Raw genomic sequence first — 197211 nt, 5'->3', positions numbered from 1 at the left:
TATTTCATGATATCTGCCTTAAAACCTCCGCGAAGATTCAGATTCTCAAGCCATACAAGGTCACACTGATCTTTTGTCCTGTCTATGATTGCTTCTATATCCGTAATTCCCGGGAACACGGGTGAAATGAAGCAAATTGTACGAATGCCTGCCGCATATACCTCTTTCATTGCAGCAAGCCTTCTTTCTATGCTTACTGCCGCATCCATATCATCTTTAAACTCTTCATCGAGAGTATTGATTGACCATGATACTGTAAGTCTGCTATTTTCATTGATCTCTTTTAGCAGATCCAGATCTCTTAGAACAAGGTCTGACTTTGTGCAGATAAGTATGTCCGCACCACTGTCCTTTAGTTCTTCCAGAAGTCTTCTTGTATTTTTATATGTTTCCTCTAGCGGATTATAACCATCCGTAACTGTTCCAATGATTACCTTCTGGCCGGCATACTTCTTTGGATTCTTTATTTCAGGCCAGTCTTTCACATCCATGAAAGTTCCCCATTCCTCCGTATGCCCTGTAAAGCGTTTCATAAAAGATGCGTAGCAGTATTTACAGGCATGGGGACACCCCACATAGGGATTCACCGAATATCCTCCAATAGGAGTATTCGATTTTGTCATTACACTTTTTGTTTCTATATGATTTACTTTGATTTCTGGTTGTTCCATATCCTCTGTTCCTCCAGCACTTTGTTAAAAGCATCCGGCATTTCCTGTATCATTTCTTCTCCCATAATCGGAACAAGATCTTCTTTCCAGAATACAGGAATGTTCAGTTCATGAGCCTGTTCTGTCAATGAATAAACCCACCCGGGATCTGTTTTAACAGTCCTGCTCTTTGCACCTGTCATGGTTCCCACCACAATCCAATCAATGCCTGTAAGATCAACCTTACCCGGATCATCGAACAAAGGCTCAAAGGTAACATGATATTTTTTTGCCTTCACATTGCTCCGCAGTGCATCAATACGCCATAACTCAGACTTTCTCGTAACTGTAACGCCAAACCATGCATTATCAAGATCTGTTTCAAAAGACAGAAGATCTGGTCGTTTGGTAAGAAAAAGAAACTGGTGCTGAGGATTCTCTGCTATCTTTTTAAAGACTTCCTCTCTCCATTCCTCATGCCAGCCCGAGAGATCGCTCATGCCGGTCAGCAGAAAATTCTGCGGCTTTTTCTTTTCCATCATACGAAGCTTTCCTTGAAAAAACTGTGGCTTTTCAAAATCATCTATGATGTGATAACGCCTCGTATTGTTTCTGGCATAGCAGTACGGACATCCAACAGTGCACCCTATAACAAGATTCATGTTCTGAATCTGATCTTTAATACAGATACTCATTTGTCACTCCATTCCTCAAGGTTTACCCTGATGCGGTTAAGATACTCTTCAAACTGAAGAATCTCTTTATCCGTAAAATCACGATAATAAATATTCCCCATCTCATTGGATACGGAGTCATAAGCTTCTTTAAGTTCTTTGGCTTTATCTGTGAGGAACAGAAGAGTTTTTCTCTTATCAGCTTCATCAGTTTTGCGGCTTATCAGTCCGTTTTTTTCCATCCGCTCAAGCATGGTCGTAAGTGAAGTAATTGCAAGTCCGCTTTTCTCGGAAATAATTTTAATAGGAACACCATCTTCCTGCCATAAGACATAAAGAATCCTTCCCTGAGCTCCGTTAAATGCATCAATGTTTTTTTCTGCCAGTATCCTTTCAAATATACGATCACCCAGCTGTTTTATTTTTGTAACAAGAAATCCACCATTTGTCTTCATAATTAAATACTCCTATATCGTAGTTTTATACTACCATATAGGAGTATTTTTGTCAAGCACACATATCATAACCTGATAATATAATTCATCAAGCTCCGGATGATTCTCATGAATCCAGTTCATGATCACAACTCTGTAGTCTCCCCTGAGATTAAGATTCTCAAGCCACACAAGATTGCATCTGTCCTTAGCCCTGTCAATAATAGCTTCAACATCTGTAATCCCGGGGAAGATTGGCGAAATAAAGCAAGTAGTCTTTATTCCTGCTTCATAAAGCTGCTTCATTGTATCCAGTCTCTTTTCTATGGTTGCACCACGATCCATCTCTTTTCTAAATTCCTCATCGACTGCCCGAGGGTCTCTTTAGAAGGATGGCATGAACGTCAGGGCAGCGGAGGCGTTGCTGATACGCTGCTCGACGGATCACTTCAAACGGTTATTATCTGTCAAAGCGATATTCAACCCCCGTTATATCGGAGAGAAGCGGTATGATTTCAGCATGCGGATCAGTTGGATCATATCCGGCTTCGAGTTCAAAAGGCATGGCATATGCAAGAGCTGACCATCCCCAGAAAGGATTCAGCCCCTGCCCTACACCGGTTTCGGCATTATAATACTCTCGGGTGGCGTCTTCCGACAAAACCATTTCAAAACTCTTTCTGGCAAGTTCCGCTGCTTCTTCCTGATACCCGTATCTTACCAGCGCATGCATGACTGAGTAATTAACCGGGATCCAACAAGCTCCCATCCAGGTGCATTCAACCCCGCGGCGCTGTTGATAGTATCCTTTTTCATTTTTTGCCCAGGATGCAAGGGGGTATTCCAACCAGAACTCCTCAGGATTTAAAAGATGCTCTTTGATCATGCGGTCTGCCTGCTTTTGGGTCGCAACACCTGCCCATAGAGCCATAAAAGATGAAGCTGACTTGTAACGTACAAGCTCACCCGTCCTTTCATTGCGGTCATAATAGAAGCCGTCTTTTTCGTCCCACATAATATCGTTGATTCTTCCGCGCATGGCAGCAGCCTTCTCTTTCCACTGAGAAGCATCTTCCTCCAGCCCCAGTCCCTCCGCAATGACAGACATTGCATCAAACTCGCGGACCAGATAGCTGTTCAGGTCAACCCCCTCGATCGTCATGCTGTAAATATGTCCTGCCCTAAGATCCTGATTGTCCATCCCGGAATGATCAGCACTGTCCCACACACTTAGTCCATTTTTATCAAAATCGCAGAACCAGCACCAGTAATCCAGATATTTTATCAGCCTTTGATAATAACGGTCCTTCAGCCATTCAAAACGGCCAAACTGACGAGAACCTAAGACGGCGATTTGAGCAAGAAAAGGTTTGAAATGCTGCCTCATTCGCTGTTCCATCATCGTGCGTGCGACAAAACCACATTCGAGCTGCCGGTCCAGGAATGCCTCAAAATTCGTACGGCAGTAACGGGCAATACCAAAATGTGAAAGATACAGATTTTCATAATAAAGATCCCAGTCATAGAACTCGCCGTAGCTATATCCTGTCAAGAGGTCCTGAATCCCTGCAATAGCGGAATGAGAATTGTCGGATCGACTGATGCCGCGTGTCCTGATATCATGATTGACCTCCTCAAGACGACGGATCAGCCTCTTTTGTGTATTATCAGATAACGATTTGAAAAACATATAAAACCTCCGTTCCAAACAAGATTTACGATATTACATAAATCTATTTTATCGTATTTAATTTCATGTAGCCATTCATGTCTTCAAATCCAAGGGATCTGTATAATTCAACGGCCATATCGGAGCTCTCAAGATAGATCTTTTCAGCACCTTTCTCTGCCGCCCTCTCTATAAGATATCTGCATATCTCCTTTGCCAGTCCCTGCCTTCTGTACTTCTGCCTGACATATATATTCATAAGATAGGCACATTTGCCGCTGCGATTGTCCGGAGATGGCATCTCTCTATACAGGCAAACTCCGCCACATCCTGCCAGTTCTCCTGACACATATATTGCACAAGCCACATGACCGCCCTTTTTAAGCTCTTCCTGATAATATTCTTCATTTTCTTTTCTGATATCATTCCACTCAGCATCCGAGAGCTTTTCTTTTTCCTGAAAAAAGACATTTGACAAAACCTCCATTCTAAGTGAAAGCAAAAGTTCCATATCATCTGCCTTAAGCTCTTTTATCGCTATATTATTATCTATCACGCTGCCACCTTCCTTAAAACATTTGGAAGTGCCATTTTATCAACCTTACCGTTTGCATTAAGTGGAAGGCGCTTAAGCTCAACAAAATACTCCGGAATCATAAAATCTGTCAGATAATCCTTCATGTAATCTGTAATATCCGCAAGTTTGACGTTCTCTTTTTCCGGCACTACATAGGCAACCATGTAGGATAGATTATTGTCATCAACTTTTGGTGCAACATATGCCTGTTTGATAAGCTCTGACTTGGTAAGGATATTTTCAACTTCACTTACCTCAACTCTTTTTCCCTTAATCATTATCTGGGTATCTTTTCTGTGAAGAAAAGCAATGTTGCCATCTGGCAGATAGTAACCAAGATCACCGCTTTTATACATTCTTCCGTTTGCAGTATTTACAAATGCTTTATTCTCCTCAAAACGGTTTCCTATATACCCGTTAGAAACGCCGCCTCCGAAAATGCAGATTTCTCCGACTTCTCCATCTGGAAGTTCTTTTCCTTCCTCATCCATGACTTTGATTTCTGTTCCAAGCACAGACTTTCCGACAGGGAATGTGCCATCTTCAAGGACATTATCCTTGGTGCATCTGCAATAAGAAGCGCACACTGTGGTCTCGGAAGGACCATAGGTATTGTAAACTTCCACCTTTCCAAGAAGATTTGTAATATAGGAAGCTCTTATAACATCTCCTCCGCTTATGAGGAGTCTCAAACTCTTAGGTATTTCCGGAAGGTCATTGATTTCCTGTAAAAGATATGGAAAGCCGCTAAGCATAGTCACATTATTTCTTTTGATAAATCCGATAAGCTTCTTAACATCTGCTCTTTCTTCATCCGATGGAATAGCCAAGGCCGCTCCTGATAAAAGAGTTGTAAATACCTCTTCAACAAATATATCAAAAGAACAAACAGAATGCTGAAGCATTATATCGCCACAGGCTGGGTGAAACTCATTGCAAAATGCTCTCACATAATGACATACATTTGCATTCGTTACAGAAACACCCTTGGGCTTCCCTGTAGTTCCTGATGTATAAAGGATATAAGCCAAATCCTTTTCGTCATATTCAGCATCACCTACAGCTGTTTCCTCTATAGCTAATCCTTTGTCTACAATTATATTTGTTAACTTGGGAAATCTGTCTGCATACTCTCTGTTCGTGATAAGCACGCTCACCTCAGCCTCTTCCATCATGTATCTAATTCTTTCCTTTGGAAAAAATGGTTCAACAGGTATATATGCTGCTCCAGCCCTCAATGCTGCAAATATGGATGCTATCATTTCAACTGAATGGTTCATCATTATGCCTACTCTTTTGCATCCTTTGGGAAGTCTTGCAGCTATTGTATCTGCCAATAAAAGCAATTCCTTTCTACTAAGATTTCTTTCATTATCAAAAACTGCTAAAGCATCTTTATTCTCATTTACCTGTGTCATGAATTTTTCAATTATTGTACTCATCTATTAGCACCTCCTATATTTCACACATATCTCTTCGTTACAATGCATATGATATAGGAAATATACAAAGCCCCACAAGTACGCAGTTTTTTGAAACATAGTATCACCGATGCTACTTTTGTGTGACTTTGCGGTGCATCTGGCACAAATTTTTTGTACAAGCGAGTCAAATTTTAAATATATGCTACTGCCTTTATCTGTGCCACCAATATTGCCTTTACCCTATCATCTGTTATCCGCCTCAGTAAATTCTTCATTTCCATATCAAAAGCATCCTCTTCCTTTTCCTCAACCCCAAGCAGATAATTCGGTGTAAAAGAAAAAGACGTATAAACCATATGGTCTATACGCCCTAAGCCTTTATCTCTTCCTAATATGCCTGTACTTTTACTGAATTTTCAAATAGTCCTCATCCGTAACTGACTCGCACCACTCATTACTTGTGTCTTCTCCTTCTATCTCTAATACCGATAATATCTTTCTTTTTCTGAAATCATGCCAGTTTATCCAAAAGCTCATCTATATCACTGTTAATGCATACGCTCCTATCTTCTATCTCTCTGGGACAGTATGCCTCTTTGTAATTCAACTCTTCCTTGGTTTTGTATGGGTAAAACCCGCCTGAATACATGTCTTGAAAACCATATTTTTCTTCAAAATCAGAAAACCACTTTTTAAACCGGTCTCCACTGTACGTAAACCCTGCGGAAGTAGAAAGCCCTGCCCCGGCTCCAATAACAATAGCATCAGCTGTCTTTATTTCTTCTTTTAATCTGTCAAGCTGCTCTGTATCATCATCCTTCCCAAGGGACATACCGCTGTTAAAGCTATGTATGGCACTTAAACCTTTTTTTATTGTTTCCTGATATCCATTTGGCTGAAACGATCTGATCTTAGTCGTTGTCATTATAAAACACTCCTTACAGCTTAACCATTTAACAGTTTTTCATATATTTCAAAATCAAGGTCCTTAAATACATTGAAAACAATCTTCATCTCGCTACCTGTCTCATCAAGCCAGTTTTTAACTGTCTCTACAGCAATCTCAGCAGCTCTCTGATTTGGGAACATAAATACTCCAGTAGAGATACAGCAAAAAGCTATCTCAGTAACTCCATTCTTATCCGCAAGATCAAGGCACGACTTATAGCAAGAAGCAAGCAAATCTTCATGCTTCTTTGTTAATGGTCCCTGAACAATTGGTCCAACTGTATGAAGAATATAATCACATGGTAAGTTGTATGCTGGAGTTATTTTGGCTTGTCCTGTAGGTTCCGGATGTCCCTGCTTTTTCATTATTCTAAAACATTCGCCGCGAAGCTGAATTCCAGATTTTGAGTGAATAATGTTATCCGCGCAGGAATGAAGCGGCTGAAAACATCCACACATACGGTCATTGGCAGGATTCGTGATTGCTGAAATCCTTAATGCAGTTATATCTCCCTGCCAAAGATATAATCTGTCATCGTTTTTGGTAGGAGTTAAATCATTCACATCTGTAATTTTTACAGAATTATTCTCTTCTTTAAGATATTCATCCTGAATATCAAGAAATTCCTGACTAATAGGCTTAGGTTCTCTAACATTCATAAGTGCTCTGAGCATATCTTTCTGCTCATTAGTATCATTAGGAATTGTATAGCCTTTATAATTTAAATCTTCATCCAGCAGTTGCTGAATCATCCATACTCTTTGCTCAGCATGATTCAAGAAAATCAACTCCTTTCTCTTCTGCCAATCTCTTAAATTCTCGGAACCTTTCCTTAGATGGAAACGCTATTTTTCCTCTAACTTTGCCCTCACGTTCCCATCTACTAATCGTCTCAACAGAAACTCCAACGAGCTCTGAAAATGCACGCTGTGACATTCCATATACATTTCTAAGAGACTTTATCTTAGCTCCAAATCCGTTTTGGCAAAAAACTTCATAATCATCAACCTTGGCCAGTTCCTCATCTATTGTGTCTAAATCAATCCCATGTTCTATAGCTACTTGTTTGATTTTTTCAAAATTTTCTCTTCCCGGTCTTCTGATTGTTCCTCTTTGAACTAATTCAGACTCCCAGATAAAAATAGTTTGCCTGCTTACTCCAATAACTTCTGCATACTTTTCTGCCGACATTCCACAGATATTTCTGATATATCTTAATTTCTTTCCACAACCTGTTACACAGAACCTATCGTAATCATCTTTGAATACATCAGGATTGTCATCTAAACTCTCAAGATTGATTTCTTTTGCTTCTGCAAGTTTCTTTAACTCATCGAAATACTGGCGCCCCATGATACATTGACCTCGTTCCCATGTACAAACAGCATTTCCTGAACAACCTAGCATTTTACCAAAGTCATCAGTAAAAGCTCTGTACTGCAACCTAATATATCTAATCTTAGCGCCACTATTCTTCTCTACAAATCTTGAATACTCGTCCTTATAATAATCCGGATTAGCATTTAGCTTGTTAATGTCTATACCCTTTGCTTCTGCCACAAACTTTATCCTATTATAGGCCTTTCGAAGCGGTTTCTCAGTCATGGATTCCCAATTACATGATGATGTCCCACTTGTATATCCAATCATATTACAAAACTCTGTCTGTGTTACACCATAAGCAGAACGGATATATTTTATTTTTTTACCATAGTCTCCTGTTAAGAACAGTTCATAATCATCGATGAAGCTGTCTGGATCACTATTAAGACGGTTAATATCTATATTTTTTTCTTCAGCAATTTCTTTCAGTTTGTAATAGAATACTGAACTTGGATGGTACTCACCAATTTCTGCTTCCCAGCAGGATAAAGTCGATCGGGTAACACCAATCATTTTAGAAAACTCTTCCTGAGTTGCGTCACAAGCTCGTCGAATAATTCTTATCTTCTCTCCATAACCTGAAGCACAAAACCTTGCACTTTCATCAATAAAGATATCTGGTTCAACGTCAAGTGCATTTCCAAGTTTCAATGCATCATCAAAATGGATTGGATTAAATCCATTTTCAAGATTAAACAAAGCCCCTGGAGCAATTTCTAATTTATCAGCAAGTTCTTTTCTACTAATCCCTTTTTGTCTTCTTATAAATTCCAGTTTAATTCCTGGCCTAGCGTCTTCATCCGGCATAAGCATAGGTAATGCAAGGTTTACGAGCACCTTGCCATTCTTTTGTTGTATGCCTGTGTGATTGAGGTAGGTGCCGCTTTATCTATGCAAGTATGCATTGGAACAAAACAACCAAGCATCTGCGAATTAGCCGCATTAACAATAGCATCCACCGAAAGTCTTGTGATATCTCCTTGCCAGATAGAAAGTCCATCCCTGATAACCGGGATGTCTGACAGATTCACCACGCCCTTTTCAGCAGCTCTTTCTGTCAGATATTCATCCTGTACTTTCATTACATCAGAGGACAATTCTTTTGGCATACGGATATTCATAAGTGACCTTAAGATTCGTCTTTTTTCTTCCGTACTGTTTGGAGTCTGTAATTCCTTATATTCAGCAGAATCTGCCTTGAACTCTTCTACAAGATAATCAAGACGTTCTTCCTGTGTTGATTTTTTAGACTTAGTTTCCATATTCCACGCTGCCTTCCCACGAAAAAGCTTGGGGGATGTTGGTCCATCCAAGTTGAATAGTTTTAGTTACTTATTATGTAATCTTCTGTATATTAATCTGACAACCAATAGTATCAGGAAAAGCGTTGCAATAGCAGTAATGATAAGGGTCTGCAACAAAAAATCAAGACCATATCCAAGCCTTTCAAATGCATCACTTGTAAACAGACACATAAACTCTGATATTCCATAACTTATGAAAGTAAAAGAAAAAAGAAAGGTAATCGTCTTTATAAAACCATTCATAATTCTACAAAGGCAAAAGATGATAAGAGAAATAAAAAAATACAAATACAATATAAAATCGCCGTCACTAATATATATATCAAAATAATCGTATATTCCAGCAAAACAACTATAAAAATCGCATCTTATAGCAAGTTCGAAGTATATCCAGGAGAAAATAGCATATATCGCTCCTATTACTGCCGCCTTAAAAACTGTCGGTAACACATTTTTTATTTTGTTTCTCATTATAGCCTCCGTTAATAATACTGTAGTGTCTCAGACATAAAGTATTATAATAAGGCCAACATTAAAAAAACAAAAATATGATAGAAGGTAGATTATATAGGATATACGGCATATATTACAATATTTTATTGACAATGTTTGGTTTTTCTATAAAAATAATATTGGAAGTATGATCTTCCATCTGGCCGACATCCGGCTTTAATCCACATAACACGCAAAACTAAATATTTATTTCGAGGAGGTGTCTATGGAAAAATATGATATCCTAAATAAAGCACGCAAAATGACAGATCCAAGTGCCAGAAAAGTCAGTATGACTATTACAACGTTAGATCCGGATGCACCGTATAAGCTTACATGGGATATTACATTGGATATACCTGATTTTGTAAGCTATTGCAAGAATTCCGGTGAATATGTATTTGACTTTCTGATCAGTTTCAGTAGTCTTATACTGGATGTATGTATTAACTAATATTTTGGGCAATTATTCAAATGCCTACAGCTACAATGATATATAACACATTAGCTGTAGGCAACTTCATAATCTATACAATAGTATTATAGTTATACCTATATAACACTACTATGATCGATTTCTTTATGGCTAATCAATCATAGTAGCCCTTCATCCCATCACTGTGTACATGAACACTTCCTACATAAGCCCAAGGTCAGCAAGTGTTATTTGACCTTCAATTTTATTCTTCTTATTGGGTGTAGTTTTGTTTATAACTTCCTCTTTTTTTAGCGCCTGCTTCTGAGTTTTTTCTTTTTTCAGAGTATTAAATTCTTCTTTCTTTTCAGCAAAGTAAGATTCAACTCTCTTAAGGTCTTTATCTGAGAGCAGCGTTTTCATCTTCTCAAGCCTAAGATCTCCATACCTCATCTTTTGGTAATGTTTTCTGTTTTCATCGCATACCCAACGAGGTTGATTCTTCATATCAAAATGATATGTGGAGCCGCAGTGACACCTTAATATTCCATCAACGGGATACTGCTGATCCATTGACCGGCTATATCCACATGCTGCGCATTTCCAATAAAATCCGCCCTTATCAGCTTCGCCAAGAAACATATTTCCACTGCAAATAGGACACTTTAATTCATACTCGTTATCAATTGCAGTTTGAATCTTGGGAATACCATATAACTGCTCCATCTCCATTGTAAGCTTTGAGCTGCATAATTTAGTCATGGTTTCACTGGTAAATCCTGTAAAACTTAATGTATTAAGTGAACCGTACCAATATGCACTATCATCGATAATGACAATCTTTTCATGCATATTCTTTTTATAGATCACTTTAACACCAATTTTTTCAAGCTCATCAACGCACTTAATGTAACCTGGCAATTCCCTCTTGCCTCTGTCGGATGGCGGCCTTGTTATTACCATTATTTCTTTGCCCATGTTAATAGCATCATGAAATTCTGGTAGTAATTGTGCGAGTCTATTAGCTGTGATAAATGGAGAGAATATTACAAGCCTTGACTTAAAGCTGCGAAGATCCTCCATAAATGCTGGCATATATTCACTTTCTGTACATATAAAGGAACTGCCCTCTTCTAATCCATCAACTTTTTTGCTGCTGGGCATTGTAATAACGAGCTTAGGGAATAGCAGGTTTGCATTTTGCAGAGGCAATTTCTTTTTATCAACTAAACTTTCAAGTAACTCGCTTAAAGCATTGTTTTTGGCTCGCTTCTTACAATATCCAATGTTTCCAACAAGATATAATTTGAACTTAGCTCTCGTAACTGCAACATTGAATAGTTTTCTCATGTTTTCATTAAGATCATTTTCCGCTGAAAAAAGTCCAGCTCTAAAATGAGGCTCATCAATTACAAGATCAAAAATAACAATGTCCGCCTCGTTTCCTTGAAAACTATGTATGGTCCCTGCCTTGATAAGATTTGAATTACTATTAAGCCCATATCGCTTGTATCCAAGCTCAATGAGTTTTGTAACCCTGTCAATATGTGGTTTATATGGAGCAATAATTAAAACTTTGGGTTTATCCCTTTCATTTTTTTCAATAGTGTTACAATTTTCGTATTTCAGCGCATAAGTAAATGCCATCTCCACTGTCAATGCAGCGCTAAAGCAATTGAGACGACTAGCGTTTCTCCCACGTGGAACAGATGTAACCCAAGCATGCATTTCGCTAGTATCTATTATTTCCACGCTATGCTCATCATTCTTTCCTTCAGAGAACCACTCATAGAAAGTATTTCGAATCTTTACTCTATCATCCTTATTATCAGGCGACTTCAATTCTTCATAATCTTTATAGTATAAGTTTGCAATGTCAGCAATTTCGCTTTCCATACGATATTGCTTATCGAGCATTATAAAATTATCTGGACTAACATTACCTTTTTTGGCAGACTCCTGAATACCGCTAGCAGCAAAAACATCCCTTTTAAGCCATTTTTGTGCCATTGGGGTATTTGCCATTACAATAGGCGGAAGCTGAAGAAAATCTCCTACTATAACAATGTTGTTTTTGGCAGCATAACTTGCGCACCATAGGGCTGGAATCTGAGCCATTGACGCTTCATCCAAGATAACCGTATCAAAGCCTCTTTCCTGTAGCACATCATTAAGATAAGCAGTAGTCAATGTAGCACCTACAATTTGGGCTTTCATAATGGCTTCTTTTTCAAGGTTATTTATCAACTCTTGAACTTCGCGAATCTCATTTTCTGTCTTATATATTTCTTTTCTTGTATCTCTGAGCTTTAAAGATATTTCTTCTTTATCCTTACCGGCAACATCATTTGCTATAATATCCATTTGATGCATAATGTCTTTAGCATTTTCCAAAGTGCTTTTTTCATCATTAAATGAAACGATTCCTCTCCCGGCATTTATAAGGATTTCTATTTCTTCTTTGCACTTAAGTGATATCTGTTTATAATTCTTGTTAGCTTTATCAAAATTAGATTTTGTAGCTTTAACTGTATTATTTATCTCTTTGAATTTGTTAACAGATACTAAAAGCTTATCTATATCTGATTTGCATGCAGATAATTCCCTATCAAGCTCATCATAAGCCTTTTGAACTAATTGTAAATTTTCTTCTACTATAGATAGATTTTTACTGTAGTTAATAACAGTATCTTCCCAATACTCCTTAGTATAAGAAGGCGTGATCTGAGCTCTTCTTGCACACAGACTTCTTCTTATTTTCAGTGCAGATGAATAGTCATCTTTTATCTCCTGACAGACAGCAAGTTTGGTCTCGAGTTCTCTCTTTTTGTTTATTTTTTCTTTTCTTTCATTTTCAGATTCTTCAAGTTTATTTCTATAGATAAAAGCTGTCAATGAACGCTTAGAATTTTTTTCTATATAGCCTGTCAGTTCATTTATCTTTGTTTCTGCATCTTTTATATCATTTGTAAGAAGCACAATATCATTTTCACAATCCTTAATGTTGTCAGTCAGAAACTCTTCTGACATTATTAAATCTATTCTTTCAGACAGTGAGATAAACTGCGTATGTTTCAGCAATTCATCTTTTGCATTACCAATTCCTTTTTTGTACTGCGTTATCTTTTCTTTTAATTCTTTGATTTGAGATGAATTAGTTTCAAGATCATTTTTTAACTGCTCTTTTTTATTGCAGCATCTTTCATAATCTAGTATTTCAGGATGGTCTTCTTTGTATTTATCAGCTTCTTTCTGTTGCACCAAATAAACGCCTTCTAATGTCTTTATTTCTTCTGATAACTTTGCAATCGTCTTGATTGTACTATCAAACTTTTGTTCGTCATACAATTCTATAAGGTTAAACTCAGATATAATTGTTTCAAATTTCTGAGCATCACTAAGAAGCTCTTCTCTAAGCTTTTTTAGGTTTTCCTGTCTGCCATAAAGCTCTTTACCAAGATTCTTAACATGGTATTCTAATGACACGCATTCAGGAAGCTCTTTTTGAGACTGTCCTATACGCAATACAGGATTAGATCTATCATCCCTTCCGCATCCCAATACTTTCTCTATAGCGCCATCCACAGCAGTATTAGTATGTGAAACCACAAGAACAGACCGCTTGTTCTTATACAAGTTTTTAATTATTGTGCCAATAACTGTGGTTTTACCGGTTCCGGGAGGCCCCCAGATGAAGGTTATATTATTAGTTATGGCTGAAAGAACCGCTTTCTCTTGTTTTTCATTTAAATTGGCCCCGAATTGATCAACTTTCGCATCGGAAATAGCTTTGAATGGTATTTCCATATCGAGCATTCGCTCTCCAACAGGGTTTTCTCTAGAAGAGCTGTCTTCAATACGTTCTATCATTCTCTCTATCAAAACAGTAGAACCATTTTCAATTCTTGCCAAAGCAATAGCAGGCGGCAGTGGCTCTTTTGCTGAAATAATTATTTCGCTCTCATCCACACTTACAACTGTGACCTTATAGCTATTCTTTTCCACTATGAGATTACAGGGAGTATCTGCTGGAATAGATGGCATGTAATCAATCAAAAAGCGATACCAAAAGTCAGCACCATTATGCTCTACCCTTTGCCCTGAATGTAAAAGAATAGATGATTGCCCGTTTTTTTCTATCGCAGATTGCTCATCCTGTAAAGCTTCAACAAATTCTGCTAATCTTCCTTCTAGCATGATATTTTCGCTTTTGTTGTACTTATTATCCATAGAGGCACCTTTTGTGTAAGGTTATAGGTTCAATTAATATTTTATCATCAATAATCCACTATTTTATGGTTAAAAGCTCACTTTTGTACATTAATTTGATAATTTAAAGTAACATATCAAAAAATCTACTTCCCCTCTAATCCTTAAGTATAGTCTTTATAAGAAGATCTATTCCATAAACAATAATAAGTATTATCAGTACAAGCCCTGCATATCCAATAAGATACCCGGGATTACCCAGTAAAGATGCAAAATAAGATAACGGGCTCCCCGGCACAGGCCAGTTCACAAAGAAGAAATTGCAATTAAAATGCTTATCAAAAGCATATATCAAAGGTGTTGTCACCAACAGAAAAAGTATAGGCTGGTAGATATGCTTAATTGACGGCTTAACAAGACCCGATATTCGTAACAAAAGCGGGTACAGAATCAAAGCCCCGTGCCATGCAAAGCTATATAGATTCATAAAGTTAAGAACAGGATAATAGATAGTCCAGTCTGGAAAAAGAAGTGCCGCTATAGATCCTGGCATGATAAGCACATAAGCCAGTTCTCCAAAGAAATCTTTAGCCCATTTCCATGGCAGATATTCTCTAAGCAAAAATATGAATATCCCTATACTACAGACATGGAACGGTAAGTAGACTACAGAAAATCTGTGAACACTTATCAAAAATGAATCTTTAAACAATTCCATTAAAAGCATGACAACAGGAATAAGCTTTATTATAAACATCCTCTTCCTACTGCAAACTTTCAAAAGATGATTGATCAGTATTAATACTATAAGTATAGTAATTACAGAACTGAAAATATGAATTTCTCCAAAAAGCGGATACCCCATCCCGGATGGAATGTCATCCTGCTGCTTCCAGAAATATTCCATATAATGCCGCGTCACTCCCAGTCGTATTTTATCGTGTCATTTCATATATCATATAATCATCTTAAACAAATCGAATTATCTATATTTAAAGTCGCCACGCAGATATTGCCCTTATATGAATTTCATACAAGTACGGAATAATAAATGTATTCAACTAAGTTTTGACTGATCATAAACAATTACGTGATCTTCCTGCTGATAGTGCTTGCCCGCTTCGACCTTAAAAGGGTGCTGCTTACAAACGCCCATAAACCAGGTATAGTCTGTATCTGCATCATTCTTGCCATCTAATATTTCCTGGATAGCATCTCTTACACAGCGCATAAGTGAGATATCATCGTAGTCTCTGGCATGTCCATGCAAGATTACATCTGCTTCTTTTTCCAGGAAAAGAACTTTATCAATGCCTTCAATACACTGCTCATACGGCACAGTATGAGGGAGCTGAAGCCAAAGGTGGTGATTGATGGCATCTCCTGTAAAGAGGATCCTGTCTTCTTTGAGCAAAAGAAGAATTCCGCCCGGGGTGTGCCCTGGGATATCATAAACTTCAAGAGTCTTGCCTCCAAGATCTACAACATCTCCGCCCTTTATCTCTTTAAAAGGCGGCATTGAAAAGCCTTCTTCCTCGCACACTTCTACAAATTCAGGATCCTTGCAGGTATCAATCGCCAGATCAAGATCATTAGAACTTATATATGCTTCATCAAAGAATACATTACCATAAATATGGTCCGGGTGACCGTGAGTATTTATGACCATAACAGGCTTATCTGTGATCTTCCTGATCTCTTCTTTGTAATTGTGATAACCCATCATGGTATCGATGAGCGCTGCCTTCTTATCCCCAATTACAAGATAACCTGTACATTCATGGTTTTCATCAAAAAGGTATAGATATGGTTTTAACTGCTTAATATATAGAGTTTTATCTTCAAACAAAGCTAACACCTCCCGGATGTTTATGCTACTGATATTCTTGTCGTATATATATTACTATATTTTATTGATAATATCTTTCTTTTCTATAAAAATGATATTGGAAGTATTCTCTTACATCAAGCCGATGTCCGGCTTTAATCCACATAATCCATTAAACTTAATATTTCTTCAAGGAGGTCTATGGAAAAACAAAATGCCTACAGCTACAATTCGAAACATCAAAAATAGAACCTCATGGCTGTTAACCACAAAGTTCCATTATTTTACATTTCGTCCTGATTTTAGTCTTTATATTATTATCAGCCCAATCTATTGGACTGCTATTATTTTCAGTATCAACCCTTTCCAGCTGTGAAAGAGATAGATGTCACAACATCATTCTCGATTGTAAATCCAAGTGTGAATCCCGAGATTATATAGTTGGCTGTTGTATAACCTGCATCGTCTGACTCAAAAGAAGGTGTACCGTAAGCGGCTTTAACATCGTCATAAGAATCACCTACAGAGATTCCCTTGCTGGTCTTTACATTCTTGCTATATGTAAAGATACCGGAGAGTTCCTTGTTGTCACCTTCTCCAAAAAGCTGGATAGTAAAATCATCATATACGAGGTTGCCAAATTCATCCTCTTTATCTGTTTCACCAAGCTTGGCTAATACTTCATCTGTATCGTCATATAATGAGATCTCAATAGTTCCATTTGACAGGGTTGTATCTGCCCTTTCATCTGTAGATTCATATGTTACAGGGGCGCTTGCATTGTCACCAGTCTCATCTTCAACCTGATCATCTGATACTACTTCAGCATTTTCGGCGTCGCTATTTGTATCGCTACCTGTCTTTGAGCATCCAACGATAGAAAAACATACTACTGCTGATAATAAAACTGCCTCTAATTTTTTCTTCATAATTATGTCTCCAATCTCTATTGTCTTTTTTGAAGTATGATGGGTATATCGTCACAAATGATGAGTTTACTCATAATCTTTTTGGTCAAAAGCATCTTGCGAATTACAAGTGCTATAGTCTCTCCCTATACTTGATATATATCATAAACAGATCTGTTAGGGTCAAAACTCATTTGTGCTCACCACATCGTCCATTGTAGAGTTTCAATCATTAAGTTCCAAGTGGCTAAATGTTTAAGATTTGTTTAAGACTTAAAAATATTGTTGAGGGCTACTAAGCGGAATGTGTCCTAGCTTCACCAAGTCCGGACAAAGATATACGCCTTCGATAATTATCAGTACTCAGACTTGTCTTAGTAAGCAAGACCACAGTCTCCACATGCGGTACTACCGCAAACAATTTAAACATACTGCGTAGATCCTGGGCTTTGATATGTTTACCCCTTATTACATAGTTTGGGGTGAAGGGGTTAAGAAATAGCGGACAACTATTTATACATCAACATCGATTTCCATTTATATGGATAATCAATATGTGCCATTACTATGTCTGATTTATACTTTCTCATTAGTTTTGCCAACGGCTTTACAAATTCCTCGTTCCATTTTTTATGATCCGGATACATCAGCTTCAGCATATATAGCTGCGCAAATAATCTCCTAGTAGGAATATACTTCTCACCTTGTGGCATCCTAGGTAACGCTGTGAATATCCAATAGTACAATCTAGAATAATGGGCACATTTATTTCGTAAATCAGTAAGACACCTAAACCAACTATCGAGTACCTGATAATTCACACCATATGTATTTTGTGCAATAGTCGCTTTATCTATATTAGGTAGATCACGATAAAAATATGAAAGCATTCCAATAGAAAAATACTCGATCAATACCCATATAGGAAAATGCCCACCATAATTATTCATATGATGCTTTACAACAAGTGTACGCTGGTTTTCAGCTATACAAGCTGACACACGTTGTAAAAAGGCATTGTGGTTATGTTTGCTATTATAATTTGTACTATCTGTATAGCCTTCTGCATCATACTTCTGAGAATGGTAATATGAAATCTGAGATTTTAAGTATATCTCTATTTCATCTATAGTTCCCATTATCAACTTTCTTAATTCAGAGTCAAAATAGTATATATTCTCTAATTGCTCAAAACTTGTATCTTCATGAAATTTTTTGTCTGTTTTTGAAATAAACGGAAGAAAATATCCCGAAAACCTATAATAGTTTACATGATTGAGAAACGAGATAACATTACCACTGTCGTTAATCTTAAGTCCCTTATTTCTTAATATCTCAACCTGCTCCTTATAAGTCTTAGACTTTTTAAGTTGCATAATAACCCCTAAAATAAAAATGTGCTCCCATTGGACACTTCAAAGAGAGGTGTGGGAGCTCCTGTTAGTTTCATTATAACAAAAGCTACTTTTTTTTCAATAACATTTTTCTGTTAAACTTATTGTTACGATATTTTCAATATTGTCTTTCCTTTCGACCCACCGGATGCCACCTTCTTCAGTGCCCTGTTCACATCACCCAAGTCATACACCTCATCTACGGATGCTTCTATATGGGTATCTTTAAAAATTCAAGCATTACTATCTCCTACTGTTTTAATATATTGGTCTGTCAGCCTTGGCAGTCCTACCAACAAGAACATAGGAAAGCAGGAACATCACAGCCACAAACCCGATGAAATAACCGTTCCCATCCTGCGATTCCATAGTAGCAATATAATCATATGCTCCATGTAAAAGAGCCGGAATTACAACTGCAAATATCCTGCAAAGCTTTGAACCAACATTTTCGTTTCTGTAGTCAAGTCTCTTTGCAATCCCATAAAAGATTCCCATGAAAACACCAAAGCAGGCATGCCCCGGAATTGCTGTGACAGCCCTTACTATGGCAGTTCCAAAGCCATAAATCATAACATAGCTGATGTTCTCCCACAATGCAAATCCAAGGGAAACAAAAACTGCATATACAACTCCATCGTACTGGCAATTAAACTCCCAGCTGCTCCATGTCTGTCTTTTCATGCAAAAATATTTCGAGCTTTCCTCAGCAAATGCAACAATGCCAAAGTAAAGGATTATGTTATATAGTGGCGATTCATACGGAACTACAAGCCCCAATATAGCAGACAATACTCGCTCCTCAACGAGTGCAAGCAGCGATGACAATATACCTGCTTTTATCAAAGTCCATATCATATATGGGCTCTCCCTCTCAAGCTTGTCTGACCTGTATACCTTTACCATCAGAAATATCGCAGGTATAACAGCTGCAGCTATAAGTATTCCGTTATAAACAAGATAAGGTGCAACAAGAAAATAGAACATTGTCATTCCTCCTCTTTACAAAATCACAGTATCCATCCTGCATCAGAAATAAGAATCTAACCGCGCTTCACAGTCCTCAACTTTTCTATCGGCTTCTTCGATGGCTTCAAAGGCATCATCATCTTTCATATTCTTTTCCCTCGTAGAAAAAATGCTACTGTAAAAACAAGGCCGCCCCAAATCGCTTTGGATCAGCCTTGTGATCTATCCTGCCAGTATATTCACTCTATAGTTTATATATAGAAACTATTTATTACTTATTCCTAATCTTCCTGCTCCTTTTTATCCTTCTGCCTCCTACTGTCGATCTTCTCTTTGACTTTACCTTTGATAGTCTCCTTAAGCTTTTTCTTAGCTCTTTTCCTGATAAGTTTCAAAACTATGAGGATGACTATAGGCAATAATAGGATGAGAAGCAAGGCTCCATGCTTTTTGAAGCTTTTACACTTTCTGTTTATGGCTCTTTTGATCTTTCTTTTTAGCAGGTATCTTTTAATCTTTTTAGGCATATAGTACCTCTTTGGCTTATATTGAGATTATCTACTCCGACTTATCTTAAGGATCTCATGGAGTATATCTTCAGTTGCCTTCATATCATCTTCGCAGTTCCGGCTTATCTCTATGCTGGACTGAGCAGACGCAGCGACTTCTTCGGAAGTTGCTGAGAGGTTACTGATGGCGTCCATGACTTTGACATTAGCTTCTACGCATTCTTCTACGTTGTCAGAGATCTTACCGGCTCTTGTGGTAAGTTCTGATACTTTCTCAAGGATTACTTCAAACTTCTCGCCTGTTTCTGTTATGAGCTCACCTTGCTCTGTGGCTGAGTCTACGCTCTTTTGCATATTGGCAGCAGCGGTTCCTACTTTTGCCAGAAGATCATCAATGGTGCTGGAGATCTGCTCTGCAGACTGTTTGGTATTTTCAGATAGTGTTCTTATCTCATCAGCTACTACAGCGAAGCCTTTACCGGCTTCGCCGGCTCTTGCAGCTTCTATAGATGCATTGAGAGCAAGAAGGTTAGTCTGACCGGATATATTTAAGATTGTATCAACGATTTCTTTGACAGTGCCGGCAGATTCCTGGAGATTTGTGGTCATGACTGCGGTTTCTGAATTAATGACAGAAGTCTCCTTGGACTTGGCATTGAGTGTCTTTACAAGTTTATTGCCTTCATTGATGTTGTCTGTGACTTCACCTGCGTTCCTACGCATAGCTCTTGACTGATGTGCTATGTCTTCAAGGGAGGAGGTGATACTGGAGTTCATCTGTGTCTGAGTCTGTATAGCTTCTGCTGTATTGGTTATAGCTGTAGATATCTGGCTTGATGCTTCGGCGCTATCTGTGACCTTCTCAGCGAGAGCTTCCATGGCGGTATTGGCAACTTCGAGCTTCTCGCCTATCTGCGTACTGATATTCCTGATAACTTCTGCATCTTCCTGCTGCTTGGCAGCAACTGCTTCTATCTCGTCTATGTTCTCAGAGTTCTGCCTGCTATTTAACCTTACATAGAATATCGCCATGAATGACAGAAGAAGCGCAAATACCGCGTCAGTTATTACAGCGAAGGTTCTATCTTCAACTTCAACAGAATATGTGAAAAACAGTGGCACGTACAGGATATTGATTGCAAGAACACCTATTGATGTTATGAAAGTAAGTCTTGTATCAGAATACAAAAGAACCAGTATTAGGAGCGCAGGACCAAATGCCCACATGTAGGTTATGTGGACTGATCCTGTCATGACTACAAGGTAGCTTAGTATCATGCATGCCATCATCAGGTACTGGCCTCTTGTTCTCTTCTTATATAAGGCAAAAAATACTATCGAGGCTATCAGTATGATCGCCTGTAAAGTTCCCATGACAGTGGTGTTAATAAAGCCTACTCTGTCAGAAGCATAAAGGAATGTAGCAAGAAGCTCGAAGATCTGGATGATAAGGCCGAATTTGAATGCTAAGATGTTACTTTCATAGATGTGTTTGTCTTTCATATCCATAGTTTTCTCCATTTTTGAAATAAGTTTGAAAATGTTCCTTTTTCAAATTTCATGTGACAATCATAGATATCATCTATATATATCGTCAGTAGTTATAGATTTTATAAGATATAGAAAACGCCAAGGTAACTATTTTTGTTAGAAACAGTTACCTTGGCCATTGTCAAGATTTATAATGATGTAGATAATATAACAAAAATCATACAGACTTATCAGATGAACTTAACCGCTGTTCCATAGGCCATAACTTCTGCAGCGCCCTGCATTACAGATGAAGATGTATATCTTACGCCTACTATTGCATCAGCGCCGAGGCTTTGCGCTTCATCCACCATACGCTTAGTAGCGATCTGCCTTGCTTCTACCAGCATATCCGTATAACCCTTGATCTCGCCGCCTACAAGTGTCTTCATGCCGGCCATAAAGTCCTTACCAAAATTCTTGGACTGCACTATAGTTCCTTTTACTATTCCGAGCACTTCAAAGTTCTGTCCAGGGATGGTTTCAATACTTACGAGCTTCATCGATCTCTCCTCCATCAATTTCATTTAATCTTTGTTTTAAAGCTACAATTGTTCCAACGATCATCGCTACGAATAACAATATTATGATCGCAATAAATCCAAAAGGTGTTTCAGGGTCAGTCATAGATGCCCAGCTTATGATTATGATCATAGCTATGAAAAAAGTAATGCTGACACATGCTGCGATAATAGGCCCCCGTTTAGTTTTCTTAATATCAGTCTTATTAACATCCATAAACCTAACGCCTCCTTTCTCAAGTTTTGTCATATCCTCAAGATAGGAGTCTGCCTTCAGATCATCAAAAGTATCCTGAGCCTCCATAATCTCTTTGCACATCTGTTTCATAGTATCAAGTTCTGTCTGACGATGTGTATAATAGGATATATGCCTGTCCAGGCAGTCTGTCATAGACACTTCTCCTGCTTCAAGCTTCCTGATCTCCTCGATCGGAACCTCTAATTTTCTCAAAAGCTTGATCTTATTAAGGATATCAACATCCTTTAGAGAATAGTCTCTGTAGCCGTTATCTTTGTTTCGCTCCGGACTGATAAGCCCCTGCTCTTCATAGAAGCGAATATTCTTTTTAGTAATTCCTACCAGCTCTTCAACTTGATTGATCTTCATGCGTTCTCCACAGTTTCATTATTTATTTTTAACCTCATGTCGCGAGTGAAACGAGTGACTAATGGTTCAAATTGGTGGAGCTCGCGACACCAATTTGGGTTTGAAAGTGGAACACTTTCAAACTTCTATATCTTCTAAATACTTTTTATATACGATTACAGCAAGAATTGCATTCACGATCACAAGTACCAGCTCGATCATATAATCTGAAAGATATGCTGCCATTATCACTGTGATGCAATCTACCAATGCATGTATCATTATTGAAAGGGCTACAAGATAGATTTTGTGCTCTTTCACAGCTTTATATACTATGTAAGACAAGCATATATGTAGCACTATAGCACATATTCTCTCAACTCCACCTAAGTAGAAGTCTAATGGGTTTGTGGTCCATAAAAGAGATATCTGCGCCATTGTCTGCTCCTTGACCTGCGGATCAAGCCCTGAAAGAGTAGCCTCAAAGGTGCCTTGATTGATCATAATAGAAGTGACCAGATTCGATATGGAAGTAAGACCTACGATGAGTATTGCCTCTATTCCTCCATGACCTACTCCATACATAAATGCATTTTGCTTGTTAAGGGCCTTTTTCTTGAACAGATTCATTGAAACGAATCGTCCAACTTCTTCGAAGATACCTGCAGCAAGTCCTCCATATACTGCCATTAAGATGAGATTGCCGGTCAGCGCCTCTCCAAAACGGTTGACCATCACATAATGAAGGAGCTGTTCTAATATAAGCGCAAACAGCACAAATGTTACTGCTCCTATCACGAACCAGATCAGCTTGGCATTCATCTTCTTAAATGCATAGATCATCAGCCCGATCGGAACTCCGATTGATACTATAAGACTAAAGCACATTCCTATAATTGATAATGTCGATACTGTTCCCATGTCTATCCTCCTATAAGCCTTTCTATTCTTTTAAGAAAAAATGTATTCCAAAATCAGATTTACATTTCTTAATTAGATTTACATTCCTTAATTAGATTTTGCATTTCTTAATTAGATTTTGCATTTCTTAATTAGATTTTGTATTTCTGAATTAGATTTGCATTCCTTATCAGATTACATATTTTTCTTATAAGAACTGCGGCTTTTTCATTAAGACTTGGCCTTGCCTTTACTTGAAATATAAACCTTCCACAAGGTGGAAGGTCAATACATTTTTGGAAAAAATATAAAAAATTTCTGTTTAATAAAAAAACGACTTAATAAAGTATAAATTAAGGGACAGTTCCAATGACTTTGACTTCCTGTCATTTAAACTGTCCCAATAATCTTTTTTGAATATCTTTTTTGAATCAGTCTGATTCGATCAATACAAATTCAGCACTAAACTTTCCGGGTTCTGTTCCACCCCAAGGCGAAAAATCAAACTCTTTATCTGAGATGCCTTCAACAGTTATGATATAGGTCTCATCATCTTTTTTCTTGATAGTGACGTAATAAGTCTCAGGATCTGATTCCCAGCTTTCCTCACATTCCATGGCTTCTTCGCTAACTCCGTCCCATGGTATGCTAAGAGACAAAGCCGCCGGTGAATCATCATCTACATAGAAGCTGAAATGGCTTCCCATATAATAAGCCGGACTAAAACTCACATAAGCATCACCATATTGATATTGGAAATCCTGAGTCCATATGGAGTCATCTTTTATTCCGTTAAAAGCTTCTGCGCCGCCGACATTATAAAGAACATAGTAGTCAACAGGAAGCTTTTCTATACCATCCATCCTTACATCTACCCAAGACAGGCATTCCTCTGTCATGGCAGAAAGTGATGCTCCGGGAAGGTATATAAGGAACTCATCAGCATCATCAAATCCATAAGGCTCGGTATATATATATCTGGTATCATCTTCTATCTCTGTGGTTCCGACTTTGTCAGCGTCTCTAAGGGTGAGTTCTAAGAGCTTTGTAGTATATATATACTCATCATCTGTAGGCTGTGGTACATCGAACTTACCTGTGAAATCACAGACATACATCGTGCCATTAGGATATCCTTCTCCCGTATCGCCCATATCAGAATCATAATAAGATCCGTCAAAAGAGCCGTCTTCAGAGATCGTTATATCTGTGCTCCATCCGCCTGCACCACTGGAGAAATAGAAAAATTCCGGCATTACAGCAAAGATATTTTCGTCTTCCGCAGCGGAACCTGCCTTACTGTCTTTGCTGTCTTTGTTATCTTTACTATCTTTGTTATCTTTACTATCTTTGTTATCTTTACTATCTTTGCTGTTCTTATCTGCTTTGCCTGTACCATCTTCATTATCTGTAGATGATGCAACTAAAGACGTAGATATTAGCGAAGATTTAGAATCATCTGTTTCAATTTCATTATGTTCATCCGCATCTGTTACGGATTCAGTATCTTGAGACTGTTCTTCACTGGATGTATCTACATCCTGACTATTTCCATTATTCCCAAGGGATATGTCAGCACAGCCTGTTATTAGAAGTAAGCATAATATAAGTGATAATAGTTTTTTTCCTAATCTTGTATAATTTGATCTTTTTTCCATAATTATTTAACCTCATACCGCTTGCAAACAGACGTATTATCGATATTTCGTTTACTTCATTAAAAATATTACTACTGTTATCGATACCGTGTCAATTTTAATCCAAAACGGCTTAAGCATCCAGTAAATCACGTACTACTAAGCACTGAGAAGTCCACCCCTTCGTCCGTTGTTACACCTACATACATCTTGTCAGTTGATCGCCCTGTTGAAAAGTAATGATCTACCACAAACTTTGCAGTAAATGGCATAGGCAGATCTGATACTTCATCAATAGGAAACCATTTACTTATTCCTTCGTTAGATTTAAGCTCATCATCGTAATCATCCTTTAACTTGGCAAAAAAGTAATAATTCTGCCTTATCTCGTCCTTGGTATATCTAAGGGTAACATATCTAAGAGTAAGCCCTTCAATATCATCCTCTTTTAGCCCAAGTTCCTCTCCCATCTCTCTTATAATACAAGCCTCAGGATCATTAAGCTCATTCTCCTCAAAGTGGCCACCTGCCGATCCGGTCCACACATCATTAACAACTCTCCCGCCCTGTCTATATAAAAGAAGTACCTTATCGCCTTTCAATAAGTATATAGCTGTCATATTCCTCAATTTGCCGCTCACAACCATGCCTCCATTTATTTAAACTTTTTAATACATTAAATATACTAACACAATATAGATATTATAACTATTACTTATCTGCACTTTAAACGAGTCCACATCTCCAATTGAGTTGTATTAGTCTATTACAAACTTCCCACTTGGACTGTGCAGTATCTACAAATACTTTTGAGAAATGGATAAAAGCTTGTCATGTTAGCTTTTTCTATACAAAAAGTATCCGATAAAGTGATCTCTCACCTTACCGGATACTCTTATTAATGGTCCCTTACCCCGTCCCTAGGGGCATTCTATCAGTTAAGTTCTTCAAGCGCTTCGTTAAGCTCCTGTGTACCTTCAAGTACAAATTTTCCGTCCTTGATGATTGTCTTCTGATATCCGTTCTTACCGTATACTGTGATCTCTCCCAGCTCATTATATGGAACAGTAATATCTGTATGGCAGCCAAAATATGCCTTCTCAGGATCGTCTTTTCTAAGAGAACTTACTTCGTTATCTCTTGCTATTATCTCTTTGCCGTCAGGATTGAATACTGCATGGTCTTCGCTGTGTGAATAGCATGTATCACCAAATGCAAAGTGAGGTCCTGTCTTTTCTGCAATGAGGATTGGAAGCTTAGCCTGGATATCATGCTTAATGCCCATTACATATGCAACAGTGTTAGTTCCGATAGCGAACTCGCCCATGGCAAGACTCTCATGATTTTTCATGATCTCGTCATCTACAAGCTTTTTGCCATCAGCAGGGTTTTCGAAATTACCGCACGAATAGTCTGTAACCATACCATCCTTTACTGTGAATGAAAGGTCAGTATATTTAAGGCCGTTTATGAAGACTTCTTTGACATGAAGAAGACCATTTGTTCCCTTAAGTACAGGAGATGTGAACACTTCACCAAGAGGAATATTCACGTCATCAAGGCAGTTCTCGAAATTGGTCTCCTTCTCAGGATTCTTGAGCTCATGGAATGAAACTGTAAGCTCTGTCTTGTTGCCGTTCATACCCTTGATAACAGCATGATCACCAAGGTCAAGAGCATCGATAATAGCCTGCTGGATCTTCTGATATTTTTCTCTGGGAAGAGTATTGACCTTAACTGTATCTGCAAATATCTGCTCGAACTTATCACCAATCTCAGGAACAGGATAAGCTATTATTGCAAAACTTCTCTCTTCACCTGGAAGGAACTGTGTGCGAAGAAGCGCGGCTTTATTTATAAGTGATGCATAAAGAGGTCTTTGTTTTTCATCAAATGCAGGTGCTTCCTTCTTTCTGACAGGTGCAAAGTCTCTCTCTCCAAAAATTTCGATGGCAGCAGGTCCGCCGTGGGATCTAACCTTGTCTTTGATGCTCTCATAAGCCTTGCGGAAAGCAGAAAGATATGTATCAACGAAAGCTTCATCAAGGTAAAGTGCCATATCCTGTTTATGGTCAAAATCACTCTGCTTGTTCTCAGCTCCGGACGTTACGAGGAATGTGCTTGCAAGTCCCATTTCTTTAAACTGCTCGGCAGCAGTCTTCACCATCTTTTCAAATCCAACGTTATAGTAAATGCAAACTGACTTTTTCTTGTCAAAATCAACTCCCATAACTTCAAAACCCTTGCGATAGCCTTTTGTAAGGGTGCCAGCCATGGCTGTAAGATCAGAATCAGACAGAGAATCGATGAACTTAGCTGTTCTTACCTCATTATCAGAAACAGGAAGGCCGTATAGATACAGGAATCTGTAATCGCCGGGCTTAACCTTATTTAAGATTTCTGTAACCTTATGATTATCAGGATCATACTGTCTATGGATTGCTTCCATAGCGATAAGATCAATGTACTTGGTCTGATGATCTTTAATAGCCTTCTTCCATGCGTCTACATCTGCGCCTTCTTTATAAAGGTTGTAGATCTCAAGGAAAAGCTCTATAGCTATTACATATCTCTCTTTTCTGTTATTAAAAATGTGTGTATTTCCAAATACAAGCTTTTCTGCAAGTAAAGCGATGATCTGACCCTTATCTCCATACACATTTGCTGCCTTAGTAGGATTTACAAAAGAGTCCTCATAGTTTGCCTCAAGCTTCCAGTTATAAAGCTCATCATTATTTGCCTTCATTGCAGCTTCGTCAAGTTCATAAAATGATCCATCTGTAAGCTTATCATATGTTTCAAGCTGAAGAGTTACAAGCTTTGCTGCCTGGGCAAAAAAGCTGTCTTCCTTCTCAGATGTGAGAATTCCGGCTATTTCGTCCTTGACCTTAGTAAAGCGGTCGTTAAGTTCTTTGATATCTGCTTCGTTATTCATTTTCTTTATCCGGCTAATGCCTTGTCCTTTCATTTATTCTTTATATTCATTATGTATATCTAACATTACATTAGACAATGATAACACAATAGTAGTCCCGATAACAGCTAGCATGGTAAAATTTATATAAAAAATATCTTTTGCCAGGATAAATTAAAAAAACTTCAAACCAGCTGCCATAAAAGAACAAATCGGATATTCTTCATAAAGGCCTCCTTTGTGAATAAAAAGCGGCTGTTTACAATAGTTCCTAATACGACAGTATCATATATGAAGCAGTAATAATATAGTACCTTTTTGAGCATCAGTTGTTAGATCATAATTAAACCTTGAACTCATAATCCCTATTATTCGCTACATAGCCACATCGACAGGCTAAACTACAGTCTTGAATTATTATCCTAAAAATGTTATTCTTGTGAAGCTATGATTTTCTTCGTAGCATCTTTTTCCAATCAGGAGAGGCTGTTGCAGTTCTTGCAGATGCCAATTTCAACGATTGAGAGAATTATTTTAATGAAGGAGGCATGTGTACATGCAAGAAGAAAATAAGAAGGATGCATCGATCTATTCAGATTTTGCTTATGACGATGCATTCAGGACTATGGAGACGGAATGCGATGATATTTTGATTCCTTTCGTCAATCATTTTTACAATGAACATTATGATAAGACTGCAAAAATAACACGTCTTAGAAATGAGCACTTTATTGAACATGAAGATCAGTCTGATGAAAAGAGGATCACAGATTCTCATTTTAGGATTACTCAGGGAGAAATCAGTAAAATTTATCATTTTGAGTGTGAAAGCAAGCCTTATGATAATTCCATTCTAGTAAGACTGTTTGAATATGGTTCTCAGATTGCCACTGATGAAAGCAGCAATGATGGTACTGTTCTAAAAGTAAGATTCCCCTATACCGGGCTGTTACTACTTCGCAGGTCTAATAAAGCTCAAGATACTGCTAAGGTCATCATCGAGACACCGGGTGGGGATGTAAGCTATGATATAGCTATTAAGAAGATGTCCAATTACACTATAGAACAGCTCTTTGATAATAGACTGTATTTTATGATTCCCTTCTATATCTTCAATTTTGAGAGGGATTTTAACAAAATAAACAGAGATGAAGATAAAACGGAAGCACTGGCAGAAATTTTCCGCAGCCTCCTGAAAAGACTGGATTATGAGCTTGAAGCTGGCAACTTGTCAGTATTTTCCTATGATGTTATCATTAGGTTAACACACAAGGTAGTTTATAAGCTTACTATGAATCACGCTAAGGTACAGGAGAAGGTAGGTGATATTATGGGTGGAAAGGTATTGGATTTACCTGAGATAAGACTCTTCCACGAAGCTAAGAATCTTGGACTCGCTGAAGGCGAAGAAGAGAGAAAAAAGCTTGCTGATGAAAATGAGAAGCTATCCAATGAGAATGAATTGCTACGAAAAGAGATTGAACGATTGAAGAATAATAACAAATAAATGTCAAAAAACTCCCGGTACAATGTCTATCATTATACTGGGAGCTTTTTGACAATTTGATTCATTATAAATAATTTCTATAACCGGTTCTAACCAAAACGATACCCTCTACCAAGTCCTAAACTATGAATAGCTTTAGCCAGTCACAAATTTACAGATCCGCACTACTTGTTTCTTTGCTCATGTTTTGTGGGTCGTAAATTCATATTCGATTTCGAGCAAGCTCGAATCGAAATGACTTTTGACACTTATGTCATATTATTTTGTACGCACTACTCTCTTACTCTGACTTATCGCTCCTACAGGACACACCAGTGAGCATAGCTGACAGCCAACACACTTACTTCCGTTTAGTCTTACATTACGGCTGTCTTCAGAATAAACAAGTGCCTGATGACCTCCATCACGGCAGCTTATATAGCATCTTCCGCAGCCTATACATTTGTCCTGATCTATTATTGGAAAAACGACTGTGTCTCTTTCCACTTCATCATTTTCTTTGATAGAATCTGTTGCAGCACCTATAAGCTGACTTATTGATGTATAACCGCGCTGAGCCATATAAATTTTTAGCCCCGTTATAAGATCATCAATGATACGATAGCCGTATTCCATTACAGCTGTTGTAACCTGAAGACTACCTGCTCCAAGGAGGATGAACTCAAGTCCGTCGCGCCAGGTCTCTATTCCGCCCATTCCGCTTATATGATGCCCCTTGATCTCAGGACATGTTGCCATTTCTGATATAAATCGAAGTGCTATAGGTTTAACAGCTACTCCTGAATATCCGCCCAGCATGGAACTTCCATGTACTGCCGGCAGAGCTACCAGCGTGTCTATATTTACTCCTGTGATAGATTTTATAGTATTGATAGCAGCGATACCATTGGCGCCGCCTCTTATAGCAGCTATGGCAGGTACTCTCATATCAGTAATATTGGGGGTCATCTTGGCAAGGATGGGTAAGTGTGTTCCTCTTCTTGTAGCTCTTGTATATCTTTCTACAGTATCCGGATCCTGACCTACATCAGAGCCTGTTCCTTTGGCTTCCATATTGGGACATGAGAAGTTGCATTCGATCACATCAGCGCCTGCATCAGTGCACCTTTTGGCAAGATATTCCCATTCCTGTTCATCACGGCCCATTATAGATGCAATAATAACTTTATTGGGAAACTTCTCCTTAAGCTTTTTAAAAACTTCCATGTTCTCTTCTACGCTATGATCAGATAGCTGCTCTATGTTCTTAAATCCATAGAACTTGCCGGTTGCTGTCTTAACAGCAGAAAACCTGGGAGAAGCCTCATGTATGTCCATCATACAGATAGTCTTAAAGGCAGCACCTGCCCATCCCATCTCAAAAGCTCTTTCGCACATTTCATAGTTACTGGCTACTACTGATGATGACAAAAGGAAGGGATTTTCTAGCTTCACGCCACATATATCCGTCGATATGTCTACATTATCAAGGGCTTTGAGCCCTCCAATTTCTGAAAGATTTTCTAATTTCTTCTTTTCATCCTGAAGACCTTTTAGTATAAGTGGGATATCAACCTTTCTGGGACAGGAATAGATAAGCTCGCGAGAGTCTCTTTCGGTATAATCATCCGGAAGAAGGCTTGCTGCAAGAATTGCATTATCAAAATACATTGCTCGTATGATCCTGGCAATGTCTATTTTTTTAGTATAGTCTCTACTATTTTCTCCTATACCACAAGACTTAGAGCAGGGAGCATCATGACACAAACTGCATTTGGCGATTTCACTTTTGATCCTGTAATCCATATACGACCCTCCGTATATAAACATAGACTATTTTGTGACTGGCTTTCTCTGTAGTTTTTATAGTTTCTCTATAATGTCTCCACAATTTTCTGCTATATCTTTCGGCTAAAAACACAACAATCCTCACAATATATCGTAGCATATAATGTGAGGATTATATAGAGAGTTATATTTTCTTGATATGTTTGATAATATGACTAACTCAAACTTCGCACTTGTCAAACATACGCCCCCTCTGAGACAGAGTCGATACGGCCTGTTTAGACATGTAATTTGATTAAATATGAATGAGCCAGCACACTATAACTAACTTCCACTTGGACGAACCGGCATTCCCAAAGCCTAAGTTAGTTACTCTTCTACTACAACGCTTGCGATATAATCTACATCTTCAGGGCATGCAATAGACGGATCATCAAGTACAAGCTTTGAATCCACGCCGTGGTCCTTCAGGCTTGTCATAAAGTGACAGATAGCAATTCCAAGGTCTATCTTCTGAAGGTCTCCTGTACTTGGATTTATATATCCTTTGTCTTTTTTCTCATAGAAATGATATATATTGTCTTGTCTTACTATTCTCCACGGCTGCTTGTTAACAGCTGAGGGAGCCCATCTGACATGTTCAAGTGCAAGTCTTACTTCATCACTTGTATCTCCCATAGCTTTATCGAACTCGTCCTGGAAGAAGAGTTTTGATGCATCCTTTCTGGTGTCTGCCTTGATACCGGTTCTCATGAGATTCTCCTTTATGGATCTCTTATCTGCAGGAATACCGATTGGTGTCACACATGGCATCATCTCACCATCTTTAAGGCCGGCTGCCTGCTCGAATATCTCTCTTTTCATGGTTCCGCCTATCATGACAGTACCTATTCCAAGAGCCTTGGCACACAGCATCATAAGTTCAAATGAATATCCATATGCTTCTTCAGCATGCTCTATCTTTGGAACAGTGGCTATAACATACGCCTCTTCGCCTGCTATTACCGGACTTGAAAGTCCATTAGCATCCTTATCAAATATTTCGAACTTAACAGGAATATCATAAGGATTCTTTATATCCTTGATGAATTCTTTAAAAGTGCTTAGTTTATCAGAATCTATCTTCTGATTTGCATTAAATGTTCTTACACTCTTTCTTTCGAGCATGTACTGGGATAATTTCATAACTTTTGTCGCCTTTCTTTATCATTAGGTATTTTTACTATTTGGAAATCTTTACGTTAATGATCATTCAAAGCCTGTTCTATTCTGGCTTTGGCGCATTACATTTTGCACAATTCATTTTATCATATAAGCCATTATTATTTATATATATATTTGAAAAAATTTAATTAAAAAAGAATAAAACAAAGAGATGATAAAAAATTTACCGAAATGATTTAAATATTGTCTAGCCTTGTAAAGGCTTGAGGGATGTTGATCTGCCCAAGTGGAAATTTTGAATCGTTTTATTAATACTGTTAATATTTTGCGCGTATTAATGTTGGATTCTTGCGGACCGATATAGATAAAGATGATCTCACTTTTTATACATTTTTGAATCACAGATTCAAAAAAGCAGCAATAGAGCAGGTTGAGTTCACCTTCAGTGAAGGTTCTATTGCCAACAGATTCATTGAATCATATTTACGTTCAAGAAGTCATCAAATATTGAAATGCTCTACTAAAAAGGATATATTAAAGACTATGAATATTAATAAAGAAGCTTGTACCTGTAAGAATATTAAATATAAAGATATCATAGATTTGGTATTGTCCGGCGTGACAAATGTAAATGACGTACAGGATAAGCTCCGATACGGAACCGGCTGCGGCAAATGCGTTGAATTCATTGAATTTTTGATAGGTGATGTCGCGGCTCACCCGGACAATTACAAGTAAGCAGATCAAAAAGCTTCGCACTTGCCAAACATACGCCACCCTTTGAGGCAACGCCGATGCGGATAGTTTATAATGCATTTTCATATCTTTTGAAGGTGTTATAAAATTCAGGAGCATGAGAGCTGGATTTTTATATTCTTCTTAGGGTCTGCATTTCTGAGCGAAGCGAGTTTCAGACCCTAGAATATAAAAATCCAGATATCATGCCCTGAATTATAACACCTTCAAGATATGAAAATGCATTATAAACTATCCGCATCGGCGTTGTCTCAAAGGGTGGCGTATGTTTGGCAAGTGCGAAGTTTCAGTTACTTTACTCAAAACTTTTATAAAATACCGTTCAGGAAAATGATTATTATCAGTATAGGAAGTACTATTCTGAAGTAGTGTTTGAGGAATGTCGGCATCTTAATGCCCTCTCCTGTATTAACCTCTTCCTGATACTTTTCAAATCCCCATCCCCACTTAGTAACACAGAATATAAGGAATATAAGCGCTCCTAAAGGAAGGAAGATATTACTAACCATAAAGTCCTCAGAATCAAGGATATCCTTGGTACCTATGATCGTCACATCCTTAAGAAGGTTATATCCAAGAGCACATGGTGTGCAGGTTATAAGAAGAATGATATAGTTTATAAGTGAAGATTTCTTCCTTGACCATCCAAAATTATCAATTCCTACTGCAATAATGTTCTCAAATACAGCGATAACTGTTGAAAAGCTTGCAAATGTCATGAATACAAAGAACAGAGTCCCCCATATCCTTCCCAAATTCATATGAATGAATATCTCTGGAAGTGTTATAAAAATAAGCGAAGGTCCTGCTGTTGTCTCGATACCATATGAGAAGCATGCAGGAAATATGATAAGTCCTGCAAGTATAGCTATAAGTGTATCAAGGGCGCTTATCCTTACTGCTTCTCCCACAAGTCCCTTGTCCTTGTGCATATAGCTTCCGAATATCTCCATGGAAGCTGCTCCCAGCGATAAAGTAAAAAAGCTCTGGTTCATAGCTGCTGTTATAACTTTAGCAAGTCCCACTTCTTCAACAGAAGAAAGAGATGGTAAAAGATAGAACTTGATACCCTCTGAAGCTCCTTCAAGCATAGTACTGTTAACCGCCAGAATGATGATAAGTACTATAAGCGCTATCATCATGAATTTAGTAATATTCTCAATTCCCTTCTGAAGACCTATCGCACAAACCAAAATACCGCATGTAACAGTCAAAAACATAAAGATCATGCTCTGCTTCGGCGATGCCAGCATCTCATCAAATATTGAAGCAACTGAAAGCTCTGTACCTACTCCATCAAAAGTACCTGTAGCGAACTTGATCATATAATTGATCATCCAGCCTGATACCGTTGTGTAATACATCATAAGCATTAGGTTAGCTATAAAGCAGATCCAGCCATGTATATGCCATTTTGATCCTTTAGGTTCCAGCGCTTTATATGCCTGTACAGCACTTTTTCTACTTGCTCTTCCTACTGCAAGCTCCATAGTAAGGATCGGAACACCCATAATAAGAAGGAACAACAGGTAAAAAAGAACAAATATTCCGCCACCATTCTGTCCTGTAATATAAGGGAATTTCCATACATTACCGATTCCAATTGCGCATCCTGCGCTGACAAGGATAAATCCAAGCCTTGATTTAAAATTCTCTCTCTCCATAATAATCCCCGATTTTGCCCTATCTAAAAAATTATTATCTGCTATAAAATTATTTGCGACCTGCGCCATGCGTTTATAACAGACAAAAACTGATAAATAGTAGATTATCAGCTTATCTTTTAACGCTTTGACGCTTTTATGCATTGAATCGTGCAGACATAAATTTGATTATATCATAATATTTTAATTTGTGTATTAATATTTACAAAAAAACTTGATCTTAAATTTGAATTTATGTTCAAAAAAACGTTTTCCACATTTTTTGCTCTAACATATATCATTTATTGCTATTTATGTATTATAATGTTAGAGGATTGTGATCCATGAATTTTATATATAAATCCAGTATGCTTACTCTTATATTCTTGATCAGATTCGCAGAAAAGACATCTGCCAAAATATAATCAGGTAAGCAGACTATCCCAATCAAAGAAAGAGGTAAACCTAATGATCAACTGGAAAAATTCAGACGAACTTAAGTCATTTAACGATCTTTTTGCACTCAAAGATCAGGTGAAACTTGCAGAGGTTATGGAAGGCGCAAATGGCGCAGAAAGAGTTAAAAAATACTCTGTTCCTATGTCATGCGGACTGTCCTACAACTATGCTGCCAAGCAGGTAGATGATACTGTACTTGCTGCTCTTTCAAAATTTGCAGAAGAAGCTCAGCTCACAGAGAAATTTGAAGCTCTCTACAACGGCGAAGTTATCAATACAGGTGAGAAGAGACTTGTCCTCCACCAACTCACACGCGGACAGCTTGGCTCAGACGTTGTTGCAGAAGGTGTTAATAAGAGAGATTTCTATGTAGAACAGCAGAATAAGATCGCTGATTTCGCCAACAAGGTACACAATGGTGAGATCACTAACGAAAAGGGTGAGAAGTTCACAACAGCTGTTCAGATCGGTATCGGTGGAAGTGACCTTGGTCCTCGTGCTATGTACCTTGCTCTCGAGAACTGGGCTAAGTCCAATGGCAAGTTCTTCATGGATGCAAAGTTCATCAGCAATGTTGATCCTGACGATGCTACAGCTGTTCTTAATAGTGTTGATGTATCTCGTTCTATCTTCATCCTTGTGTCCAAGTCAGGTACTACTCTTGAGACACTTACCAACGAAGCTTTCGTTAAGGATGCTCTTAAAAAAGCAGGTCTTGATGCTTCCAAGCACATGATCGCAGTTACCAGCGAGACATCTCCACTTGCAAAGTCCAGTGACTACCTTGCTGCATTCTTCATGGATGATTATATCGGTGGTCGTTACTCTTCTACATCTGCTGTAGGCGGAGCTGTTCTGTCTCTTGCATTTGGTCCTGACGTATTTGCAAGATTCCTTGACGGCGCTGCTGCTGAAGACAAGAACGCTACCAATAAAGAACTCACTAAGAACCCTGCTATGCTTGATGCCCTTATCGGTGTATATGAGCGTAACGTTCTTGGCTACGAGTCAACAGCAGTTCTTCCTTACTCACAGGCTCTCTCTCGCTTCCCTGCTCATCTCCAGCAGCTTGATATGGAGTCCAATGGTAAGAGCGTTAACCGTTTTGGTGACAAGGTTAATTATGTAACAGGACCTGTTATCTTCGGCGAACCTGGAACTAATGGACAGCACTCATTCTATCAGCTCCTTCACCAGGGAACTAATATCATTCCTCTTCAGTTCATAGGCTTCAAGAACAACCAGACAGGCAATGATGTAGATATTCAGGGCAGCACCAGCCAGCAGAAGCTCTGCGCTAATGTAGCTGCACAGATCATGGCATTTGCTTGTGGCAAAAAAGACGAGAATGCCAACAAGAACTTTGAAGGCGGACGTCCTTCAAGCATCATCGTAGGCGACAAGCTCACTCCTGAAGTACTGGGTGCTCTTCTTGCTCACTTTGAAAACAAGGTTATGTTCCAGGGATTTGCATGGAACCTTAACAGCTTCGATCAGGAAGGCGTTCAGCTTGGTAAGACTCTTGCCAAGAAAGTTCTTGCAGGTGATACTCAGGACGCTCTTAAAGCTTACAGCGAACTTCTTGAGATCTGATAATAATCCAGGATTCATTCTTCTATGTACGATTAATGAATATAAGCTGCAGCATAACTTAAATGCTGCAGCTTTTTTGATTAATATCTAAAACTTCCCACTTGGAGATGCTGCACCGTCCAAGTGGGAAGTTTTATCTCATTTCTATTTTATTCGCTTTCAGCCACAAGCCCTAGGAACAGGAATGCATTTCTGCTTCTGTAATTGGCTATGAAGTTGATCTGCAAAGTACATCTAAGACCATTCCTTGAATAATGGCACACTTCAAATCTATCATTATCAAGAGCAGATTTCATATAATCCCTTACACTTACAGAATTCTCAGAATCAGAATTAAGCATATCGTTTGCTTCATTAACTGACGCAAAGCCAAGAAGACTTACATATTCTGTAAAAGATTCATTGTGGGTCAGAATATCCAGATGCCCATTATGTTCCTCTACAAGCGCCATAGGGAACTTGATTTTCTTTGTAGCATCATCTTCTTTGCCAAGAGGATCCTGTGATAGAAGGTTTATAGTTCCTATCTTCTCATGATACTTACGAAGCCCGGTATTTTCCTTTGGAATATCGAGATTATATACTTCATCAAAAGGCCCCGGCTTAGAATACAAAAATCCCTGAATCTGATCGCATCCTACTTGCCTTAGATATTCTGCTTCTTCCTCGGACTCGACGCCTTCTGCTATAGTCCTTATACCAAGCTGCTTGGTCATTCCTATAACACTCTCAATAATGATCTTGGAATTCCTGCTATGACTAAAACCTGCCAGGAACTTCATATCAAGCTTCAGGCAGTCAAAGGTATATTTCTGCATGGAATTAAGAGATGAATAGCCGCTTCCGAAGTCATCCATCCACACTTCGTATCCTTGTAGCCTAAATGCATCAATTATATTAGTGACTCTGTCAGAATCTATAGAAAAGATAGACTCTGTTATCTCTATATTTATATATTCAGGTGGTATACCGCTCTCAAGTACGATCTCATCTATCTCAGATACGATGTCATCATCCATGAAGTCCTGCTGCGATAAATTAATAGATACAGGCATTATCTGACCGCCTGATTCCATGACCTTTTTTTGCACATTGCAAACATATTGAGTTACTGCAAGATCAAGCTTTCTTATAATGTGATATTTTTCCAGAACAGGAACAAAATCAGCGGGTGAGATAAATCCAATATCGGGATCTATCCATCTGGCAAGAGCCTCATAACCGCTTATCTCTCCGGTAAAAGACCTTACAAGTGGTTGGAACCAGGCATATATATAACCATTTTCAATTGCAGCATCAAAATGCTCGATGATATAACGTGTTCTTTGATACTCATCATCAAGCTTCACATCATAATAACCGAACATAGAATCATACTGATGCTTGAGAGAATCACAAGCGATCTTGGCCTTATCCATGCATAGTGTACATTCAAAATCATCAGGATTTGGAAAATAGATCCCTGCATGGAGCTGCATATGTGTCTCCATGCGGAAAGGACGAAGTTCTTCACAAACCTGCTTGATCTTCTCTTCAATTTCATTTCTGTCAGCAACTATGCAGAAATGATCAGTAGCCACACGAGAACAGATCTCCTGTGGAAATATCGCCTGTATCGTCTGTCCGATCAGCCTAAGGCAATCATCTCCGGCAGCAAATCCATATTTTTCATTATAAGATCTGAAATTCTCAACGTTGAAATACACAAAGGCTATATCATTTCTGATCGTCGGGTCATCCAGAATATCCTGAGCCAGAACTCTAAAACTAGTGAATGTAGATAAGCCTGTGAGCTCGTCAATCTGCTCGAAATCTTTTGAATGGTCGCTCATCGCTTAAACTTACCTTTCTCTCCATGAATATAAGGCATTTACTTCTATAGATATCGGTAAAAAAAGGTATTTTCTTTAACGTAAAAAGCTATCTGCTTTTAATACAGATAGCTTTAAGTTGATTATCAACTTTTTATTCAGCTCAACCGCGCTTACTTGCTTCGAATTTATTAACAAAATCCACTATAAAATTAACTGTGTCCTCAATTCCAAGTATTGAAGAATTGATAGTAAGATCATAGCTGTCACAGTGGCCCCATTTCTTGGAACTATAGTAATTGTAATAGCTTCTTCTCTGCTTATCTTTCTTGACCATCATATCTCTTGCCTTCTCATCTGATGTAAGATCTGCAAAACGAGCTCTGATACGGGCTATCTTATCTTTTTCATTGCCTGTTATAAAGAGATTGACAACATTGGGATAATCAGAAAGAGCATAATCTGCGCAGCGACCTACAATTATACATGGACCTTCTTTTGCAAGGTTCTTGATAGCATCAAACTGAGCAAGGAATACTTTATGACTGATAGGCATATCCACAAAGCTGGATGAATTGTATCCAAAAGAATAAGTATCCATTACAAGATTGTACATGAAAGAGTTAGTGGGTCTTTCATCATGTGTCTCTATCATCTCTTCACAGAATCCGCTTTCCTTGGCAGCTCTGGCTATCAGTTCTTTGTCGTAACATTTAATACCAAATCTATCGGCAACCTGTTCTCCTATTTCTCTTCCACCGGAACCAAACTCACGTCCAATAGTAATAATAGTCTCCATAGTACCGCCTCCTTGGATATAAAAGATTAGTAATGCGGCGCATAATAGAAAGTCAGAAACTGCGCCTAAAAAAAGAGTATCTACTGATATTATTATAATTTAAAACCAACCAAAATTCAATGAACATAAGGGATTCGGTATATTAACAAATTGGAACATTTTCAAACTATTTAAGTGTGTTTAAAAGATGCTCAAAATATTCCGGAAGAGGTGCCATAGTCTCGATATACTCACCTGTTGTAGGATGGATAAAACCAAGTATCCTGGCATGGAGACACTGACCATTTAACTTGATATTGGTCTTCCTGCCGCCCTTATAGACTTCATCTCCAAGAAGAGGATGCCCTATAGAGGACATATGAACTCGTATCTGATGAGTACGCCCTGTCTCAAGTCTACACGCAACATAAGTCATCTTGGACTCATAGAAGCGCTTGATGACCTTATAATGAGTGACAGCGCTCTTACCCCCGGGAACATTTATTGCCATCTTCTTACGGTCCGTAGGATGTCTTCCTATCGTACCTTCTACTGTGCCTTCGTCTTCTTCGATTATCCCGTATACTATAGCCACATATTCTCTTTTGATAGAATGCTCTTTGAGCTGTGCTGCTATCTTCCTATGGGCATTATCATTTTTACAGATGATAATAGAACCTGTAGTATCCTTGTCGATCCTGTGAACGATACCGGGACGCATGACCCCATTGATACCGGAGAGATTATCTCCGCAGTGATACATAACTGCATTGACAAGAGTCCCCTCATAGTGACCTGCCGCCGGATGCACTACCATATCCTTAGGTTTATTGACTACCAGAACATCACTATCCTCATAGAGAATATCAAGTGGAATATTCTCAGGCTTAATATCAAGCTCTCTTGGAGGCGGTACTACAAGTTCTATCTTATCGCCAAGACTTACTGCTATAGATGCTTTGGACACCGTCTTATCATTGATCTTAACCTTGCCATCTACAATAATACTCTTAAGATACGATCTTGAATGCTCAGGAAAAAGAAGAGACAGAACCTTATCAATCCTTTTGCCGGAGAGTTTTTCATCTATTATAGCTGTAAAAAGCTTCTCGGGACCAGATTTTTCTACAATGTCAGCATCATCCTGATCATCTAAGATCTCATCCTCCAAAAGCCCCTCATGTAGCGCAGCATCTTCACTACTATCAGTGCTTGTACCAATATTAAATTCTATTGAATCATTTAAAGTGTCATAATTCATAAACGGCTCCGGCCTTTACTTAAACTCCCTGAACTTCTTCTGCTGTTTAAAGCTAAGGAATGCAAAATCATTCTCTTTATAGTAGAACAAAAACAGGAACAATAGTATAAAGGTTGATACAGTAACATAGATATCAGCTACATTGAATATCGGAAAGTTGATCAGTTTAAAATATATAAAGTCTACAACATAGTTGGTTCTGAATCTATCTACCATATTGCCACAGGCACCGCTTCCGATCATTACCAGAAGGATGTGAAGCGCATTGTACTTCATATCATCCGGCACCAGCGCAAGAACATATACGATTATTATGAGTATCAGGATAGCTATCAGTATGAAGAAGGCTTTCTGATTCTGAAGCATTCCAAAGGCTGCGCCCTTGTTCTCAAGATACTGAAGTTCAAGTACATTCCTTATGATAGGAAAAGAAGCCTTGTCCTTCAGATTGGCAACTGCCAGGAATTTAGTAAACTGATCAAGTGCAACCAGCACTATAAATGCAATAATATCCGCTATAAGAAATGTTATCTTCTTTCTGGTTATATGTTTCATAAAAAGATAATCCCCTTGTTTTATTGTTCGAAAACATCTAATCCTTTTTTTAAAATACAAAAGGTATAGACATCATCATTTTTTTATTATACGACTATGTAGATAAATTCATAAACCAAGTATGAAAACAAATCAATACATTAGCCTTAATCTCCGTTTTCGAAGTACAAAATCTCTTTAACAGCTTCTCTTATCTCATCATCTGTAACTGTAGTATCGATGAATGCATCTCCTATGTCTTTAAGAAGGATGAATTTGATACAGTTATTATCCATTTTCTTATCACTCTTTACAAGTTTTACGATTTCTTCAGGATCAACATCCTCTACAGTGATCGGTAGGTTAAAAGGAACAAACATATCTCTTATCTCATAGCAGGTTCCGGTTTCAATGAGACCTTTTTTCATGGAGATATAAGCAGCAGCTATGCAGCCAAGAGCAACACACTCTCCGTGATAGAGTTCAAAGTTTCTTGCCTTTTCTATAGCATGACCGATTGTATGTCCGAAATTAAGGAGAGCTCTCTCTCCCTTCTCTGTAGGGTCTTTTTGTACTACATCCCGTTTAATCTCGCAGGACTTCCTAACCATTTTGGCAAGTACCTTATGGTCTCTTTCATTGATCTCATACAAGTTCTCTATAAGCCAGAAATAGAACTCCTGATCCTTGATAAGTCCGTGCTTCATTACCTCTGCAAAACCTGATGCAAACTGACGTCCGGGAAGAGTATCAAGAACTGCGATATTCATATATACAAGTCTTGGCATATAGAATGCTCCAACCATATTCTTATAACCTTCAAAGTCAACCCCGGTCTTACCACCAACACTGGAATCAGTCTGAGCCAAAAGTGTTGTAGGTATCTGCACGAAGGCAATTCCTCTAAGATAGCTGGATGCAGCAAATCCTGTGATATCTCCCACAACTCCGCCGCCAAGTGCTATAAGGAGGTCATGTCTGTCAAAATGCTTAGAGATAAGGAATCCATATATCCCGTTAACTGTCTCAAGATTTTTGTGATCTTCTCCTGCAGGAATCTCATATACAAAAACCTGACTTCCAACTTTTTTGAGCTCTTTTTCAACATCCTTAGCATAGAGCGGTCCAACATTTGAATCTGTAATGATCGCTACACGTCTTTCTTTAAATCCAAGTCCTTCTACAGCTTTAGAAAGCTTCTTAAAACTGTCCTCGAACATAATGTCATAACAAGGCTTATCATCACGTGTTACATTAATAACTTCTCCCATAGTTCCTCCACAAATAATCCATAATTCAAAAATATCAGCAGGAGCACGAATGCGCCTGCTGATAAAGATTTTACCTTATTTAGCTTTTAATCTCAATAGATTATGATCAAAGACCTGTACCTATTGATCCGCTGATCATCTCCTGAAAATCTCCTGAGATATCTACGCTTGATGGTGTGATTATGAAGATATACTTGGAAATCTTCTGAAGATTACCATTGATAGCAAAACAGGAACCTGATGTAAAATCAATGATTCTCTGCGCAACATCAACATCAAGGCCTTCCAGATTAAGAACCACTGTTCTGTTAGAAAGAAGAGTTTCTGTGATCTCTCTTGCGTCTTCAAATGAAGTTGGTTTAACTACACATACTTCCATTCCTGATGATGTCATAGATTTTTTTCTCGAAGAAATTGATGTGATCGGTTTCGTTGGATTGCTTCTCTTAAGCTTCTCTTCAGGCACTTCGATTGAAGGATCATCCTTGCCGATTGGTGCTGTCTTTAATGCTGCTGTGCCTTTATCATAGTAATCATCTTCGTTGTCATAGTAGTCTTCGTCTTCACCGTCATTAAGCTTGATGGCTTTCAGAAATTTATCCATTGCGCTCATATTATTCTCCTCACTCTGCTGTGTGATAGAACCAGCAGCCACAAATAAAACTCTTAATATATGTCCCTAAGCTATACCTATTATCTAATTTTTACAGCAATGTGTCAACCCTTATAACATTTTAGATTCAGAAGTACCTAGGAAAGCTTAAATACCAATGTTTACGAGTTTATACTTTTTCTTAACATTTATACACAATTACTAAACATGACCTATCAGTCATATATCAGTTCATCGTCTGTTACACTTGTTGCATCAAGCGCTATATAGTCATAAACATTCAGACCGTATTCTGTACCTGATTTGACGATAGAATATTCATCATTGCTGTACAGAACTTCAATCTGCTTGAAATCCGCATATCCCTTATTGATGTTGTAAACACCTGTCAGAGAAGCAACTTCGCTAACTGTAAATTCCTCTCCTGTAGCAGGATACATAAGTATATCTCCACTGGCAATAGCATCCTGATCTATGTAATACTTATCATCGACCTGACTATGTATGCTTACTACTACATCTTCGCTTGACTGCGAACCATCTTCCAGATAAGTTTTGCGCTGTACTACAGTATTGCCCTCTGCTGTCTCCATCACAAGTTCTGAAGGAATGACATAGAAGTTCTTCTCAATTATAGAAGAATTAGGAATCTTAAGCCCTGTCTCGTTTTCGATGATCAGCTCTATTGACAGAAATCTGTCTGTTGCAAATGTGATCATTGAATTGGTAAAAGAGAACTGGACAAATATCTCACCTTTAGAATTGGTATACGTGCTTACCTGTCCCCAAACTGTTACCTGATTCTTAAGAAATTTTATTTTAATATATTCCTGATCCATAAGATAATCAGCAGTTTCCTGATCATCAACCTGAATTACAACAGACCAGTCTTCATTTTTGGCAAGTTTATAAACCGGCGCATCAGCTGTTACAACTTCTGATGAACCAAATGTAGTCTTCTCATAAGTTGTCTGATCAAAAAGATCGGAGTTCATATCCTGAAGTGTAAGTCCTTCATAGCCGTCTTTATAATAAAGAACTATACCACTTGAAGGAGCATTTCTATAAATAAAGTTATGAGTTGATGAACTGAGTTCTCCAATATTATTAAGATATGAAGTATTCACAAGTTTGGAAAGTGTACCATTTATACTATTCTTAAAATCATAAACACTGCTGAAATTGTTCTTATTAAAGGTACTGGTGAAATCTTCGATATCTTCTTTAATTTCTGCATAGTCCTTATCAGTAAGAGATACAGCGGATGCATCTCCGGTAAGAGAGGACATATCAGCCAGAGAATCTGCCTCGTCTACAATATAAACAAGATCACCCTTGGCAACTCTCCTGTCTTCTGTTGCAAAATAGTATACACTTCCTGCTGTATCATTCTCTACTACTTCTTCATCTCTTAGAGCTATTGCAGTATAGGTATTATTCTGCGATAAGGATCCTTCCATGACTTCATAGCCTACTACATGCTTAGCTTTGATATATTGCACGATGCTGATGATCATGTACACCAGAAGTACGGCAAAAATCAAAATACCGATTCTGTCAGGCGTAAAGCCGGAATTTATATTTGTTATTTTGCTGTTTTTCTTCTTTGCGGCCATTTTATTCCAATCTACTTATAAAAAGCCGCGGCACCCTTAAGCCGCGGCTTATTATTTATTTGTATTTCATTTTTCAGATAATTCAATCACAAGTAGTTCATATTTTGTTGTACTTGTATATTTTTTATATATTTTTGTTATTAAAGAGAAATAACAATCTTAGATCGAACAGACTCGGGAAGTTCGTCTTCATCTTTAGAAACGCTAAGTATAAAATCGATTCCAAATTTTTCGCTTAACTTGTCCAGTTTAGAAACTGTCTCAGTTATGTCTTTGTCTTCAAGACCGGAGATTGACAGGAAACTGTCAAGATATACCTGCTGCAGATCTCTGTCCTGTGAAATAATACCACTTATAAAACCAATAAATTCTTCAGGAGTCTCAACCATGAACTCAGGAACTACGATCATACGAACCTTATTATTCAATTCATACATGTGCTTGGTGTTTTTGTCGAGAAATACGACGTTGCCCAGAATGTTCCTAACTTCAGAATTGACCTTGTCTAAAAGACATTTGGTCTTCCCCTTCCCTTTTCTACCTACGATAAGCTGAACCATAAGCGTAACCTCCCTTGTATGTAGTTTGTTGTGGAACTTTCATATAATTATTATAGCTTTATGATAGTCAAATGACAACCTATAAAAAATACCCAAAATAGTTCATGCTTTTAGGATGTTATTTTCTCAAGAAGGGCTGTCATCTCGCTATACAAAGTATCGCCGTCTTCCGCACGCATTATAACTGCAATATAAGGATTACCCGAAGAATCTTTTGCAAGCAGGATAAGGCAGTGTCCTGCCGCATTGGTCGTTCCTGTCTTACCACCTATGACCGTAATAGTTGACGGAGCAGACCTGTCACCACGAAGATATCCGTTGGTAGACTTGATGTTAACTTCAACAGTGCTTGCGTCAGCTCTGGAATACACTGTTGAATAAGTGGACATATTAATGATCTCCTGAAACTCGTCATACTGCATGGCAGCATTGAATATCAGATACATATCATATGCCGTAACATAGTGATCATCAGCCGTAAGTCCATGAGGATTAGTAAAATGGCACTTAGTAGCACCGATTTCTTTTGCTTCTTCATTCATGAGTTCTACAAAAGCATCGACGCTACCTCCAATATTGTCTGCAATAAGCATACCGGCATCATTTGCAGAGTATATCAAAAGTATATGCAGTGCCTGATCAAGTGTCATGGTATCGCCCTCTTTTAAGCCGATAAGCTGTGCACCTGCTTCGTTAATATTAACTGCTTCGGTTGCAGTTAATATCTGATCGAGGCTTCCATATTTGAGAGCTACTAAAGCTGTCATAATTTTGGTAAGGGATGCAGGATCAACCTGCTCATTGACATTGAGAGCGAACAACGTCTCTCTCTTGTTCAGGTCAAAAAGACCTGCACACGAATTCTTAGACATACTAATGCTGCCGTCTGTAATATCGGAACCGACTACACACAGATCAGAAGCAAAGGTATCAACCATATCGGAAGAAATGGATGTGTAAACGCTATCCGGAGAATACGGGATAGCATATGACGATGATCCACAGGCACTAAGTGATACTATGGATAAAAGAGCTGTTACAAAGGTAATAAGTCTTTTATTTATACATTTCACGCCACTCTAAATCTCCTCTGTCAAGTGATTTGATCAACAACTCAGCTGATGCGAGATTAGTGGCTAAAGGGATATTATGAACGTCACAAAGACGCATAACATTGCTTACATCCGGTTCATGTGACTTCTGTGTAAGCGGATCACGCAGGAAAATAACAAGGTCGATCTCATTATGTTCGATCGCTGCTCCTATCTGCTGTTCTCCTCCAAGATGTCCTGCAAGGAACTTGTGTACGCTAAGATTAGTAACTTCTTCTATAAGACGTCCAGTTGTTCCTGTTGCAAAAAGATCATTACGACTTAAAATCCCCCTATATGCTATGCAAAAGTTCTGCATAAGCTTCTTTTTCGCATCATGAGCGATCAGTGCAATATTCATTACTAAAAACCTCCGTTGCCATACATAAATTCATTATAACACAAAAATGTATTGTTACTAATAAATTTGATACAATTATGTCTATTTATGCTATCAACAAAATGTTGATGCAGCTAAACTATATTTTTATTTATAATTATGATCCCGATATTCAAATTGTCTCTTTTGAATATCTGTTATCATATCTTAGTCAGTAAGACTTTCTAAGCTGCTGAAGTCCGACATTAAGAACAAATCCGACTCCTATATACACGGATACAATAGATGTAAGACCAGAGCTTACCAGCGGCAAAGGGATACCAGTATTGGGAAGCGCTCCTGTGGCAACTCCAATATTAAGAAGTCCCTGGAATCCAATCCACACTGCCATTCCTGTAGCAATGACAGAACCAGCAATATCCTTGGCTCTTGCTGCAGTTATAAGACATTTTATAGTGATCGCTACAAGCAAAAAAACTACGATGCAAGATCCTATAAAGCCAAACTCTTCTCCTATAACCGTAAAGATGAAGTCTGTACTTGATTCTGATATATATCCGCTGTTAAGTACAGAGCTTATCTCATTAGTATCATATCCCTTACCCTGAAGCTGGCCTGAACCTATAGCCATCATTGAGTTCATGGTCTGATAAGCTGTTGTATCAGCGAAGTCTTCAGGATGAAGCCATGCCAGAATACGTTCCTGCTGATAAGACTTGAGAATAGGGCTGTCTTCCAAAAGCGCCAGATAGAAAATAAGTGCTGCAGAAGGAATACCCGCCAAAAGAACTCCTGCTACAAGTTTCCAGCTTATTCCACCTACGAAAAGTATCATGACAAAAATAGTACATAGCATGATCGTAGTAGAAAGATCAGGCTCTTTTAATATCAAAAGGATAGGAGGAATAAGAAGACCTATGGCAGAAAATAAAAATCCCATAGTCTTGACCTTCTTCTGATTGACCATAATAAACTTGGCATAGAAAAGTATTATAAGTATCTTGGATATCTCTGATGGCTGGAATGTAATTCCTGCAATCTCAAGCCATCTCTGCGCACCATGCGAATCACTACCAAATACCAGAACTCCCAGAAGCAGTAAGACTGCAAGTATATAATAAGCCCAGTAGAAATTCAGGAGCTTGGAATAATCAAGAAGTGACACTATTATCATCACGATACATCCAAGGACTACACCTGTTATCTGTTTGTTCTGCAATGATACATCCGAAGAACTAACTGCAACCACACCTACAATAGAGAGGGATACAACCAGAAATATCAGGATGAAATCATAGTTTCTTAACTTATAGCGTTTTAAAAATTCTAAGATTTTTTTCATAGCTGTCTTTCTTTACAAGAGACAATCAATCTCCTGTTCCGCCGCCTTCAAGGGACTGAGCAGAACCATCAAGAAGCTCTTCTCTTGCATCTACATTGTAATAATAATCATATACATCACGTGTTATCTGTGCAGCATAACTTGATGTATAACCAAAGGCCACTCGCGTTGTGATAGAAATCTCCGGATTATTGTAAGGAGCATAGCTTACAAACAGAGCGTGGTTAGCTCTATCACTTCTCTCCTGCGCTGTACCTGTCTTACCTGCTACCTGAACGTTAAGATCAGAATAGTCACTTCTTTTCTCAACAACGCCTCTCATACCTGAATGAATTGCATCCCAGTAGCTCGAGGGCAGATCAACTGTATTTCTTACAGTAGCAGAATACTCCTGAAGAAGATTACCGTTAGAATCAGTAGTCTTATCTATAAGAGTCAGGTTGAAGCAAGTTCCGGAATTAGCAACTGTTGTAATATAGCGGGCAAGCTGAACCGTTGTAAATGAGTTTGTACCCTGACCGATAGCAGATCTGACCGCATCCTGGGTAGATACGATAGGAGCACTTTCTTCTATCTCGATTCCGCTCTTTTCTGTAAGACCATACATATCACAGTACTCTTTGAGAATTTCAAGACCCTTATCAGAATTGTAGGTTCCATTCTCACTTCCAAGTCTGTATCCAACTTCATAGAAAAAGCAGTTACACGAATTAGTAATACCACCGGAAACAGTAAGTTCACCATGCGAACTCGGATATATCCAACAGTGAGGACCATTGGTAAATTTATCAAAAGTACCTGTACATCTGATGCTGGAGGTTGTTGTTATAACCCCTTCCATAAGCCCTGCTGTTGCAGAAAGCGGTTTAAATGTTGAACCAGGAGCAGTCCTCTGCTGAGTTGCATAATTATAAAGAGGAGTAGAAAGATCTGCACGAAGCTTTGCATAATACTCAGCATCAACACCATTGGCCATTCTGTTATTGTCATATCCCGGATATGATACAAGGGCAAGCACATCACCTGTATTAACATCAGTAATAACGATGGATCCTGAACATGGATCAAGGTTAAGCTGCGCAGGTGTAAGCTCGAGATTATTTATACGATTAATGATAAAAGTATATGCAGATTCATTACCTGCATTCCAGGATTTTAATTCGTTGTCTTCAAGCTTTACTACGCCCTGCTCCAGAAGTACGTTGCAGCAATCTCTTCCTGAGATAAGATCATCTTCAAGGATGTATCGATAGAGCATCTTACTAAATGTAAGATCATTTCCAAGTTTATCAGTTATATAAGAAACTATGTGTTCGTATATTTCTTCGGAATCCGTATACTGGCTGTCAAGACTAAGCTTGGTGATATCTATCCAGTTCTGGGCTATTGCATAATGCAGATACTCATACAAAGAAATACTCTCATCCTTGGTATAGGTTACATAAGTATCATCTTCAGTGTCTTCATTTACAAGGACGTTATTATCACGAAGTATTGTAGTGATATAGGTCTCATAATTCTTGTATTCAAGCGAAAGCTCATTATATGGTGTCTGTTTCTCCATGAGCTCGCTTCTAAGGCCTTCAAGTACTGCTTCCTGCTTACTGTTAAACACAGAAAGTACTTTAAGTTCTGTTTCCTTTGCATCATCCTCGGTGAAATGAGTTGTATCAATAACAGAGTTTTCAAAGAGTTTGAAATAAACATCATAAATAGCGATCTTAAGATCTGAAGTCTTGACCGTTGTGCTTACAGTCTTGGCATTGACAATCTTATTAACAAGGATACCTGCAAGTCTTGATTCAAGAATGTCATAGCAGGCTTCCTGCAAGTTCTTGTCGATAGTAAGGTATACATCATTACCCGACCTTGGCTCAACATAATTGGTAGTCTCAAGTACCTGACCCACTGTATCAACATATACAGTCTCAGAACCCTTGGTACCCTGAAGCGTTGATTCCATGGCCTGTTCTATACCCGACTTACCTACTGTATCACTGGAATCGTAATCCATATCCGGATAATCAGCCTGAAGCTGAGCAAGTTCCGTAGATGAAACTTTACCAGTGTATCCCAAGATCAGCGCAAAGTACTCCGCATCAACATACTTTCTGGCAGTATTCTCTTCTATACTTACACCAAGAAGTACGTCACTGTTCTCCATGATATCAGAAACAGTCTGATCAGATACAGCTTCTGCAATAGTAGTATCAATATACTTTTGGTAGGAATTAAGACTCATATAATATCTGAGCGTTACAACTTTAAGGAACCTGTCATTGGTATATCCGTATCCTACTTCAAAACTCTTCTTGTCCTCAGGATCAGTAAGCGCTCCTATCTCAAATTTCTTGCCAAGATACTCCATAACTTCATCGGGAGTTGCAGTTCTCTCCTCATAAGCAAGCTGGTCAATAGTAGTATGGCCATAAATATCCGCAAGGAATCTAAGAAGTGTTGTTCCTTCTACAGTATATTCAAAATCACCGTTTTCATCCAGCTGTATACTAAGATCATTGACTACAGTATCACCGTTACTCTCAACTATGTCTATGACCTTGTTGATCGTTTCGTTGATATTCTCATCTCTTAGGGAATCAGATTCATAGACGTCTTCTATTACAACATTGTTAGCAAGTTCGTTATAAGCAAGAAGGTTACCGTTACGATCATAGATATTACCACGGGTTGCCTGAATGTCCTTGGTCTTCTCTATTCGTAATTGGAAAGATTCAAGATATGATTCACCATTAATTATCTGCAGTTCAAAAAGGCGGTACAAAATACCGCTCGCTGCCAGTATCATGACCAGCGCGATAACTGTGAATCTTGAAGTGATAAATTTGAGAACTGCTTCTTTTACATCATCAAACAAACTTAGTAGCACTCCTTTGGATTATGTCATCTAACTTGGTATTTACTTTTAGTATAACCGGATACAGTAACAAAGCTATGATCGCAGTATATACAACTTCCGGAATGATCTGGTGAGCCATATAATAACTGATATCGAACTTCGCACGAAGAAGGAACATCAGCACATAGCACAAAAACTGATACATAAAATCACCCACGATTATAAGTGTGAGCGGCAGTATTATATTCTCCGGAAAAAAGATCTTATGAAACAGGCCGGCAAAGAATCCGGCATACATGTAGAGAATTGCATATAAACCGATAAAATCAGCAAAAAATATGTCCACAAGAAGACCGGCTATAAAACCAGCTAAAAGTCCATGCTTCTCTCCCCTCATGATACCACTTGAACAAGTAATGATCATAAGGCAGTTCGGAACTGTCCCGCCAAAAGCAAAATATCTAAATACAGCTGTCTGCAGAACAAAGCATGTAATTATCATTATCAAAGTAACTAAGAATTTACGCATTATAAACCTCTAGGCTTAGTCGAAAATAAGTGATGAATATCTTATTCTTCAACAGTCTGCTTGAGAGTAGTTATAACAAGCACCTCATCAAGATGCTCGAAGTCAACCGCAGGTGTAAGTGTTCCCGACTTTGTAAGGTTATTGGAATCCGATTCTATAGTAGTTATGTATCCTATGAGTATTTCAGGAAGATATTTATCTGAAATATTGGATGTTACTACCTTATCACCTATTACAACAACATCAGCACTGTCCTGAAGCTTAGAAAAAGAGATAACGCCCTTTTCATAAGATTCAAGATTACCTGTTACTATCAGATTATCTGAGGTCGATAGAACCATTCCACTTACAGAAAAATTATCCGCAATAATGGTTGTAACCTTGGCCCAGTCCGGTCCAATAGATGTGATCCTGCCAACAAGGCCGCCACCGGCTATGATATTCATATCAATAGCAAGTCCATCATCCAGACCTTTATCAATGATAAAGCTATAGAACCAGTTACCTGAATCCTTGGCTATTACATGTGCACCAACCTTCTCATAAGACTCATACTGAGCATCAAGCTCATAAAGCTGCCTTAAAGTATTGAGCTCATACTTGTCCTGAGTCAGCTGCATATTCTCTTCTGTAAGCTGGTCTACACGCGCCTGAAGCTCATCATTCTCAGACTGAAGCCTTTCTATGGTCTCAAGCTTGTCAGCTTCACTTATAAGCCATGTACCTGCAGTTGTTATTCCCCTTTGAAAAGGCACCACAACAAATCCGGCAATCGTATTGGCAATTCCGGAAAAAAGACTTGTTGTAAGTGTTATGACCATCAATGCGACAGCCACTATTGTTAAAATAAAGAGGAGATACTTACCGGGGATGGTAAACTTATCTCCTCCTCTCTTTATCACAGGACTCATTTACTCATTCCTTCAGCGTAGCAAGTGATTTGTACTGATCATCCTTGATTATTTTTGAAAGACCAAGAGTTACGGATTCAACCGGCTCTTCGGATATATTAACATTAAGTCCACAACCGTTACTGATTCTCTGTGCAAGGTGGCAAACCTGTGAAGCTCCGCCTGTAAGATAGAGGCCATGCTTGTAAATATCTGCAGCAAGTTCCGGAGGAGTTCTCTCAAGAGTTGCTTTTACATTATCAAGAATAGTATCGAAGTTCTCAACAAGTGCATTATTTACAATATCAGTAGGAATCTCACGCTCTATAGGAAGACCTGTTACAATATCTCTTCCGTATACAATAGCCGGCTTTCCTTCTTTTTCAAGTTCGCGAAGATCGATCTTAACGCTCTCTGCAGTCTTAGATCCAATGATAAGGCTGTATTCTTTACGTATTGCACTTCTTATGGATTCGTCGAACTTACGTCCGCCAACCTTGATAAGCTTACTAAGAACTATTCCTCCAAGTGACAGAACTGATATCTCAGTTGTATCATAACCTACGTTAACTACAAGAACACCGTTGGAATTCTTAACATCTACGTCCATTCCAAGTCCATCTGCAATAGCCTTGTATACTACATTGACCTTCTTGGACTTAACATTAGAATCTCTGATAAGATCGATAAATGCTCTCTTCTCAACTTCTGTGATGTCATAAGGGATTGCAATATAGTAATCTGCCGGCTTGATACCACCCTTCATATCATCTGTAACAAAGAGCTTGACAAGCATCTCCATATTCTTGATGTCTGCAATAACTCCGTTATTGAGAGGATATGTAACCTTGATATTGCTTGGAGCCTTCTCATACATATCGTAGGCTTCATCACCGTATGCAAGAACTGTTGTCTTGTTCTGAATAGCGATCATGTTCTTCTGAACAAGCGTAGAATCTGTTGATTTGTTATAAATCTTGATAGTGCTAGTACCAAGATCGATACCGAAAGCGTTATTCAATGTGGACCTCCTGAAAATCAATTGTGCTGAGCATTTCTTTAATTCTGTGTCAATTTCTGTTTAAGACTTCATTCAAACTGGAATACTGCCTGTCACCTATTATTATGTGATCATAGACAGGTATCTCCATGATATGTCCCAATTCCAGTATTCTTCTGGTCATCTCAATGTCCGCATCTGACGGAAGCGGATTACCGCTGGGATGATTGTGAACAAGTGCTATCTGCGCTGCCCCTGTCATAAGCGCCTGTCTGAATATATCCCTGGCACTTATCCTACAAGACGATACCGTACCTATGTACAATGTCTTGTCACATATAAGGCGCATCCGCGCATCTAGAGCGATCAGTATCACATGTTCCTGATCTTTGTGCCGAAGCTGCTCCATATAATATCTTGCAATATCTTCAGAGCTTTGAAAAGTAACAACATCACTTTTCCTGCTGCGGATTATTCTTAGTGACAGTTCTGCGATGCACTTGATCTGCACTGCCTTGACCTGTCCAAGACCGTCTATTTTCATAAGCTCATCAACCGATAATTGATAGAGCCCGCCTATTCCTGTTTCGTATTGTCTGCATCTTGTCAGGATCTGCTGCCCTATCTGCATAGGATCATGATCCTTAGTACCACATCTTACTATGATAGCAAGAAGTTCGGAATCAGTAAGTGCCTGCGGACCGTATTTTAGGAATTTCTCAAATGGAAGGTCTTCTTTGACTGCTGTCCCGTCTCGAAGTTTAAGACTAAGGGACCTGCCTTTATTATTCATGCTTCCTCCTGCAAGCAATAGAGCCTCTCCGGGCAGTAGAAAGCATAATAATTTTACTACAAAATAATTTTTATGTATACATTCTTGGGCAAAAAAATCGCAAAAGCAGTAGTCATGCGGTTTTAGAGCCTGTTATAAAAGCTGCTGCTTAGTTATAAGCCCTTTATCAAGCATATACTGAACTGTTTTTAAAATACCAAATCTTGCATGAGGATATGTAAGTCCTCCCTGAAAATATACTGCATAAGGAGGAGCAATAGGTCCGTCAGCTGACAGCTCAATCGATGATCCTGATACAAAAGCTCCTGCTGCCATAATAACCTGGCTGTCATATCCCGGCATATCCCAAGGTTCCGGTGTCACGAAGCTGTCAACAGGTGCTGCGCTCTGAATGCCTTCACAGAAAGCGATAACACCTTCAGGCTTACCAAATGTAATGGACTGTATAATATCAAAACGATCTTCGGAGCTGTTTGGAAGAACGCCAAAACCAAATCTCTCATAGAGGTTAGCTGCAAATATAGCACCCTTTAAAGCACTTGCAGTTACTGTAGGAGCCATAAAAAGTCCCTGATAGAACTGAGTGAGTATTCCAAGAGAAGCGCCAACTTCTTTACCAAGTCCGGGACTTGTAAGTCTGTAAGCAGCATTTTCAACACACTCTTTTTTACCTGCGATATATCCGCCGATTGGAGCAAGTCCGCCGCCGGGGTTCTTGATAAGTGAACCTACAACCATGTCTGCACCTACATCTGAAGGCTCAATAGTCTCTACGAATTCACCGTAGCAGTTGTCAACCATGCAGATGATCGAAGGCTTAATTCCCTTGATAAAAGAGATAAGCTCTCCTATTCTCTCAACAGAAAGAGTAGGTCTTGTCTGATATCCCTTGGATCTTTGGATTGTAACGAGCTTTGTTTTGTCATTGATAGAAGCCCTGATACCGTCATAATCAAATCCGCCATCAGACAAAAGATCCACCTGCTTATATGTTACACCGTACTCTGCAAGTGATCCCTTTGAAGGTCTTATGCCTATAACCTCTTCAAGAGTATCATAAGGCTTACCAACAGGGGATAAAAGCTCATCGCCGGGGCGAAGGTTACTCATAAGAGCCAGAGCAAGGGCATGTGTTCCGCAAGTTATCTGAGGACGTACAAGTGCATCCTCTGTGTGGAAAATATGTGCATATACCTCTTCAAGAGTATCTCTTCCTATATCGTTATATCCATAACCTGTTGTTCCGAGAAGGCATGCTTCCTGAACTTTAGCTTCCTGCATTGCTTTTACAACTTTGAGCTGGTTATATTCAGCTATTTCATCTATTCTGGCAAAACGGGCTTTAAGATCCTGTTCTATAGCTTCACCATATTCATATACTTCTTTAGAGATGCCAAGCTGTGCATACATCTCCTGTCTGTTAAAATCTGCCATTTATATACTTCTTCCTTTCAAATAGCATACCTATGATTACTTTTACTTAACACCCGGGTATTCTTATCAGTCGATAGACCTCACGGGCATATAGATTTTCAGATCCTTGCAAGAATTGCATCAAGTACCTGAGCATCTTCTCTATTATACTCTGACTTGTCAACCCAGATTACATCTTTCTCTCTTCTAAACCATGTAAGCTGCCTCTTGGCAAAATGTCTTGTATTACGCTTAATAAGATATATAGCGCGTTCCAGATCATATTCTCCGTTTATATATCCCATCATCTCGCGATATCCAAGTCCCTGCATGGAAGTCATAGATGGCTCTATTCCCATAGTCATTAACTTTTGGCACTCACCCAAAAGGCCATCTTCTATCATCTTGTCAACACGTTTATCAATTCTTTCATAGAGAACTTCTCTATGGTCTGTCAGGACAAAATATCTAAAGTCATAAGGAGAGGTCTTCTCGTGCTGCTCCTTATTATGATCAGAGATCTTGCGACCAGTCTTTTCATAATATTCAAGCGCTCTTATAACTCTCTTGACATTGCCTGCAGGAATAGCCTTTGCGGACTCGGGATCTACAAGCTCAAGCCTTTGATGAAGAACTTCACCGCCCTTAACCTTAGCTATCTCTTCAAGACCATGTCTGTATGACATATCAGCATCTGTTGATGTGAAGTCGATATCATACAGGATTGCCTGAATATAGAAACCTGTGCCTCCCACAAGAATCGGGATATGGCCTCTGTGATAGATTCCCTCCATGGCTTCTTTAACAAGCTTCTGGAAAAGGACTACATTGAATTCCTGTGTAGGTTCAAGGATATCTATAAGGTGATGTGGCACACCACCCATATTCTCCTTTTTTATCTTGTCGGTTCCGATGTCCATGTATTTGTAAACCTGCATAGAATCAGCGGAGATTATCTCTCCGCCGACTTTTCTGGCTAGTTCTATAGATAGTTTTGATTTGCCTACTGCTGTAGGTCCGGTAAGAATTATTAGTTTGTTCATATACCTTCTTATTAAGTCTTTACTCTATTATTCTCTTAAATCTCTTCTCAATCTCATACCTACTCATAGAGATGATCGTAGGTCTTCCGTGCGGGCAGTTATAAGGATTATCCAGGGTCAGAAGCTCATCGATCAGTTCTTCCATCTCTTCTACAGACATCCTGGTATTGCCCTTGACAGAAGCCTTGCAGGCCATACTGGCAATCTTATAATAGATTACGTCAGGTTCTCTGTGACCTGAATCATGTGTCAGCTCGTCAAGGATCTGCATGAACATCTCCCTTGCGTTGGTACACCCAAACAGATCCTGTGGTACCGCACGCATTGCATACTCCTTGCCTCCAAATTCATCTATCTGAAAGCCAAGATTTTCGAAGTATTCTCTGAAGGACAGGAACATCTCCTCCTCCTGAGAGCTAAAGGTCATGATAACAGGCGGCTCCATAAGCTGTGATGTCATGGTTTTATTCTTAAATCTGGCCATCATGTGCTCGAAATTGACCTTCTCATGAGCTGCATGCTGATCTACCATGTAGATTTTGTCCTTGAACTCAAGGATCCAGTATGTATCAAAGATCTGACCTACTATGTGATACTGACGCCTATTTTCTTTAGTCAGCATCTTGGTATCAAAAAGTTCCATCTGTACAGGCTTTTCGATAATGGTGGTCTCAGACTTTTTGATTATAGGTGATTCATAATCTTCCGGCTTTTTGACAGGGTCTCCTAAGATTTTATGAACCAGATTCTCATTGGACTTGATCTGCTCAGGATTCTCTGTATTATGAGTCGACCAGATAGGATTTTTATCATTATCTGTAACTCTGACAGGAACCTTTGCAACATCACTTATATATACAGGCTTTATATCTTCCTTGTGAAGTTTCTCATACCTTGAAGCTTCAAAAGGCTCTACATGATTTTGACGCGCATCCTTATCTGATGCAGAAGCGCTTTTTTCTTCCAGACTTGCAGATGCATCCTTGTCACCTGATGAAACAGGCGCTACAGCCAAATCCTCATCCGAGTCATCAATAAAAGTCACAAGGTTTTTGGACTTTTTGGGCGTAGATGTCGGATCCTCACGACTCTCATTCATGAAGATATTAGCACCTATCTGTTTGCCGTTTTGTGAAAACTCGCCATGAAAGCTCCCTGTCATAGGGGCGGCCTCTTGTCTCATTGCTTCCAGTCTCTTGGTATTGGCTTTGGCTTCAAGAGCTGCAGCCCTCAGATCTTCCTGCTCATCGCGAAGAGCTTCCGGAATCATCTCGTGGGACTTTAATACCTGCTCTACATTGATCCTTATGAATTCAAAAAGAGTGTGCTGATTCTGGAACTTAACCTCCATCTTGGATGGATGAACATTGACATCGATAAGGTCAGGATCCATCACTATATGAAGTACACAAAAAGGGAACTTGTGCTGCATGAGATACTGCTTGTATCCCTCTTCAATCGCCAGTGATATCATACGATCCTTAATATATCTACCATTAACAAAAAAGTTCTCAAAACCTCTGTTGGATCTGTTAAGAGTCGGCTCTCCAAGATAGCCTTCAAGCTGTATTCCGTCTGTTTCACACTTTATCGGAACAAGAGCCATGGACACATCTCTTCCGTAGATTCTGTAGATAAGCTCCTTAAGATCGCCGTTGCCTGATGTATGGAAACGGTCATCTTTATTATTGATAAAGTGAAAAGATACATCGGGATTGTCCATAGCAAGATGCTCTATAAGATCTGCCACATAGCTTCCTTCTGTTCTTGGGGATTTTAAGAACTTCTTTCTCGCAGGAGTATTATAAAAAAGGTTACGAACTATGATCGTAGTTCCGTTAGGTGCTCCGACTTCTTCAAGTTCGCCTTCCTGTCCTCCATTAATTGTATAACGGATTCCGGTAAGGCTGTTTGCAGTCTTTGTAACCATCTCGACCTGAGCTATGGCAGATATACTTGAAAGTGCTTCACCCCTAAAACCAAGTGTTTTAAGACTAAAAAGATCTCCGATATTTGAAAGCTTACTGGTAGCATGTCTAAGGAAAGCTTTTTTGACTTCGCTTCTTTCTATCCCGCTGCCATTGTCAGTGATCCTGATAAGATCGATGCCTCCGCCCTGAATCTCGACGGTTATAGCTTTTGCGCCAGCGTCCATGGCATTTTCCACGAGCTCTTTAACTACGCTGGAAGGCCTCTCTACAACTTCACCTGCAGCTATCTGATCTATGGTATTTTTATCAAGTATATTAATCTGCGCCATATAGCCCTCCTTTTTTTACACATAAGTCCCCAAACTAGCTTACATTGCCCTTCCAGCGATTCTTGAGATCGCTTTGAAGTTTATAAAGTGTATTAAGTGCATCCATTGGTGTCATGTTGGTGATATCGATCTCCTCAAGTTCCTTTAGGATATCTTCATCACTTACACTTTCAAACAGTGACATCTGGTTGAGATCAACCTGATCGTAATGCTTTGCAGCAGACTTCTTAGAAGGCTTCTCATCTGTAAGAGCTGCTATCTCCTGAACTTTCTCAGTTATATCACTGTTCACAAGCTCAGAACATATCTGCTTGGCTCTGTCAGTTACCATAGCAGGTATTCCTGCAAGTCTTGCAACTTCGATACCATAACTCTTGTCGGCTCCGCCCTTTATTATCTTTCGAAGAAATACTATATCATCACCTTTTTCCTTAACAGCAATGCAGTAGTTCCTCACAGAATCAAGCTTGCCTTCAAGTTCTGTAAGTTCATGATAATGAGTTGCAAACAAAGTCTTGGCTCCAAGATACTTCCTGTTTGCAATGTGCTCTATAACAGCCCATGCAATGGATAGTCCGTCATAAGTTGATGTTCCTCGTCCTATCTCATCCAGAATGAGAAGGCTCTTACTAGTGGCATTTCTAAGGATATTGGCAACCTCATTCATCTCAACCATAAATGTTGACTGGCCGCTTCCAAGATCATCACTTGCTCCTACTCTTGTAAATATCCTGTCAACTATACCTATTTCAGCACTTGTAGCAGGTACAAAACTTCCTATCTGTGCCATCAGTACTATAAGAGCAGTCTGTCTCATATAAGTGGACTTACCTGCCATGTTGGGACCTGTGATGATGGATATAAGATGCTTCTTGTTATCAAGGAATGTATCATTGGATATGAAAAGATCTGTTCGATCCATCATAGCCTCTACAACAGGATGTCTTCCTTCCTTGATACGGATAGTTCCATTTTCAGACAGAAGCGGTTTAACATAATGATTTCTTTCAGCAACATAAGAAAGAGAAGCATATACATCAAGCGCTGCTATAGCCTTGGCTGTACGCTGTATCCTCTGTATCTGTGCGCACACACTGTCTCTTACCTCACAGAAAGCATCGTACTCAAGTCCGTTTAATTTATCTTCTGCATTAAGGATAGTGTCCTCAAGCTCTTTGAGCTCAGGTGTTGTATAACGCTCGCAGTTGGCAAGAGTCTGTTTTCTTGTAAAAGTATCTGGCACCAGATCCTTAAAGGAGTTTGTAACTTCAAAGGCATAGCCGAACACGTTACTGTACTTGATACGAAGGTTCTTGATACCTGTTTCTTCTTTGACCTTGGATTCAAGCTCGGCAAGCCACTGTTTACCATTGGAACGGGCCTGCCTGAAATGATCTATATCACTGTTATATCCGTCTTTGATCATACCGCCTTCTCTAATAGTAAGAGGAGGCTCTTCCACTATAGCTGAGTCTATAAGCTCATATATATCCCTAAGCTCATCGATCTCACTATAGATCCTGTCAAGTTCCTTATTGCCCTTCATATCTTCAAGAGCTATACGTATAGCAGGAAGCATTCTTATAGAATTTCTGAAGGACAGAAGGTCACGAGGATTAGCTGTCTTATAGCTTATACGGCTCATTATCCTTTCAAGGTCATAGACAGGAGACAGATATTCTCTTATTTCATCCCTGGATACAGCATTGCCGCAAAGGGCATCAACAGCATCCTGCCTTGCCTTCATCTCTTCGATATCTATAAGAGGCTGCTCTATGAAGCTTCGAAGCATTCTGGCACCCATAGCAGTCTTAGTCTTATCAAGTACCCAGAGAAGCGTTCCTCTTTTTTGCTTGTCGCGAAGAGTCTCTGTAAGCTCTAAGTTACGTCTTGTGGATGTATCAAGGAGCATATACTTACTTGTAAGGTATGGAGATATATGAGTTATATTGGACAGATCAGACTTGGCCATCTCCAAAAGATACTGGATCATAGCGCCTGCAGCAATTGTTCCAACCTTGAAATCATCTATTCCAAGTCCAATAAGCGAGCTTACGTGGAACTGCTTCATTATAGCTTTATGTCCTGCATCCTCGTCAAAATATCTGGCATCAAGAGGATAAATAGTGATACCCATCCTGCTCTTTAAATCTTCAAGACTGACTCCGCTCATAACAAAAGCTTCGTTACAGATGATCTCCGAAGGTTGATACTTTGCGATCTCATCAAGAACGCTTCTTATCTTACCTGCTTCTGTAAGATAGAAATCACCTGTTGATACGTCGCAGATAGCTATTCCTGTAACATCACAGCCATAGTACAGGCACATTATGTAGTTGTTCTGAGTCTCTTCAAGAGACTGGGCATCTATATTGGTTCCGGGAGTTACAACTCTTATAACATCTCTTTTGACAATGCCTTTGGCCTGTTTAGGGTCTTCTACCTGCTCGCAGATAGCAACTTTGTGTCCGTTCTTAACAAGTCTTGTAAGATAAGAATCAACCGCATGATAAGGTATTCCGCACATGGGAGCTCTTTCAGGAAGACCGCAGGCCTTACCTGTAAGTGTGAGCTCAAGCTCCCTGCTGACTATCTCAGCATCTTCAAAGAACATCTCATAGAAGTCTCCCAGTCTGTAAAAAAGAAGGCATCCGGGATTCTCCTCTTTTGTCTTTAGATAGTGCTGCATCATAGGTGAAACTTTGGTAATATCGGGTTTTGATGCAAATTTCTCGCTTGCCCCCGTTGTTACTACTTTTGTATCCAAAAGTACTCCTCCGTTTATTGTTACTTATTGTATATTTTTAATACTATACAAAATGATCAGATACTCTTTTGTATATAAAGAGAGTCTTTTTATAATAGCCCTCTTTACAGCAATCATTTTAGATCATATGTCCTATGAAATAAAATCCCTTGCATTCATCAAGATGTACGTCAACAAACTGACCGATCAGTTCCTCTCCGCCCTTGAAGTGAACCAGAGTGTTATTGGACATACGGCCCGTTACAAGAGTATCATCCTGCTCATTGAGTGACTCAACAAGGACTCTTTGATCAGTATCATTAAAGCGCGCTGACTGAGCATGCGCTGTTTCCTGTACAACCTTTAAGAGCCTGTCAAAGTTATGCTTTACTTCCTCATCAGAAAGCTTTGTTTCAAATGTAGCCGCAGGAGTACCTGTACGCTTTGAATAGATGAAAGTAAATGCGTTGTCATACTTTACCTGCTTGACAATATCAATTGTATCATCTACATCTTCATTGGTTTCACCAGGGAAGCCTACGATGATATCTGTAGTGATTGCAGCATCAGGGATCTCACGCCTTATTCTTAAAGCAAGTTCAAGATACTGCTCCCTTGTATACTTTCTGTTCATCCTTCTAAGGATCTCTGTACTTCCTGACTGAAGAGGCAGATGGATATGCCTTGCGACTTTAGGATTATTCTTGATCACATCTATAAGATCCTGTGACAGATCCTTGGGATGTGGTGTCATGAACCTGACTCTCTCGATACCCTCAACTTTGCACACTTCTTCAAGAAGCTTGGCAAAAGATATCTTCTTATCTTCAGGAAGTCCTGTTCCGTAAGAATTAACATTCTGACCAAGAAGCATAACCTCCTTAACGCCGTCTGCTGCAAGCCTTTCAACTTCTCTTACGATATCCTTGGGGTCTCTGCTTCTCTCACGTCCTCTTACATAAGGAACTATGCAATAAGTGCAGAAATTGTCGCATCCAAATGTGATATTAACACCTGATTTAAACGGATACTTCCTTGCAACAGGAAGGTCTTCAACTATTTCATTGGTCTCTTTCCAGATATCTATGATCATCCTGTCAGATTCAAACATAGAGCACAAAAGTTCTGCAAACTTAAACAGATTATGTGTACCGAATATAAGATCAACCTGACGATAGCTCTTCCTGATCTTATCAACGGCAACCTGCTCCTGCATCATGCAGCCGCAGACACCTATCCTCATGTGAGGATTCTTTTTCTTAAGACTTCCTGCATATCCAAGACGGCCATATACACGCTGATCAGCATTGTCACGAACTGTACATGTATTGTAGATCACGAATTCGGCCTTCTCAGATTCAGTCTCTTCATAGCCTACAGCCTTCAAAACTCCGAGGATCTTCTCTGAGTCACGGGCATTCATCTGGCATCCAAAAGCAACACTGCAGGCACGTGGCCTTCTGCCAATCTCCTTGGCAAGCTCGTCCACATAACGTCTTGCTTTTTTGATAAAATAGTACTGTCTCTGGGGCTCAGCCTCCGGCACCTTGCCATCAAGATCTGCTGCCTCAATGAGCGCTTCCATCTTGTCATCAACTTCGTATAAATTACTGCCCTCTATTGATACTGCACCCTTTGCATCAGCATCCTTAACAGGTTCAATATTCTGGTTTAGATCATTAACTTTGTTTAAATCTTTATTCATTACTATTATCCTTTATAACTACCATAAATCTGAGCAAGATTCTCAAGGATCTCTACAGTCTTGTACATCTCCTGTACTGAAGCATACTCATACTTGCCATGATAATTGTAACCACCTGTGCACAGATTAGGACATGGCAAACCTTTAAATGACAACATAGCTCCGTCTGTACCACCTCTTATAGGATTCTCAATGCTTGTAACTCCTGCCTGTTCCATTGCTTTACGGGCATTGTCTATAAGATGCATATGCGGTTTCAGCTTCTCGATCATGTTGTAGTAGCTATCTTCCATTGTCAGCTCTACTGTGCCGGCGCCATACTTGTCATTAAGGAATTTTACGATTTTTTCTACAAGCTTTTTGCGCTCAGTAAATTTCTTCTTGTCATGATCACGGATGATGTAATAAGCTACAGCCTTCTCACAGGTTCCCTTCATGAGCGTGAGATGGAAGAAACCTTCTTTTTTCTCAGTATACATAGGATTGTCGAACTGAGGGAGCATTGACTGGAACTCGTAAGCGATAAGTGATGCGTTAAGCATCTTGCCCTTGGCATCGCCAGGGTGTACGCTTCTTCCGTGGATTATAAGCTCAACCTCAGCAGCATTGAAGCACTCATACTCAAGTTCTCCAAGTTTGCCGCCATCTACTGTATATGCAAAGTCTGCACCAAATCTCTTTAAGTCAAAAAACTTAGTACCCTCTCCAATCTCTTCATCAGGAGTAAAACCGATCCTGATCTTGCCATGTTTTATCTCCGGATGGCTAAGAAGATAAGCTGCCATTGTCATGATCTCAGATATTCCGGCCTTATCATCAGCTCCAAGAAGAGTTGTTCCGTCTGTAACGATAAGATCTTCACCCTTATGGTTCAGAAGTTCAGGGAATGTCTTTGGTGACAGAACTATCTTAGCACCGGTCTCAGGATCGCTCTCATTAAGAACTACATCCTTGCCATCATACTTTTCAACTATTCTTGCTTTAACATCCTTGCCACTGCAGGCATCAGATGTATCCATATGACTTATAAAGCCAAGAACAGGTGCTTTTTTCCTGCCAAGTGTAGAAGGAATAGTTGCATATACATAGCAGTGCTCTTTATCATAATACACATCACTTGCGCCTATTGTTTCAAGTTCGCTCACAAGAGCCTTGGCAAGTTCATGCTGAGAAGGCGTAGAAGGTGATGCGCCGCTTCTTTCATCAGACTGAGTATCAAACTTAACATATCTAAGAAATCTGTCAATGACTGTCTCTTCACTGACTTTAACATTTTTAGCTTTAGTAGCTGTTTTTGTAGTAGCCGCCTTTGAAGCAGTCTTCTTGGTAGCTGTTTTTGTTTTCTTTACTGCCATTTCTTTATTCTCCGTTTTATTTTCTTTTTTATTATTATCTTTTTTATTATTATCTTTTTTCATAATAGTCTTTAGGTTACTGCCTTTTGAACTATTAACTTTTGAACTATTAATTTTGGGACTATTATCCTTTTGGCTATTACCTTTCGAGCTATCAACTTTCCTATAAAGATAAGCCCTTTTTCTCATCCCGCACTTTTCGATAAGGCCGAGCTGTTCTAAGACTTTTATAGCTGTGCCAAAATACTTGCCACGGTATCTTACAAGCTTTTGAAACTCCTTGATAGTAAACTCAGCTGTAAGTTCATCCGGAAGGAATCTATTATACCCCTCCTTGCCCTTGATCACAATCTCATCAAGAAGGTTAAGAGGTATCCTATCATAGCGGTGCGAACCTTTCTTGTGGTCTTTGCTCCAACCATCAAGAAGTCTGTACTCTTCCAGTTCAAGGCATGTCAGGATCAGTGTAAGGCCCGGATGATCCAGATATTTCCTGATACTGTACAGATCTCTGAAAACTTTATAAAGATTAAAACATCCTCTGGGAGCATTCCTTTTAGTAATTTCACCCGTTTCAGGATCTATCCAGCACATCCACTTCCTGTAAGGGATGGGATACACCACAGTGACTTTATATTTTGGCAAAAAAGCTTCAAGCTTTGGTACAAGATAAGTAAAATTCCCATTTTGAATCTCGACTATCTTATCTTCATAGCAGATATCCGCAACAAAGTCTCCGACTCTTATCTCCTTAGCATCATCAGATGGAGCATAGAAATCCTTGACGATGCTGTGAAGAGTCTTTTCCTGCAAAATACCAATAGAATTTCTTTCATAACTTCGACCAAGGAACTTATCTATGGACTTTTTAAAAAGATCATTTGTGTCATTACCTGTCATGCCATTCCCTATGGGTCATAAGTTCACATCGGGATATATAGGATCTTATCCATATGCCTTTTGACTCTTACTTCTTTTTATTTTTTAAGAACACATTCTTAATATATGCAAAAGTCTCTTCCTCCCCCTTATCTGCGAGCATGTGAAGGAAGAATTCAAGCTTTTCTATAGTGTAAGGATGCATAGGTGTAGGTGTCTGCTTAACTGTCAGATAATAGTTAAGCGGATCTGCGGATGTATAAGCATCCTTCCTATAGGTACGGCTTGCTGCTACCCTGTCAGCTATCATCTCTGCTATATATCTGTCAGGCATCTTGCCCGGAAGCACCCCAAAAGGAGAACTTGAATCCTTGGAACTAAAATCTATCCAGTATTCATAGTGATGCTTGTTCCTGCCCTTATGATGAAGCCAGGCAAGTGACAAGCCGTTAACTTCCCTTTCACTGGCATTGGGAGATCTGTCTCCCTGATAATACCTGCATCCTTGAAAGAACTCAGTAGGAGAATACTTGGACAGGTCATGAGTAAGCCCCTGCCAGTAAAGTCCCATTTTGAAACAGTTACGGCGAACCATCCATCTATGTTTTGTTATAGTCTTAAAATGTCCGATCGCATTCTTAAGTTCAATCTTTGGCTGTCTGCCTCCCGGGCCGAGCTTAACCTCTCTTCCTACAGGAAAAGTATATGATGATGGCTTTATGTTATCTGCCTGTAAGGATGCATCACTTGTCCCTTGAAGGGGCATCTGCTGATTGTTTGTTTGCTGCATTTGTTGCATAGGATATGTTTCTACCGGTTCTCTCCGGTTCTCCTTTTGAAATAAAAATACTTACGCTTCTGGATAACAGTGTAGCTTTGGACTGGTCCTTTAATGTTCTGCCTCTTTTAGGAGTGCTGTAATCCGACTCCGAATCAGCGGTATCACATAAAAGCTGCCATTCACACCCTTTAGGAAGCTCCGGAAGTGAGAACTCTTTATCTTCCCAGTGCATATTGTAAGCTACATATACAAACGAATGTTCCTGACCTTTGCCGCAGTACAGGCCGCAGTACAGCATACCTATAGTATGACTGTATGCAGAAAGGTCAGGTCTCCAGGCCTGTGTTCCATGATATGAAAAATCAGGATAACCGACAGCCTTATAATCCATAAGTCTGTATGGCACAGCTGATCTGAACACCTCATACTTGTTTCTAAGACCTGTAAGGAATCTGGTGAAATCCACAAGATCCTTGTGCTTTGCAAAGTTCTTCCATTCGATCCAGCCTATATTATTGTCCTGACAGTAAGGATTGTTATTACCTGACTGTGAATTGCAAAATTCATCTCCGCCAAAGAGCATAGGCGTTCCCTGAGACAAAAAGAGCATCACAAGCGCATTTTTGATCTGCCTTGCGCGAAGGAGCATTATATCTTTTCTTCTGCTCCTTCCTTCCACTCCGCAGTTCCAGCTTACATTATCATCTATACCATCAGTATTGTTCTCACCATTGGCTTCGTTGTATTTATGATCATAGGTCACAAGATCTGCAAGTCTTGCTCCGTCGTAGTTACATATATAATGAACCGCGCCGCCTGCTGTTCCGGTCTCCTGTGACAGGTTAAGGAACGACTGAATGATATTATCATCACCTTTAAGGAAATGACGAGCTGTAAATTCAAAATCATCCTTGTACGAAGCAAGATTCCTCTTAGACGGCTCACGACTTGCACCTCCGTACAGATACCAGTAATCAAAACCATAATCAAATATCTTGATATCTGATAAAAGAGGGTCCTGGGACAGCATGGTTGAACTTACATTTTTGCCCTTAATATGGACGCCGTCAATATGGTACTCGCTAACCCAGTACCTCAGAATCTCCTGCATATTCTGATGAGTAAGACCTTCTGCAAAATAGGTCTGAACGATAACTTCGATGCCGGCTCTGTGGAATTCTCTTACCATGTCTTTGAATTCTTCAGAAGGATCATTGCCTTTGACAGCATACGCACTTCTGACTGCATAAGGGAACCCCGGTTCAAATCCCCAGAGATTGACCAGTCTGTCTGAATCAGAAGCTTCCTTAAGGAACCCGGCCTCACTTACCATGGCTCTATCCTTGGTCATATCACGATGAACAGGGGCATGCATAAACTCAAGACTTTTTCTTGATAAAACACTTGGCTGCTCATATACCGGCATAAGCTCTATAGCTGTAACTCCAAGAGACTTGAGATACTCAATCTTTCGCGCAAGTCCGAGAAATGTTCCTCTGTGCCTTACAGGAACACCGGTGTCCAGCATTGTATAACCACGCACATTTACAAGATATATAAAACTCTTGTCAAAAGGGGTATGAGGCCTTTTGTCATTGCCCCAGTCATAATCATCATCTGATATTATGCTGAAGATCTCGTCCTCTTTTTTGTAAACGCCAAACTCTTCAAGCCCTTGGATCCTGGTGCTTAAAGGATCTGCATATCTGTTGCCGCCGCTCATAAGCTGGTAAGCCCCAAATGCCAAGGCGCCACCGACAATTCTCACACTATACAAGGATCCGTGCCTGTACTGGTCTGTAAGTGGAACTATCTGCGGCTTTGCAGTATCTATTACTCCATCAGTACAAGGATATAAAATGATTCCGCAGCCTGTTTCATTAATAAAAGTACCACTGAAAATAAGATCCTGCCCCTTTATATACATTCCAAGGGGGTAAGGTTTTGCTTTCAGCAGTTTAAGTGATTGTGTCATAATCCTCCTAAGTGTCTGATGGATCGCAGGACTAACCTGATCTTAATTCATCTCATTTCAGCTTATCTTAATCTAGCTCATAATTATTCCAACATAGTATACCACAAAAATCCCGTCAGGTATGCTTCATATAAAAGCTAAGTTCAAAAAAGCCGCCCGGATAACCCGGACGGCCAATATTACCGCATTTATGATCTTATAGCTTTGCCATTGTCATCAAGATCGACAAGCTCATCAAATTCCGCTTCATCAAGATACTCATCAAAAGCTTCGGACACTTTCTCGTACTCTGCATCATCGCTGATGTATCCAAGCTCAGCGTCGTCTGATCCATTGTTTATGTATCTGTAGAACCACACATTACCGTCTGTATTCTGACCATTCTTATCAAGCGGAAGGAGTACAATGTAATCCTTTTCATTAACTGTAAGGATGATCATCGTAGCGCATGTAACTTTTCTGCCATCATCAAGATCCAGATCTACTGTGATTTCTTCACCATTCTCTATTCTCTGATTAATTTTCATGGCTATGTCTGAAAACAGCATAAATGCACCTCCTTATCCCTATTTATACCAAAACCAATATCCTAAAAAATTCAAGACTATTGACCATGATGGTCACGCAAAATAACCCCGTAAGTCACTGCGGATGTATATTCATCATATCATACATAGAGAAAAAAAGACATAGAATTATTAATATTATTTGTATAGAAAGCTATCAAAAATTTCATTTCAAGATCGTCATATACCCTGATCTTTCGGCATTTGTGGCGATATAGACAGCCGGCTGCTGCGTCTGTGGATCCTCAATTCCCAAAAAGATCTGATAGGTCGAAAGAGAATCAAAACTGACCGGTACGGTCGTCATAACATAAGTTGACTCACCGCCATAGAGTTTTGTAAGGTCTATATCAACTTTATATTTTTCTATATTACCCATCTCATCCTTTAGATATAGATACACAGGATAGTCCCAATAAATAGGAGCCAGCGCTTCATTAGAGATTCTAAGTCCTATAACACTCTGCGTATTATCACCGCCATATTCCATAGTAGTAACGGCATATCTGTAACCCAGCATCTTCATGATATCATCGCACCTAAACCATGCAGCGCCGGATAGATCTTCTCTTTCAGGGACTTTAGGTCCTATAAATGTCATATGGCTATCACTTATAAGGGAGCTTGTAGTCGCATACTGACTTATCAGCATATCTTCCATAGGGATAGAGCTTGTAAATTCACCTCCTACAGGGGCAGTTTTCCAAATATCAGGTATAGCGATAAGAGCGTCTTCTTCTCCTGTCTGTTCATATACGCCGCCTTCGTTTATCCAGGTAAGCCACTCGGTGGTATCTTTGTAAGATCCTGTCATATCATTAAAAACGCCTCCGCCTTCAGGAAGCTCTTCAAAAGGTCTTCTCATAAGGAGCTTAGCATCAGGGAATGCGTCTTCATAAGCCTTGACATATATGGTTCTTGTATCCGCATCAGGCATCACAGGAAGACCATCATCTTCATCAATGTTAATATGCCATTCTCCCCAATGTCCCAGACTTCCAAGCTCCACATATCTTACGAATGAATCCTTGGAAAAATACTCTCCAAGTGCCTTTAACGCTTCGTTATGGGCAGCTATAAAGTCTTCATTGCTATAATCGGGACAATATCCCTTACCATAGGACATATCATACTTTTTACCATCCTTGGTCATCTTATAGACCCAGTCCGGTATATCCATGTGATCTTCATCAGAAGGGACATCACAAACAAAACGGAGAACTGCATTCTTACCTGCATTTCTCCATTCCTGAAGATGATTGTCCGTTTCAATTTTTTCAAAGTCATATACACCTTGTTCCGGTTCAAACTCGGCCCAGGTGACTTCGATATAGACAAGCCTTACCTTGTCCATGTTAACATCAGTGCCTTCATCACTGTCTGCATTAGGGGCAAAGCCCATCAGCGGATTGTATAGCACTTCATCAGACAATTCATACTCTATAGTAATTGTATTGTCATACATAGAAGCAACAGTTACTGTCTCTTCCTCAGAACTGTCGGAAGCCGCTGTATCCGCAACATTCGCCTCTTCAGGCTCCTCTTCTTCTTTTTCAAACAACTGAGTAATGGATCCCTTGATAGCATCTATGTCTATAACGATGCCCAGATCCTTGCCAAATAGCATGATAAAAACAAAAATAGTCAGAATAATCAACACGATAAGAATAATATTTGTAATTATATCTTTGATCATAGTTGCACCCTTGCCACGGCTTCCTGCCTAAGGCCCAATCAACATCCTTGTATCCTGCGGCGAAAGAAGCTCCGGTGCATCAGCTCATTTGTAATAAAAGCATGATGAACAGGTGACAACTGCAACTTCCGCTAAGTAGTATATCGGTGTTATCGCCAATATTCTGAAGTAAATATTTTAATTTTGTAAGTCTTTACAGGAAATGACACTATACAAATCAGTAGCTCTACTTAAATAAGTCCATAATAGGTCTTAGAAACCTGGACGGCATTCGGGGATTGTCTTCATCGCCTTTTATATAGCTTAGGTACAGGCGCTTTTTGGCTCTAGTCATGCCTACATAGAGCATACGGCGCTCCTCCTCGATCTGATGCGGCATGACAGACTTCCTGTTAGGTATGGATCCTTCACACAAGCTCGGAAGATACACCGTATCGAACTCAAGTCCTTTAGATGCATGCATCGTCATTATCTTTACACCCTTATTACTTTTTCCTTTTCTATTTTGTCTCTCCTTCTGTGCCCTTACTATATCTTCATCTGCTTTTTGCAGAAACTCACTGGCATCCGGATAAGCGAAGGCATCCTGCATGAGCTTATCAAAGATATCATTCAATCTGTCTGTATCGCTTTTGGACTTATCCTTTAGAAGAAATTTCAATACTCCCATCTCATTCATGATATATTTAAGCGAAAGCGCTGATCTCATACGTTCTACAAGAGCAAGTTGTCTGAAGAGCTTAGACACTGTCTCCCTCATAGAAGGATTGGATCTGTAGTAGTCAAGAAGGTCTCTTTCTATAACATTTTCATGTCTGACCGCATCTCTTTTGATATATCTAAGAGGACAATTCATTATGGCAAAAAAATCTGCGCGCTTATGCCCATTAACCGCATATTTAAGATAAGAAAGAATAGTCTTTACACAAGGATCCTCATAGATACTAATAGCAGCCGATGAGGATACATATGGAATCCCCCTTGATGATAGTTCCAGCGCTATCATCTCGCTTTCAAGATTGGTCCTATATAATACGGCAGTGTTATCATAATCGCCATCAGCTTCTATATTGTCTGCTATAGCCTTGGTCTCACTTTTGGCATTATCATATACAAAGCCCTTGCAAAGGCCATGATTGTCATCACTTGCGCTCTCCTGGGACTTATCAAAACGAACCTTGTTCTGACTTATGATAAGTCCTGAATTTTTGATTATTTCGCTTCCAGATCTGTAGTTAATCCCAAGAGTTATAAGCTTTGTATCTTCATAGACTTCTCTAAACTCCTGCATTATCTCAGGCCTTGACCCCCTAAATCCGTATATAGACTGGTCATCATCGCCTACCACGAATATGTTCCGGTGCTGCCTTACAAGAAGCCTTATGACACTTTCCTGAAGCCTGTTGATATCCTGATACTCGTCGATAAGAACATATCTAAAGCTCTTTTGCCATTTGGCAAGGATATCAGGGTTACCAACAAGCATCCTATAGCACTCCAGGATCATATCCTCAAAGTCGATAAAGCCAAGATCACTGCAGCTTTGTATATAGCTATTGTATATTTCTTCAAAAAAGTCGCAGTAAGGAACGTCCCTATTACATTCCGAAGGACTACAGTTATCATTCTTGATTCTTGCTATTTCCGACAGGATGCCGGCATAATCATCTGCTGATAAAGCTGCATAATCCTCTTTTTGTCTTATTTCATCCTTATGACTTTTTATTATCTTTAAAAGGCACTCTTTTATTATTTTGTTCTTATCTCTTGAAGTGAGTAAATTCGGGTGATATCCCGGTTTGGACAGGCATAACATATGATAGAAAAGAGAATGAAATGTTCCAAAATGAACTTCAGGATATTGTCTGGATGTTTCTTTAAAGAAGCGATGCTGCATCTCAAGTGCAGCTGCCTTAGTAAATGTGATGACTAAAATAGAATCTGGACTGACGCCTGCCTGCTCTATCAGGAACTTGATACGTCCTGATATAACAAAGGTTTTACCGCTTCCAGGACCTGCCAGGACCATGGCTGGACCGTTTATATGCGTTATCGCGTCGATCTGAGCGGGATTGCCGGTCACCACAGTTTGACCTGCAAATGACATTATTTTCCTCCATAAAACTTTTTTACTTGTTTTAATTTCTTGATGAACTTAGAACATATAATTTCTTGAATCCTGATGGGATATTATTAACTGGTCAGATTTATACTAATCATGATTTATAACTAATTATGATTTTAGTAAACAGAATAATACAGATTAAATTTGAATTTTCAAGATATCCGTAGACGCCGACTTGAAAATGAACCATCTTCACGCCGACATCTACGAGATAATATGATCTTATAATAACAAGAATATGTGATAATTATGCTTCAAGCTTAGCTATAGCAGCTTTGATACGTGCTATGGACTCTTCCTTGCCAAGAACTTCCATGATCTCAGTTCCGCCGCAAGGTGTCTGCTCCTTACCGGAAAGTGCGATTCTAAGAGGCCATAATACATAACCATTCTTATAACCCTTCTCTCCTACGAACTCTTTGATCTTAGCAAAGAGATTGTCGTTAGAATAGTCATCAATGCTCTCGATAAGAGGAAGGAGCTCTTTGAGTACAGGAAGAGATGTCTGCGCATCAGTCTTCATCTTCTTGTTGTAGTAGATTGCATTATCATATTCAGGAACCTTCTCAAAGAAGTCAATCATTCCTGCAATATCAGGCCAGATCTCGATACGAGTCTTGATCATAGCTGCGATCTTGTGGAAATCAACGTCCTTTGTGATAACTTCCTTCATGTAAGGAAGTGCAAGCTCATAGAACTTGTCATCATCCATACGCTTTAAATACTCACCGTTCATCCACTTAAGCTTAGTATAGTCAAATACTGAAGGGGACTTATTAATGCGGTGGTAATCAAACTTCTCAATAAGCTCATCAAGACTAAGAATCTCTTCATTGTCTTCAGGAGACCATCCAAGAAGTGCGATGAAGTTAACTACAGCCTCTACAAGGAAGCCCTGCTCAAGAAGATCTTCAAATGAGCTGTGTCCTGAACGTTTGGAAAGCTTGTGGTGATCTTCATCTGTAATAAGCGGGCAGTGGATATACTTCGGAATCTCCCATCCAAATGCCTCATAGAGACGGTTGTACTTAGGAGTGGAAGAAATATACTCATTACCACGAACAACGTGTGTGATGCCCATAAGGTGGTCATCTACAACGTTAGCAAAATTGTATGTCGGGAACCCGTCTGATTTGATAAGGATCATATCATCAAGTTCTTTGTTGTCAACTGTGATATCGCCGTAAAGCTCGTCATGGAAGGTTGTAGTACCTTCTGTAGGATTGTTCTGACGGATTACGTAGGGCTTTCCCTCTGCAAGGTTCTTCTCTATCTCCTCTTTGGAAAGGTGGAGACAGTGCTTGTCATAAACTGTAACTTCCTTGCCATCGATAACCTGCTTAAGTGACGCAAGTCTTTCTGGTGTGCAGAAGCAATAATATGCCTCACCCTTGTCTATAAGCTGTTTAGCATAATCAAGATAGATTCCTGATGCCTGACGCTCAGATTGAACATAAGGGCCTACAGGACCGCCGATATCCGGACCTTCATCATGCTTAAGTCCTGTCTTTCTAAGTGCATCATAAATAAGTTCTGTAGCACCTTCAACAAAACGTTCCTGATCTGTATCTTCAATTCGGAGGATATAATCTCCGCCTTCGTGTTTTGTGATTAAATACTCATAAAGAGCAGTTCTTAAATTGCCGACATGCATACGTCCTGTTGGGCTCGGTGCATATCTTGTTCTGATCTTAGCAGCCATTACTAATACGTCCTTTCATATAATGATGTAGGTGGTCAAAAAAACTTATGACACCTAGTGACGACCGGATTACTCTACATCTATAGCTGATGCGAAATTCTTGCACAAAGCTATCTGCCTTCCGCAGGATTCTATAATAAGAGATCCTTGTTTCTTCCTACTGATAACTTTGACTTCGGTGCCCTGCTTAAGGCCAAGGTTTTTAAGCCTCTCCCCGTTAGCATCCTCAAGGTTCATCCTAGTGATGCGATAAGTACCATTATTCTCAACCTCGCATAAACTCATGCGAAATCCTCCGTATTGCGTTTTTATGTTTTGCGCAAAAAGCGCAAGCATTTTTGATTATAACGCTTCCCCCGAAAAAATCAACACATTCATTATAAATAAATAGGTACATTGTTGCAATAGGAGCTATATTCTTAAAAAATAAGGATATAAGTAAAACAGCCATCGCAGAATTATTACTAATTCCCGATGGCTGTTTATTTATGTTTTTGAACGCGTGATCTCTGTTATATAGTTGTGTTTTAGCGTTATTACGGCTTTTTTAATGATGTTTCTGACAGCCGGTAATATTTCTATATTTCTATAAAAAAGATCACTCTGCTACTACAGCTGACTCTGTAGTAGTGTCAGTAGATGCGGATGTTGAATCGCCTTCAGTAGCCTTAGTTGATGCATTCTGAGAAGACTGTGCTGCAGCTGCTGATGATGCTGCACTTGCATCTATATCTACTCCTGTGATCCCTGCACTTGTCTCTACTGTGCTTGCAGATGAGTCAACTTTTTCAAAAGATGATCCTTCTACGCCAAATGATGTACTAAGAGTTGCAGTGATCATATATACATTAGCAGAATCGCCTATCCTAGCATAATAGAGGCTTGATACTGAGTTATAATCGCCCACATAGATATTAGTCTTGGTTCCATCATTTAATGTTATTTCAATAGATAGAGATGGATGATCAAGTCCGTACTGGGCGAAATCTGTTACTCCTGCTATCTCTTTGTTGGATGTTACAGTAGCTACTTTTGAGATAAGAGAAGCTACGCTGTCTTGATCTACCTCCAGCGACTTATCTGAAGCAAGATACCATGCTCCATTCTCAAGCACAAGGTCATATGCAACTTCTGATGAGTATTCATATACAGGCTCTGCAGCAGAAGTATCTTCTGCGGAAGTTTCCTCTGCGGAAGTCCCTTCTGCAACTGCATCTGTAGTTGCAGCTGCATCAGCAGTAAGTGCTTCTGACGCTGTAGTATCTGCTCCATCTCCTGCAGCAGCGCTTGATGAAGTATCTTCTGTGTTAGAAGCTTCTGCACCTGCATCATTGGCAGATGTTCCATCTGCTGCAGAATCCGCTTCATTTGTAACTTCTGTTTTGGTTGTCTTTGTAACTTTTATTTCTGATATCTTAGTTGTATCCAATGTAAGTAATGTGTAATCGTCTGTTGCTTCATCTTCTACAACTTTCTTATTATGAGCAGAAAGCGCGAAGTAAGAAGCAACCATTACAGCCAGTACCACAAGGATTATTATAAGCTGTGTCTTTTGTTTTTTCATAACGTGCCTCGTTCCATATATTAGATCATACAGATGTGATCAACAAAATCCGAAGTATACAGATCACATATGTCTTCTCTTAGCAAATACTACTATTCCGCTTGCAAGTATAGCTATGATGATGATCCACCATACGATCTTGATAGTAGACATTGCCTTGGTTGAGTAGCTGATGCTTGTGTTCATATACTCGGCAGGTATAGATACAAATGTAGAATCAAGAGCGATCATAGATGTAAATGTATTACTAAAAAGTGCAAGGTTCGCTCCGCCTGTCCATGTATCTACTGTCTCATTAAAGATATTGCAGCTTGAATATACGATACAGGTTGATGTTGTTCCATCAGCAAGTGTCTTATCGGCTTCAAGTCCTACTACCTGAGTACCTTTATCACTGAACTGATAACTTCCGTCAGCCGCAAAAGATAAAAGTGATGCCTGATCAGATGTTGTAAGTATCTCGGTATATGTTGTATCTGTAGCATCAGCATTGTATGAAAGCCCTGTTGCATAAACTGCAAGTATAGGAGCATTGATAGAACCAACACCCTTAGTTATCTCACTTGAAGAGTTAACTACAGGAAGAAGCTGTCCGTTAGCAAGACCGCCATTGGTAAGAGGATATGCATAATAGTGCTCTGCGTCTTCCTCATATACAAGCTGTGCACTGTTAGTGATGCCGTAGTATGCAAGTACTGTGTTAAAGTTGGTCATATCTGCATCACCGACATAACCGAAGATTGCAAGGATATTGCCGCCCTTGTCGATATAAGACTTGATCTTGTCAACTTCGTCAGCCTTAAGGTCTGTCTGAGGGTAGTTGATGATAAGAAGGCTGCAGTCATCCGGAACTGCATCTGCTGTATAAAGTGTAAGATCCTCTGTAGATACGTTAGCTTTGGCGATAACATCTGTAAATGATGTTTCGAATGCTGTCTCATTGTGACCTGTAAGTGTATAAGCCTTTACAAGCTTGTCTTCTGTAAGCTGTACGTACTGGATAGCCTGAGCAAGCTCACCCTCAACGTCATATCCTGTGATATTCTGCTGATATGTCTGATAATCAGTTTCAAGTACCAGGAAGTCTTCAAGTGCTATAACCTTGGTTCTGTTAGTAGACTTATCATAAACAATAGCATCGTAAGTAGAAACTGTATCTGTTGTATAGTCCTGAGCAAAGTTAGGTTTTGTCTCAAGGTCTATGAATTCATAAGAGATCTTGCCTGAGTAGCGCTGGAACATCTTGATATTATCAACGATTGTCTGAGTGTATGTATATGCCTCATACTGTTCCTGTGTACCCATAAGGTAGATAGAGATCTCATCAGATGTAGATGATGCAACTTCTTTGGCAGCATCTGTAAGTGAGTATGCACCATTATTAGTAACATCGATGATACGATACTTCTCCGGAATCTGGCTTGCTGCAAGGTTTACAAATACTACAACCACTACCATGACTACAGTCATGACCGCAGAATACATACCAACAGAAGCATTTTCCTTAGAAACAGTATATCTTCTTTTCTGGATAGACTGAGTTGTAAGGAAGAGGAAAAGAGCTGTAACAGTCAGCATATATGCTACTGCAGTAATATCAAAGGATCCGTTCAATAAAGTTATGAGTCTTGAACCAAAGTCATATACTGCAGAAAGAACTGTTGCAACCTTCTCATTACCAATATTGCTATAGAAGCTTCCAAGTACCATTCCAAGGAAAGTTACAAGGATTGAGAATACAGCAGCGATCGTAGCAGACTCAGTCAGTGAAGACATGAACATACTGATCGCGATGATCATAAGTGCATACAAAAGTACGCCAAGGATCATAACATAGTCCCACTTGTAAGGAACTGTTCCGAAGATTCCCATGATAGGAGGAAGTACACAAAGCAGTGCAACAGGTATTGCAACTACTGCTGCAAGTGCAAGGAACTTACCTATAACGATCTGTCCTATTGAAACGGGTGCTGTAAAAAGAAGCTGGTCTGACTTATTTCTCTTCTCATCAGCAAAACATCTCATTGAAAGAACAGGTATAGCAAAAGTAAATCCATACATACACATGCTATACAATGTATTGGCAAGATCTGAATAACCGTTCATAAGGTTATAGATCCAGAAGAACAAAAGGCCAAATACAAGGATAATATCAATTGCGATAGGACCTACAAGGGTCTGAAAATAGGATTTGAACTCTCTTTTAAATATTGCAAGCATTACTCATTCGCCTCCTCATCTTCAGAATCAACTTTTTCGTCTGTACTTTCTTCTGAAATAACATCATCGATATCCTCGATATCAAGTTCTCCCATAGCTGCCTTTTCAAGCTCTTCATCGGTAAGAACCTCTTCTTCACTTTCAGGCATGATAGGATCAAGGCCAGCTGCTCTTGCTGCTTCCTTGACAGCTTTCTTAGCTTCCTTACGCTTTTCTGAAAGCTCTTTTTCTTCCTTCTTCTCTTTTCTCACCTTGGCATGATCGATATAGCCGGGAGTCTGAGTTGTAGCTGTAAGGAAGATATCTTCAAGAGTGATCCTCTTCTCAGTAAGCTCGATAACAGGGATTGAAGCCTTTGCAAATGCAAGACCTACATTCTTCCTGATATCTACTGTGCTGTCAGTTGTGATAACAGCTTCATATGCGCCGTCAGCATCCTTAGAATCACCAATCTCAATACTCTTAATATGAGCGATGCCCTTAAGAGCCTCTTTGATCTGGGAAGGCTCTGCAAGAAGGCGAACCTTAAGTACCTGAGACTTGTTCTCACCAGCTTCAAGCTCTTCTTCTGAACCCTGCTGTACAAGCTCGCCGTGAGACATTATAAGGATATAATCACAAACTGCACTTACCTGTGAAAGGATATGTGAGCTTAAGATCACGATATGGTCATCCTTAAGGGACCTCATGAAATCCTGCATCTGGTTGATCTGCTGAGGATCAAGTCCAACTGTAGGCTCATCAAGGATTATAACTTCAGGATCACCTACAAGTGCCTGCGCAAGGCCGACTCTCTGCTTATAACCTTTGGAAAGGTTGCGGATCATACGATGCTCGTAATCTCCAAGCATAGTATCCGCAAGAATCTTAACGATGTGCTCTCTCACTTCTTTCTTAGGAACTTTCTTGAGTTCGCATACAAAGCGAAGATACTCACCAACTGTCATATCCATGTAAAGAGGTGGAATCTCCGGAAGATAGCCAACGCACGCTTTAGCTTCTTCGGGCTCCTTAAGGATATCATGACCGTTGATAGTAACAGTTCCGCTGTCTGCTGCTATATATCCTGTCATTATGTTCATAGTCGTGGATTTACCGGCACCATTAGGGCCAAGGAAACCATAGATTTTGCCTTTTTCAAGTTTGAAAGACAAATGATTGACGGCCTGGTAGTCGCCATAGGTTTTGACAATATTATCTACCTCAATCAACTTTTGTAGACCTCCCTGAAATTATTGTGTCGTGCCTGTTCTTATGCGCAGAGCCTATTGCCTAAATCCCTGCAGCAATCGAACAGAAACATTCTCTCATATATTTGTGAAAAAAATATGTTCGATAAGAATTAAAACTTTTTTCATAATAAAGAATTATAAACTTAAGCTTCTCGCTAGGGGCTGTGCAGCATCCTTGAAGGGTTGGCATAGGGACACAGCGCTGTGGATTCAGAATATAAATCTTAGCCACGCTGTTAATCGTTTTATATTTCATGGCATGATATCTGTATATTTTTATTCTGGGGTCCAAACTCGCTTCGCTCAAACAGGTGGACCCCTAGCAGAATAAAAATCTACAGCTATCACGCTCATGAAATATATAAAACGATTAAAAGCGTGGCTAAGATTTATATTCTGCATCCCAAGCGCTGTGTCCCTATGCCAACCCTTCAAGGATACTGCACAGCCCAAGTGGAAAGTTTAAGTTATATTTTTTGCACAACATTTTGATTATACAACATTTTTTTAATGAGTCCAATAAAGAATGAAATCGTAAAACTTTTGTAAATTTCCTTTGGGCTCGCCGGTACTTTCCATTTGCAAAACAGACTCCATCCCTTGGAGATGCGCTGGCATGGATGATTTATTAAGTATTGTTGTGTCTTTTGAAATTGTTATAAAATTCAAGAGCTTGATAGATGGGTATTTATATTCTTCTCAGGGTCCGCATGTCTGAGCGTCAGCGAGTTTCGGACCCTAGAATATAAATATCCAGATATCATGCCTTGAATTTATAACAATTTCAAGACACTACAAGACTTAATAAACCACCCATGCCAGCACAGCTCCATGGGATGGAGTCTGTTTTGTAAGTGTAAAGTACCGGTGAGCCCAAAGGGGCTACGACCTACCTGTTTTACTGGTTATCTTTAACGATCTTATCGATGTAAGGAGCGAACTGGCTCAATACGTTGTTCATGTCTTCGAACATAAGACCCTTCTTGGTGATCTTGTTCTTGAGTTCAACTATACTATCAGTAACATTGCCAAAGTAGCGATTGGATTCTTCGATACTTCCGGATATTGCTTCAATTGACTCATCGCACTTAGCAAATACTCCGGTCATCTCCTGACTCTGATCTCCGACTTCATCCGCAACAGTCTTAATGTTACCAATAATCTCCTGAGTTGCTACAATCTCCGTATGAGACTGTTCTATAGCTTCTTTGGTCTTATTAAGAGAGTCCTTAAGAGACTGGTTGTTGGCATTAAGATTGGCCATACCTGTATCAATTGATGCAACAAGGTTCTTGATCTCAATAGAGAGCTTATTGACCTGAGTTGCAACGACCGCAAATCCCTTGCCTGCTTCGCCTGCTCTTGCAGCTTCGATAGAAGCATTAAGGGCAAGGAGGTTAGTCTGGTTGGCAAAAGCGTTGATCTGGTTGACCTGATCCTGAATCTCATCAAAGCTTTCCTGGAACTTATCAAATACTTCCTGCATCGCATCGATAGTATCTGATACAGAATTAGAACTATCATCCACTCTGTTCATTCCTTCATGAGAATCATCCGCTGTCTTGACCATTTTCTCAACGATATTCTCGAATGTATCAGAGATAGATCTTACATTTTCAAACTGCTCTTTAAAAGCATCTACGGAATTTATGATATTATCATATTTGTCTTTAACCTGTTCGAAGTGGTCACCGATCTCCTCGATACCTTCAATGGTTACCGCTTCCTCGTTTTGAAGCTTATCTTTCTGCTCAACAGCAAATCTGCCTGCTTCTGCAAGAGGTGCAAGCTGCTCTGCTATGCTTCTGGCCTGCACACCCTGGACTGCATTCTGATCCACATTCTCTTTTGTTTTTTTGAAGAAAGCCATATCATACCTCCATCAATCAAATACTGCGCAGACCATTGTCTGATTAACGTGCTGTGTATTGTACTGCTCTCCACCACCTACAACTCCGACATGCTTGCCAAGGCTACCCATGTCATTCATGAAATCCTGCAGATGATTCTTGTTAGTAAAGAGCAAATGCCTGTATATACAGTTAACACTAAAAACAAAGGATATCTTTGGATTCTCTGCTTTGATCTTGCTTCTGGTATCAGCATTTATAGCTTCATAGTCTTCCAGATGCAGGATCGCAACAGTATCATTTTCATTGAACTTCTTATAATTGATAAGAGATCCGCCTTCTCCTATTCCATACTGAGAACAGATATAGACTTCGTCTCCCAGAATACGTCCGAGAGGATTCTCAAGCACGTTATCAACAATCTGGCTCTTAGGGATACCCAGCTCATTGGCATATACTTCTGATGCCGGCTTATAATCCATCTGAACCAGCTCCTTGGTCTTAAGATTGACCTTAGTAGCTATATGTTTCTTGGCATCCGGGTTTAATTTATAGATATTCTCAGAATACGTTCTTATCTTGCCGGAGGTATTCTTTATAACTGCATAGCAGCATGCATCTTCATAGATCTCGCCATTAACTGCAACGCAGCCTTTTTTACCATCAGGAACTCCAAATACAGTTCCGCCTACAAGTCTTACCTTCTTTTGACCCAGAACTACGTTCATAGTTGTAACAAGAATCTCTTCGTCATTGGTACAGAATTCCAGGCAGATAGTATCTTCATCTCCGGGGCCAACTTCCTTGACTGCATTTTTGAGATCCATTATGTCATATAAAGGAGTCGTGGAGAGATATCTAAGAACGCCAACCTTGACCTTAGCATCAGAACCAAATCCTATTACTATGAGTTTATTATCACTTGCATCCTTCTCAAAATATGAGATCGCGCATGTTCCTATAGTAGGCACATCAGGATAACTTTCTTTGAGCTTTTTTGCTACAGCTTCAACCATATTGAAGTTAGCAAAAAAGAGGATCATATGCGGATTGCTAAGCCCTTTTGTGGCTTCTGCAACCGCTGCTTTGGCATCTTTGTTGAAACTGTTGCCGATAAATGTCTGCATTTTAGACCTCCTTTTATACAACAATTTTCAGTGTGTTGATTCCATACTTATAACTGTGTTCTCTTACTCTGGCTACTTTTTTTAATATAGTAAGTCCTATATGTATACCATCTGTATCTTCATCGAGAATATCAAAGATATCCCTATTGATTCCCGAATAGACAACATCTATATTAAAATCCTTAGTACCCTCAGAAAGTGATATTCTAAGGCTTATCTCCGGATACTTGGCATCCTGCTGGTTTATAGCCTCTTCTATAAGTTCTTCGGCATACAACTGAAGTCTTATTATATATTTACCTTCTATGCCGTACCTTTCGCCGAACTTCTGCAGATCACCGTGCATCTTCATAAGATCATAGTGTCTTGCATACACATCGTAGGTGAAGTGCTTTAATTTGAATATAAAATCTCTTGTAAGAAGCTTTGAAGGGCTATCAAATATCTCCGAGGGAGTGCCCTGCTCATATATTCCATGTTCTGCAAGGAATATGATCCTGCTTCCTATCTCTCTGGCAAAAGACATCTCGTGAGTCACGATGACCATCGTCATGCCCTGCTTGGCAAGAAGCCTTATAGTTGCAAGTACTTCGCCTATCATCGTAGGATCAAGTGCTGATGTAGGTTCATCAAAAAGCATCACTTCAGGATCCATTGCAAGACTTCTGCATATGGCAATTCTCTGCTTCTGTCCGCCTGATAGCTGATCCGGCATCATGTGTGCCTTATTTGTAAGTCCAACTGCTTTTAACAATTCCATTGCCTTGTTATCTGCAGCTTCTTTTGTCATATGTTTCAGTTTTACAGGTGCAAGTGTTATATTCTTAAGAACATCCATATGACTGAACAGATGAAAGCCCTGATATACCATTCCGAGCCTTGTTCTAAGTCTGTCAATGTTTTTGCCCTTGGCGGCCGTTATGTCACTATCTCCTATGTAGATATGTCCGCTGTCAGGTTTTTCAAGCATCTCTATAAGCCTTAGGAGTGTGCTCTTGCCACATCCGGAGCCTCCGATAATTACAACTATCTCTCCCTTTTTAATGGTGAGATTTATATTTTTTAACACACAGACGCCGTTATAGCTCTTGGATACACTCTCCATCCGGATCATGTCCATCAGCCATCACCTCCTCTGCGGGCGGCTCTTACCTGTTCTATTAGATAAAAGAGCCCATACACAAGATATGCGATAGCCAGATACAACAGCACTCCTGTGATAAGCAATATCACCGGCTGCATGGTTCTTATCGTTATATTATTGATGACTTTAGTAAGGTCTGTTATGGTTACATATCCTACAACACTGGTCCATTGAAGGAGCGTCACAACTGCTGACTGATACACAGGAAGAGCTATATCAACTGCCTGAGGAAAAGATATCAGGTAGAAAGACTGCCATCTGCTAAATCCAAGAGTCCTGGCTGCTTCACGCTGCATCTTGTCTGTTGCCTGATAAGAAGTCCTCATAATCTCAGCTACGTGAGCTGCAAAGTTGGCCGAAAAAGCAAATACCGCGATCATCGGAGCAGATAAAGGACTTGTAGCAAATATCACGTAGTAAAATATCATCAAAACAAGAAGAACAGGACTTCCTCTAAGGACCGCTATATACAGCCTTGCTATGGTACTCAATATGATATTGTGGCTAAGTCTAAGCCTGCATACCACAAAAGCAAACAAGGTCCCGAATAATACCGATAGTATAGTAATCTCAAGTGTGACTCCTATACCTTTCAGGATCGTAAGATATGCGCCGCCTCTTATGAAGATGTCATATAACTGCTCAGGCAAAGAATTCATATACACCCGCCACGTCAATAAAACCAGATACTATCTATAGGTGCAAAAAAAGCATCGCAAATGTTCTATTCTACAAAGCTATATCGGCTGTTTACTTTAATTTACTTAGCATTTTTTAATACTTCAAACTAATTGCAGCAAAACAGCCCCTAGTGGAACAAAATCAGTGGCTCTTTTGGGGTAGCTGACGGAGGTGTTTTACAGGCAGAGCAGATATGTAGTATGATGGTATTCTATGAAAAACAATTATATGGAGGCCTCATTAATGGAAAAAATAATCATCAAATATTTTGATAAAGATGTTGAAAGACTTACTCTTGTAGAAGGCAAATCTGACTGGTATGATCTTCGCGCAAGTGAAGATGTAACTATGAAAGCCGGAGATTTTAAGCTTGTACCTCTTGGAGTTGCAATGAGACTTCCTGATGGATATGAAGCTCATCTTGCACCTAGAAGTTCAACATTCAAGAACTTTGGTGTGATCCAGACCAATAGTGTAGGAGTAATCGATAATTCTTATTCAGGTGACCAGGATATGTGGCGTATGCCATGTCTTGCAATGAGAGATACACAGATTCACAAGGGCGACCGTATCTGCCAGTTCAGGATCATGAAGCAGCAGCCTGCAATTGAGTTCGAAGAAGTAGAACATCTTGAAGGACCTGATCGCGGAGGCTTTGGCTCCACAGGTATTTCATAACATTTGGCTTTGCTAAAATGCCCCCTTAGGGCATTTTTTTGCATTGTATGTCTTAGTTTTTCAAACTTCGCACTTGCCAAAAATACGCCACCCTTTGAGGCAGCGCCGATGCGGATAGTTTATAATGCATTTTCATATCTTTTGAAGGTGTTATAAAATTCAGGAGCATGAGAGATGGATTTTTATATTCTTCTTAGGGTCTGCATGTCTGAGCGAAGCGAGTTTCAGACCCTAGAATATAAAAATTCAGATATCATGCCCTGAATTATAACACCTTCAAGATATGAAAATGCATTATAAACTATCCGCATCGGCGCTGCCTCAAAGGGTGGCGTATTTTTGGCAAGTGCGAAGTTTCAGTTATTTTCTTGTTACATTATCGCCATATATCGTAGTCCAGTCATTCTTCATAGAAATCGGTACAAAATCACACTCATCACATAGAGCATACATCTTATCAGCTTTTTCTACATTGCCGTTTTCTCTTACTGTATCATCGCAGCACAGCATAAATGCCATAGACTTGTACTTATTGTTACTAACTACATATTCGCACATACTAAGATCACCTGTACTGTTGCCAAAAGAAAGCACCGGCTGCTGTCCTATCTCCTGAGCTATTACGGATACTTTATTCATCTTAAGATTCTTAACAATAAACTCTCCGCCAAGGATAAGGACATCATCATCCTCAAATACATAATTAAGACCATCTTCATCGCCCTGGTCATTACTCTTTATAGTCTCATCAGAACCTATTATCTGTCTGGGAGGAATGTCCAGTATAGAATTATCTATAATACCTCTGACTATAAATCTATCTGTACCACTGACAATATAAACAGTGAAGTCATAAGCCTGAAGGAAGTTAACTACCTGTACCATCGGAAGATAGAAAGACTGTCCTCTTGTCATGTTATTATATCCCGGCATGGGCTGAGCCTTAAAAGCCTGTATATACTGATTGAATTCTTCTATTGTCATTCCTGCAAAAGCTGATGCAACAGCCTTACCATGATCAACTTCTAATCCTTTATAAGAAGTATGGTTTTGATTTTGATCTCTTATCTTAAGTGCAACCTCTTTTTCAAAATCAGAGGCCTTGTCCTTGTACGTAGGATCATCCAGAACGCGGTACTCTAAAAGGCAATAATCAAAATAATTGGGATCTGTCTCACAAAAAAGAGTTCCGTCAAGATCAAATACTGCGATCCTGTCCCTAACAGGGATAAAATCAGGACTGTTTTCATCAGTAACTGATGCTACATATGAAACAAGCGATGTTCTGGCCGCACTTTCTGTAGTCCAGTATGAAAGAGGATCAAGGACGCCCTCATCAGACTGTTCCTTAACATTATTATTGTTTTGATCTTCTATGTCACTAGCATTAGTTAATAGCGAGCTTCTACTAACAGGGAAGTCAAAATAGGTATCCGGATATGGCTCATCGACAAGTGTAAAATGCCACCACTCTTCCGGAAGAGGCTTAAAACCATGTTTTACCATAACGCTTTGAAGAAGCATACGGTTTGCATATTGCTGCTCAGTAATACCTGTATAATCCGGGTGTGAAAGCTCTCCAAAATAGTCAAAAGTTCCGCCCATATCAACTTCTTTTTCTGTATTCATATCAAAAAGAGTCAGATCAAGCGTACTTCCTCTGCTATGCCCCGAATGTGCATCTATATATCCCTGCTCAAACAAAACGCTTTTATCAAGTTCAGGATAAAAGAAAGCCTTCATCCTTGTATCATTTACATCCAAAGCCCAGTTTGCAAAGTGAGTTACAGCCATCTGAGGTCTGTATGCATCATATATTTTAAGTCTGTAGCCAAGGGAGTTGAACTCATCACTTGCCTGTTTAAGTGCAGCTGCTGCCTCTTTTGTAAGAAGTGCTATAGGTTCTTCATATCCTGTGATGCGATCACCAACAAAATTGTAAGTAGAATAATAGCGAATTTCTAAAATCGCATCCGGAATGACATCTGTTAGAAGGACGAAGTCCGAGGAATCAACAGAATACTTATAGTCGCCACTTGCATAAACGTTATTACCTATTAAATTAAAACTATCATAAACCGAAGACAGCTTACCTGATGAACAAAAGATAGTTACAGTGAGCATTACTACAACGATAGTGCATGTTTGAAGCTTCTTTAGAAATTTCATTACATATCCTCCGTGTATTTTTTAGTATAAATATATCGTTATATCGTTTATATTATAACTCTATGTCGTTACTTGTGTAACATATCTTTTTACAACTCATAAAAATCCAATGTTCCAACGTAGAAGCTTCCAGGCCGTAACCTTTTCTGTGCATCAGTCCCTAGGGGGCATTTGTAGGCGAAATGACATTGCCTCCGTCCCAAGGGGGGTCATTGCGGCTTTAGTATGTAGGCTGTGTATGGCGGGATTTCAAGGCCGCCGCCAAAATCTATCATCTCGCTGGTTATAAGATCCACGGCTTGTCCTGCTCTTGCATCGAAATGGGCAGTAAATGGTGCACCATCTATATTACATGCTACCAGTACTCTGTCATCATCAGTCTCACGTTCCCATACGCAGGCCTTGTTCTGAAGGACAAGTGATTTAAAGGCTCCGTACTGAAGGGCCTTGGATGACTGGAACGCACTAACGCATCCCTTTATATAATCTGTAAGCTCGTTCCATAAAGGCTTATCAAACATAGGTCTAAGCGCAGGATCGCCCTGAGATTTATCTGCTTTAAATCCCCATTCACTACCATAGTATATAGATGGTATACCCGGCATCCCGAACATAAGAGCATAGATAGGCTTTATATGTTCAGGATTAGCAAGGATACTTGATACTCTGGTAACATCATGATTGTCTACAAAAGACCACAGATGCATGCCCCTGTACAAGGTCCAGTTCTCAGGGCCAAACTGACGCAGAAGTGAATGCGTTATCTCAAACAGGTTATAAGAATTCATTGAAGAAAAAAGCCCTTTGTAGCATTCATAGTTGGTAGCACTATCGCACAGGCCCTCTCCGCAGATATTCCTGTAATCTCCGCCTATCATCTCTCCCATCAGGAAGAAATCTTCCTTCATCTGCGAAGATTCATAGCGAAGCCTTCTTATAAAGTTCTGATCGAGGCAGTATGCAACATCAAGCCTAAGACCATCTATATCAAAAGTATCAATCCAGTATCTAACAGTATCTATAAGATAATCTGTAACTGCCGGATTCTGCAGATTGAGCTTAACAAGGTCGAAGTTACCTTCCCAGCCTTCGTACCAGAGTCCGTCATTATAGCCATTATTGCCGCCAAAATTTATATGAAACCAGTCTTTATACTCTGATCCTTCCCTTTTTTCAAGGACATCAGTAAAGCCCCAAAATCCTCTGCCTACATGATTAAATACAGCATCAAGTATGACCTTGATACCTGCTTTATGAAGCTTATCAACAAGCTTTTTAAAATCTGCGTTATCTCCAAGTCTTACATCAACCTTGCGATAATCTCTTGTATTATAACCATGGGTATCAGAATCAAATAAAGGGTTGAACAGGACGCCCTTTACTCCCAATTTCTTCAGATGAGGAACATAAGTATCAAGTTTTTTGAGTCTCTTTTCAGGTTTACCATCATTTTCAAAAGGTGCGCCACAGGCGCCAAGTGGATATATCTGATAAAAAACACTTTCATAAGCCCACATAGATTAAGCCTCCCTACAAATTCTTATACTCAACTTTTTTATAATTATCTTACTAAACTTCCCACTTGGACGGGCCGGCATCCCCAAAGTCTTTGCAGGGGCAGGCAGTATATATATCATTGCCATGCTTTTAATAGTTTTATTAAATTCATGAGCGTGATAGATGGAGATTTTCATTCTGCCCGGGGTCCACATGTCTGAGCGAAGCGAGTTTGGACCCCAGAATGAAAAGCTCCAGATATCATGCCATGAATTATAAAACTATTAACAGCATGGCAATGATATATATACTGCCTGCCCCTGCAAAGACTTTGGGGATGCCGGCCCGTCCAAGTGGAATCAGCTTTTCTTCTTAGCAGCTACCTTTTTCATCTGACGTTTCTTTTCATACATAGCTTCATCGCCATCTTTTTCTACTTTGCTAATATCGCGATGATCTCCCGGAGTCCACACACTATAGCCATAAGCTATATGCATCTGCATATCCCTGCCTGACTTTTCATTATAATCCCGAATCATCTCACACATCTTGTCAATGCACTCTAAATACCTGTCCACTGCATTATCACAAACGATAAAAGATGCAAATTCATCACCGCCAACCCTGTACACATAACCATAATCTGAAAATGCCTGCATCAATATCCCTGAAGCAGCAACTATATAATCATCACCTGTTGCATGTCCCAAAGTATCATTTACTATCTTAAGACCGTTAAGATCAAGTGCTACATATACTATCTGGAAGTTTACATCTTTTTTCCTCTTGGAAACCTCCCTCATCCTGTCAGAGATCTCACTCTCTTTTAGGAGAAAAGCTCCGCGGTTAGGGATACCTGTAAGAGCATCTGTAAATGCCATCTCCATATAGGCTCCGGCCTTATCCGCCTGCCTGTTCCTATTCATAGTATCTATGAACAGATTGATGAACATACCGATTGTAAATACAAGGACACCTATTCTTGTGAAGAAACCACTATCAAATATCTTCTTGATATGCAAAATGTTTATGTACCTAAGTAGATCTATAAGACCCATAAAAGTTATAAATGCAAGAGAGAGATCTATCCAGTTGGTATTGACATGAAGATCATTATCTTTCCTGAATTTCTGATCCATGATGATCCTGATTATAACGAAAAAGCCCGTTACCATTATAAGCAGATCTGAAAGATATACTGTTTCATGGAAATCGAATATCTCATTATAGTTGGTAAACGTACAATAATCGATCAGGATTACAGTTGCCCAGAATACAATTCCGGCAATCCTCTTATGCGGTTTAAGCGTCACCATATCACTAAATACCGCTATAGGATAAGCCATCGACATAAGGAGAAAATATGAAATCGTATGCAGGTATTCGGATGTACCAAGGACATAGTCAAGAAGATGAGTTTCTATCATCGACCATAACCCTACAAGGATGATCAGAGCAGCAAGTGACTCATATATTCTTCCTGATCTTTGGTCAGAGATAAGCTTAGTGGCAATTATGATAGCAACTCCTATTAAAATAATAACTATACAGACAATAAAACTTGGAAGAGCAGCCATGATCCTGGATCTTATGTAAGCGCTCGCCGGTTCGATTGCCATGTTACAAATCTTGGAATTACTATAGACAGGGAACAGTTCGAGATATATAGTATCTCCAACATCAGAAGTATATAGCTGCATAGTCCTAAGATAAGTACCCGCCCCGCGGCTTCCAAGGCCTGATCCTAACCCATCAGCCATATACGCAATATAATCAACACCATACAATTTATAATAGTCCGTATAGTGCTGCATTATCATCTTTTCAAAATCTGTAGTTACATATCTTGCATCAAGATCATTCGTTACAAAGTCCAGACTATCCGGAGTCTCTCCATAATCGTATCCATCATATTCCCTGTCATCAAAATATATGCAAAATCCCATATGCTTAACTTCAAAGCTAAGAGACTCTTCACCTGTAAGACCTTCCGGAATAGTTCTGTAAAAAAGGTAACTCTCTCTGTCTTTATGCCCGTGATAAGTTAGATCAGCAATATTGACAGTATTGCCATCTTCATCGATCCAACCTTCATCAAAGTCGATATATACACCGTCTTCTATACTGAAAAAAAGCTCATTTGTATCTTTGGTATTATAACTAAAAATAGCCGTAGTTATAAAAAAACCAAGCGCAAGAAATCCAAGAATGTAATATCTGTATCGTTCGCCTGAAAATTTTATTTTCATTCGGATCCTCCGAAAAAGCTCAAATCATAAAATGCAGTAATACATACCCATATAGTTTTTCGGAAAAAATCCTTTGAAAAATTAGTTAAAAATATTGGACAAAAAGCAGGTTATAAAGCTCTCTGAATCTAGTGTGCTGACTCATTCATATTTGATCAAATTGCGAAGGAAATGGATTTATATACAAGGAATAAAATCGAAGGCAATGTAATCATTGGCGAGATTTTATGACGATGTAGATAAATTCATAGCCAAGTAATTTGATTAAATATGAACGAGTCAGTACACTAGTAATGATCAGCCTTTGTCATTTTTATCAAGGTACATACTGCCATCTGCAGCCGAAATATAATCAGCCAAGGTCAGAGTCATATTCATATTGGTAAGACAGCTTCCCATGCTGATAGCAGTATCATTTTGCTCAAGCTCGCTTACAACCTTCTCTCTGTAACTTTTCAAAACGCCTCTGGATGCATTTGGAAAAAGAGCTACGAACTCATCTCCTCCAAATCTGAATACATCGCCGCCTTCAGGCACATGCTTCTTCATAGTCTTAGCGATGATCTTAAGCACCTTATCACCATACTCATGACCGTATCTGTCATTAAGAGTCTTAAAATTATCAGCATCAACAAATACAACTCCCCAGATGATTCCCCTGGCTCTTTCTCTATTGAATCTGGACTCAACAATATCAGTAAGAGCTATCCTGTTGAAAACCCCGGTCAGCTGGTCCTTATTGTAGACATCCTCAAGCTGCTTCATGGCATTGGTGAGCTGTTTCTTGTGGAAAAGATTCTTAAAGCCCTCTATGATTCCTTCCTGCATATCGAGAAGATTGGACCATTCATAGAGAAATACCGGATTCTTATGAAGCGTATAACCAACCGCTTCATTGCCAAAATGTATAGGATTAAAAAGGTAATGAACTCCCTTAAGATTATGATCTATATATCCTATAAGGTCCTCCACCGATTCAAAAGACGTTCTCTTGCCATTACATACTGCAAGCTGTACTTTAAGATCAGGACGAGAATACCCCTCCGTAGGAAAATGAGTACTCATGTAAGGCTCAAATATCCTCTCATCTACTACTGCAAAGAAACCTTCAACATTTTTACTGCACATATATTTCTCTATAGTGTCAAACATATCATGCATAGTAGGCTCTTTAAGTACATCTCTTTCAAGACATGCTATCTCATTATCAAAAACCTCTTTGGCACAGTTAGAGTCAATTACACTCTTAAGATAATTCCTATAATCTACCATTCCGCTGTTGGGACAACCACAGCTTTCGGCAAAGATAACATTGGCATCTGTATATGTGTGAGAGGATACTTCTCTTCCTTCCCACAGATCGATAAGTATTTCAAGCGCTCTTTCTCCGATAAGCTCTCTATCCATATTAACAGTAGTTATCTGAGGAAGATAGTTCCTTGCCTTCTCAAGATTGTCAAAACCTGTGACAAGAAAGTCTCCGGGGACATGATAACCATTAAGCTCAGCTGTCCTGCAGATTCCTGTAGCTATATTGTCATTAGAACATACAAAAACATCAGGGAAGGGCTTATGGTTCTTAATATAATCATTCATATAACGAACGCCTGTGGCAAATTCGTAGTCACCGTACAATACCGGATTATTAAGTTCTGTAAGCTGATATTTCTGGAGACAGTCCAGATAAGATTCGGCCCTCTGTCTGTTCTCAAAATTGTCTCCGGGACCTCCTGCGAAGACAAAGCTTCTGCAATTATGGACATTATAAAGATGATCCATGATCTCTTCTATAGGCTTTCTATTATCAATACCCACATAATACAGACCAGGGAACTCATGACCTATGCTGACAGCAGGTTTTCCGCTTTCTCTTACCATCCTGATGAGCTTCTGAAGCACCTCATAATCTGTTATATTATTGGCATCTATGACAATACCATCATATGCTGTAAGATCAGGAAGGTTGAAGATATTGTACTCCCCCTGATTGTTCTCTCTATCACTACTCCAGTTACCAAAGCAGTTGAACTGGAACAAGACCATGTCCAGATTCTCTTTACGTATCTTTCTCATTATGCCTTCTGCCCAGGCATAAACTATAAACTTGCGCCATCCATCTGTTAATAAAGCAATCTTCTTCATATAAGTCAAAATCCGCTATTAAGATACGGATGATCAGAAAATAGATGATCAGAATATTCTATATTTCATATTCTATCTACATTGTCCATATCAGATCATTATCTTTTGATCATTCCTAATCTTCGGATTCGCCCCCATTCGTATATCTGTCCTTAACCCTTTTTATAAAGGCCATTACATCTGTTCCTATGTCATGCATCCTGCATCCAACCGCCTCATAGTCATCAAGAGAGAACTTTCTGACTATCTGAGCCTGTATCACCAAGTGCCTGCTGCGTTCTTTCTCCTGAAACGTTATAGTCACATCATCGCCAATACGGAATACAGCTTCTCTCTCCATAGCAAAAGATATACCTCTCATGGATATATCATATATGACCACCTGTGCGTCTCTACCCTTGCCGGCATAGGCAGTCCCCAGAATACCTACAGGATATCTCTTTGCTTTGCGATAATTCTTGGTGTCTATACCCTGAAGTCCTTCCATATAGTAGAACCTGTTATTAAGCTGAGCTATAGGCTGTATAAGGCTACACTTGAAATTATATCTGTTAAAATCCTTATCATGGATGCTGAAGGAGAAATCATGCATTTCATTAAGTGGTACCCCTTTATATCTTGGCTGAGTTACCATTATCCCTTCGCCTCTTGGCCCGACGACGCTACATACTGCCGGAATCATCTTGTCCATTATAGGGATATAAATTGTAATCTCTGTACCCGTAGAAAAATCAGTTATATCCATATTCACCCCATTATCAGCATATCCAAGCTATGTACTACTTGATCACAGGATACTGAACTTAGAAAATGTAAGAATTTCGTCCACTTTATTATGACGCAAATCAAAACTCATCGCAACCGGTTTTCCGATATGGAAAAAGCCATTCTAAAATGAGAATCCACATCATCATTTATTAGAATGGCTTTATATACTGATTCAGATCGGCTTTAGTATATCAAATAAATACTAAAGTCCGTGAAATCATACGGTATCTAAAAGGCTTTTTTAAATCTTTTTATACGGAAAAAGATTCTGCGCTTGTAGCAGCTATATCACTTTTACGGTTTAAGATGTTCATAAACTCTTCACCTGTGATAGTCTCTTTTTCATACAGATACTTGGCAATCTCGTCAAGCTTTGACTTATTATCTTTAAGGATCTTGATAGCCTTTTCATGCTGTTTTTTAACAAGCTCTACTACCTTCTGATCGATCCTTGCCTGAGTCTGGGCAGAGCATGCAAGTGAAGCATCGCCGCCAAGATACTGATTATTAACTGTTTCAAGAGCAACCATGTCAAAATCATCTGACATACCATATCTGGTGATCATAGCTCTGGCAAGCTTAGTTGCACGCTCTATATCATTGGAAGCACCTGTTGTAACAGATCCAAACTCAACCTCTTCTGCTGCACGGCCTCCTGTTAATGTTGCTATCTCATTCTCAAGCTCAGTCTTGCTCATAAGATAGTGATTACCCTCTTCTTCTACCTGCATGGTATAACCAAGAGCTCCGCTTGTACGAGGAACTATAGTTATCTTCTGAACAGGAGCTGTTCCCTTCTGCATTGCAGCTACAAGAGCATGTCCTACCTCGTGATAGGATACGATGAGCCTTTCTTTATCAGACATGATTGAATTTTTCTTTTGATAACCGGCTATTACAACTTCTATACTCTCTTCAAGATCAGCCTGATTAGCAAATCTTCTGCCGTCTCTTACTGCTCGAAGGGCTCCTTCATTGATGATATTGGCAAGTTCAGCACCGGAAGTACCTGTAGCCATTCTGGCTATCTTGTTAAAATCAACATCATCTGAGATTCTTATCTTCTTGGCATGAACCTTGAGGATATCTTCTCGGCCTTTAAGATCAGGAAGCTCTACAGGAACTCTTCTGTCAAAACGTCCGGGTCTTGTAAGAGCAGGATCAAGAGATTCCGGTCTGTTGGTAGCAGCAAGAATCATAACACCGTTGTTACCTTCAAATCCGTCCATCTCTGTAAGGAGCTGATTAAGAGTCTGCTCTCTTTCATCATTGCCATTTAACTGGCCATCACGCTTCTTACCAATAGCATCGATCTCATCTATGAATACAATACAAGGTGCCTTGTCCTTGGCCTGTTTGAAAAGGTCTCTGACCTTGGAAGCACCCATACCTACAAACATCTCTACGAACTCAGATCCGCTCATTGAAAAGAAAGGAACATTAGCTTCTCCGGCAACAGCCTTGGCAAGCATTGTCTTACCTGTTCCGGGAGGGCCTACAAGTAATATGCCCTTGGGCATAGAAGCGCCGATCTCTTTGTATTTGCCAGGATTATGAAGATAGTCGACTATCTCCTTTAAATTGTCCTTGGCTTCCTCTTCACCGGCAACATCAGCAAATTTGATGCCCTCAGTTGACTGTACATATACTCTTGCATTGGACTTGCCAAGGCCTCCGAACATCATGGACTGACCTGATGCACCGCCGCCCATTCTGTCCATCATCCTGTTGGACAGCCATCTTCCAAGCAGTATAAAGATGATGATAGGAAGTACAAATGTCAGAATGAACTCCATAAACGGTGAAACCTGAGTTTCTAACTCGCTGGAAAAAACCACTTCGTACTCTGTAAGCCTGCTGACAAGCTCCGGATCATCTATAGTAGCAGTGTAGTAGATCTTACCATCATTGTTCTGATATACTATTTCATTTGAATAGATTTTGACATTATTGATATTGCCCTGTGTTGTATCGGTTATGAACTGGCTATAGGATACTTCAGTTCTGTTAGCTCCGATTATAAGAGGCATAACCACAAGATTTATGATCACCATCAAAACAAGTACTGCCAGATAGTAAAAAATAAGTGGTTTTTTTGGTTGTTTAACTTCGTTCATAGATTCCTTTCTATTTTGGCTATAAGGTCCGAACCTGATACTAATCCCTTTTAAATACTGATTTGTTCAAAGGCTCTGCCTATATCGTATTTTAAGCTATATACGATTTCCTTATAATAATTATATTGACTGTATTCTAACATCTTTTTGCTACAAATAATCTAAATATAATATAAAGTATTCTGAAAAATATCTATAGTCAGTAGCTTTATAAGACACCGGATATTATTCAGCACACTCCCTTAAGATCGCCACCATCATCATGAAGCAGCATATCAGGATTCTCATCAGCAGCTGTAGTTGCAAGCTCGTCGCAGCGTTCATTCTCAGGATGCCCTGCATGACCTTTGACCCAGTGCCAGGTTATATTATGAGGCTCTGCGGCTTTTAAAAGTCTCTCCCATAAAGCTCTGTTTTTGACAGGCTTTTTAGAAGCATTGACCCAGCCTTTTTTAAGCCACCCTTCTATCCAGTGTTCATTAAATGCGCTTATAACATATTTGGAATCAGAATACAGATCGATGCTGCAAGGATGATTCAAAGCTTCAAGAGCCTTAATAACGCCAAGAAGCTCCATGCGGTTGTTGGTCGTCTTATCAAAGCCGTCCGACAGCTCCTTAACATGAAGCTCTCCACTTTTGTCTGTGAACTTAAGTACAGCGCCGTATCCTCCGGGTCCATCCGGGTTCCCCCTGGCTGCACCATCCGTATATACTTCAATATGTGTCATAATATTCCTTTCAAATGCTATATACGTTCTAGGTCGGTGCCATATCTAAGGCCCCTCACACGGGCAAACAGAATATAAATCTTTGCCACGTTTTTTAATTGTTTTATAGTTGATTGTTTTTTATGCCCAGATGCCGGTTCTTGTAAAATCGTCTGCCATCTTCTGAGCATCTTCTACGATAGTCGTATCGTAGCCTATCATAGATAAGAGCTTGATCGCATTTCTTGTGGTAGCGGGTCCTTTTTGGATCCTGTAGCTGAAGTGAACATCGTTGTCTGTAACTTCGCCTTCGAAGTGATAGTTATCATAATAATCTTTCAAAAGGTCTGTAAGTTCTATATCATGTGTTGCTGCAAAGCACTGTATATTCTTCTTATCAAGGCTCTTTAAGATCTGTGTGGATGCGGCTATACGTTCTATGGTATTGGTACCTCTAAGTACTTCATCTATAAGGCAGAATATCCTGCTACCTTTACTTGCTGCAGCGTCTAATATTCTCTTAAGGGACTTGATCTCTACAATGTAGTAACTGTCTCCGCCTGCAAGATCGTCTCTAAGCGCCATTGAAGAATAGATCCTATATATAGGCGCCTTGTATGAAGATCCTGTTACTGTATGTATAGTCTGTGCCATAACTGTAGCGATAGCGCTTGTCTTAAGGAATGTTGACTTACCTGATGCGTTGGAGCCTGTGATGAGGACTCCTTTATCTGCTGTGATACTGTTTACTACAGGGTTTTTCATGCAGGGATGATAGAGATCTGCTGCATTATAAGAAAGGTCTACACTACTGTCTTTATCATTATCTTTTTCGCCTTTTAAGGTCTCAAACTCCGGCAGGCAGTACTTGCCGTCAAGAGAAGCCCTGTAGCAGGCAACTGATATCTCTGTCTCGATACGTCCGAGAGTTGTAACTATACTATCAAGAAGCTGTCCATGAGTTTTTACAAACTTGTACATGCTCTTGAATTTAAAAAGATCTATATGAGTGAACATGCAGATGTAATCCAACAGCATATTCATTGGATCACCGCTGTTGGAAAGCCTTGCGGGGTCCAGTATTATCCATGAACCTCTTCTGAAAGTATCGGTTTCTTTTTCGTATTCAAAAAGCTCCCTTGTCTCTTTGGCAAGAACTTCATCCTTAACAGACTTGAACATATCTATGCCGCCAAGCATTCTGTTGATATATCCAAAGATATAAAGGTAAGGAGAGATATCTCCTTTGATGATAAAATATGTAACTGCATTATATAAAAGGCATGCAATTATGATAATTAAGAATACTTCGAATTTAAAAAAGCATCCCGCAATAGATATGAGCATCAAAAGATCAGCGATCATATGAGGAAGTCTTGATGACATTTTAAGATCATCAAGTGATCCTATATAGTCATATAGCGAATGCTTGCCAAAATTGGACATTCTTGCAAAGATAAGCTGGGTATCAACCCTAAGATCTTCTTTGGCAGTAAAGTTATCAACCTGCTGTTCAAAGGATTCAAATTCGTCAGTCTGCATGGGAGTTCTAAGTCTGTAATACAGATACTCCTGTCCTGCACCTGAATTGCAATAATTGATCCTGTCATATACGGCATCAAGGCCCAGATCATTCCAAGTGATATCATCAAGCGCTGTATCTTCTTTGTGATTTTCAAAATATTTGGGGATAGCCTGTCTTCGGCTATCCCTTATATCAATAGTGGGTTCCTTGCCCCAGTTTTTGATAAACTTATTTCTATAAAATCTTTCTGCTCTTTTTTCGTTTCTTTTTCCAAGTATTGCGGCTATCACAAGGATTGCTACAATTATTCCAAGTACTGTTACATAAACCTGCATATTATATTCCGTTTCTTTTTCAAGTAATTATAATTCCGCTTTGCATCTTTTTTTATAGCTCATCTTCCAAGTTCGTGCCTGATCCTGGCCTTGATATTCTCTGCTTCAAGGTACAGATCATGAGGATCTACGCCTATATTGAACCTGCCGTCTTCATATCTTATAACTCCGGCGATCATGGTCATCTTAATATTCTGCTTGCTGCCGCTATATATGATATTCTTGCAGATATTGTTAATAGGCTGCATGTTGGGCTGATCAAGATCTATCATGATGATATCTGCCTGCTTACCAAGTGTAAGTGTATCGCAGTCATTAAGTCCCATAGCATGAGCCCCGTTAACTGTAGCCATCTTGAGAACTTCATTTGCATCTATTGCAGAAGCATCATTGCAGCGAAGCTTGGCAAGACCTGTAACAAGGAACATCTCTCTGAAAAAGTCCAGACAGTTGTTAGAAGCTGGGCCATCTGTTCCAAGAGCAACAGGTATTCCATGTCTTAGATAATCAGATATCGGTGCGATACCTGAAGCAAGCTTGACATTAGATCCAGGATTAGTAACAACATACATATTCCTGGACTTAAGGATCTGCATATCTTCTTCATTGACATGAACAAGATGGTAACCGCCACCTCCAAAATCAAAAAGTCCCATTGATGAAAGGTACTTGACAGGACTCATGCCATAGCGCTCTATGCAGCCATCTGTCTCTGCCTTGGTCTCAGCTATATGGGTAAAAACAGGTGCCTTGTACTTATGAACAAGATCTGAGAATTTTGTCAGAAGCTCAGGTGAACAGGTATATTCTGCATGGATTCCCATAAAATATGAATTAAGAGGATCATCTTCTGTATTAAGCTCATTGTACATCCTCTCTACAAGCTCTAAAGACTGTGAGAAATTGTTAACACAGCCAACCTGTACACACCTCATACCGGCTTCTCTGCAGGCTCTTGCTATTGTATCCGGTGTCAGATACATGTCAAAAATAGATGTGATGCCGCTTGTAAGATATTCAAGTATTGCAAGCTTGGTAAGAGAATATATATCTTCTCCCGTCATATGAGCCTCAACAGGGAATATCTGATCATTAAGCCATTTCTGTGTTGGAAGGTCATCAGCAAGCGATCTCATAAGTGTCATAGCACTATGAGTATGTGCATTCTTAAATCCCGGCATGAGAAGATTCTTCTTGCAGTCTATCTCACGATCAAAATGCTTATAGATATTGGCTTTTGCAGCTTCATTATCAGTTCCGACAAAAGATATCTTGTCTGCGTTAACCCATACTTCACCTTCAAATACAGGCTTATCCTCCTCCATAGTGAGGATCCTGGCATTGTAAAACCTGATGTTCACTTTATGTTCCTCCCGAAAGCGTCATTTTTAACCTCATGTCGCGAGCAAAGCGAGTGACTAATGGTTCAAATTGGTGGAGCTCGCGACACCAATTTGGGTTTGAAAGTGAAACACTTTCAAACTTAAAAAACCTCTGATCAAAGATCTCCAAACTGCTTAACAGCCTCTGTTACAAGCTTTGCAAATCTTGGAGCTGCCATATCTGCTGCCTCCTGAACCTCTTCATGATTAAGAGGATTCTGGCTCATACCTGCTGCAAGATTACTGATGCAGGATACGCCGCAGATCTTCATGCCCATGTGATTAGCTGCGATTGCTTCTACAACTGTGCTCATACCAACAGCATCAACTCCAAGAGTTCTGAGCATGCGAATCTCAGCAGGTGATTCAAATGAAGGACCTGTAAGCTGGCAATAGATACCTTCCTTGAGATCGATCTTGTTCTCGATAGCAGTCTTTTTGAGAATATCCTGAAGATCCTTGTCATATACACTGCTCATATCAGGGAACCTTAATCCAAGTCTGTCATCGTTTGGTCCCATAAGAGGATTGGGAGCAAAACAGCTGATATGATCTGTAATGAGCATCAGATCTCCTGCGCTGAAATGGTAGTTAACACCGCCGCTTGCATTAGTAAGGAATAGGATCTGTGCTCCAAGCTGCTTCATGACTCTTGCAGGAAGAACTACATCAGAAATAGGATATCCTTCGTAATAGTGTACTCTTCCTTTCATACATACAACAGGAGTCTTACCAACGTATCCAAATATGAACTTGCCGTCATGTCCCGGAACCGTCGATACAGGGAATCCTTCAATCTCTGAGTATGATACTTCCGCTATTATATCTATATTTTTGGCATAGTCGCCAAGACCTGATCCAAGTGTAAGAGCTACCTTAGGAACGAAATCTGTCTTTGCCCTGACTGCCTGTGTACATTTTTCAACCTTTTCAAAAATCTGAGTATTTGTCATAATCCACCTCTTTCTGAATCAGTTTGATTGATTCTATATCTATTATCATATATATCTGATCACAATTTATTATATACCCTAAGCTCCCACTTGGACTGACCGGCATATCCAGCCTCTTTACAGTGGCAGGCAGTATATAAATCATTTACTCCTTGTTCTGCTTAGCGATCTCTTCAGCTTTTTCTTCAAGATAGACATATCTTTCCATAAGCTCTTCCAGTCTTTTTTCCTCTGCTTCTTTTTTCTCACCAAGTTCTCTGAGCTTACCAAAGTCAGTTGCATTTGCAAGTATATCTTCTTCAAACCCAGCAATTTTTTCTTCAGACTTTGCTATGTCATCTTCTATTGTCTCATATTCCTTTTGTTCTTTATAGCTGAATTTCAATTTATGACTGCCTCTGCCATCATTTGATGAAGGCTGGGATCCTCCACAAGGAATGTCTTGACCGTTATTTAGTGATGCTCCTGAAGCTGCAGTTGAATTAGAACCTGATGAGCTCTTGTTTTTGCCGGAAGCGCCTGTAGTATCGTCTGCAAAATCCCAGGACAAGCTTCCGTCAACACCTTCCTTATGAGTTTCGAAGAACTCTGTATAGGATCCGTTGTACAAATGAATGCCGCCATATGAATCAAATGTCAGCATGCGTCTTCCGACTCTGTCCAGAAAGTATCTGTCATGAGATACTGCAATTACTATTCCGGGAAAAGAATCAAGATAGTCTTCAAGTATCTGCAATGTCTTGATATCAAGATCATTGGTAGGCTCATCCAGTATCAGAACATTAGGTGCCTCCATAAGAACTTTACAAAGATACAGTCTTCTTTTCTCTCCTCCTGAGAGCTTACCTATCGGCTGATACTGAAGGCTACCTTCGAACAGGAACTTCTCACACATCTGGGATGCTGAGATATAGCCATCATCAGTCTTTATATACTCTGCAGTATCCTTGACATAGTCTATAACTCTCTGATTATCGTCCATGGTATCGGCTTCCTGAGCGTAGTAGCCAATCTTGACAGTCTCTCCGATCTCGATATGACCGCTATCAGGAGGGATGCTGCCTACTATCATCTTCATAAGAGTTGTCTTACCGCAGCCATTTGGACCCAGGATACCTATACGGTCATCTCTTATAAATGTAAAGGTGAAGTCTTTGATCAAAGTCCTGCCACCATAGCTCTTACCTATGTTATAGAGTTCAATAGTCTTTTTTCCAAGTCTTGAAGAGATTGCAGATATCTCAACATCACCATCAAATTTGAGCTTTTCTTCATCGCGAAGAGCCTCATAACGCTTTATATGGGCTTTTTGTTTGGTGGAACGGGCACGGGCGCCTCGCCTCATCCACGCAATTTCTTTTCTCAGAATATTGGCATGCTTGTCCTGAGTCGAAAGCGCAGATTCTATGCGCTGAGCACGAAGCTCAAGGTAACCTTCATAGTTGGTATCATAGGTATATAGTCTTCCCTGATCGACTTCTACTATCTTGTTGCAGACAAGATCAAGGAAATACCTATCGTGAGTTACCATAACAAGAGCACCCCTGTAATTCTCAAGATAGGTCTGTAGCCACTCGTTCATGGCGTTGTCCAGATGGTTTGTAGGCTCGTCCAGAAGAAGAATGTCGCTGTTTTCAAGAAGACGTGCGCAAAGCGCAGCCTTTTTCCTCTGGCCACCGGATAGTTTGGAGACTTTTTGACCTATATCATTAAATCCAAGGATGTTGAGGATCTTCTTGGCTTCGCCTTCTATCTGAGCTTCAAATTCCTTGGCTTCAAATGGGTCTTGAGGATGCCTTCTTGCAACGTTCTGGGACACAACATATTCATAAAGGGTATAGTCCATATCAAATTCAGGATTCTGAGGAAGATAGGAAATGACTACGTTGTTACCCTTAACGATTTCTCCGGAGTCCTCTTCCACCTGTCCGGCTATAAGACGAAGGAGCGTGGACTTACCGGTTCCATTGATACCGATGATACCGATTCGGTCACCCTCGTCAATTCCAAATGATGCCCCGTCAAGCAGCACTTTATCTGTAAATGCCTTAGAGACATCTTTCATGGATAATAAATTCATCTAAAAATACACTCCTAAAAAACTTTCAAAACCAGCTCAAACTTCGCTCCAAGTGGTTGGTTTTAATCACTTATTCAAACATCTTTTTATTTTACTATAGATAACAATTCTGCGCATCTTGCAATCTGGCAAATCGTTATAACGCTTATTTGCAGACGCATATGCGCCATCTTCTGCACTTTGGGTTATTACAACTTATATTTTGTCTTCAGCGTCTTTATATTAAGAGTCTTTGTTTGTAGTATTTTTATCTGCAATGTCCTTATCTGCGGTATCCTTAACTACAATACCCTTAACTCCACTACTCTTATCTGAATCACCTACATTTATATTAATATTTACGATTTCTTCATTATCCTTTTTAATATCATCCTCGTTATCACCACTTCCCACTACGCCATTGTCCTCTTCTTTTATAAGAAATCCGTGGACTCTGGGATTGATCGTATAATGTATTGTCTTTCCTACAAGGAATGACGCACCAAACTCGTCAAGCTTGTTCATGATCATGCCTTGAATTCCCTTGCTGCTGGTGATCGTAGACAGAGCCCCTGACAAGAGGTTATTGCCGGGATATTCATTAAAATGGACATCGATTCCATCAGGTATATTGCTGCCTCTAAATCCTCTTGTGTCCTCCTGATCATACTTACTTCCAAGGTAAATGTTAATACGCCTTTCACTGGTCTCTTCTAAGAAAAAGATCCTTAGCATTATCGCCATTCTGTTGTATTCATCAGTCGAAAGCCTTGTCTTAACTACCGCATCATACACTTCACCGTGTATATTAAAAGAAACCTTGTTCTCATACATGTCAGCGCCGCATAAAAGTGTATAGATCTGATCACCTTCATAGATCTGAACGCCGAACCTCTTTCTGTCTACAGGTACAAATCCAATCTTTGTAATACCATCTGTAAAATTGTTGTGTGTTATCTGCATCATAAGTGGGAAGATACCTATTCCGCTATCGCCAAGATCATAATAACTTCCATAAAGGGTTCTGATTCTCATGATCTTGTCCTGTTGATTATCATAGGCATCGGACCTTCTGTTCCACCCACCTCGGAGTATGAGCTTACCCGGAACCTCTTTTTCCATAATGCGGTCTATAGTCTTATCAAGGAATCTGGTAGTCATGGGATCTTCTGATAAAGGCTCATCTGAAACCTCAATATCTCTCATCTTCTCATAGAGGATATCTGTCATAGCACCAGTCTGGAACACTTCGTTATTGCCTGCATTAACAGCAAGGACCATGTCGATATCCGGGAATATATAGACATTTTGTCCCAGCATTCCGTTGAAGATATACGAACCTTCCCTGCTGTTTAAAAGCCACAAGTGATAGCCATAGCCGGGTGCATCAGGGATGTCAGTTGTGGCATGCTTGGTAGTAGATGCCACAACCCAGCCTTCAGGAACCAGCTGTTTACCTTCCCACATGCCTTTTTGGAGGTAGAGCTGGCCTAATTTGCACATATCTTCTATTCGAAGGAATAGGCCCCAGCCGCCTTTGGTGATGCCTTTGGGACATGCTTCCCAGAATACTCGCTTAATGCCCATGGGATCAAAGATTCTTTCTTTGACAAAATCAAAAAGGCTCTGACCTGTTATGGCAGTAACTACCGCTGAGAGCATGTATGAGTTCATGGAATTGTAGCTAAACTCCTTGCCCGGAGCAAAAGATGTGCCAGAGTCCATAAATCCCTTGACCCAGTCATTACCTGAGATAGCGCCCGCTTCATTGAACTGAACGCCGCTGGTCATGGACAGTAGATGTTCTATAGTCACATCACGAAGACGCAGCATGGAATTAAGAGTTTTTTTGTCAGGAATAAGGTCTATAAGTTTATCTGTGATGTTTAACTTGCCTTCGCCTATGAGGATACCTATAGCCATGCCTGTTACAGACTTGGACAGGGAGTGGACGATATGCCAGTAATCAAGATCATATGGAGCAAATGCAGTCTCGCCTATAACCTTGCCATGTCGCATCACCATTATCTTGTGCATATTGGCCTTGGGGCATTCATGAAGTGCTTCAAAAAGGTCCTTGACCCACCTTGATGAAACGCCCTGAGACTCAGGTGTTGCTCTTTCAAGGAATGTCTCGCCTTCTTGAGGCTCTTTATAAAAAGCCGGTTTTTGCGGTTTATAATCAACTTTGCTGATCTCGCCTGTCTGATGACCGACAAGGCGCATAAGAAGTTCTCCAACATAAAGATCCGATGAAAGTGCCATGATGTGTACCTCCGCTTTAGTTGTTTCGATAACTTAAGGTAGAAGCTGTTTATATAATCCTCAGGCTACCTTGTCTCTCGTCGTAGGGGCTGCGCCCCTGGGCACTCCTCGTACGGATTACGCCTGAGGATTATATAAACAGCTTCTACCTGATTGTCGCTATAATATCTATAGTATAATGTCCAAAAGTTTCTCATTTCATGATAACACAATTTACAATTTTTATACGAACATGGCTTTGTATAAGTACTAAAACTTCCAACTTGGACGGGCCGGCATCCCCAAAGTCTTTGCAGGGGCAGGCAGTATATAAATCATTTCCACGCTTTTTAATTGTTTTATAGAATTCATGAGCGTGATAGCTGTGGTTTTTTATTCTGCCAGGGGTCCACCTGTCTGAGCGAAGCGAGTTTGGACCCCAGAATAAAAAGCTACAGATATCATGCCATGAATTCATAAAATGATTAACAGCGTGGAAATGATTTATATACTGCCTGCCCATACAAAGACTTTGGGGATGCCGGCCCGTCTAAGCGGGAAGTTCAGTTATATACTTTAGCAGAATGCTTTATCCTACATACACGATTCCTGAAAAGTATTCTGTTACTTCTTTATTGTTTATATAGCCAGGATACTCAAGTGATGAAAAATAGATTCTGTATATAGTACCGTCATCTGCTTCTACATCTATATAAGAGTTATCATCGCATCTTATAGGTACTACTACGGTACCTACAGGGATAGTGGTTTCTTTTCCTGTATCCTCGCCATTTTCAACTATATTGGCTGGAACTGCCATAGTAACTGTTATCTCATCTGATACAACATCATCTATCTCATATGCTTCATCATCCGTAACAGGCATTCCATCATCGCCTACATGACATATGGTCAGATAGGTGAAAGTTCCAAGTCCAACTCCGCATTGCGTAAGGAGAATTTTCTCAGGATTGTTCCAGATAGCGGAGCCTTCATAGTCGCCGTCTATATCAATCCATACTCCGTCACGATAAAAGCAGTCTACAGCCTTGACCTTACCACCTGTAATATCAAAGACTGCAAAAACTTCCAGATCGTTTACATCATCACACATTGCATAGATATACTCTCTGCCATCACCTGTATACACATGATATACTCCATGTTCCAGAATAGTTGGATCTACATCTACATCCAAAGTATCCCTACTATCGCCGTTTACCAGAGTAAGTGATGATGAATAGGTACCGCCTTCGTCTTCATATTCAAAATGCATCTCATCTGCACCCTTATAAGTAGCATCCTTATAGCTTGCAATATCATCCGGTTCCATATAACCTGTACCATCAACAAGCTTATAATCATCATTTATAAGGCTCTCATCATAAGAAAAGCACACATCAAAAGAGCCTTCAGCATAGCTGGCTATATCATATGCATTAAAGAATACATGAACACCATCATAGGCAAAATAAAAATTAAAGTCTGTTTCATAGTCTTCGCCTGTATAGTCATCCATCTTGTCAGGATCCGGGCTGAATTTGTAATGACTTAAATAATCATCCGGATTTACAAAAGTCGATTCTCTTTCTTCAAACTGCTGTTCAAGCCTTCCTTTAAGCTCTTTTTTGAACTCATCCTCTGATACTGTCAGCACATCAGAAAGTGCGATAGTCTCACCGGTTGCCACAATGAAGCTCACACCTACCATATAATGATAAGGGTGCGCACCGCCTGCATATGAATCATTTTCACTAACAATACTTAATATCCTGGAGTCAGATCTTGTTACTTTATCGCAGGCATCGTTATAATATGAAGGGAATTCATCCTCATTATAAGGTGATTCGCTATCTTTTATGCTTTCATAGTGCTCTGTAGCCTCGCTATACATGGATTCACTATCAGATGTGTATGTCTCAAGCCCCTCATCAGCCCTCTGCCTTAAGACTTCGTAAAGCTTTGGATACTCGTCTTTATAATCATCAATTATCATGACTGAGCTAAAGCTGGTTGTCAGAAGAAGTGTCTTATTGTCATCATCTGAGCGTCTTGTGTCATATCGGCCTATGACCTTATATATAGGAATATCAGCTATATCTGTGACTGGCACTTTGTTATCATCTGTATCACTATCTTCATCTGCCACAGTGCTGGCATCTGCAGAAGAATCTGAAGATGTACCCTTATCTTCTTTTGTGGCATCTATATTCTCATCAGCTGACAGGCTCTCTCCGGCATCTCCTATCATTTCTTCAGAATCACCTTCAAAAAAGTCTTTAGTCAAAGACATGTCTGGCATAGAGCAGCCTGCCAGAAGCGCCGCTGCAAAAACAGGTGCTACGATCTTTTTTATATGTTTATTAAGTCTTTTTCTCATCCTAAGTAGTCCCTCATAATAAAGTTCCGTTTTCATCTGCTATGCCAGCTCGCTCGTTTGTAATAAACGAATGAGATATTCTGGCATGATATGCTTTTGCATCATGATATTACCTTCAAAGAAAAAAGCAGCACTAAAAATGTACTGCTTTTTCTTTGTCTTTTTCTTTGTCTTTTACTTGGTCTTTTACTTTTTTCCTTATATCAGGTTCAAAGTGTAACCTTCTTGAATGCCTTCTTACCACGACGAACCATTACACCGTCTCCAGCAAAGAACTCTTTGTCATATGTAGTAGCAACGTCAGTTACCTTCTCATCTGCTACAGTTACGCCGCCCTGCTGAACATTACGTCTTGCTTCTGATCTTGTAGCGCAAAGACCTGCAGATACGAGTACCTGAAGGATATCAACCTTGCCATCTCTGAAATCTTCTTCCTTAAGAGCTACAGAAGGAACATTTGCAGAGTCACCGCCGCCTGCAAAGAGTGCTTTGGAAGCTTCCTGAGCCTTTTTAGCTTCTTCCTCGCCATGAACCATGTTTGTAAGCTCATATGCAAGGATCTCTTTGGCTTCATTGAGCTTAGCATCCTTCCATGTAGCCATCTCATCGATCTGCTCAAGAGGAAGGAATGTAAGCATTCTGATGCACTTGATAACATCAGCATCGCCAACATTTCTCCAGTACTGGTAGAAATCGTATGGTGATGTCTTCTTAGGATCAAGCCATACAGCGTTTCCTGCTGTCTTACCCATTTTCTTGCCCTGAGAGTCAGTAAGAAGTGTGATAGTCATAGCATGAGCATCCTTACCAAGCTTACGACGGATAAGCTCTGTACCACCAAGCATATTAGACCACTGATCGTCTCCACCAAACTCAAGGTTACAATCGTACTCCTGGAACATGTGATAGAAGTCGTAAGACTGCATGATCATGTAGTTGAATTCAAGGAATGACAGACCCTTCTCCATACGCTGCTTGTAGCACTCTGCTCTGAGCATGTTGTTAACTGAGAAGCATGCACCAACCTCACGAAGAAGATCTACGTAGTTGAGCTTTAAGAGCCAGTCAGCGTTGTTGACCATAAGTGCCTTGCCATCAGAGAAATCGATGAACTTCTCCATCTGCTTCTTGAAGCACTCTGCGTTGTGGTCGATGTCTTCTCTTGTAAGCATCTTACGCATATCTGTACGTCCTGATGGATCACCGATCATTGTTGTACCGCCGCCGATAAGCGCGATCGGCTTGTTACCTGCCATCTGAAGTCTCTTCATAAGTGTAAGTGCCATAAAGTGACCAGCTGTAAGTGAATCTGCTGTACAGTCAAAGCCAATGTAGAATGTAGCCTTACCACTGTTGATAAGCTCTCTTATCTTCTCTCCATCTGTTACCTGGGCAAGAAGGCCTCTTGCCTCGAGTTCTTCATAAACTCCCATTTCTCAACCTTTCTGCACATATTGTGCCATATCAATTTATTCGCGCTTTAGGGCTTATTATTAATATAAATGGCATAAAAAAAGCCCCTTGCGCTGTTATCAGCTACAAAGGACGGATATATTCTTCCGTGTTACCACCTTTATTCACATAAGACTCACGCCTTATGCCTCAGCAGGTACTCATCCTTACAGATGAAATCTCTACGGATTCATCTAAAAATGAAGACCCTTCCACTGTAACGGTTGGATTTCCGTCTTCCCCTACTTTCAATCAAAAAATGTTCACAAATCATCTGATTGTTTCCGGGAAGCTGCTCACGGAGGTATTCATCAAATGCCAGTTGCTGCGCCTCTCACCAAACGGCCACTCTCTGTAGCTTGTACATTCAACTACTTATTCCGATCAATGCATTTACTTTTACATATTTTAAGAAATAGATCAAATAAAGTCAAGTCCAAAAAGCTTCTCATGTCGTCACAATTTATCATAAAAATGTTTTTAGGTATTTCAACAATTCATTATAGGAAAAAACATATGATCATAACTGTAAAAAACAGTATTTTCTTCTTGTCAGACGATCATCATGACCAATGCGGCATTTTGGTTATGGTTATATAATTATCGGTATTTCGTGTACATATATTGTTCAAACAATCGCAAAAATTGCTTTATTTTAGGTTTACGTTATAAAGATAAAATTAATTCAAGGATGATTATTAAAAGTTACAAAAACAAGCAAAAAGCGTGTTACAGGTAACAAAAATTCCTTCGTAAAAAGGGGTAACTGACTATGAAGAATAACACGGGTAGAAGTATTGATTTATCTTTTTTGGTATTATCTTTTCTTTCCGCTACAGTAATAGCAATTATCATACACCTTACAAGGCAAAGTGGAGCTGATACGTTAAGCACACAAAAGCTGGTCGTATCTCTTTTTCCTGAGCTATTTCCAAAGCACTATCACAATGTCGTATGGCTGTCTCTTGGGCTTAACAGTGCAAGGAAAATGGCACACGTCTATGAGTTCGGTGCTCTTGGTCTTGTAATGACGCTTATGATCATTACCTCTCCTGTTGGTAAGAAACTCAGAAACAGCAACTCGTCTACCAAAATTATATTTTTATATTCTATTGGTATATGTGCATTTGCAAGTTTCTGCGATCAGGTTCATAAAACCTTCATAGTATTCCGTCACTTTGATGTGCATGATCTGGTGCTTGACGCTGTTGGTTATGTTACTGCCGCAACTCTTATCTGTACATTTTATTATATTAAAAAGCACCCGATAATCCATAAACCCAAATATAAGATTACGCCAGACCAGGCTTTATAAAATCGTTATTTAAAAAAGAAGTCATCCAAATGGATGGCTTCTTTTCGTTCGAGATTATTGTTAATTCCTTCGATTCAATTATTGAAGATCAGAAACTGTGGCATTGATCTCTTTTACTACTTTTTTTCTTTCATTATAGCACTAGCGCGTTCTATGTACTCTTTTGCCTTGTCACTTGAAAGATCATATCTCTTATTTAGCTTATTCTCGATAATTTCTACAGAGATGTTATCTTCCAGCTTATCTTCTATAAAAATGAGGATAGCCTGATCACGTTCTTCTTCGCGTCCTTGTTCATATGACGATTCTTTAACATGATTGATATGTGCTTCTTCGTTATATTCAGTAAACAGCATTTCCTTCGCCTCCATTCTATGAGCTTCCAGAATTTCCTTCATAATGCCTTCTTTGATGCAATCATCTATTGCCTTATCAATCGCATCTCCAAGTACCATACCATTTTGACAGTTACTTCTGATTCTTGATATCAATATAGCATAATCCCTAAGCTCAGTGCACTTCTCCATAAGTTCTGACAGTCTTCTCCCCATGCTCTTTCGCAAAAAGGAGTCAGGTCTTCTTCAAAAAGTCTGAACGTCTCAAATTTATCTGATTGCGTTTTCTTGTTTTTCCTGGTACATGAGAAGATCTTCCGTCATATCTTTAGCGGTCTTTAAGTCAAACCACCAGATTATGAGATTAACCAGTACAAATATTATTACTATACTTATTGCAACTCCCACTGCTGCCGCGATCAGCTCTGATGTAATCTCTCTTCCTCCAAACATAAACGCAAGCATAAGCACAATGATAAGAAGCATATTCATCACTTTGCGTATCAGCTCCTGCTTAACCGATAACTCTTTCTTATCTCTTATCACAATACTTGGAATCGTCCCAATAAGCCCATAGATAAGCGGATACATAAACGCTTCATACCCAAAGACTTGCTCCGGCTCAAGGAGTTTTCCCAATATAAGCATTGCTAAGTTAATTAAAGTCACCGTTATAAAAAAACTATTCAATATATCTCTTATTCGTTCCTTCATAAACAATCCTCGAATTAATTCCCTATACCTATAATATCTTTATGATTGCCATCCTCAGGAATCCGCAAGAACCTAAATTCATGTCATCCTCGGAGCCTTTCTTTAATCTCCGCCACATATTTTCTTGAAATGATAACGTTTTCATTATTCTTAAGCTGACATAAGAACCTGCCATTAAGTGCCGGTTTTATCGATGTTATTTTCATAAGATTCACAACAACCGACTTAGAGATCCTGGCAAAGCTTCTATCTGCAAGAAGCTCTTCGAATTCATACAAGCGCTTATGAGATTCATAACAGCTCTTAGACAGATAAATGAAAGTCTTGTCATCCACAGCTTCGATATAATAGATTTCAGAAAGCGGAATCTGATACTGTTTTTCCTGCTTTGTGGCTTCAATAGTGCCTTGATGGAGCTTAACAAAACGGATGATCTCTTCTACCCTGGAATCGCGCTTGTGGCATCCGATCTCGATATATTCAGTTTCCTGGCTCAGTATCTCTTTTACTTTAATCTCCACTACATTCAGTAACTCTCTTCAACAGAGAATTCTCCTTCGTTTTTTAGATAGCAGTCATAGAATCTTAAGATGATGCTGTTCATGGTATCAATACACTCTCCCGCATCCACACTTCCTGTACCAAGCATATCTGCAAGGAATGGAGATATAAGCGGAAGATCTGTAAAATTCATATGTCCTGCGTTCTTAAAGTACGTTTCATATCCGCAGGTCGCGTTTTGCAAAACAACATTATTGGCATATGCATACGAGTTCTTTACTGCCTCGATTTCGCTCTTATGATGCTCCTCATTATCTATTGCAAGAAGAGGTGTCCGATAAGGCTCATCATTTATCGTAACTACTCCGTTTTCTACGCCTGTTTCTTCGCCAAGCATCGTTCCGTCAATATCTATAACTGCAGATATATCATCTCTTCTTCCCACCGTAACAGCAGTTGCACCACCAAGTGAATGTCCCATCAGACCTATTTTATCAAAGCCAGTTGCTTCAATAACAGATTCGATGATGCCTTTATCCTTCTCATCATAAAACCATGCGTCTGACAAAGCTTCGCTATTTCCAGCTTCCTTAAGCTCATCTATTACAAAATTCATGTCAGCTATGCGAAGATCCATCCACTTAGATGTAATGTCATAGATCTCTGATTCCGGAACATCGCTACTGCCAATATTAAGAGCTGTATTAAAAAACTCCGAATCAACTGTAATTGTCTTACCTGAAGAATCTTTTGTGAAAAAAGAATGATACGGGTGGTCAAGACTTACTACAACATATCCGTGGCTTGCAAGCTCCATATAAGTAGAGCTGTTACTCTGATAATAACCAAAAGCGCCGTGGCTGAATATTACGAGAGGAAGGCTGTCTTCCTTAAAATCATCTATGTTCTTTGGAAAATAAAAATGAACCGGAACTTCACGATAAGAGCCATCGTTTTCAAAGGTCTCTACTCTGTTTTCATCAATAAGTATCGCCTGAGCCTCTGCAAATTCATACTCTCCTGTCGTCTCCCTACCGTTATAATCCCTTATAACAAATGCAGGCAGCATACTCATTGCAAAAATGATAATTCCACCTATACAAGATAATACTATTGTAACACGCTTTTTAGGCTTTTCGTTTTTACGACCCACTAAAAATGAAATTAGTGCAATTATAAGCCTTATGACCAGAAGACCTGCAAGTCCCTTGTACCTTATGGATAATCCCGTTCCAGGGAGGAGCAAAAGAAGCAAAAATGCCATTTCTGCAATACACAGCAGGAGCCTTCTGGAGATCCATTCTTTCTTTAAGGGTTTTCTTAAAAACTCTGATACTGTAAAGCCGATTTCGATAACAAGTATGATAAGTAATAAAATAGTTGCCATTGTTTTTTACCGCCTTTCTGTTTTATAAATCGACTATAAATCCGGCACAGCCTCTATTCAATGCGTGCACTGGTAAGATGCACAAATCGGCGGTGAAATGCATTTTGCAAAAAGAGCCATAAATAGACACTTTAAGATTTTAGTGCTATTTATGGCTCTTTTTTACATTACTGGAACTGTATCAGGATCAAATCATATCATCAAATTTATCCCTATCAGGAAAAATTTCATCTAAAAGTAATTTCCTATATTCTGGATCCTTCATTGCCCGACCATAATCATCCAAACGATTCAATTCTTCGAGTTTATTATATAAACTACTCATGATGTCTATTCCATCTTCAAAAGAAATCTTTTTCTCATTTTTAATATGCTTTTTCTCATCATATTCTGTAAACAGCATTTCTTTCGCCTCCTGCCTGTGGTTAGTAAGGACATCTCTCATGACACCTTCATTTATGCACTCATCGATAGCTACATCAATCGCATCATTCAATGACAGCCCCTTAGCTTGATTCCTGCGGATCTTGTCAATCAAAATTGCGTAGTCTCTAAGTTCTTTGCACTTATCCATCAGTTCTTTATTATGCTTGTAATTTATATTTAGTACTGTAGCTTCACATTCAAGCGCAGGTCTATATTTTCCTTCTCCTGAAAACGCTTCACTAAGCTTTAATATTTTCTTGTCAGGTTCATCCTTACAACCATTGTAAAATACTACAAATTGTGGTGTCGGAATCTTTACAAGTTTACTTCCGTAGAAATCAGCCTTATCAAATACTGTTTTCTGATATAGCTTAGCCAAATAGATGAGCCCTCTAAATGGGATATTGGGATTAACTGTACTTTGATGCTCATAAAGATTCATCGTCTCTGTAAAAAGAAAAGAGACATCATTCTTCATGGTCATATACAAAAAATCCTCAATTGTGTTAATCTCAATATCTTCGGGATTATCGTATTCAGTCCCATTTACGGCATTGTAAAGATTTAGCAGCGCCTCCTTCTTAGAAAACACTACCTTAAACAGTCTGTCCTTATGCTCCCTATTAGCTGGGAATTCTTCAACTTTTTCCATTTCTTACCTCCATTATATGTATTGGTTTTTAGGCTTGCAACACCAAATACACCAGAGGTGTCCTAGAATAAAAAGAATTATCAGAAATTATAGTAACAACGTAAATATCTGCAATGCTTCAAAATTCAAATAGGGGATAGTTGGCGAAAATGCCTTGATACCTCTATGTGTAAAAGAATGTTACCAATTTAGTCTATCATCATTGTTTTCTAATGTAAAGAATCCTTTATGAAAACTTGATTTTCTAGCAGTAGGAATACGCCTCATCGTACTGCCTGCATTTTATTTTCTTGGTTTTAGCAGTAAGAACAGGAATACTTTCTCATGCGTCCATATATAATCGTTTTTACGTGTACATATTTTATTTAAACAATTGCAAAAATTGCTTTATTTTCGGTTTACGTTAACAAGATGAAATTAATTCAAGGGTATAGTAAACAATCCAGATGTAATTTATCACCAAAACTGTTTACTACAAAATCTTCAAAAAGGGGTGACTGACTATGAAGAAAACAACGAGTAGAACTATTGATCTAATGTTCCTTTCATTAACATTTTCAACTGCTTTAGTACTTGCGCTTATCATACATCTCACAAGGCAAAGCGGTGCTGATACAATAAGCACTCAGAATCTTATAGTGTCTCTTTTTCCGGAGCTGTTCCCAAAGCATTATCACAATGCCATATGGCTTATGCTGGAACTTAACAGTGCAAGGAAGATGGCTCACATATATGAATTCGGCGCACTTGGCCTTTTCATGACTCTTATGATCATCACATCTCCTGTCGGCAAGAAATTGAGGAACAACACCTCTTCTACCAAAATTATATTTATGTATTCTGTTGGTATATGCTCCATGGCAAGCTTCTGCGATCAGATTCACAAGACTTTTATAGTATATCGCCACTTCGATGCCCAGGATCTTGTTCTGGATGCTATCGGATATATCACAGCATCTGCTTTTATATGCGCCTTTTATTACATTAAAAAGCACCCCATAATCTACAAACCAAAATATAAGATCGCACCTGATCAGATGCTTTAATAATCCCCAAAATATAAATAGTTCACACATCGCACTAGCCAAACATACGCCAGCGCGAAGTTTCAGTAAATATATATAGATAGAACCAAGAGCTTATAGGTTATCAATAATCTATAAGCTCTTTATTATCCTATTATATAAATTTAGCCGCTTGGACGGAGCAGTATCCGCAAAGGATTTGTGGGGGCATAAAACATACGAGCACGGAGATACTAAAACATTGCCACGCTTTTTAATTGTTTTATAAAATTCATGAGCGTGATAGATGATAATTTTTATTCTGCCCGGGGGCCACCTGGCTGAGAGAAGCGAGTTTGGACCCAAGAATAAAAGTTATCAGATATCATGCCATGAATTTATAAAACAATTAACAGCATGGCAATGTTTTATTATCTGTTTGCTCTTGGGCTTTATGCCCTCACAAATTTTTTGCGGATACTGCACCGTCCAAGCGGGAAGGCCTTGCTATGCAGTTCAGCCTCTTAGAAATTACCGCACACAGTAAGTGAGAATGTCACTGCTGCAAACAGGATTCCGATCTGTGCTGCAGGTATTTTCTTATAAAGTCTTATAAGTATAAGGATGCACCAGCTGATGACATTGACAACTACCCATGAAGATAGTATACGCCTTGGCGTTATCCCGTATACGGCAATGTATACACCTACAAGGTTCCATGCTGCAAGCAGTGCAAAGCAAAGTGCGAATACAAACAATACCGTTGCAAGGATCCTGGTTCCACTTTCAACCCACAATGCTTTCTTTGAGAAAAAGCATGAAGCGAACATGATAACCATATTAAGACCGACTACTCTTATAAGCTGCCAGAAACTTCCTACAGCTTCTCGTGATGCCTGCGGTGCAGTTGCTGCGATACTGCCGCTCATCACATCTACAAATGCACTGACAAAAAAGATAGCATACAATACGCATACACTTCCAATGATGATATATGCAGAATATGAAGGAAGCCTGTGATAGGATTCTTTTTCAAGCTTCTCATCTGTTACAGAATCTTTTTTCATTCCAAGTGAACCAGCTACAAGTCCATACAGCCAGCATCCTACCGGTATAGAGAATAAAAAATAACAAAAGAAATCATCAAAGAAGGAATAAACCAAATCAGATATTGTATCTATCGAAATTATATTTATCATAAAATTGGTAATACCATTGCCAAGTGCTGCAAATGTCTCAGATACTCCTATAAGCTGTGAAAAAGCATATCCGCAGACCACCAAAGCTATGATAACGCTTACTATGATGATTCCAATATCAGTTTTAGCAATTTGCTTTTTAACTTTAGATCTAACTGATGTATGCGAAGTTCTTGCAAACAGCTTCTGCGCACTTAAGATAAAGTTGCTAAAAGGGATCACCACCATGCCTCTAAACGCATCCAAAGGAAAAAAGATACCGCTTCGGCCAGCAACAAGAACCCCCATCCTGCTAAGCACGTAGTATACGATCGTAAAATGCCAGATGCAAAACTGATAGAACCACCAGTCATCATGAAGCCCATAAATGCAAGCAGCCACAGACTGGATGATGATACATCCTATAAGGATAGCCGGCTCTATTACAGACCTTCCTGCTTCTTTAAGTTTTGCATAAGTATTGCCCATAAGATATGCAAAGCCTTCTGTAAAAGCAATAAATAAAACTGCAAAAAATGGTACATGCCACTTGATATACTCATGGCCTATATAGTTGCCTTCAAAAAAATCATTAATAAGCACATGCTTAAGATAAAAATAGCCTATTACAAAACTAACGACTGCAAAAAACTTATAAACTTTAGCTTCAGATATTTTTTCCATATCGATCTCCAATCTGTCATACTGACTTATAAAGCCAAAGAGATCGTGCTCCCCCAAAACTCTTAAGCATTCTCCTCATCCTCAACATATTCAAGAATATCTCCGGGCTGACACCCAAGCTCCTTGCATAACGCATTAAGCGTAGTGAATCGGATGGCTTTGGCTTTATTATTCTTTAGGATTGAAAGATTGGCCGGAGTTATATCCACTCTGTCTGCAAGATCACCGGAGCTGACATGTCTCATCGCCATAACTACATCCAAATTAACTCTTATCATGGCTTTTCTCCTTATACTGTATAATCCAGTTCGTCTTTCATTTCCACTGCCTTGGCAAATGCGTTCATGACAACTCTGATGATCGCTGTCATAAATGCAGCTGCTGCAAAGATAAGCAGAATAAAATATCCGCAGGTTATCCCCATGATAAAGGTAAGAATGCATGCCATAAGCACCACATTGCTGATGATCTTCAATGATCTGACATTGCGCTGGGAAAAGACTTCATCGTTATCTATCCTACATACAAGCATATACAGCTGGTATAGCATTACGAATAAAATAACAGCACAGATATACCCAAGTACTATAATCATCCAGAATCTGGGATACCCTATGAACCATGGTGAGTTAAATACTCCGTCATGTGATTCCAAGGTCACATATCTTACGATCCTAGGTCCAACGATACATACCAGTACCGATGCCAGTGAAAGCACTATTATGAATACTTTCGTTACCTTTACGCTCATAGATGAGCCTGCATTATTCTGTTTGTCCATAATTTCCTCCATGGAGATTTATTTGAGCTCTGAGATTATAATAGAACTCGCAGAATCGATTGTCAATATATTTTTATCGTTATTCGATATATTTTTATTGAGAATCAAAAAATTATATTACCTGTCCATTCGTTAGAGTGTTACCATCACAGCATCACAGCCATCACAGCCCATCACAGCCATCACAGCCATCACAGCCATCACAATTATATGCCCTCCAGTTTGTCCCACATATACTTTAGAAGGTCTTCACAAAGTTTGATTATCCTAAAAAAAGACGCAGTCTGTGGACACCACCAAAGACTACGTCTTTCTTTATTATTATAAGAAGAACATGTACATTTATGTTATTTATTATTCGTTTTCACCATCATGGAATGTAAATGTATCTTCATGAACCATTCCTGTATCTTGATTAGTAACAACTACTGTAACCGAAACAGTACCATCGCCATTATCCTCTACAACAGTACCATAGTCATACGTTGAATCTTCTGTACCATTTTCATCAACTCCGATATTGAATTCATATTCTTCACCATCTTGTGTTACTTGAAGAACGCTCTCATTTGTACCTGTTGATCCATCTGAAGTAGTAACATCACCTTCGATATTTGATGAATCAGCTATTTGCACACCACGGCCCACTGCCATATTTCCCTGTTCCGGAACACCTGTAGCACTATAATCAGGATCGGATGAATTTTTAGCTATTTCATTAAAGTAATCAGGAGAAAACACCTCAATCTCTAATACAGCAACCATATTATCAATATCTTCATCCTCACTAGTAGAATTACTATCATCTGTTTCAATAACATATCCTGCTGGTGCTTTTAAAACATAAATATTTACACCATCATTTGTCTTAAGCGTTCCAAGCTTTACGTAACCTTCTGGAAGACTAACATTGCTTGGTGCAATAACATATGATTCTCCAGTTTCAGGATTATTTACAACTACTGATCCGCCCTGTGCGCTCGCAGTTTCAACAGCCTCCTGAACAGTTTCATAATCTGTTGTTTCAAGAAGTTCTGAAGCATAATAATAACTCGCATCAACAACTTCATAATTACCAAAGAAAGGAACTATAGCAATGCCATTTTCTTTACAATCCTCAACTGTTGTAAGTGTACGACCTTCTGCCTGTCCAAAATTGATGTAATGAATATAATAACTGAGAATATCATCTCCATAAGCTTCCAGTAAATCTGGATATGCACTTGCATATGCTATTGGGTCAAAATCTGGCCAACCTTTTCTTCCTTCCCAAATACCACACTTTATAAAGTGTTCAAAAAGATCCTCAGGATTTGTACCAAGTACATCTACAACATCCTGATTATTTTCAGCATAGTAATTAGCATCAAAGAAATTTTTTAATATAGCTTTAAACTCTTCATTGACTACACCATATTTAACCTGAGATGAATTATTTGCCTGAGTAAGACTAGATGCCTCTGCTGTGATTGTTGTACCTGCTGCCCCTGCCAACGACATTGCAAAAGCTAGAGCAATAAAACTTTTTCTTTTCATTTTTCTCCCCTTTTTCAATATTCATCAAGAAAAATTTTAGATTTTTTCTCTTGACCGAAAAGCATTTTAATTGTTTTCAAATTATTTGTCAACACCAAAAACAAATAATTCACATTCTAAAATCACAACAAAACAACCACGTATTTCCTTCTATCAGCCTTAGAATCTTCATCTTAACGAATTTACATATATCAATAATCATCTATACTTTGGAAAGAAAAAAGCAGGTAGATTTCTCTACCCGCTAGATTCCATTTCTTTTAACTTTTGCTTATTTTCATACATTTGCTTGTCTGCCCGTTCGAAGACTTCAGATACAAGCTTGTCCTTATCTGGGTCATACTCAGCCATACCTGATGCTATGACTGCTCCCTCGCCCTTCTTCTGATTCTCAAGCACCTGGCTTCGAAGTTTTTCTAGAAGTTCATTCCTATTGGCATAGTCACTACCTCTGACAAATGCTACAAATTCATCTCCGCCGACTCTGAATACCGGACTGTGGGCGAATACAACACAAAGGAGCATCGCAGATGCCTTAATATATTCATCTCCTGTCACATGTCCAAGGGTATCATTGATCTTCTTAAGATTATTGGCATCACATACTACAATCGCATAAGGCAGGTAGTCCATACCATGATCCATATTGTACTGAACAGACTCTTCAAGCTCTTTATATGCGTTTTTGTTTTTAACTCCTGTAAGTTCATCGCGCCTTGCAAGCTCTTTCTCTGTCTTAAGCGCCATGAAATGCTCCTGCTCTTTTTTGACCTCTTCATCAATATTCTCAACACCTATGATGAAATGGGTTCCATCGCTACTCTTACGGGCGATCATCCTGGTGTATTTGACAACGCCGGCTACTACGATCCTGTAATTAAGTGTGTAGCTTTTGTAAGTTTCTAAAGCTGTGATCATCTTGTCCTTATCAAGGAATTCTTTTACCATATCACGATCCTGCTCATGAATGATAAGGGGGATATTGGTATAGCATTCTCCAAAGAAATCATCCCCGGACTGCCCCACCTGTAATTGCCCGAAGATATTGTTGATCTCAAAGCTGACATAGTTAGAATTCTCAATGACAACATAATATATAGCATCATAGTTGGATGCAAGACTTTCTGCTATCTGACTGAAAGTAACTGTCTTTTTCTGAGTTTCAGATATTTCTTTTTCTGCTCTAAGTTCATCTTCTATATCTTTTTCATACAAGATGATATGACTGCCATCGCCTGCCGGCATATATGTAAACAGGAAGAACCTCGGCGTATCTGCTACAACAACTCTGAATTTGAATGAAAATGATCTTCTGTCTTTGATATTCTCACTTATCGCTTCTTTGGTAAAAAAGTTCTCGGCATACTCTTTATCTTCGGGATAAACTGAATGTTTTATATTAACTATAGCATCATGATAAAAATCTTTGCCTACATAGGATCTGTCAATAGAGTCATATTTGGGATTTCTTGCAAATTCCATATACTCTCCGGTCTCTATATCAAAATAGTATATAGCTTCATAATCCTGCGCCATCACTGATGCTATATTATCCTGGATCTTTTTCTCTTTTTTATGACCTGCTTCTACATACGAGTGAACCACGCAGGTTCCTACCATAAGTCCCATAATGTATAAAGGGAAAAATGATGCCAGTATCTGAAAGAACATTGACACACCAAAGATCAAACTCGATATAGCAACCGCCATATATCTGATACGTTTACGACCGGATGTTCTAAAGGCTATGAAGAGCTCGTATACAGAAATTATCACATAGTAAATAAGTACAATAGTAAAGATCAGATATCTACCATGAGTAGCTACATATCTGTGATTTTCATCAAAATAGAAAAGTAAATGATAAAATCTATTTAACAGCAGGCTTATAAGGCCCAGAATAAACATGACCCATGTTGAATATAGAAGCACCTTGCCTCGGATGCTGCCATCCCTGTCAAGATAAGCTACTATATAGCGGGTCCAGTTCAACATAGTAAGGAGTATAAAGATAAAATAGAATATGGTAATCGAGTAAATTACAGGAAAAAGCGAGGCAACATCATGATAATCGTATAATAATCCCCATAAGATCTCAATAATATAAAAGTCGCTAATAGAAGCAAGAAAATGGCTATAGCGTAGTTTGATCTGCTCTACCTGATCCTTGGTACCTGCTTTAAATCTAAAAGCTTTGATATATTCCCAGTTCAGTATTAAATTCACTATGAGCGCCAAAGCAGCAATCACTGAATAATACATACTGTTATTGGGCCTCCTGGGTATAGAATATGCATCAAAACAGCAATCTGATCATTTTCTATACCATCATCATTAATCATATACTTTTTACAAACAACACCAAAACTGTATATAGTATATCGGCAAAAATATAAAAATATGAACACACAAATAATCAATAACAAGTGTAAAGTTTGTATATCAGGAGAAATACAAGCTCTACACTTGTTATATAGTCTAAATTCTTTATATATTTAAGCGTGCATATCAGCCAAGTTCAGCGATGCCTCTCTTAAACTCTTCTTCCATATTCTTGGTGACTACTACCCTTGCAGATTGAATCTCAAGACCACCCTGGGCAAAATAGAGCTTCAAATAGAAGTTACCGACAAATGAAGGATACAGATTGACTTTGATAGTCTGCCACTCTTTGTCCATACCGGTAAGTGTCACAGTCTTTATAAGCGACTTGTCCTGGAAGATAGATACAGGAAGCTGTGCTACATCAGGCTGGTTGTCAGCACGGACCACAAGTTCCAGGTCCATAAGGCACTTACACGGTGCTGTGAGTAGGAAAGTTGTTGCAGCGCCCTTGGCAACTACTATCTTAGAAGCATCAAGCTCTGTCACGTCAGAATTCATCTTGACTTTGATCATATCCTGAAGCTTGGCATCATCTTCTGATACTGCATCCTTGAGCTCTATATCAAGCTCTGATTCCTCACCCAGCATATGTCTGTATACAGGAGTCTTAAGGATAAATCTCAAGATATTAGCTGCATTTCTTGCAAGTTCTGCTCTTGTAAGAGTCCCTGACTCAAGGGCTGTCTCAAGATTATCCTTATTGGAGTTATCTTCTGCGCTGCTATTGACCATGTTAAGGTCATTCTGAGCTCTGACCTGAGAAGCTACGTTGGCATAATCTCCGGGTGCACCGGCCTCATCATTGCCCATAGCCCACCAGTCAGTCATTACGATACCGTCAAATCCCCATTCATTTCTAAGAACAGTAGTTAGCAGATCATAGCTGCTGGCAGTCCAGATGCCATTTACAGGGCCATATGTACTCATGATGGCTCTTGCACTTCCTTCTCTTACTGCTATCTCAAAAGCTTTCAGATATATCTCTCTAAGAGCTCTTTCTGACATTACATTGTTGACTGTATGTCTCTTAAACTCCTGAGTATTGCCTGCAAAGTGCTTGATAACACCTGTAACATCATATTTGTGAAGTCCCTTGAGCTGTGCTGCAACAAGCTTACCTGTAAGAAGAGGATCTTCAGAAAAATACTCAAAGTTTCTTCCATTAAGAGGACTTCTGTGGATGTTCATTCCAGGTCCAAGGAGAGCATCTATCCTGTGTCTTCTAAGATCTAGTGCTTCCCATCTAAAGAGGGCTTCATTGATATCTTCATTAAAAGTACATGCAAGGCAGGTTCCATTAGGAAGAGAGAATGCATGTGTTCCGCAGTCCATACGGATACCGCTAGGACCATCAGAACAGCCGGCAACAGGTATGCCAAACCCCTTAAGGCTGTCTGAGACACCGCCAAAAGCTCCGGCTATTCCTGCTGTTACCTTAGGAGAGCACATTCCTTCGCCTCTTACCATAGTGCACAGATCCTTGTCAGACAGCTGTGATATAAATTCTTCAAGAGTTACTTTACCTGTTTCTACGTCTCTAAGCTTATATCCCTTGTCGCCAGTGTATACGTTATCTTTAGGGAGCCTTTCAGATCTTTTTACATTAGGATCAAGTGTCCTTGTAGGAGCATCCTCATATACTTTTACGAAAGTATTATTTTCAACTCCGGGAACAAGGCGCTCAAAGTCCTGAACAGGCGCATAAGCTTCTTCTAACTGCTGCATGACATAGAGCTTATCAAGTTTTACGCTTCCAACTACATCTGCGCTTCTGACATCACTTCCTGCATAGAATACATAGTTTCCTTCTTCGCATACGTATGCAGATTTATGACCTGTGATACCGCTATCATCATAGGATGAGAGATAATACCACGGAATCGTGAATTTAAGCTCCTGGCACTCTCCGGGTTTTAAGATATCAGTTTTGCCAAAAGAGCATAAGGATCTTGCAGGCTTACCAAGCGCTCCCTGAGGTTCCTGTACGTAGACCTGCACTACTTCCTTACCGGCTATATCTCCTGTATTGGTAACTACTACACTTATCTTCACCCCATCTTCCATATCATAGTCAAAAGAATCGTAAGCTATCTTAAAGCTGGTATATGAAAGGCCGTAACCAAAGGGATATAATACCCTATCTTTGGCAAAAGTCTCAAAATATCGATATCCGATATAGATGTCCTCTGTCTGTACGTTCTTCTTGTCAGATCCGAAATTCTCAGTTGAAGGATAGTCATCAATATCATAAGCAATAGTATCTGATAATCTACCTGAAGGATTGACAGCTCCTGTTAATATATCGCATACAGCATTGCCGCCTTCCTGTCCGCCCTGCCATACATAGAGTATAGCGTCAGGATCTATATCTGATGTCCACTTCATATCGATGATATTACCTGTATTTAGAAGGACTATAGTTCTATCAAAAGCACTTCTTACTTTCTTAAAAGCATCAAGTTCCTCATCAGTCAGAAGATAGCTTCCCTGCTCGTTCTTATTGTCCTGGTCTTCTCCGGCAGTTCTGCCTATGATGAATATAGCTGCGTCTGATTCTGAAGATGCTGTAGTTACCATATCATCTGTAAGCGGCATTTCTTTTTGAAACCATGGTTCTGCTGCCCATCCTGCTCCTGTATCGAAGGGGTTTTGCTGTACAAATTCTTCGTAAGCTCTTCTAACGCCTTCATTGACAATAAGATCTTTGGAAGCTGCGATAGCTTCATAGATTCCAACTACATAGTCTACGTTAACAAGTCCTCCTGAACCTGTTCCGCTTTTATAATAGTTCATCTGGCTTCTGCCAAATACTGCCACTTTTGTTCCTGATCCAAGAGGAAGTGCATTGTTGTCATTTTTGAGCATTACAATGCCTTCTGCGGCTGCTGATCTGGCAGTCTTTTTAAATTCCTCAATATTCCATGTCTTACCCATAAAAAATCTCCTTGGTATATTTAATACGTATAGTACGTGTATACCTTTTGTTTAATACTTCTTTTAAAACTAATATACATTTTTATAAGTATCAGCCCTTAACGGCTCCGACCATAACGCCAGATTCGAAGTATTTCATAACAAAAGGATATACAACCAGCATAGGCGCACTAGACACTATTATAACAGCATATTTGACAAGTTGCTTAAAAGCATTGGCATCAGATACCGCATCCAGAGTCGTCATACTGGAAGCTGTATTGGCATCATTGACTATAAGTATCTCTCTAAGTACCAGCTGAAGCGGAAAGAGCTCACGATCCTGAAGGTACATAGATGCCTGGAACCATGAGTTCCAATGAGCGATTATATAATAAAGAGCAATTGTTGCAACGCTTGCCTTTACAAGTGGAAGCAGTACCTGGAATATAACAGTCAGATCTCCCGCTCCGTCAAGCCTTGCAGACTCTTCCAAAGCAGGCGGAACTGTCTGGAATGCTGTCCTCATGATGATAAGATTATATGTAGATACGCAGGCAGGCAGGATCACAGCCCATCTTGTATTTAGAAGTGCGAGCTTTTGCATGATGATATATGAAGGAACTATGCCTCCTCCGAAGATCATGGTGAAGGATATCAGCATCATGATAGTATCTGCAAAGAGCATATCTCTTCTTGATAAAATATATGCTCCTACTATAGTTACGATAAGTCCTATAACAGTTGCTGATGTAACATATATAAGCGTGTTGCCAAAGCCTCTTACAAGATCCTTGTTATTAAAGACAAGCCTGTATCCGGTGAAGTTGACCCCATGAGGATACAGCACAAGGCCGCTCTTTGTATTAAGCCAGTAAGGATCACTTATTGAGGAAAAGAAAACATGTATGACCGGAAGTATGAAGACGATAGCCAGTACCGTCAGCAAAGTATAGTTGAAAACAACGAATATCTTTCTTGATACGCTGCTTTTTATTTTATTTTCCTTGGGAGTAGAATAAACTGTGCTTATTTTATTTTGGTCCATAGTTTCTATTGATGCAGTACTCATTTTCAAAATTCCCTCCTATCATCAGAACAAAGAAGTCTCTGTATATTTGCGGCTCAATTTATTGGTAGTAACAATAAGAACAAGATTGATCAGTGAATTAAAAAGACCTACCGCAGTTGAATAGCTGTAATCGCCGTCCATAAGACCTTTTCTGTACACATAAGAAGCGATAATATCAGCTGTGTCATAAATCTGTGAATTGTACATAAGGATAGTCTTCTCATAGCTTGATGCCATAAGCATACCTACGCGCAGGATGAGCATGATAATGATAGTCTGGCTGATTCCCGGAAGTGTGACATGGATGAGCTGTTTCCAATGACCTGCTCCGTCTATCTTGGCTGCTTCATAGAGCTGCTTGTCAACGCCTGAAAGAGCTGCTATATACAGAATAGTTCCAAAGCCAAGTCCCTGCCACAGATCTGATGATATATAGATCGTCCTCCAATAAGATGCTACGCCAAGGAGGTTCTGAGATTTACCTGTAATTGCTGTCATCAATGTTCCAAGAACACCTGTTGTCTTGCAAAAGTCAACTACTATACCACATACAACGACCATTGAGATGAAATATGGCATGTAGCTTAAGGTCTGAACTGTCTTCCTAAAATGTTTATTAGCAATATCATTGATAAGAAGTGCCAGGATAATAGTTAACGGAAAGCCTATCAGAAGACTCCAGCCATTAAGCAGTATGGTATTTCTGATCAGTCTCCAGAAATAAAAAGATCCGAAGAACTCAGTAAAGTTCTTAAATCCCACAAACCTTTTAAAAAGACTTCCGAAGATACCAAACTTGGGCTTATAGTCTGAGAATGCCATTAGAATACCTGACATTGGCAGGTAAGCAAATATAACATAGTACATGATCAGCGGAAGCGCCAGAAGATACCGCTTCCAGTTTCGTTTCATATCTTTTGCTACTGCTTCTTTTGTGAATTTCTTTTCTTTTGCCATTGTAACCCTCCCTAAAATGATAATCCTACGCTGTTTTGTACTATACGTTCTCCCACAAAATCGAGAAGTTTCAGCTGGTGACTCTACAATAAGTCAAATATCGTTCTAAAAACAGAACCAGCTTTTGATTTTGAGATGCGGAATTTGCTTTTGAAGAAGGGACAATTTTTGATATCAAGGCTTACTTTTAGACATATGCTATGCACCATCCATGGCTCCTATGCTTGCTGGGCAGGCACAGGAGCCATGGATGGTGCATGTTTTGCAGGTGTGTTTTACTGTTTTTTGCTGTCGCGATAAGAGCCGGGGGTGGTTCCCTCGTACTTTTTGAAGGCTCTGGTTAGGGCTTTGGCATCAAGATATCCTGAGCCTACAGCAGCGTCATTAACTGATGCGCCCTCTTCTAAGAGCTCTTTGGCCTTGTCTACTCTGAGTTTCTGGATATATTCCAAAAGGCCTATACCTATAACACTCTTGAAGGTTCTAGACAGATGCGATACCGTAAAGCCGTATTCATCTGCGATTCCGGATACAGACAAGCCTTGATCTATGTAATGCTCTTGGATGTAGACTTGTACGTCATCCATCCAGGCAGGCATACTCTCTTTTTCCTGAGATTCCATATAGTCAATTATGGATGAGAAGATGGACTTACTGATCTCGCGGAGTTCTTCCATGCTGGTTACTGTCATAAGTCTTTCTTCATAGTTTAGCGATTCCAGAAAATCTGCATCCGCCTTGCCCATTCTTGATGAGATGGACATGGTAAGACTTGCAGCAAGTCCGTACATACGATAGATATTCTGCTTGAGATAGCGTCTATTGTGAGGGAACGTCTGGCTTATGTAGGTATCCATCATCTGATAAGCCTGCTTGAAGTTACCTGCTTCGATATAGTTCATCATCATACGCACAGTATCAGAATACTCATTGAAATCCACCATTTCAGAGGGGCTGGTATCTGTCTCCATAACCCAGATGCTCTGGGAACTTCCGGCATCTCTCCAGAATATCCTGTAATCAAGCTCGCTCCTTATATTAAGATAGATCTCACGCACGTTTTTAAAACTGTTATATATTTCACCAAGGAGTATATATATCGGCTCTCCCATAGTCTGATCATAAAAACTGCGCATTCTTTCAAGTTTTTTCTCAAAATTAATTTTATCTTCCCTATCCGGAATTTCGTTACCTGGCAAAGGCGTGAATACGATATAATCATTACCATATTTATAGACTCTGCATTCATCTGAACCAGTCAGTTCATCTATTATATTCTTTAGTGTAAAAGACATAATATCTTTGTCCGCAGACTCTACAGATAGAGCTCCTTTTTCTTTTAAAAGAGCTCCTTTCTTGTCTTTCTGTGGCCTGACAAGTACCATAGACCAATATCCGCCCTCTTTAAGCCCTATGTATTCGCTGAACACTTTGATGGCAGCTTCCTCAGAGGTTATATCGCCATCTAATATTCTTCTGATACGGTTTTCATCCATATAAGGCTTTAGTTTAGATACATTCCTTTGCATCAGGGAATTCTCAGTCATGATCTTAGAAACCTTATTATTGACCTCTCTGAAAGTCTTCATGAAACCTGCATCATCTTTTTCCTGAATTACATCCAGTAGTTCCTGCAAAGGTTTCCACAGTCTTGTAGCAGATTTGGCTGACATATATATCATGATCAGCACAGCGCCGATGATCTCTATCTCTAATATGATCCAGAATATTGTTATCGATCTGTAAAGGCTGTTCTTCTGCTCTCCTACAAAGACGCGCCATGGCATCGTTGAAAGCTGCGTTCCTACGTAGTAGTATCCATCTTTTTCCAGAACATCTTCCGTAAGTTCCCCGGTATCTTCTGAGAGATTCGCTCCCGCACAGTCCGTAACATATACAGAGCCATCGCCGTCATACAAAGCCGTAACCGATCCGTCCGCTTCATAGGGCACGATCTCGCTTACAAGACATTCAAAGCCTATTACAGCTTTTTTCTTGTAATGATCATCATAGACATTGAACATGACCCAGATTCTGCCGTCTGCAAAAATTGACCCTCCGGTGATCCCGGGAAAATCCATGATCTTATCAAACTCATCAGTTGTCATTCCAAGACTACTGATGTAGGAGTCTATAACCTGCGAATTCCAAAGCCTTGTTGTCTCTGTAATTATGGAATCTGTGTCATTATAATAGATAAAAGCCTCTTTGATAGTGCTCCTGTGCATATTATCAAGCAGTAACTGGCGAAGCTGCGCCAGTTCATGGATGTCAGCTCCCAGCTCCTTTTGCGACATATCAAGTGACCTTACAAGTTCTCTGTCAGAAGCAATATTTCGAAGACTCGTGATAAGCTGCGCAAACTCCTTATCAATACTTACCGCAGTTATCTGTGTCCTCTGTTTTGCAATCGACTCTATATTGTCACTTATTACCTTGTAATTATAGAAATGCACCGCCATGGATCCAACCAGGATGATACCGCAGATGACCAGATACGAGCACATTATAGACCTAAAGATACTACCCCCAAAAATACTTTCTCTTTTTTTCATATTGCAACTATCCCCTAAATACAAATATAAAAAATTGATATCAAAACTTGCCAAGTCATTGTATCATATGGCTTAGATATAGTAAAAAAGAAACAGCTCATAAATCAATAACTGAGACCTTAGATCAATTTTTGGGTGCTGGATTTCTCAAAAATATCCCCGCCTAAAAAAACTAGCCCTTGTCCGGACGTTAGGCCAAAAATTATACTAAGCTCAGCAAGTCGACAAGCGGTGCAACACTATATAAGAGGATTTTAGGAGGGTTATATATGAAAAAAAGGAGAATCGCACTTTTATTATCACTTATCATGACAACAACTGCTCTTGCAGGATGCGGATCTACCGACGGATCAGATAATGGGGGATCCGGATCAGGATCAGGCAGCGAAGTTGTAGATGTGAATTCTGAGTTTAAGCTTCCACTTACAGATGAAAAAGAAACTATTACCGTATTTATGCCCAATGATCCAACAGCAATGGCCAAAAACGGCGGTGATTACAACAACAATCCATTTTTTCAGGAGCTTGAAGAGCGTACCAATGTACATATAGAATGGCAGGTTCCTGCTGCCCAGACAGAATCGGAGCAGTTCAATCTTCTTTTTACATCAGGAGAGCTTCCGGATCTTATGTACTACTCACAGACGGGTAACATCGTATACAAAGATGGCCTTGATGCAGCAGTAGATGATGGATATTTCCTAGATCTTACTGATCTTCTTCCCAAGTATGCTCCTCACTATCTTGCAGCTTTGGAAAGCGCAAGTGAAAATGTGCAGAAAGCCGCTGTCACAGATGAGGGCCGCTACGTTCAGATCTATTCTGTGCTTCAGACGTCACAGCCTTCATTCTTCGGTTATGTAGTACGTCAGGACTGGCTTGACGAGTGCGGTCTTGATACGCCTGAAACCTATGAAGACTGGGAGAACATGCTTAAAACTTTCAAAGACAAGTACGGCGCTGCTGCCCCTCTTAGCACAGTTCCTACATGGCTTTGGAACCTTGGATATGGCATGGGAGTTTACAATATCACAGATTTCTATCAGGAAGACGGCAAGGTTAAACAGGCCCTTCTGGATGAACCTGAGAAAGTCCGCCAGTTCCTTACACTTTTGAACAGATGGTACGAAGAGGGTCTTCTTGATCCTGACTTTGCATCAGAGACCAATTTCTGGGGCAACTCAGTTCTTATGGCCAACAACAGCACAGGCGTTACCTGCACTATGTATACCATGCCTTCTGCCCTGTTCCTTCCTTCCATGAATGATGACAATGCTTCCTTCTCAGCTATTAAGTATCCTGTTGAGAACAGAGGCGATGAATTAAAGGCCGGATATGTAGTTCCTGATACTACTAACTCATGGGTTATCTCAGCTGACTGCAAGAATCCGGAACTTATCCTCAAGTGGATCGACTATATGTACACAGAAGAAGGAGCTCTTTTTGCTAACTATGGTAAAGAAGGTGAGACCTTCAACATGGTTGATGGAAAGCCTGTATACACTGATGTGATCTCTAATAACGCAGATGGTCTTTCATACGATGAAGCAATGCGCCTTTATACTTATGTTCCTTCATGGCCGGGTGTATCCTATGACTGGGAGAGAGAGCTTCAGTTCGTATCTGAAGAAGACTTTAATATGTGCTATGTGTGGGATGACTTCGATCACGAGGCTACATACTATCCGTCATATGCATCCCTGAATCTTGAAGAGACTTCCGAGTACTCTGATATATTCTCAGATCTTAGTACTTATATTCAGGAGAATCTCCTTTCCTTCGTAACAGGTTCTAAAAGCCTTGATGAATATGATGAATTCATCGAAACTGTAAAGAGCATGAACCTTGAAAGAGTCGTAGAATTAAAGCAGTCCGCTCTCGACAGATTTAATAACTAAAGAATCATTTTCCTTCCTTTTGTCGCTGCGGGCTGCTATAAAGCCTGCAGCGACTGCATTGTATCAAAAAAACATAACCAAACAGCAGAGGTTAAACTGACATGAATACTATAATAGAAACCAAAAAAGGTAAAATATCCGGTGTAGATAAAGGAAACTATACTATTTATATGGGAGTGCCTTATGCTAAGCCTCCTGTTAGAGAGCTGCGCTTTAAGGCTCCGGAACCTTTGGATGCATGGGATGGAGTGTTTGAAGCAAGTAGATTCAATGATGCCTGTATGCAGGAACTTAGCATAAATGATCCTCTATACGGGCCGGAGTTCTATAGTGATAAGGAATGGATACGCGCTCAGAGTGAAGACTGTCTATACCTTAATATCTGGGTTCCCAATGATGTAAAAGATAAAAAGCTCCCTGTAGCATTCTGGATACATGGTGGCGCTTTCCTATCAGGTTATGCTACTGAGAAAGAATTTGACGGGGAAGCCTACTGTAAAAAGGGCGTAATACTTGTAAGCGTCGAATACAGATGCAATATCTTCGGATTCCTTGCTCATCCTCTTCTTACCAAAGAAAGTCCTGATCATACTTCAGGTAATTACGGCATACTGGATCAGATAGCTGCTCTTAGATGGGTATATGACAATATCGAATGCTTCGGAGGTGATCCTGATAATATCACAGTCTTCGGCCAGAGTGCTGGAGCCATGAGCGTTCAGACTCTTATATCATCTCCATTAACAGATGGTATAATTGCCAAAGCCATCATGCAGTCAGGTGGCGGTTATAAGGGCGGATTATCAAGAGATATGCCTTTGTCAGAGCAGGAGCAATACGGTGAGATATTCATGGAAGTTGCAGGTATATCAACTTTAGAAGAGTTAAGGGCTATGGACGCTGATAAGATCCTGTCACTTCTTGGACCTTTCATGGGCAGGGTGTTCCCTATCGCCAAGGGACTGTTCCTTGCCCCTGTTATCGATCAGCATCTTCTTACAGACGGTTATGACAGCCTTATAGAAAAAGGTCATATCAAAGATATCCCCTATCTACTTGGATCTACCAAAAATGACATAACTGTTACAGATGATATGCTAAGTAGCGGCACATTCTCTCCTGTATATACCGGATGTATATCTATGTCCAAAAAGCTTGAGGAGCTTGGCAGAAAGCCGGCCTATGTCTACTACTTCGCACATGATCTTCCGGGGGATGATGCAGGCGCCTTCCATTCAAGTGAGCTGTGGTACATGTTCGGGACGCTGGACCGCTGCTGGAGGCCATTTACTAAAGCCGATCATGATCTTTCTGATAAAATGATAGGCTATTGGACAAACTTCATGAAGACAGGCAATCCAAACTCTGAAGGAGACGAAACGTGGCGTCCCTGCACCAAGGACGATGAGTTTGTACTTGCGCTTTGATAATTAACTCTAACTTCCACCTCAGGGGGGCGGCTATGCAACGCTCTCCTTAACTACTTCGGGGAATGTCACATCCACTTTGAAGAGGTCTCCGTCAACGGTCAGTTCCATCTTGCCTCCCATGGACTCTGTAAGTGATCTTGCTATAGAAAGTCCAAGGCCGTTGCCTTCTGTATTTCTTGACATATCGCCTCTTACAAATCGCTCCATAAGTTCGTCAGCGGATATTCCAAGCTTGTCTCTTGAGATATTCTTGAAGGTATACCTGACCATGCCATTATCTTCATTAAGTTCGATATAAGCTCTTGTACCTTCCTGAGAATACTTGACTATATTACTCATAAGATTGTCAAGGACTCTGAAAAGGTATCTGTTATCAGCTCTTACATACACATCTTTGTCAGGAACATCTGTTACAACTGTGATATTGCCTGCTGTCAGGCGGTCGTCAAATTCGCCCACAGACTGATTCAGGATCATTCTGGCATTAACAGTCTCCATATTGAACTTAATACTACCGGATGCTGCCTTGGAAGCTTCGATAAGGTCTTCTATTAGCTTTTTAAGTCTCTTGGCCTGCCTGTCAAGAACTTCAAGATAGGATCTGGCTGTCTCATTATCAAAGTTTTCTTTTTGCAACAGATCTACATAATTGATAACAGAGGTAAGAGGGGTCTTGATATCATGAGATACGTTAGTAATAAGTTCTGTCTTCATCCTCTCACTTTTCATGCGCTCATTAACTGCTGTATTAAGACCGCTTACTATCTTATTAAGAGCCTGACCATGTTCTTCGAGGTCTATGAACATCTTAGTAGTATCAACTCTAACGTCCATGTTGCCGTCTGCCATATCAACTGCTGCCTTCTTGACTTTAGCATACTGTTTTAGAACCTTGATGATTATAGCTGCAAGAACTACTTTTTCCAAAAGCCAGAATAGCATCAGGGATTCCTTATCATCTATTACAGCGATAGACATGTATTCTACGAAAGCAATAACAAGGCACATACCTGCTATTCTGTATCCCCACTTGATAGAAGCAAGAACTGTCTTAATAGAATCTATGCCACGTCTTAATGGTCTTGCCATTGCTCTTAGCATTTTATAGCACAGTGTATTACGAAATAGCTGTTTTCTCTTGAAATTGATAATGATGCTTTCAGCCCACAATATTCCTGCATAGATTCCTATAAGCAGGCCTATTCCTATAACCACAAGGCCGTACTGACTGGTATTATAATCATAGCCTGCTGAATAATGAATCACAGCAATTGCAAGGCTTTCAACACAGCCAAAGATTACAAATGTAACCTCAATCGGAAAATCCGCCAGAATATCTGTGGATAATCTTCCGTGATCATCATAGTTGCCGGCTCTTATTACTAACAGTATAGATAATATCAGTACCAGTATACCAGAGATAACCATAAGCAGAGGAAGTGCAACATGAAGGACTGGTATGATCCCAAGATATCTTTGTGCCTGTACGAAGAAGCTGTCACGAGACTGATCCGGTCTTGGGAACGTGATCACTATATACTGCTTGTATGAAGAATCCATAGTATATTCCATTACAGATGAGACTGTATCAAGAGTACATACGCTTAAATCTTCACTTCCAAGCTGATCATGAAGATCTGATAAGTCAGCTACATTGGAAAGTGACAATGCTCCGGAAGATTCAGTGCCGTAGAGTTCAAGAATATATCCGCTGTTATCATCTCCAAGTGCAGGATATGCCTTGTCATCAATGTAGAGTATTTTAGCATCACCGGATGTTGTAATGATGGACTCTGCAGGCAGCATCTTTTCTTCTTCATCTTTTATTTCTTCACTTTGAAGCAAATTGTCTTTTTCTTCATTTGAATTTTCTTCATTTGAATTTTCTTCATTTGCAATCTTTTCATCTTCAATAACGACATTAGTTTCTTTTTTTTCTTTTGAAGAGTCATCCTCTTGCGATGTCTGATTTTTATCATCAGCTGCAGCTGTAAATGAATGCTGGTTGGAGTCTTCCGGTACCTGGCTTGCCCAGATGCGGTCATAGATATTGGTAGTATTGTAAGTGCCGCCTTCATCTGATGCCTTATAATTATAAGAGGTATCATTAAGTTCTATGAAATTCTCTCCGTCCCACACATATGCCTTCTGACCGACCATATCATAGCCGATACCCTTTATATCTTTTGGCTGATATTCTTCTATATCATAATTGTAAACTTCATTGCCATTTACAAACAAAAAGTCATATAGTTTTTCTGAAAGGTAAAACTCGCTGTCATCAGAAGTATATACATTGGTCATGTAATACTGGGCAGGAAGTTCCTGATCAAAATTCCTGTAAATATAAGTGCTGCTGTCATTAAGATCAAGATCCCCCAGATTGCCATTATCGGTCTCTATGATTCCGATATTACAGCCCTTTTCATTCATGAACTCTTCATTATAATCGCCGTCCTTATCAGAAAGGGCCCATATAGAATAATCATATGCTGCCTGATCCATAAGGAGTTTCTTTAGAGAAGTTCCTGAAGTATACATAAGTCCGCAGTCATCCAAAGCGTTAAGTATGACAATGCTTGAAATCATGATCATTGAAAAAACACATATACCTATTGTATATAACAGGTGCGAAGACCTCTTATAAACTTTACTCATCTTAATTACCTCCCTCATAAAGGTATTATTCATTAAAGATATTATTCATACTTCTATTTTGTATCCATGCCCCCAGACAGCTTTTAAAAATCTGGGATTGGCACTGTCGTACTCGATTTTCTCCCTGATATGGCGGATGTGAACCGCAACGCAGCTCTCTGCTCCTATAGCCTGATCATGCCATACAACTTCATATATCTTCTTAGGAGACAGAACTTCATTAGGATGCTGCATAAGAAGCTTAAGGATCTCAAATTCGATAGGCGTAAGATTAACAACATCACCGTCAAGGAGTACTTCCTTGGCCTTATCATCAAGCTCTATCCCGCCTATAACGATTTTGGAATCATCTCTTGCTTCTTTAACATCTGCCATGCAGCCAAGTTGTGTGTAGCGTCTTAGCATAGACTTAACTCTTGCTATAAGCTCAACAGGATTAAAGGGCTTGGTTACATAATCGTCAGCTCCTATGTTAAGTCCCATGATCTTGTCAGTATCTTCGCTCTTAGCTGTAAGAAGTATTATCGGCACATTAGAAATCTTACGTATAGCGGCCATAGCTGTGATACCGTCCATGACCGGCATCATGATATCAAGTAGAAGGAGGCTTACATCCTGGCCAGCTTCGCCTTTCATGATATCAAGAGCTTCTTTTCCATTAGATGCTGTAATAACTTCAAGACCTTCGCTCTCTAAATAGATGCTGATAGCTGCTACTATATCAGGTTCATCGTCACATATTAGTACTTTACTCATGATATTGTCAGAAAGTGTCCGGAACCTCTTCCGGGTACCTCCCATTTCTCCCCTCTTGTTTTGATCAAAACATTTTGTCCTGGTAAGGATAAAAAGGTTGTAACACGAAAACTATCTTGTTACATTGTACATTGTAGAACTCTAATCTTTAACTTCCAAGTAGGGAAATGTTTAAGATTTATTTAAGATGCCCAATAGATAGTGAAGATTTCCAATTTGTATAACTTGTGCTTTTCAGTGCGATTGCATAGATTGGTGAAGATTTAGTAATTTAAACTTCGCACTTGTAATTTGACAAAGCAACATATGTCTTTTAGAATTAAGAACATTGAGTTTGAAAATGTTCCATTTTCAAGAGAGTTGATTAGGATTTATGAAAAAATACGTATTTTTTGACATAGATGGTACCCTTTGGGACTTCCATCAGTTTATACCGGAGAGCACCAAAGAGGCCATAAAGCTTCTTAAAGACAATGGGCATGCAGCCTACATCAACACAGGCAGAGCCCGCTCCAATATCATTGAAAAGAGTCTCCTTAATCTTGGATTTGAAGGCATAGTCGCAGGATGTGGCACTCATATTGAGAAAAATGGGAAAGTTATCTACGAAAAGCTAATGACAGATGAACAGATTACTCGCGCACTCAAGGTTCTGTCAGACAACCACATGCCTGTAGTCTTTGAAGGGCCTGAGAATCACTTCTTCAACGTAGAAGATTTCGATGAAGTCGGCGATCCCTATGTAGAGATATTAAAAGAAAGACTAGGGCCCATTGCAAAGCCTACTACTGAAATCAAAAAAGGAACAAGGCTCAACAAGTTCAGTGCTGACATAAGTGAGCGAACTGACTTCGATAAAGTCATGGCACTTCTTCCTGATTTTGACTTCATCAATCACAACGGTGTCATCATAGAGGCAATCCCAGAGGGCTACTCTAAAGGAACCGGTATTAAAGAGCTTATGGAGCTTGAGAATATCGATCTTGACGATGTATACGTAGTTGGCGATAGCATGAATGATATGGATATGTTCAGGCTTGCAAAGCACTCAATCTGCATGGGTAACGGAGATGAGCGCATCAAGGCTATCGCAGAATATGTCACAACAGATATCCGTGAAGACGGAATCTACAACGGACTTAAACATTACGGGCTCATCTGAAGCCTTATAGCTCAATTAATATTATACGGAACGTCTCACTGGTGAGTTCAAGTGAAACGTTCCGTATTTTCAATACTTATTATGTACTTTTTCTATAAAGCACAGCATATCCTGAATCTTAATAGTTGTGCCGTCGTCTAGTACTGCCACTCCGCTCATGCGGCCAAAAACCTGATGCTGATCGGATACTATCAGCTTGTAGTCAAGCTTGGCTGCTCTGTCAAGGACAGGACTAAAGGTCATATTGAACCTGTTATCGGATGATGTGATCTTCCACTTGTCCATATATTTGGGGCTGTCCATATCATACAGGCTCACATCACCGGGGATTTCTATATTAATATCATCAAGCTTATGTACTATGCCATCATAGATGATGACATTCTCTGTTGCTGCAGAGGTGTTGCCAAAACCATATCCTATATTGAAACCGAAATCGTGACCGTCTATCCTGGCATTACCATTGCCCCAGTACCAGGTATTGTCATAGGTCCAGACACCTCTTCCCCAGTCAAGGGTTGCATAGTCCCTATCTCTATCAAAAGTATATGTTCTACCATCAAAGGTAATAGTGCCTGATGCCTTCATACAATTTATCTTCTGGTTGTAATAAAAGGCGTGCTTTTCATCCCAGGGAGTTGCTATTACCATACTCTGCATCCCGGGATCTTCAAGTTTTATATCTGCCTTTAGCAATTTGCCATCGTTAAAGTCTTTGAAAGCGCATTTTATATGTCTTTCATTTTCATCTTTTTGATACAAAAGGCGTAGTCTGTCATTTTTAAAGTGTGAATTGCCGGCTGCAGAAGACTCCGGCATATGCATCCTGCCCATAGGAAAAAGGTTAAGGACTGTCTGGGTATGCTCAGAAGGATTGCCAGATCCAAGATGAAGGAGCGATACTGACTGAAGACCTATATAGCCATCATCTGATATAGTGAATGCTGCAGCAAAGCTCTCATCTCCGCCGCCAATAGAATCATGGATTACAATATAATAGTCCCACTCCTTGATCCTATACTTTGGCGCACGTATCATATCCCTTTTGTACTGCCAGACAAGGCTTCTGGCCCAGCCGGGATTTACTATCTCGCCATCACTTCCAAGTAGCATCTGACTATCTGTGATCTCAATACTTCTCATATGCAGCCCCCTTTTTATAACAACAAACTTGTCACCTCATGTTCGACTTACAATCCTGCGAATATACTAAAACCATAGATATAAAGCATGACTTATTGCACTGTTTTATATTCCGGCAATCTTTCTAAGTACGTTATCATCAATCTTAAATGGCACAGATGAAAGCTTAGCCTTATTAGAGCATAGCTCTTCATAAGCTATCTCTCTATATTTAAGAGGTATCTCTTCCGGATTACATGCCTTTTTAAAAAGTTCATCAAGTTCGTCAGGGTCTTTTAGACCAGCTTTTCTCAAGATCCAGTCTCTGTCAGCCTTATCCATAGCTTTAAGGAACTCTGCCTGGAAGTAGCTGACGCTCTTACCATGAGGAATATTAAGTCCTATTGTGATAGGATAGCTAAGAGCGTGAGGGATAGTCGTACCTGTCTGAGCTATAGTCATTCCGGCCATAGTAGAGGCATCCATAAGATTCTGAAGATCTTCATCTGTAGCCTGTCTGTCGCCGCTTATCACATCTTTGACGCTGCGCCACAGCTCAAGTCCTGAAGATGCGCACATTCTGGTATAATCTGTAGCTTTTTTATGGACAAGTCCTTCTATCATATGTGCAAGAGAGTCCATAGCTGTATTACAGATAATAGATGATGGTGCGGTCTTTAGATATTTGCCGTCTACAAAAGCTACTGTCGGATACAGTTTATGTACACTTGACTTCTTGGTCTTTAGGTCAAGTCTTGTAAGCACGGATACACCTGTAACTTCAGATCCTGTACCACAGGTTGTAGGTATCGCTGCAACAGGCAGCATATCAGAAGAAACAGAACTATCGTACAGGTATTCCCAGCTGCTATCTTTATGATACATCATAAGTGATATAGCCTTGGATGCATCAAGAGCTGAGCCTCCGCCTATACCTATTACAAAGTCGCAAGCTTCTAAAACGCCATAGTCTCTTGCATCCATGATGCTCTCTACAGTAGGATTTTCATTAATGCCTTCATATACAGAATACTCTATTTTTGATTCTTTTAGTATATCTATTACATCATTATATGATCCGTTTTTCTTGGCAGATCCCTTGCCTGTTACGATCAAAGCCTTATGTCCAAGCCTTGTCAGATATTCCTTATTATTAGTAAGTGCATCCTTACCTGTAAAAACTCTTGTTGGTATATAAAACATGATATTTTTGTGCCTCCTGATTAGTCAGATATATTATGAGGTAGATGTCAAAAGCTTCTTTGCCACTTTTGACCCTTGCGTCATATTATACATCGCTAAGCAGCATTCTGTCGTTGGTAAGTTTCTCTCCAGCTTTGTCTTTAAAGAGCTGGAGCAGGTCTTCTACTGTGGTTGATGCTCTCTTATCACCCTCTACATCATAGATGATCTCACCATCATTCATCATGATAGTACGGTTTCCCAGTTCAAGTGCTGACTGCATATTGTGAGTTATCATAAGGCAGGTAATGTTGTTCTTCTCTATTACATCTTTGGTTATATCAAGAACCTTCTGGGCAGTAGCAGGGTCAAGCGCCGCCGTATGCTCATCCAGAAGGAGGAGTTTTGGCACATTATAGGTTGCCATAAGAAGAGTCAGAGCCTGTCTCTGTCCTCCTGACAAAAGACCTACCGGATGCTTCATCCTGTCTTCTAATCCCATTCCAAGAAGCGAGAGTCTTTCTCTGAACTCCTTTCTGTCACGACTTGTCATGTGGGAGAACCACCCTCTTTTACCTGATGCCAGGTAGAGGTTATCCTCGATGCTCATGGACGGCGCCGAGCCTTTCATGGGATCCTGAAAAAGTCTTCCTATCACCTCTGCCCTTTTGTGCTCAGACATTCTGGTTATATCAGTGCCGTCCAAGATGATACTGCCGCTATCTACGCCGAACACACCGCTTATAGCATTTAAAAGGGTGGACTTACCAGCTCCGTTGGAGCCGATGATACTGATAAAGTCACCTTTTTTCACTTCAAGATTAATATTGCCAAGGGCCTTTTTCTCATTGACAGTGCCCTTTCCAAAGGTCTTGTTAACAGACTGTAGTTTAAGCATGTGCCGCTCCTTTCTTCCTCATCTTACCCAGGAAGTAAGGTCCGCTTATTGCCAGGATGACAATTACGGAGGATACAAGCTTCAGCATAAAGGCCGGCATATTGAGCCTTAAAGCCATGGTATAGACAAGTCTAAAAAATATTGCTCCGATCACGGCACCAACAACGCCATAACCTACACCTTTATTGCGGAAAAAGAGTCTGCCGATAAGTAGGGATGCAAGTGCTATTGTGAGCATACCTGTTCCGATGTCTATATTGGCAGACTTGTTGTACTGAGCCAAAAGGCATCCTGAAAGGGCTGTCAGGCAGTTAGACAGGCACAGACCTGTGATGGTGATAGCCACTGTATTGATGGATGAAGATCTGACCATATCCGGATTATCTCCGGTAGCACGAAGTGCAAGTCCCAGCCTTGTCCTAAGAAATGCCACGATGCAGATCATAACAACAAGGACTATAAGGGTTATAGCTATAAGCTTGGCATAAGGATCCAGCACACTCCCTTCTGTAAGGCTTGAAACAAAAGAAAAAATGCTATCTGCACTGTTTAGATTAAGCAGTGATGATTTGCCCATAACAGCTATATTAATTGAATACAAACCTGTATTAACAGTAATACCAGCCAGCAGGCTGTCCACACCCATCTTGGTCTGTAAAATAGCTGTCACAAATCCGGACAGCATGCCTGTCAGCATAGCTGCCGGGAGGGCCAGAAAAGGATGGCCTGACAGTGTTACCACTGCTCCCACTGCAGCGCCCAATGTGAATGCGCCGTCTGTAGACAGGTCGCACACATTCAGCATAGTATAGCTTAGATATAAAGATAATACTGTGAGGGAGCTGATAAGTCCCAGCTCAACAGCAGTTTGAATAAGAGATGTCATATTAACCTCATGTCGCGAGTGGATTAGTTATTATGTTCCAAATAGGCGTAGCTCGCAGCGCCAATTCGGGGAAGTAATATCTTTAAACTCCCTTTAACCTTAGTATGATCATTCAAAGTTCTCAGCAGTCTTGATAGTCTGTATAGAAGAAGCATACTCTCCAAAGGCTTCCTTGGCATCATCCAGAGTCATGCCCATAACATCCATCATATCTTCGTTAAGAGTTACGATACCGTTATCAAAGGTCTTAACAGGAATACTTGCAGGATCCTGCTGCTTGAGAAGAATATCTGCTGCCATATCAGCTGTCTCTATGCCAAGGTTAGCATAGTTAACGCCAAATCCAAGGAATGCTCCATTAAGGGCAAAGGAATCGGCTCCGCAGTAGTGAGGGATACCTGCCTCGCGGAAGATCTCATAGATAGAGAGCTCTGCTGTCATAATGGTGTTGTCTGTAGGTGTGAATACGGCCTCTGCGCCTTCAGATACAAGAGCATTAGCTGCAAGAGTAACCTCTTCAACATTGGTTCCTGTCTGCTCTATGATCTCAATACCCTTAGCTTCAAGGAATGTCTTGGCATCATTTATTGCTGTTGTGGATGCATCCTGACCTGCATCATAGAGAAGGCCAACCTTGGAAATATCAGGATTTGCCGCAAGGATCATGTTCATGATAGCTTCTGTATTAAGCAGATCAGATGTTCCTGTTATATTACTTCCTGGAGCATCTAAAGATGCTACAAGACCTGCGGATACCGGATCTGATACAGCTGAGAATACAACCGGGATATCCTGTCCCTCAGTAGCGCCCTGCATAGCCATTGCAACAGGTGTTGTAACGCCTATCATAAGATCTACATTATCAGCCTGGAAGTTGGCAATGATCTGACTTAGTACGTTGGCATCAGCGTTAGCATTGTCGTATTTGATGTTGAACTTAACGCCTTCCCTTTCTGCAATAACATCAAGTTCACTCTGAATATTGTCTACGATCTGATTAAGAGATGCATCGTCTACATAATTGCAGATACCGATGGTGTACTCTTTAGTACCGTCGCCTGCCTGTGTGTCAGAGCCTGCATTTTGGGTGCCTGATTTTTGGCAGCCTACGAGGGCAAAAACCATAGCTGCTGCCATTCCCAGTGACATAAGTTTCTTGGTAATCTGTGTTTTTTTCATTTTGATCCTCCTTATAGATCTGTGTCTCGGAGCAGATTCCCAATAAACAAAAAATCTGCCCCATGCATTGTTTAAAATGCCGGGACAGATAAAATAATCATCTGCGGTGCCACCCTGCTTGACGTCTACGACGCCCACTTAACGCATACTAACATATGCTGACCTTTGATCACGGGGAGTCTGCCCCGTCGCCCATACTTGAGTTTACACTCTTTCTGTTTGCCCTTGGAAGTCCATTCGCCGTTATGCTGCATATCGCACTCTCACCATCTGCGACTAGCTGGGATGCTCACATATCGGTTACTTACTCTTCCGCATCGGTTTATTAGTTTAAAGTATAGAAGTCAAAAACTCTTTTGTCAAGAGAATGTCGGGTCAAGCCTCAGGGAATTCAATCTTATGGCTCTCAACCTTCTTGTCCCTGAGCATAAGGTCTGCTACTGCTTCCTTGGCAGGTTTGTCATTAAAGAGAACTTCGCATACCTGTTCTACGATTGGCATCTCTACGTCAAAGAGTTTAGAGAGTTTAAGGGCAGCTTTTGCTGAGTATACGCCTTCTACTACCATCTGTACTTCATCCATGGCTTCCTGCATAGTCTTGCCCTGACCTATGAGGATTCCGGCTCTTCTGTTACGGCTGTGCATTGAAGCGCATGTAACGATAAGGTCACCAATTCCGGATAGACCTGCAAAGGTTTCAAAATGACCACCAGCAGCGATGCCAAGTCTTGTGATTTCTGTGATTCCTCTTGTGATAAGAGCTGCCTTGGTATTATCTCCATAGCCAAGGCCGTCTGCTATACCTGCTGCAAGTGCGATGACATTCTTGCAGGCTGCGCCTATTTCTATGCCCTTCATATCAGGACTTATATATACTCTAAAGACTTCGTTCATGAAGACATTCTGAAGCCTTACTGCTACGCTTTCTGAGATAGCGCCTACTACGATAGTTGTAGGAACTCCTTTACCTACTTCCTCTGCATGAGATGGCCCTGATAGAACAGTTATATTTTTTCTCGGGAAGTCATTGCCAAGAACGTCGTGAATGACTTGGCTCATGACAAGAAGTGAGCTTTCTTCGATACCTTTAGAGCAGTTAACGATTATCTGATCGTTACTGATATAGGGCTTCATAAGCTCCATAGTATCTCTAAGGTGTGCTGATGGAACTACAAGAACAAGAATGTTCTTACCGGTAACAGCTTCTTTTATATCTGATGTAAATAATACAGAATCCGGAAGTACTACTCCCGGAAGCTTATCTTTATTTTCATGATCTTTTTGAAACTGGTCTGCAGCTTCTTTTCTTCTGGTCCACACTGTCACGTCGTGTCCATTATTAGTAAGCAGATATGCAAGAGCTATTCCCCAGCTGCCTGCACCTATGATTCCGATGTTTTCTTTTTTCATAATTTAACCTCATGTCGCGAGTGAAACGAGTGACTAATGGTTCAAATTGATGGAGCTCGCGTCATCAATTTGGGTTTGAAAGTGGAACACTTTCAAACTTAACCTCCTGTCGCAAGTAAAACTAGTAACTAAAAGAGCCAATTCCTACTTAACCACTTTAGTCTCCATATACAAATGTTCAGTTATAAGGCAAAAAGGCCAAAAGTCATATAAAATACGATCTTTTGACCCTTCTTCATATTATCAGTCAACTTTATTCTTTTTGAATATATAAGTTTTTCTCTCTTCGCCTTTTATAAGCTTTACAATATTGCTTCTATGTCTGTAGAATGCAAGTACAGCCATGACTATGGCAACGATATACATCTCAATCTTGTCAGGTGTGGCCATATCAGCAAATCCAAAGAGTCCCAGCTGACCTTCTATCACAAGAAGAGCTATGAAACCCACATAGATAGCAAGTGATCCAAGTGATACATAATGAGTTATATTAAAAAGTACCAGGAACACGATAAGGAACATCGGTATAAAGCTCCAGTGGAATGCGATAACGAATCCGCAGGTAGCAGCTATTCCTTTTCCTCCCTTAAAGTTCATATAAAAAGGAAAATCATGTCCCAGAATTGCTCCAAATGCTGTATATATTTTTAATAAATACATGTGTTCCGGATACATGGATCCAAAGATCCAACCCACGAGCCATACTGCTATAGCACATTTAAGCATATCTCCGAACAATACTGTAAATCCTGCCTTAGGGCCAAGGACACGGAGTGTATTGGTCGTACCTGCATTACCGCTTCCGTGCTTTCTGATGTCAATTCCTTTCATCTTCCCATAAAAATATGCTGTCTGGATCATTCCAAATGCATATCCAATCACTAGACATATGAGTCTGAGAACTACCATATTCATTTTAAGTCTCCCATAGAACGAGTATTTTATATCTTAATCTGCTGATATCAGCACATACATGATGTGCTTTTATCATTGTCAGGATCTCAGCCATCAGTCACTTTCTTTGCTTGTGACATGAAGTTATTTATGATTACCCTTTACAGAGTTATCCCCTTTACGCTCACGGATGATGAACTTAAGAGGTGTTCCGGCAAAGCCGAAAGCTGCTCTTACCTGATTCTCGATATAACGGGTATATGAGAAGTGCATGAGCTTCTTTTCATTAACGAAGATTACAAATGTCGGCGGCTTAACTGCAACCTGAGTCATATAGAAGACTTTGAGTACTCGTCCCTTGTCTGACGGTGGCTGCTGCATTACGAGTGCCTGCATGAGGATCTCGTTGAGTACACCGGTTGCTACACGCATTGAGTGGTTAGCATATACTGCATCTATCATGTCATAGAGTTTTATAAGTCTCTGACCTGTCTGAGCTGATATAAAGAGAATCTCTGCATATGGCATGAATGACAGAGTCTGTCTAACCTTCTTGGTAAAGTCATTGACAGAGTGATTGTCCTTCTCTATAAGGTCCCACTTATTAACAGCGATGATGACTGCCTTACCGTTGTCATGAGCGATACCTGCGATCTTGGCATCCTGCTCTGTTACGCCTTCATCAGCATTTATAACAACTACGCATACATCTGCACGCTCTACAGCGCTGACTGTACGAACCAGCATGTACTGCTCCAGGTGCTCTTTGATCTTATTATGACGTCTGATGCCGGCTGTATCGATGAAGGTATACTTCTGTCCGTTGTGTGTGATCTCTGTATCGATAGCATCTCTTGTGGTACCTGCAACATCTGATACGATGAGTCTGTTCTCACCGATGAGCTTGTTGATGATACTGGACTTACCAACATTGGGCTTACCGATTATGGCAACCTTGATATTGTCATCGTCCTCTTCTTCAGAAGTCTCTTTCTCCTGCGGGAAATGCTTAACAACTTCTTCAAGCATATCACCTATACCCTGCTGGTTGGCAGCAGAGATCGGCACAGGATCACCGATTCCGAGGTTATAGAACTCGTATACATCAAGGCTGTCACGCTTATAGCTGTCAACCTTATTAACTGTAAGAACTACAGGCTTGCCGCTTCTGCGGAGCATATCTGCAACCTGAGCATCAGCATCTGTAACGCCCTGCTTAAGGTCGCACAGGAAGATGATAACATCAGCTGTCTCAATGGCAATCTCTGCCTGCTGACGCATTTGAGCAAGGATCACATCCTTGGAATCAGGCTCTATACCGCCTGTATCTATAAGAGTGAATACTCGTCCAAGCCACTCTACGTCCTGATAGATACGGTCACGTGTTACGCCAGGGGTATCTTCTACTATGGATATTCTCTTACCGGCAAGTGCATTAAAAAGTGTGGACTTACCTACGTTAGGTCTTCCGACTACTGCTACTATCTGTTTTCTAGCCATTATATTTCCTCCATGACTACAATCTAAAGCCATTCTCTGACAATCTGAAAAGTCTGTCTATTAGATCGTCGCCTTCATTTCTGATTATCTCTATATCTATACCAAGTTTTTCTTCTATCTGAGGGACTGTGATATCATCCAGCAGATAGTTCTCTCCGGCACGAAGGATATTCTGCGGGAGAAGGAGCTTATCTCCAAGTTCTCTGCCTTCAAGCTGACCTATGATATCCTGTCCTGTGAGAAGGCCTGTAACTGTGATGCCTTCACCGAAGAAGTGATTGATTATCTCAGCACAGTTAACCTTAAGGCCACTGCAAAAAGCCATCGCTTCATCCATCATATCTACGATATAAGGATGTATCAGCTTACCTGAGACAACTGTGTAAGTATACTTAAAATTTTTCAAATAATCAAATAGTTTTTGATCACTTGCTGCTGCCTTCTTAAGTGCATCCAGCGATTCGTGGAAGTCGTCCAGAAGGAGTCTTACCATTCCTACGCCGTTCTCAAGCTGTCCATAGCCGTCATACAGTGATGCCGGCGGTATCGGAAGCCCTGCTATCATGAACCACTCATCAGATGCATGTATAAAGTGGTCGCCTGTCTCTTCAAAGCTCTTCTCCTGCCAATAGGTGATCTCTTCTACTACTTTCCTTGCTTCCTCCATACCAAAGGGCTCTAATGGAAAAAGACCCTCACGAAACTTGGAAAGACCTACAGGTACGATAGATACGCTCTTTAGACTGGGTCTATAACTGTAAAGATCTGACAGGCTTCTATGAAGCTCTGCCCCGTCATTGATTCCTTTACACAGAACTATCTGAGCGTTAAGCTCTATTCCGTACTGGGGATCACATAGCTTTTTGAACTTCTCAAGAGCAATACCAGCAAAGCGGTTATTGAGCATTTTGCATCTAAGCTCAGGGTTGGTCGTCTGTATAGATACGTTAATAGGTGATAAGTGATACCTTATGATCCTGTCTACATCTGCATCTGACATATTGGTAAGTGTTACATAGTTACCTTGAAGAAATGACAGTCTTGAATCATCATCCTTAAAATATAGAGTCTCTCTCATGCCTTTAGGCATCTGATCTATAAAGCAGAATATGCACTTGTTATGGCATGACTTGTAATCATCCATAAGACCGTTGTCAAAGATTATGCCAAGGTCTTCGTCATCATCCTTTTCAATCTCCAAAAGCCAGGGTTCACCATCAGGCTTTTCTATAAGGACATTGACTTCACTATTTTCTGTAAGATACTGATAGTCAAAAATATCCTTGATCTCCTGATCATTAATTGCTATAAGCCTGTCCATCGGTTCTATGCCGACTTCTTCGGCTATACTTCCGGGCCTTACATCTCTTATAAAGTGGCCTTTAAAATCTTTTTCCATAAAAATCCTTAGAATTAAACATAACAAAATCACTTAATAATAGGATCTGTTCAAAAAGCTCATATATCACTATTAAAAAGCAATAACTAATAACTATATTTCTAAATCCTGGTGTGCTGGCTCATTCATATTTGATTAAATATGAACGAGTCAGTACACTACTATTATCCTCTACATATAGTAAAAAACAATACATTATCAATGCGCAGAAATACTAAACATCTGCGCACACAGGACTATTTTAACATGAATAGCCTTGACGTGCCACTGCCTAAATGATAAAACATAGTACGGAAGGTTCAAAACTAACTATGATTTTTCGAAATGGAGAATAAAAATGCCAGATTTTCAGCAGCTCGAAACTATGATCCCCGTTGCACCTCTAAAACTTGTAGTCCTTGACTCAGCTCTTGAACTTGGAGACAAGGTAGATAAGTATCTTGTTGATTTCAGGAACAATATGCACAAGGTTCCAGCAGGCGATCCTGCTTTCAAAGGATATGTGCAGGACAGCTACAAAGTCATTCCTAAACTCGACAGATTCGCTTCAGGTGAAGCCAAGGCTTCTCTTAACGATTCCATAAGAGGTGATGACCTCTTCATCCTCATGGACGTTGTCAACTACAACTGCCCTTACAAGATGAATGGTTTTACCAACTACAAGTCCCCTGATGATCATTATCAAGATCTTAAACGTGTTATCGCTGCTGCCAACGGCAAGGCTAAGCGACTTAATGTTATCATGCCTTTCCTGTATGTAGGTCGTCAGCACAGAAGAACTCAGCGTGAGTCGCTTGATGCAGCTCTTATGTTCAAAGAGCTCGCAGATATGGGTGTCAAGAACTTCATCACTTTCGATGCTCATGATCCCAGAATTTCCAACTCTGCTCCTCTTAATGGTTTTGATAACTTTATGGCTACATATCAGTTCATGAAGGAGCTTCTTTTTAATATCGATGATCTTATCGTTGACAAGGATCACCTTATCGTAATCAGCCCCGATGAAGGTGCCCTTGACAGAGCTGTATATTTTGCCAACGTTCTGGGCGCAGATACAGGTATGTTCTATAAGCGTCGTGACTATGCTCACGTTGTCAACGGAACCAACCCAATCGTAGCTCATGAGTTCCTTGGTTCCAATATCAAGGGCAAGGATGTCATCATCGTAGATGATATGATATCATCCGGTGCTTCTATGATAGATACAAGTAAGCAGCTCAAAGAGATGGGCGCAAAGAGAGTATTTATCGCCTGCACATTTGGTCTTTTTACAGATGGTATGGACAAGTTTGATGATGCTTATGAAAGACGCGAGTTCGACTACATCATCTCAACCAACCTCACATATCAGAACCCTGAGTATATGAGACGCCCTTATTATCTGGTTGCAGATATGAGTAAGTACATCGCTACTATCATCGATTTCGTCAACCACGATGCATCAACAAGCAATATCCTGATCCCTACTTCCAAGATCCATGAGATCGTTAAGAAGTACAACGAAGGCGATCACACTCTTTCAGAGCTTAGATGATACAGCTGTAGATATCATAATATTAATATATCGTTATATAATAGCGAACAGTCTTTCTGGTTCTCTTTCATCTTTTCCAGTATTATCGTCGCCAAATAATTCGATTTATCTGATGACATTATTTAGGAATAGATAGAAAAGATTGGTATGCTGACTCATTCATATTTGATCAAATATGAATAGGTCAGCACGCCGGACCAGCTTTAGATTGTTCGCTTTTTTAATCTTAATACTCAACACTTCCGCTTGAAAATATCAACAAATAAAATGTATTAATTTATATCATGTTTTCTCCGATATACATCATGCTTCTACCCAATACTTATTTTATGGAGGTATATTATGTCGGAAGAAATCAAGAAGGATACTTCTAAGACCAAGCTCAAAAAGAGTGTTAGCAAGTCTCTAATGCTTGTACTATTACCAATCACAGCCATTGCAATCATGTTTATAATTCTTTTTTTAAGTAGTCAGGCTCAGCTTACTATAACCAAGCTTGCAAAATCCGATCTTCAGGACGAAACATCTACCAATGCCTGGAAGATAGCTAATGATATGACTACAATCACCAGCGCTCTTAACGCATATGCAAGAGGTATTGAAAGCATAGACTTTGAGTCTCTTGATCAGATGCAAGATTATCTGGCTACATCTGTTGGTGTCTGGAATGATGCTGCATATGGCGTATATGTTGGTTTCGAAGATGATACCTATGTATTTGGTGATGCGACTATAACTCACGACTCTTCCTGGCATCCTACAGAGAGAGGCTGGTACAAGGACGGTCTTGGCAAGACGACTCCTTTTGACGGTGAGCCTTATATAGATACTGGTGTCGGCGGCTTGTGCGTTACCATAAGCAGAGAACTCACCTCAGCATCCGGCAAGAAGGGCGTTATTGCAATCGATGTATACCTCGATGCTCTGGTAGAAGAAATTTCTTCTCTTACACCTCTTGAAACAGGACGTTCTTCTCTTTTGACAGGTGATTATATAGTCTATTACAGCAATACTGATTATAATGGTCAAAAAGTTTCTGATACAGGTGACTCCTACCTTCAGGAGCTCCTATCATATGCAGAGTCAGGAAGCTCGGATGTTATATCACTTGAAAGATATGGCATCAATAATTATGTATATTGTAAGCCTGTAGAAGGCACTAACTGGATCCTGTTCTCATCTGTTGCAGAAGATGATGTTATGGCAGATTTTAATAAATTCAGAGCAATCTGCTATGTACTTATGGTTGTAACTATCCTTGCGATAGCAGGTGCTGTAATGTTCGCTATCAACAAGATCATATCCAAACCTGTTAGGAATCTGGCAGGTCAGATAGTTGAGATATCACGTGGTAACTTCACTGTCAGTCTTCCCAAAGGCAAGGGGGATGAGATAGGTCTCATACAAGATGAGATGTCTGCCTATGTATCTACCATGCGAGATACGATAAGTCAGATACAGAATACATCTAAAGAGCTGGGCGAACAGGCTGAATTAAGCCGTGAAGCATCAAGTAAGCTCAATTCCGAAGCTAAAGAACAGTCTGTTTCAATGGGTCAGATAAGAGAAACCATGGACGGTATGTCTCAGGCGGTATCCGAACTTGCAACCAATGCTACAGAGCTGGCTCAGGCTATAGGCGAACTAACAGAAAAAGGTAAAGCTGCAAACTCTGTTATGGATTCTCTTGTATCTACTGCCGATACCGGTCAGAATGACATGAAGAGTGTAGAATCCAATATGTCTCATATCAAGGATTCTATGGCTGATATGAATGATGTTGTTACCAGCGTAGATGAATCTGCTCAGCAGATCACCAAGATAGTTGAAATGATCACCAATATCTCAGATCAGACCAATCTACTGTCTCTAAACGCTTCTATCGAAGCTGCACGTGCAGGTGAAGCAGGAAAAGGTTTCGCTGTTGTAGCTTCTGAAATTGCCAAGCTTGCTTCTGAAAGCGGCGAAGCTACTAAAGAGATTGAAAAGATTATTGCAGATATAACAGGTCAGATCTCTTCACTGTCCGAGAAATCTCATGCCAACATGAATGCCATTGAAGAAAGCAGCGAAGCTGTATCTACTGCCGGCAACACTTTTGCAAATATTGTTGATGAACTTGGCCGAACCGGTCAGACTATGAGCGAAATGCTCAATATGATGAACAATGTTGACGGAATTGCTACATCCGTAGCTGCCATATCCGAAGAACAGTCTGCAAGTTCCGAAGAAGTCACTGCTACTACAGAGACACTTGCAGAAAGTGCCCAGGCTGTATCTGAAGAAAGTGAAGGCGTTGACAAGAGCGCAGTTACTGTATCAGAGTCTGCAACTTCTATCAGCAACGCTTTAAGCGTATTCAGAATATAATATTAAAAATATAAAATTAGTATATAGTCTCAATTATTACTATCGCTAAGCATGACCCTCGTTTCTGATATATTGTATGCCCCCTCCTTACTGTACCCCCGGTAAGAGGGGGCATATTGTTTGCGATCAATCGAGACGTTTTTATATAACAATCACTTGGTGATAGTACATGCACAGCTCTCACACAGCATAGCCGCAAAGGCTTCATAGCTGCAGCTATCTATTGTTCTAGTGTAGGCTTCTCCTACCAGCTTCTGGGCATAATCTGTATCACGAAGCACCTTTCCTATCTTATCAGACAGATCTTCGAGTCTTTCAAGGCTAAAGCTAACATATGAATCACCAAGAAGCTCATTAAGCGCAGAAGTCTCGTCGCTTAGGATTACAGCTCCGTGTCCTGCTGCCGTTAGTACTCTGTCATGTATCCCGTCTTTAAACCAGGGCATGACATTCAGTATGATCTTGGCATCATAAGCCATGTCAACAGATCTGTGATAAGTAACTTCAGGGATTATCTCGAGGTTATCATATGGAGTATTGTCATAGCGCCTCAAGCTGTTCCAGCCATGTCCGCATACGCTTAGCTTTATCCCTGCATTAAGAATAGCTCTTACAACTATATCTCTGGCCCAGGCCGCCGCAGCTGCATCTGCCATATGATAATAATGCATGAACTGCCTGAAAATCTTATCTGGGATCTTTTTTTCTCTTGTTTCCAAAAATCTTGTCATGGCATCTTCCATGGTAAGATTAGTATCAGCCTGCATATAACTGAGTATCTCGAAGACGTCCCTTCTGGCATCAGGATTCATCCCTGATAGCTTCCTTTGAACAAGTTCAAAGGAGGTATAGGTTCCTGTAAAGAGTATACCTATCCTTCTATCTTTTATACTTATGATATCTCTTTCATCTGAAGGCATCATAGGAAGCGGGGCATAAGATACACTTTTAAGCTCCGGGTAGAATCTTTTAAGATATGCTGCATGTCTTCTATCTATACAGACTACATGCTGTGATACATTTTGTGATAACTGATCATGGAAATACAGTGGATGATCAAGAAGATAATTAATGAATGGCCCGTCAAGAGCGTTTAAGACAGGCGTGCCGTCATCAAGCCTCTTGTCAGGCATAGTAGAATTAAAGTCTATGATCGCATCATAACTCTTACCGGTGAAGATCCTTATGTTAGCACTCTTACTCTCGTCAAAAACATCTACGTCTGCCCCGCACCTTCTAAGTGCGTGATAGAGGCAGTCCGTAAATGTATAAAAAGATTCGTAACTGGTTCCCTTAGATCTAATCAGCAGAAATCTCCCCATAAGCTCTCCCCCGGCAAGATTTTCAAATCTTCAAATCTGCAAATTTTAAATTTTCGAAATTTCGAAATAAAAAACCAAAAATCATCTATAAGTCAAGCTTTTCAGGTATATCACAGAATCTCAATAAGTTTGTCAACATCTTCCATGGTCGTAGCCCAGCTTGTGCAGAATCTTATAACCTGTCTTCCATCATCCAGAGTCTCCATAAAGCCGTATTCTACGTTTTCAGAAAGCTCTGCTGCTTTCTCAGGAGTTACAACCGGGAATATCTGGTTTGTAGGCGAGTCAATATAGATATCATATCCGTTAGTAAATAGTGCTTCACGGATCTTTGCAGCTGTCTCGTTAGCATTTCTGCAGATCTTAATATACAGATCATCTGTAAAAAGAGTATCGAACGAAAGTCCGATGATCCAGCCTTTAGCCAGCATAGCTCCGTGGATCTTGGTTATGGTATAAAAATGTGGTACAAGTCCCGGCTTTGTAAATACCACAGCTTCACCCAGCATAGCTCCGCACTTGGTTCCGCCTATAGTAAATACATCAGCTATATCAGCTATATCTTTCAAAGATGCATCATTCTCATCGCATGAAAGAGCGTAGCCAAGCCTTGCTCCGTCTATATAAAGCACAAGACCTATCTCATCACAGGCTCGTCTTATCTCTTTGAGCTCAGCAAGTGAATAAAGTGTTCCATACTCTGTAGGCTGTGAGATATATACCATTCCGGGAGCAACTTCATGCTCATTGTTAAGATCCGACTGGAACTTATCTTCATATTCCCAGATGCTCTTTGCGCTGATCTTGCCATTCTTTTGCTCAAGAGTCAGAACTTTGTGTCCGCCATGCTCTATAGCGCCGGCTTCGTGAGTACTTATATGACCGGTATCTGCAGCAAGTACACCCTGGTATTGTTTTAATACAGATGATATAACTGTCTCATTGGTCTGAGTTCCTCCCACAAGGAAGTAAACTTCTGCATCAGGCTTACCGCATGCAGCGCGGATCTTGTTCCTGGCACTTCCCGAATATACATCAAGGCCGTAACCTGTGATCTTCTCGAGATTGGTTTTCTGAAGGTTATTAAGGATCTCCTGATGAGCTCCTTCACAGTAGTCGTTAACAAATTTGAGCATAAATAATTCCCTTTCTGATCTGCCATAAAAGCTCTCAGTCGCTAAGTTCGTCAAGTGTTCTTCCATATGGCGGAAGGAATTCATTGACAAAATCAAGTACTTCCGGATACTTGGCCTGAAGCTCATTGATCGATTTCTGAGTTGTCTCCTTGGCCGTCCTGAACTCTGTATTGCCGCTTCGCTCCTCTTCTATACACTTGATAAGAGCTGATATCTTATCTGCAGCCTTTATGAGTCCTTGCATATACTCTTCTTCCTGAGTTCCGGCGCCTTTGTATATCTTTTCATATACAGGACGTATATCCTCGGGGAGTCTTTTTAGAAGCTGATCTTCTGCGATCTTCTCAACTTCTTTATAAGCATGCTGGATACTTGAATTGTAGTACTTGACAGGTGTTGGAAGGTCTCCTGTTATGATCTCTGTTGTGTCATGATACAGGCCTATAAGAGCTGCCATGTTAGCATCAAGCTTGTGGCCGTATCTGACATTGCCAATAGTACACAGCACATGCGCTATCATGGCAACTTCGCAGGAATGCTCAGATAGATTCTCTGGTCTTGAGTTTCTCATAAGTGCCCAGCGCTCTATATACTTCATTCTGGATACTGTGGCAAAAAATGTATAAGTGTCATTATTCATAGGTAAACCTCACAACTGTTTTATAGATTCTTGAACTCGATCTGGCCACCGCCATCATATGTAATATTGTCCATACCGATAGACTTTTGATATTCCAAAACCTTGGCCTCAATCTGATCATAATCTATTATATCAATATTTTTGGCAGCGCACATAGTCACAAGTTCATTTATATCATCATCTGTTATAGCGCCTGTCTCGTCATAGTTACTATAGCAGTAGTACTCTGCATCTCCTATGGTTACGGCAGTATAGCAGATATTCTCTCCCTGTCTTGAATCTTTTTCCTTGGCCCAGGCATCTATAACTTCATTAAAGTCTTCTTCCTTGGAATAATCACCGTAGATGCCCCATCCATAATAAACTTCGTATTCACTTTGGAAATTATGATATACACCCTGACTGTCAAGGGCGCCTGTGCATCCTGAATGAGCTCCTGCACCGCTTGATCCGTAATTGCTAATAAATCCATTGTCCAGTAAGTCTAAAGACCAGCGTTCTCCCTGGTCAGCAGCGTATGTAAGCTCTACACTTCCGCTTGCATCACTAAACACAAAATAGGCTGTATACGAAGAGCCCGCTTCGTATCTGACCACAAGTTCATTTGTACCATCCTTGCCAAAATCAACATAAGCATAAGCAGGCTTACTTGTACATTCATAGCCGTTATCACTAATAACAGTCTTAAGATCCTCTATAGTAAAACCATTTACTGTATCAAGATTACTAGACTGCTCATAACCGGCGCTTCTATCATCCGGTGCAATCAATAAAATAGAACCGTCAAAAAACTTATCATTAAGCTTAGCCTTGCTGCTGCCATTTAGAAAGCTCTCATAAAGATCTGATGTCTGATTACCTGCATTGCCAGAAGCTGTATTATTATCTTCTGTATTATTGCCTGCTGTATTATTGCCTTCTGGATTAGAAGCTGCAGTATTATCGGCTGATTCACTTGCACCTGCAGTATCACCTGCCTCATTGTTGGAAGAAGAATTATTATCAAGCGCAGTACCTTGTGATCCTATTGTGTTAGGATCTCCTCCCTTTATATCCGTAACTGAGCATGCACTAACTCCTACACTTGTAAGAAGTAATGCTGCCATAATTTTTTCTTTGTAATGTCTCATTGTTTTATGTCCTCTGTTCTTTTATTATATATTTTACTAAAACAACCCGCTTAGATGGATAATTTTAGCACAATACTATTCTATTACCATTTTTTATTTTTTATAGGTATATATTCAAATGCATTCTTGACATAATGAATCCTGACCAGGTTCTGTCCTTCATCGATATTAAGTCCTATAACATCAAATCTGACAGGCGTAAATTCATCCAGTTTGTGGCTAAGGCAATAAAAATCGCAGCCTCTTGATATAGTCCGCTGCTTTTTATAATCTACAGCTTCCTCAGCTATACCAAAAGTGCTGCCTGACCTGTACTTGATCTCACCAAATACTATATAATTGCCATCTCTATAGATAACATCTATCTCACCGCCTTTGAAGCGGTAATTTCTTTCAAGGATCCGTCCACCATGCTCCTCTATATATTTGCAGGCGATATCTTCCCCCCTCATTCCGAATTCATGTTTATTCATACTTAACCTCATGCCACGAGCAAAGCAAGTGGCTGAAAACTCCCATTACAAGAGCGGATTGTGCGTCTTGTCCTTGGCTCTTATCTTGTCCATAGCATCTACAAATACAAGGATCTCAGCAACAACTTCATACAGCTCCGGCGGAATTGCTTCACCTATATCAAGATGTGACAGAGTATCAGCAAGCCCAGAATCTGTATGAAGGGGGATGTTGTTCTCTTTGGCCTGTTCTATGATCTTCTCAGCAACAAGTCCCTTACCTGACGCGATGACTTTAGGCGCATTATCTTCGTTTGGATCGTAGCCAAGAGCTACGGCGGTTTTCTTTTTTAGCTTATCACTTGCTTCTGCCATATAAGACTCCATTTCAAAATAAAGACTATATAAGTTATTATGCTCTTGCATCAAATGATGTAGAAGAAATCGTCGTCATCTTATCATCAGCCTGAAGGAGGGCATCTACTGCCCTGTTCTCAGATTTTAGATCTTCTGAAGGAAGTACCTGATAGCTCATCTGGTAGCCCCTTTTGTTAAGTCTTGCAGTAAGCTCATCAATATGTTCCATGATAAGATCTATACAAGATTCATCAGCCATATAGAAATTGGTGCTGACCTTCATATCCGTCATCCTGACGTATACATCAAGTGGTCCTAAGTTATTCATATCAAGATGAAGCAGTGCACTAACGCTCCCATCGTCTGATGCCATATGCTTTTTGTTGGAATATACATACAGGTCTCCATGTGCGTCGTTACCTGACATTTTGAGAGGCAGCTGTACATAGGCATACATCTGATTGAGCTGGTTCATGAAGTCGATATTCTGCGACAGATTCTGAGAGCTTTGGAATACGCTGCTATTTTCTCCTACATGTCCTTGAAGGAGTGTTGTTAATTGCTTGACCTGAGAATTCAACCTTTCATACAGGTTTCTGACATTATCCTTGTCACTGACATCATCAGGTCTTATAGTCCATGACGATGCGATATTATTCTTAAGCAGTTCATTAAATGTATCTGAAGAAAAAAGCCTGCCCCAAGCTCTGTCAGCTCCCGCGCTGTTATGAATTGTTTTATCATACAATTCTGAAAGCTGTCTTAAAAGAGCTGCCTGATCGCCAGAACCTGCCTTTATAAGTTCATTAAGCGCATCTTCAGAAACTCCTGCACTCTTTAAGGCTGATACAAACTGTGCAAGGTCCATCTTAGCGCCAATACCTAGTGCATTACCTGCTCCGGCAGCCGCCTGTGTGTTAGAACCAGCTATAAGCTGTCCTGATACTTCCTTGCCATCATCCGAAGCAGGCATAAGGCCGTCCTTGCCAAGTATCATGCCATCAGCGCTTGCCTGTGCCTTATTTGTAAGAGTACCATCTCCTTTTATAGTCTTAAGGGGATCCTCGTTAGCAGCATCTCCTGCAGAACCCTTCCCTTCAGCAGCTTTTCCTGCGCTATCTTCCCCTCCTTCGGCGTTTATAAGGCTGTTAATAGAAGCTTCGTTAGCACCTGCTTTGATACTATCACTAATACCTGTTCCTTGCGCTTGATCTCCGCCCGCAAAGAGCTTCATAAGACTTCCGTACAGGTCAAGAGCTCCAGTCTTATCACCCGCCTGAGCCATAGCACTAAAAGCGTTTGGAAGTTCATCTATGATAGCATTTGCCCCATTTAAAACCTGATGCTGATAATTCTGATAATTCTGAAACTGCTGTATATTACCCTCGGTGATCGGAATGTTAAGATTCTTCATCTGTACAAGAGTACTGGTATCAGCTCCGGGATTATCCGTAAGGACACGGCTCATCTGAAGAAGGCTCTGTTTATCAATACTCATGCCTTCTTTCATCATCTCAGAGACCATCTGTCCCAGCTCATCTGTTACAGACAAGCCTGCAGCGATCAAGGCTTTAGATGCCGTTGCATCGAGCGCGGCTGTATTCTGATATAAAGGAGTAAGTGTAAGAGTTCCTGAAGCGGAGCTTTTTACAGAAAAAGAGACTACCTGACCGGTAGATAATTGCATGCCGTTTTGAAGCTTGGCATCAACTAGTGTATTATTCCCAAGGTCTATCTGAGCTGTCCTTGAACCATCAAGACCTTTCATGACAGACACAACCTTACCGCTAAGCGAATCTCCGGCAGACAAAGAGCGCAGTTGTTCCTGCCCTTTAGATATGACTGCAATCTCTGAAGTTCTGCTAACCTGCGGCGATCCTTGAATCTGACCACCCGGCCCTACGGTAAGGCTACCTGGCATATGAATCACTCCGAAATGAAGTTTCCTATAAATGATCTTCTGTGAATCTCACAAGGACCATATTTTTTGAGTGCTTCTATATGAGCTGCACTTCCGTATCCTTTATTGGATGCAAATCCGTACTGAGGATACTTCTCGTCAAGCTCTTTCATAAGTCTGTCTCTGGTTACCTTAGCTATGATACTTGCTGCTGCAATAGATACAGACTTGGCATCACCCTTGATTATGGATACCTGTTTGTACTGTTCAAGTTGAGGTACATGAACAGCATCAAGTAAAAGGATATCAGGACGAACCGGAAGTTTACCAACAGCCTCAGCCATCGCTTCATAATCTGCCTGAAGTATATTGATCTCATCAATCCTTTTAGGAGAAGCGAAAGCAACAGCTGCGCCTACAGCCTTTTCCATGATAATGTCATATAACTCTTCTCTCTTTTTTTCGGATAGCTTTTTAGAATCGTTTAGATATAGAATCTCTGTGTCTTTGGGGAGTATAACTGCGCCTGCGCACACGGGGCCTGCCAGTGGGCCTCTTCCCACTTCATCAATTCCGCACACATAGCCATTCTCCTCATATCTGTGCTCGAATTCTTTCATCTTCTCTATGCGCTCGCGCTCTGCTTCAAGAGCCTTTACTTTCTTAGAGGCTGTCTCTACAAGCTTTCTTATGCCATCCCTCTCGTCATCTGAGTACTTTTCAATAAATGCTTGAAGTTCGTTTATACCAAGAGATTTGTAATAATCCCTGATCTGTGATATTGATTCCATCGTTTACTGCCTTATTTAGTCGTTATATTTTTTCAGATATTTGATAGTTTTACGCCTTATTTTACAGTTCCAAAGCTGTCAAAAGGATATATTCTAAGCCATGCCTTGCCTACAAGCTCATCTCTTTTTATATTGCCTACATCTTCGTATCTTGAGTCCATGGAGTCATTACGATTATCTCCCATTACAAAGTACTCATCAGGCCCCAAGGTCACACCTTCATAGGCAACTCCGGGATTTTTGATAACTTCACGTCCATAGCTTTCTACAAGAATCTGGCCATTAATATAGATATTGCCATCAAGGTCTATCTTAACTGTCTCCCCGGGCATACCTATAATTCTTTTGATAAAATAGGTACTGTTACCCAGAGCATCTACGTGTGGAAATACTACGATATCGAATCTCTCAGGATCTCCGATCTCATACGAAATCTTGGATACTATCAAAGAATCCTTGTCCTGAAGAGTATTCATCATAGAATGTCCGCTAACTTCTGTCCTTTGAGCCACGAAAGTTATAAATAAGAATGTGATAAGGATCACAGAAGCTATATAAATAAGTGTTGATGCTATCTCTTTGATCACCTTACGAAATGTACTGTTATTATCTCCCATAAATGTCTCATAGCGCCTTTTATAAAGGCGCACCTCCCTTCATTTTAGGTTTATTGTCTCTACTACATAGGAGCATTTTCTAAAGTAATACGGCCAAGTCTTCCTGCTCGGAAATCATCCAGTATAAGATTAGCTGCACGCATATAGTCAGGTCTTGCACCGGGAAGAAGCAGATTTCTAGACTTGGCAACAGCGCAGAGCATTCCTGAATATGAAGTCATAAGGTGCTCTTCTTCTATTGCACTCTCCACATCGTCATCAGTTATATTATAAGTCTCGAATACAACGTCAGAATAGTCGCTTTCAAACTCCTTTATAAGATCTATGGCAAGTTCTCCGCTGTCGATATTATCATCGTTCATTGAGCCAATTATAGCAAGATGCGCGCCAACTGTCTGATCTTCAAACTTGGGCCAAAGGATTCCGGGAGTATCCAGAAGCTGAAGAGTCTTGCCAAGCATGATCCACTGCTTTCCTTTGGTAACTCCCGGCTTATTGCCGGTCTTAGCTGCAGCCTTACCTGTAAGATGGTTTATAAATGTTGACTTACCAACATTAGGAATGCCTGCTACCATAGCTCTGATAGGGCGGTTGACGATGCCTCTTGCCTTATCCCTTGCTATCTTGTCAGCACAGGTTTCTTCCATAAGTTTCTTAATCTTGCTCATATCTTTGGATGTACGTGAGTCAAGAAGAGACGCCATATATCCCTGAGATCTGTAATATTCTACCCACTGAGCATTCTTCTCAGGGTCTGATAGATCCGCTTTATTAAGGATTATAAGTCTTTGCTTTCCTTTGCCAAGTTCATCTATGTCAGGATTACGACTGGATACAGGTATCCTTGCATCTGTGATCTCAACGATCATATCTACAAGACCTATATTTTCTTTCATCATTCTGACTGCTTTGGTCATATGACCCGGATACCACTGATAATTCATAAAACTCCTTATATATACTATTTGAATATATCTACTGAAATCATGATTCAGTAGTCAGATTGGCTTATCGACCAAGTCGATATAACCTTTATATCTGATAAATCCTTAAATTATATATTCAAGAATTTAATCTTCATAATCATTGCCAATAAAACCTGAAGTGCCCTGCTCTCCGCCATATACATACCAGGCAGTGCCAAGGATCCAGCTCTCTTTTACAATTCCGATATTGGCACTTCTGCTGTCTTCCGAGCTGTTCCTATTATCACCAAGAACAAAATATTCATCTGAGCCAAGCTTTATAGGGCTTGCTGCTATTCCTGCTTCTTCCATCTTGTCATAGGCATCCGAATCGCCCACCTGCTCAGTTCCATTTATATACAAAGCTCCATCTATGATCTGAACGGTCTCACCGGGCATCGCCACAACTCTTTTGACATAATAATGAGAATTGGTATTGCCATTGGGAAGAAAAGCTATGATATCGCCTCTGCCGGGACCTGTAAGATACATTGAAACTTTATTAATAAGGACTTCCTGTCCGGAATAAAGGCTAGGCTCCATAGAATCTCCGACAAGCTCAACATTCTTGCCAAAACCATATACAAGCATAGCAGCTATAACGATGGCAACCACTGTATAAAACACCCATGACAGAACCTCTCGTATGATCTGGGGTGTTATTTTTTTCTTATTGTTGTCATATACAAGATGAAATTCATTCTTCCTTCTTCGCCTGAATGCCATATACTGATCCTGCCTTACTACGAAATTCGCTACTTATAGCATCGCTATAAGTCCATGCATCATCACGCCCTTAAACGTCTCGTGAACAAGCACTCATTTTATTTTACCACAAATATGCCTCTTGTAGGAAGTAAGCTGATCTTAACTGACTTTTGCTTATAAAAAAATCCCTCTCTTTTTGTCAGAAGAAAGGGATTGTATATAAATAAACATTGGATAAAGGTTGGATTTTAATAATTGGTCTTTAATAAAACTCCGCATTGAGTGTCATACGTTTGAGTCAGTAATAAAAAAACAGCCACAATCGCATATGCGACTGTGGCTGCCTGCGTTCTTGACAATCAAGAAAAGATTATTTAGCTTCCTTAACCTTAGCCTTTTTGCCTGTAAGTCCAACAAGGTAGTTCAGCTTAGCACGTCTTACCTTACCCTTACGAACAACTTCAACCTTCTCAACAAGTGGAGAATGAAGAGGCCATGTCTTCTCAACGCCTACGCCGTAAGCGATCTTACGAACTGTGAATGTAGCGCGGTTTGAACCACCCTGGATCTTCTTAACAGTTCCTTCGAAAACCTGTGTTCTTGTACGCTCACCCTCAACGATCTTAGCGTATACCTTAATAGTATCACCAGTTTCGAACTTAGGTGCGTTAGCGTTCAGCTGCTCTTTCTCGAGTTCTTCAATAATTGTCATAATTGTATCTCCTTATAATGGACGTTCTATAATGCCATGTCTGCTTACCCTCGGTAAACCAGCAACAGAGGACCGTCTATTTATTGCAACTTAAGTATAATAACACATATAGCACTCGATAGTCAACATATCGTTTATATTTTTCGGTTATATTTTTACTTAAGTCTTTGATCATTCTTTGATCTTTATCTTAGATATTTATATCTTTTCTAAGATCCTTAGTCTTTGTCTTAGACATTTATATCTTTTCTAAGATCATTAGTCTTCGTCTTAGATATTTATATCTTTTCTAGGAATCTTAGATTTGGTCTTAGATATTTGATTCTTTTCTAAGATCATTACTTCTTATCTTCACTCTCAATAAGGCGCTTGATAGCATCTACTGCTATCTCTATTGCCTTGCCGGTATCATGTACCTGAGGGTTAGGAAGACCAAGCTTAGCTCTCTCCTGATTAGCTACTGTAAGAAGGATAGTTCCGCACTTAACCTTAAGTATTGGCGCAACAGTATAAAGCGCAGCAGACTCCATCTCGGAAGCAAGTACTCCGCATCTCATCCATGCTTTCCACTTATTCTCAAGCTCATAAGATACAGGCTTCTTCTCAGGCTCGTGCTGTCCATAGAATGAATCCTTACATTCTACAACACCTACATGATAAGGATATTCCTTGGCTTCAGCAGCATCAACAAGAGCTCTTGTAACTTCAAAATCAGCTACTGCAGGGAACTCGATAGGAGCATATTCCTTACTTGTTCCTTCCATTCTTACAGCGCCGTTTGCGATGATAAGGTCACCGCCCAAAACATTGGTCTGCATACCACCGCATGTACCAACTCTGATAAAGGTCTTAACACCGCATCTGGCAAGCTCTTCCATACAGATAGCTGCGGAAGGTCCGCCTATACCTGTAGAAGTTACGCTTACCTTATGTCCTGCAAGCATTCCTGTATAAGTAGTAAACTCACGGTTCTGTCCGACTTTCTTAGCATCTTCAAAAAATGCTGCGATCTTCTCGCAACGTCCCGGATCTCCGGGAAGAATAACATACTCTCCTACCATTTCAGAACTTACGCCAATATGATACTGCAGTCCTGATCCTTCGGTATAATCAATCATCATAGCCTCCTGAATTATGATAAAGTTTGTGTTACTGATCTAGTGTACTGACTCGTTCATATTTAATCAAATATGAATGAGCCAGTACACTAGATATGATAATAAGCTGTCATCACTTATTACAGTTTTAAGAAAAAGCTCTAAGCTGTATTGATAGCAATAACAGACCACGCCTTTAAAGATATCGGCAATTACAGTCAAAATCTAAAGAGGATCTTGAACCATACTTAACTAAGCTTTTCTTTATATTTTTAAATATATAAACAGCCCCAAAAGGATATATTATAAATACATCTACAGTCCCAGATAAGAACGTATTAGAAGTACAAATACAATCCAAAATAAGGATATTTATATATTGCAAATTTACATAAGTCCGTCCATTACATGTATCTTCATAGTATTGGTGTCGATATTAACATCAAGAATGCACTGCTTGATAGCCGGAATGAGAACATTAGGGCCGCCATCAGCTCTCTCCATCTCATACACATCATTGGCACCTGTCTGAAGTACATCGATAAGCTTACCAAGCTTATTGCCATCTTCATCGACTATGTCAATACCTATAAGATCCTGAATATAATATTCGCCTTCTTCAAGCTTAACAGCCTGCTCCCTTGGAACAGTCAGTATATTGCCGCGGAATCTTTCCACCTGGTTGATATCATCATATTCTTTGAATTTGACGATAACAAACTTCTTAAAGAATCTGACGCTCTGTACATGAAGAAGAACTGCTCCCTCACGCTCACTTTCCATAGTCACTTCTTTTAAAAGCTTAAAACGCTTAGGATCATCAGTTGTCGGAAATACGTTAACTTCTCCTCGTATTCCATGGGTAGATGCAATTACACCAACTTGGAATTTCTGTGTATATGGCATATCTTCTCCTTTTATTTGCCTAGATCATTGCTACTTACATCTTCAAAATTCGTATTACCGGAATTCTGAACAACTTCCACATTATCAGCATTATTAACCTTAATGCTATCTATTGTAGTATCCGCAGTGCCATCCACTGCTGTAGTATTTTTCCTGCGCTTTCTGCGCCTTTTAGGCGGCTTAGGTGGATGCGCAGCCATCCAGGCTTCATATAGCTCGGGGCGTCTTTCTTTGGTCCTTTCAAGGGACATCATAAGTCGCCACTCATCTACCTTCTTATGATCTCCTGAGAGCAAGATCGGCGGAACTTTCTTACCCATCCATTCTTCAGGTCTTGAATACTGGGGATATTCCAGAAGCCCATCTGTAAAAGATTCTGTCTCAGCCGAGATATCATTGTTCAGAACCCCCGGGACGAGTCTTGATATAGTATCGATCATGACCATGGCCGGAAGTTCACCGCCGGTAAGAACATAATCTCCGATAGATACATAGTCTGTAACTATCTCTTCAAGAACCCTTTCATCAATCCCTTCATAATGACCACATAGGAAAATAAGATCATCGCTTTTGGCAAATTCCATAGCCATCTGCTGATTGAAGACGCTTCCCTGTGGTGTTACATATATTACTCTTTTGGTGTGTTGGGGATCTATGCGGCTTTCGAGGTTCTTGTAGCAATCATATACAGGCTGTGCCTGCATTAACATACCTGCGCCTCCGCCATATGTATAATCATCAACCTTGTGATGCTTTTGATCTGCAGAATAGTCTCTTATGTTGATACATTCAAGAGATATAAGATTCTTTTCCATAGCCCTTCCAAGTATACTTGTAGAAAGGCCTTGTGATACCATCTCCGGAAAAAGAGTCATAACATGGAAATCCATAGTTAACCTCATATAGTTCTTAAAAATAAAATCTTCCCACAGACTTATTTAAAAAAGTCCATGGGAAGGCAAATTCATTTAGCTCCCGGAAGCTGTAAATGGTTATACTGTCAGACAATTTCAACATCAACGTGTTTGTCTTCACGTGTAGATGCTGCCTTCACTACAGAGCGGATTGCTTTTGCTATTCTACCCTGCTTACCAATTACTTTACCCATATCAGAAGCAGCAACGTGTAACTCAATAGTTACGTTACGGCCGTCGTCCTTCTCGGTAACAACAACTTCTCCCGGATTATCGACTAAAGCCTTTGCGATTACCTCGACTAATTCTTTCATAGTGATGTCCACCTCCGGCTATCGTTGTCTTCTAAGCATTAGGAACTTCAACTTGGAATTAGTTCTTGTGAACTCCTGCCATCTTGAAGATCTTAGCTACTGTATCTGTAGGCTGAGCACCATTTGAAAGCCACTTCTGAGCCTTTTCAGCGTCTACCTTAACTGTTCCAGGATTTGTGTTAGGATCATATGTTCCGATCTCATCAACGAACTTACCCTGTACAGGAGCCTTTGCATCACTTACGATGATTCTGTAGAAAGGTGTCTTCTTCTTACCAATTCTCTTTAATCTGATCTTTACTGCCATTTCTAATATCCTCCATTAGATAAAATAAAAATAAAATAGTTATTGGGGTTAAAGCCGGTTAAAGGCTTTAACTATATGAAAATCAGTCCATTATTATAGGCTGTTTCAAACTCTGTATTCATAAAGCTATTTAAATGATCCATAGCCTTAGTGATAATAACAAATGCATCAGAAGAATTTATTATTGCCGCCAAGCATACGTCCCATATTCATCATATTACCGAAGCCGCCGTGCTTGCCTTTTTTCATTCCACCAAGCTGCTTCATAACTTTCTGAGACTGCTCAAAATTCTTAATGAATCTGTTAACCACTGCAATATCATTACCTGAGCCATCAGCAATTCTCTTCTTTCTTGAAGGGCTCATGAGCTTAGGATTACGTCTCTCCTCAGGTGTCATGGACAGAACTATTGCTTCCATTCTGGCAAGTTCTTTCTCATCAGGAAGCTGATCAGCGCTTATCTTATTGCCACCAGGGAGCATTGAAAGAATGCTTCCAAGTCCGCCAAGCTTACGCATCTGCTTCATACTTTCAAGATACATCTCGAAATCGAACTTACCCTTTTTGAGACGTGCAGCCATATCTGCTTCCGCAGCCATATCGGACTCTTTATTGGCTTCAACAGCCTTATCGATAAGAGTAAGCACATCTCCCATTCCCAGGATTCGGTTAGCCATACGGTCAGGATAGAACTGTTCAAGATCTGAAAGTTTCTCTCCCATACCAACATAAAGAATAGGCTTGCCTGTAACTGCTCTTGTTGAAAGCGCAGCACCACCTCTGGTATCGCCATCCAGCTTAGAAAGGATTATGCCATCAACGCCGACCTTCTCATTGAATTCAGAAGCAACATTAACAGCTTCCTGACCGGTCATTGCATCTACAACAAGGATTGTCTGGAATACATCGACTTCCTTCTTGATATTGATAAGCTCATTCATCATGTTCTCATCAATCTGAAGACGTCCTGCTGTATCAAGGATAACAACATTCTTGTTATTCTTTGACGCATAGTCTATGGCATGTTTTGCTATATCAACAGGTGATACGTTTGTACCTTCTTCATAGAAGTCAACAACCTGCTTCTGGGCGTTAACACGCAGCTGTTCGATAGCTGCGGGACGATATACGTCACAGGCTACAAGCAGCGGGAATTTACCCCTGGACTTGAGCTTGCCTGCTATCTTGGCAGCGGTGGTGGTCTTACCAGCACCCTGAAGACCTGCCATCATGATAACAGTTATCTCCTTACCGGGTTTGAACTGAATCTCAGTAGTTTCAGAACCCATAAGTCTGATCATCTCTTCATTAACGATCTTGATGACCATCTGCCCCGGATTAAGGCCGTTCATAACATCTTCGCCGACCGCTCTCTCCTGTACAGCAGCTATGAACTGCTTTACAACCTTAAAGCTGACATCAGCCTCAAGCAGAGCCATCTTAACTTCCTTAAGGGCTATCTTGACATCATCTTCTGTAAGACGACCCTTGCCGCGAAGTTTCTTAAATACATTTTGTAGTTTATCAGATAAGCTTTCAAAAGCCATTAGATAAGTTCCTCTATTATGTGGTCTGACAATCTGCGGATCTCATTTCTGTCAGGAAAATCCTCTGCAGCATTATCAATTATATTTTTCATCTTCTGTGCATCGGCTCTTATTGAATTGAACCTTGCGATCATATGAAGCTTGTCTTCATAGCCCTGCATCGTCTGTGTGCATCTCTTTATCAGATCATGTACACCCTGTTTGCTGATTCCGTACTCTTGTGCTATCTCATTGAGCGACATATCATTGTAAACCAGATCTTCGTATATTTCTTTCTGATGGGCAGTAAGAAGATCTCCATAGAAATCATACAACATGCCCTGCTCTATGATCTTGCCGACATCGCTCATGTAAACACCTCAGCCATACACTATATCGTAAGTAGTCTATAAAGCCATTTGATCCATGCACAAAAAAATACATGCCCAAATACATGCATTGACTATAATACATGACCGGGGCATGGGTGTCAAGTATTTTTTCTTGACCCTGTGTTTTTTCTAAAATTAAAGGAAATCAGATATCTGTAACATAATCAGACGGAAGCTTGCCTGTAGCTTTTCTGAAGGCTTTACAGAAAGATGAATAGTCGCGAAATCCCGATTCTATAGCCGCAGTCATGGCAGGCTCTCCGGATATTATAAGGTCCCTGGCCTTCAGGATCCTTTTTTCCATGATATACTGATGTACGCTATATCCGGTCTCAGCCTTGAATATGCGCATCATATGATACTTACTTATATAGAACTTGTCAGAGATCCTGTCTATAGACAGATCATCTCCAAGATGCTGCGTGATATAGTCGATAATGTCGATGACCTTTCGATTATACCTTGCCTTCTCCATAAAAGAATCAGGGTTCTTGTAGCATGCTTCATTAAGCCCTATAAGAAGCTGTATAAGTTCTACATGAATCCTAAGTCCGGCACAGTAGAGCTGCTCTTCAGATTTTATCACTTCTTCCAGTGTTCTGAACTTCTCCAGAAGTTCAGACGTGATCCCGGCATCAAAGTGTATGAGATTGGTCCTTGTCTTTGAAGTCATGTCGAAGCATAGCCCAAGGTCGTGATCTTTGGAATTGCCGGACAGCTTTTTGCCTTCATGAATAGTTACTTCTTCAGTACTTCCAAGGCGAACAAGTGTTTCAGGCTTCAGATACAGCACATAACGCTCATACCCTTCTTCTTTAGAAGCAGTAACTTTGTGAATACTATGATGAGGAACTATAACGATATCATAAGGACGAAGTTCATATTCACGGCCTTCTACCGCATATCTGACATCGCCCCTTAAGAAAAAAACTATCTTGTCAAAATCATGATAGTGCCAGGGTGTATCTATAGCCTTGTTCTCATCTATATGAAAAAGACGAAAATCGCAGTTTAGATATCCTTTCTGCTCATATTCTACTGAAGGGTCGAATTCTTCTGCCATCAAAGCTTACCATCCTTTTTGCACGCAGATATTAAAGTCAACTTCACCTTTGATACCATCTATCTTGCCAGATGCCGAATACTGCCATATCGAGAACTCATAAGGAAAGTACAAAGGAACATTATAGAATGCTACCCATTTATCGATATCTTCAACTTCAGCCATATTGAGCATAAGTGCAAAAGTTTCATTATTGCCATAGATCATAGGTGTATAGCCTGAATCCTTAACTGTATCGCAAAATTTTCTTACGATGCCTGTCATCTGATCCTGAGTGACATTCTGAGTCCTGTAATCAGAGCCTTCAGGTCTCTCTACGTCTATAACAACGGGATAAGTTACTTCATAAGGCTTTATAGCATCAAGTACAAACTTGGCTTCTCCCAAGGCTTCTTCGTCATTTACTGCGGATGAATAGAAATATACACCAACTTCTATGCCGGCATCTATAGCACCTTTGATATTAGCTTCAAAGTATTCATCTTCTACTATCTTGCCTGTAGATGTTCCTCTGTTGCCAACTCGTATAAATGCATACTCTACGCCGCTGTCCGCTACCTTCTCCCAGTCGATCTCTCCCTGGAATTTGGATACATCTATTCCAAATGTTCCAAGAACAGCTGCATTAGAGCCTTTGTATTCAAGAACTCCTGAGCTGTTTTTGGCAAAATCAGTATCTGTGAATGAATTAAGAGAAAGTGATCTGTCGATAGGAATGAAATAATATCTTCCGTCTTTGGCAATAAGAATCTGATCAGGAAAAAGGCTTCTCACTGTAGTAGTGATGCCTGTTCCTGATTCAAGCTGTTTCTGGACAGAATCAAGTACCTCTTGCCTGGCCAGGTCATATCCGCCTTCATAAGCCTGTGATACCATCTCATCTGTCTCAGACACAGTATAATAGCCTTCTTCCTGAATAGAATCCAGCTGAGCCTTATAGGCTTCATTTTCTTTTCGAAGAGCTGCATTTCTAAGGAGTATGGCAATAGAAAAAGTCAAAGTCACAATAGCAATAAGACTTAGCAGAATGATCGAGATGATATTCTGTGTTGTAACTGCTGCGTGTATTAATCTTCTATTTCTGCCTTTTGCCATATGTCTCCCCTTTTTTAGAGTATTATCCTACAAGAATAGAAATACATCTCTCAAAATATAGATGCGCATCTAAGCTGCTATTTCAGATTTTGTCATCAAAGTAGCTCTTATATCCTTCGCCATAGATCTCGGTAGCAGATGTGATGATCATAAATGCCTCAGGATCCTCTTCTTTGACAATCTCCTGAGCCTGAGGCGATATTCTCATTCTTACAACGCACATGATAACCTTCTTGTCTTTGCCAGAGAAGGCTCCCTGACCATATACGTGTGTTACGCCAAGATCAAGCTCCTTAAGAAGCCTTCTGGTGATAGATGCATGTCTGTCGGATATGATGAAAAGAAGCTTGGCTTCATCACTGCCATACAGAACTTTGTCCAAAGCGATACCATTAATAAACACAGTAATAAATGCATAAAGCGAAGCAGGTATATCTTTAATAACAAGTGTAGCAAAAAATATTACAAAGATATCTGTTATAAACAAAAGGCCACCGGTCTTGATATGCGGATACTTAAGTCTAAGGAGCTTAATAATTATATCAGAACCGCCACTTGTAGCACCTTGCTGGAATATTATCGCCATGGATACTCCGGCCATAAGGCCTCCAAATACCGAAGCAAGGACCATATCATGTACTATAAAAGCCTTGCCATATCTTGCGATAAAATCGGTAAAAAACGATATCATACCCGTTGCATACAGCGTCGAACATATAAAGTGCCATCCAAACTTCCAGGTACCCAATACAAGAATAGGGATATTAAGAATAAGGAACCATGCACCTGTACCAAGAGGTACGATTCTGTTAAGTACAATAGCTACACCGGTAAATCCGCCGGGAGCAATATTATTAGGATCACTAAAGATGGCCGTACCGATGCCGTAGAGAAAGGAAGCGACCGTGATCAACAAATAACATTTTAATAGTCTTGATAAGTTTTTTCTCTTAGTCATAGGAAAAACCTACCTTTGAAAGAATACCTCAGATCTGGGTAGTAACCAGTCTGGGACGATATCCCTTTTCCTCAAGCGCCTGTATGATCTGGGTCTTGTGCTCAGTACCATAGGCTTCAAGTGTAATCCGCAGCTCTACAGCAGCATTGCGGTTTATTGATACAAACTGATTGTGCTCTAACTTGATTACATTGCCACCAAGTTCGGCTATAACTCCTGATACTCTGGACAGTTCACCCGGTTTATCAGGAAGGAGAACTGATACTGTAAAGATTCTGTCTCTTCTGATAAGTCCCTGCTGAACAACTGAAGACATTGTAATGACGTCCATATTGCCACCGGAGAGGACACATACAACCTTCTTGTCCTTGCATCTGAGCTGCTTAAGTGCTGCTACAGACAGAAGACCCGAATTCTCTACTACCATCTTATGGTTCTCAACCATATCAAGGAAAGCTACTACAAGATCCTCATCATCAACCTTAATGATCTGATCTATATTCTTCTGAATATATGGGAAGATCTTGTCTCCGGGAGTCTTAACCGCTGTACCGTCAGCTATTGTATTAACTCCGGGAAGTGTTACAACCTTGCCTTCCTTAAGTGATGCATTCATGCAGGCTGCGCCTGAAGGCTCAACACCTATTACCTTGATCTTAGGATTGAGAAGCTTAGCAAGAGTGCTGACACCACTTGCAAGTCCGCCGCCGCCAATAGGTACAAGGATATAATCTACAGTTGGGAGTTCTTTGAAGATCTCCATAGCAATTGTTCCCTGACCTGTTGCTACATCAAGATCGTTAAAAGGATGAACGAATGTATATCCCTTCTCCTTGGCAAGTTTCTTAGCATGAGCTTCTGCTTCATCATACACATCGCCGCATAATACTACTTCTGCTCCAAGAGCTTTAGTACGGTTAACCTTAATAAGGGGAGTTGTTGTCGGCATTACAATTGTTGCATGAACGCCATACTGTCTGGCTGCATATGCAACACCCTGAGCGTGGTTGCCTGCAGATGCTGTAATAAGGCCCTTTTTACGGTCCTCATCTGACATTGTACTGATCTTGTAATAAGCGCCTCTAACCTTGTAGGCACCTGTTCTTTGCATGTTCTCAGGCTTTAAGTATACCTTATTACCTGACTGAGCCGAAAAATAATCGCTGTACATAAGTTTCGTCTCAAGTGTTACTTTTTTGACCTGCTCGCAAGCCTCCTCGAACTTATCAAGGGTCATCTTATTCTCTTCCGACATATCCTGTTCCCTTTCTAGTATATATATATAATTCTTTTCTATCTGTGATAAAAAAGAATTAGTGCCTTGTAAGAATATCAATAGCTTCTTCTTCTGTAAGTTGAGAGCTATCCATCTCACCTGATGAAAGCTTCCTTGCAACAATCTCCTGATCAAGCTTAACTCTTTCTTCATGATCTATATCAAAAAGAGCATCTACGAATTCCTGTGGCTCAAATCTTTCAAGATCATCCAGTGATTCACCAACACCGATATATTTTACCGGTATATTAAGCTCGCTTACGATAGCTACTGCTATACCGCCTTTGGAAGTTCCATCCATTTTAGTAAGAATAATACCAGTAAGGTCTGTAACTTCACCAAACTCTCTGGCCTGGGACATTGCGTTCTGACCTGTTGTTCCATCAAGCACTATAAGATTCTCACGCTTATACTCAGGAAGATGATTGTCAAGAATCTTGTTCATCTTTCGAAGCTCTTCCATGAGATTCTTCTTGTTATGAAGTCGTCCTGCGGTATCTACTATAAGTATATCTATATCCTTAGCTTTGGCGGAATTAACCGCATCGAAGATAACACTCGCAGGGTCTGCTCCTTCTACTCCCTTAACAAGAGGAACACCTGCACGATTAGCCCATTCTTCAAGCTGCTCTGTTGCTGCTGCTCTATAGGTATCTGCAGCTGCAACGAGAACTTTTTTGCCCTTGTTCTTATAAATAGATGCAAGCTTGCCGACAGATGTCGTCTTACCAACACCATTAACACCTATGATAAAAAGAACTGACTTCTGATTCTCAAAATCGTATGCATGTTCATCAGTATGCATCTGTTCTCTTATGTTCTGGATCAGAAGATCACGACATTCTCTGGTAGATCGGATATTCTTCTCTTCTACCTGTGAGCGAAGCTTATCGAGAATACGACTTGTCGCATTAACACCGATATCTCCCATGATGAGTGTCTCTTCCAGATCGTCATAGAAGTCACCATCAATGTCTGAATAGCCGGAGAATACATTGTCCAGCCCTTTCACCATATTATCTCTTGTTTTTGAAAGACCACCTTTGAGCCTTGAAAAAAATCCTGCCACTAGTTCGTTAGCTCCTTATCAATGAGATTAACACTTACAAGTGCCGACACACCCTTTTCCTGCATGGTTATACCATAAAGTCTGTCTGCACTTTCCATTGTACCACGACGATGCGTAATTACAATGAACTGAGTATCTTTTAATTTATGCAGATATTTGGCAAATCGCACGACGTTATTTTCATCAAGTGCTGCCTCAATCTCATCCAGAAGACAGAAAGGCGACGGCTTAAGATTCTGGATCGCAAATAAAAGCGCGATCGCAGTAAGAGCCTTCTCTCCACCAGACATCATATTCATATTAACTAGCTTCTTGCCCGGGGGCTGAGCTATGATCTTGATTCCTGCTTCAAGGATATCAACAGAATCATCGATTTCAAGTGTTCCGTGTCCACCACCGAACATCTCCTTAAATACCTTATCGAACTGCTCACTGATAAGTTTGAACTGCTCTCTGAACTGATTCCTCATAGACTCATCAAGATCTGCTATGATCACACGAAGCTGCTCTTCTGCAACTACAAGATCATCATGCTGAGTCCTAAGGAATGTATACCTTTCAGATACATTCTTATAATCCTCGATAGCATTGACATTGACATCTCCAAGTTCCCTTATGGCATTCTTGAGCTGTCCTATCTCTTTCTTCATAGCAGTAGCGTCGTTAAGCTCCGGATCCTTCATCAAAGAAGCCTGTGACAGAGTAATCTCATACTCATCCCACATATAATTGATAAGACCTTCTATCTGGGAATCAAGCTTCTCTTTCTGTGATGTAAGCCTGTTAACTTCTCTGTCAAGAGAGGACTTGGACTCTGCAAGCTTCTCACGAACTTCAAAGAAGCTCTTTTGCTTGGAAGAGATTTCTTCTCTTGTATGCTGGATCTTTTCAAGTTTTTCTTTATTTTCCTTACTGCTTGTTGCTGATGCTTCCATAGTCTTGCCTATCTCGACTATTTCTGCATTCTTATGTTCAAGCTCAGACTCAGAGGATTCGATGTGTTCAAGAACTTCATCGAGGTCTTTTTGCCTTGTAATTATCTCTTCATCTATTCTTGACAGATTCTCCTGCTGGAATTCAAGTCTCTGGGAGACCTTGGCAATCTCCATCTCCCATCTGGAGACTTCAGATGCTGCCTCTTCTTCAGTTTCAGAAAGCTCCGACAGCTCTCTTCCAAGATCCTCAACAGCCTTCTGACAATCCTTCTCAGTCTGAATGGATTCATCAAGCTTTTGTCTGGTTTCTGATTCCTGTCTTTCTATATCAGCAACCTGATTCTCAATATCAAGGCTCTCTGTCTTTAATGATTCAAAAGATGTAGCTTCTTCTTTCTGCTTCTCTTCTTCTCTTACTACGTTGAGTCTGGCAGTGTTCTGCTCGATGAACTTGTTCTGAAGTTTAAGTCTTGTTGTTTCAAGGCTTGCTCGAAGAGCATTTCTTTCTTCTCTTACTGCTGCAACTTCCTCTTCAAGCTTGCTTGCTTCTTCAAGCTTTGCATTAACATCTTTTTCAAGATCTTCCATCTCACGTCTTCTGCCAAGAAGATTGGAAGAGTTCTTAAAGGCACCACCTGATATAGCACCGCCGGGCATGAGAAGTTCACCTTCAAGAGTTACCATTCTGATACTATAGCCGTATTTTCTGGCTATAGTAGTAGCATTGTCCATATTGTCTACAACAAGGACTCTTCCAAGAAGGTTCACAGCTACAGCCCTGTATTCATCATCTATTCTTACAAGACCATCTGCAAGTCCTATAGCACCCTTTTCGCTTAGAGCATCTTTATTACGAAAGTCCTGCTGATTCTTAAGGGCTGTAAGAGGCAGAAATGTTGCACGTCCTCCTTTAGTATCCTTAAGATAAGAGATCATCTTCTTAGCAGTAGGCTCATCTTTGGTTACAACGTTCTGAATGCTTCCGCCAAGTGCTGTCTCTATAGCAGTTTCATACTTTTTATCTGTTTTGATAATATCTGCAACAACACCTATAACACCTGGAGTATTATCTTTCTGCTCCATGACACGTTTTACAGCGCCGCCATAGCCTTCATACCTTTCAGTAAGATTAGCAAGTGCATCAAGTTTGGATTTTTGCTGCATAGCAAGAGTTCTCGCCTGCCTTATCTTCTCATCGCTTCCTGTTAAGATCTCTTTGATCTTGGCAAGACGATCCTCTCCTTGTTTCTGCTCATCGGTAAGGACACGAATCTCTTCGTTAACAGCTTCGAACGTATCTCGAAGCTCCTTCATCCTTGCTTCCTTCTTGTCCTCATCAGAACTTGCCTGTACAAGTCTGCTGGTAAGTTCTGCCTTACGGATGCTGATCTGTTCTTTCATTGTAGAAAGAGAGCTCTGGCGAGACTTGATATTTGCACGTTCATTTATAGTATTAATGATTTTGGTATTGTTCTCTTCTATCTGTCTTGTCAGCAGCTGTTCACGATCCTGAATCTCATTATATCTATCCGAAGCAGCCTTCTTCTTAGCTTCAAGAGATGATACTTCCTCATCTACACCATTTTTGGTAGTAAGAACTTTTTCTTTTTCCTCACGGGCTTTGGCAATCTCGGCTTCAATCTCGCTCTTTCTGACTTTGAAATGCTCTGAACTCGCTGTAACAGAACGGATCTGCTCTTTCAAAAGAGCAAGCTGTCCTTCAAGCTTTTCTTTAAGGACACTTGAACTTGTCATCTCATTCCTGGCTTCTTCGATTTCTTTTTCTATCTCATCAAGCCTTGCCTGAGCCTGGTCATAATCAATTCTGGCCTGATCATACCTTGTTCCGACTTCTTCAAGATCATTCTCAGCAATAGAAAGTTTCTCACTTGCATCTTCCAAGAGACCTTTTAGCCTTTCATTGTCCATAAGGAAGATGTTTACATCCAAAGTCTTAAGTCTTTCTTTATTCTTAAGATAGATCTTGGCAACCTCAGACTGCTTCTCCAAAGGTTCGAGCTGTTTCTCAAGCTCAGTAAGGATGTCTGTGATACGGGTCAGGTTCAGTTTCTCATCCTCAAGCTTCTTGATAGCTGTTTCCTTACGAAGTTTGAATTTTACGATTCCGGCAGCTTCATCGAAAAGATTACGTCTGTCTTCCGGCTTAGAAGACAGAATCTGATCGATCTGGCCCTGTCCGATGATGGAATATCCCTCTTTACCAATACCTGTATCATAAAAAAGCTCATTGATGTCTTTAAGACGACATGGGCTGTTATTGATCATATATTCTGATTCACCGCTCCTGTAGAGGCGACGTGAAACAGTTACTTCTTCAAAATCAATGGAAAGTGCATGATCTGAATTATCAAGCGTGATAGAAACATAAGCAAAGCCAAGTGGCTTACGAAGCTCTGTTCCTGAGAAAATAACATCCTGCATGGAACCGCCTCGAAGCTGCCTGGCACGCTGTTCACCAAGAACCCAACGGACAGCATCGGCTACATTGCTCTTACCGGATCCGTTAGGTCCTACTATTCCTGTTATTCCGTTATGAAAATCAAGTTTTATACGATTGGCAAAAGATTTAAATCCATGAATCTCAATACTCTTAAGATACATATCCTCTTTTAAGAGACAATACAAAGCATAAAGCAGGACTCATTGCTTAATGAACCTGCTTTGCAGTTCAGACTTACGCATCAGGCTTTATCCTTAATCTTAAGTACCGCCTGATAAGCAGCCTGCTGCTCTGCAGCTTTCTTGGTATGTCCCTCACCCTCTCCCAGAATTTCGCCGTTTATAAGAACGCGCGACTTAAATATTTTATCATGTTCCGGACCACTCTCCCCGCAGATCTCATAAGACAAAGTCTTGGTAGAGTCTTTCTGAACAAGTTCCTGAAGTACAGACTTAGCATCAACAAATATCTGTTTATTCTCAAGGTCATTGAGGATAAACTTGTCTATATGTTTCTTGGCATAATCAATACCGCCATCAATATAGATAGCTCCGATAACAGCTTCCATAACATCAGAGATTATTGAATCTCTATGCCTTCCACCTGTTGATTCTTCACCCTTGCCAAGGAGAATATACTTCTCAAGTTCAAAATCACGGGCGCAGAAAGCCAGTGCCTGCTCACATACCATAGAAGCACGCATTTTGGTCATCTGTCCTTCTTTTTTGTCCGGGTAATTGTTGTACAGATAAGTACTGGATACCATTTCAAGAACAGAATCGCCCAAAAATTCCAGTCTTTCGTAATCAGGCTGCTTATTAATCTTCTGCTCATTGGCATAAGATGAATGTGTAAGCGCCATACGAATCAGTGCTCTGTCCTTGAAATGATACCCGATCCGGTCTTCCAGTTCGGTAATATCATTTTCGCTATACATATTTTCCTCCAGGCCCATCCGGGCCGAGAGCCAAAACTGTCAGTATGACAGTTTTAACCCTTAATTGTTTTTGGCTTCTTTAATAAGTTCAACAGCCTCACCTACAGTAGAGATCTTCTCAACCTTCTCCTGCGGGATCTGAATCTTGAACTCTTCCTCGATTCCCATGATGATCTGGAATACGTCAAGTGAGTCAGCTCCAAGATCATCGATGAATGTTGTATCCTCTGTGATCTCATCTGCGTCTACGTTAAGAACATCTACTATAAGTGCTTTTAATTTCTCAAGTTCCATATCTCTATACTCCTTGTATAATAATTTATTTCAAATAATTTGGACAATCTCAAGTCTTTTTAATCTGATCAATATTATCCAAAAAGCCTCATCAGTCCTTGTTATTCAATGTCTCTTTTATCTTATCATCAACGTTGTGTGTTTTAAAGGTTACACACTGAAGAATTGAATTCTTGACTTCTACAGCCTTGGCACTTCCATGGGTCTTGACTACAAGTCCGTTAAGTCCCAGCATAGGTGCACCCCCGTACTGTTTGGCATCAAATGCTTTGAGATTAACAGTAAATTCCTTCTTGAGGAGAAGATATGCTATCTTAGTCCTTAAATTAGTAAGGAATGTGTTCTTGATAACTCTTCCCATGGTCTTGGCAACGCCTTCATACATCTTAAGAGCAATATTACCTGCAAAAGCCTCTGTTACGATGACGTCAGCAGGACCGGCAGGGATATCTCTGGCTTCGATGTTGCCTATGAAGTTGATATCGGGACAGTTCTTAAGAAGCGGGAATGTCTCTTTAACAAGAGCATTACCTTTGTCCTCTTCTGCTCCTATAGACAGAAGCGCAACTGTAGGATTCCTCTTGCCAAGGATGTTCTCAGCGTATATGGATCCCATGATTGCAAACTGCAGGAGCTGATCAGGTCTTGCGTCCACATTGGCACCACAGTCGATAAGAAGGGATACACCCTTTTCTGTCGGGATCAAGGGAGCAAGAGGTGCTCTCTTAACGCCTTTGATACGCCCTACGATTGTCTGGCCACCAACAAGATTGGCACCTGTACTGCCCGCACTTACATATGCATCAGCCTCACCGTGCTTGACCATCTGCATAGCCTTCACAATAGAAGAATCGGGCTTCTGTCTGATGGCCATTACAGGCGCTTCTGCCATCTCGATAATCTGAGTGGCATTAACTATTTCAAGTCTTTCTGTGTCATATCCGTTGTATTTGGAAAGTTCAGCCTTAATCTTGTCTTCCTGTCCTACAAGAAAGACCTTAACATTACTATCTTCATTAATAGCTTCAACTACACCCTTTACTATCTCTGCAGGTGCGTTGTCTCCTCCCATAGCATCAACGGCAACTTTAATAAGATCAGCCATTTAGCTCCTCCATATATCATAATGATTAGTACATGCATATAAACTGCATAGATGCCTTCCTGCATCCATCAGTCCATATCTTTCTTAAATAAAGAAAACTGCGATATCCTATTACAGAGATCGCATTCTTTTCATAAAAGCACTATTACAAGTTTACCCGACAAATGGGCAAAAATCAAGGCTTCCCGATAAATCGGAAAGCCTTAATGAACAACCGTTTTTAATTAGTCGTTAACAGCTACAACGCTCTTGTTCTCATAGTAACCGCAAGCCTTGCAAACCTGGTGAGGCTGCATAAGAGCTCCGCAGTGGCTGCACTTTACAAGAGTCGGTGCGCTCATCTTCCAATTTGCTCTTCTCTGATCACGATGACCTTTAGAAGACTTATTCTTAGGGCAGATAGACATTCGTAACACCTCCTTACGCTGGTCGTATTCGATTACCAGCCGTAAGCCAAGCTGAGCCGGTAATAATATTACTCATTTATTGTGTGTAACTTTGTCACACGCTTAATTATTATACCTATATGGTACCCATTTGTCAATACCCAAATAAAATCAGTTATATTTAAGGCTTTCAAGCTGTTATATACGTATTCCTTGGGTATACCACAAATCTTTATTTAAGAAGTTCGTAAGTATCTCTCGCAATAGCAAGCTCCTCATTTGTAGGAACTACATATACTCTAACCTTGCTATCTTCTGTAGATACAAGCTTCTCTTCGCCTCTTACCTTGTTAGCTTCGTCGTTACACTTAACTCCAAGGAATCCAAGACGATCAATTATAAGCTTTCTTACAAAGCCTGAATTCTCACCTACACCTGCTGTGAATGCGATGCAGTCTACACCGTTCATAGCTGCTGTGTAAGCTCCGATATATTTAAGAACCTGATAGCAGAAGCAATCTACTGCTCTGATAGCGTTCTTGTCACCCTTGATATAAGCATCCTCAAGATCACGGAAATCTGAGCTTATGCCTTCGGAGAGTCCGTATACACCTGATTCTTTGTTAAGAATCTTCATAACACCTGCTGTATCAAGATTCATCTTTTTCTCAAGAGTCTCTATAACAGAAGGATCGATAGAACCGCATCTTGTACCCATGATAAGTCCTTCAAGAGGAGTAAGTCCCATTGAAGTATCTACGCACTTGCCGTTCTTAACAGCTGATACTGATGCTCCGTTACCAAGGTGGCATACGATTGTCTTAAGATCTTCATAAGGCTTTCCCTCGATCTCAGCTACTTTTTTGCTTACAAAAGAGTGAGATGTGCCGTGGAAGCCATAACGACGGATCTTATGATTCTTGTAGATGTCATATGGAAGACCGTAAAGGTATGCTTCCTCAGGCATTGTCTGATGGAAAGCTGTATCAAATACTGCAACCATAGGAGTTCCAGGCATAAGATCCTGACAAGCTCTGATACCGATAACGTTGGCAGGATTGTGAAGAGGTGCAAGATCAGATACTTCTTCAATAGCCTTAACAACATCTTCGCTAATCACAACTGACTTAGTGAACTTCTCACCGCCATGTACGATTCTGTGTCCTACAGCATCGATCTCATCAAGAGACTTAACTACACCGCTTTCTGTAAGAGCTTCAAGCACAAGGCTTACAGCTGTCTTGTGCTCAGGCATAGGAGTTACCTTAGTAACCTTGTCCTTACCTGTAGCAGTATAAGAGATCTGACTTCCCTCTATTCCGATTCTTTCGCAAAGGCCTTTAAAAAGAAGCTGTTCTGTCTCTGCGTCAATAAGCTGAAATTTAAGTGATGAACTACCGCAATTTATAACAAGAACTTTCATTCTAACATAGCCTCCTTATTCTGCATCCTGTGCCTGTACTGCTGTAAGAGCAACAACGCCTACGATATCTTCCCAGCTGCATCCACGTGAAAGATCGTTAACGGGGCGAGCGATACCCTGAAGCATAGGGCCGTAAGCATCAGCCTTAGCAAGTCTCTGAACGAGCTTGTAACCAATGTTACCACCATCAAGGTTAGGGAAAATAAGTACATTGGCATGACCCGCAACAGGTGATCCCGGAGCCTTGGAAGCTGCAACTTCAGGAACAATAGCAGCATCAAGCTGAAGTTCACCATCACATACAAGATCAGGATAATCTCTGTGAGCGATCTCAACAGCATTAACAACCTTGTCTACGAGTTCGTGCTTAGCAGAACCCTTTGTTGAGTGTGAAAGGAATGCAACCTTAGGCTCAGCCTCAACAAGCTGTCTGAATGACTTGGCAGAAGAATCAGCGATAACTGCAAGCTCTTCTGATGTAGGATCCTGATTAAGACCTGAATCTGCGAAAAGGAATGTTCCGTTCTCACCATACTCGCAATGAGGAACATCAACGATGAAGAAGCCTGATACCATCTTAACTCCGGGAGCTGTCTTCAGGATCTGAAGTGCAGGACGAAGTGTATCAGCAGTTGAATGGCAGGCACCTGATACAAGGCCATCAGCGTATCCGGCCTTAACCATCATAACACCATAATATGTTCTGCTTGAAAGAAGTGTCTCTCTAGCCTTCTCAGGTGTCATACCCTTGTTCTTACGAAGTTCATAGAACATATTAACAAGCTCTTCTGTTCTGTCATCTGTGTCGGGATCTACGAAAATTGCATCTGTAACATCTGCACGTACAGACTTAGCAAGTTCTAATACAGTATCTTTATTGCCAAGAAGGATTATATCTGCATATCCATGTAAGAGAATATCTTCCGCAGCAAGAAGTGTTCTTGTATCCTCTGTCTCGGGAAGAATAATAGTTTTTTTGTTGGCTTTTGCTTTAGCCTTGATTTTGTCGATATAAGACATGTCACTCTCCTTTGTGGTATATTAATATACAATTATTGGTTGTAGAGTTCTTGTATCTCTGCCTCAATTTTCATAGATCACGCCACATATATTTACTATCGGGAATAATAAAAAAACATCTTAATAGGAAATCATTATTTTCAAACCGGTGAAAACGATTTCCCGTTTTGCGTGAATCCATAACAATGTAAGCAGTTACACAAAAGCTACCAATACAATAATAACAGAGATTAATTTTAGTTCAAGAAAAGATATTTTTTTAACATGAAAGATAATTTTTTAACAAAGATTTCCCAAGATTTTTAGTACTATTTCCCAAACAGAATTATAAAGCTATTTATAAAGACGTTTACTATCACTAAAGCTCCTTTTCTAAAACAAAAGACGTAAAAAATACAAATCATTTGAACACAGGAGATACTTTGAAGACAATCGGAATCGTATGTGAACTTAATCCGCTCCACAGCGGGCACAAATATCTGCTAGATATGGCAAGAAAGCGCTTTAACGCAGACTACATCATACTAGTCATGAGCGGCGACTACACCCAGCGCGGCGTCCCTTCTATCGTATCCAAGGAAGTCAGGACCCAAATGGCACTTATGGCAGGAGCAGATGCTGTATTCGAACTCCCAGTCCAGTATGCTACTGCAAGTGCCGAATATTTCGCATCAGGAGCTATTTCACTTCTTAATTCACTTGGATGCGTGGATCATATCCTCTTTGGAACAGAAAACGGAGATATAGAAGAAATCCAAAAGATTGCTTCTATCCTTAATGATGAACCTGATGAATATAAAAAAGAGCTTCAAAAAGGGCTAAAAAGAGGTCTCAACTTCGCAAGTGCCAGAGACGCTGCCCTAAAAAAGCTCATCACAATAGGTAACAGCACCACACTTATAGGTTCCAATAACATACTCGGAATCGAATATTGCCGCGCCCTTATGGAATCCAAGAGCAGTATCACCCCTCTCACTATCCAAAGAGAAGGTGCAGATTATAACAGCGACGACCTCACCGGCGCCTATGCAAGCGCAAGCGCAATACGAAAGCTCCTTGAAACTACTTATCCGGACGATACCTATAGATCAATTCTTAAAGATTATATCCCGGAAGATGTACTGACTCTTCTCTTAAGTCAAAAAGCCTACAACCGCCTTGACAACTACTCGGACTACCTTCATTACAAGCTCCTTAGCGAGCGCAGCGAAGGCTTTACCTCTTATGCAGACATACATAGAGACCTGTCAGACAAGATCATAAAGTTCCTGCCAAAATATACCACCATATCCGAATTCACAGACCTTCTAAAGTCCAAAGACCTGACCTACACAAGAATACAAAGAAGCCTGCTTCACATATTACTTGGAATAAAACAAGGCACCTTGGACAGCCTGAAACAAGAAAAATATCCCGTCTACTTAAGACTCCTAGGCTTTAGAAAAAAGTCCTCTCCTCTCCTTGCAGTTATCAGGGAGAGCTCAAGCACCCCCGTCATCAGCAGAATGTCAGACGCATTCAAAATTGAAGACGAACAGCAAAAGAGATTATTAGACCAAGATGTCCTGGCTTCCGACATCTACCACCTGATAATCCCCGACTCAAAAAATGAATACCAAAAGCCCGTCACAATCCTATAACCCAATCTTGTAACAAATTTACATCAAATAAAGCAAGAGAAAGACGCAAATCGCGAATTTTCTCTTGCTTTATTAGATCCACACCACGACAACTTATAATTCATGGCTTTGACAAATTAAATACCCCGCCTTAATCCGCAGCCTTGATCTTCTTCCAAAGTTCGTTGTATAGCGCGTCAGCGTCCTGACCCAGATATGTGTACACTTCGCATCTTGAAAGCGTATCTTCATCAGGGAAAGCCACTGTAGAATTCCTGATAGTCTCATCTTCTATCAGTTCCTGCGCCTTAAGATTAGGAGTTGTATATGTTACGTACTCAAAATTCATAAGAGCGATATCTTCTCTGCACATGAAATCAATCCACTTAAGCGCATTCTCAGTATGCTTGGCATCTCTTGTGATGCACCAGCCATCAAGCCATACATTAGACCCTTCTTCCGGAACCACATACTCAAGATCTGTATTCTCTCGCTGTGTATACAGAGCTTCACCGGAATAGATAACACCAAGAGCAGCTTCGCCGCCTATCATCTTATCTCTTACCTGATCGATAACATAAGCCTGAACCAAAGGTTTCTGCGCTACAAGATCATCTGCTGCCTGCTCAAGTTCTGCCTTATCAGTAGAGTTGATAGAATATCCGTTCCTTGCAAGCGATACCATGAAAGCATCTCTTACAGAATCCTGCATAAGGATCTGACCTGCGTACTTCTCATCCCACAGGATATCCCAGCTTGTAACAGGCTCATCTACAAGAGTCTTATTATAGAGAATACCAACAGTTCCGCAGAAGTTAGGAACTGCGTATCTGTTGCCTTCATCAAAAGATGCTGCAGATTCAAGATAGTTTGGATCTATATTGGCTGAGGCATAGGGAAGTTCTTCCCAGTCAAGCTCTTTAAGCATTCCTTCCTGAATCATACGAGATATCATATAATCTGACGGACATATAACATCATATGCAGAGTTATCAGATGCTATCTTGGCATACATGATTTCATTGGATTCAAACTCATCATATATAACCTTGATACCAGTCTCTTCTTCGAACATAGTGATAACTTCAGGGTCGATATATTCTCCCCAGTTATAAACATAGACCTGATTATCTTCTGTCTTGAATACTCCGCCAAATGTTATACCTACTACTGCTATCGCAGCGCAGGCACCTGCAAGGATCAGGATAGTCTTCTTATCAAGCTTCTTCCTGCTTGCATATGATACATCTTTCTTAGTAGTAGCCAGGTTCCTTGCTTTTATCTGCCTGGAGCTGACCATAAGAACGATAACGATTATGAATATGATCGCGGACAGCGCATATATCTCAGGCTGGATACCCCTTTTTACTTCACTGTATATCTTGGTTGAAAGAGTATCAAAACCCGAACCCTTAGTAAAATATGTAATGATAAAGTCATCCAAAGACATAGTGAAGGCCATCATAGCACCGGCTATCACTGCAGGCATCAGGTCTGGAAGAACAGTTTTTCTAAAAGCAAAAAACGGCTGTGCTCCAAGATCAAGCGCCGCTTCATAGACACTTGGATTGATAGTCTTCATTCTAGGCATAACGCTCAACATTACGTATGGAATATTAAAAGTAATATGAGCGATAAGAACTGTGATAAATCCTGCATTAAAATGAAGAAATCTAAAAAGGAGCATCAGTGAGATACCTGTAACGATATCCGCATTGATCATAGGGATATTAGTAATACCCATGATAACTGACCTGGACTTTTTGTGAAGTCCCATCATTGCAACACAGGTAGCCGTACCGATAACAGTAGCAACAAGAGTTGATATAAGGGCTATTATAAGCGTATTGGCAAAAGCATTGATGATAGCTGAATCAGAAGCAAGATTAAGATACCAGTCAAAGGTAAATCCGCCCCATTTCGCCCTAGATTTACTTGAATTAAATGAAAGGATTATCATTGTAACAATGGGCAGGTACATAAAAACAAGGATGATGCCCATGTATATTTTTTCTATAGTTTTTTTCATCTTCAAACTTATCCTTCATGCCGGGCAGCCCGGCACCTTCAATATAATGGCACTAAGGAATCTTCTTAGTTATAGGATGACTTGTCAGTCATCATGGTTATCACCATGTTAACTATGATGAACAGCATAAGTACAAGTGAAAGACCCGCGCCCATGTTCCAGTCATAGCTTAGTGTGAACTCCTGCTCTATTACATTGCCTATAAGGAGGATCTTGGATCCGCCGAGCATAGTACTTATGGCAAAAGTTGTAAGAGCCGGTATGAATACCATCGTGATTCCGGACAGGATACCCGGAATTGTAAGTGGCAAAGTTATCTTGAAGAAAGTCTGAACAGCATTGGCTCCAAGATCTCTTGCTGCATTGATAACACTATCATCTATCCTTGCAAGTGAATTGTACAAAGGCAGTATCATAAAGGGAAGGAAGTTATATACCATACCGATAACGATAGCTGATGATGTGTTTATGATATTGATATTCGGAAGTCCAACAAGGCTCAAAAGGCCGTTGATAACGCCCTTATTCTCAAGAAGGGTCATCCATGCCATAGTCCTAAGCAGGAAGTTCATCCACATAGGAAGGATGAACAGAGTCGTTATGATTCCCTGTGAACTTATCTTGTTCCTTGCAAGTATCATGGCAAGAGGATATGCCAGAAGGAAACATATGATCGTACTTATAAACGCAAGTACAAGAGCAAGACCCAGAGATTTAAGATTCTCTGCCCTTCCTATTGCTGCGACATTAGCAAATGTAAATGCACCCGACTCGTCTGTCAGACCATAAAAGAATATCATTGCAAGAGGGACCACAATAAAGATCACTGCCCATGCAATGTATGGAGAAGAAAGAAGACGAGATGTCTGTTTGTTATTAAACATCTATTTCAATAGCCTCCTCATCCTCTGAAGCAGGAACATTCATAACCTGTATGTTAAAAGGATCTACCGTTATATCTACTTCATCACCAACCTGAGCCATACGTGTAGAGTGAACAAGCCATTCAAATCCGCCTGCTTCTACTTCCATCTCATAGTGAACACCCTTGAATATGACATGTGTTACTACTCCCGGAAGGATACCGCTACCTCTTTTTACAAGCTCTACGTCTTCAGGTCTTATAACTACATCTACAGGAGCGTTAGTACCAAATCCTGTATCAACGCAAGGGAAGTTGGCCCCAAGGATCCTTACAAGCTTGTCCTGAACCATGGTTGCATGGATGATGTTACTATCACCTATAAAGTCAGCAACAAAGGCATTCTCCGGCTCGTTGTAGATTTTCTCAGGAGAGCCTTCCTGCTGGATATATCCCTGATTCATAACTACGATATGATCAGACATGGTAAGAGCCTCTTCCTGATCATGAGTTACGTATATGAAAGTGATCCCGAGCTCATTTTTAAGTCTTATAAGCTCGTATTGCATGTCCTGTCTGAGTTTTAAATCAAGAGCGCCCAAAGGCTCATCAAGGAGAAGCACCTTAGGCTCATTAACAATAGCTCTTGCTATAGCGATCCTCTGCTGCTGACCACCGGAAAGTGATTCCGGCATACGATGCTCATAGCCCTCAAGATTTACAAGTTTAAGAGCATACTTGATCTTATCCTTGATATAAGCATCCGTCTTATTCTTGATCTTAAGACCAAAAGCAATGTTCTGGGCGATGTCCATATGTGTAAAAAGGGCATACTTCTGAAAGACAGTATTGAGCTGTCTTTTATTAGGTGCAAGATTAGTTATATCCTGACCGTCAAAAATAACGCGGCCCTGATCAGGACTTTCAAAACCGCCTATAATACGCAGTGTTGTAGTCTTACCACATCCTGAAGGTCCCAATATAGTAACAAATGAATTCTCATGAATACTGAGATTAAGATCATCCAGAATCATATTTCCATCATATGATTTAGATATATGTTCAAGTCTTATAAGTTCCTTGGCCAATTCTACTCCTCCGGCTATACAAATATTAAAAACGAAGTCTTCTCAAAACAGCTGCATAAGCCAAATACCGCCTGCACAGACAGATAGAGAAAACTCTGCGTCTATCCCAAATTAAAGCATGTATATCTTAGCATAAATCCAGCATAAATATACACCAGATTACATAATAACTCATATATTATAAATTTCAAGCAATTTATTTTTACTCAGCCCTGTGAGATTCTCACCACATGCTGAGGCTTTTGCTGATCCTTTGGCGGAAGGCTTCGCCAATCGCCATATACCATAGTCAGCCATTCATCATAATATTTACTTGCAGGATACTGTTCTTTCCTTATAGTAAGCGTAAAGTCTTCTTCAAACCATTTCTTTGGAAAAAGAAGTCCCCAGTAATGCGGATGAGGCTGCTCGTTAGATATAAAATAAAAAGAATCGTCTGACCAAGTACTTGCAGGTACTTGGTTACCGTATTTCTTTTTATAAGATTTTGCGTTGTCTGGCCGCCTTTTATCTGCTTCCATAGCAATCTTATGGTAATGCCCTGCTATCTTCTTATAAGGTATGCACTTACCAATCCCAGACAAGATATATGCTACTACCTTCATAGGACCTTTAAACTTGTCATAATTGATATGCTTCCTATGTCCCATTGCAAGAGCATACAAGAGTTTGAGCCTTATAAGCTGCCACTTATGCCCCTTGCCCGCTTCATCAAGCACGAAGAAATCAAGCGTTGGATGAGAGAATCTCCCCTCATAGAAATCTTCATCACCATAAGATGTATGTTCATAGGTTACGGATGTATCTGCTATCTTACTGATAAAATCAAAAAACTGATCATAGCCGTCATCAGCGATAAACTTAAATCTTTTATCCGCCTCTTTGTCAAAAACAGCTTTGAGCTTCTCATACTCAGAACGTGGCATGATGATGTCTATGTCATCGTCCCAGGGGATAAAGTCCTGATGCCTTGCTGCGCCAAGAAGTGTCCCTCCGTGGAGATAATATTTGATATCATGAGCCTTGCAGATTCTGTTCACTTCATCAAGCATAGCTTTGTTAGATTCATGGATTTTTTCTATATATTTTAAACTATTTTCCATTACTGAATTTCTCAACCTCATATCGCGAGCAAACTGGCGATACCTGCTTGCTCGCGTCACCAATCCGGGTTCAAAACAGGGACACTTTCAAACTTATTTTTTTTCCTTCACAATATTGTCCTGACAGCTCTTATAGCATAGACCTATTGCAAAAACGTATCTGCATATATTTACGATCAGTATAGCTATGCAAAAGCCGGTAATCCCGTATATCCAGGCTGCCGGTATGCATAATGCCAAAAATACGATGCCGTAAGCTATATTGATAATAAGCTGATAATCAGCCTTGGCAAGTCTTAATAGTACTGTCGTGACTACGTTAGAAACAAAATATATGACCTGCGCTGCTCCTGCTATCAGGAAGTACCTGCTGACTGTCTCCAGCTCCTTTGTATACAATAGATATACTACTATATAGGACCCTGGGACACTTAAAAGCGAGAACAATATTATAATGCCCATAGTCATAATAAATAGCAGCCTGACATGCCTTCTAGAAAACTGTCCCTTGTATCTTGCAAGATAACCTATTATAACGCTGTTAAGAGGCGTAGTAATAAGCGTCATGGTCTTACCTACAAGCGATGCAATATAATATGTAGTCACTGCGCCGGCGCTTACAAGGTTCATAAGAAGGAGTCTATCGCCGTTGAAGATAATATTACTGATAAGATTAGTTATTATCAGCATCAGCATCGTATGAAGATTCTCTTTATAGTATATACTCTTATCAAAAAGATTATCTGAAAGGACACTTCCCTTTATCTTCACATACAATAGACCTAAGATCTCGCCGGGTATAAGGGCAAGAGGCCATATCCCAGTCACCCTCATGACCATAAGGCCCAGAAGATAACCTATACTTACAAGCGCATAATATAGAAAATATCCCTTATAATTAAGATATAATCTATACTCAACATCACTATAGAATCTAAGAACAGTCAGAAAACACAGCGTTCCAGCAAGAAGTGATGTAACAAGGTCCATACCTGCTTTGCCCAAAAAGGCAGCGCCAAAAGTCGCGACAGAGCCTGCAATTCCTAAGATGAATACTATGGTAAGATAATCACTTCCCTTAGTATCTCTGTCAGCAGATTCTGCCATCCTTGCATAATTGACAGCAGATCCTACAGCAACTCCAAATATGTTAACAAAAGACATAACATATACAATACTTCCGTATATATCATTGCCATATATTTTATTCCAAAAAGGATATACTATGAACTGGAGCACCAGATTCATAAGAAGTAGTGCCACAATACTAAGTATCGAATCCTTAAATATCCTCCTAACATCAAAAGAGCCTGAAGCCTTCATAAACTTGCATCCTATCATTTATAGACTACCTGATTTGGTGCCGGGGGATAATCGGAGGCTCTGGCAAGGTAGGCAGAATATAAATTATTTCCACGCATTAACTGTTTTATAAATTCATGGCATGATATCTGAAGCTTTTTATTCTGGGGTCCAAACTCGCTGCGCTCAGACATGTGGACCCCGGGCAGAATAAAAAGCTCCATCTATCACGCTCATGAATTTTTATAAAACAATTAAAAGCGTGTAAATAATTTATATTCTGCCTACCTTGCCAGAGCCTCCGATTATCCCCCGCCACCAAAGCAGGAAGTCTTTGTATTTATTTAAACACCGCTTCAAGAGCGACCATAATCAGTATATCATGCCGGTGCATCTATGGTATAATTATTACATCAATTGTTTTTGTACGTAATATCGATGCTGTCCCAAGCTATAGTAATATAAGACATATGCATCATCAATGATCATATTCTAATACGAGGTCCAGTATGCAGATAATCGAGCTCAAAAAGGGTCAGACTCTACACGCGCAAGGTTCTCCCGTCCAGACTATAGATATTATATCTAAAGGTGAGATCAATGTATTCAATGATGGAATAAGTATAGTCCTTAAAGGGGGTACTATCTGCGGTCTTCCGGAGACTCCGGGCGATAATTATATGTTTACTTATCAGGCGCAGACTGATGCCACCATCGCTTCATATCCTTTCACCCGTATAGAAGATCTTATAAGCGTGATCAAAGCTAATCCCAAGATCGCACCAATACTTGTGTCCAACGTATACAGATCTTATCAGATAGCTCTTGATGCCTGCCATAAACAGTTAGAAGAAGCGTCTGCCCTATACAAGGATCTAATGGCTGACTATGAGCAGTATCCTTCTCTTTGCACCATAACAGGCACCCAGTTAAAAGCGTATCCGGAAGTTCTGAATCAGTCGCCGCTTCCTGATATAAAGCTTGCGCCTAACTGGCGGATATCCTATATTAATGCCATCCTTGATAACGACGCTGCTCTTCGCAAAGCTTTCTATACTATAAATATAGATATAGACGTAGCTATGATACTGACCTGTGTACAGTACCTTAATTCACTGTGTCAATATTCTTTTGAAATACTCAGATATTCCAAGACTCTTCTAAAAGAAACTGCTGCATTCCGTTCTGCCTTTTCAACTATCAAGTCCAAAGCTGACCAGATCATGAACGGCGGTGAAGAAAGTCCTGATACAGTTCCTGAATTTAAAGATGTTCTTAATACTCTCCTTGCCTTTGGAAATGTAGATCCGGAGATTGGAGAAGCATTTGCAGACTCTGTACGCGCCTACGCTTCATCTACTGTAACAGATGCCTTCTCAGATGAATACAGGAAAGTTCGAAGGGACGTTGCAACTCATTTCTACAAGGTTTATAAAGCTGTATTTCTTGCAAGCCTGTCTGAATCGCTGGTTCCTGATGTTGTGCATATGTTCCTGATGTTCGGTTATTGTCACGAAGATCTGGTATCAGCCGAGCAGACAGCCACCTTATATCGCATCATGAAATCATATAGTCCTGATCCCGGCGGACATATCTTCACCATGCCAGAATGGCTGGAGATGATATACGAAGGCCAGGTCGTTCCATCAAGGAATGAATTCAATCTTGACTATCAGGGTTACCTTAATGAGCAGAAGTCTCAAGGTAATATCACTGAAGAAAAAATGAATGAACTTTTAGAAGATGCAGATGCCAAGCTTGACTTCGAGATTGGTAACCTTTTCATGCTTAGTAACCGTGTTACATTTGGAAGAGCCTCTGCCTTCGTTCCGGTATTTGATGAAGCCAACATTACCAAGCCTCTTCCGGATGCCTTCCTTAGAAGCGACCTTTTGCAAAGCCAGGTCGATGCGCTCAAATCCGATGACTATACCATCTTCTACCGAAATGTAATGTACTCTAATCCCTCGATTGGCCTAAATACTTTCACTTATGCCAAAGAGGTCATGCCCTATTTCATTCTTTTGCCAAACTGCGGATCCCGGATCTCCCTATGGCAGGAAATCGAAGGCAGAAAAAGAGATACACCGGCCAGATACTGCATCTCAATCTTCCATTCTTCAGAGCTTAGTGACACTCTCCTTCAAGGTTTTGCCGATTACAGATGGGAGATGTGCAAGACCATACAAGGCATACACTGGAATGATGTAACCGATCCGTCACTCACCTCTGAGTACTGTGACTATCTCCAGTTCTACAAGAAGAACCGAATGCTTACAGAAGATCAAAAAGAGAAACTATACGAACAGCTCAAGAAATATTCGAATCACTATAATCAAGTTTTCATGTCCGATTATATAACTTATATGAAATTCGAAAGAACAGGTTCTCTTAGACTTAACAAAATTGCAAGGCAGATACTTTTTGCCTATTGCCCTTTCTCCAAGGAATTAAGAGAAAAAATGACTTCAAGCCCGCAGTACGGGGACCTTGTCAAAACCTTCGATACCAAGAACGCAACTGCAATGCACACTCTTGAAAATGTTTTTACCAAGATAGAAAAAGGCGGATTCGAAGTACCTGATGAAGTCAAGGCACAAAAAGATTATCTTGAATTATAGGCATGATAGTGTTTCATTTTCAAGCCCAAATTGGTGAAGTAAGCTCCAATTATTTGAACCATTCGTCACTCGCTTTGCTCGCGACATCAGGTTAGATATGTGGTATACTTTTTGTAAAATTATTAATGTACTAATAAGCACTGATATGCATAAATAATCAATGCTTATTAAAACAAAATCTTATATTCAATATACTTTTTCACACATCTACAAAGGAGGCTACTATGGCAGAAGAAAAGAAAAAAGGGGTTGTTGCGGAGTTTCAAGAATTCATAATGCGTGGTAATGTTATGGACCTTGCAGTCGGTGTTATCATCGGTGGCGCATTCCAGAGCATTATCAATTCACTTGTAAATGACATCATCATGCCGGTTATAAGTGCTATCACAGGCGGAATTGACTTCAATAACTACTTCATATCACTTGATGGCAATGATTATGCTACTCTTGAAGCAGCCAAGGAAGCCGGCGGCGCTACTCTTAACTACGGTACATTCATCACTGTCGTTATCAACTTCCTGCTGATGGCTATCGTTATCTTCCTCCTTGTTCGCAGCATGAACAAGCTTCATGACAAGATCGGCAAGAAGAAGGAAGAAGCTCCAAAGCCTGTAAAGATCTGCCCTTACTGCAAATCAGAGATTAACAAGGATGCTACCAAGTGCCCTCACTGCACTTCTGATGTAGCATAACCCAATTACAAAAATAAGCTCTCATCCTGTAGGCAAGCTTTAAATTGTTCTACCGGATGGGAGCTTTTTTATACAATAGGTAATGTTTCTTTTGATATCTTTCCGCTTATCTAACCACGGCCCTAAATAAGCAGATGACGGGAATCGAACCCGCCTCCTCAGCTTGGGAAGCTGATATTCTACCGATGAACTACATCTGCAACGTATTTAATTCTAACATTGAATCGTTCAAGATGCAAGCGGATTTTCACACTTCTTGGCCCTTTTAACTCCTTTAAAAAACTTACCAAGTGTAATATAACGATCTTTTATCTCCAGATAAGTTTTAAGCAATAACACCTTACTAACCCCAAAATTCCTAATTATAAAAAGCAGGAAGCGCAGCATATCACTGCGCTTCCTGACTGGTTACATTATTATCTGAAGTTAGTTACAAGTGTTACGATCCTAAGAAGGAACAATGCAAAGATGATCCACATGATAGGTGATATGTCTTTAGCTTTTTTCTCAAATACCTTTACGATAACCCATGTAAGGATACCGAACATGATACCGTTAGCGATGGAATATGTAAGAGGCATGATAAGAAGTGCCATGTATGCGCCTGCGCTGTCAGCAATATCTCCGTCGAATTCAATCTTCTTGATAGAAGTTACCATGAGCATTCCAACATATACAAGAGCCGGAGCTGTTGCAAATGAAGGAATCGCAAGAAATACCGGTGATAAGAACATAGCAACCAGAAACATAACACCTGTTGTAAGTGCTGTAAGACCTGTACGACCGCCTGCTGCTACGCCGGCACTTGACTCTACGAAACTTGTAACTGTAGATGTACCAAGGCATGCACCAATTGTGGTGCCAAGAGCATCTGACATGAATACCTTACCAACTCTTGGAAGCTTGCCGTCCTTGTCAAGAAGTCCTGCCTTATCAGCTACACCTACTACTGTTCCAACTGTATCGAAGAGATCTACGAACAGGAAGCTGAAAGTAATAGCTATAAACTGAACCATGTGAGAAGCTACCCAAGGGAAGTTAAACTTAAAGGCAGTATTAGCAAGTCCCGAGAAGTTAACAAGACCATTTGAAAAATTTGGGAAAAGGCTCAGATTGTTCTCATCAACAACATACCAGCCTGTAGTCTGTGCGCACATTCCAAGGATCCATGTGACGATGATTCCGATAAGTACTGATCCTGGGATGTTAAGGCTTGTAAGTACTACGATGATAATAAATCCAACAAGTGACAGTACAACCTGAGGTGTAGAGAAGTCACCAAGATCTACAAGTGTAGCATCGCTGTTGATAACGATACCTGCGCCCTGAAGACCGATAAATGCTACAAAAAGACCGATACCTGCAGATATACCATTTTTAAGGTTCTGAGGTATACCGTTTATGATCTGCTCACGGAACTTAAATGCAGACAATGCGATGAATACAAGACCCTCTACAAGTACTGCTGTAAGGCAAACTGTAAACGCATTCTCTCCCATGTCTGCAAGTTCGCCAAGGCATACTGTATATGCAAAATATGCATTAAGTCCAAGGCCTGCAGAAAGTGCTATAGGATAGTTAGCGATGAACGCCATAAAAAAAGTTGCAAGCGCTGATGCAATCGCTGTTGCGATAAATACACCATTTGGATCCATTACAGTTCCAAGAATGGATGGATTTACAGCCAGAATATAGGCCATAGCAAGAAATGTTGTGAGACCTGCCAGTATCTCTGTTTTGACAGTTGTCCCATGCTCTTTGAGCTTGAATATTTTTTCAAGCATGAATATCTCCTCCCTTTTGTATGAGATTTATTCCTTAACTGATCACAAGTCAAAAGATATACCAGTAAGTTCTATTAAGGCTAAAATACTCGCCTTAGGAAGATGCCCGCATACCGAATTTTATTCCCATATAAGACCTATGTGAACGCCAAGGTTACTTAACCAATAATACTTTACCGCATGTTCAAACAAATTTCAATTTTATAATTTTTCATCATAAAAATAAGAGGAATCACTATTATGCAATTCCTCTTACCTATCTACTAATTAAAAATAATTAGGCCATATCCGCAATAGCCTTTGCAAAGTTCTTAACAGTATCAAGATCGCTTTCATGAAGCGCCGATGTTATAGTAAGTACATCCTCAAGGATCGTACAATCTTTTAACAGCGCAAGCTTATCAGACATATGTTTGGCAGCAACAGGTGCCCAGGTTCCGTTCTGTCCAAGAGCGAATTTCCTGTTCTTAAGGCCAAGTGCCACAAGATCTTCTATGAAGCTCTCCATAGGAAGGTACAATCCGCCATTATATGTCGGAGCCATAAGGACTATCTTGCCGCAGCGCCATGCTTCGCCTACAAGGAACGACTTGTCAGTCTTACTAACATCGAAGACTCTGACCTTCTGGCCGCTTATCTCATGAACAAGTCCTGCAAGAGTCTCAGCAGCGCTTGCTGTATGGCCATACATAGAGCCATATACTATAAGTATATCTTCTGTCTCCGGTATGCACTGGCTCCACTTGTCATATTTGTCGATGAACCATCCAAGGTCTTTTCTCCAGATAGGGCCATGCAGCGGACATATACGTTCTATAGAAAGACCCTGAGCCTTTTTAAGTACAGCCTGAACCTGAGCTCCGTACTTGCCTACAATATTGGCATAATAGCGCCTTGCATCATCAAGGAAATCTTTCTCAAAGTCATATTCATCTGCAAAGATTCCTGAATCAACGCTTCCAAAGGTTCCAAAAGCGTCCGCACTAAAAAGTGTTCCTGTCTTAGTATCAAATGCAAGAAGGACTTCCGGCCAGTGAACCATAGGCGCTGCTACAAAGCTAAAGCTGTGACTTCCTGTATCTAAAGTGTCGCCTTCCTTGACCGTAACTTTCTTGACATCATCAAGTTCCGGGAAGAACTGATGCAGGAACTTGAAAGTCTGAACGCCGCCCACCAGCTGAATATCAGGATACAGTGATACCACTCTTGATATCTGCGAGCAGTGATCCGGTTCCATATGAAGGATCACAAGGTAGTCGGGTTTTGCACCTGCAAGAGCTGCCTGAAGATTCTCAACATACTGATCGGCTATAGTCACATCAGCTGTATCAAAGATTATGGTCTTGTCATCCTTAACAACGTAGCTGTTATAGGACACTCCATCAGGAAGCGGAAAAAGATTTTCAAATAAAGCAAGGCGTCTGTCGCTTCCGCCAATCCAAAGTATATCATCTGTAACATTTTTGATATTGATCATATTAAACTTAGAACCTCCTTTATATGACAATCTTCTATTTTGATCAGATTATGATTCTTCACCATAAATTCCTGATGCAACCTTATACCAGATGCCCCTCTTTGACTCTCTTCTCAACATTTCTGTCAAAATTAAGGACCCTGTGAACATACTCATCTTCCATGAATCTGCTTGTGATCATAAAATCTGCTGTTGATCTGTTGTTGGCAATCGGGATGTCGTATACCTGAGCTATACGAAGAAGTGCCTTGACATCGGGATCATGCGGCTGAGCTTCAAGCGGATCTGAGAAAAAGATGATCATGTCAATCTTACCTTCTACAACCTTGGCTCCAACCTGCTGGTCACCGCCAAGAGGACCGGAATTGTAAGCTCTGACAGGAAGTCCTGTATTTTCTGCAACAAGTCTTGCTGATGTGCCTGTTCCGCACAAAAAGTGCTTCTCAAGTCTGAACTTATTGTGTTCGCACCACTCTACAAGCTCCTTTTTCTTTTTATCATGCGCGATAAGCGCGATTGTTTTTTGTTTGGGAATTGTAAATTCAATGTACTCGTCATTAACTGACATTTTGTCTCCTCCTGAAAAAATAGTCCCCTCTAAGAAAAATCTTAAAGTGCAGATTCCTAAAACAAGATCCCCCTCATCCAAGGATCTGCAATCTTCTTAATTATAGCATAGTTGCGGCACAATCGTACTTATTAGCCAATTCTTTTTATATAGATTTCTGACCAGACTCTCATAGATCATTGTGCAGCTTCATTGTTCTGGTCTCCATAAGATTCTGCTTTGTTTTTCCTGATGAATTCCACAAACTCATCCTTCTCAATAGGCTTTGAATACAAAAATCCCTGGAACTTGTCGCATCCCATAGCTGCAAGACCATCAGCCTGTTCCTTAGTTTCTACGCCTTCTGCGATTATCTCATAATTTAGCTCTTTAAGCATCTCGATAGTGTACTTGAGTGCCACAAGCGCTCT

159 protein-coding genes, 1 tRNA gene, 1 pseudogene and 1 other annotated feature (1 of these 162 running past the window's edge) are annotated in these 197211 nt (G+C 40.0%); of the genes and pseudogenes, 15 read left to right on the top strand and 146 right to left on the bottom strand.

The window, feature by feature from the left end:
- The 13 genes and pseudogenes from BMX21_RS01340 to BMX21_RS01285 all read right to left on the bottom strand — a co-directional run.
- The coding region (locus BMX21_RS01340; RefSeq protein WP_092040353.1) for a radical SAM mobile pair protein B at window positions 1-671 on the bottom strand (671 nt) is incomplete at its 3' end.
- The gene (locus tag BMX21_RS01335) at window positions 647-1345 is read right to left on the bottom strand and encodes a radical SAM mobile pair protein A (RefSeq protein ID WP_022766768.1); all 699 of its coding nucleotides are present in this window, start codon (window positions 1343-1345) and stop codon (window positions 647-649) included. The genes BMX21_RS01340 and BMX21_RS01335, both read right to left, overlap by 25 nt.
- Window positions 1342-1779: a radical SAM mobile pair system MarR family transcriptional regulator gene (locus BMX21_RS01330; protein WP_013282512.1), complete on the bottom strand. Its 438-nt coding sequence runs from the start codon at window positions 1777-1779 to the stop codon at window positions 1342-1344. The genes BMX21_RS01335 and BMX21_RS01330 overlap by 4 nt, the downstream gene beginning before the upstream one ends.
- Window positions 1780-1809: 30 nt before the next feature.
- Window positions 1810-2118: pseudogene (locus BMX21_RS01325) on the bottom strand (radical SAM protein); the annotation flags it as partial.
- Between the two features lie 100 nt (window positions 2119-2218).
- Complete coding sequence (locus tag BMX21_RS01320) at window positions 2219-3448, bottom strand: MGH1-like glycoside hydrolase domain-containing protein (RefSeq protein WP_022758749.1); 1230 nt, start codon at window positions 3446-3448, stop codon at window positions 2219-2221.
- A 43-nt stretch (window positions 3449-3491) separates the two neighbouring features.
- Complete coding sequence (locus BMX21_RS01315; protein WP_242845573.1) at window positions 3492-3983, bottom strand: GNAT family N-acetyltransferase; 492 nt, start codon at window positions 3981-3983, stop codon at window positions 3492-3494.
- Window positions 3980-5446, bottom strand: coding sequence for an amino acid adenylation domain-containing protein (locus BMX21_RS01310; protein WP_027207572.1), 1467 nt, complete (start codon window positions 5444-5446; stop codon window positions 3980-3982). Before BMX21_RS01310 ends, BMX21_RS01315 begins: the two co-directional genes overlap by 4 nt.
- 173 nt (window positions 5447-5619) lie before the next feature.
- A complete protein-coding gene (locus BMX21_RS19275; RefSeq protein WP_022758752.1) occupies window positions 5620-5784 on the bottom strand; it encodes a hypothetical protein in 165 nt (54 codons plus the stop codon).
- A gap of 155 nt (window positions 5785-5939) precedes the next feature.
- Entirely contained in the window at window positions 5940-6353 is a 414-nt protein-coding gene (locus tag BMX21_RS01305) for an SIR2 family NAD-dependent protein deacylase (RefSeq protein ID WP_207647632.1), read from the bottom strand.
- 20 nt (window positions 6354-6373) lie between these two features.
- On the bottom strand, window positions 6374-7156 hold the full coding sequence (locus BMX21_RS01300) for a protein-ADP-ribose hydrolase (RefSeq protein ID WP_092040349.1): 783 nt from the start codon (window positions 7154-7156) through the stop codon (window positions 6374-6376).
- A complete protein-coding gene (locus BMX21_RS01295; protein ID WP_092040344.1) occupies window positions 7143-8597 on the bottom strand; it encodes a helix-turn-helix domain-containing protein in 1455 nt (484 codons plus the stop codon). The genes BMX21_RS01300 and BMX21_RS01295 overlap by 14 nt, the downstream gene beginning before the upstream one ends.
- Entirely contained in the window at window positions 8588-9022 is a 435-nt protein-coding gene (locus tag BMX21_RS01290; protein ID WP_330390135.1) for a macro domain-containing protein, read from the bottom strand. The genes BMX21_RS01295 and BMX21_RS01290 overlap by 10 nt, the downstream gene beginning before the upstream one ends.
- Window positions 9023-9088: 66 nt before the next feature.
- Complete coding sequence (locus BMX21_RS01285; protein WP_022758982.1) at window positions 9089-9535, bottom strand: hypothetical protein; 447 nt, start codon at window positions 9533-9535, stop codon at window positions 9089-9091.
- Window positions 9536-9782: 247 nt separating this feature from the next.
- Between BMX21_RS01285 and BMX21_RS01280 the strand changes: the two genes are divergently transcribed.
- On the top strand, window positions 9783-10010 hold the full coding sequence (locus BMX21_RS01280) for a hypothetical protein (RefSeq protein WP_092040339.1): 228 nt from the start codon (window positions 9783-9785) through the stop codon (window positions 10008-10010).
- A 183-nt stretch (window positions 10011-10193) separates the two neighbouring features.
- On the opposite strand, the gene BMX21_RS01275 is transcribed toward BMX21_RS01280, so the two are convergent.
- The 14 genes from BMX21_RS01275 to BMX21_RS01210 all read right to left on the bottom strand — a co-directional run bounded on the left by BMX21_RS01275 (window position 10194) and on the right by BMX21_RS01210 (window position 27897).
- Window positions 10194-14201: an AAA domain-containing protein gene (locus BMX21_RS01275; protein ID WP_092040336.1), complete on the bottom strand. Its 4008-nt coding sequence runs from the start codon at window positions 14199-14201 to the stop codon at window positions 10194-10196.
- A gap of 136 nt (window positions 14202-14337) precedes the next feature.
- Window positions 14338-15087, bottom strand: a complete 750-nt coding sequence (locus BMX21_RS01270; protein ID WP_092040332.1) for a YwaF family protein — start codon at window positions 15085-15087, stop codon at window positions 14338-14340.
- Between the two features lie 150 nt (window positions 15088-15237).
- Complete coding sequence (locus BMX21_RS01265; protein WP_092040329.1) at window positions 15238-16029, bottom strand: MBL fold metallo-hydrolase; 792 nt, start codon at window positions 16027-16029, stop codon at window positions 15238-15240.
- Between the two features lie 335 nt (window positions 16030-16364).
- A complete protein-coding gene (locus BMX21_RS01260) occupies window positions 16365-16937 on the bottom strand; it encodes a hypothetical protein (RefSeq protein ID WP_092040324.1) in 573 nt (190 codons plus the stop codon).
- A 488-nt stretch (window positions 16938-17425) separates the two neighbouring features.
- Window positions 17426-18292, bottom strand: a complete 867-nt coding sequence (locus tag BMX21_RS01255) for an Abi family protein (RefSeq protein WP_092040321.1) — start codon at window positions 18290-18292, stop codon at window positions 17426-17428.
- A 276-nt stretch (window positions 18293-18568) separates the two neighbouring features.
- Complete coding sequence (locus tag BMX21_RS01250) at window positions 18569-19297, bottom strand: PrsW family intramembrane metalloprotease (RefSeq protein WP_092040317.1); 729 nt, start codon at window positions 19295-19297, stop codon at window positions 18569-18571.
- 263 nt (window positions 19298-19560) lie between these two features.
- Window positions 19561-19806, bottom strand: coding sequence for a hypothetical protein (locus BMX21_RS01245; protein ID WP_092040313.1), 246 nt, complete (start codon window positions 19804-19806; stop codon window positions 19561-19563).
- 27 nt (window positions 19807-19833) lie between these two features.
- Window positions 19834-21297, bottom strand: coding sequence for a methyl-accepting chemotaxis protein (locus BMX21_RS01240; protein ID WP_092040309.1), 1464 nt, complete (start codon window positions 21295-21297; stop codon window positions 19834-19836).
- Window positions 21298-21509: 212 nt separating this feature from the next.
- The gene (locus BMX21_RS01235; protein WP_092040304.1) at window positions 21510-21821 is read right to left on the bottom strand and encodes a YbjQ family protein; all 312 of its coding nucleotides are present in this window, start codon (window positions 21819-21821) and stop codon (window positions 21510-21512) included.
- The gene (locus BMX21_RS01230; protein WP_022759004.1) at window positions 21802-22446 is read right to left on the bottom strand and encodes a MerR family transcriptional regulator; all 645 of its coding nucleotides are present in this window, start codon (window positions 22444-22446) and stop codon (window positions 21802-21804) included. The genes BMX21_RS01235 and BMX21_RS01230 overlap by 20 nt, the downstream gene beginning before the upstream one ends.
- A gap of 117 nt (window positions 22447-22563) precedes the next feature.
- Window positions 22564-23346, bottom strand: coding sequence for a YhfC family intramembrane metalloprotease (locus BMX21_RS01225; RefSeq protein WP_092040301.1), 783 nt, complete (start codon window positions 23344-23346; stop codon window positions 22564-22566).
- A 410-nt stretch (window positions 23347-23756) separates the two neighbouring features.
- Window positions 23757-24983, bottom strand: coding sequence for a hypothetical protein (locus tag BMX21_RS01220; protein ID WP_022753870.1), 1227 nt, complete (start codon window positions 24981-24983; stop codon window positions 23757-23759).
- Between the two features lie 128 nt (window positions 24984-25111).
- On the bottom strand, window positions 25112-25603 hold the full coding sequence (locus BMX21_RS01215; protein WP_092040297.1) for an NUDIX domain-containing protein: 492 nt from the start codon (window positions 25601-25603) through the stop codon (window positions 25112-25114).
- Between the two features lie 293 nt (window positions 25604-25896).
- Window positions 25897-27897, bottom strand: coding sequence for an aminopeptidase (locus BMX21_RS01210; RefSeq protein ID WP_177173879.1), 2001 nt, complete (start codon window positions 27895-27897; stop codon window positions 25897-25899).
- Window positions 27898-28432: 535 nt separating this feature from the next.
- Here BMX21_RS01210 and BMX21_RS01205 point away from each other — a divergent pair.
- Entirely contained in the window at window positions 28433-29383 is a 951-nt protein-coding gene (locus tag BMX21_RS01205; RefSeq protein ID WP_092040291.1) for a bZIP transcription factor, read from the top strand.
- Window positions 29384-29641: 258 nt separating this feature from the next.
- Here BMX21_RS01205 and preA read toward each other — a convergent pair whose 3' ends face one another.
- Window positions 29642-31168, bottom strand: a complete 1527-nt coding sequence (gene preA / locus BMX21_RS01200; RefSeq protein WP_092040286.1) for an NAD-dependent dihydropyrimidine dehydrogenase subunit PreA — start codon at window positions 31166-31168, stop codon at window positions 29642-29644.
- Between the two features lie 351 nt (window positions 31169-31519).
- Window positions 31520-32335 carry a nitroreductase family protein gene (locus BMX21_RS01195; protein WP_092040282.1) on the bottom strand — a complete coding sequence of 272 codons (816 nt, stop codon included), beginning with the start codon at window positions 32333-32335 and terminating at the stop codon, window positions 31520-31522.
- 522 nt (window positions 32336-32857) lie between these two features.
- Here BMX21_RS01195 and BMX21_RS01190 point away from each other — a divergent pair.
- The gene (locus BMX21_RS01190; protein ID WP_092040279.1) at window positions 32858-33052 is read left to right on the top strand and encodes a (2Fe-2S)-binding protein; all 195 of its coding nucleotides are present in this window, start codon (window positions 32858-32860) and stop codon (window positions 33050-33052) included.
- 326 nt (window positions 33053-33378) lie between these two features.
- Here the strand turns inward: BMX21_RS01190 and BMX21_RS01185 are convergent, their stop codons facing one another.
- Window positions 33379-34734 carry a sodium-dependent transporter gene (locus BMX21_RS01185; RefSeq protein WP_092040276.1) on the bottom strand — a complete coding sequence of 452 codons (1356 nt, stop codon included), beginning with the start codon at window positions 34732-34734 and terminating at the stop codon, window positions 33379-33381.
- Window positions 34735-35181: 447 nt separating this feature from the next.
- Between BMX21_RS01185 and BMX21_RS01180 the strand changes: the two genes are divergently transcribed.
- Window positions 35182-36765, top strand: a complete 1584-nt coding sequence (locus BMX21_RS01180; RefSeq protein ID WP_022753878.1) for a glucose-6-phosphate isomerase — start codon at window positions 35182-35184, stop codon at window positions 36763-36765.
- A 149-nt stretch (window positions 36766-36914) separates the two neighbouring features.
- Here the strand turns inward: BMX21_RS01180 and BMX21_RS01175 are convergent, their stop codons facing one another.
- From BMX21_RS01175 to BMX21_RS01000, 36 genes are all read right to left on the bottom strand, one after another.
- Window positions 36915-38597: a bifunctional diguanylate cyclase/phosphodiesterase gene (locus BMX21_RS01175; protein ID WP_092040272.1), complete on the bottom strand. Its 1683-nt coding sequence runs from the start codon at window positions 38595-38597 to the stop codon at window positions 36915-36917.
- A 142-nt stretch (window positions 38598-38739) separates the two neighbouring features.
- Complete coding sequence (locus tag BMX21_RS01170; protein ID WP_022753880.1) at window positions 38740-39375, bottom strand: cytidylate kinase-like family protein; 636 nt, start codon at window positions 39373-39375, stop codon at window positions 38740-38742.
- A 166-nt stretch (window positions 39376-39541) separates the two neighbouring features.
- Entirely contained in the window at window positions 39542-40615 is a 1074-nt protein-coding gene (locus BMX21_RS01165) for an RluA family pseudouridine synthase (RefSeq protein ID WP_092040269.1), read from the bottom strand.
- A gap of 15 nt (window positions 40616-40630) precedes the next feature.
- Window positions 40631-41161 (bottom strand): signal peptidase II, encoded by a 531-nt coding sequence (lspA, locus tag BMX21_RS01160; protein ID WP_027204109.1) that lies wholly within the window; start codon window positions 41159-41161, stop codon window positions 40631-40633.
- Between the two features lie 155 nt (window positions 41162-41316).
- Window positions 41317-42420 (bottom strand): 3-dehydroquinate synthase, encoded by a 1104-nt coding sequence (gene aroB, locus BMX21_RS01155; RefSeq protein WP_092040266.1) that lies wholly within the window; start codon window positions 42418-42420, stop codon window positions 41317-41319.
- Window positions 42421-42526: 106 nt separating this feature from the next.
- Window positions 42527-43033 (bottom strand): cell division protein SepF, encoded by a 507-nt coding sequence (locus BMX21_RS01150; RefSeq protein WP_022753884.1) that lies wholly within the window; start codon window positions 43031-43033, stop codon window positions 42527-42529.
- A gap of 215 nt (window positions 43034-43248) precedes the next feature.
- The gene (locus BMX21_RS01145; RefSeq protein WP_177173878.1) at window positions 43249-44649 is read right to left on the bottom strand and encodes a biotin/lipoyl attachment domain-containing protein; all 1401 of its coding nucleotides are present in this window, start codon (window positions 44647-44649) and stop codon (window positions 43249-43251) included.
- 140 nt (window positions 44650-44789) lie between these two features.
- The gene (locus BMX21_RS01140) at window positions 44790-45209 is read right to left on the bottom strand and encodes a hypothetical protein (RefSeq protein WP_022753886.1); all 420 of its coding nucleotides are present in this window, start codon (window positions 45207-45209) and stop codon (window positions 44790-44792) included.
- A 110-nt stretch (window positions 45210-45319) separates the two neighbouring features.
- A complete protein-coding gene (locus BMX21_RS01135; RefSeq protein ID WP_022753887.1) occupies window positions 45320-46282 on the bottom strand; it encodes a D-alanyl-D-alanine carboxypeptidase family protein in 963 nt (320 codons plus the stop codon).
- Complete coding sequence (gene mgsA, locus BMX21_RS01130; protein ID WP_022753888.1) at window positions 46266-46661, bottom strand: methylglyoxal synthase; 396 nt, start codon at window positions 46659-46661, stop codon at window positions 46266-46268. The genes BMX21_RS01135 and mgsA overlap by 17 nt, the downstream gene beginning before the upstream one ends.
- Before the next feature lie 190 nt (window positions 46662-46851).
- Entirely contained in the window at window positions 46852-47982 is a 1131-nt protein-coding gene (locus tag BMX21_RS01125) for an FtsW/RodA/SpoVE family cell cycle protein (protein WP_027215853.1), read from the bottom strand.
- Window positions 47983-48007: 25 nt separating this feature from the next.
- Window positions 48008-50857, bottom strand: a complete 2850-nt coding sequence (locus tag BMX21_RS01120; RefSeq protein ID WP_092040264.1) for a penicillin-binding transpeptidase domain-containing protein — start codon at window positions 50855-50857, stop codon at window positions 48008-48010.
- Window positions 50850-51368, bottom strand: coding sequence for a rod shape-determining protein MreD (gene mreD / locus BMX21_RS01115; RefSeq protein ID WP_027205744.1), 519 nt, complete (start codon window positions 51366-51368; stop codon window positions 50850-50852). Before mreD ends, BMX21_RS01120 begins: the two co-directional genes overlap by 8 nt.
- 41 nt (window positions 51369-51409) lie before the next feature.
- The gene (gene mreC / locus BMX21_RS01110) at window positions 51410-52279 is read right to left on the bottom strand and encodes a rod shape-determining protein MreC (RefSeq protein WP_022758501.1); all 870 of its coding nucleotides are present in this window, start codon (window positions 52277-52279) and stop codon (window positions 51410-51412) included.
- Between the two features lie 4 nt (window positions 52280-52283).
- The gene (gene mreB / locus BMX21_RS01105) at window positions 52284-53279 is read right to left on the bottom strand and encodes a rod shape-determining protein (RefSeq protein ID WP_022753893.1); all 996 of its coding nucleotides are present in this window, start codon (window positions 53277-53279) and stop codon (window positions 52284-52286) included.
- Window positions 53280-53328: 49 nt separating this feature from the next.
- Window positions 53329-54051 carry a RadC family protein gene (radC, locus tag BMX21_RS01100; protein ID WP_143057188.1) on the bottom strand — a complete coding sequence of 241 codons (723 nt, stop codon included), beginning with the start codon at window positions 54049-54051 and terminating at the stop codon, window positions 53329-53331.
- 132 nt (window positions 54052-54183) lie between these two features.
- Entirely contained in the window at window positions 54184-55485 is a 1302-nt protein-coding gene (locus tag BMX21_RS01095; RefSeq protein ID WP_092040257.1) for a methionine gamma-lyase family protein, read from the bottom strand.
- A gap of 98 nt (window positions 55486-55583) precedes the next feature.
- Entirely contained in the window at window positions 55584-56507 is a 924-nt protein-coding gene (gene miaA / locus BMX21_RS01090; RefSeq protein WP_027204115.1) for a tRNA (adenosine(37)-N6)-dimethylallyltransferase MiaA, read from the bottom strand.
- Between the two features lie 19 nt (window positions 56508-56526).
- Window positions 56527-58767 (bottom strand): DNA mismatch repair endonuclease MutL, encoded by a 2241-nt coding sequence (mutL, locus tag BMX21_RS19600; protein ID WP_242952839.1) that lies wholly within the window; start codon window positions 58765-58767, stop codon window positions 56527-56529.
- A gap of 34 nt (window positions 58768-58801) precedes the next feature.
- Entirely contained in the window at window positions 58802-61459 is a 2658-nt protein-coding gene (gene mutS, locus BMX21_RS01080) for a DNA mismatch repair protein MutS (protein ID WP_092040398.1), read from the bottom strand.
- A gap of 193 nt (window positions 61460-61652) precedes the next feature.
- The gene (gene miaB / locus BMX21_RS01075) at window positions 61653-63098 is read right to left on the bottom strand and encodes a tRNA (N6-isopentenyl adenosine(37)-C2)-methylthiotransferase MiaB (protein WP_092040395.1); all 1446 of its coding nucleotides are present in this window, start codon (window positions 63096-63098) and stop codon (window positions 61653-61655) included.
- Between the two features lie 125 nt (window positions 63099-63223).
- Complete coding sequence (gene pepT, locus BMX21_RS19995) at window positions 63224-64465, bottom strand: peptidase T (RefSeq protein WP_027204119.1); 1242 nt, start codon at window positions 64463-64465, stop codon at window positions 63224-63226.
- 1075 nt (window positions 64466-65540) lie between these two features.
- The gene (locus tag BMX21_RS01065; RefSeq protein WP_092040392.1) at window positions 65541-66101 is read right to left on the bottom strand and encodes a DUF5662 family protein; all 561 of its coding nucleotides are present in this window, start codon (window positions 66099-66101) and stop codon (window positions 65541-65543) included.
- A gap of 94 nt (window positions 66102-66195) precedes the next feature.
- Entirely contained in the window at window positions 66196-68208 is a 2013-nt protein-coding gene (locus BMX21_RS01060) for an alpha-amylase family protein (protein WP_092040254.1), read from the bottom strand.
- Window positions 68209-68396: 188 nt separating this feature from the next.
- A complete protein-coding gene (locus BMX21_RS01055) occupies window positions 68397-68756 on the bottom strand; it encodes a DUF1292 domain-containing protein (RefSeq protein ID WP_092040250.1) in 360 nt (119 codons plus the stop codon).
- Between the two features lie 184 nt (window positions 68757-68940).
- Complete coding sequence (locus tag BMX21_RS01050) at window positions 68941-70470, bottom strand: DUF4832 domain-containing protein (RefSeq protein WP_092040247.1); 1530 nt, start codon at window positions 70468-70470, stop codon at window positions 68941-68943.
- A gap of 226 nt (window positions 70471-70696) precedes the next feature.
- On the bottom strand, window positions 70697-72577 hold the full coding sequence (locus BMX21_RS01045; protein WP_027204122.1) for an ATP-dependent helicase: 1881 nt from the start codon (window positions 72575-72577) through the stop codon (window positions 70697-70699).
- 265 nt (window positions 72578-72842) lie between these two features.
- Window positions 72843-74297 carry a glutamate--tRNA ligase gene (gene gltX, locus BMX21_RS01040; RefSeq protein WP_022753906.1) on the bottom strand — a complete coding sequence of 485 codons (1455 nt, stop codon included), beginning with the start codon at window positions 74295-74297 and terminating at the stop codon, window positions 72843-72845.
- 69 nt (window positions 74298-74366) lie between these two features.
- Entirely contained in the window at window positions 74367-74582 is a 216-nt protein-coding gene (locus BMX21_RS01035; RefSeq protein WP_022753907.1) for a FeoA family protein, read from the bottom strand.
- A 313-nt stretch (window positions 74583-74895) separates the two neighbouring features.
- On the bottom strand, window positions 74896-75861 hold the full coding sequence (locus BMX21_RS01030) for a DUF4340 domain-containing protein (protein WP_092040244.1): 966 nt from the start codon (window positions 75859-75861) through the stop codon (window positions 74896-74898).
- A 63-nt stretch (window positions 75862-75924) separates the two neighbouring features.
- Entirely contained in the window at window positions 75925-78081 is a 2157-nt protein-coding gene (locus BMX21_RS01025) for a Gldg family protein (RefSeq protein ID WP_092040239.1), read from the bottom strand.
- On the bottom strand, window positions 78081-79292 hold the full coding sequence (locus tag BMX21_RS01020) for an ABC transporter ATP-binding protein (protein ID WP_092040230.1): 1212 nt from the start codon (window positions 79290-79292) through the stop codon (window positions 78081-78083). The genes BMX21_RS01025 and BMX21_RS01020 overlap by 1 nt, the downstream gene beginning before the upstream one ends.
- A gap of 919 nt (window positions 79293-80211) precedes the next feature.
- Window positions 80212-81183, bottom strand: coding sequence for a methyl-accepting chemotaxis protein (locus tag BMX21_RS01015; protein ID WP_092040227.1), 972 nt, complete (start codon window positions 81181-81183; stop codon window positions 80212-80214).
- Between the two features lie 12 nt (window positions 81184-81195).
- Complete coding sequence (locus BMX21_RS01010) at window positions 81196-82290, bottom strand: FIST N-terminal domain-containing protein (protein ID WP_092040223.1); 1095 nt, start codon at window positions 82288-82290, stop codon at window positions 81196-81198.
- Between the two features lie 13 nt (window positions 82291-82303).
- Window positions 82304-83410, bottom strand: coding sequence for an amino acid ABC transporter ATP-binding protein (locus BMX21_RS01005; RefSeq protein ID WP_092040219.1), 1107 nt, complete (start codon window positions 83408-83410; stop codon window positions 82304-82306).
- A complete protein-coding gene (locus tag BMX21_RS01000; RefSeq protein ID WP_092040215.1) occupies window positions 83410-84093 on the bottom strand; it encodes an amino acid ABC transporter permease in 684 nt (227 codons plus the stop codon). Before BMX21_RS01000 ends, BMX21_RS01005 begins: the two co-directional genes overlap by 1 nt.
- A 265-nt stretch (window positions 84094-84358) precedes the next feature.
- On the opposite strand from BMX21_RS01000, the gene BMX21_RS00995 reads away from it, so the two are divergent.
- Window positions 84359-84793 carry a dUTP diphosphatase gene (locus BMX21_RS00995; protein WP_022753915.1) on the top strand — a complete coding sequence of 145 codons (435 nt, stop codon included), beginning with the start codon at window positions 84359-84361 and terminating at the stop codon, window positions 84791-84793.
- A gap of 360 nt (window positions 84794-85153) precedes the next feature.
- Here BMX21_RS00995 and BMX21_RS00990 read toward each other — a convergent pair whose 3' ends face one another.
- From BMX21_RS00990 to tyrS, 14 genes are all read right to left on the bottom strand, one after another.
- Entirely contained in the window at window positions 85154-86962 is a 1809-nt protein-coding gene (locus BMX21_RS00990; protein WP_092040212.1) for a M15 family metallopeptidase, read from the bottom strand.
- Between the two features lie 209 nt (window positions 86963-87171).
- Window positions 87172-88479 carry an alpha-amylase family glycosyl hydrolase gene (locus BMX21_RS00985; RefSeq protein WP_092040209.1) on the bottom strand — a complete coding sequence of 436 codons (1308 nt, stop codon included), beginning with the start codon at window positions 88477-88479 and terminating at the stop codon, window positions 87172-87174.
- A 339-nt stretch (window positions 88480-88818) separates the two neighbouring features.
- Entirely contained in the window at window positions 88819-90708 is a 1890-nt protein-coding gene (locus BMX21_RS00980) for a GGDEF domain-containing protein (protein ID WP_092040206.1), read from the bottom strand.
- A gap of 297 nt (window positions 90709-91005) precedes the next feature.
- Window positions 91006-92781: a diguanylate cyclase gene (locus BMX21_RS00975; protein WP_177173877.1), complete on the bottom strand. Its 1776-nt coding sequence runs from the start codon at window positions 92779-92781 to the stop codon at window positions 91006-91008.
- A 184-nt stretch (window positions 92782-92965) separates the two neighbouring features.
- Window positions 92966-93595 (bottom strand): PilZ domain-containing protein, encoded by a 630-nt coding sequence (locus BMX21_RS00970; protein WP_022756134.1) that lies wholly within the window; start codon window positions 93593-93595, stop codon window positions 92966-92968.
- 274 nt (window positions 93596-93869) lie between these two features.
- The gene (gene ftsH, locus BMX21_RS00965; RefSeq protein WP_092040198.1) at window positions 93870-95735 is read right to left on the bottom strand and encodes an ATP-dependent zinc metalloprotease FtsH; all 1866 of its coding nucleotides are present in this window, start codon (window positions 95733-95735) and stop codon (window positions 93870-93872) included.
- Window positions 95736-95964: 229 nt separating this feature from the next.
- Complete coding sequence (rnhA, locus tag BMX21_RS00960; protein ID WP_022756100.1) at window positions 95965-96465, bottom strand: ribonuclease HI; 501 nt, start codon at window positions 96463-96465, stop codon at window positions 95965-95967.
- A gap of 120 nt (window positions 96466-96585) precedes the next feature.
- Entirely contained in the window at window positions 96586-98304 is a 1719-nt protein-coding gene (locus BMX21_RS00955; RefSeq protein WP_092040193.1) for a MutS-related protein, read from the bottom strand.
- A 59-nt stretch (window positions 98305-98363) separates the two neighbouring features.
- Window positions 98364-99665: an amidohydrolase family protein gene (locus BMX21_RS00950; protein ID WP_242952838.1), complete on the bottom strand. Its 1302-nt coding sequence runs from the start codon at window positions 99663-99665 to the stop codon at window positions 98364-98366.
- A 137-nt stretch (window positions 99666-99802) separates the two neighbouring features.
- Window positions 99803-100639 (bottom strand): purine-nucleoside phosphorylase, encoded by an 837-nt coding sequence (locus tag BMX21_RS00945; protein WP_022759035.1) that lies wholly within the window; start codon window positions 100637-100639, stop codon window positions 99803-99805.
- 145 nt (window positions 100640-100784) lie between these two features.
- Window positions 100785-102719 (bottom strand): ABC-F family ATP-binding cassette domain-containing protein, encoded by a 1935-nt coding sequence (locus tag BMX21_RS00940; protein WP_092040188.1) that lies wholly within the window; start codon window positions 102717-102719, stop codon window positions 100785-100787.
- A 222-nt stretch (window positions 102720-102941) separates the two neighbouring features.
- On the bottom strand, window positions 102942-104963 hold the full coding sequence (locus BMX21_RS00935; RefSeq protein WP_092040184.1) for a serine hydrolase domain-containing protein: 2022 nt from the start codon (window positions 104961-104963) through the stop codon (window positions 102942-102944).
- A gap of 568 nt (window positions 104964-105531) precedes the next feature.
- Window positions 105532-107358 (bottom strand): DUF3298 and DUF4163 domain-containing protein, encoded by a 1827-nt coding sequence (locus BMX21_RS00930; protein WP_092040180.1) that lies wholly within the window; start codon window positions 107356-107358, stop codon window positions 105532-105534.
- Between the two features lie 173 nt (window positions 107359-107531).
- A complete protein-coding gene (gene tyrS, locus BMX21_RS00925; RefSeq protein ID WP_022756080.1) occupies window positions 107532-108755 on the bottom strand; it encodes a tyrosine--tRNA ligase in 1224 nt (407 codons plus the stop codon).
- Between the two features lie 105 nt (window positions 108756-108860).
- Window positions 108861-109171 (bottom strand) — a binding site (T-box leader).
- Window positions 109172-109546: 375 nt separating this feature from the next.
- On the opposite strand from tyrS, the gene BMX21_RS00915 reads away from it, so the two are divergent.
- Window positions 109547-110089, top strand: a complete 543-nt coding sequence (locus tag BMX21_RS00915; RefSeq protein ID WP_092040174.1) for a VanZ family protein — start codon at window positions 109547-109549, stop codon at window positions 110087-110089.
- 116 nt (window positions 110090-110205) lie between these two features.
- Here BMX21_RS00915 and BMX21_RS00910 read toward each other — a convergent pair whose 3' ends face one another.
- The 5 genes from BMX21_RS00910 to BMX21_RS00890 form a co-directional block, all read right to left on the bottom strand.
- Window positions 110206-110640, bottom strand: a complete 435-nt coding sequence (locus BMX21_RS00910) for a hypothetical protein (RefSeq protein WP_092040171.1) — start codon at window positions 110638-110640, stop codon at window positions 110206-110208.
- A gap of 54 nt (window positions 110641-110694) precedes the next feature.
- On the bottom strand, window positions 110695-111138 hold the full coding sequence (locus BMX21_RS00905) for a DUF3021 family protein (RefSeq protein WP_092040167.1): 444 nt from the start codon (window positions 111136-111138) through the stop codon (window positions 110695-110697).
- A gap of 83 nt (window positions 111139-111221) precedes the next feature.
- Window positions 111222-111659 carry a LytTR family DNA-binding domain-containing protein gene (locus BMX21_RS00900; protein WP_027218558.1) on the bottom strand — a complete coding sequence of 146 codons (438 nt, stop codon included), beginning with the start codon at window positions 111657-111659 and terminating at the stop codon, window positions 111222-111224.
- 5 nt (window positions 111660-111664) lie between these two features.
- Entirely contained in the window at window positions 111665-113026 is a 1362-nt protein-coding gene (locus BMX21_RS00895) for an alpha/beta hydrolase family protein (protein ID WP_092040163.1), read from the bottom strand.
- A gap of 187 nt (window positions 113027-113213) precedes the next feature.
- Window positions 113214-114104, bottom strand: coding sequence for a hypothetical protein (locus BMX21_RS00890; protein ID WP_027207098.1), 891 nt, complete (start codon window positions 114102-114104; stop codon window positions 113214-113216).
- Between the two features lie 503 nt (window positions 114105-114607).
- Between BMX21_RS00890 and BMX21_RS00885 the strand changes: the two genes are divergently transcribed.
- Complete coding sequence (locus BMX21_RS00885; protein WP_027207099.1) at window positions 114608-115150, top strand: VanZ family protein; 543 nt, start codon at window positions 114608-114610, stop codon at window positions 115148-115150.
- Window positions 115151-115632: 482 nt separating this feature from the next.
- Here BMX21_RS00885 and BMX21_RS00880 read toward each other — a convergent pair whose 3' ends face one another.
- From BMX21_RS00880 to BMX21_RS00840, 9 genes are all read right to left on the bottom strand, one after another.
- Window positions 115633-116970, bottom strand: coding sequence for a DUF4153 domain-containing protein (locus tag BMX21_RS00880; protein ID WP_143057187.1), 1338 nt, complete (start codon window positions 116968-116970; stop codon window positions 115633-115635).
- A gap of 62 nt (window positions 116971-117032) precedes the next feature.
- Window positions 117033-117248 (bottom strand): helix-turn-helix domain-containing protein, encoded by a 216-nt coding sequence (locus BMX21_RS00875; protein WP_022754408.1) that lies wholly within the window; start codon window positions 117246-117248, stop codon window positions 117033-117035.
- Between the two features lie 11 nt (window positions 117249-117259).
- The gene (locus tag BMX21_RS00870) at window positions 117260-117751 is read right to left on the bottom strand and encodes a DUF2975 domain-containing protein (RefSeq protein WP_027207101.1); all 492 of its coding nucleotides are present in this window, start codon (window positions 117749-117751) and stop codon (window positions 117260-117262) included.
- A gap of 354 nt (window positions 117752-118105) precedes the next feature.
- On the bottom strand, window positions 118106-119287 hold the full coding sequence (locus tag BMX21_RS00865; protein WP_027207102.1) for a hypothetical protein: 1182 nt from the start codon (window positions 119285-119287) through the stop codon (window positions 118106-118108).
- 237 nt (window positions 119288-119524) lie between these two features.
- The gene (locus BMX21_RS00860) at window positions 119525-121549 is read right to left on the bottom strand and encodes a diguanylate cyclase domain-containing protein (RefSeq protein WP_092040155.1); all 2025 of its coding nucleotides are present in this window, start codon (window positions 121547-121549) and stop codon (window positions 119525-119527) included.
- 246 nt (window positions 121550-121795) lie between these two features.
- On the bottom strand, window positions 121796-124606 hold the full coding sequence (locus BMX21_RS00855; RefSeq protein WP_092040151.1) for a glycoside hydrolase family 3 protein: 2811 nt from the start codon (window positions 124604-124606) through the stop codon (window positions 121796-121798).
- Between the two features lie 91 nt (window positions 124607-124697).
- Window positions 124698-125657, bottom strand: coding sequence for a carbohydrate ABC transporter permease (locus BMX21_RS00850; RefSeq protein WP_207647631.1), 960 nt, complete (start codon window positions 125655-125657; stop codon window positions 124698-124700).
- 21 nt (window positions 125658-125678) lie between these two features.
- The gene (locus BMX21_RS00845) at window positions 125679-126614 is read right to left on the bottom strand and encodes an ABC transporter permease (RefSeq protein WP_027204011.1); all 936 of its coding nucleotides are present in this window, start codon (window positions 126612-126614) and stop codon (window positions 125679-125681) included.
- Between the two features lie 275 nt (window positions 126615-126889).
- Entirely contained in the window at window positions 126890-129169 is a 2280-nt protein-coding gene (locus tag BMX21_RS00840) for a helix-turn-helix domain-containing protein (protein WP_092040148.1), read from the bottom strand.
- A 269-nt stretch (window positions 129170-129438) separates the two neighbouring features.
- Between BMX21_RS00840 and BMX21_RS00835 the strand changes: the two genes are divergently transcribed.
- Window positions 129439-131067, top strand: a complete 1629-nt coding sequence (locus BMX21_RS00835) for an extracellular solute-binding protein (protein ID WP_092040143.1) — start codon at window positions 129439-129441, stop codon at window positions 131065-131067.
- A 101-nt stretch (window positions 131068-131168) separates the two neighbouring features.
- Window positions 131169-132494, top strand: coding sequence for a carboxylesterase/lipase family protein (locus tag BMX21_RS00830; protein ID WP_092040138.1), 1326 nt, complete (start codon window positions 131169-131171; stop codon window positions 132492-132494).
- A gap of 33 nt (window positions 132495-132527) precedes the next feature.
- Here BMX21_RS00830 and BMX21_RS00825 read toward each other — a convergent pair whose 3' ends face one another.
- Window positions 132528-135155, bottom strand: coding sequence for a sensor histidine kinase (locus BMX21_RS00825; protein WP_177173876.1), 2628 nt, complete (start codon window positions 135153-135155; stop codon window positions 132528-132530).
- A gap of 45 nt (window positions 135156-135200) precedes the next feature.
- Window positions 135201-135911 (bottom strand): response regulator transcription factor, encoded by a 711-nt coding sequence (locus BMX21_RS00820; RefSeq protein WP_027207104.1) that lies wholly within the window; start codon window positions 135909-135911, stop codon window positions 135201-135203.
- A 373-nt stretch (window positions 135912-136284) separates the two neighbouring features.
- Between BMX21_RS00820 and BMX21_RS00815 the strand changes: the two genes are divergently transcribed.
- On the top strand, window positions 136285-137073 hold the full coding sequence (locus BMX21_RS00815; RefSeq protein WP_092040132.1) for a Cof-type HAD-IIB family hydrolase: 789 nt from the start codon (window positions 136285-136287) through the stop codon (window positions 137071-137073).
- Between the two features lie 69 nt (window positions 137074-137142).
- On the opposite strand, the gene BMX21_RS00810 is transcribed toward BMX21_RS00815, so the two are convergent.
- From BMX21_RS00810 to BMX21_RS00770, 9 genes are all read right to left on the bottom strand, one after another.
- Entirely contained in the window at window positions 137143-138216 is a 1074-nt protein-coding gene (locus BMX21_RS00810) for a DUF2804 domain-containing protein (RefSeq protein ID WP_092040128.1), read from the bottom strand.
- A gap of 105 nt (window positions 138217-138321) precedes the next feature.
- The gene (locus tag BMX21_RS00805) at window positions 138322-139398 is read right to left on the bottom strand and encodes an iron-containing alcohol dehydrogenase family protein (protein WP_092040123.1); all 1077 of its coding nucleotides are present in this window, start codon (window positions 139396-139398) and stop codon (window positions 138322-138324) included.
- Between the two features lie 85 nt (window positions 139399-139483).
- Window positions 139484-140275, bottom strand: a complete 792-nt coding sequence (locus tag BMX21_RS00800; RefSeq protein ID WP_022754416.1) for an ABC transporter ATP-binding protein — start codon at window positions 140273-140275, stop codon at window positions 139484-139486.
- Window positions 140268-141161, bottom strand: a complete 894-nt coding sequence (locus BMX21_RS00795; RefSeq protein ID WP_092040119.1) for an ABC transporter permease — start codon at window positions 141159-141161, stop codon at window positions 140268-140270. The genes BMX21_RS00800 and BMX21_RS00795 overlap by 8 nt, the downstream gene beginning before the upstream one ends.
- A 108-nt stretch (window positions 141162-141269) precedes the next feature.
- Complete coding sequence (locus BMX21_RS00790; protein WP_092040115.1) at window positions 141270-142340, bottom strand: ABC transporter substrate-binding protein; 1071 nt, start codon at window positions 142338-142340, stop codon at window positions 141270-141272.
- 375 nt (window positions 142341-142715) lie between these two features.
- A complete protein-coding gene (locus BMX21_RS00785; RefSeq protein ID WP_092040112.1) occupies window positions 142716-143750 on the bottom strand; it encodes an NAD(P)H-dependent glycerol-3-phosphate dehydrogenase in 1035 nt (344 codons plus the stop codon).
- Window positions 143751-143993: 243 nt separating this feature from the next.
- Complete coding sequence (gene plsY / locus BMX21_RS00780; protein ID WP_022754420.1) at window positions 143994-144665, bottom strand: glycerol-3-phosphate 1-O-acyltransferase PlsY; 672 nt, start codon at window positions 144663-144665, stop codon at window positions 143994-143996.
- A 123-nt stretch (window positions 144666-144788) separates the two neighbouring features.
- Window positions 144789-146144 (bottom strand): ribosome biogenesis GTPase Der, encoded by a 1356-nt coding sequence (gene der / locus BMX21_RS00775; protein WP_022754421.1) that lies wholly within the window; start codon window positions 146142-146144, stop codon window positions 144789-144791.
- Window positions 146145-146160: 16 nt separating this feature from the next.
- Window positions 146161-147543, bottom strand: coding sequence for a DUF512 domain-containing protein (locus tag BMX21_RS00770; protein WP_027204021.1), 1383 nt, complete (start codon window positions 147541-147543; stop codon window positions 146161-146163).
- 337 nt (window positions 147544-147880) lie between these two features.
- Between BMX21_RS00770 and BMX21_RS00765 the strand changes: the two genes are divergently transcribed.
- Complete coding sequence (locus BMX21_RS00765; protein WP_022754423.1) at window positions 147881-149077, top strand: ribose-phosphate pyrophosphokinase; 1197 nt, start codon at window positions 147881-147883, stop codon at window positions 149075-149077.
- Window positions 149078-149419: 342 nt separating this feature from the next.
- Window positions 149420-151447 (top strand): methyl-accepting chemotaxis protein, encoded by a 2028-nt coding sequence (locus tag BMX21_RS00760; protein ID WP_092040108.1) that lies wholly within the window; start codon window positions 149420-149422, stop codon window positions 151445-151447.
- Window positions 151448-151599: 152 nt separating this feature from the next.
- Here the strand turns inward: BMX21_RS00760 and BMX21_RS00755 are convergent, their stop codons facing one another.
- The 31 genes from BMX21_RS00755 to pta all read right to left on the bottom strand — a co-directional run bounded on the left by BMX21_RS00755 (window position 151600) and on the right by pta (window position 181656).
- Window positions 151600-152769 carry a glycosyltransferase family protein gene (locus BMX21_RS00755; protein WP_092040103.1) on the bottom strand — a complete coding sequence of 390 codons (1170 nt, stop codon included), beginning with the start codon at window positions 152767-152769 and terminating at the stop codon, window positions 151600-151602.
- Between the two features lie 110 nt (window positions 152770-152879).
- Complete coding sequence (locus tag BMX21_RS00750) at window positions 152880-153905, bottom strand: threonine aldolase family protein (protein WP_027207265.1); 1026 nt, start codon at window positions 153903-153905, stop codon at window positions 152880-152882.
- A 34-nt stretch (window positions 153906-153939) separates the two neighbouring features.
- A complete protein-coding gene (gene yfbR / locus BMX21_RS00745; protein ID WP_022754427.1) occupies window positions 153940-154545 on the bottom strand; it encodes a 5'-deoxynucleotidase in 606 nt (201 codons plus the stop codon).
- Between the two features lie 20 nt (window positions 154546-154565).
- Window positions 154566-155675, bottom strand: a complete 1110-nt coding sequence (locus BMX21_RS00740; RefSeq protein ID WP_092040099.1) for a hypothetical protein — start codon at window positions 155673-155675, stop codon at window positions 154566-154568.
- A gap of 83 nt (window positions 155676-155758) precedes the next feature.
- The gene (locus BMX21_RS00735) at window positions 155759-156148 is read right to left on the bottom strand and encodes a YraN family protein (RefSeq protein ID WP_177173875.1); all 390 of its coding nucleotides are present in this window, start codon (window positions 156146-156148) and stop codon (window positions 155759-155761) included.
- 45 nt (window positions 156149-156193) lie between these two features.
- Window positions 156194-156502: an EscU/YscU/HrcU family type III secretion system export apparatus switch protein gene (locus BMX21_RS00730; RefSeq protein WP_022754430.1), complete on the bottom strand. Its 309-nt coding sequence runs from the start codon at window positions 156500-156502 to the stop codon at window positions 156194-156196.
- A gap of 37 nt (window positions 156503-156539) precedes the next feature.
- Window positions 156540-158405: a flagellar hook-length control protein FliK gene (fliK, locus tag BMX21_RS00725; protein ID WP_092040092.1), complete on the bottom strand. Its 1866-nt coding sequence runs from the start codon at window positions 158403-158405 to the stop codon at window positions 156540-156542.
- A gap of 5 nt (window positions 158406-158410) precedes the next feature.
- Window positions 158411-159175: a ribonuclease HII gene (locus BMX21_RS00720; protein WP_092040088.1), complete on the bottom strand. Its 765-nt coding sequence runs from the start codon at window positions 159173-159175 to the stop codon at window positions 158411-158413.
- A 56-nt stretch (window positions 159176-159231) separates the two neighbouring features.
- The gene (gene lepB / locus BMX21_RS00715) at window positions 159232-159792 is read right to left on the bottom strand and encodes a signal peptidase I (RefSeq protein ID WP_027204026.1); all 561 of its coding nucleotides are present in this window, start codon (window positions 159790-159792) and stop codon (window positions 159232-159234) included.
- Between the two features lie 62 nt (window positions 159793-159854).
- Window positions 159855-160736 (bottom strand): ribosome biogenesis GTPase YlqF, encoded by an 882-nt coding sequence (ylqF, locus tag BMX21_RS00710; RefSeq protein WP_092040085.1) that lies wholly within the window; start codon window positions 160734-160736, stop codon window positions 159855-159857.
- 126 nt (window positions 160737-160862) lie between these two features.
- Window positions 160863-161483, bottom strand: coding sequence for a signal peptidase I (gene lepB / locus BMX21_RS00705; RefSeq protein ID WP_027204028.1), 621 nt, complete (start codon window positions 161481-161483; stop codon window positions 160863-160865).
- Between the two features lie 352 nt (window positions 161484-161835).
- Complete coding sequence (gene rplS / locus BMX21_RS00700; protein WP_022754436.1) at window positions 161836-162177, bottom strand: 50S ribosomal protein L19; 342 nt, start codon at window positions 162175-162177, stop codon at window positions 161836-161838.
- A gap of 338 nt (window positions 162178-162515) precedes the next feature.
- Window positions 162516-163295, bottom strand: a complete 780-nt coding sequence (gene udp, locus BMX21_RS00695) for a uridine phosphorylase (protein ID WP_092040082.1) — start codon at window positions 163293-163295, stop codon at window positions 162516-162518.
- Window positions 163296-163661: 366 nt separating this feature from the next.
- A complete protein-coding gene (rimM, locus tag BMX21_RS00690) occupies window positions 163662-164180 on the bottom strand; it encodes a ribosome maturation factor RimM (protein WP_022754439.1) in 519 nt (172 codons plus the stop codon).
- 11 nt (window positions 164181-164191) lie between these two features.
- The gene (trmD, locus tag BMX21_RS00685; RefSeq protein ID WP_092040079.1) at window positions 164192-165070 is read right to left on the bottom strand and encodes a tRNA (guanosine(37)-N1)-methyltransferase TrmD; all 879 of its coding nucleotides are present in this window, start codon (window positions 165068-165070) and stop codon (window positions 164192-164194) included.
- Window positions 165071-165180: 110 nt separating this feature from the next.
- Window positions 165181-165408 carry a KH domain-containing protein gene (locus tag BMX21_RS00680; protein WP_022758146.1) on the bottom strand — a complete coding sequence of 76 codons (228 nt, stop codon included), beginning with the start codon at window positions 165406-165408 and terminating at the stop codon, window positions 165181-165183.
- Window positions 165409-165466: 58 nt separating this feature from the next.
- Window positions 165467-165715: a 30S ribosomal protein S16 gene (gene rpsP / locus BMX21_RS00675; RefSeq protein WP_022754442.1), complete on the bottom strand. Its 249-nt coding sequence runs from the start codon at window positions 165713-165715 to the stop codon at window positions 165467-165469.
- Between the two features lie 168 nt (window positions 165716-165883).
- Window positions 165884-167263, bottom strand: a complete 1380-nt coding sequence (gene ffh, locus BMX21_RS00670) for a signal recognition particle protein (protein WP_022758147.1) — start codon at window positions 167261-167263, stop codon at window positions 165884-165886.
- Window positions 167263-167613 (bottom strand): YlxM family DNA-binding protein, encoded by a 351-nt coding sequence (gene ylxM, locus BMX21_RS00665; RefSeq protein ID WP_092040075.1) that lies wholly within the window; start codon window positions 167611-167613, stop codon window positions 167263-167265. The genes ffh and ylxM overlap by 1 nt, the downstream gene beginning before the upstream one ends.
- Window positions 167614-167779: 166 nt before the next feature.
- On the bottom strand, window positions 167780-168697 hold the full coding sequence (locus tag BMX21_RS00660; RefSeq protein WP_092040071.1) for an AraC family transcriptional regulator: 918 nt from the start codon (window positions 168695-168697) through the stop codon (window positions 167780-167782).
- A 6-nt stretch (window positions 168698-168703) separates the two neighbouring features.
- On the bottom strand, window positions 168704-169792 hold the full coding sequence (locus BMX21_RS00655) for a glycoside hydrolase family 25 protein (RefSeq protein WP_092040067.1): 1089 nt from the start codon (window positions 169790-169792) through the stop codon (window positions 168704-168706).
- Between the two features lie 82 nt (window positions 169793-169874).
- Window positions 169875-170750: a YitT family protein gene (locus BMX21_RS00650; protein WP_022754447.1), complete on the bottom strand. Its 876-nt coding sequence runs from the start codon at window positions 170748-170750 to the stop codon at window positions 169875-169877.
- Between the two features lie 28 nt (window positions 170751-170778).
- Window positions 170779-172005: a threonine ammonia-lyase gene (gene ilvA / locus BMX21_RS00645; protein WP_022754448.1), complete on the bottom strand. Its 1227-nt coding sequence runs from the start codon at window positions 172003-172005 to the stop codon at window positions 170779-170781.
- A gap of 58 nt (window positions 172006-172063) precedes the next feature.
- Window positions 172064-173041 carry a signal recognition particle-docking protein FtsY gene (ftsY, locus tag BMX21_RS00640; RefSeq protein ID WP_207637972.1) on the bottom strand — a complete coding sequence of 326 codons (978 nt, stop codon included), beginning with the start codon at window positions 173039-173041 and terminating at the stop codon, window positions 172064-172066.
- A gap of 53 nt (window positions 173042-173094) precedes the next feature.
- Window positions 173095-176652, bottom strand: coding sequence for a chromosome segregation protein SMC (gene smc, locus BMX21_RS00635; RefSeq protein ID WP_092040063.1), 3558 nt, complete (start codon window positions 176650-176652; stop codon window positions 173095-173097).
- A gap of 80 nt (window positions 176653-176732) precedes the next feature.
- The gene (gene rnc, locus BMX21_RS00630; protein WP_022754451.1) at window positions 176733-177428 is read right to left on the bottom strand and encodes a ribonuclease III; all 696 of its coding nucleotides are present in this window, start codon (window positions 177426-177428) and stop codon (window positions 176733-176735) included.
- A gap of 60 nt (window positions 177429-177488) precedes the next feature.
- Window positions 177489-177722, bottom strand: a complete 234-nt coding sequence (acpP, locus tag BMX21_RS00625) for an acyl carrier protein (protein ID WP_027204034.1) — start codon at window positions 177720-177722, stop codon at window positions 177489-177491.
- Between the two features lie 91 nt (window positions 177723-177813).
- Entirely contained in the window at window positions 177814-178827 is a 1014-nt protein-coding gene (gene plsX, locus BMX21_RS00620; RefSeq protein ID WP_022754452.1) for a phosphate acyltransferase PlsX, read from the bottom strand.
- A 224-nt stretch (window positions 178828-179051) separates the two neighbouring features.
- Window positions 179052-179234, bottom strand: a complete 183-nt coding sequence (gene rpmF / locus BMX21_RS00615) for a 50S ribosomal protein L32 (RefSeq protein WP_022754453.1) — start codon at window positions 179232-179234, stop codon at window positions 179052-179054.
- Window positions 179235-179445: 211 nt separating this feature from the next.
- The gene (locus tag BMX21_RS00610) at window positions 179446-180636 is read right to left on the bottom strand and encodes an acetate/propionate family kinase (RefSeq protein WP_027204036.1); all 1191 of its coding nucleotides are present in this window, start codon (window positions 180634-180636) and stop codon (window positions 179446-179448) included.
- Between the two features lie 15 nt (window positions 180637-180651).
- Window positions 180652-181656, bottom strand: a complete 1005-nt coding sequence (gene pta / locus BMX21_RS00605) for a phosphate acetyltransferase (RefSeq protein WP_022754455.1) — start codon at window positions 181654-181656, stop codon at window positions 180652-180654.
- A gap of 422 nt (window positions 181657-182078) precedes the next feature.
- On the opposite strand from pta, the gene BMX21_RS00600 reads away from it, so the two are divergent.
- Window positions 182079-183296, top strand: a complete 1218-nt coding sequence (locus BMX21_RS00600; RefSeq protein WP_177173874.1) for a nucleotidyltransferase — start codon at window positions 182079-182081, stop codon at window positions 183294-183296.
- Window positions 183297-183426: 130 nt separating this feature from the next.
- On the opposite strand, the gene BMX21_RS00595 is transcribed toward BMX21_RS00600, so the two are convergent.
- The 5 genes from BMX21_RS00595 to BMX21_RS00575 form a co-directional block, all read right to left on the bottom strand.
- Window positions 183427-185304, bottom strand: a complete 1878-nt coding sequence (locus tag BMX21_RS00595; protein WP_092040056.1) for an extracellular solute-binding protein — start codon at window positions 185302-185304, stop codon at window positions 183427-183429.
- A gap of 65 nt (window positions 185305-185369) precedes the next feature.
- On the bottom strand, window positions 185370-186188 hold the full coding sequence (locus BMX21_RS00590; RefSeq protein WP_022754662.1) for an ABC transporter permease: 819 nt from the start codon (window positions 186186-186188) through the stop codon (window positions 185370-185372).
- Window positions 186181-187200 (bottom strand): ABC transporter ATP-binding protein, encoded by a 1020-nt coding sequence (locus tag BMX21_RS00585; protein WP_420314777.1) that lies wholly within the window; start codon window positions 187198-187200, stop codon window positions 186181-186183. The genes BMX21_RS00590 and BMX21_RS00585 overlap by 8 nt, the downstream gene beginning before the upstream one ends.
- A gap of 260 nt (window positions 187201-187460) precedes the next feature.
- Window positions 187461-188357, bottom strand: coding sequence for a LicD family protein (locus BMX21_RS00580; RefSeq protein ID WP_177173873.1), 897 nt, complete (start codon window positions 188355-188357; stop codon window positions 187461-187463).
- A gap of 93 nt (window positions 188358-188450) precedes the next feature.
- Window positions 188451-189680, bottom strand: a complete 1230-nt coding sequence (locus BMX21_RS00575) for a lipopolysaccharide biosynthesis protein (protein WP_143057186.1) — start codon at window positions 189678-189680, stop codon at window positions 188451-188453.
- Window positions 189681-190168: 488 nt separating this feature from the next.
- Between BMX21_RS00575 and BMX21_RS00565 the strand changes: the two genes are divergently transcribed.
- Window positions 190169-192280 carry a cyclic nucleotide-binding domain-containing protein gene (locus BMX21_RS00565; protein WP_092040039.1) on the top strand — a complete coding sequence of 704 codons (2112 nt, stop codon included), beginning with the start codon at window positions 190169-190171 and terminating at the stop codon, window positions 192278-192280.
- A gap of 224 nt (window positions 192281-192504) precedes the next feature.
- The gene (mscL, locus tag BMX21_RS00560) at window positions 192505-192972 is read left to right on the top strand and encodes a large conductance mechanosensitive channel protein MscL (RefSeq protein WP_022754657.1); all 468 of its coding nucleotides are present in this window, start codon (window positions 192505-192507) and stop codon (window positions 192970-192972) included.
- A 129-nt stretch (window positions 192973-193101) separates the two neighbouring features.
- Here the strand turns inward: mscL and BMX21_RS00555 are convergent.
- The 5 genes from BMX21_RS00555 to BMX21_RS00535 form a co-directional block, all read right to left on the bottom strand.
- Window positions 193102-193172, bottom strand: a tRNA-Gly gene (locus BMX21_RS00555).
- Window positions 193173-193388: 216 nt separating this feature from the next.
- Window positions 193389-194756, bottom strand: a complete 1368-nt coding sequence (locus BMX21_RS00550; RefSeq protein ID WP_027204043.1) for an NCS2 family permease — start codon at window positions 194754-194756, stop codon at window positions 193389-193391.
- A 277-nt stretch (window positions 194757-195033) separates the two neighbouring features.
- Complete coding sequence (locus tag BMX21_RS00545; protein WP_092040036.1) at window positions 195034-196233, bottom strand: FprA family A-type flavoprotein; 1200 nt, start codon at window positions 196231-196233, stop codon at window positions 195034-195036.
- A gap of 82 nt (window positions 196234-196315) precedes the next feature.
- Window positions 196316-196801, bottom strand: coding sequence for a methylglyoxal synthase (locus tag BMX21_RS00540; protein WP_022754654.1), 486 nt, complete (start codon window positions 196799-196801; stop codon window positions 196316-196318).
- A 176-nt stretch (window positions 196802-196977) separates the two neighbouring features.
- Window positions 196978-197211, bottom strand: partial view of a GGDEF domain-containing phosphodiesterase gene (locus BMX21_RS00535; RefSeq protein WP_092040033.1) — the final stretch only. It continues 1719 nt past the right edge of the window; the window shows 234 of its 1953 coding nt (coding positions 1720-1953); the start codon falls outside the window, past its right edge; its stop codon occupies window positions 196978-196980.

The sequence above is a fragment of the Butyrivibrio sp. TB genome (genome assembly GCF_900110805.1).
Taxonomy (GTDB): Bacteria; Bacillota; Clostridia; order Lachnospirales; family Lachnospiraceae; genus Butyrivibrio; species Butyrivibrio fibrisolvens_C.
The sequence above is the reverse complement of the archived record's forward strand: the minus strand, read 5'-3'. Positions and strand labels throughout refer to the sequence as shown.

Bases quoted from the DNA above. Each gene is read 5' to 3' on its own strand.
- BMX21_RS01335 (WP_022766768.1), bottom strand. From the start codon at position 1,345: ATGAGTATCTGTATTAAAGATCAGATTCAGAACATGAATCTTGTTATA.
- BMX21_RS01330 (WP_013282512.1), bottom strand. From the start codon at position 1,779: ATGAAGACAAATGGTGGATTTCTTGTTACAAAAATAAAACAGCTGGGT.
- BMX21_RS01320 (WP_022758749.1), bottom strand. From the start codon at position 3,448: ATGTTTTTCAAATCGTTATCTGATAATACACAAAAGAGGCTGATCCGT.
- BMX21_RS01310 (WP_027207572.1), bottom strand. From the start codon at position 5,446: ATGAGTACAATAATTGAAAAATTCATGACACAGGTAAATGAGAATAAA.
- BMX21_RS19275 (WP_022758752.1), bottom strand. From the start codon at position 5,784: ATGGTTTATACGTCTTTTTCTTTTACACCGAATTATCTGCTTGGGGTT.
- BMX21_RS01305 (WP_207647632.1), bottom strand. From the start codon at position 6,353: ATGACAACGACTAAGATCAGATCGTTTCAGCCAAATGGATATCAGGAA.
- BMX21_RS01290 (WP_330390135.1), bottom strand. From the start codon at position 9,022: ATGGAAACTAAGTCTAAAAAATCAACACAGGAAGAACGTCTTGATTAT.
- BMX21_RS01285 (WP_022758982.1), bottom strand. From the start codon at position 9,535: ATGAGAAACAAAATAAAAAATGTGTTACCGACAGTTTTTAAGGCGGCA.
- BMX21_RS01280 (WP_092040339.1), top strand. From the start codon at position 9,783: ATGGAAAAATATGATATCCTAAATAAAGCACGCAAAATGACAGATCCA.
- BMX21_RS01275 (WP_092040336.1), bottom strand. From the start codon at position 14,201: ATGGATAATAAGTACAACAAAAGCGAAAATATCATGCTAGAAGGAAGA.
- BMX21_RS01270 (WP_092040332.1), bottom strand. From the start codon at position 15,087: ATGGAATATTTCTGGAAGCAGCAGGATGACATTCCATCCGGGATGGGG.
- BMX21_RS01260 (WP_092040324.1), bottom strand. From the start codon at position 16,937: ATGAAGAAAAAATTAGAGGCAGTTTTATTATCAGCAGTAGTATGTTTT.
- BMX21_RS01255 (WP_092040321.1), bottom strand. From the start codon at position 18,292: ATGCAACTTAAAAAGTCTAAGACTTATAAGGAGCAGGTTGAGATATTA.
- BMX21_RS01250 (WP_092040317.1), bottom strand. From the start codon at position 19,297: ATGTTCTATTTTCTTGTTGCACCTTATCTTGTTTATAACGGAATACTT.
- BMX21_RS01245 (WP_092040313.1), bottom strand. From the start codon at position 19,806: ATGCCTAAAAAGATTAAAAGATACCTGCTAAAAAGAAAGATCAAAAGA.
- BMX21_RS01240 (WP_092040309.1), bottom strand. From the start codon at position 21,297: ATGGATATGAAAGACAAACACATCTATGAAAGTAACATCTTAGCATTC.
- BMX21_RS01235 (WP_092040304.1), bottom strand. From the start codon at position 21,821: ATGAAGCTCGTAAGTATTGAAACCATCCCTGGACAGAACTTTGAAGTG.
- BMX21_RS01230 (WP_022759004.1), bottom strand. From the start codon at position 22,446: ATGAAGATCAATCAAGTTGAAGAGCTGGTAGGAATTACTAAAAAGAAT.
- BMX21_RS01225 (WP_092040301.1), bottom strand. From the start codon at position 23,346: ATGGGAACAGTATCGACATTATCAATTATAGGAATGTGCTTTAGTCTT.
- BMX21_RS01220 (WP_022753870.1), bottom strand. From the start codon at position 24,983: ATGGAAAAAAGATCAAATTATACAAGATTAGGAAAAAAACTATTATCA.
- BMX21_RS01210 (WP_177173879.1), bottom strand. From the start codon at position 27,897: ATGAATAACGAAGCAGATATCAAAGAACTTAACGACCGCTTTACTAAG.
- BMX21_RS01205 (WP_092040291.1), top strand. From the start codon at position 28,433: ATGCAAGAAGAAAATAAGAAGGATGCATCGATCTATTCAGATTTTGCT.
- preA (WP_092040286.1), bottom strand. From the start codon at position 31,168: ATGGATTACAGGATCAAAAGTGAAATCGCCAAATGCAGTTTGTGTCAT.
- BMX21_RS01195 (WP_092040282.1), bottom strand. From the start codon at position 32,335: ATGAAATTATCCCAGTACATGCTCGAAAGAAAGAGTGTAAGAACATTT.
- BMX21_RS01190 (WP_092040279.1), top strand. From the start codon at position 32,858: ATGAATATTAATAAAGAAGCTTGTACCTGTAAGAATATTAAATATAAA.
- BMX21_RS01185 (WP_092040276.1), bottom strand. From the start codon at position 34,734: ATGGAGAGAGAGAATTTTAAATCAAGGCTTGGATTTATCCTTGTCAGC.
- BMX21_RS01180 (WP_022753878.1), top strand. From the start codon at position 35,182: ATGATCAACTGGAAAAATTCAGACGAACTTAAGTCATTTAACGATCTT.
- BMX21_RS01175 (WP_092040272.1), bottom strand. From the start codon at position 38,597: ATGAGCGACCATTCAAAAGATTTCGAGCAGATTGACGAGCTCACAGGC.
- BMX21_RS01170 (WP_022753880.1), bottom strand. From the start codon at position 39,375: ATGGAGACTATTATTACTATTGGACGTGAGTTTGGTTCCGGTGGAAGA.
- BMX21_RS01165 (WP_092040269.1), bottom strand. From the start codon at position 40,615: ATGAATTATGACACTTTAAATGATTCAATAGAATTTAATATTGGTACA.
- aroB (WP_092040266.1), bottom strand. From the start codon at position 42,420: ATGGGAGAAGTTATTAATGTAACACGTGATGATAAGCCTTGTTATGAC.
- BMX21_RS01150 (WP_022753884.1), bottom strand. From the start codon at position 43,033: ATGAGCGCAATGGATAAATTTCTGAAAGCCATCAAGCTTAATGACGGT.
- BMX21_RS01145 (WP_177173878.1), bottom strand. From the start codon at position 44,649: ATGGCCGCAAAGAAGAAAAACAGCAAAATAACAAATATAAATTCCGGC.
- BMX21_RS01140 (WP_022753886.1), bottom strand. From the start codon at position 45,209: ATGGTTCAGCTTATCGTAGGTAGAAAAGGGAAGGGGAAGACCAAATGT.
- mgsA (WP_022753888.1), bottom strand. From the start codon at position 46,661: ATGAATATTGCACTGATCGCTCATGATGCGAAAAAGAAGCTTATGCAG.
- BMX21_RS01125 (WP_027215853.1), bottom strand. From the start codon at position 47,982: ATGAAAAAAATCTTAGAATTTTTAAAACGCTATAAGTTAAGAAACTAT.
- mreD (WP_027205744.1), bottom strand. From the start codon at position 51,368: ATGCGTAAATTCTTAGTTACTTTGATAATGATAATTACATGCTTTGTT.
- mreC (WP_022758501.1), bottom strand. From the start codon at position 52,279: ATGAGTCCTGTGATAAAGAGAGGAGGAGATAAGTTTACCATCCCCGGT.
- radC (WP_143057188.1), bottom strand. From the start codon at position 54,051: ATGAATAATAAAGGCAGGTCCCTTAGTCTTAAACTTCGAGACGGGACA.
- BMX21_RS01095 (WP_092040257.1), bottom strand. From the start codon at position 55,485: ATGGCAGATTTTAACAGACAGGAGATGTATGCACAGCTTGGCATCTCT.
- miaA (WP_027204115.1), bottom strand. From the start codon at position 56,507: ATGAACAAACTAATAATTCTTACCGGACCTACAGCAGTAGGCAAATCA.
- mutL (WP_242952839.1), bottom strand. From the start codon at position 58,767: ATGGCGCAGATTAATATACTTGATAAAAATACCATAGATCAGATAGCT.
- mutS (WP_092040398.1), bottom strand. From the start codon at position 61,459: ATGATGCAGCACTATCTAAAGACAAAAGAGGAGAATCCCGGATGCCTT.
- miaB (WP_092040395.1), bottom strand. From the start codon at position 63,098: ATGGAAGCGCTCATTGAGGCAGCAGATCTTGATGGCAAGGTGCCGGAG.
- BMX21_RS01060 (WP_092040254.1), bottom strand. From the start codon at position 68,208: ATGACACAATCACTTAAACTGCTGAAAGCAAAACCTTACCCCCTTGGA.
- BMX21_RS01055 (WP_092040250.1), bottom strand. From the start codon at position 68,756: ATGCTGTTTTCAGACATAGCCATGAAAATTAATCAGAGAATAGAGAAT.
- BMX21_RS01050 (WP_092040247.1), bottom strand. From the start codon at position 70,470: ATGATCAAAGATATAATTACAAATATTATTCTTATCGTGTTGATTATT.
- BMX21_RS01045 (WP_027204122.1), bottom strand. From the start codon at position 72,577: ATGTCATTTGCAGGTCAAACTGTGGTGACCGGCAATCCCGCTCAGATC.
- gltX (WP_022753906.1), bottom strand. From the start codon at position 74,297: ATGGCTGCTAAGATCAGAACAAGATATGCACCGAGCCCAACAGGACGT.
- BMX21_RS01035 (WP_022753907.1), bottom strand. From the start codon at position 74,582: ATGAGTTTATGCGAGGTTGAGAATAATGGTACTTATCGCATCACTAGG.
- BMX21_RS01030 (WP_092040244.1), bottom strand. From the start codon at position 75,861: ATGAAAAAACAAAAGACACAGCTTATAATAATCCTTGTGGTACTGGCT.
- BMX21_RS01025 (WP_092040239.1), bottom strand. From the start codon at position 78,081: ATGCTTGCAATATTTAAAAGAGAGTTCAAATCCTATTTTCAGACCCTT.
- BMX21_RS01015 (WP_092040227.1), bottom strand. From the start codon at position 81,183: ATGGCTTTCTTCAAAAAAACAAAAGAGAATGTGGATCAGAATGCAGTC.
- BMX21_RS01010 (WP_092040223.1), bottom strand. From the start codon at position 82,290: ATGCAGACATTTATCGGCAACAGTTTCAACAAAGATGCCAAAGCAGCG.
- BMX21_RS01005 (WP_092040219.1), bottom strand. From the start codon at position 83,410: ATGGACATGATCCGGATGGAGAGTGTATCCAAGAGCTATAACGGCGTC.
- BMX21_RS01000 (WP_092040215.1), bottom strand. From the start codon at position 84,093: ATGAATTCTTTGCCTGAGCAGTTATATGACATCTTCATAAGAGGCGGC.
- BMX21_RS00995 (WP_022753915.1), top strand. From the start codon at position 84,359: ATGGAAAAAATAATCATCAAATATTTTGATAAAGATGTTGAAAGACTT.
- BMX21_RS00990 (WP_092040212.1), bottom strand. From the start codon at position 86,962: ATGAAATTTCTAAAGAAGCTTCAAACATGCACTATCGTTGTAGTAATG.
- BMX21_RS00985 (WP_092040209.1), bottom strand. From the start codon at position 88,479: ATGTGGGCTTATGAAAGTGTTTTTTATCAGATATATCCACTTGGCGCC.
- BMX21_RS00980 (WP_092040206.1), bottom strand. From the start codon at position 90,708: ATGAAAATAAAATTTTCAGGCGAACGATACAGATATTACATTCTTGGA.
- BMX21_RS00975 (WP_177173877.1), bottom strand. From the start codon at position 92,781: ATGAGAAAGATACGTAAAGAGAATCTGGACATGGTCTTGTTCCAGTTC.
- BMX21_RS00970 (WP_022756134.1), bottom strand. From the start codon at position 93,595: ATGGATATAACTGATTTTTCTACGGGTACAGAGATTACAATTTATATC.
- ftsH (WP_092040198.1), bottom strand. From the start codon at position 95,735: ATGAACGAAGTTAAACAACCAAAAAAACCACTTATTTTTTACTATCTG.
- rnhA (WP_022756100.1), bottom strand. From the start codon at position 96,465: ATGACACATATTGAAGTATATACGGATGGTGCAGCCAGGGGGAACCCG.
- BMX21_RS00955 (WP_092040193.1), bottom strand. From the start codon at position 98,304: ATGCAGGTTTATGTAACAGTACTTGGAATAATTGTAGCAATCCTTGTG.
- BMX21_RS00945 (WP_022759035.1), bottom strand. From the start codon at position 100,639: ATGACAAATACTCAGATTTTTGAAAAGGTTGAAAAATGTACACAGGCA.
- BMX21_RS00940 (WP_092040188.1), bottom strand. From the start codon at position 102,719: ATGAATTTATTATCCATGAAAGATGTCTCTAAGGCATTTACAGATAAA.
- BMX21_RS00935 (WP_092040184.1), bottom strand. From the start codon at position 104,963: ATGGCACTTTCATCGGATCTTTATGTTGGAGAACTTCTTATGCGCCTT.
- BMX21_RS00930 (WP_092040180.1), bottom strand. From the start codon at position 107,358: ATGAAAACGGAACTTTATTATGAGGGACTACTTAGGATGAGAAAAAGA.
- tyrS (WP_022756080.1), bottom strand. From the start codon at position 108,755: ATGGGAGTTTATGAAGAACTCGAGGCAAGAGGCCTTCTTGCCCAGGTA.
- BMX21_RS00915 (WP_092040174.1), top strand. From the start codon at position 109,547: ATGAAGAATAACACGGGTAGAAGTATTGATTTATCTTTTTTGGTATTA.
- BMX21_RS00910 (WP_092040171.1), bottom strand. From the start codon at position 110,640: ATGGGGAGAAGACTGTCAGAACTTATGGAGAAGTGCACTGAGCTTAGG.
- BMX21_RS00905 (WP_092040167.1), bottom strand. From the start codon at position 111,138: ATGAAGGAACGAATAAGAGATATATTGAATAGTTTTTTTATAACGGTG.
- BMX21_RS00895 (WP_092040163.1), bottom strand. From the start codon at position 113,026: ATGGCAACTATTTTATTACTTATCATACTTGTTATCGAAATCGGCTTT.
- BMX21_RS00890 (WP_027207098.1), bottom strand. From the start codon at position 114,104: ATGGAAAAAGTTGAAGAATTCCCAGCTAATAGGGAGCATAAGGACAGA.
- BMX21_RS00885 (WP_027207099.1), top strand. From the start codon at position 114,608: ATGAAGAAAACAACGAGTAGAACTATTGATCTAATGTTCCTTTCATTA.
- BMX21_RS00880 (WP_143057187.1), bottom strand. From the start codon at position 116,970: ATGGAAAAAATATCTGAAGCTAAAGTTTATAAGTTTTTTGCAGTCGTT.
- BMX21_RS00875 (WP_022754408.1), bottom strand. From the start codon at position 117,248: ATGATAAGAGTTAATTTGGATGTAGTTATGGCGATGAGACATGTCAGC.
- BMX21_RS00870 (WP_027207101.1), bottom strand. From the start codon at position 117,751: ATGGACAAACAGAATAATGCAGGCTCATCTATGAGCGTAAAGGTAACG.
- BMX21_RS00865 (WP_027207102.1), bottom strand. From the start codon at position 119,287: ATGAAAAGAAAAAGTTTTATTGCTCTAGCTTTTGCAATGTCGTTGGCA.
- BMX21_RS00860 (WP_092040155.1), bottom strand. From the start codon at position 121,549: ATGTATTATTCAGTGATTGCTGCTTTGGCGCTCATAGTGAATTTAATA.
- BMX21_RS00855 (WP_092040151.1), bottom strand. From the start codon at position 124,606: ATGGGTAAGACATGGAATATTGAGGAATTTAAAAAGACTGCCAGATCA.
- BMX21_RS00850 (WP_207647631.1), bottom strand. From the start codon at position 125,657: ATGAGTACTGCATCAATAGAAACTATGGACCAAAATAAAATAAGCACA.
- BMX21_RS00845 (WP_027204011.1), bottom strand. From the start codon at position 126,614: ATGGCAAAAGAAAAGAAATTCACAAAAGAAGCAGTAGCAAAAGATATG.
- BMX21_RS00840 (WP_092040148.1), bottom strand. From the start codon at position 129,169: ATGAAAAAAAGAGAAAGTATTTTTGGGGGTAGTATCTTTAGGTCTATA.
- BMX21_RS00835 (WP_092040143.1), top strand. From the start codon at position 129,439: ATGAAAAAAAGGAGAATCGCACTTTTATTATCACTTATCATGACAACA.
- BMX21_RS00830 (WP_092040138.1), top strand. From the start codon at position 131,169: ATGAATACTATAATAGAAACCAAAAAAGGTAAAATATCCGGTGTAGAT.
- BMX21_RS00825 (WP_177173876.1), bottom strand. From the start codon at position 135,155: ATGAGTAAAGTTTATAAGAGGTCTTCGCACCTGTTATATACAATAGGT.
- BMX21_RS00820 (WP_027207104.1), bottom strand. From the start codon at position 135,911: ATGAGTAAAGTACTAATATGTGACGATGAACCTGATATAGTAGCAGCT.
- BMX21_RS00815 (WP_092040132.1), top strand. From the start codon at position 136,285: ATGAAAAAATACGTATTTTTTGACATAGATGGTACCCTTTGGGACTTC.
- BMX21_RS00810 (WP_092040128.1), bottom strand. From the start codon at position 138,216: ATGAGAAGTATTGAGATCACAGATAGTCAGATGCTACTTGGAAGTGAT.
- BMX21_RS00805 (WP_092040123.1), bottom strand. From the start codon at position 139,398: ATGTTTTATATACCAACAAGAGTTTTTACAGGTAAGGATGCACTTACT.
- BMX21_RS00800 (WP_022754416.1), bottom strand. From the start codon at position 140,275: ATGCTTAAACTACAGTCTGTTAACAAGACCTTTGGAAAGGGCACTGTC.
- BMX21_RS00795 (WP_092040119.1), bottom strand. From the start codon at position 141,161: ATGACATCTCTTATTCAAACTGCTGTTGAGCTGGGACTTATCAGCTCC.
- BMX21_RS00790 (WP_092040115.1), bottom strand. From the start codon at position 142,340: ATGAAAAAAACACAGATTACCAAGAAACTTATGTCACTGGGAATGGCA.
- BMX21_RS00785 (WP_092040112.1), bottom strand. From the start codon at position 143,750: ATGAAAAAAGAAAACATCGGAATCATAGGTGCAGGCAGCTGGGGAATA.
- plsY (WP_022754420.1), bottom strand. From the start codon at position 144,665: ATGAATATGGTAGTTCTCAGACTCATATGTCTAGTGATTGGATATGCA.
- der (WP_022754421.1), bottom strand. From the start codon at position 146,144: ATGGCTAGAAAACAGATAGTAGCAGTAGTCGGAAGACCTAACGTAGGT.
- BMX21_RS00770 (WP_027204021.1), bottom strand. From the start codon at position 147,543: ATGGAAAAAGATTTTAAAGGCCACTTTATAAGAGATGTAAGGCCCGGA.
- BMX21_RS00765 (WP_022754423.1), top strand. From the start codon at position 147,881: ATGCCAGATTTTCAGCAGCTCGAAACTATGATCCCCGTTGCACCTCTA.
- BMX21_RS00760 (WP_092040108.1), top strand. From the start codon at position 149,420: ATGTCGGAAGAAATCAAGAAGGATACTTCTAAGACCAAGCTCAAAAAG.
- BMX21_RS00755 (WP_092040103.1), bottom strand. From the start codon at position 152,769: ATGGGGAGATTTCTGCTGATTAGATCTAAGGGAACCAGTTACGAATCT.
- BMX21_RS00750 (WP_027207265.1), bottom strand. From the start codon at position 153,905: ATGCTCAAATTTGTTAACGACTACTGTGAAGGAGCTCATCAGGAGATC.
- yfbR (WP_022754427.1), bottom strand. From the start codon at position 154,545: ATGAATAATGACACTTATACATTTTTTGCCACAGTATCCAGAATGAAG.
- BMX21_RS00740 (WP_092040099.1), bottom strand. From the start codon at position 155,675: ATGAGACATTACAAAGAAAAAATTATGGCAGCATTACTTCTTACAAGT.
- BMX21_RS00735 (WP_177173875.1), bottom strand. From the start codon at position 156,148: ATGAATAAACATGAATTCGGAATGAGGGGGGAAGATATCGCCTGCAAA.
- BMX21_RS00730 (WP_022754430.1), bottom strand. From the start codon at position 156,502: ATGGCAGAAGCAAGTGATAAGCTAAAAAAGAAAACCGCCGTAGCTCTT.
- fliK (WP_092040092.1), bottom strand. From the start codon at position 158,405: ATGCCAGGTAGCCTTACCGTAGGGCCGGGTGGTCAGATTCAAGGATCG.
- BMX21_RS00720 (WP_092040088.1), bottom strand. From the start codon at position 159,175: ATGGAATCAATATCACAGATCAGGGATTATTACAAATCTCTTGGTATA.
- lepB (WP_027204026.1), bottom strand. From the start codon at position 159,792: ATGGGAGATAATAACAGTACATTTCGTAAGGTGATCAAAGAGATAGCA.
- ylqF (WP_092040085.1), bottom strand. From the start codon at position 160,736: ATGAATTATCAGTGGTATCCGGGTCATATGACCAAAGCAGTCAGAATG.
- lepB (WP_027204028.1), bottom strand. From the start codon at position 161,483: ATGGCATTCAGGCGAAGAAGGAAGAATGAATTTCATCTTGTATATGAC.
- rplS (WP_022754436.1), bottom strand. From the start codon at position 162,177: ATGACAATTATTGAAGAACTCGAGAAAGAGCAGCTGAACGCTAACGCA.
- udp (WP_092040082.1), bottom strand. From the start codon at position 163,295: ATGATTGATTATACCGAAGGATCAGGACTGCAGTATCATATTGGCGTA.
- rimM (WP_022754439.1), bottom strand. From the start codon at position 164,180: ATGCCATATACACAGAAATTCCAAGTTGGTGTAATTGCATCTACCCAT.
- trmD (WP_092040079.1), bottom strand. From the start codon at position 165,070: ATGGATTTCCATGTTATGACTCTTTTTCCGGAGATGGTATCACAAGGC.
- BMX21_RS00680 (WP_022758146.1), bottom strand. From the start codon at position 165,408: ATGAAAGAATTAGTCGAGGTAATCGCAAAGGCTTTAGTCGATAATCCG.
- rpsP (WP_022754442.1), bottom strand. From the start codon at position 165,715: ATGGCAGTAAAGATCAGATTAAAGAGAATTGGTAAGAAGAAGACACCT.
- ffh (WP_022758147.1), bottom strand. From the start codon at position 167,263: ATGGCTTTTGAAAGCTTATCTGATAAACTACAAAATGTATTTAAGAAA.
- ylxM (WP_092040075.1), bottom strand. From the start codon at position 167,613: ATGAGCGATGTCGGCAAGATCATAGAGCAGGGCATGTTGTATGATTTC.
- BMX21_RS00660 (WP_092040071.1), bottom strand. From the start codon at position 168,697: ATGGCAGAAGAATTCGACCCTTCAGTAGAATATGAGCAGAAAGGATAT.
- BMX21_RS00655 (WP_092040067.1), bottom strand. From the start codon at position 169,792: ATGGCAAAAGGCAGAAATAGAAGATTAATACACGCAGCAGTTACAACA.
- BMX21_RS00650 (WP_022754447.1), bottom strand. From the start codon at position 170,750: ATGACTAAGAGAAAAAACTTATCAAGACTATTAAAATGTTATTTGTTG.
- ilvA (WP_022754448.1), bottom strand. From the start codon at position 172,005: ATGTCGGAAGAGAATAAGATGACCCTTGATAAGTTCGAGGAGGCTTGC.
- ftsY (WP_207637972.1), bottom strand. From the start codon at position 173,041: ATGGTGAAAGGGCTGGACAATGTATTCTCCGGCTATTCAGACATTGAT.
- smc (WP_092040063.1), bottom strand. From the start codon at position 176,652: ATGTATCTTAAGAGTATTGAGATTCATGGATTTAAATCTTTTGCCAAT.
- rnc (WP_022754451.1), bottom strand. From the start codon at position 177,428: ATGTATAGCGAAAATGATATTACCGAACTGGAAGACCGGATCGGGTAT.
- acpP (WP_027204034.1), bottom strand. From the start codon at position 177,722: ATGGAACTTGAGAAATTAAAAGCACTTATAGTAGATGTTCTTAACGTA.
- plsX (WP_022754452.1), bottom strand. From the start codon at position 178,827: ATGGCTGATCTTATTAAAGTTGCCGTTGATGCTATGGGAGGAGACAAC.
- rpmF (WP_022754453.1), bottom strand. From the start codon at position 179,234: ATGTCTATCTGCCCTAAGAATAAGTCTTCTAAAGGTCATCGTGATCAG.
- BMX21_RS00610 (WP_027204036.1), bottom strand. From the start codon at position 180,636: ATGAAAGTTCTTGTTATAAATTGCGGTAGTTCATCACTTAAATTTCAG.
- pta (WP_022754455.1), bottom strand. From the start codon at position 181,656: ATGTCTTATATCGACAAAATCAAGGCTAAAGCAAAAGCCAACAAAAAA.
- BMX21_RS00595 (WP_092040056.1), bottom strand. From the start codon at position 185,304: ATGAAAAAAACTATAGAAAAAATATACATGGGCATCATCCTTGTTTTT.
- BMX21_RS00590 (WP_022754662.1), bottom strand. From the start codon at position 186,188: ATGTTTAATAACAAACAGACATCTCGTCTTCTTTCTTCTCCATACATT.
- BMX21_RS00585 (WP_420314777.1), bottom strand. From the start codon at position 187,200: ATGATTCTGGATGATCTTAATCTCAGTATTCATGAGAATTCATTTGTT.
- BMX21_RS00580 (WP_177173873.1), bottom strand. From the start codon at position 188,357: ATGGAAAATAGTTTAAAATATATAGAAAAAATCCATGAATCTAACAAA.
- BMX21_RS00575 (WP_143057186.1), bottom strand. From the start codon at position 189,680: ATGAAGGCTTCAGGCTCTTTTGATGTTAGGAGGATATTTAAGGATTCG.
- BMX21_RS00565 (WP_092040039.1), top strand. From the start codon at position 190,169: ATGCAGATAATCGAGCTCAAAAAGGGTCAGACTCTACACGCGCAAGGT.
- mscL (WP_022754657.1), top strand. From the start codon at position 192,505: ATGGCAGAAGAAAAGAAAAAAGGGGTTGTTGCGGAGTTTCAAGAATTC.
- BMX21_RS00550 (WP_027204043.1), bottom strand. From the start codon at position 194,756: ATGCTTGAAAAAATATTCAAGCTCAAAGAGCATGGGACAACTGTCAAA.
- BMX21_RS00545 (WP_092040036.1), bottom strand. From the start codon at position 196,233: ATGATCAATATCAAAAATGTTACAGATGATATACTTTGGATTGGCGGA.
- BMX21_RS00540 (WP_022754654.1), bottom strand. From the start codon at position 196,801: ATGTCAGTTAATGACGAGTACATTGAATTTACAATTCCCAAACAAAAA.